Annotated in this window: 123 protein-coding genes, 1 tRNA gene, 1 rRNA gene and 1 pseudogene (1 of these 126 running past the window's edge); 89 read left to right on the top strand and 37 right to left on the bottom strand. The window is 47.9% G+C overall.

Features of this window, described 5'->3' with window-relative positions; genetic code table 11:
- The 23 genes from QNM19_RS16565 to QNM19_RS16675 all read left to right on the top strand — a co-directional run.
- On the top strand, positions 1–790 hold the 3' portion of the coding sequence (locus QNM19_RS16565; protein ID WP_049864660.1) for a hypothetical protein. It extends 398 nt beyond the left edge of the window; the window shows 790 of its 1188 coding nt (coding positions 399–1188); its start codon lies off the left edge, out of view; it ends in the stop codon at positions 788–790.
- Positions 791–799: 9 nt separating this feature from the next.
- Positions 800–1018, top strand: a complete 219-nt coding sequence (locus tag QNM19_RS16570; RefSeq protein WP_049864659.1) for a hypothetical protein — start codon at positions 800–802, stop codon at positions 1016–1018.
- Positions 1019–1063: 45 nt separating this feature from the next.
- On the top strand, positions 1064–2545 hold the full coding sequence (locus tag QNM19_RS16575) for a hypothetical protein (protein WP_049864658.1): 1482 nt from the start codon (positions 1064–1066) through the stop codon (positions 2543–2545).
- 9 nt (positions 2546–2554) lie between these two features.
- Positions 2555–2980 carry a hypothetical protein gene (locus tag QNM19_RS16580; RefSeq protein WP_049864657.1) on the top strand — a complete coding sequence of 142 codons (426 nt, stop codon included), beginning with the start codon at positions 2555–2557 and terminating at the stop codon, positions 2978–2980.
- 595 nt (positions 2981–3575) lie between these two features.
- A complete protein-coding gene (locus QNM19_RS16585; protein WP_049864656.1) occupies positions 3576–4457 on the top strand; it encodes a baseplate assembly protein in 882 nt (293 codons plus the stop codon).
- On the top strand, positions 4450–5577 hold the full coding sequence (locus QNM19_RS16590) for a phage tail protein I (RefSeq protein ID WP_284026950.1): 1128 nt from the start codon (positions 4450–4452) through the stop codon (positions 5575–5577). The genes QNM19_RS16585 and QNM19_RS16590 overlap by 8 nt, the downstream gene beginning before the upstream one ends.
- A complete protein-coding gene (locus tag QNM19_RS16595) occupies positions 5577–6134 on the top strand; it encodes a phage tail protein (RefSeq protein ID WP_284026951.1) in 558 nt (185 codons plus the stop codon). Before QNM19_RS16590 ends, QNM19_RS16595 begins: the two co-directional genes overlap by 1 nt.
- Positions 6135–6157: 23 nt before the next feature.
- Positions 6158–6991: a hypothetical protein gene (locus QNM19_RS16600; protein ID WP_049864652.1), complete on the top strand. Its 834-nt coding sequence runs from the start codon at positions 6158–6160 to the stop codon at positions 6989–6991.
- Between the two features lie 21 nt (positions 6992–7012).
- Positions 7013–7306 (top strand): hypothetical protein, encoded by a 294-nt coding sequence (locus QNM19_RS16605; protein ID WP_049864651.1) that lies wholly within the window; start codon positions 7013–7015, stop codon positions 7304–7306.
- A gap of 241 nt (positions 7307–7547) precedes the next feature.
- On the top strand, positions 7548–8312 hold the full coding sequence (locus tag QNM19_RS16610) for a hypothetical protein (RefSeq protein WP_049864650.1): 765 nt from the start codon (positions 7548–7550) through the stop codon (positions 8310–8312).
- A 1-nt stretch (position 8313) separates the two neighbouring features.
- Complete coding sequence (locus QNM19_RS16615) at positions 8314–8559, top strand: phage tail assembly chaperone (RefSeq protein WP_049864649.1); 246 nt, start codon at positions 8314–8316, stop codon at positions 8557–8559.
- 78 nt (positions 8560–8637) lie between these two features.
- Positions 8638–9219, top strand: a complete 582-nt coding sequence (locus tag QNM19_RS16620) for a hypothetical protein (RefSeq protein ID WP_049864648.1) — start codon at positions 8638–8640, stop codon at positions 9217–9219.
- Positions 9216–9911: a phage baseplate assembly protein V gene (locus QNM19_RS16625; RefSeq protein WP_049864647.1), complete on the top strand. Its 696-nt coding sequence runs from the start codon at positions 9216–9218 to the stop codon at positions 9909–9911. The genes QNM19_RS16620 and QNM19_RS16625 overlap by 4 nt, the downstream gene beginning before the upstream one ends.
- A 2-nt stretch (positions 9912–9913) precedes the next feature.
- Positions 9914–10231 (top strand): PAAR domain-containing protein, encoded by a 318-nt coding sequence (locus QNM19_RS16630; RefSeq protein WP_049864646.1) that lies wholly within the window; start codon positions 9914–9916, stop codon positions 10229–10231.
- Positions 10228–10563: a GPW/gp25 family protein gene (locus QNM19_RS16635; RefSeq protein ID WP_049864645.1), complete on the top strand. Its 336-nt coding sequence runs from the start codon at positions 10228–10230 to the stop codon at positions 10561–10563. The genes QNM19_RS16630 and QNM19_RS16635 overlap by 4 nt, the downstream gene beginning before the upstream one ends.
- Positions 10564–10676: 113 nt before the next feature.
- Positions 10677–11837, top strand: a complete 1161-nt coding sequence (locus QNM19_RS16640) for a phage tail sheath C-terminal domain-containing protein (protein ID WP_010385145.1) — start codon at positions 10677–10679, stop codon at positions 11835–11837.
- Positions 11837–12346, top strand: a complete 510-nt coding sequence (locus tag QNM19_RS16645) for a phage major tail tube protein (RefSeq protein ID WP_010385144.1) — start codon at positions 11837–11839, stop codon at positions 12344–12346. The genes QNM19_RS16640 and QNM19_RS16645 overlap by 1 nt, the downstream gene beginning before the upstream one ends.
- Before the next feature lie 102 nt (positions 12347–12448).
- A complete protein-coding gene (locus tag QNM19_RS16650) occupies positions 12449–12706 on the top strand; it encodes a phage tail assembly protein (RefSeq protein WP_010385143.1) in 258 nt (85 codons plus the stop codon).
- 5 nt (positions 12707–12711) lie between these two features.
- Positions 12712–12837, top strand: coding sequence for a hypothetical protein (locus QNM19_RS16655; protein ID WP_257721227.1), 126 nt, complete (start codon positions 12712–12714; stop codon positions 12835–12837).
- A 158-nt stretch (positions 12838–12995) separates the two neighbouring features.
- Positions 12996–16667 (top strand): hypothetical protein, encoded by a 3672-nt coding sequence (locus tag QNM19_RS16660; protein WP_284026952.1) that lies wholly within the window; start codon positions 12996–12998, stop codon positions 16665–16667.
- Between the two features lie 27 nt (positions 16668–16694).
- Positions 16695–17150: a phage tail protein gene (locus QNM19_RS16665; protein WP_010385141.1), complete on the top strand. Its 456-nt coding sequence runs from the start codon at positions 16695–16697 to the stop codon at positions 17148–17150.
- 9 nt (positions 17151–17159) lie between these two features.
- Positions 17160–17372, top strand: a complete 213-nt coding sequence (locus tag QNM19_RS16670) for a tail protein X (protein ID WP_049866550.1) — start codon at positions 17160–17162, stop codon at positions 17370–17372.
- Between the two features lie 2 nt (positions 17373–17374).
- Entirely contained in the window at positions 17375–18385 is a 1011-nt protein-coding gene (locus QNM19_RS16675; RefSeq protein ID WP_049866551.1) for a phage late control D family protein, read from the top strand.
- A gap of 146 nt (positions 18386–18531) precedes the next feature.
- Here QNM19_RS16675 and QNM19_RS16680 read toward each other — a convergent pair whose 3' ends face one another.
- A complete protein-coding gene (locus tag QNM19_RS16680; protein ID WP_284026953.1) occupies positions 18532–18876 on the bottom strand; it encodes a hypothetical protein in 345 nt (114 codons plus the stop codon).
- Positions 18877–19001: 125 nt separating this feature from the next.
- Entirely contained in the window at positions 19002–20093 is a 1092-nt protein-coding gene (locus QNM19_RS16685) for a response regulator transcription factor (RefSeq protein WP_284026954.1), read from the bottom strand.
- A 140-nt stretch (positions 20094–20233) separates the two neighbouring features.
- On the opposite strand from QNM19_RS16685, the gene QNM19_RS16690 reads away from it, so the two are divergent.
- The 16 genes from QNM19_RS16690 (at position 20234) to QNM19_RS16765 (ending at position 46580) form a co-directional block, all read left to right on the top strand.
- The gene (locus QNM19_RS16690) at positions 20234–21178 is read left to right on the top strand and encodes an ABC transporter substrate-binding protein (protein WP_049865794.1); all 945 of its coding nucleotides are present in this window, start codon (positions 20234–20236) and stop codon (positions 21176–21178) included.
- 11 nt (positions 21179–21189) lie between these two features.
- The gene (locus QNM19_RS16695) at positions 21190–24366 is read left to right on the top strand and encodes a hybrid sensor histidine kinase/response regulator (RefSeq protein ID WP_049865795.1); all 3177 of its coding nucleotides are present in this window, start codon (positions 21190–21192) and stop codon (positions 24364–24366) included.
- A 111-nt stretch (positions 24367–24477) separates the two neighbouring features.
- Complete coding sequence (locus QNM19_RS16700) at positions 24478–25425, top strand: homoserine O-succinyltransferase (RefSeq protein WP_049865796.1); 948 nt, start codon at positions 24478–24480, stop codon at positions 25423–25425.
- A 55-nt stretch (positions 25426–25480) separates the two neighbouring features.
- Positions 25481–26503, top strand: a complete 1023-nt coding sequence (locus tag QNM19_RS16705; RefSeq protein WP_230090649.1) for a homocysteine S-methyltransferase family protein — start codon at positions 25481–25483, stop codon at positions 26501–26503.
- An 11-nt stretch (positions 26504–26514) separates the two neighbouring features.
- Positions 26515–29145, top strand: a complete 2631-nt coding sequence (gene metH / locus QNM19_RS16710) for a methionine synthase (protein WP_284026955.1) — start codon at positions 26515–26517, stop codon at positions 29143–29145.
- A gap of 244 nt (positions 29146–29389) precedes the next feature.
- On the top strand, positions 29390–29977 hold the full coding sequence (locus QNM19_RS16715; RefSeq protein WP_049866406.1) for a hypothetical protein: 588 nt from the start codon (positions 29390–29392) through the stop codon (positions 29975–29977).
- Positions 29978–29990: 13 nt separating this feature from the next.
- Entirely contained in the window at positions 29991–30716 is a 726-nt protein-coding gene (locus QNM19_RS16720; protein WP_049866405.1) for a hypothetical protein, read from the top strand.
- A 368-nt stretch (positions 30717–31084) separates the two neighbouring features.
- Positions 31085–31255: a hypothetical protein gene (locus QNM19_RS16725; protein WP_164487836.1), complete on the top strand. Its 171-nt coding sequence runs from the start codon at positions 31085–31087 to the stop codon at positions 31253–31255.
- 183 nt (positions 31256–31438) lie between these two features.
- Positions 31439–32512, top strand: coding sequence for a YjgN family protein (locus QNM19_RS16730; protein ID WP_284026956.1), 1074 nt, complete (start codon positions 31439–31441; stop codon positions 32510–32512).
- The gene (locus QNM19_RS16735; RefSeq protein ID WP_284026957.1) at positions 32512–33525 is read left to right on the top strand and encodes a M48 family metallopeptidase; all 1014 of its coding nucleotides are present in this window, start codon (positions 32512–32514) and stop codon (positions 33523–33525) included. Before QNM19_RS16730 ends, QNM19_RS16735 begins: the two co-directional genes overlap by 1 nt.
- A 556-nt stretch (positions 33526–34081) precedes the next feature.
- A complete protein-coding gene (locus QNM19_RS16740) occupies positions 34082–34969 on the top strand; it encodes a hypothetical protein (RefSeq protein WP_049866203.1) in 888 nt (295 codons plus the stop codon).
- Positions 34966–36804 carry a GGDEF domain-containing protein gene (locus QNM19_RS16745; RefSeq protein ID WP_284026958.1) on the top strand — a complete coding sequence of 613 codons (1839 nt, stop codon included), beginning with the start codon at positions 34966–34968 and terminating at the stop codon, positions 36802–36804. Before QNM19_RS16740 ends, QNM19_RS16745 begins: the two co-directional genes overlap by 4 nt.
- A 117-nt stretch (positions 36805–36921) precedes the next feature.
- Positions 36922–39045, top strand: coding sequence for a two-component system response regulator (locus QNM19_RS16750; RefSeq protein WP_284026959.1), 2124 nt, complete (start codon positions 36922–36924; stop codon positions 39043–39045).
- 211 nt (positions 39046–39256) lie between these two features.
- The gene (locus tag QNM19_RS16755; protein WP_284026960.1) at positions 39257–42739 is read left to right on the top strand and encodes an ATP-binding protein; all 3483 of its coding nucleotides are present in this window, start codon (positions 39257–39259) and stop codon (positions 42737–42739) included.
- A gap of 130 nt (positions 42740–42869) precedes the next feature.
- Positions 42870–45545: a CHASE domain-containing protein gene (locus QNM19_RS16760; protein ID WP_284026961.1), complete on the top strand. Its 2676-nt coding sequence runs from the start codon at positions 42870–42872 to the stop codon at positions 45543–45545.
- 102 nt (positions 45546–45647) lie between these two features.
- Positions 45648–46580: a diguanylate cyclase gene (locus tag QNM19_RS16765; RefSeq protein WP_049866487.1), complete on the top strand. Its 933-nt coding sequence runs from the start codon at positions 45648–45650 to the stop codon at positions 46578–46580.
- Between the two features lie 241 nt (positions 46581–46821).
- Here QNM19_RS16765 and QNM19_RS16770 read toward each other — a convergent pair whose 3' ends face one another.
- Complete coding sequence (locus QNM19_RS16770; protein WP_049866486.1) at positions 46822–47382, bottom strand: metal-dependent hydrolase; 561 nt, start codon at positions 47380–47382, stop codon at positions 46822–46824.
- A 299-nt stretch (positions 47383–47681) separates the two neighbouring features.
- Here QNM19_RS16770 and hrpB point away from each other — a divergent pair, with 299 nt between their 5' ends.
- The 4 genes from hrpB to QNM19_RS16790 all read left to right on the top strand — a co-directional run bounded on the left by hrpB (position 47682) and on the right by QNM19_RS16790 (position 51609).
- A complete protein-coding gene (hrpB, locus tag QNM19_RS16775) occupies positions 47682–50117 on the top strand; it encodes an ATP-dependent helicase HrpB (protein WP_284026994.1) in 2436 nt (811 codons plus the stop codon).
- A 393-nt stretch (positions 50118–50510) separates the two neighbouring features.
- Positions 50511–50690 (top strand): hypothetical protein, encoded by a 180-nt coding sequence (locus QNM19_RS16780; protein ID WP_284026962.1) that lies wholly within the window; start codon positions 50511–50513, stop codon positions 50688–50690.
- 23 nt (positions 50691–50713) lie between these two features.
- Positions 50714–51265 (top strand): hypothetical protein, encoded by a 552-nt coding sequence (locus tag QNM19_RS16785; RefSeq protein ID WP_284026963.1) that lies wholly within the window; start codon positions 50714–50716, stop codon positions 51263–51265.
- 2 nt (positions 51266–51267) lie between these two features.
- Positions 51268–51609, top strand: coding sequence for a hypothetical protein (locus tag QNM19_RS16790; RefSeq protein ID WP_284026964.1), 342 nt, complete (start codon positions 51268–51270; stop codon positions 51607–51609).
- A 53-nt stretch (positions 51610–51662) separates the two neighbouring features.
- Here QNM19_RS16790 and QNM19_RS16795 read toward each other — a convergent pair whose 3' ends face one another.
- A complete protein-coding gene (locus QNM19_RS16795) occupies positions 51663–53375 on the bottom strand; it encodes an alkaline phosphatase D family protein (RefSeq protein ID WP_284026965.1) in 1713 nt (570 codons plus the stop codon).
- A 681-nt stretch (positions 53376–54056) separates the two neighbouring features.
- Between QNM19_RS16795 and QNM19_RS16800 the strand changes: the two genes are divergently transcribed.
- From QNM19_RS16800 to QNM19_RS16820, 5 genes are all read left to right on the top strand, one after another.
- Entirely contained in the window at positions 54057–54197 is a 141-nt protein-coding gene (locus QNM19_RS16800; protein ID WP_156202495.1) for a hypothetical protein, read from the top strand.
- 681 nt (positions 54198–54878) lie between these two features.
- Positions 54879–55082 (top strand): hypothetical protein, encoded by a 204-nt coding sequence (locus QNM19_RS16805; RefSeq protein ID WP_049866415.1) that lies wholly within the window; start codon positions 54879–54881, stop codon positions 55080–55082.
- Positions 55083–55417: 335 nt separating this feature from the next.
- Positions 55418–55558, top strand: coding sequence for a hypothetical protein (locus QNM19_RS16810; RefSeq protein ID WP_156202494.1), 141 nt, complete (start codon positions 55418–55420; stop codon positions 55556–55558).
- 169 nt (positions 55559–55727) lie between these two features.
- Positions 55728–55874, top strand: a complete 147-nt coding sequence (locus QNM19_RS16815) for a hypothetical protein (RefSeq protein WP_156202493.1) — start codon at positions 55728–55730, stop codon at positions 55872–55874.
- 442 nt (positions 55875–56316) lie between these two features.
- Positions 56317–58623 carry a methyl-accepting chemotaxis protein gene (locus QNM19_RS16820; RefSeq protein WP_284026966.1) on the top strand — a complete coding sequence of 769 codons (2307 nt, stop codon included), beginning with the start codon at positions 56317–56319 and terminating at the stop codon, positions 58621–58623.
- A gap of 53 nt (positions 58624–58676) precedes the next feature.
- Here the strand turns inward: QNM19_RS16820 and QNM19_RS16825 are convergent, their stop codons facing one another.
- Positions 58677–59390 (bottom strand): SOS response-associated peptidase family protein, encoded by a 714-nt coding sequence (locus QNM19_RS16825; RefSeq protein WP_049863850.1) that lies wholly within the window; start codon positions 59388–59390, stop codon positions 58677–58679.
- A 180-nt stretch (positions 59391–59570) separates the two neighbouring features.
- Between QNM19_RS16825 and imuA the strand changes: the two genes are divergently transcribed.
- Genes imuA through QNM19_RS16840 form a run of 3 tightly spaced genes read left to right on the top strand, consistent with a single transcriptional unit; the run spans position 59571 to position 64920 of the window.
- The gene (gene imuA, locus QNM19_RS16830; RefSeq protein WP_156202209.1) at positions 59571–60266 is read left to right on the top strand and encodes a translesion DNA synthesis-associated protein ImuA; all 696 of its coding nucleotides are present in this window, start codon (positions 59571–59573) and stop codon (positions 60264–60266) included.
- 5 nt (positions 60267–60271) lie between these two features.
- Positions 60272–61744 carry a Y-family DNA polymerase gene (locus tag QNM19_RS16835; RefSeq protein WP_049863851.1) on the top strand — a complete coding sequence of 491 codons (1473 nt, stop codon included), beginning with the start codon at positions 60272–60274 and terminating at the stop codon, positions 61742–61744.
- Positions 61744–64920, top strand: coding sequence for an error-prone DNA polymerase (locus QNM19_RS16840; RefSeq protein ID WP_082225379.1), 3177 nt, complete (start codon positions 61744–61746; stop codon positions 64918–64920). The genes QNM19_RS16835 and QNM19_RS16840 overlap by 1 nt, the downstream gene beginning before the upstream one ends.
- Before the next feature lie 103 nt (positions 64921–65023).
- Here the strand turns inward: QNM19_RS16840 and QNM19_RS16845 are convergent, their stop codons facing one another.
- The 3 genes from QNM19_RS16845 to QNM19_RS16855 form a co-directional block, all read right to left on the bottom strand.
- Positions 65024–66361: a glycosyl hydrolase family 28-related protein gene (locus tag QNM19_RS16845; protein WP_049863852.1), complete on the bottom strand. Its 1338-nt coding sequence runs from the start codon at positions 66359–66361 to the stop codon at positions 65024–65026.
- 210 nt (positions 66362–66571) lie between these two features.
- Positions 66572–68584: a methyl-accepting chemotaxis protein gene (locus tag QNM19_RS16850; protein ID WP_284026967.1), complete on the bottom strand. Its 2013-nt coding sequence runs from the start codon at positions 68582–68584 to the stop codon at positions 66572–66574.
- 700 nt (positions 68585–69284) lie between these two features.
- Positions 69285–70076: a hypothetical protein gene (locus QNM19_RS16855; RefSeq protein ID WP_049863853.1), complete on the bottom strand. Its 792-nt coding sequence runs from the start codon at positions 70074–70076 to the stop codon at positions 69285–69287.
- A gap of 126 nt (positions 70077–70202) precedes the next feature.
- On the opposite strand from QNM19_RS16855, the gene QNM19_RS16860 reads away from it, so the two are divergent.
- From QNM19_RS16860 to QNM19_RS16885, 6 genes are all read left to right on the top strand, one after another.
- The gene (locus tag QNM19_RS16860; RefSeq protein WP_156202210.1) at positions 70203–70535 is read left to right on the top strand and encodes a hypothetical protein; all 333 of its coding nucleotides are present in this window, start codon (positions 70203–70205) and stop codon (positions 70533–70535) included.
- A gap of 82 nt (positions 70536–70617) precedes the next feature.
- Positions 70618–73443, top strand: coding sequence for a fibronectin type III domain-containing protein (locus tag QNM19_RS16865; protein ID WP_049863855.1), 2826 nt, complete (start codon positions 70618–70620; stop codon positions 73441–73443).
- Between the two features lie 150 nt (positions 73444–73593).
- Positions 73594–80730 (top strand): RHS repeat-associated core domain-containing protein, encoded by a 7137-nt coding sequence (locus QNM19_RS16870; protein ID WP_284026968.1) that lies wholly within the window; start codon positions 73594–73596, stop codon positions 80728–80730.
- A 21-nt stretch (positions 80731–80751) separates the two neighbouring features.
- Positions 80752–81696, top strand: a complete 945-nt coding sequence (locus tag QNM19_RS16875; RefSeq protein ID WP_049863858.1) for a hypothetical protein — start codon at positions 80752–80754, stop codon at positions 81694–81696.
- Positions 81697–82152: 456 nt separating this feature from the next.
- Entirely contained in the window at positions 82153–89283 is a 7131-nt protein-coding gene (locus tag QNM19_RS16880; protein ID WP_284026969.1) for an RHS repeat-associated core domain-containing protein, read from the top strand.
- Positions 89280–89936 carry a hypothetical protein gene (locus QNM19_RS16885; RefSeq protein WP_284026970.1) on the top strand — a complete coding sequence of 219 codons (657 nt, stop codon included), beginning with the start codon at positions 89280–89282 and terminating at the stop codon, positions 89934–89936. Before QNM19_RS16880 ends, QNM19_RS16885 begins: the two co-directional genes overlap by 4 nt.
- 306 nt (positions 89937–90242) lie before the next feature.
- Here the strand turns inward: QNM19_RS16885 and QNM19_RS16890 are convergent.
- Positions 90243–91448: pseudogene (locus QNM19_RS16890) on the bottom strand (IS256 family transposase).
- A 300-nt stretch (positions 91449–91748) separates the two neighbouring features.
- Between QNM19_RS16890 and QNM19_RS16895 the strand changes: the two are divergent.
- From QNM19_RS16895 to QNM19_RS16905, 3 genes are read left to right on the top strand one after another with little or no spacing between them, the layout of a single operon-like run.
- Positions 91749–92516 carry a hypothetical protein gene (locus QNM19_RS16895; RefSeq protein WP_049865607.1) on the top strand — a complete coding sequence of 256 codons (768 nt, stop codon included), beginning with the start codon at positions 91749–91751 and terminating at the stop codon, positions 92514–92516.
- A 55-nt stretch (positions 92517–92571) separates the two neighbouring features.
- The gene (locus tag QNM19_RS16900; RefSeq protein WP_049865606.1) at positions 92572–93348 is read left to right on the top strand and encodes a hypothetical protein; all 777 of its coding nucleotides are present in this window, start codon (positions 92572–92574) and stop codon (positions 93346–93348) included.
- Positions 93349–93371: 23 nt separating this feature from the next.
- The gene (locus QNM19_RS16905) at positions 93372–96731 is read left to right on the top strand and encodes a cadherin-like domain-containing protein (protein ID WP_049865605.1); all 3360 of its coding nucleotides are present in this window, start codon (positions 93372–93374) and stop codon (positions 96729–96731) included.
- Between the two features lie 391 nt (positions 96732–97122).
- On the opposite strand, the gene QNM19_RS16910 is transcribed toward QNM19_RS16905, so the two are convergent.
- Complete coding sequence (locus QNM19_RS16910) at positions 97123–97917, bottom strand: hypothetical protein (RefSeq protein ID WP_156202389.1); 795 nt, start codon at positions 97915–97917, stop codon at positions 97123–97125.
- Positions 97918–98127: 210 nt separating this feature from the next.
- Here QNM19_RS16910 and QNM19_RS16915 point away from each other — a divergent pair, with 210 nt between their 5' ends.
- Positions 98128–98925: a hypothetical protein gene (locus QNM19_RS16915; RefSeq protein ID WP_049865603.1), complete on the top strand. Its 798-nt coding sequence runs from the start codon at positions 98128–98130 to the stop codon at positions 98923–98925.
- 12 nt (positions 98926–98937) lie between these two features.
- On the opposite strand, the gene QNM19_RS16920 is transcribed toward QNM19_RS16915, so the two are convergent.
- Positions 98938–99264 (bottom strand): hypothetical protein, encoded by a 327-nt coding sequence (locus tag QNM19_RS16920; protein WP_049865602.1) that lies wholly within the window; start codon positions 99262–99264, stop codon positions 98938–98940.
- Positions 99265–99394: 130 nt separating this feature from the next.
- On the opposite strand from QNM19_RS16920, the gene QNM19_RS16925 reads away from it, so the two are divergent.
- Both QNM19_RS16925 and QNM19_RS16930 read left to right on the top strand, forming a co-directional pair.
- Complete coding sequence (locus QNM19_RS16925) at positions 99395–99799, top strand: hypothetical protein (protein ID WP_284026971.1); 405 nt, start codon at positions 99395–99397, stop codon at positions 99797–99799.
- Positions 99800–99813: 14 nt separating this feature from the next.
- Entirely contained in the window at positions 99814–101373 is a 1560-nt protein-coding gene (locus QNM19_RS16930; protein ID WP_284026972.1) for a fibronectin type III domain-containing protein, read from the top strand.
- 63 nt (positions 101374–101436) lie between these two features.
- Here the strand turns inward: QNM19_RS16930 and QNM19_RS16935 are convergent, their stop codons facing one another.
- From QNM19_RS16935 to QNM19_RS16945, 3 genes are read right to left on the bottom strand one after another with little or no spacing between them, the layout of a single operon-like run.
- Positions 101437–103974 (bottom strand): hypothetical protein, encoded by a 2538-nt coding sequence (locus QNM19_RS16935; protein ID WP_049866255.1) that lies wholly within the window; start codon positions 103972–103974, stop codon positions 101437–101439.
- A 1-nt stretch (position 103975) separates the two neighbouring features.
- Entirely contained in the window at positions 103976–104302 is a 327-nt protein-coding gene (locus QNM19_RS16940; protein WP_049866254.1) for a hypothetical protein, read from the bottom strand.
- Between the two features lie 26 nt (positions 104303–104328).
- Complete coding sequence (locus QNM19_RS16945; protein WP_284026973.1) at positions 104329–105072, bottom strand: hypothetical protein; 744 nt, start codon at positions 105070–105072, stop codon at positions 104329–104331.
- Positions 105073–105250: 178 nt separating this feature from the next.
- Between QNM19_RS16945 and QNM19_RS16950 the strand changes: the two genes are divergently transcribed.
- A complete protein-coding gene (locus QNM19_RS16950; RefSeq protein WP_049866571.1) occupies positions 105251–105718 on the top strand; it encodes a hotdog fold domain-containing protein in 468 nt (155 codons plus the stop codon).
- Between the two features lie 33 nt (positions 105719–105751).
- Here QNM19_RS16950 and QNM19_RS16955 read toward each other — a convergent pair whose 3' ends face one another.
- From QNM19_RS16955 to QNM19_RS17020, 14 genes are all read right to left on the bottom strand, one after another.
- Entirely contained in the window at positions 105752–106354 is a 603-nt protein-coding gene (locus QNM19_RS16955; protein ID WP_284026974.1) for an outer membrane beta-barrel protein, read from the bottom strand.
- Between the two features lie 166 nt (positions 106355–106520).
- Positions 106521–106895, bottom strand: coding sequence for a bactofilin family protein (locus tag QNM19_RS16960; protein WP_284026975.1), 375 nt, complete (start codon positions 106893–106895; stop codon positions 106521–106523).
- Positions 106885–107991: a peptidoglycan DD-metalloendopeptidase family protein gene (locus QNM19_RS16965; protein ID WP_284026976.1), complete on the bottom strand. Its 1107-nt coding sequence runs from the start codon at positions 107989–107991 to the stop codon at positions 106885–106887. Before QNM19_RS16965 ends, QNM19_RS16960 begins: the two co-directional genes overlap by 11 nt.
- A gap of 128 nt (positions 107992–108119) precedes the next feature.
- The gene (gene fahA / locus QNM19_RS16970) at positions 108120–109433 is read right to left on the bottom strand and encodes a fumarylacetoacetase (RefSeq protein WP_049866297.1); all 1314 of its coding nucleotides are present in this window, start codon (positions 109431–109433) and stop codon (positions 108120–108122) included.
- 156 nt (positions 109434–109589) lie between these two features.
- Positions 109590–110636 (bottom strand): 4-hydroxyphenylpyruvate dioxygenase, encoded by a 1047-nt coding sequence (gene hppD / locus QNM19_RS16975; RefSeq protein ID WP_010385091.1) that lies wholly within the window; start codon positions 110634–110636, stop codon positions 109590–109592.
- 430 nt (positions 110637–111066) lie between these two features.
- Complete coding sequence (locus QNM19_RS16980; RefSeq protein WP_138539366.1) at positions 111067–112503, bottom strand: peptide MFS transporter; 1437 nt, start codon at positions 112501–112503, stop codon at positions 111067–111069.
- 279 nt (positions 112504–112782) lie between these two features.
- Complete coding sequence (locus QNM19_RS16985) at positions 112783–113991, bottom strand: DUF642 domain-containing protein (RefSeq protein ID WP_284026977.1); 1209 nt, start codon at positions 113989–113991, stop codon at positions 112783–112785.
- 388 nt (positions 113992–114379) lie between these two features.
- Entirely contained in the window at positions 114380–118489 is a 4110-nt protein-coding gene (locus tag QNM19_RS16990) for a poly-gamma-glutamate synthase PgsB (protein ID WP_284026978.1), read from the bottom strand.
- On the bottom strand, positions 118479–122816 hold the full coding sequence (locus tag QNM19_RS16995) for a hypothetical protein (RefSeq protein WP_284026979.1): 4338 nt from the start codon (positions 122814–122816) through the stop codon (positions 118479–118481). Before QNM19_RS16995 ends, QNM19_RS16990 begins: the two co-directional genes overlap by 11 nt.
- Positions 122804–123562, bottom strand: a complete 759-nt coding sequence (locus tag QNM19_RS17000) for a hypothetical protein (RefSeq protein WP_049864470.1) — start codon at positions 123560–123562, stop codon at positions 122804–122806. Before QNM19_RS17000 ends, QNM19_RS16995 begins: the two co-directional genes overlap by 13 nt.
- On the bottom strand, positions 123552–125849 hold the full coding sequence (locus QNM19_RS17005; protein WP_049864471.1) for a hypothetical protein: 2298 nt from the start codon (positions 125847–125849) through the stop codon (positions 123552–123554). The genes QNM19_RS17000 and QNM19_RS17005 overlap by 11 nt, the downstream gene beginning before the upstream one ends.
- The gene (locus QNM19_RS17010) at positions 125836–128949 is read right to left on the bottom strand and encodes a poly-gamma-glutamate biosynthesis protein PgsC/CapC (RefSeq protein ID WP_049864472.1); all 3114 of its coding nucleotides are present in this window, start codon (positions 128947–128949) and stop codon (positions 125836–125838) included. Before QNM19_RS17010 ends, QNM19_RS17005 begins: the two co-directional genes overlap by 14 nt.
- Positions 128949–130895, bottom strand: coding sequence for a hypothetical protein (locus QNM19_RS17015; RefSeq protein ID WP_284026980.1), 1947 nt, complete (start codon positions 130893–130895; stop codon positions 128949–128951). Before QNM19_RS17015 ends, QNM19_RS17010 begins: the two co-directional genes overlap by 1 nt.
- A 49-nt stretch (positions 130896–130944) precedes the next feature.
- On the bottom strand, positions 130945–133158 hold the full coding sequence (locus tag QNM19_RS17020; protein WP_082225429.1) for a CapA family protein: 2214 nt from the start codon (positions 133156–133158) through the stop codon (positions 130945–130947).
- A gap of 262 nt (positions 133159–133420) precedes the next feature.
- Here QNM19_RS17020 and tyrR point away from each other — a divergent pair, with 262 nt between their 5' ends.
- Positions 133421–134977, top strand: a complete 1557-nt coding sequence (gene tyrR, locus QNM19_RS17025) for a transcriptional regulator TyrR (RefSeq protein ID WP_010385077.1) — start codon at positions 133421–133423, stop codon at positions 134975–134977.
- 60 nt (positions 134978–135037) lie between these two features.
- Here the strand turns inward: tyrR and QNM19_RS17030 are convergent, their stop codons facing one another.
- Complete coding sequence (locus QNM19_RS17030) at positions 135038–135529, bottom strand: hypothetical protein (RefSeq protein ID WP_049864475.1); 492 nt, start codon at positions 135527–135529, stop codon at positions 135038–135040.
- Between the two features lie 150 nt (positions 135530–135679).
- Here QNM19_RS17030 and QNM19_RS17035 point away from each other — a divergent pair, with 150 nt between their 5' ends.
- The gene (locus QNM19_RS17035; RefSeq protein WP_284026981.1) at positions 135680–136219 is read left to right on the top strand and encodes a thioesterase family protein; all 540 of its coding nucleotides are present in this window, start codon (positions 135680–135682) and stop codon (positions 136217–136219) included.
- 75 nt (positions 136220–136294) lie between these two features.
- On the opposite strand, the gene QNM19_RS17040 is transcribed toward QNM19_RS17035, so the two are convergent.
- Both QNM19_RS17040 and QNM19_RS17045 read right to left on the bottom strand, forming a co-directional pair.
- On the bottom strand, positions 136295–136969 hold the full coding sequence (locus tag QNM19_RS17040; protein WP_049864476.1) for an OmpW/AlkL family protein: 675 nt from the start codon (positions 136967–136969) through the stop codon (positions 136295–136297).
- Positions 136970–137357: 388 nt separating this feature from the next.
- Entirely contained in the window at positions 137358–138122 is a 765-nt protein-coding gene (locus QNM19_RS17045; RefSeq protein ID WP_284026982.1) for a response regulator, read from the bottom strand.
- A gap of 339 nt (positions 138123–138461) precedes the next feature.
- On the opposite strand from QNM19_RS17045, the gene dapE reads away from it, so the two are divergent.
- Positions 138462–139634, top strand: coding sequence for a succinyl-diaminopimelate desuccinylase (gene dapE / locus QNM19_RS17050; protein ID WP_049866529.1), 1173 nt, complete (start codon positions 138462–138464; stop codon positions 139632–139634).
- Positions 139635–139653: 19 nt separating this feature from the next.
- On the opposite strand, the gene QNM19_RS17055 is transcribed toward dapE, so the two are convergent.
- Genes QNM19_RS17055 through QNM19_RS17065 form a run of 3 tightly spaced genes read right to left on the bottom strand, consistent with a single transcriptional unit; the run spans position 139654 to position 142393 of the window.
- The gene (locus tag QNM19_RS17055) at positions 139654–140193 is read right to left on the bottom strand and encodes a hypothetical protein (RefSeq protein WP_284026983.1); all 540 of its coding nucleotides are present in this window, start codon (positions 140191–140193) and stop codon (positions 139654–139656) included.
- Positions 140193–141383, bottom strand: a complete 1191-nt coding sequence (locus QNM19_RS17060) for a peptidylprolyl isomerase (protein WP_284026984.1) — start codon at positions 141381–141383, stop codon at positions 140193–140195. Before QNM19_RS17060 ends, QNM19_RS17055 begins: the two co-directional genes overlap by 1 nt.
- Positions 141383–142393: a phospholipase C/P1 nuclease family protein gene (locus tag QNM19_RS17065; RefSeq protein WP_049866108.1), complete on the bottom strand. Its 1011-nt coding sequence runs from the start codon at positions 142391–142393 to the stop codon at positions 141383–141385. The genes QNM19_RS17060 and QNM19_RS17065 overlap by 1 nt, the downstream gene beginning before the upstream one ends.
- Before the next feature lie 182 nt (positions 142394–142575).
- Here QNM19_RS17065 and QNM19_RS17070 point away from each other — a divergent pair, with 182 nt between their 5' ends.
- Together QNM19_RS17070 and QNM19_RS17075 are read left to right on the top strand one after the other, a co-directional pair.
- Positions 142576–143418, top strand: a complete 843-nt coding sequence (locus QNM19_RS17070) for a MipA/OmpV family protein (protein ID WP_284026985.1) — start codon at positions 142576–142578, stop codon at positions 143416–143418.
- On the top strand, positions 143408–143809 hold the full coding sequence (locus tag QNM19_RS17075) for a DUF3019 domain-containing protein (protein ID WP_049866109.1): 402 nt from the start codon (positions 143408–143410) through the stop codon (positions 143807–143809). Before QNM19_RS17070 ends, QNM19_RS17075 begins: the two co-directional genes overlap by 11 nt.
- 47 nt (positions 143810–143856) lie before the next feature.
- On the opposite strand, the gene QNM19_RS17080 is transcribed toward QNM19_RS17075, so the two are convergent.
- The 3 genes from QNM19_RS17080 to QNM19_RS17090 all read right to left on the bottom strand — a co-directional run bounded on the left by QNM19_RS17080 (position 143857) and on the right by QNM19_RS17090 (position 145971).
- The gene (locus QNM19_RS17080; protein WP_049866110.1) at positions 143857–144360 is read right to left on the bottom strand and encodes a hypothetical protein; all 504 of its coding nucleotides are present in this window, start codon (positions 144358–144360) and stop codon (positions 143857–143859) included.
- An 80-nt stretch (positions 144361–144440) separates the two neighbouring features.
- Positions 144441–144917 (bottom strand): globin family protein, encoded by a 477-nt coding sequence (locus tag QNM19_RS17085; protein WP_284026986.1) that lies wholly within the window; start codon positions 144915–144917, stop codon positions 144441–144443.
- A gap of 274 nt (positions 144918–145191) precedes the next feature.
- Positions 145192–145971 carry a delta-class carbonic anhydrase gene (locus tag QNM19_RS17090; protein ID WP_010385058.1) on the bottom strand — a complete coding sequence of 260 codons (780 nt, stop codon included), beginning with the start codon at positions 145969–145971 and terminating at the stop codon, positions 145192–145194.
- A 336-nt stretch (positions 145972–146307) separates the two neighbouring features.
- Between QNM19_RS17090 and QNM19_RS17095 the strand changes: the two genes are divergently transcribed.
- The 20 genes from QNM19_RS17095 to QNM19_RS17190 all read left to right on the top strand — a co-directional run.
- A tRNA-Met gene (locus tag QNM19_RS17095) sits at positions 146308–146384 on the top strand.
- Positions 146385–146644: 260 nt separating this feature from the next.
- Positions 146645–147100, top strand: coding sequence for a ribosome maturation factor RimP (gene rimP, locus QNM19_RS17100; protein WP_010385057.1), 456 nt, complete (start codon positions 146645–146647; stop codon positions 147098–147100).
- 42 nt (positions 147101–147142) lie between these two features.
- The gene (nusA, locus tag QNM19_RS17105) at positions 147143–148642 is read left to right on the top strand and encodes a transcription termination factor NusA (RefSeq protein WP_010385056.1); all 1500 of its coding nucleotides are present in this window, start codon (positions 147143–147145) and stop codon (positions 148640–148642) included.
- A 29-nt stretch (positions 148643–148671) separates the two neighbouring features.
- Entirely contained in the window at positions 148672–151350 is a 2679-nt protein-coding gene (gene infB / locus QNM19_RS17110; RefSeq protein ID WP_049865303.1) for a translation initiation factor IF-2, read from the top strand.
- Positions 151351–151465: 115 nt separating this feature from the next.
- Positions 151466–151876 (top strand): 30S ribosome-binding factor RbfA, encoded by a 411-nt coding sequence (rbfA, locus tag QNM19_RS17115; RefSeq protein ID WP_049865304.1) that lies wholly within the window; start codon positions 151466–151468, stop codon positions 151874–151876.
- Complete coding sequence (truB, locus tag QNM19_RS17120; protein WP_049865305.1) at positions 151876–152811, top strand: tRNA pseudouridine(55) synthase TruB; 936 nt, start codon at positions 151876–151878, stop codon at positions 152809–152811. Before rbfA ends, truB begins: the two co-directional genes overlap by 1 nt.
- 105 nt (positions 152812–152916) lie before the next feature.
- Positions 152917–153186 carry a 30S ribosomal protein S15 gene (gene rpsO, locus QNM19_RS17125; protein WP_010385052.1) on the top strand — a complete coding sequence of 90 codons (270 nt, stop codon included), beginning with the start codon at positions 152917–152919 and terminating at the stop codon, positions 153184–153186.
- Between the two features lie 272 nt (positions 153187–153458).
- Positions 153459–155573 (top strand): polyribonucleotide nucleotidyltransferase, encoded by a 2115-nt coding sequence (gene pnp / locus QNM19_RS17130; protein WP_049865306.1) that lies wholly within the window; start codon positions 153459–153461, stop codon positions 155571–155573.
- Between the two features lie 111 nt (positions 155574–155684).
- A complete protein-coding gene (gene nlpI, locus QNM19_RS17135) occupies positions 155685–156587 on the top strand; it encodes a lipoprotein NlpI (protein ID WP_049865307.1) in 903 nt (300 codons plus the stop codon).
- A gap of 4 nt (positions 156588–156591) precedes the next feature.
- A complete protein-coding gene (locus QNM19_RS17140) occupies positions 156592–157764 on the top strand; it encodes a hypothetical protein (protein WP_284026987.1) in 1173 nt (390 codons plus the stop codon).
- 232 nt (positions 157765–157996) lie between these two features.
- A complete protein-coding gene (locus QNM19_RS17145; protein ID WP_284026988.1) occupies positions 157997–160789 on the top strand; it encodes a monovalent cation/H+ antiporter subunit A in 2793 nt (930 codons plus the stop codon).
- Positions 160789–161163 carry a Na+/H+ antiporter subunit C gene (locus QNM19_RS17150; protein ID WP_049865309.1) on the top strand — a complete coding sequence of 125 codons (375 nt, stop codon included), beginning with the start codon at positions 160789–160791 and terminating at the stop codon, positions 161161–161163. The genes QNM19_RS17145 and QNM19_RS17150 overlap by 1 nt, the downstream gene beginning before the upstream one ends.
- Positions 161160–162671 carry a monovalent cation/H+ antiporter subunit D gene (locus QNM19_RS17155; RefSeq protein WP_284026989.1) on the top strand — a complete coding sequence of 504 codons (1512 nt, stop codon included), beginning with the start codon at positions 161160–161162 and terminating at the stop codon, positions 162669–162671. The genes QNM19_RS17150 and QNM19_RS17155 overlap by 4 nt, the downstream gene beginning before the upstream one ends.
- Complete coding sequence (locus tag QNM19_RS17160) at positions 162672–163208, top strand: Na+/H+ antiporter subunit E (protein WP_049866593.1); 537 nt, start codon at positions 162672–162674, stop codon at positions 163206–163208.
- Complete coding sequence (locus QNM19_RS17165; RefSeq protein ID WP_010385043.1) at positions 163202–163471, top strand: K+/H+ antiporter subunit F; 270 nt, start codon at positions 163202–163204, stop codon at positions 163469–163471. Before QNM19_RS17160 ends, QNM19_RS17165 begins: the two co-directional genes overlap by 7 nt.
- Positions 163472–163480: 9 nt before the next feature.
- Positions 163481–163810, top strand: a complete 330-nt coding sequence (locus QNM19_RS17170; RefSeq protein WP_049866592.1) for a Na+/H+ antiporter subunit G — start codon at positions 163481–163483, stop codon at positions 163808–163810.
- A 269-nt stretch (positions 163811–164079) separates the two neighbouring features.
- Positions 164080–166194, top strand: a complete 2115-nt coding sequence (locus QNM19_RS17175) for a methyl-accepting chemotaxis protein (protein WP_284026990.1) — start codon at positions 164080–164082, stop codon at positions 166192–166194.
- Between the two features lie 96 nt (positions 166195–166290).
- Positions 166291–168231, top strand: coding sequence for a DNA topoisomerase III (locus QNM19_RS17180; RefSeq protein ID WP_284026991.1), 1941 nt, complete (start codon positions 166291–166293; stop codon positions 168229–168231).
- 75 nt (positions 168232–168306) lie between these two features.
- On the top strand, positions 168307–169164 hold the full coding sequence (locus tag QNM19_RS17185; protein ID WP_049866407.1) for a tetratricopeptide repeat protein: 858 nt from the start codon (positions 168307–168309) through the stop codon (positions 169162–169164).
- A 639-nt stretch (positions 169165–169803) separates the two neighbouring features.
- Positions 169804–169908: ribosomal RNA gene (locus QNM19_RS17190) — 16S ribosomal RNA — on the top strand; the annotation flags it as partial.

Here is a 169908-nt window from a genome sequence, read left to right on the forward strand (position 1 = left end):
TGTGTCGCTTAATGCCGGTGAAGAATATGCGATAGTGGTACTCACGGATGGTGACGAGCATGAAGTGGCGATTGCAGAACTGGGTAAGTTTGACAGCGACAGTGGATGGGTAACCAGCCAGCCTTATCAGGTCGGTGTGTTGCTGTCTTCAAGTAATGCGTCAACCTGGACACCGCACCAGAACCGCGATCTGGCGTTTCGTCTTAAAGCCGCCCGCTTTACGCAAACAGAAAGTCAGGTGGCTTTGGGCGAGGTGGCGCTGGATGGTCACACAGACTTGCTTGCGCTGGCTGTCGCAGAGCGCCCGGGAAGTGACACTCAGCTACAACTTGAGTTTTCAGGCGAAAGCACAGGCACGTTCAGCTTACAGGAATTACAGTCCGTCCGGCTAGCTAACAAAGCCACAGAAACAATCAATGTCAGTGCCAGGCTGACCGGTACCGCGACCCAGTCTCCGGTATTGTTTGAAAGCGTTCAGGCTGCACTGGGCACAGTGGCGGAGCAGGCCGACTACGTGACTCGGGCTATCCCCTGTGAAGTGGATGGCAGTCTTAAAGTGAGCTTTGAAGCCCAGCTGCCGGGAGTTGCGAAAGTCACGGTACTGATTGAGCAGGGCGATAGCTGGCTTGAAGTGCCGCTGAAATCGACACAGGCCTCGGATGAAGGCTGGCAACTGTGTCATTACCAGCTGGATAGCCTGACCGAGCGCAGTGCGCGGGTAAAACTACTGCTCTCTGGCAGTCACACGGAGCGCCCCCGAGTGCGCGCTTTGCGGGCATTTTCAATCTAAGGAGGTGGTATGCACAATCCACAAACACCGCATTTTTCTCTGCCTCTGCCGCATCCGGACAATTTGTTGCAACAAGATGTATTGCGGCTGGCTAATGCCCTGACGGCAGTAGACACGCAGTTATTTCAGCAACAACACATTCAACAGCAACAGTATCTTGCGGTGCAGGAGAAGCTGCGTCGCAGCCGCCTGAACCAGCTATTAGGTGAACCCCTGCTTGCGCTGTAGTGCAGGCCCCTTCATTTACTTTCTAAATCATTCAACGAGGAATTTATGGCAAGTATACAAACTGCCGTGCAGGTCATGGTCGACAAACTGGTCGCCGACATGCAAGGCGAACAACCGCTTAGTGCCGAAGAACAGGCGCTGGTCAGTAACGCAATCACCAAACTGACCGACAACGAAAAACTGGAGCAGGCTGTTGTGGCCGTGGCTGAATCGCATATTGATGAGGCCACCACAGCATTGCAACAGGCGGCTCAGGTCGGCCAGACCAGCCTGCAACAGGCTGCACAGACACTCAATGACAATGGCACTGCGCTTGAAGTTAAAACGGCTAAGTTAGATCAGCTAGATGCAATGGCACCGAGCCTGGCTCGGGTTGAAGCTTTACAGAATCGCGCATTTAATAAGCAGGTTAGGCCGGTTTTTGGTGTCACACCAATTGATGTGGTCGCAAGTTCAGGAAACAACGCCCGGACTACCGCTGTGTTTGCTGTCTATGATAACAGTGGTGAAACATTTTTGGTCAGGCCTAGTTTCACATACAACAACAATACAGAAAGTAGCAGACTGGAATACTTGTCTCTGAATGCGGATGGATCGGGAAAGACAACAACTCATACCAGTTTTGTTTACTCTAATGCATTTGCACAAAACCCTACCAGTCAGACTTACTTGTATGGCTCCAGTGCTTATTTACCTTTGGGCAGTAAAGATAATTTCGCAGATATTGGCTATGAGGTGGTATACAGTACGCAAAGTGCTCAAGCGACAGGTGCTGCAAACTATGGTGGTGTGTATGTGCGTTCACAGGGGTATACATCACATACTCAGCCAAAACAAAATTTAAATGCACGGGATCAATATGGGGTGGCGACCAGAACCAACTATGGTGCAGATAATGTTGCGGTGCTCTACGACAACCAGAAACATTGCCTGGTGATGGTAGATGAAGGCACTTCACTGGTAATCGAAAAATACCGGGATGGCAACGTAGTTACTAATATAGCGATTGCCAATGAAGCTGAGTGGCAAGCCTATGTTGATGAAAGGGATTTTACCACCATTTGCTTTATTTACCATAATATCTCACAGCCTTACGGGATCAGGCGTTACACCTCAGGTGAGGCCAGACTAAACAGTCATTCAGCAAGTTATTATGGTTATTTTGGCGTGTTTAATGACACGGTGAAAATGGGAGGTGCCAGGTACAGTGCTCACTACCGCTTTACGGAAGAGCAGCGACTGGAACCCGTTAATTTCTTCTTTATGAGTAACTCTCAGCCGCATCGGGCATCTGATTCTAATGGTACTATGAATGGTGAAGGCGAAGTAGTCGTCGCACTGGAGAGCATAGATGGTGAGCTCTTAAGCATGTATTCCTATCGTTCTAAACCGGAAAACCTAGGCTATGATGCAGGTATAGTCGCAGGTGCAATAAACTGTATAAACCCATACAGTCATGTCGGGTTACTCAATGAATATTATATGTATAACAATCACGGGTTTGGCCGTACCTGTCGCGCATTTTAAGGAGAGATCATGAGTTGCGAATATTTTGCCGATAAAGGCATGAAAATCGAAGGAAACTACTGGCTGGTGCATCCGAACACGGGTGAAGCCTGGAATGATGAGTCTGTGGCCACCTTTATTGCCGGTTATGTGCCGCCGCACCTTAGTGAAGAAGCCATAACTTCACGCAAGACCGTGATGATCGGCGAGATCAAACGTGCTGTGTATGATTGTCTGGAAGCGCAGCTGTGGCGTGTCACCAAAGCGCATGAGCGAGTGCAGCTCGCACACCTGGGTGGCTCAGAGGTAGAAAGAACAGAGGCAAACGCTGCTTATAAGGCAGAGTTGGAAAAGCGTGAAGCGCTGCGTCAGAAAAGTGATGAGGCGGAGTTACAGGTCGCGGATCTGACATCCATCGACGCGCTGGACGCATTTTCTTTCAAAGCTGAACTGTGATACCAGGCTGTTTGCATAAAAAGGTAGGAAAAAGTTCAATCCGGTCAGAATTGACCGGTTTTCTTCCCTTTAAATCAGTAAGATACACCTAAGCTTGAGAAAGCTAAGTCAAGAGATACAGTAAGCTGTTAAAAACAGCAAGATTCCGCAAGTTAAAAACCACCGGCTCAGAATGATGAGCGGTGGTTTTTTTATGTCAGAACCTGCGGGTTTACTGTGTCGATTTTAAACCGGTCAAAGTTGACCGTTTTTAATCACTAAAAATCAGTAAGATACATCTAAGCTTGAGAAAGCTAAGTCAAGAGATACAGTAAGCTGTTAGAGAACAGCAAGATTCCGCAAGTTAAAAACCTCCAGCTCAGAATGATGAGCGGTGGTTTTTTTATGTCTGAACCTGAGAGGGTTTACTGTGTCGATTTTAAACCGGTCAAAGTTGACCGTTTTTACTCCCTTAAAATCAGTAAGATACACCTAAGCTTGAGAAAGCTAACGAAATATTAAAACGTACTTCCCGTGATAAACCCGATGCGATATTGCCTGATGCAATGCCAAGTCGGGTTTTTTTATAACTTAATTTTGTATGACAGAGGATGAGATGAGCCAATTTGCGACACCAGACCTGTCCCGGGTGCCTTTACCTGAGCTGCTACAGGATGTGGACTTTGAGCAACAGTTTAAGGAAATCAAACAGCGTTTTTTAGCTGCTCATCCTCAATATGGCGATGCGTTGGCGCTTGAAAGTGACCCGTTGACCGCCCTGTTGCAAACGCTGGCCTATCAGCAAGTCTTGCACACTCAACAGTCAAATGATGCGGTTCGGGGTGTGATGCTGGCAACGGCCAGTGGTGCAGATCTGGATGCCATCGCTTCGCGTTATAACCTTTTGCGTGGCGACGCTGAGAGTGACAGCCGGTTTCGCCAGCGCATTCAGCTGGCCTTTGATGGTTTGAATACCGCAGGCAGTGCCTCGGCTTACATCTTTCATACTTTGTCGCTCGATACGCGCATTCGTGATGTCACCGTGTCCAGCCCGACGCCCTGTGACATTGCCCTGACCATTCTCAGCACTGAAGGAGATGGCACGCCATCTCAGGCATTGCTTGAAAAAGTAGGTAAACACTTTGCTGCCCAGGGATGGGAGCACCAGGGAGTGTCACAAGTTAGACCTTTGGGCGATCGGGTCACCGTCCACGCCGCTGAAATTGTGCCTTTTACCGTTATGGCGGAGCTGGTGGTATTACCAGGGCCGTCTGCTAACGCAATCCGTCAGGCTGCTGAGGCCGCATTACAAGGTTATCTGGTGAGCCGTCAGGCGCTTGGGAAAAAAGTGACCCGAGCCGGATTGTTTGCTGCATTGCATCGCGAAGGGGTAGAGGAGGTGAATTTGCTGTCTCCTGCAAGCAATGTATCCGTCACGGGTGTGCAGTCAGCCCGGTGCGAACACGCACAGGTGACTGTGGTGGTGAAAGATGAATGATTTATTACCAGGTAGCGCATCAGCGCTGAGCCGTGCCCTTGCCCAACAAATGACAAAACCAGGCAAAGTAAGGGCACTACTGCTGGATACACTGGATATCAGTAACAGAACCCAGGCTGAACGACAGCGCCTTGCAACGCAGTGGCAGCTGGATGCGATGACCGACAGTGCTTTTTTTGCTGCGGATATCAATCAGCTGCTCACTGTGGTTTGGGATAGCACTCTTTGTCCGGTGACAAAGCTCACTGAACTTGCCCGGGCACTTAACATGCCTAATCTGGAGGATGTTTCGGATGAACAGGCCCTGCGTCGAAGTGTGCAGGATGCTTGTATTTTGCTGGATATTCGTTTGCTGTTACGCGCATTGTGGGATCCGATGCTTTGCCCGACGCCGTTATTGCCCTGGCTGGCATGGTCTATGTCTGTGGATGAGTGGGACGAAGCCTGGTCAGAAACACTCAAGCGCCAGGTGATCCGCGATGCGTTTACAGTCCATCAATATAAAGGTACGCCCTACGCGCTGCAAAAAGCACTCGACAGTTTAAACATTGCTACTGAGATCAGGGAATGGTGGCAGTCCGAAGGAGCGGACATCCCCTCAGAAGACGCCATGCCGCCCGGCACGATTAAAGTGTGGGCTTTGGTGAATCAGAATTTGGATGACCATCAGCAAGGACTGCTGACCCCCCAGATGTTGAAGAAAATCCGCAGGGTGATCAACGCGGTTAAGCGTGGCGCCATACATGTCGATTTACAGCTGGGCATTACACTGAGCGAGTCTTTGGCGCCTGTTGGGGCTGTGCAAGTGCCGCTCAACTTGATTGGTCATGCAGCAACAGGCTTGGGCATTACGCCGGATCCGACACTGGGCTCAGTGGCAACCACTGCGGCAGGACACTTGCTCAATTGTCAGCGCTGGCGTGTACAAGGTGAAGGTCTTACGCCAGACCAAACTGAAGGTGGGATCACATCCTGTGCACTGCTTCACTCATTGAACAGCACTGATATTACGGCTGAAAGTTCGGGTATAACACCGGACCCGACGGCCTGCGAGTTAGCGCTGTTTGCAGGGTTTCAAGCTCTGAATATTCAATCTTTTCATTTACAAGGAGTGACTTAATGTCAGCATTAACCTTGCAATTTACTCAGGTGGGGCTGGACGCGCTGTTGTCCGCACGGTCCAGAGGTTTTAAAGGTCAGATCAGCCATATGGCCTTTGGGGACGCAAGCTACACCCCGTCAAAAAATCAAACCACATTGCGCGCTCAAAAAGAGCTGGTGGAAATTGCCGACTCGGACTACACCGATGGTGAAAGTAGCAGTCTGAAAGTGGCGGCCAAATTCGAGGCACCCCTTGAATACGCAATTGGTGAAATTGGCGTATTTCTGGATTCCGGCGAAAAGCTGGCAAACGGTCAGCCCAAACTGATTTTACTGGGGGTGTATTCTAAACCCAACACTACGCTGGGGTACCGAACGCCAGATGTTAAGGTATTGCAGTGGCTGACCCTAAGCCTGACGCAATTGCCCTCAAACAGTGTTGAGGTGAAACTCGGCGTTGAAAATCTCAACCTGATCCTCGATAACGAACTGGCTGAATTAACCCTGGCTCAGATCGATACCATGCATCGTCAGATTAAACAAGAATGGCGCTTAGTGGCGCTGGAGCAGGCGTAAAACAGGATTTTTAAGGATTTATTATGTCAACAGACAATATCACTGAGTTGTTAACCCAAGTGGCCGTGCGCGCCAATGCCTTGTGCCAGAGCGTTGAAGATCATGCGGGTAATATTAATGCTACGGTCGATGCCAAAAAAGCGGAGATGGACGCCGCAAAACAGCAGGCGCACCAGGATATTCAAAATTACATTGCCGGTGCTCGTGGTGAGCAATCTCATATTTTGCTGAGCCGCAATCAGCAGATGGAGCCTTTGGGCAATGGTGCAATAAAAGGATTCAATACCATAGGCTTGGAAACGTTTGAAGTCACTAGGGAGGCTTCTATATACGGTAGCGCCGGCGAACACGATACAGATCATACCGGAAATGGGGTGGGTGCCAGCTTTAGAAGCCATGTTTACAGTGGATACGTTAATAAGAAGTTTAACATCCTCAGGATTAAGTGGAAAACCAGTCCAGGTAAAACCGTTCGGTTAGATAATACCTATTACAATGGATATGAGCAGGGGGCGCTCACCAAAGGCTGCTATATCAAGGTGATTGAGGGACAGATCAATGGAGATTTGCACCCTGTAACCAACTTTGACGACGGGTGGCAGTTGTATGCTTACCGGCAGGCAGCGAATTCGCCAAATGGGGCTTTTTACACGCCACATACGGGCTTGTCACTCTCGTCTTCGACAGGCGAGGCATTAATCTGTTTGTATGGTTCAGTATCCGGATACGTAAACCTGGAAAACAAGGTGTGGGGCTGTTACCCGGAGTTTGCAAGGCCCAGTGATATTGCAGGCTTAGCCGGAAGTATTGAAAGTTTGAGTTCACGAGTTAATGATCTCGAAACCCCTACAGCCTAATATGTAAGCAAGGAACAATACATGCAATTAATCTACAACGATACCGTACTGGCGACGGTAGGTGAGCTGATGAACGAAGCCCAGGTCCGCCATTTTCTGATAATAAATGAGTTAAATGTGCCGTTTGAAGCGCTGACTTTTCGCTTTGAGCACGAAGAAGCTCTGGAGTATCGCCGGCTTTCTTATCTTCGTGAATCAGATCCGCTCTACATGGAGTGGCAATTCGACCAGACTGAGGCGGCCAAGCAGGCCTGGCTGGATAAAGTAGCCGAAATTAAAGCGCGTTTTCCTTTACCCCAAACACCAGGTTCCTGAGGCATCGCCCTGAGCGCAGGCACCTGACGGTGTGCCTTTTTCTTTTTTGTCTTATCCGGTCAGAATTGACCGGTTTTACCTAAGGGAAATCAGTAAGATATACCTAAGCTTGAGAAAGTTAACTCAAGGCTTCAGATTCTTCCTCGGGCGTCTTGCACGCCTTTTTATTACCCGAATTATATAGCGGCCTGGTATGCCGCCTTCATGCTTGCCATACCAGGCAAGGCTCACAGGAGACACTATGTCAACGGACAATAAAACCACCACAGAGCGGCTCAGCGATGTGGCCGTGAGGGCCAACGCTCTTTGTCAAACGGTGGCTGAGCAAAGCAATAATATAAACGCCAGTTTACAGCAGGCAAAAGCTGAGTTTGATGATTGGAAGAGTGATTACACAGAGCTTGTCAACGGCCTGCAAGTGCACAAGCAGGGAAACGTAAAGCGCTTCTATTTTTCAACAATGCTGAGTAATGGCGGATATACTGCAGCAGCTGATGGGCCTGATACGGAATTCCCATATTGTGCAGCTCCGCTTGATCCTTACTACATCAACTTACTTGAGTTCGATGCACAAAATGGGGGTGGGTTTGGTGCGACAGGCGATTATTTCAAATGCGAAATAATGATCACGCACAGAGGTATGTTTGCCTCGTACAATGAACACTTGATTATCACGGGCTCCTCATTTCAGGACTGTGTATCAGGGATCATGGAAGTGAAAAATGTATCTCGGGATGGTCATCTGAGTGTGTTTATTTCCGAACCTGATAGTCCAGAAAGGGAAATCCCGTTAGACAAAGCGTTTACAGGCACATCCATTCCTGTGTTCTTTAGAAAAATTGGTCAGGGCGCTGACTCTGGTATCGCACGATTGACACTGAAAGTTGATCCAAGGTTCCACTGTGGAGCAGCCAGATCCATTAGCGTCAGCAGTGAGTACACATCATTTCGTGGCAGACCTTGTGTTGAACGTATCACTCATAACAAACCTAATTGGGAGGTGTGACATGGAAAATTTTGCAAATGAATCTCAAATGCCCCTGCATATTTTGCAAGAGCAAAGCCAGTGGCATGCCATCAGAGTTATGCGAGATGCACGCCTGCACTCGACCGACTGGCTGGTTGTAAAATATCAGGAGGTCGAAGGTGCGGTACCTGAAAGCTTGAGGGTATATCGTCAGGCTTTGAGAGATTTACCCCAGACCTATTCTGTTCCTGAAGATGTTGTTTGGCCTGAAAAACCTGAACTATAACAACTCGTCATCTTCGGGCACGTCGCCCGCCCTGACTCACTGATTGTCTTCGAGTCTTTTTAATCTAAGAGCAAGTCTATGCAACGAACTACCTTAATCACCCAGGTGCTTGAGCGTCTGACGACGTCCCTGGCGGCTGTGGCTCAGGTGGATTATTTAATCCCGAGCCAGGTTGCCCCGGACCTGACCCAGCAAGCCCAACTGACATTAACGCCTAAGTTGGAACGACAGGCCAGCGAGCTGCAAAGTAAAGGCACCGAGACCGGTGTCAGCTATGGACCGGCATACAACAAAAACCTCAGCCCAAATCCGCTGGACAGGCGGGTGTTGAGTGTGCAGCTTGATATTGAGTTGATGGATGGCGATAAAGCCAGGCTGCTGGAGCGGCTGGATGAGGTTCTTAGCACAGGCGAAGCCGCGATGATGGCGGACGACGTGCCCACCCAGTGGCAGCATTTTATTACCGAGCAAACGACCTTTGCCTTTAGTCAGCAAAGTGAGGGCGTGAAAGCTCAGTTACAGTTGAGCTGGTCATTTTATTATCAGGTTGAGCAGAGCGAATTGCCCGGCGTACCCATCACCGATGTGTATCTGGGGCAGCACGGCCATGAGCATAAGTTAATCTATAGCACTCAGACGAGTGCAGGGGAGATATTATGATCTCAGACCCCGCTCAATCAGAATTAGCTTTGTCCGACTTACAGCATCGTTTAAGCAAGCTGATCTCGCTTGGTACTGTGCATGAAGTGGACTATGAAACGGCTCGTGTGAAAGTCAAAATTGGTGACTGGATCACGGCTAAACTGCCCTGGCTGACCGATATGGCAGCGCATAATATGACCTGGCGAGCGCCCCAGATTGGTGAACAGGTTATCGTCCTCGCGCCTTGTGGCGACACCGCTCAGGGTGTGATTCTGGGCAGTGTATATAGTGCGGCCGCGGATCATCATAAGCCAGACCATGTATTAGGTGCAGGTGAAGGGGAAAGTTATACCGCAGCAAGCAGCCGTGAACATGTACACCGTACCCGCTACCAAGATGGGGCGCTGGTTGAATATGATACTCAAAATCACACTTATCATCTCTATGTGCCGGATACTGGCGGTGAAGAAACCGCAAAAATCACGGTACACAGTGAAAGAGACCTTCATATCGAGTGTGGCTTTAATGCCACGGTAGAAGTGGGCAATAACGCCTTTATCAGTGCAGTAAAGAACATTCATGTGACGGCAGAAGAAACACTGAATTTAGCGGGCAAGCAGGTCAATATCAGTTCATCGGAGCAGGATATTGCCATCGCGGCGAAGGGCAACCTGTTGCTCAATGGCGCAATGATCAAAGCGCAGGAGTAACCATGCCAGCCATTTCATTAAACAAAGCCCAAACCAATTTGCATGATGATTACAATCCGGCCACGGTGGCCGCAGCACAAAGCACCTTTAAGGTTGGTGGAAAAGCGGTGCTGTGTGTGGGGGACGCATTGTCCGTGCACTTGCACAGCAAAGACAGCAAGCTACCGCCCCATGCAGGGCAGACTGTAACACAAGGGGCGCCGGGCTTTACCATTGGGGGCAACGCCGTGGCCCGTGTGGGTGATGTCAGCAGCTGTAACGCAAAGCTAGAAGATGGATATGCGCAATTCATTGTGGGTAATAAAGGAGGTACCGCATGATAGGGATGAATGCCCAGACGGGTAAGCCACTCAGTGGCGTGGAACATTTGAAGCAAAGTATTCAGGATATAGTAACGACCCCCAGAGGAAGCAGGGTGATGCGTCGTGATTATGGCTGCGGTTTATTTGATTTGGTCGACCGGCCATTTTCGCATTCTCTGGTGGGCGACATCACGATTGCTATTTCTGACGCACTTGAGCAATGGGAGCCCAGGTTCGCACTTGAAGGGGTGGCGGTGCACCCGGTCGGAGACGGCAAATTATCAATCGCCATTGAAGGCTTATACCTTATCAATGGTGAACCGGTAACCATCGAAGGGATCCAAATCTAACTTCTGTTTTTTAATTTATTTCAACTTAAGCCACAGCACAGTGCGGCCAATTTATCGCCTCACGTCTGTGGCTTTTTTATTAGCTAATTGACATACCTTTAAAGGAGATATCTATGTCTGAATTTCTACACGGTGTAGAAGTCATCGAGGCGCAATCTGGTACGCGTCCTATTAAAACTGTTAAAAGCTCGGTAATTGGTGTTATCGGTACTGCGCCTGATGCTGATACAGACGCATTTCCTGCCAATACACCGGTATTAATTGCGGGTAAGCGCAGTGAGGCTGAAAAGCTTGGAACCCAGGGTACACTGCCTGACGCACTGAACGGGATTTTTGACCAGGCGGGTGCCGCTGTGGTTGTGATTCGTGTTGAAGGTGCAGATGAAGCTGCTGTGATGGCAGCGATGACAGACAGTTCAACGGATGATGGCAAATACAAAGGGGTGTTTGCATTCCTGGGTGCTGAGTCTGTACTGGGCGTTGCACCACGTATTCTGGTTGCGCCAGGTTATACGCATCAGCGCGATGGTGGTGCGAACCCTGTTGTCAGCAAATTGGTGGGTGTGGCAGAGCGACTGCGTGCAGTGATCATTGCAGACGGTCCGAATACCACAGATGCCAAAGCCATTGAGTATCGAGGTGATCAGAGCTCACGTCGTGTCTTCCTGGTTGACCCGCATGTTCGCGTATTCAAAGACGGTGTTGAAAAAGTTGAGCCAGCCAGTGCCCGTGTTGCGGGTATGATTGCCAAGTCGGATAACGACCGTGGTTTCTGGTGGAGCCCGAGCAACACGGCAATGAATGGCATTGTAGGCACAGCTCGTCCAGTGGACTTCCAGCTGGGTGACCGACAAGCTCGTGCAAATCATCTGAATACCAATGATGTAGCGACGATTATTCGTCAGAATGGTTTCAAGCTGTGGGGTAACCGCACTTGTTCTGGTGACCCGAAATGGGCCTTCCTGTCAGTCGTACGTACTGCGGATATGATCAACGATTCACTGCTGCGTGCACACATGTGGGCGGTTGACCGTAACATCACCAAGACTTACATCGAAGACGTTAAACAAAGTGTGCAGTCTTATCTGGACAGTCTGAAGGCGCAAGGTGCGATTTTGGGCGGTGAGATTTGGGCAGACGAAGAGCTGAATTCGCCGGAAAACCTCCAGGCTGGCAAGGTTTACTTCAGCTTTGACTTTACGCCGCCTACACCGGCTGAGCACATCACCTTCAAGAGCATTCTGACAAACAACTACCTAGAGGAAATCGTATAATGGCAATGTCTCCTAAAATCCTTAAAAAATTCAAACTGTTCGTAGACGGCAAAGGCTACCTGGGCATTGCGGACGAAATTCAACTGCCAAAAGTCACAGTCAAAACCCGTGAAGTCACGTCCGGCTTTCAGGCACCGATTGAGCTGGACGTAGGTCAGCTTGAGAAACTGGAAGGTAACATCACGCTACTTGAATACAACGCTGACATGATGAAGCTGCTGGGTGACTGGAGTGGCGCAACCACGCCTTTGACTGCACGTGGTGCAATTCAGGCGCAAGGTCAGCCACCACAGCCTGTGGTTGTGACGCTGGAAGGCTTCTTTAAAGAAGTGGACATGGGTAACTGGAAAGACGGTGAAGAAGCCAAGTTAACGCTGCAATACACAGTGCAGAAGTACAAGCTGGAGATCAACAACGAAGTGATCTACGAAATTGATTTGTACAACGATGTACGCAAAATCAATGGCACAGATCAGATGGCGTTGTTACGCGCAGCGATTGGCGCTTAATTCGCGTTCTTGCCTTGATGTTAGCGGATGCTCCTCGCCGGTTTAGCGACCGGTAAGGGGTACCCGCCTATGCGCTGAGTAAATAATAATAGGAGCAAAAGCATGAAAGAAATCATTACCCTGGCATTTCCAATAACGGTTGATGGGCATGAGTATGCCGAACTGACAATGAGACGACCAAAAGTACGTGACCGGTTAATGGTGGATAAGGCAGATATCAGTGAATCGGAAAGTGAAATTCGTTACTTCTCCAATTTGTGCGAAGTCTCGCCGGATATCATCGAAGAGCTTGACTGGAGCGACTTTGTGAAGCTCAGAGAGACCTTACAGGCTTTTCTCGTATCCCGCCCAGGCGCTTAAGAGCCATGGTTATTGCCTTAGCCAAATACACTGGCTGGGGCCTGACCGAGCTCAACGCATTGACCGAAGATGAATTAATCGACTGGTTTAATGCTGCGGTTGACTATAAAGAGGCAACCTCCGTGTCCTGATCCGTAGCGGGTCAACATCATCAGGCATGCGCCTTTGCGCATGTTTGTGACTGAATATTCGGGCATTGCTCAGTGGCTTGTTTCAGGCTGCTGAGCAATGCCACACAACATCTCCCTTCACTCTCTGGTATCACTTCTTAACGCTTTCAGGTAAATCTATGAAACAAGGAACTGTCGAACATCTTCGTGCTCCTGGCGGAGCCAAAAATAAAGTTAAACATCGCCTGGCACAGAGCAATGGCGTGGATCAGCGACTGGCTAAACTGGGTCGGACGCTGCACGCTTTGCAAGTACAAAGTGATGCCAGTGCAGCTTCTGTGGGGCAATTGCTGGCGCAGCTTCAGGCGCTGGCATTATTGGCCCCTCAAAACAGCGATTTGCAAAAACGCCTGCAATCTGTACTGCAACAACAGGGGCCGTCGGGTCAGCCGGCACCAGCCGAAGGGACGGTTAACCTGAGTGTAGACAACCCCGCTTCTTTTGAGGTGTCAGACGCTTTGCTGGCGTCTATAGATAACCTTGGCGCTGTGATTGCTCGCCTCGCAACTCAGAATGAACATGTAGCTCAGCCTGGTGCAGTAAGCCAGATTTCGACAGCAACGGCACCAGGCTTTGTTGCGGCGAATGGGTCTGAACAACGCCAGAGCCCGGTTGAATTGAGTGCGTCGCAAAGCGCCGGTGGTGAGGTAGCTGCTCCTGAGCAGGCATTGGATGTGTCCAGTGTGACTGCATTGTCCCAGTCAGTGAATGCTGATTTGAGCAGTCTGACCAATTTGATGCCCCAGGTGAGCCGCGCTTTAGACCTGGGTCAGGCAGTCGCTGCGTTTCAATCCGCATTACCTACACTTCAAAGCCAGGACCTCAAGGCGTTGCTAGAAGGCGACCTGAATGGTCTGAAGACGGCATTGCCAGCACTGATTGAGGCTGTGGATTTGCCTCAGCTGCAGCAGGCTTTGGCAGCAGAATTACCAGCATTGGCACAGCTGGACTTGTCAGGTGTGCTGCGCGGTGACGTACAAGCGTTAGCATCGCAGGCCCCTCAGATGCTCAGTGCATTGGATCTGGACGGCCTGTCGGCCGGTGTCGCACAAGCGTTACCGGCACTTCAGCAATTGGATATGCCAGCGCTGGCTTCGGGAGAGCTGGACTCACTGATCCAGGCTGCTCCGCAGCTATTTCAGGCACTGAACATGCCCGGGGCTTCTCTGGCGATGGAAAAAGCCCTGCCTGTGCTCAGTAAACTTAATGCGCCTGCAATCATCGAAGGCGATCTCAGCAGTTTACTGGATGCCGCACCCGAGGTACTGCGCGCCTTTGAACTGGAGGGGGCCGCAGACAAATTGCAGGCAGCCATCCCAGGCCTGACACAACTTGACCTCAAAGGCATTGCTCAGGGCGACGTTTCCAGTTTGATGAAGGTTGCTCCCCAGTTATTAAGCGCGCTGGAGTTGGGTGACGCTGGCACAGCTATGGCCGCGGCGCTGCCAGCATTACAAAAGTTTGATGTTGATGGGTTGCTTAGTGGTGATCTCACTTCACTGGCTGAAGCCGGACCTGAGCTGCTGAATGCACTGGGCATGGAAGATGCTGCGGCTGTGTTGCAACAACATGCTGGCATTGTGCAAAAGCTGGATATTCAGGGAATCATGCGTGGCGACCTGGCTTCACTGGGTGAGGTTGCTCCGGCTGTGTTTGAAGCGCTGGACATGCCAGGGGCGTCGGCTGCGATGCAAAAGGCCATGCCGGTGCTCAACAAACTCAATGCGTCGGCGATTATGGAAGGTGACCTGAGTAGTTTGCTGGACGCGGCGCCTGAGGTATTGCGCGCCTTTGAGTTGGGTGATGCCGCAGATAGGCTGCAAACTGCAATTCCAGGTTTGGCTCAGCTGGATTTAAAAAGCATTGTGCAGGGAGATGTTTCCAGCTTGATGAATGCCGCGCCGGATCTGCTTAAAGCACTGGATCTGGGAGATGCAGGCGCTTTGCTTGAGTCGGCTTTGCCAGCACTACAGAAATTCGATGTGGACGGGCTTTTGAGCGGCGATTTGTCGTCTCTGGCTGAAGCCGGCCCTCAGCTGCTGAGTGCTTTTGGTATGGATGATGCGGCTTCTTTGCTGCAACAGCATGCCGGGGTGTTCCAGAAGCTGGACGTGAAAGGTGTGCTGGATGGCGACTTGTCTTCGCTGGTCTCCGCTGCACCGGATCTGCTGAATGCGTTCGGTATGGACGGTGCGGCATCTTTGTTGGCACAACATCAAGGAGCGCTTAGCAAGCTGGACTTTAAAGGACTGATGAGCGGCGATTTATCCTCTTTGGGTGATGCCGCGTCTGAGTTATTAAGTGGCTCGGGTTTATTTGGCGATACTGATGGCGACGCAGAGGAAGCCAGTGTCTTCGATGAACTTGACGGGCATTTAGAGGATGAGCCTGAAGAAGAGAAAAAGCAGCCACGTAAGCGCAAAAACAAGGGTAAGTCAAAGGGCAAACCTGGTGGTAAGCGAGGGCGTAACAAAGGACAACGCAACAACCAGGCTGACTCTGCACCGGAGAAAAATACAGCCAGTCAGCATAAACGCAAGCCCGCAGCACAGGGCAACGCTATTCGCTCGCTCGATGCTGGCAGGCAGCTTCCTAACGCAACATCTAAATCGATACCGATACAGGCTGCGGCAAATGACGCAAAGGCCGGCAAACTGGGGCAGTTCGCAGGGAAAAAAGGCGGCTTATTCAGTCGCCTGCCAGGAGCCAAAATGCTCGGTAAACTGGCAGCTCCTTTGAGTGCAGTGATGGGCGCCGTGGACGTTGCGACTACGCTGTCGGATGACAGCCTGAGCGCAGAGCAAAAAACGCAACAGGTTGGCAGCGCAGTGGGTGGTGCTGGTGGTGCCTGGGCAGGGGCAGCCGCTGGGGCTGCAATTGGCTCCGTGATCCCGGGTATTGGCACTGCCATAGGCGGCCTGGTCGGCGGCGCATTAGGTGCGATGGGGGGAGAGTCTGTTGGTGGCTGGCTGGGTGAAAAGCTGGGAGGCTGGTTTGCTGATGATGAACCTGCCAAACACCAAACAACACCAGAAATCAACAGCACTGCTGGGACACCCCATCTTGCAGCGCAGGAGGCTGGCAAGTCCGGCACTGTGTCTCCAGGTGGCGATGGAAGTAGTCTGCTGCATGTTGCCGAAGGTTTTATCAAAAACCAGTTTATTAATCCGTTTAACCTGGCCGCGGGCACTGCGTCTGCGTTTGCTGAACTCAGCGGGAATAACAAAAGTCGTGCGCATACAGTGGCCAGAGTTGGCAACTTTGTCGGTGATGCGCTGAATTATCACACCGTCTGGCAGGCTGCCAATGATGATACTTTGAGTGGCTCGCAAAAAGCGCAAGTGATTGGCGGTACGCTCGGAGGCATGTTCTCTGCGAAAGCGGTGAGTGGTTTGATGGAGAAAAGCCGTAATCCCTGGTTGAAGATGGCTGCGCCACTGGCTGGGTTTATCACCAATGCAGTGGTTGGCTCGCAAATTGGCAGCTGGTTTAGCGAAGAAAAAGCGGCTGAGTCCGGTGAAGACGCAGCCGGTAAGGCTAATCTGGCAAATCCGCCAGAGGCGCTGTCTGGCTTGCAAGGCACGGCAATACCGCAGACAACGCCTGAGTCTGAAAATGGTGTCAAAGCTCATCAGGCTGCGCAGGTAACAGTCAACGCTAATATTACAGTCAACGCACGCAGTGGTGAGCAGGCTCAGGACATTGCTATTCAGGTTAAGCAGATCCTTGAACAGCAACAACAACAGGCCATTCGGGACTTGAATGCGCGTTATTTTAATCAGGTGGCTTGAGCCCACAATTCATAATTCAGGTGAACAATGAGCAATACCAATCATGCCAGACACATGATGCAGCTGGGCGACTACAAGTTTTCAGTCAGTACGGCGGCATTCAATAAATTGAAATACGACACACAATATCGCTGGAAGTCTCTTGATGCTCCAACCAATAAAAACAGCCCTTTGATGCAGTTCATCGGGGTTGGTGAGCAAACCCTGGATCTGGAAGGCACCATCTTTCCGCAAATTGTCGAAAATGGGCTCAAACAGCTCGACTATATGCGCGAGGAAGCGGCCAAAGGGCAGCCTCTGACTCTGGGCTATGTGGAGGAAAGTGGCAAGACCAACCCCAGTGTTGGTCGGGTGCTGGGCAAATGGGTGATCAGCAGTATTAGTGAGACTCGAACCTTGTTTTTTAACGATGGTATTCCCAGAGAGATCCAGTTTTCAATGCGATTAAGCCGTTATCAGGCGGCATTGAAGGAACCCGAATAAGGAGACGTTATGAAAGGGGTCAATTATGTAACACGCGATGGCGACTGCCTGGACTTAATCTGTTACCGGCATTACGGGCAGAGCTCAGGGACTGTGGAAAAGGTGCTCGGTGCAAACACCGGGCTAGCCGGGCTAGGTGCTATCTACCCGGCTGGCATCAAAATCTTCCTGCCGGAGTTGCCCAAGCCTAAGACCAAGCACGTGATCAATATCTGGGATTAACCATGAAGCAACAACCCTATTTTTCTATCAAAGCAAACGGTAATGAAGTCACCCAAAGCCTCAAAGATCGGATTGTTGAAGTCAGTGTGACGCAGCGAACCGGGTTGCTCAGTGACGTATGTGTTGTGCGCTTCGACAACCTGGAAGAGTTGCCAATTCAACTGCCCGAGCCCGGTAACATACTTGAAATCGCATTGGGCTACAAAGATGGCACGCCTGACAACCACGCAGCATTAACACCAGTAGGCAAGTTTGATGTGGGGGCGTACGAGCTCAGCGGTCCTGCCCGGGCACTCACTTTATATGGTAACAGCATCATGTGGAATGCTGACTTTAAGTCGCCACGGTATCGCTCCTGGCCTGAGCAGGGTAATGAAACACCGGTCACTCTGGGCGAGTTGGTGGAGCAAATAGCGTCTGAGTATGGCTTGCAAAGTGGCGTGAGTGACACGTTGCAGAGTATTAGCCTGCCTCATTTGGAGCAAAGTGAAAGTGATATGCAGTTGCTTACTCGCCTGGCCCAGCGTTATGACGCAGTAATGAAAGTGGCAGCAGATAAGCTGCTTTTTGTGACCAAAGGGACCGGACGGTCTTTGTCCGGACAAACCGTGACTTCAGCGACTTTGGGGAAAAATCACATCATCCACTGGTCCCGGGTCAGCAATCATTGTCACTTAGTGGGAGCCGTTCAGAGCTATTACCATGATACCGAGCAGGCATTACGGATCGCCGTCCAGGCAGGGAGTGGGGCACCGATGATCACATTACCTTACTTGTATCCGGATGAAGCCAGTGCCCAGGTGGCTGCAACAAGTCAGCTGACACGCCTGCAGCGTGCTCATGGTGCCGTACAACTGACGGTACCAGGAAACCCAGACATAGTTGCCGGGGCATTAATTTCGGTTGATAAAACGGTCGATCATCTTGAAGGTGAATGGTTTATCAAAGAAGTCACGCATCAGCTGACGTCACAGGGCTTTATGACCCAAGTTACCGCTGAGCAACCAAGCTAACCCCTCCGTCGCATCACTTGATGTGATTATGTCCTTTCTCATTGCCTTTCAACTCAGCACCATGTGCAGTCTTTCAGGCCGTACATGGTGCCACGTCAACACAGACCCGAATCACAATTCAGATCTGCCAGAACAAATTGAACGCATTAATACATGCGTACGATACGGCTGTATACAGCGCTATTTGCATCCCATGATTCACAACTCGTCGTTTCATAAGTCAGGCTGACATTTTTCCCCGCTGTCTGACGAGCCAATAACATTGAGTACATGCGGTTGCGTCTTTCGGTTGGTAAGCTGTGGCTCACGGCCAGTGTTCTTTTATTCGAGCAGGTGGTATTAATGTCACTGGTAACAGACTCGAGCGTCACTAAGATAGTATCTTTGCCGGAATAGACAACCACATCTTTCACTTTACCGCTGACAGTGATCCAGGCTGCCTGAGCCTGACTTGCCATTAAAAGGGCACAACCTAATATGAGTTTTTTCACTTTGTTTCCTTATGTTTATTATTGATATCTTCAACAGTGTATATATAAAAGGTAAATGAAACCATGCTTTTGTTTTTGAAAGGTATGTTAACGCGTTCGAGGTGTGGAGTTGGGGGCGAGGAGCGTTAAAACAGCTCTATGTCGTTGCTGTTTGCACTGGGAGGCTGCTCATTTAAGATATCTATGAGGCTGGCGAGCTGTTGCTCAATCTCTTTGCCTGACTCAAGTTTAGTGTCGGCAGAGGCTCTTGCTGCCTGGATCAGGGTGATAAGTTGTTGCTCGGCTTCTTCTGATAGCTCATTGTCCATACTCATGCTGGAAAATAAGCTATCGAGCTGCATTTCAAGGTCGTCAATCAGCGTAACTATGCCAGCTTTAATGTCTGTATTTTGTGCTTTAAATTGTACAATGGTCTGGCGCAATTGCTGCTCCAATAACACCTTGTTGACGCATTGCTCCACACCATCCATTACGTAAGCGAGATAGTCCCGCATAGTGCCCACTTTGTCAGCATGAACTGGCATGTTTTTAACCAGTAAAGACGCATGACGCCAGTTAAATGCCGCCCTGTGCTTGCCAAAGGCCATGATCCTGCCAGCGCCTTGCAATGATTCCAACAACGCGGCATCAATATTTTTGGTTATCCCGTCATCAAAAAAGCAGGGGTTAGTTTTTTGATCGCGAATAATCAATGAGCACTTCAGGCCAAATCCTTGGGTGAGTTTGAAGACAGCCCGTGCGAGATGAGATAAATCCCCACATTGAAAACTGTCCCGATAAAACCCCATCACATAACCGAGCGACGACAAGTCCGACAGAGCATTGACTGCGACTTCCTCCGCATTGCCAGGGCGGGCTTTGTGTGCTTTTAGCAGCACAGAGACTTTCATGAGTAGCTCTTGCTCATCGACCGGTTTGGCAATAAAGTCGTTGCCACCCGCATCATAGGCCTTCAAGCGCTCCTCTAATGAGCTCAGATTTGAAAAAAACAAAATGGGCATGGTGTGGCCAGCAAGCCTGATTTTATAGGCAGCCTCATAGCCATTCATGCGGGGCATCTGAATGTCCATTAAAATCAGGTCAGGCGGACATGAATCGACCTGTTTGAGCGCTGTTTCGCCGTCCTTTGCAACCTCTGTATGATAGTGTGATGACAGCATATGTGTGTGGTATTCCACAACAAAATCATCATCATCAACGATCAGGATGGTCTCCATTCAGTTCACCTGTTTAGTAAATATTGTCGTTATTGGAGGTCCAATAATACGGCTATTTTCACCTTCAGCCCCCAACTTCTCAAATCAAGACTAGAATACAAAAAGAAACTTTACCAATGACCTAATGGACGGGGCACTAAGTGAAACTTTTGTTGTTAGTACTCGCATTTGCACTGATTGTCGGGTGTTCTGATGCACCACGTACCCAGCTTAGGGTAGGATTCAATTTGTGGCCGGGCTATGAGACCCTCTATCTGGCGAAGCAAAAGGGTCTGCTGGCAGATAACATTGAGTTGGTAGAGTTATTGTCTGCCACTGACACCATGGATGCATTTCGGCATGGGCGTATTGAAGTAGCTGCACTGACGCTGGATGAAGCACTGCTCCTGGTGTCTGAAGGTATTGCGCTCAAAATTGTATTGATTATGGATGTCTCAAATGGGGCTGATGCGGTCGTTGCCAGAGCACCGATTGTTAAATTGGCACAACTCAAAGGAAAGCGCATTGCCTATGAGCAAACGGCTGTTGGCGCACTGATGCTGCACAAAACGCTGGATGCCGCGCAATTGAGCATGGCCGACGTTGATGCTGTCCATATGCCTGTGAATCAGCATCTTCGCGCTTTTCAGTCACGTGAGATTGATGCGGTTGTGACGTTTGAACCGGTGACCACCCAGCTTGTTAACCAGGACCATAAGGTTATCTTTGATAGCGCCCAAATACCGGGCAAAATTGTTGATGTGCTGGTGGTTCGGACGGCACAGCTCTCTCATCATTTTGATGCCCTGCAAACACTTATTTCCGCTCAGTTTGCTGCCCTCGCTTTTATAAAAAGCAACCCTGAAACAGCTGCGCAATTGATGTCCCCCAGGCTTGGATTAAAGCCCAATGAACTATTGGCAGCGCTTGATGGGATAGCATTGGCCGATATGCCCACCAATCGTGACTTGTTGGTGGGGACAGGCACACCACCTCCTTTGCAAGTCACTGCTGACCAGCTGTTAGCTGTTTTGCTTGAGCATAATATGATTGCAGAAATTAACGATGTCGATGATTTAGTTGACGCGAGGTTTGTGACGCAATGAGACGCCCGGCTATGCCAACGTCCCTGGCATTTTGGGTGCCTGTGGGGATATTAGTGCTTTGCTTTGCAGTACTGAGCCTGAGCACTATGGTCATTTATACGGGGAGTCGGGATGCAGCTCAATCAAGCCACAAATCACATGCTAATTATCTGCTGCTGACATTGAAACGTCATGTTGAAGTAAACCTGAGTGCCGATAAACCCGAGGAAATTCGGCATGATTTATCTATTATTGGTACGGTTCCGGAAGTTGCAAACATTGCGGTGACCGATGAAACGGGGCAAATACTATTCAGCAATCACTTTGCTGATATCGGGAAATCATTACAGGACGTTGCCAGTCACCATACCAAACAGGCGCTTAAAACCGCGATGAGCAGTCACATGCCATCCATGGTGCTCTCGATGGAGCATAACACACTTGAAGCGCTGCAAAGCTTTGCTTTGCCGTCTGGCACTGAGTTGCGCTCTAGCCGGCTGGGGCTGATTTACTTAAATTATAATCTGGCATTGAGCGAGAAAATGTTGTGGCGCAATATTCGCCTCAATCTGGCATTGATGTGGGTCGGCTGTGGGGGGTTGATCCTGATGGTGATGGTATTGTTAAGAAAAGGGGTTATTGCGCCATTGGGGGAGCTGGCAAGACAGGCGACTTTACTCGCTGATGGCACTTACACACGTCAGAGCGTCCGTTATGGGTTTAAAGAAATTACAACGCTGACAGAGACATTTAACTGGGCTTCCAGTGCCATTAGTGAACACATTGCGCAATTGGATAAAAATAAGTGCGAGCTTGAATCCAGGGTGAAGCTACGTACTGCTGAGCTGCAAAGCGCCAACCTGAATTATGAGCAGGCACAAAAAATGGCCCGCCTGGGTCGCTGGGAGCTCGAATTGGAAAGCGGCTTAGTGCATTTATCCCAGGAGGCCTACGATATTATTGGTGCATCTCCTGCGCAGCCTGTGACGTTAAGCACTTTGTTTGGCCACACTGATGTTGTATCCGAGCCGGCATTACTGGCTATTTTTGATAAGCAGCAACAGCATCATGACTTTAATTATGAGTTGCAAAGTGAGGATACATGCCGTTTTATTCGACTCGTCGCTGAGCGGTGTGAAGACAGTAACACTGGGCACTATAAAATGGTCGGTATTGTTCAGGATATATCTGAGCAGATGCACAAAGAACTGTCATTGATAGAAAATCAGGCGATGACTCGCGCCATCATAGACACGGCTGCGGATGCCATTATAGTGATTAATACTCAGGGAGAAGTTCAGGAGTTTAGTCCGGCGGCGGTGGAGATGTTTGGTTATGCGCCTGATGAAGTGCTGGGTAAAAATCTGCGTATGTTGATGCCTGAGCCCTATCGCAGTAATCATGATCAGTATATGCAAAATTACTTTGATACCGGCGTAAAAAAAGTCATCGACAATAAGCGTGAAGTGACAGCGCGCAATAAAACTGGCCGGTGCTTTCCCATCGATCTGGCTGTTGCCGAAACTAAGGTGGGAGAGGCCAATTATTTTACTGCTATTATTCGTGATATTACGGAGCGCAAAGAAGCTGAGCAAAAGCTTCTGGAAGCAATGCAGGCCGCCCAAAGTGCGACTCGTGCTAAGTCAGAGTTTCTCGCCAATATGTCTCATGAAATTCGCACACCCATGCATGCAATAACCGGGTTAACACATCTGGCACTCAAAATGGATGCGCCGCCCAAAATGCATAACTATCTGAAAAAGATACGTTATGCAGCAGATAACCTGCTGGTACTTCTGAATGACATTCTGGACATTTCTAAGATAGAGGCAGGTAAACTGAGTGTGGAGTCAGTGCCGTTTGGTTTGCAGACTTTGATTGAACATGTCTGTGGTTTGATTGCGGCCCGGGTTGACGAGAAACAACTGAGCTTTGAGGTAAAGCAAGACCCTCAACTGCCTGAAGTCCTTATAGGGGATGCGCTCAGGCTCAGTCAGGTATTGCTGAATTTGCTCAGTAACGCAATCAAATTCACCCCCCATTTTGGCCGTATCACCTTGCAAGTGACTGCAAAAGCGTCGACAAAATCCAATGCTCAGATACTATTTTGCGTGTCTGATACCGGCATCGGTATTTCACCGAGTCAGCTGCAAACTTTGTTTGCCCCGTTTACTCAGGCTGACGCTTCGACCACCCGACAATATGGAGGGACTGGCCTGGGTCTGGCGATCAGTAAAAACCTGGTGAAACTCATGGGGGGCAGGGTTTGGTGTGAGAGTAGCGAAGGAGAAGGTGCACGTTTCTTTGTCGAGATTACATTTCCACTTGGTGAGACTGCAACAGAACCGGGCGTACAAATCGGTGCCAAAATTGAGCCTGGGGCAGTATCAGCAGTACTTGAAAGGGCAACTGTGTTATTGGTGGAAGATAATGATATTAATCGGGAAATCGCACAGGAGATACTAACTGATGTGGGTATGCAGGTGTTCACGGCGGAACACGGAGAGGAAGCGCTGGAGCGGGTACGTGAAGCGGATGTTGATTTGATTCTAATGGACTGTCAGATGCCCGTGATGGATGGGTACACCGCGACCCGGGAGATTAGAAAAATACCGACTTATCGCCAGGTGCCAATTATTGCCCTGACGGCGAATGTGATGCACCATGATCTGCAAGAGATAAAAGCGTGTGGTATGGACGATCACATCGCCAAGCCCATTAATGTTGAGCTGGCTTATCAAAAGATTTACCAATGGCTTTGTCGTCAATCTCAGCCGAGCATGCCCGAGGTGCCAGGTGTGATGGAGCCTGTGCAGCCCTATTCAGCAATACCTGAGCCAGTTCCATCGTATGAAAACGCAAACAGTGATTTGCTTGATATGGCGCAGGGCCTTAAGCATGTGAATGGCAACACAGACTTTTATCGAAAAATGTCCGATAAGTTTATAGTGGCACAAAGCTCGTTTTGCGATCGCCTTGAGCACAGTTTGCAGGATAAGGATTTTGAAGCGGCCGTCAGGATGGCGCATACATTAAAGGGACAAGCTGGGTACCTTGGGCTGTTGCGCTGTGCTGAACTGGCGGCGCAGCTGGAGCAGGCGATTACGCAACAAACGCCACAGCAGGCGAGTTTGCTTCAGGCGCTGGAGGCGACTTTGGCGCGTTCCTGTCAGGCGCTAAAAGCGGCATTGGCAGAGTCTGGGGTGTGAATTTTAATTTAGACGGCTAAACATCTAGAAGTTGAAATTTATTCCCATTGCTTCATAATGTCGCTGGAAAGTGGATCGCGTTACAGAGATCCAGTCACTGAGGGGAATACCATGCCAATCACAGTCACCGACGATTTACCTGCCATTAGTCATTTACGTCACGAGAATGTCTTTGTGATGCCACAAAGCCGTGCCAGTACGCAGGAGATCCGGCCAATGCGGTTGGCCATACTTAACCTGATGCCGAATAAAGTAGAAACTGAAGTACAGTTTATTCGTCTGTTGGCAAATTCACCGCTTCAGGTAAATGTTGATCTGTTGCGTCTGGATACCCATCGTAGTTCTGAAAACTCAGAGCAACACCTTAATATGTTTTATCGCTATTTTTCTGATGTAAGAACAGAAAACTATGATGCGTTGATTGTCACAGGCGCGCCACTTGCGCACCTTGAATATGAAGACGTGACCTACTGGGAAGAGTTACAGGCGTTCTTTGACTGGGCCGAGCATCATGTCACATCGACTCTGTTTTCTTGCTGGGCAGCGCATGCAGGTTTATTCCATCATCACGGCCTGAAGCGTGAGTTGAAAAAAGACAAACTATGTGGCGTGTTTCGCCATCAGTGTTACTTTGAACATGGCGCTTTGACGCGCGGGTTTGACGATGAATTCTTGGTGCCCCACTCACGCTATGGTCATATCGAGGCCAGTAAAATTGATGCCTGCGAGGATCTGGTAACGCTGGCCGGGTCGGAACGAGTCGGGGCCTATTTAATTAAAAATGTGTCGGGTAGCCAAGTGTATATTACCGGACACCCGGAATATGATGCAGATACCCTCAGCAAAGAGTATTTCCGCGATTGCGAAAAAGGTCCAGATGCCCCTAAGCCGGAGAATTACTTTCCAAAAGACGATGCGTCTGCAAAGCCATCCAAGACATGGCAAAGCCATGCTTTTTTGTTATTCTCCAACTGGTTAAACTACTATGTTTACCAGACCACTCCGTACGATATTAATCTGGTTAGCCAGGATGTTAGGACTAACAATTATGCCGAATAAACATATCACCACTGCGGCCGATGGCGCAGCCATTGCTGAGGCGCTTAAAACGGCCATGCAACAGCGTATTTTGATCCTCGATGGGGCCATGGGCACCATGATCCAAAAACATAAGTTTGAGGAGGAGGACTATCGCGGCGAGCGCTTTAAAGATTGGCATGTATTGATCAAAGGCAATAATGACCTGCTCAGCCTGACTCAACCTGAAGTGATCCGTCAGATCCACCGCGAATACCTCGAAGCGGGTGCGGACATTATTGAAACGAATACTTTCAATGCCACCACCATTTCGATGGAAGACTATGATATGGCCAGCCTGAGCCGGGAGATCAACGTCGAGTCAGCCCGGCTTGCACGTGCAGTATGTGATGAGTTCACAGCCAAAGACCCTGGCAAACCGCGTTATGTTGCTGGTGTCCTGGGGCCGACATCAAAAACCTGTTCTATTTCACCAGATGTGAATGATCCGGGCTATCGTAATGTGTCGTTTGATCAGCTGGTGGAAGCGTATATTGAGTCTACCGAAGCCCTGATTGAGGGCGGCGCGGATCTGATCCTGATTGAAACCATCTTCGATACGCTTAACGCCAAAGCAGCAGCGTACGGGGTGGAAGAAGCATTTGAGCGAACCGGTATCACTTTGCCGGTGATGATCTCCGGGACTATCACGGATGCGTCAGGACGCACTTTGTCGGGCCAGACAACCGAAGCGTTTTACAACTCTATTCGTCATATCAAACCTATCTCTATTGGTTTGAACTGTGCGCTGGGCCCCGACCTGTTACGTGCTTATGTCGAAGAGTTGTCACGGGTATGCGAAACCTATACGTCTGTGCACCCTAACGCCGGCTTGCCGAATGAATTTGGTGAGTATGATCTCGAAGCCGATGACATGGCAAAGGAAATCATCGACTGGGGTAAAGAAGGCTTTATCAATATCGTCGGTGGCTGCTGTGGTACCACGCCTGAACATATTAGCGCCTTTGTAAATGGACTCAAGCAGGTCGCGCCGCGTACCTTACCTGAGCTTGAAGTCAGAATGCGCTTGGCGGGCCTTGAAGCCTGTAATCTTAATTAGGAAGTACTGATATGACGCAATCTACAGCCATTTTTACCAACGTCGGTGAAAGAACCAATGTTACCGGCTCGGCGCGTTTTAAGCGTTTGATCCTGGAAGAAGATTACGAAACAGCACTGGATGTGGCGCGCAGCCAGGTCGAAAACGGCGCCCAGGTGATCGACATCAATATGGATGAAGCGATGCTGGACTCTAAGGCCGCCATGGTTAAGTTTTTGAACCTGATTGCCTCAGAGCCGGATATTTCTCGTGTACCAATCATGGTTGACTCATCCAAATGGGAAGTGATTGAAGCGGGCCTGAAGTGTATTCAGGGTAAGGCCATTGTTAACTCCATCTCACTGAAAGAGGGCCGTGAGCCGTTTGAGCGTCAGGCAAAAATCATTAAGCGTTTTGGCGCGGCCGTGGTAGTCATGGCGTTCGACGAAACGGGCCAGGCCGAAACAGCGGACCGCAAGTTTGAGATCTGTGAGCGCTCTTATCGCATTTTGGTGGATGAGCTGGGTTTCCCGCCTGAAGACATCATTTTTGACCCCAATATCTTTGCTGTGGCAACCGGTATTGAGGAACACGACAACTATGCCGTCGAGTTTATTGAAGGTACACGACGTATCAAGCAGAACCTGCCGCACTGTAAAGTGTCGGGCGGGGTGTCGAACGTGTCTTTCTCATTTCGGGGTAATAACCCGGTGCGTGAGGCCATTCACTCAGTATTTTTGTACCATGCCATTCAGGCCGGTATGGATATGGGGATAGTGAATGCAGGTCAGCTAACGGTATATGATGACATTCCGGATGAACTGCGCAAAGCCGTTGAAGACGTGGTCCTCAATACTGACCCCGGCGCGGGTGAGCGTTTGGTAGAGATAGCGCCTAACTACTCGGGAATGGCACAGGCTGAGAAAGCCGAAGACCTGGAGTGGCGCAGCTGGCCGGTGGCCAAGCGTCTTGAACACGCACTGGTAAAAGGCATCACTGAGTATATCGAAGAGGACACCGAGGCGTGCCGCCAGACGTTCGACAAACCGATTGAAGTGATTGAAGGTCCTTTGATGGACGGCATGAATGTGGTCGGTGATTTATTTGGTGCCGGTAAAATGTTCCTGCCCCAGGTGGTGAAGTCTGCACGTGTTATGAAGCGAGCGGTGGCCTATCTGGACCCTTATATTGAAGCTGAGAAACAGGCCGGGGAGAGCAATGGTAAGATCATCATGGCCACGGTAAAGGGCGATGTTCATGATATCGGTAAAAACATTGTCGGTGTGGTGCTGCAGTGTAATAACTACGAAGTTATAGATTTAGGCGTGATGGTGCCGGCAGAGAAAATCTTGCAAACGGCCATTGATGAAAATGCCGATGCTATTGGTTTGTCGGGCTTGATCACGCCTTCGCTGGACGAAATGGTGCACGTAGCGAAAGAGATGACGCGTCGTGGCTTTGAGATCCCATTGCTGATTGGCGGTGCGACTACGTCAAAGGCCCATACCGCAGTGAAGATTGAGCCGCAGTATGATAAGGGCGTCGTTTATGTCAACAACGCCAGTCGTGCGGTGGGTGTGGTTTCCAGCCTGCTTAGTGCCACACAAAAACCGATATTTTTGGAAAAAACCACCAGTGAATATGTCAAGGTACGTGAACAACAGGCGCGTAAAAAGCCTCGTTCTAAGCCGGTAACGCTGGCGCGTGCACGGGACAACGCCGTTAAACTGGACTGGGACAATTACATCCCGCCTGTGCCTAAAAAGCTCGGTATTACTGAGTTTAAAGATGTCAGTATTGCCACTTTACGTGAATACATAGACTGGACGCCGTTTTTCATGACCTGGACACTGGCAGGTAAATATCCGCGTATTCTGGAAGATGAAGTCGTGGGCGAAGAAGCGAAAAAGCTCTTTGCTGATGCGAACGCTATGCTGGATGAGTTAACAGCCAAAGGCAGCTTGCAACCGCTCGGTGTGATAGGTCTGTTTCCGGCCAACCGGGTAGGGGATGACATAGAAATCTATCGTGATGAAAGTCGTAAGGAAGTACTGCTGCGCTCATGTCAGCTGCGCCAGCAGACCGAGAAAACCGATTTTCCTAACTACTGTCTGGCAGATTATATTGCGCCAAAAGGCACGCCGGACTACTTTGGGGCGTTTGCCGTTACGGGTGGCCTGGAAGAGGATGATTTGGCGGATGTGTTCGAGCAGCAGCAGGATGATTATAATAAGATCATGGTAAAAGCGGTTGCAGATCGTCTGGCTGAGGCCTTTGCGGAATACCTGCATGAACAGGTTCGTAAACAGCATTGGGGTTTTGCCAGTGATGAAAATCTCAGTAATGAGCAGCTGATCCGTGAGAATTATCAGGGGATCCGACCTGCACCTGGTTATCCTGCTTGCCCTGAGCACACTGAGAAAGACAAGATCTGGCAACTACTGGATGTGGAAAACCGCATTGGTATGAAACTGACCAGCTCATATGCCATGTGGCCTGGTGCTGCGGTATCTGGCTGGTATTTCTCTCACCCAGATTCTAAGTATTTTGCGGTGGCGGCTATCCAGCAAGATCAGGTTGAAGACTACGCCAAACGCAGCAATATGACGCTGGCTGAAGCCGAACGCTGGCTATCGCCTAACCTTGGCTATGAACCGCAATAATATCAGGTTGTATCATAGCCGTACTCACCTTTATTAGGCGCGTATTTCGCGCCTTTTCTTTTACTTTCAGAATATTATGTTAATTTTCTGCGTGTACATTGCTTTTAGAACTCATTTTTTTGTTACCTTTAGTTACATTTCAACTTGACTGGTTGCGTTTGTCGCAATAAATTGTGCCGCTTTTATTCATGGGGAAAATCAGGGTATGAATGTGAATAGGGCAAGTAAAGGGGCGTTAGTCCTAATGGGTTTACTCGCATTGTCGGGGTGTGAAGGCACGGGTGAAGAAGAAGTCAGTGGTGATATCTCATCGGGTTCAGGCCTGAGTAGCAGCGGGAACAGCTGTAATTTACAGGAACTTATTACGGATGCGGACAGAGAAGCGGCCAATGCGTGTGGTGTACAGGCGTCATCGCAGATAGCAAATGCAGATGTCTATTACACTGCAGCTGTTAAAGCGTGTCGTAGCGGAGAGACTAGCACAGATCCTAAAACTGGTCGCACAACCACATATAAAGATACGTATGATGTTTATAAGCAAGCGTCTGAATATGCACTTACGGTAGTTGACCAGATGAACTGTGGGGCGAATTCCAGTGGGCAAAATAATAACGGTGGCATCATAGTTCCGGATAAAAAAGTAACGCTCTATAACCTGTGTGTTGGTTATATCAATAATAGCACAGAAGCGTTGGCTAATTGCCGTGGACCTGTTGAGCAGTATGACCATTCTTGTGGAGATAATCGTCTGAACTACATTAAAAGCTACGAAACTTCTACAGCCTGCATCACCGAGCGTGATAACTGGCTGAAAAACGCTTTCAGTAATTAATAGGGGAGTACCTGTGAACCGTTACATGTTGCTGACCTTTTTAGTCGGTATGATCTCTGGCTGGTTTCTTCGTGGTACTGTTGAGCTACCACCTGTTGCAGAGGAAAGGGGCTTAGCTGCTGATCTGGTTCAGAGCCCGAGAAGCGAACCGGACAGAGTACTGAGCCAGCCTAAAACAGAGGTTCATAGTCATACAGCGTTTGCAGGTACTCAGCCCATTAACAACACTATGGTCGAAACGGCGATCCGTTTTGCAGATGATGACGCGCTAGTTCAGTTTGCAGCATCTCATGGTATTTTGGATGAAGACAGTTTGCTGCAGATCACGGACGTTCGGTCTGCAGCTCAGCGGCTTGCAGACATTGCGCTCAGAAATGATTTACAAGAGCAAACGGAGCAGCTGAATCATGGTAGTTCTGTGATACTTTTCTCGTCTCAGACAGAGTTTCAGGGCGGGTACGCTGTACAAAATATTTTCCCTGCTAACACAGGCAACATAACCGCCATTTTTGAAACTGGTGCTGATTATGGTCATAAGGTGCTGGTGAAATGGGTAAGAGAAGACGACAATAAAATCATCGTATTTCGTAATGCTGCAATTAAATCTGCAGATAGTCAGCATTTTGTGCGTTACCATAAGTCTCTTTGGCCTGCTGGCCGTTATCGGGTAGAGATATACGCAATTTCTGATCAGTTCCCTTTGTTATCGAGAGGGCATTATCAGGTCATGGACCCTTAACTTTTCCTTGTGTTTGGATAATTATTTAGCTATCATTGCTCCCTTGCTTTAAATAATCTCTTATTTAAAGCGTCATAGAAGTAATGCCCTCTTGCCTTGATCCAGTAAGCCCGCATTAAAAAATTAAGAAGTAGAGCTTATTATAGTCAGGCGATATACCACTGCAGTTGCCCCACCGGGGTCGTTGTGAATGCAGATATTAAGATCGCCAGTACCATTTCCTTTGAAGTGCGGTTCGGTTTGTTGACTCAAAAGTGTCGAAAAATTGGACGCAAATTTTTTCAGGTGTGGTATCAAACTGTCATAAAGCTCGTTTATTGTTTAAAGCGATAGTCGACAGGCTACGCATTATAAAAGTGAGTTTTATTATGTCTTATACATACAACGGAACAGAGATCCGTGTTGAGCAACCAATTCGCTCAATTTCGGTCAACAAATCAAAAGTCGTTTTTGCTGATGGCTCAGGCCGCAAACAAACGCAATTTTCAAGTGGCAGCGAAGCGCGTCACTTTATCAATTGGTTGACCCGTGTCTGCTAAGTAGTTCAGCAGCATCAATCAATACTGAACGCCGAGGTGACTGAGAAGTTACGTCGGCGTTTTGCTTTTTATACATTGCACTGACACGTGCTGTGGTGTATTTTCCCGTAGTTTCCATGGGGACATTCCCGTGAATACATCAATTGTGTGAAAACGTATAATAACGAAAAAAGGAAGCCAACAATGGACTCGACTTCTACTTCTTCTGCTGCCGAACCGGGCAGTCAAATTACGCCATCTCAACTGCAATTCACTGGCAATGCCAAAGAGTATTTTGGGATCTGGATTGTCAATATCTTGCTGACGTTGCTGACCTTGGGTATTTACTCGGCCTGGGCAACGGTGCGTACTAAGCAATATTTTTACGGTCATACTTTACTTGACGGACATCGTTTTGATTATCTGGCTACGCCGATTCAGATCCTCAAAGGCCGTTTGCTCGCTGTCGGTCTGTTTGTTATCTACAGTGTGGTATCTGGCTATTTTCCACTTGTGGGCGCCATGTTAGCGCTGGCTTTGGCACTATTGGTGCCCTGGATGATCAATCAGGGTCTGAAGTTCAGCATGCGTATGACCCGCTTTCGTAATATTCGCTTTGCGTTCAAAGGCAACTATGGCGAAGCAATGGTGAATTTTGTGGTGCTGCCATTTTTCAGTATTTTCACGCTATATTTGTTGCTGCCCTGGGTGCTAAAGCGCATAGACGCGTATATCCACAATAATATTCGCTATGGTGACAAGCCGGTCCGTGTGCAATTAGAGGGTAAAGAATACTATGCAGCTGCTTTACTGGTGGTGTTACTGGGCATACTTGTGATGTTGCTGCTGGGTCTCGCATTGAGCCTGGTAGCAGGTATCAACATTAACCCCGGTGAGCTGGGAGCGGGCAACTTTGGCATGTTCCTGATTGTTCCTCTGTATTTGTTTGTGATTTCCGCATTACAAGGTATTTATCAGGCGCAGATCCGTAACCATATTCTGAACAACGCACAAATTGAGGATGTAGCTGAATTTAAATCGAATTTGGCGCCGCAGCGCTATGCACTTATTCTGGCAACCAACGCTGCTGCGATTGTACTGACCGCCGGCCTGGCCTTCCCCTGGGCTAAAGTGCGTAAAGTTAAAGCACTGGCCGGGGCCACTCAGGTTGTGTTATTACCAGGTGCTGATCTGGTATTGGATAATGCGCAGCAGGCTGATTCTTCTTTCGCTGAGGAAGCTGCGAATGTATTTGACGTTGATATTTCGCTAACCTGATGATTAAAGGATATTTTTATCTGCCTAACAGCAGCCGGGTTCAGGAGGCCTATGTCCGCCTCGGTGATGAGCACATTGCTGTTTATGCGGAGGATGACTGTGTGTTTGAAAGCACACTAACAGCGGTTAATGTAGCCTCTCATCTGCCAGGGCAGGCCAGTGAGCTGACTTTTGCTGATGGCGCACGCTTTGTACCCCATGATGTTGCCTACCGCTGGTCATTTCAGCAACGCAAGAGTGCGTTGCTGGCGCGCCTGGAAAGCAACCTGGCGCTGATCTTATGTGCGCTTGTTGCTACGCCTGTACTACTTTATGCTTTTTTGTTTAAACTGGTCCCAGGCATTGCTGTGACAGCCGTACAGACCATGCCTGATGCAGTTGTAGAGCAAATGGGCCAGCAATCTATGGTGCTTATTGAGCGCACTGTGTTGTCGCCCAGTGAACTGTCAGCGCAAGAGCAGCAAGCTGTTTTTACTTTGTGGCACGACACCGTTTCACAGCTTGGCCTGTCCGCAGAGAAGTACCGCATTGATGTGTATCGTTCAGATCATTTTGGCGCCAATGCTTTTGCTTTGCCCCATGGTCAGGTAGTGGTAACCGATGAACTGGCGCGACGCCTGGGCGATCATCCTGACGCGCTCAGAGCGATTTTATTGCACGAAATCGGTCACGTAGAGCGTATGCACAGTGTGCGTCTGGCATCCCAGGCTGCCGTTGCCAGTATTGCTATCGCGATGCTGGTGGGGGATATGGACATAGTTGCTGAGGTGGTGCTTGGTTCAGGCAGTGCTTTGCTGGATTTGCAGTTTTCACAAAATATGGAATGGGAAGCTGACAACTATGCCCTGATGCAACTTGAGCGTCTGGGCTACAGCGGCGAAGACTTTGCACAGGCTCTGGAGTCACTGGCGTCGCTTGATGAAAAGCAATCGCAAAGCTGGTTAAAGTACTTGTCTACCCATCCTAGTCTGGAAGAACGCATTGAACATGCCAGAAACCACACTGCCCCCTGATAGCCCGGTTAGATTTGGGCCGCAGGTAAGGGGAGTGAGTGATATTTGCTCACCCGGCAAAAAGTGTGTTTGCCACTAATTCTAAAGGTCTCAATGAGGCCTTTAATACCAATTTCACTTAATACCTGGTCTATTTGAAGGAGCAAATAGGACGCTAACAGCGTTAAAAATTTCTCATTTAGAACCTTATATCTTAGACATAGGTTCACAAATTTTTGCCTCGCCTACATGGACGTAGGTGCCTCAGCGATAGCAGGATGCGAGAGCGGTGTTATCGACCCTATTTTCTTGCCTCAAAATAGATCACTTAATTAAGCAAATTGGTATTATTTTTCTGGTCCGAAATTGATTTGAGTTTCTTGTTGCACCAGAACCCCAGACTTTCAAATGACGTTTTTTTATCTCTTGTAACTCTTTATTATTGTTTCAATAATTGCGATTTGCGCGCAGTTTTTACTTCATTGTACTGGTTTTTTGTTATTGTTAGGTTAACTTATGTTCGTGCCTTCCTGTATACTAAGGCACACTGTGCGTGATTTGTGTGCTGGGGAGGCAAATGAAGTTTTTGGTGTTGTTATTGCTCGTTGTGTCGCAATGTGCCAAAGCCCACAACCCATTGGTTGTAGATATCATTAGCAGTGAGAACTTTTCTCAGCGTTATCAAGCATTTCTACAGGGGCGCTCGGTGCTTGATGTCACTGATTTTCGCCCAACCACACAGGGGTCTCATATCGAGATCATCGAAATGGTGTTATTGCAACAAGCGCTGTTTCTAGGCGGTGAAACCCGTGAGGTGGTTTTCAATCCTAAGCCTTCAGTCAATATTCTTGAATTCACAGATATGGTTGCCGGAGAAAGCCTGATATTGGCACGTACCGTTTGGCATGAAGATGTCATTAATTATCGTGGCTCAGTGTATGTCAGTGATCCAGTCGTGAAATTCGGAGAGTATGAAGCCGGTATATATGTGGCAAAGCGTAATCAGGCGCTGCATCAGACCACACAAGATGGGCTGGAGCAGCTAACGTTGGTGGCCAACCCTCGCTGGCGGGTAGACTGGCACGCCCTGACAAATAGCAACATGAATCTGGTGAGCTTCATCGGTCCCTGGGAAAGCATGCTGAATATGGTGGAAACTGACATCGTCGATGGCATGCTGGTCAACTTCAGTGTCAGCGAATCTTTGCAGTTAGTGTTTGAAGGCCGAGATTATGTGCCCATAGAAGGGGTAAAAATGGTGCTGCCTGATTCACGTCACTTTATTGTCAGCAAACGTCACCCTGAAGGAGCACAGATTTTTGCTGCGCTGAACCGGGGCCTGAAAGAACTCAGACGTCGGGGGGTGATCCGCAAAGCGTTGACGGAGTCTGGCTTCATTAATCGTAAGGTACAAGATTGGGCCGTCATTAATCGAGCTATGCTGCCGCAGGAGTCCAGACCATGATCCGGCTCGGGGCGCCTTTAAGCTGGCTGCTATCTCTGTTGTTCAGTGTGTCTGTGATGGCCACTGAGCTCGCTTCGCCCGAGCAGCTTGAAAAATCCCTGGCCGGGTTGAACGAAACACTCAAAAGTGATTTTGACCTGTCGCTGCTCCCCGAACTCAGAGCGTTGCGGCGCGACGCACAGACGATTGATGCGCTGGAAATCGTCGCCCAAACCTTACTGCTGGAGGGGCAGATCCGCCAGCAATACGGTGACTATCAGCAAAGTCTGGTGTTGCATAACGATGCATTACAGCTGGCTGTAGAGCGTCAGGATCTGGCGCTGATGGCGCAAAGTCGATTGGCCATTGCCAGGTTAGAAATGGACCTTGAGCGCTATAACTATGCGCAACGTTCACTGGATGATGTGCATCAGCTGATAGATCAGCTGCATAACAAGGCTCAGGCAACGCCTTATGTGGCTCACCAGTTATTATTGGCACACAGATTATGGCAAGGCTACCTGTATGTCTTGCTGGGGAGCTATCATCAGGCCGTTGCGGCCCTGCATACGGAAGATCTGGTGGTAACCGGCACGCCAGAACCCCTTGATAAACTGCTGCTGGTCAGGGCCTGGGCATTGCTAAAACTGGGCCGTTATCAGCAGGCACAGCCTATCCTCAATCAGGTTGCTCAAAGTAACATTCTCATTCGCAATCAGCGTATGCGGATCCGGTTTAACTTGCTGCAATCCATGGCCTGGTTGCAGGCCGGAGCGTTTCAAAAAACACTCGATACAGCGATGCCGGCATTAATGGAAACTTTCACAACCCGATTTTTAGAAGAGCAGGCTGATTTGCAGTTTGTGTTGTCCAATGCCTACGTGCAGCTGGGTGACTACCAGCAGGCGCATTTATATCTGAAGCGCTATGCTTTGAGTAAAGATGCACTTAACTTTCAAAAGCGCAACAATAAGTTGCTGCAATTAGAGTCGCAGTACGCGCTGGCAACACAAAAACAGCAGCTGAGTTTGCTGGAAAAAGACAATGCGATACAGGCACAGGAGATTTTCCGTCACCAACAAATTTTGGAAAATACGCGCCTGGCGCAGCAGCGTGGCGCATTGTTGCTTATTCTGGCGTTGGCATTGTTGGGGTTCTTATATTGGCGTTGGCAGAACAAGCGTTATTTGTCTTTATTGGAAGAGCAAGTAAAACAGAGAACCGCTGAGCTGGATGAGCGAAATCGTCGATTGCAGGCGCTCAGTTATTCAGACAGCCTGACGGGCTTGCACAACCGGCACTACTTTTTTAGTGCGGCAGACAAACTACTCGCGCAATCCCAGGATGTGTCGCAGAACACGATTTTTTGCCTGATAGACATCGACCATTTTAAACAGATCAATGACAGTTATGGCCATGCCACTGGTGATGTGGTGTTACAGCAATTTGCAGAGGTGGTCACGAGTCAGCTCAGGGCACAGGATGAGTTGGTACGTTGGGGTGGCGAAGAGTTTTTGCTGGTAATGCCTCAAACTGATATGACAACAGCACAGCAGGTTGTTGAAAGGCTCCACAATGCAGTGGCGCAGTATGTGTTTAGCCACGATGATCAGCCGCTGAGCTGTACTTGTTCCATTGGTTTTGCCGCGTATCCCTTGCGCCTGGCTGATGCACAGCTTGCGAGCTGGGAGCAGGTACTGGAACTGGCTGATAATTGCCTGTACCGTGCAAAAAATGGCGGGCGCAATGCCTGGGTAGGATTGAAATTACCCGCTCAGCCACTGGCTATGACCTTTGAGCAACTGCAGCAAAATATGGAAACGTTTACCGTCACCAGTACTCAGCTTGCGGGTTAGTGGTGACATTTTGCATATTTTCTAATGATAAAGTATTTAAATAATTAGGCTGTTCAGTTTAAAACACGCCGGCTTGGTCTATGCTGATTAGATTAAGGAAACGTGGAAGGTTAGCACGTGAGACTGAACTTGCCCGACAATGCAAGAATACTGATCGTCGATGATGACCCCAGTAGCATACTGATCATCAAAAAAGCCGTGAGTGACTTAGGTGAGGTGTTCTCCACCTCTGAAGCCAGCTATGCTTTGATGCTGATTAAAGAGATCCAACCCCATGTGATTTTGCTTGATATCGACATGGGCGAATACAATGGCGTGGATATTTGCCGCACACTGAAAAGTGACCCGCAAACAGCCCATTACACGGTTGTTTTTATTACTGCAAGTCGCGACCCCGATACAGAATTCAAATCTCTGACTGAAGGCGGTGCTGACTATATTTCGAAACCGATAGATCTGAAAACCTGCCGTATGCGGGTGTATAACCAGCTGGCGATCGTGGCTTATCAGGATGCACTGGAAAGTACCACCGAGTTATTACTGCGAGAGAAAGAGCTCTTTCAGGTGACGCTCAACTCGATAGGTGATGCCGTTATCGCCACAGATAAAGCAGGCTACGTAAGTTATATGAACCCGGTGGCGGAACGCTTGACTGGTATTGCGGCAAGTTATGCTTTGGGCTCACCGATAGAAGCAGTGATGGACTTACGTGACGCCACCACGCAGAGCGAATCAATCAATCCTGCCAGAAGAGCACTTACCGAAAAGCGCAACGTGGCAATGGCCTTAAACTGTCAATTACACAGCAAAGATGGCCAGATATATCGGGTCGAAGACACTGCTTCACCCATTCGTGGCGAAGACGGGACGGTATTAGGGTCGGTGATGGTGTTTCACGATGTGAGCGAGTCGGTTGCGATGGCAGTGCAAATGAGCTTTTTGACCAACAATGACCAGCTGACTGGCCTGCCAAATCGGGTACTTCTTCACGACAGACTCCAACATGCAATAGCCAGTGCCCGGATATCGAATATGCACGTAGCTATCTTATTGATAGATATAGATCACTTTAAGTATATCAATGATGCGCTGGGCCATCATCTGGGCGATGAACTGATTAAGAAGGTAGCGAAACGACTGGAGTCGGTGATTGACCCCAATGCGTCGCTGGCACGGGTGGGGGGAGATGAGTTCGTTTTACTTTTGGAAGAGGTTCGCTCTGCGAGTTATGTGTCGGTTGTTGCGAACAACCTGATCGCCAGTTTTAAAGAACCATTTCTACTTGAACAAAAAGAGTATCAGATTTCAGTCAGCATAGGCGTGAGTATGTCATTGATGGATGCTCACGAAGAAGAAGTGCTGATGCGCCATGCTGATGTTGCTATGTATCGGGCCAAAAACCAAGGTCGAAATACGGTGTGTTTTTTTTCTCAGGAGCTTGAAGCCGAGTTAATGAAACGCCATGAGCTGGAGTTGTTATTGCGTGAAACGCTGGATGCAGATGCGTTAACGGTGTTTTTTCAGCCTCAGATTGCCATTGACTCCGGTTGCGTGTGTGGTTTTGAAGCCCTTGTGCGGCTCAAAGAAAAATCAGGCGCACTGGTTGCACCCCAGGAGTTTATTTCGCTGGCCGAAGAGTTGGGTCTAATCGACGAATTGGGTGAGCAGGTCTTGCATAAAAGTTGTGCATTCGGGCGTCGTTTGCTGGATCAAGGGGTGATGCTTAAAGTCAGTGTTAATGTGTCGTCTCAGCAACTGAAGCATGCTCTGTTTGTCGATCAGGTTGCAAGGTGCCTGGAGAAGCACAAGTTACCGAGTCGGCAGCTAGAGCTGGAAGTGACAGAAAGTGCGCTGGTTGAGAGTTTTGAACAAGTGCAATGCAAACTCGCTGAGCTGGCTGACATGGGGGTTACGATCGCCATTGATGATTTTGGAACGGGTTATTCCAGTTTATCCTATCTAAAAGTGTTTCCCCTGGATGTACTTAAAATCGACAAATCATTCATACAAGATATGGGAACAGGCGAGCATCATTTTGGCATTGTACAGACAATCGTATTACTAGCGCGCGCTCTTGGCCTCAAGCTGGTGGCAGAAGGCGTAGAGACAGACTCCCAGGTCAGTGAGCTCAAATCACTCAAATGTGACGTGGCACAGGGCTATTTCTATGCCAGGCCCATGGATAGCCAGAGCGCATTTAAGTATGCACTGGCACATTCCCTCGGCAAAGATCAAGTTTAGGGAGTAGAGTGTATGTTGGCGGTCTATCTGTGAGTGCAAATATCGTGGGGTGTCAGGGCTTTTCAGCTTTTCTTGAAAAAAAATGACTGTGGCCCTGTAATGCCGGTTGCATAGGCTATAGTTTGCATATGCATACCATTTTGGTGGGGTGGTTGCGGCCTTACACTTTGAGAGCCGCCAAAAACTCGTCTGCTGGGTTAAAAGGTCATATATGATAGGGATTCTGTCTGTTAAAAAAAATAAGCAAACGCGCTGGTTTGCGGGCGCATTCAGCGTATGTTTGTTGTTGATGATAGTGTTGGCTTTGATTTTCTTCGAGCGCAAGCTGCAAGGTGAAGTGCAATTTGAAGTAGAAAACCAACTCAGGCAGAGTGCAGCACATATCGCTGAGCAATTCGAGCGCCGTTACCGGGCAGATTTAAGCTATTTGCACTTTCTAAAAGATACGCCACCTTTTCCGGGTATTGCCCGCGCACTGAAAAATAACGGGGTCGATCCACAGGATAACCAACCCATTGATTTGTGGAAATCTCGCATTGCGACCATTTTTAGGTCTCTGATCCATAATAATGCTGAGTTATTGCAGTTGCGTATCATCATGCCGGACGGTCGTGAGTTTGTCCGGGTTGATCGGCGTCGGGGCAAAGTAGAGCGGATCCCCGAAGCCAAGTTGCAGGACAAATCGCATAAAGATTACGTTCAGGAAACTCTGGACTTGTCTGAAGAAATGCACTTTGCATCGCGTATTTCCCTGAATTTTGAAAATAACAAAGTGCAACGGCCATTCACCCCGGTTTTGCGTATTGCGATGCCTCTGTTTGATGCCGACAATGACCTGTTTGGCTTGTTGGTGCTCAATTCCAGTGCGAAGCAGCTAATCGAATTACTGGACAGTGACACGGGCGAGTATTACCTGACTGACCACCAGGGGCATTATATCTACGGGCCTGACACGGTGTTTCATTATACCCGGGACCTGGCCAGACCACGTATGTTTGACGATGACTTCAAACTACACAGTACAGCCAAGGGGCGTGTTGATGGGGTATATAAGCACGGCACAGATACCCTTCAGGTCGCCATACAGCAAGAGCTCAATAGTGGTTATCAGGGCCCCGGTCATGAGATGTTTATCACGGCAATTGCGCTTCCGCAACAGGCCTCAGCATTGCTAAATGAACGACGTTTGTCGAGTTATATGCTGTTAGCCGTGGTGACTTTAGTGCTGCTGTTATTCATGGGGGGGATTGTTGTTTTCTATCGTAATCGTGAGCGCTATCAGGAAGATAAAGCCGTCTATGAATCGATTATTGATGGGGCGGACGAGCCTATTATCAGCTTTGATACACAGCTTAACGTACAGACATATAACAGTGCGTCTTTATTGATATTTCCCAGCCTTGCGGCCAGTGAGCGACAGCACAATATTACCGACCTGATTGAACTGCCCATGGACCGTTTGCAGGGCGCTGTGTGCTACTTTAAGAGCGAGGGCGCACCCAAAGATACTGACTGGTATGAGCGTTACACCGTACAGGATGAAGTTCGGCATGTGAATTTCAAAGTTTCGCCGGTGCGGGGTCCCGATAACCAGCTGGTTGGGGTTACTTTGTTCGGTCGTGATACAACAAAAGAAAAACTCAGTGAACAGCAGGTAAAAAGTGCGAACGAAGGTTTGGAGCGGCAGGTTAAGGAGCGCACCGGGGAGCTGGAGGCCGAAAAGGCCAAAGCGGTTAAAGCGTCTGCGGTTAAGAGCGCCTTTATCTCTACCATCAGCCATGAAATGCGCACCCCGCTCAACGGTATTCTGGGTACACTCAACCTGATCCGTCGTGAGCCGCTGACCAAAAATCAATTATCGTATCTGGAAATGACAGAAACCAGCTCTTCTACGCTGGCTTCTCTAATCAACGACATTCTTGATTTGTCTAAAATTGAAGCCGGTAAACTGGAGCTTGAGCAAGAGCCGCTTAACCCTATATCAGTGGTGGAGCATGTTGTGACATCCATTTCTTTGAAAGCGTACGAAAAGCAGCTCACTTTGGTGGTCGATGTTGCAGATATTGATTTTATTGAACTGGTGGGAGATGCTGGCCGGATCAAACAGGTCATCTTTAACCTGGTGAGCAATGCGATAAAATTCACCAGCAAGGGATGTGTTTGTGTGCGAGCAGAGACGACAGAAGATGCAGGTAAAATATATTTGACGGTAGCCGTAGAAGATACCGGGGTGGGGATTGATAAAAATAACCACCATAAGATTTTCTCTGCTTTTACCCAGGAAGACAGCGGTATCAGTGCAGAGTTTGGTGGTACGGGACTTGGTTTGTCAATTTGTAAAAACCTCTGTGAATTGATGGGAGGGCAAATTGGCTTTGAGTCGCAAAAGAACATTGGCAGCAAGTTTTCGTTTACCTTACCGTTTGCTTTGGATACGGCAAAGGCTAAACCTCATAGTAATCTGTTGGACGGACATCGGTTTGAGCTGCATGTGGATGACGGGCGGGAGCGTAGTTTCCTTTCACATGTCATTACCAAGTACGGGGGTACTTTGGTGGAGCGCAACGGTGAGTATCTGGTTGTGGATCATAACCATCCGCATATTGAAAACCTGACTGATACTACGGCATATGCTCGCACTATCGTGCTGTACAGTGAATTTTCCCAACAAAATATCGCTAGCGGATGTTTGGCTAAACTGGTTAAACCTATTCGTTTGGGTCATTTTCTGTCTGTATTTGATCAGAATGCGATTGAAAAAATGCTTAAGAACCAGCACCAGGTGCATGTCCCCAACATACAGCATCATGCGCACAATGACCTCAGCGGTGCGACAGTAATGATTGTGGATGATAACCAAATTAACCGAGAAGTTGCCCGGGGGATACTGCATGGCATCGATGCGGATGTGGTGACATATCAATCTGGTCATGAAGCCTTAAGTGCCTTACTGAACTTTGAAAAAAACCATCAGCCGGTATTTGCCGTTTTGATGGATTGTAATATGCCAACAATGGATGGGTATCAGGCAACGCGCTTAATCAGAGAAGGAAAAGGAGGTGAATCGTTTCGCCATATTCCGGTGATTGCAATGACGGCCAATGCGATGTCTGGGGAACGGGAGCGTTGTCTTGCGGCTGGTATGGATGATTACGTGACCAAGCCCATACAGCCCAAGCTGCTATTTGATGTATTGTCTAAGTTTATGTCCTATCAAAAACCGGATGAACGCCAAACGCACAGTTTGTCTGATAATCACGCTTCAGAAGTGACAGAGGGCCTGAGTGCATCAAATCGAGCAGAATCGGCATCTGATTTATCTGGTAAAGTACTTGATGTGAGTGGCACGATCGAACGATTGCAGGGTGACATTGAGTTATATCAGCAAATTTGCAGGCTATTTTATGACGCTGCGTCAGAGAAGTTATTGGCACTGAAAGAACACTGCGATGCGCTTGCCCACGCTCAGGTCAAACAGATCAGCCATGCATTGCGCGGGCAAAGTGGTGATATCGGTGCTCAAAGGCTAACCCAGTTACTGGCTAAGCTGGAAGAGAAGGCGGGTCAGCAAGACGGCACGGATTATACTGTGTTGGTGGAGCGAATATCTGAACAGTTTCAGGTGCTTGAACAGGCGCTCCAGAATGAGGTGTTTGAAACGTCGGTCGTGCCGAAGCGAAGCAACGAAAGTTAATGCGTATTGATACGATAGCAGGGTGGTATCAACATATGCAGATAACCAGACGGCAAGCCAGACTAAGGTGAGTGCTGTGATAAAACACCCAAATGAATCACATAGAGGAAATAGACCTCTCTGGCAGCTTATGTGGCCTTTATTGCTTGTCGTTGGGTTGGGCGCCCTAGGTGGTTGGTACAGCCATCAATCTCATTTGCAACGTATTGATGCACGCATAAAAGGTGCCATGGCAGATGATCTGACTCGTCTTACTCAGGCAATGGAAGAGCGAATGGCATTGTATCGCTATGGGTTGGCTGGGTTGCGCGGTGCCATTCAGACAGTGGGGGCGCAGCACTTTACTTACGATCATATGCAGCGCTATACAAGCAGTCGCTATCACGAACGAGAGTTCCCGGGGGCACGGGGGTTTGGGTTTATTCGCTTTGTTCCGAGTGAAAGCAAAGCCGAGTTTGTTCAGAGCACACGGCAGCAAAGGCCTGATAAGCAATTTAGCATTAAACAAATCACGCCACATGAACAAAGCTTGTATGTGATCCAGTTTATCGAGCCTGAATCGCGTAACAAGCAGGCGGTAGGCCTGGACATTGGCTCAGAAGTTATGCGTCGGATTGCGGCAACTGAAGCCGCCAGGCGCGCTGCAGTTACATTAACCGCCCCAATCACCTTAGTACAGGCAAATCAAAAAGCGCAGCATGGCTTTTTAATACTCATGCCGGTGTATACGCAAGACAGTATCCCTGAAAACTCCACGGAGCGTATGGCTCAACTGGCAGGCTGGAGTTACAGCCCGATCCTCATTGATGAAGTGCTGGACTCGCTGAAAGGGATTAATCGTAACCTGGTTCTCAACGTCAGAGATATCGACCGTCAGGATAGTACTTTGTTCTTTAGCCACGGAGAGGTGCAAGCAGAACTGAATCAGTATCGAGTCCACAGCATCAGTCAGCTGTATGGTAGGACCTGGCGGCTGGAGCTCAGCCCCACCACGAATTACATTGAGGCGCTGAGGTTGCCGAGTCCATACCGAGCGGTGCGAGAAGCGGTGATGATCACACTGGCATTAATGCTGGTGGTGTTTTGCGTACAGCTGCTGATATTACGCGTTCACCAGTCTAAAGCACACCAGCTTGATTTATCTGAAACACGGGAAAAAGCCCTGTCAGAGGCCAATGCGGTGCTGGAACAAAAAGTACTTGCCCGAACAGCTGAAATAGAACAAGTGGGGGTATTACAGCGCAGTATTTTAGCCAGTGCGACCTACTCAGTGATAGCAACCGATGTTCAGGGAGTGATCACGGTCTTTAACCCTGCGGCGGAGAAGCTCCTGGGTTATAAAGCGCAAGAGATGGTAGGTAAATGTACACCTGCTGTGTTTCATCTGGAACTGGAAGTGGCACAGCGCGCTGAACAGTTAACGGCGGAACTGGGTTATCCGGTAGAGCCTGGATTTGAAGCCTTTGTGGCGAAAGCACGTCATGGCAAAAACGATGTGAACAACTGGACTTATGTCAAAAAGAGTATGCAATTAACGCCGGTACGCCTGAGTGTGTCGCGCCTTCAGGACACCCATGGTCAGTTGGTTGGTTTTTTGGGGGTTGCTTACGACCTGACTGAGCAGTTGGAGCATGAACAGGCGCTGGCGGAAGCAAAGCAAGTGGCTGAGCATGCAACGCGTGCCAAATCAGAATTTTTGGCGAATATGAGCCATGAGATACGCACGCCCATGAATGGCCTATATGGTACTTTACAGCTGTTGAGTGAGGAAACACTGTCTGGTAGAGCCAGGGAGTATCTGGAAAAAGCCACTTATTCGGCCAAGGCATTAATCACCATCATCAATGATATTCTGGACTTTTCTAAGATTGAGGCAGGAAAACTCTCATTGGAGGTTCGGCCATTCAATTTGACGGAATTAATTAGCCATATTCAGGCAGACTTGCAGGCTGTGGCCGCTCAGAAAGGAATTTATCTGAGTGTTGTTGAGCATTTTGAGCATGCCTGCTGGGAAGGAGATGCCGTCAGGGTTCGACAAATACTCCTCAACTTGATCTCTAATGCAATAAAATTTACCCAAAAAGGGGGAGTGGACCTTGAAATCGAAGAGGTGCAGGGTGAGCCAGGTGTGGTGTTTAGTGTGCGCGATACAGGCGTGGGTATCGGTAAAGAAGCGTTAGGCCGATTGTTTCAGCGTTTTGAGCAGGCTGATAAGTCCACGACCCGTAAGTTCGGGGGAAGTGGATTGGGACTATCCATCACGCATTCTCTGGTTGAACTGATGGGGGGGACCATTGAGGTGCAAAGTATGGAAAATGTGGGCAGTGTTTTTACGGTGTACCTGCCACTTGAGAAAAGTACACAGGCACAGGCCGAGCTGTCTGAGGATGGGATCGCACTCCCTGATCTAACCGGTGTGCAGGTGTTAGTTGCAGAAGACAATGAAATTAACCAATTGGTGGTTCGTGCGTTGCTCAATAAATGTAATGCAGACATCACTATGGTATGGAACGGTCAAGAGGCTGTCGAGCAGGTAGCGCAGCAGTGCCCGGAGTTTGTGTTAATGGATATTCAGATGCCTGTGATGGATGGCGTCGAGGCATGTAAACTCATAAAACAGCAGCACCCGGCATTGCCAGTGATAGCCCTGACTGCTAATGTGTTAACCGAAGACAGGCAAAAGTATCAGCATGCAGGTTTTGATGGCTATATCGCAAAACCAATAGAACAAAAAGTGCTTTGGCAGGTGATTTCAGCACATGTACCGCAACCCAATAGAATGTTGGGTCGGCTGAAATCCCTATAATGAGCTATGATAGTAGTACCCTCGTTAATTAACTCAGGCAGTCCGACCTGTCTTAGTGTGGGTGTAGAGTGGCAGAACCCTGGGTAAACGGGATGGAATTCGATGTTTGAAATTGTACACAGTATCGAGAGCTGTACGGTATTAGTGGTGGATGATGCGAAAGCGATCCGCAAGTTGGTAAGTGCGATATTAAAGCCAGTTTGTCGCACGGTGAGTTTTGAAAGTGCAGAAACTGCCTTAAAAGTATGCCACAAAATTAAACCCGATCTGATCATCATGGACATCAATCTGGAGGGGATGTCCGGACTACAGGCTTGCAAAGAACTTAAATCACAACCTGACTTGGCTGACATTCCCGTGATTTTCATTACAGCAAGCCAGGAACCCCAGGTACAGGAAAAGTGCTGGGATGCAGGTGCCGTCGATTTCATCGAAAAGCCACTAGTTGCCAGTACGCTGGTTAAACGGATTTCCACCCATCTGAAGTACAAAGTGCAGGCAGACATTCTCACCAACCAATCTTTTGTCGATGGTCTGACAGAGCTATATAACCGCCGTTTTTTCGATATTGAAATTGACCGCCTGTTAAAGGATAGCCTGCGTCGGCGAGTGCCTCTGGCATTACTGCTTATTGATATCGACTTCTTTAAAAAATTCAATGACAGTCAGGGACACCTTGAAGGAGATAAAGCGTTGAAAGATGTGACCAGGCAAGTGTCGTTGTGCACTCAGCGTCCGGTCGATCTGGTGTGTCGTTATGGCGGTGAAGAAATCGCCGTGTTGCTGCCCGATACATCGGTACATAGTGCGCAGGAATTTGCTTCTAAGGTCGTGCAAAGTGTTGCAAAACTTGCCATTGCTCATCCAACATCGCCCCATAATTTTGTCACTGTGAGTGTCGGTTTGTCCTGCACGGGCAGCGCAAAAGCCACTACGCCGGCCAAGCTCATTGAGCAAGCTGATGCCGCTTTGTACAATGCCAAAGAATCTGGGCGCAATCAGTATCAGGCCAGTATGGCTGTTCCCTCTTACTAATACCAATTTCACTTAATACCTGATCTATTTGAAGGAGTAAATAGGGCGCTAACAGCGTTAAAAATTTTTTATTTAGAACCTTCACCTAAGGTATAAGTTCGCAAATTTTTGCCTCGTCTACATGGACGTAGGTGCCTCAGCGATAGCAGGACGCGAGAGCGGTGTTATCGACTATATTTTCTCGCCTCAAAATAGAACACTTAATTAAGCAAATTGGTATTATTCCCGCCGGGCTGGTGCCTTACTGTTTGGTGTATCTAGACAAGAACCTGGTGCACAGTGCACGTGCTGCACTGTCCAGCTTATCGCCGAATAGTTCAAAGAAAGAGATGTCTTTGCGTTTTATGTAGCCAATGCAAAGTAGTACGAGCAGCAACCAAATCAGCTGATTTTGCCAGGCGTTCAGTGCCCACTGTCCTTGCCAGGTAAACCCGGTGTTGTTGAATGGGTAAAAGTACTGGATGGGCCATTGATAGCCATCCGGCCCCTTGGAGCCAATTAAGTCGGTGAATAAATGCAAATGGATGGCGATAAACGACAACAGCCAGACGCAACCTCGTCGGGTACGTGCCAGCAACCCGGCACAGGTTGCGATGCCTATCGCAAACAACAGGTTGTGGCCATAGATATGATGCCATTGTTGATAGTATCGGGTTGTCCCCGAGAGCCAGTCAATGAGCAACCCGGCACCGTCCAAGTCCGGGGTTAAGCCTGCGACAGTAATGAGTATACGTTCACGTTTTGTAGTCAGTGTGCTGGCGCCGCATAGCCAGCTCATCATCAGGTGTGCACTGGGTGTCATAGGGTCCTTTGATTAATATGTTTGTCTGGTTTTGCTTTTGCGGCCGTTCAAACTGAATGAAGCGGTGCGCCCCCTTTTTGGATGATCTCACCAGGCTCTGCTGGTTGTCCATTTATATGGGGTAAATTTGTCTATTTACAGTGAAAACGTAACCAAAGCAATGTGGAGAATGGGGGCCAGATAAGATGCGGGGCAGTTGGAGAATGAGAGACGAGCTATTCAGAATGAGTCACTTAAATTGCGGGATTAGTATAAACTAGCCGTATATTGGACTTAATACAGCAGTAAAAATGAGCTCAGTGCTACCCATTCAGGCCGTCTACAATGAACTTGTCTCGCAATTAACTACGCAGCCCCGCGTTTTATTACAGGCGCCCCCTGGTGCTGGTAAGTCCACCTGGCTGCCGCTACAGCTCATGTTAGATGGGCATTTTAAGCGTATCATTATGCTAGAACCCAGGCGTCTGGCAGCACGTAATATTGCGGGCTTTCTTGCCGCACAACTGGGCGAGTCTGTAGGAGAGCGGGTGGGATTGCGGATCCGTCAGGAAGTCAAAGTATCTGCTCGCACTCAACTTGAAATTGTCACCGAAGGCACATTAACGCGTTTGCTTCAGGCTGACCCTGAACTGGATGGCGTTGACTTGCTGATTTTTGATGAATTTCACGAGCGTTCTTTGGCAGCGGATACCGCGCTGGCGTTTGCGCTGGAGTCGCAAATGGCGTTGCGCGATGACTTGCATGTGCTGGTGATGTCGGCGACGCTGGACAGTGAGCGGTATCAACAATTTTTAACATGTCCTCTGGTGCGTTCTGATGGGCGCAGCTTTCCTATTGAAGAAATTTATGTACCGTTGAAAGATGAAAGCCGTTGGCTTGAACATATCCCGGCGATGGTACGCAAGGCCCTAAATGAGCAGACCGGCAGCATCTTAGTGTTCTTACCTGGACAGAAAGAGATTCGCTATGTGTCAGACGCGTTGCGGGATACCTTTAGCGCTCAACCGGATCTGATGTTAGCCACATTGTCAGGTGATCAGGACAAACAAGCTCAGCAGGCTGCCATTGAGCCAGCACCCGCGGGCATGCGCAAAGTGGTGCTGACGACGAATGTTGCCGAAACTTCCCTGACCATAGAAGGGATCCGTATCGTTGTGGACAGCGGCAAGCGCCGGGCAGCTCACTATAATTTGCGCACGGGTGTCAGTGAGCTGGTGACACAGTCCATTTCACGTAGTTCAGCGGTACAGCGTGCCGGGCGTGCAGGTCGTATTGAGGCTGGGGTGGTATATCGTTTGGGCAGTAAGGCTTTGTTCGAGCGTCGTGATGCCCATGATCGGGCGGACATTCTGTGCAGTGACCTGAGTGGCCTGATGTTGGAAGCTAAGGTGTGGGGCAGTGAGGTAACTGAACTGGCCTTGCTGGATGCGCCGACAGAGGCTCAGCTGTCTAAAGCGCAAGCCTTGTTACGTAGCCTGGAGTTAATTGATGACCGTGACCGCGTCACGGTGCTGGGTAAACAAGTTCAGTCATTGGGCGCAGATCCCAGATACGGCCATATGCTATTAAAGTCAAAAGTGCTTGAAGCCGATTACCCGGGAATAACCCGCCTGGGCTGTTATTTTATCGCGCTGCTGGAAAGCCGAGTGTCAGTGTCTGCTGAGTTGAGTATCGCATTACAACAGCAAGTGCAAAACCCACATGGTGCTTTTCGTCAGCAGCTGTCGTATTGGTTGCGTCGGGCACAACTTCAGCAAGCACAAGGGGAGCTCGCGATTGAACACCTGCCAGTCGTGATTGCGCTGGCGTTCCCCGACCGTCTGGCAAAACGTCGCGGGCAGGGCTGGGTGTTGGCCAATGGTGCCGGGGTGAATGCGCACAAAGAATACTGGCTGGATGCTAACTATCTGGCAATTGCCGATCTCGGCGGCCACAAAGGGCAGCAAATCTTCAGTGCAACAGCATTTGAACCTAAACAGTTATATGCTGCGTTGCCCTATTTGTTTACTGAGCAGGACGTGTGTGAGTTTGAGCAAAAGTCAGGGCAGTTTATCCACGAGCACCGTATTTGTCTCGGTCATTGGGTGTATCTTGCAAAACCCGCAGCGGGACCTGTCGATACGGCATTACGCACTCAAGCCTGGTTAACTCTGGTGCGTCAACAAGGGTTATTGATTTTTAATGGCTATGCAGATTGTGAAGACTTGCTAACCCGAATGGCGCTGGCTCAGCGGCTCTACCCTGAGGAGTTTCGGGCTCAGGATGAGCAGAGTTTGCTGATGCGTCTTGAGTCGTGGCTTGGTCCTTATTTAGACACTATTAAGCAGTTACCTCAGCTGAAAAAGCTCGATCTTCATGCTGCTTTGTTGAGTACTTTGGAATGGTCACAACAGCAGCGCCTTAACGCGTTACTGCCTCAGCGTATTATGGTTCCCAGTGGATCAAATATACGTATTCAGTATCAGCTTGATGGGCCAGCTCGCCTGGCGGTAAGAATGCAGGAAGTGTATGGCATGAGTCACAGTCCAGTGTTGTGTGAAGGGCGTTTACCTGTGCTGATGGAGTTACTTTCTCCCGCTCAGCGGCCACTGCAATTGACTCAGGACTTAGCCCATTTCTGGCAATCCAGTTATCGTGAAGTACAAAAAGAAATGAAAGGGCGCTATCCAAAACATTTCTGGCCAGATGATCCGGCAACCGCTCAGGCTACCAATCGGGTGAAGAGCCGAATGTAGTGCCATTTAAAAAAGCCTTAAGCTTAAGGTAATTATCTTGCCAATGTCGTATGTGAGCTAACTCCATAAGAAAGTACAGCCAGTCGTATTGTTCTGATGGAGCAGGTTCGCTGAGAGCACTATGCGCGGACTACATATGTAAGCCTCTTATGTACTCCTGACTTCAGCTCTAAATTGCACTTTGTCGCATAATTTTTTAAAGCAGCATCTTTAATATTAATATTTTCATGGTAATTTGGTTTTTTGATATATTTGTCAATAGGGTCTGGCTAAAGTGTATTTCAGTTACATTTGTGTTAATTTGTGTTTGCAAGTTTGGTTTTGCTTGTTTAACATGAATACCGCACGAGGCTAAGACTGTTCTATCTTAAAAAGAAACGTAAGGAAAAGCCCATGAAAGCTTCTATCAATCGAAATAGTCATCGCTTAAGTGTGAAATCTAAAAAACTTAAGCAGTTAACCGATATCAGTTTATCACAGGAACAGCTGGCTGAAGTCTTTGGCGGTGGGGGTGGAGCCGATGGTGCCCAACCTACACGTCCCTTCCACTCTGCGCCTTATTGTTGCCAGTAGAGTTTATATATAAAGGATTGAGCATGAATGAATTTTACATCGTGGCGGGGTGGGGAATACGTTTTCTTGAACTTATCGTTGTGCTTTTTGTAATTTTTTCTTTCAGAAAACATAGCTTTAGCTTATTTTTTGGTGGTAAGTCGAGTTTAAAAACACCTGCCGACCATAAAATGCATTCATGTTTTTTAACAGCGCTGGCTGTACTGGTTTTTCATGCCATCAGTGGTAGTTTAGCAACATACATGTTGGACATAGAGGCGGATAATCAGTTAGTGATTAAGCTGTATTACTTTGTGATCGTGTGCACAACTGCTGCTTATGCTGCTACCTTGTATTTACTTCATGTTATCAGAGGGTGCCAGTTCACCAGGGTGGCTCGGTATAGTCTGTATATTACCTTATTCCTGATGTTATTAAATGCCGCCCAGCTGGTCTTGAGGGGGTATCTGGGGAATGAGCTGCTGTACTCTATATATGGCCCTGCAACTGTGATCGCTAATCTGTGTGAGTGGCTGATTGTTGCCAAATATCCGTTTTATAAATTTATGGAAACCCGGATCCGGCAGGAGGCTTAAACATGTTGCTACTCGTTCTTACCTCTTTGGCTATTTTTTTGATGCTCGGTATCATTATAGGCGCTTGTATTCAGGGGACCCAATTACATGGGCCAGAGCAAAAAGTGCAGGATTTTTTTACGCGGTTTCGTGCTGAAGAAGACACCCGGCAAGAATTATATGAATCCGCATACAGGATAGTAATGGATTTGGGTGAGGCGCTGGATGAAGAAGATATAATCGCGCAATGTGATGCAGTGCGTAGTGCTCACGATAGAGCGCGCGCTTTCAAGGCTCAGGCGAAGGACCAACCAATTCCCGACTCTCCCAGAGCAGCTAGACAGGGTCTGAAGGTGGTCAAATAAGTACGTTAAGAAGCTGACCTACAACGGCAGATCAGCGTATTTTTTCGTATGACCTAAAATGTAATGATAGTCGACACTGCTTCTTCCTCAGCTGTTTCTATCGACATCTTAATGGTCCGTTTTTGCCAGTCTATATCCAGCATGCCATAGTTACTGCCAGACTTGTTGATTAAGTGACGGTTACTGGTAGTGAGATCTGCGATGTCTGCACTGACAACGCCAACCTGACCTGTAGGTATGGTTGCGCCACTGCCAGCACAATTACCCCATTCACCTTTAACGCCATTGCCGCTTTCATCTACTTCGGTGTAACACCAGGGTTTGTCATGATCTCGGGTAATACACCCCTGATAGGTTACCGCAGCATATTTAGCAGGAAATTTGCACTGTTTGTTGTAGTTACCATCTCCTTTGGTATCGGCATAGACAGGCAAACGCAACGGGTTTTCGATGTGATATGGCCAGTTTTGTCCAAACCCGGAAGCCGTCACCTCATAAACTCTGGCCATGTTGCCATGTTCATTACTGGCAGGAATATCTTTTTGTAGTAGCTCTCCCCAGTGTTGGTCGCCAGATAAGAAGATCACTGCTTTTGCATTACCTGCATTGATCGACTTTTGTACCAACCTCAGCAGGCGTTCGCGTTCCAGAGGGACTTCAGCCCAGGATTCGTAACTAGTACCCGACATGTCGGATTCTTGCAGGTTACTTATTGCCTGCTCGAACTTTTTACCATCTCCAAAGGCACAATAGTTATTCCGATTGCGACCCTGATATAAAGGAGGCAAAACCTGTATTCCACTGGCTATTAACTTGATTTCAGATGGCTTGCTGAGCTCTTTTTCCAGCCATTGCCACTGTTGTTCACCCAGAATTGTAGTCGCATCGCCTTCACAGGCACCATAGCTGGCAAAGGTAGGTGAACGAAAATAACGCGCATCTAGCGTGATCACATGAGTTTGTTCGCCTTTTTGTCCCAGTATTTTCGCTTCATAGATCCCTGCCTGACCGTTTAGTCTGGGGTCGTCCGCTTTGGCATCAAAATGGCGTAAATACTCCTGCTGGCTTTCGGCACGTTTAGGATAGTGTTTACCGTCATTGTTACGGCCAAAGTCATGGTCATCCCAGGTGGCCATAACCGGAATTTCAGCAGCCAGAAACTTTTGGTAGTCTGCATTGCGCTTCTTATCATCATATTTTTGGCGCATAGTGCTCATGTCTTCGGTGTCAGCGTAAATATTGTCACCTAGCCAGAAAAATAGATCGGGCTTATGTCCTATCAGGCGTGCCAGAGCAGCAGGCATGTCGCCTTTTGTTTTAAAGCAGGAGCCCAGCGCGACACGATCCAGGCGCTTCTCTGGTTTCGGGTGCGTGTGGCTCATCAGGGGATCCGGTGTTTGTGTTGCACACTCTTCCCAACTTCCCTGTTCATCAACATAACACCAGGGGGCACTGTGATTGCGTGTCGAGCAGCCGTAAAACTGTTCGCCCTGATAGCTGGAGGGCGTTTTACAGCTTTTTCCGGAGACGGTGGTAAATGCAGGGATGGTTTCAACCCGGACATTACCCCAGCTGGAGCCATCAGTGGCTTGTTTAAGATAGCACCACTGGCTACCAGAGTTGTTTTTATCCGTTGTGCCCTGATAACTGGCACCCAAATAGCTAAATGTGTTCTGACACTGGTCGTAATGCACTTCTGGGGCGCTCAGGGCATGGCAACTGGCAAATACAGTGCTGATGCTGAGTAATAAGCGTATTGTCTTCATTATTTTACCTGGTATTAACGCAAGCGACGCAAACAAGTTGTGCTTGCAAGTTCTGTATGTATTTCCTTTGTTAATTCAACCCAGATGTTCTTTGCAAGTTGCATAGTTTCGGTGCACGGGAAGCCTCATCCTGTTGAGGAAGGCGCAATTTTAGAGACAGGATGTGAAATAATGTTTTCAACTTTATGTCAAAAAAAAGTTGGTTGACACCTTTGGGTTTATTATTGCGAATTTTTGTTTCAGAGGTGCGTTAAATGAATTGGTGTGTAATGTGAAAGAGTTGAGGTGCGTGGTAAAGCCTGTTTTTGTATCTAAAAAGTGTACTTTGTGTTCAGAGTGTTTTTATTTGTTTTGTTTTTTGTGTCTATGAATCTGTTCATTGCTATCTTTGATTTGTTTTAGGCTGCTTATGGCGATTTTAAATGAATGGCAATGAAGTCTGAAAGGCTGAGAATTTATTATAATATCTAAATTTAATGAGAAGTGAGTGATCGCTTTCCTAATAGGTTAATGATGCCTTTTTGTGGATTTTGATATTGTTTATAAAAATAAATTTTTCATTATTTTGTTTTTTTTGATGTTTTGTTTGTTTTCTTTTTTATTGAATTTTTATTTGACAGGTTTTTATCTTTTGTGTTTTATTGAAGTCGGTTTTACTAAATAATTAAAAGGAAAGTTAAAATGAAACTATCACTAAAAAAACAAAACCTAAAAAACCTGAACAAACAAGAGCAACTGCTGCTTAAAGAGACACGTCAAATCGTAGGTGGTGGCTGGAATACTCAGACTGGATGTTACGAGCAAGGCTGCCAGTATCGCTAAGCTTGTCGTTAACTCATTTGTTGACACACTGATTCATAAAGAATAAGGCCGCAAAGTGGCCTTATTCTGAGTAAAGTGGGATACTCTCAAGTTCACAGTAAAATACTGACCATTAATATAAGTATCAATGCTGAATAAACCATTCGTGCTACTTTGCACCAAATCGCTTATTATTTTGTGGAAGAGCTTATTTCACTTGCGTTCTTTCGCGTTCTTTCTCTGAAAGAATAGAACCCTAAACTACACTGCTCAATTGGTCATATCTGATTGACATCAAAAACTAATTATTAATTACTAGTATCAAAGTATCAAAGTATCAAAGTGTGTAAGTGTGTAAGTTGATCTTGCATCTAATTAATTTTAATAACTAAATTCATGTCTAAGGTACCTTGGTGGTAGTGGAAGTCACATCTCCATAGTGTCGCACTACTGTACTTTGATATGGTGTATTAGCTGTTGTTGACGTACCTAATCTCTGGTTATTAACGGGTTTCAGTTTCAGTGGCTGTGGTTTACATTGACCTATTCTCCCTACCCGGAATAGGTTTGTTTTGTACTGTAGGAGTTCACATGCAATAAAAAAACCGTCTGAGTATCGTTGCTGTTTTGCTTGCCGTTATCCCTTTACTTATTACCTGCTTTGTTATCTGTGTTTTGGCCTGCCAGGAAGGAAAAGCCGCCGTGACGAAGGAAATTGAAAATAACCTGGTTTCACGTCGTAACGCGATGCAAGCTCAGGTTGAGCATTATTTTAAAACTATCTCGGATCAGGTGGTAACACTGGCGGGATCCACGATGGTGGTTGACGCCATTCGGGCTTTTTCAGCTGCGTTTGCGAGTTATCCGTGCGCCCTGGAGGCTGAATTATCTCTGAGCCGTTTTTAGGAAACTCAGTTTCTTGACTAATACAGACAAAAAACCGGGTGACAGTCTCAGCGCGAGCAGCCTGTTTGCGCGACTTAAAATGATTGGTAATGAGGGTTTAAAGGCCATGGTTTTATGATAGTTCATAGCTTTTTAAGTATGTGAGTGGTTACATATAAAATGGCTCTGTGATGTACTTTCATAGATTGCTTTTACTATTAATAAAAGCAGGATATTCATTTTTTTGATTGTGGATTTTTTTAAGTTTTTTTTGTTTTAATTTTTTATTTGACAGGCTTTTATCTTTTGTGTTTTATTTAAGTTGGTTTTATTAAACAATTAAAAGGAAAATTAAAATGAAGTTGTCACTAAAAAAACAGAACCTAAAAAACTTAAACAAAAAAGAGCAACTACTGCTTAAAGAGACACGCCGTATTGTAGGTGGTGGCTGGAATACTCAGACTGGTTGCTATGATAACCCTTGTGAGCTTGCATAATGTTATGCATGCCGAATGGCTGTCTTAAATAATTGGACCACCTCTTTGGTCCTCGTAGGCCATTTTATTATCTAAAACCCTATATTAGTAAGGGAGTGAAATTTAAAAAACAAGTTAACATTCACTTACGATTTGGGGCTCATGTTATTTAAATAAAAGGAAATTGATTATGAAACTAAAAGTGAAAAAGCAAAAATTAAAAAATCTCGATGACACAATGAATATCAATGCGAAAGAAACTATGAAGATCGCCGGTGGCGGTACAGGCACTTCAGCTTTAAGTAGTTGCAGAGAAGTACCTTGCCAGACATTGTAATAAGAAGGTGGATCTTTTTACTCTATATGCTTTTTGGGTAGAGTAAAATATACACAGATTACCCGCTTTTTTAATCGAGCCTGTGACATGGCTCGATTTTTTTCCCTGCCGGTAAAAAATAATCAGCACTACAACCCGCCTTAATTGGTCATACCTGATTGACATCAAAAACTAACTATTAATTACTAGTATCAAAGTATTAAAAGGTGTAGGTTGATCTTGCATCTAATTAATTTTAATAACTAAATTCATGTTCAAGGTGCCGTGGTTTTGTAACTCACATCTCCATAGTGTTGCGCTATTGTACTTTGACATGGTGTTTTAGCTGCTGCTGACGTACCAAGCTTCTGATTATCAACGGGGTTAAGTCACAGTGGCAGTGGTTTGCATTGACCTATTCTCCCTGCCCGGAATAGGTTTGCTTTGTACTGTAGGAGTTCACGTGCAATTAAAAAACCGTCTGAGTATCGTTGCTGTTCTGCTTGCTGTTATCCCTTTACTTATTACCTGCTTTGTTATTGGTGTCTTGGCCTACCAGGAAGGAAAGGCCGCCGTGACGAAGGAAATTGAAAATAACCTGGTTTCACGTCGTAACGCGATGCAAGCTCAGGTTGAACGTTATTTTAAAACTATCTCGGATCAGGTGGTAACACTGGCGGGATCTACGATGGTGGTTGACGCCAGTCGGGCTTTTTCAGCTGCATTTGCGAGTTATCCGCACGCCCGGGAGGCTGAATTATCTCTGAGCCGCTTTTATGAAACCCAGTTTCTTGACCAATACAGACAAAAGAACCCGGGTGACAGTCTCAGTGCGAGTAGTCTGTTCACGCGACTGAGCCCGACAGCGCGTGGGCTTCAAAGTCACTATATTGCAGCCAACCCCAATCCGCTAGGGAGTAAAGATCAACTGCTGGATACGGGTGATAACAGCACCTACAGCGCAGTACATCGCCGTTATCACAAAGCACTGCGTGAGTTTCAGGCACGTTTTGGCTTCTACGATGTGTTTATTACCAATCCTCAGGGCGATGTAGTGTACTCCGTATTTAAGGAGTTGGACTTTGCAACGTCACTGACCAATGGCCCATTTCGCGAGTCTGGTTTGGCACGTGCCTATGAGGCAGCCCGTGCCCAGCATGTGCGCGAAGGACACTTTGTCGACTTTAGCCCTTATATGCCGTCTTACAATGCTGCGGCAGGATTTATCAGTTCTGCGATTTTGGCTGATGACGGCACTTTGCTTGGTACTTTAATATTCCAGCTGCCAGTGGATGAGATTAATCGCATGCTGACACTGAATGAGCAATGGTATGAGCAAGGGCTGGGCGACAGTGGCGAGCTTTATCTGGTCAACCAAAACAAGATGCTGCTAAATAACAGCCGGTTTTTTGTGGAAGATCCGGGTGGTTTTATTGCCCAGCTCAGGTCATTTGGTGTCGATAATGACATGGTCGATAACATTGAACAACAACATACCACCATAGGCACATTGCGAATTGACTCCCCAGGCACCCGGGCTGCATTGTCAGGTCAAAGTGGCTTCGCTATTTTCACTGACTACCGGGCTGTCTCTGTCGCATCGGCCTACGCACCGCTGGAAATCGACGGGCTACACTGGGCGATCGTGAGCGAAATTGATGAAAGCGAAGCTTTCGCCATGATCACCGAATTGAAATACTCCGTGCTTCGATCCTCAGTATTATTTGTGTCTGTGGCGGCAATCATAGCCAGTGTGGTGGGCTTCTTTGTTGCTAATCGGGTTACGCGGCCTGTTATTGCTGCCAGTAATGCGATCCGCGGTATCGCAGATAATAACGATTTCAGGTTACGTGCACCCGATGAAGGAGATGATGAAATCCGCGACTTAAGCCGCTCGGTAAATAGCTTGGTTGAGCGGCTACAACATAACTTTGCTGACTTATTGCACAGTGCTCATACGCTCAAAGAAATGTCCACGGCGTTGTCAGAGCGGGTTGCGGGGCTGATTGATGGGGTGAATAAACAATCTCAGGATTGTGAGCAATCGGCGACTGCCGGACAGCAAATGCAGCATACGGTTCAGGAGGTGGCAAGCAGTGCACTGAATACTTCGGAGCAGACTCAGCAGGTGAGTACTCTGACTTCTCAGACTAATCAGCTGGTGGAGCACTGTGCTGATGTCTCGGAACAGCTGGCCGGGGAGATGGATAAAGTCGGGGAGGTTATGAATGGGTTGTCGTCTCAGAGTGAGCAGATAGGCAGTGTGCTGGACGTGATCCAGGCTATTGCTGAACAAACCAACTTATTGGCATTGAATGCGGCTATTGAGGCGGCGCGAGCCGGTGAGTCAGGGCGTGGGTTTGCGGTAGTTGCAGATGAAGTTCGTGGCCTGGCTCAGCGCACTCAGCAGGCGACAGAGGAAATTGAACAGATGATCAAAGCGCTGCAAAGTGGGGTTGGTGAAGCACAGCAGTCAGTGCAACAAAGCCGCGAGCGTTCTGTCGATAACGCCCAGACATCTGAGCGGGCAAAAGGATCCTTGAGCGAGGTGTCTGATGCGATTGAACAAATTGTGGCTATGAATACACAGGTGGCGACGGCGGCGGAGGAGCAGTCGGCGGTGGTTGCGCAGATCAGCCAAGCCATCAGTGCCATCAGCGAAGAAGCCAATGGTAATTTAGAACGTGGCCAGGATATTGACGACCGATCACAGCATTTGGCGAAGTTAGCCGTACAATTAGACGACATTCTGGCGCGTTATCAGGTGTGACTTTTTTCACATCAGCCAGAGTGCCGTGAGCGGGTGCAAAATACTGTATCAGCTCACCCCTTATTACGGGGAGGATCTTTGGCGATATAAATGGTCTCACCCAGAGGGTGGTACTGGCTGGGTTTATCTATCTGGATGGCAGCCAGACGTTGATATAAATGAGGGATCAGCAAATGCGTAAAGCGACCGCCATCATGTACTGTACTGTCCAGCCATGCATTGAGTTCAGCAGGGTCGGGCGGCAGGATCAGAGGGCTGGCTTTGTCATGATAGCGGCGCAATTTAGGATGTGCTGGTAAAGTGATGACTGAGCAGGAGTAGTGCTTTTGCCCGCTGTCCGGGTGGTACCATACCTTATATAACCCGCCTAAACATAACGCTCCGTCTGCGGCGATAAAATCGTAATAGTGTTGTGGTTTACCCTTTGCAAACTGGGTTTCTCCAAAGCCTTTTACCACGATAATACAGCGGCTGTAGTGAAACGGCTGATAGGCAGCACTGCCTTTGACATGCAGTTTGTCATAGCGGCTATTGAATGAGGTATATTTGGATGGCTTAAAGCCTTGCCCGGGCTGTGGATCCAGTAACAGCCACCAGGTTGCGTTGCTGAGTTGTCGCTGGCCATTCTCTTCATGAACAATACTGATGCTGTCAGTCGCTTTTTTAAAACGACCAAAGTGCATTGTTTCTTTTGGGTTTGCAATACCCAACCCTGCTAATACTTCGATCACAAAAGGGTCATCGGTGATATTTAATCGTCCACACATACTATGCTCCTGTTGTCCTAATTACTTTAGCTGACTTTGGTTGTAACTGCTTGATCTGGATTAAGTGTTTTATGCTTTTCGGATACCTTAACGCGCCTGCTTAGTACGCGTTGCCTACTGCATGCTTGCACTTTGCTCAACAGTAATTATACTGTATAAATATACAGTTTGGGGGGTGCTATGAGTAATTTAATCGAACTATTAGAGCGTCAGGATCTGGTGTGGCAGGGTGCAGGGCTTGCAAAGCGTCAACAGCAAAATGGGGCTGTCATTGCGACGGGGTTTGCTGAATTAGACAAACATTTGCAGGGCGGCTTTCCCAAAGTGGGTGTGGTTGATTTACATACCGAGTTGGGGATTGGTGAACTCAGGTTGTTATTACCTAGCCTGATACAGCAAGATGGCCTGACTGCGGTGATAGCACCTCCAGCGCGACTGAATGCCGATGCATTACAACGTAGTGGAATGGACACCAGTAAACTCCTGGAGATCACTCCCGGATCTCCGCAGGAGGCATTGTGGGCCGCTGAACAATGCTTAAAAAGCGGTGCCTGTAACAGTGTGTTGCTATGGCATGGCGAGTTACAGGTACATCAGGTAAAGCGTTTGCAACTGGCTGCTAGCACGGGTGAAGCGTGCCTGTATTTACTGCGTCATGAGCACCATTGCCAGGGGACGTTGCCGGTGTCTTTAAGTCTGGGCCTTAGCCCACATGCGAGTGGCCTGAATATCACCATTAAAAAGCGTCGAGGTGGCTGGGCTCAGTCCCGGTTTGCATTGGATATGTCATCGCACTGGCCTGAACTAACCGAGCACTTCCATACTCAGCGCAAAGCAATACCGGATGCAATGCAGCAGTATCGTACCGGCGGATAGTAACCATGACTTTGTGGTTGTATTTACATTTTCCTGCTATCCAGCTCGATAAGCTGAAAATCGCAGCGCAGGCGCAACAACCGGATGCTCAACAGTGTGCTGAGACGCTCGCAGCATCATCCCGGCCTTGTATTGTTGTGGGAGGGCGAGATAACACAGTGATGCAGCTGGATCAGGCCGCTATGCAGCTGGGGATTTCAGCCGGAATGGGACTGGCCGGTGCGGCAGCACGCAGCCGCGATCTGCTTGTGCACCCCTATGATGAAGCGGATGAAAGCCGGACTATGCGTGAAATTGCCCAGTGGCTGTATCTGATCACTGCCGATATTGCCTTATTTGCACCTCAGGGGCTTTTGTTGAAAGTCAGTGGCATGCTGGCTATGTATCGCGATTTATCTCACTACCTGGCTACGTTGCGTGCACACCTGGATACTCAGTCATTTAGTTATCGGTATGCGTGCGGCTACTCTCCGGAAGCTGCCAGGCTGTTGGCACAGCATCATGGTGCGTTAGTGAGTCAGGACTCTGCTGTGCTTGAAAGCGCTTTGCATGGCCTGCCTCTGACGGCTTTATCATTGCCCTCAAAGCAGCTTGAACGGTTACGGCGGGTGGGGTTTAAAACCGTGGCCGATGTGTTTGCTTTGCCTTTAGTGGAGCTGGGTAAACGCTTTGATTGCGAGTTGGTGCAGTATGTGTCCAGGTTACGGGGCAAAGTGCCTCATCCGGTGACTTTTTATCAGCCAGAGCCAGAATTTGAGCGTCATTTGCCCCTGTTATATGACATAGAAAACCTCGATTGGTTAAACAAGCCGTTACTTAAGCTTTTGGTACAACAGGAGCAGTTCTTACGCTTGCGAAATCGTCATGCCAGACAATTAGCACTGACCCTGTATCAACGTGATGCTGACCCGCAGGTACTGGATATTGGTCGCGCAGAAGGCACAGATCGTGCTGATCTCTGGCTGACCTTATGTGATCTTAAGTTGAGTAATGTGACACTCCATGGTCCGGTACAGGCGGTAGGGTTAAAAGTGACTGAGATGAGCCAGCCTGATGAGCTGATGCCTGACTTATTTACCGAGCGGCGCGGTACCATGACACCAGCCGGGTTAGTTGCGTTATTACAGGCTAAGTTAGGAGAGCAGGCAGTACAGGGACTGACTGTGTGCGATGACCTGCGCCCTGAGCTGGCGAGCGGATATTGTACGCCATTGAGTGCGCCAGGCACGTCTTTGTTGGAGAAGTCTGACAGGCTTCCTGCCACAGATTATCTTCGACCCGCTTTTTTATTACCGAGCACGCAGCCTTTGCAGCATAAGGTGACTGTCCATCTGGGGCCTGAGCGGATCTGTACCGGCTGGTGGGATGCACATGGGGTCGAGCGTGATTATTTTGTTGCTCAGGATGAGCAGGGGCGCTGGTTGTGGGTATTCAGAGATCGCCAGCAACGGTGGTTTTGCCATGGAGTTTTCAGCTGATGGCCGCGCATCAATCGACTATGTTCACACTGCCTGTTGCGCGTGCAGAGCATGAACAGCAAGCTCTTCAGCATGCAGGGGAGCCACCAGGAGGTACTAAGCAGCCTGGCTACGCAGAGCTGTTTTGTCAAACTAACTTCTCTTTTTTACAAGGGGCATCCCGGCCGGAAGAGTTGGTGAGACAGGCCGATTTCCTTGCCTATACTGCGCTGGCCATCACTGACGAATGTTCGCTGGCTGGGGTGGTGAGAGCCTATACACTGATTAAAAACCAGCAATTGGATTTACAACTGATAGTAGGCAGTCTGATGCGTTTTGAAACGCTGGAGGTGGTGTTGTTATGCCCGGATAAAGCGGCATATAGTGAGCTGTGCCGGGTGATAACCAATGCCCGGCGACGCGCCGAGAAAGGCCATTATCGGTTAGCGGAGTGGGATTTATTGTCGTTGCGTCATTGTCTGCTTATCTGGTTACCAGCAGGCAATGAGCAGGATGAGCAGTGGGGTGCCTGGCTGGCACGTCATCATGAAGGTCGCAGCTGGTTAGGCATACAGCGACATTTGGTTAATCAGGAACAGCGTTTTATTCATCACTGTGAAACGCTGGCTGCACGGTATCAATTGCCTGTCACGGCGTGTGGCGGAGTATTAATGCACCACAGTGAGCGGCTCAGGTTGCAACATACGCTGACGGCGATCCGTCTGAATCAGCCGATTGAGCAAGTTAAAGGTGCATTGCTGGCGAATGCTGAGCGGGCGCTGCGTAGCCGGGAAAAGCTGAGTAAGTTGTTTAAGGCGACCTGGCTGGCAGAGTCGTTGTGTATTGCAAAGCGGTGTACCTTTGATTTGGGATCGCTGCGTTATCAGTATCCAGCGGAGCTGGTTCCTGAAGGCAAAACGGCGATGCAGCATTTACGTGAGTTGGTAAAGGTCGGGCAGCAGCGGCGCTTTGCGCAAGGTATTCCTGATGAAATTGCTCAGACCATAGACAAAGAGCTGGCACTGATTGAGGAGCTAGACTACCCCTATTTTTTCCTCACCATTCATGATCTGGTGTGCTTTGCGCGTAGTAAAGGGATTTTGTATCAGGGACGAGGCTCGGCGGCCAACTCTGTGGTGTGCTATTGCCTGGAGATCACTGCGGTTGATCCCCGCCAGGTATCGGTGTTGTTCGAGCGCTTTATCAGTAAAGAGCGCAATGAGCCGCCAGACATAGACGTTGATTTTGAACATGAGCGCCGCGAAGAAGTGATCCAGTACATTTATCACAAGTATGGCCGTAAACGTGCTGCACTGGCTGCAACGGTGATCAGTTATCGCTTTAAAAGTGCAGTCAGAGATGTGGGTAAAGCCTTGGGGATTGAAGCGACTCAGCTTGATTACTTTATTCGCAATGTCAATCGCCGTGATCGGGGGCAAAACTGGCAGACCCAGTTAGCTGAGCTGGGCTTGCAGCCAGAGTCGCTCAAAGGGCAGCAATTTCTCTCGCTGGTTGAAGAAATCATGGGTTTTCCCCGTCACCTTTCACAGCATGTGGGAGGCTTTGTGATCTCAGCTGGCCCTTTGCATGATCTGGTCCCCATTGAAAATGCGGCCATGGCGGAGCGCACGGTTATCCAGTGGGATAAGGACGACCTGGAAAGCCTCAAACTGCTTAAGGTCGATGTGCTGGCGCTGGGGATGTTGAGTGCCATTCGTAAAACGTTTTCGCTCATCGCACAGCATACATCAAGAGCGCTGGATCTGGCTGAGTTAACCCGTATGGGCGACGACCCTCAGGTATACAAAATGCTCCAGCGTGCAGATACCGTAGGCGTATTTCAGATAGAGTCCCGGGCGCAAATGAGCATGTTGCCCCGCTTGAAACCTAAGTGTTATTACGATTTGGTGATCCAGATAGCGATTGTCAGGCCAGGACCCATCCAGGGCGACATGGTGCACCCTTTTCTGAAGCGCCGTAATGGCGAAGAAGCCATCACTTACCCTTCGGAGTCTGTGAAAGCCGTGCTGTCACGTACCATGGGGGTACCTATCTTTCAGGAGCAGGTGATTAAGCTGGCGATGGTTGCAGCCGGGTTTTCAGGTGGGGAGGCAGATCAGCTGCGCCGGGCCATGGCTTCATGGAAAAAAAGCGGCGAACTGATGCAGTTTAAAGAGAAGCTGATCAGCGGTATGCAACAGCGGGGTTATGAGGTCAGCTTTGCAGAACGTATTTTTGAGCAGATCTGCGGCTTTGGCGAGTATGGATTTCCGGAAAGTCATTCAGCCTCATTTGCTGTGCTGGCTTATGCATCTGCCTGGCTTAAGTACTATTATCCAGCCATGTTCTATACCGCTTTGCTGAACAGCCTGCCAATGGGGTTTTACAGTGCTTCTCAGCTCATTCAGGATGCCAGACGCCATCAGGTTGAGGTGCTGCCTGTGTGCGTGAATGCATCCGAGTATGATCATCATATTTTCCAACAGCACGACAGGTTTGCGATCCGGCTTGGCCTGCGTCTGGTTAAAGGGTTACAGCGTAACAGTGCAGAGCAACTGCTGGCGGGTCGTCCTGACAATGGCTTTGCTGATATGCAAGCGTTACAGCGTCTTGGGTTGCCTGGTAATGCATTGGAGAGTTTGGCATCTGCCAATGCACTTAAAGTGTTACAGGGCGACCGTTATGCCGCGCGTTGGGCGTTGATGGATCAGGAGCAGACGCTCCCTTTGTTTGCTGAGTCCTCAGTGGCTGAGGTGTCATCGTGTGCTTTTCAGCCGGATGACATGGATGATCTGGTGGAAGACTATGCTGCATTGGGACTTACCCTGGGAGAACATCCGGTGACGCTGCTTGATAATGCAGGTAAACTGGGTCGCTTTACTCGCATGGCAGAGCTCCGTGCCTGCCGTCATAAATCCCTGGTCACCGTAGTGGGGGTGGTCACTGGCAAACAGGCACCCGGCACAGCTGGTGGCGTGACCTTCTTTACGCTGGAAGATGATACAGGGAATATCAATGTGGTGGTCTGGGCTGGTACGGCACGCGCTCAAAAGCAGGCGTATCTAAGCGCTAAGTTACTAGAGGTAAAAGGGATTATCGAAAAAGAAGGTGAGGTTATTCATGTCATTGCCGGCAGGTTGATTGACCGTAGCGAGATCCTGGGCACGTTACACAGTAAATCACGCGATTTTCATTGAGTGCATTATATGTTGAATAGAGCTGGCGTTATAAATTAAAGGTAACCAACAGGCTACCTTTATTTATTTGTCATGAGCTGCCAGATAGCAGCGTATGCTTCAATTAATGGATGCGCTCTAACGTTACCTTACCGCCAGTCAGCCCACCGCCGCCATTGTAATCCAGTTTAGCGTATATTTTTCCGCCATCGACCTTGAATTTGATGCGGCCAACGCCTGAGGTGTGATGTACTTTGGCGTATTGACTTGCGCCATTCCAGTTGTAAATGGCGTACTCTTCCAGTACTGGTTCATAGCCATCTCGAATACCTGAGATCATCACCTTGTAAGCGCTGTTACCTGCAATCGCCATATAAGCGGGTAATGCAACCCAGCTACTGTTTGCTGGTAAACTGATGTTGGCTGTCAGTTTACCTGGCAAATAGGCTGAACCTGAGTCTGCGCTTGTTGTTCCACCAATGGCCGGGACATGTCCTTTTACTTTGGTATTTTTCAGAATCACATTGTGTTGCCACCAGTCCTGACCGGTCATGCCATTGACCGTGATCACACCACCGTTATCGGCTTCAATCACGGTGCGGTAACGATTATTACTGGCACCACCTTGCGCAAAGACACCGTTAATATCAAGCGTTCTGGAATTCTTAACCTTGAATACGGTTTTCACGCCTTCAGCATAAAAATTATCGATCTGGTTGTTCCAGGTTTTGTGCTCAGCTGGGCCATAGATCTCGACACCAACCTGAGAGTTCTGAACAGTAGAGTTTGTGATATTACTGCCCATAGCGGCAAGTTTGATACCCGTGTGTGAGCCTTCAACATAGATGTTGTCGAACACGTTGACATTATTAAACCAGCCGTTTGGTTCGATATTCCAGTACGCCGGATCACTCCCATTGCCATGTAAATGAATGCCATAATTGACGTTGGCAATAAACAGATCCTCAAAGCGGCTCCAGATCACCCATTTACCGTAAACACCATTATCAAATCCGGAAATATCCAGTTTAGAGAAATTTGAACGATAAGAGGCAAATGGGATATCAATCGCAGTGCCTTGCTTAAAACTCGCCGTCTGGACCAGAGCCAGATCATGGACTTCTACATTATGCGCTACTTTCAGCAGGCTGATATTGGCATTGGTCGTCAGTCGCGACAGATTACGCTTCTCACCATATAACTTAATTCTTGAGTTGTGCGAGCCCTTTACACGCGTTACATCCAGCGTGTTAGAAACATTAAAAGTACCTGCGGGGATGTAGACGCTTTTATCATTCTGTACTGCGTAATCTATGGCAGCCTGAATTTGTGCTGAGTCATCACGGTTATCGTTGGCAATGGCACCAAAACGTGGGTCAGTGATGGAAATCGTGTCGGCGTCTAGTGCGGCCGCGGAGGAGGAGATCAGCACAAGACCGATCAAAGAAACCTTGTAGTTCATAATTATCCTTATAATTAGATGAAAATATCCAAAAAAGAGCTGGGCTATTACCCATTAAGGATACTAATAAAAAGAGGAGAAAAGTGCATCGTTTTATTTTAAAAACATGCATTTATTGAGTCTGGACTTGAGAAACCAGCAAATATAGAAAATGACAGGTGCGCAGCACGTACCCCTGCCATTTTCAGCTTCGTATTTGCATGAACAGTGCTAATTTCTCAGCCTGAATTTACGTACCAACTGAGCCAGTTGTTCTGCTTGTTTATTGAGCTCTTGCGCAGACAGCGCAGCAACCTGGGTATCTTGCAAAGAACTCTGGCTGGATTGCTCGATATTTGAAATGTCCTGGGCCATTTCGCTGGCAACCACAGATTGCTCCTCGGTGGCTGTGGCAATAGCCTGGATCATCGCGGCAATTTCTGAAGCGCCCTGCACAATATCATCCAGCTGGGTTCCTGCGGCCTCAGCCATAGACACACTTTGATCAACCTGAGATACGCTGTTTTGCATAGAGCTGACCGCATGTTCTGTCTGAGATTGAATAGACTGTACGGTTGATACCACTTCTTCGGTTGCCTTGGAGGTCCGCTCTGCCAGGGTTCTTACTTCGTCGGCGACCACCGCAAAGCCGCGGCCCTGCTCACCGGCACGGGCAGCCTCAATAGCTGCGTTTAATGCAAGCAGGTTAGTTTGCTCGGCAATGCTGCCAATGACACCAATTACATTACCAATCTGACTGCTCAGCTCACCCAGGTGAGTCACATTTTCAGCGGTTTTTTGTACGTTTTGTGAGGCGGTTTTTATCTTACTGACGGTTTGCCCGACGGTTTCTCCCCCACCTGATGCCAAAGTACGAGCCTGCTCCGCATGGCTGGCAGCCACCTGGCTTTGTGATGCAACTTCAGAGACCGTGGCGCTCATCTCCTCAATGGCGGTCGCAACCTGAGTCGACTGATCTGCCGAAGAGCGGCTGCGAGACGCGATTTGATCATTGGCCTCGGCAATATCCTGACTGGAAGTACGAACATCGTCGACGACTTGTGCAATAGAATGGAGTAATTCGTTCAAAGAGCGGGCCATTTTATTGGTGGCTTCAGCAAGCCCGTCAATTTCATCCTGACCTTTATGGTTAATGTCTCTGTCGGAGATATCACCGGCACTGATCCGCTCTGCTACTCCCAACACCTGGTTCAGCCTGGAGACGATAGAATTGCTGATCAGATAGGCAATGACCATACCTAAAACGGCGGCAACCAAGGTGATCACAATGATGACAATCGACGTTGACGTGAGTCCTTCAACTAACAGCTCTAATGCACCAGTTGCATCGTCTATTTCCTCTCTTGCAGACACGTCGAGAATTTTTGCGATATCCTGAATGTGCTTTTTGTCCAGTTCGCTGAGTGTCGCGGTGGCCAGCTTAAATGCAGTGGGATCATAACTGTTAAACACCACTGTTGCTTCATCCCGGATGGCTTTATATAAGCGCTTGATGGTCGCGATGTCCTGCAGCTCGTTAGGTTTTTGCTCCAGTGGAATAAGGAGGTTTAAGTATTCTTCAAAGCTGGCTGCATCGTCGTTAAAGTCTGCCTCTGCATTTGTATTACCGGTCGTATGAGAAATGATGGCCGCTATCATATCTCCGGCTTCATCAACCAGCTCCAGATAGTACCGAACGCCTGGGAGGTCATCATTGAGCGACTCCTGTAAGTCGGTTGATTGCATTGCGTCGTTAAACTCTTGTTCTTTTAATTTATCCAGCAGCGTTTCTAATTGCTCTCCGGTGGAAGACTCCAGACGGTCAACTCGCGCTTTAATGCGTTGGTATGCATCAGGGTCATAGCGGCCAAAAACATCTTGGTTCACGCGCTGATGATAGGTGGTAATGCTTTTGAGAATATGGGCCATTTTTTCCCGATCAGCTTGTTTAGCAGACTCGTAACGATACAGCTCTGTGTGTACTTCTTTGTATTTTTGGAACACGTCATTAAAGGCGGATTTTTTACTTGCATCGCCATTCATATATCCGAGTGCTGCACTTTTGAGCTGATGCTCGGTATCCAGTAACCGGCTGTAGAGGATCATACCTGGCAGGTCGTCGCCAATCACTTCCTGCGCACGGGCGGTTTCGGTCGCTACCTTAAACCACACGAGTGTACTGGACATCACCATTAGTACAATCAGAACACCAAAGGCTGAGTAGAGCTTATTACTGAGTTTCATAGGATCACCAAGTTTGAAAGAGGCGTCATCCGTGGCTTACTTTTCATTGTGTTATCGTTCATAATTAAAGTCGTTAATTGCAAAAAGTGGTAACTTTTATCTTTGATGTAGCGCAAAATTTAGCACTGTCATGGCGGCTATCTATAAATGAACAGTACATTCTTGAAACGTTCCAAAAGTAAGAAGAACTTTTTCGTTTTTGAATGTGCTTTTCGAGCGAGCTGTGTGTTGGACAGTAATTTGGTTTTATATTTACGCAACAATTAGAAAAGCACTATAGAAATAGACTTAGCCTATTTCCATATAGAGAGCGTTTTTATTGCAGTTTTATTGATTTAAACCAATATGTTGTGAATATAAACGAGTGAAGTATGAGATATTTAATAAGCCCTATTAAATATCTCATAATGGGTTCCAGGCTTTACCGTTAGATTAGGTGGTGCAACAGCCGCTGGCTTTTCCGAACTGACGTTTTGGCAGATCTGAAGTGGCATTTTTGACTATGGGCCCCTTTAACCTCTCAAGCCTTATTTACCGATGCAGCTATGTTTCATATGTTTAAATGCGATGCTTTTATGCAGGCGTTATTGTTCTGCTATTGGCCGTATAAAACTATGCGAGGGTGTTCAGGTTCGGCTGTTATATCATATTTAAAGCAAAGTAACTGCCGTGATGGAGGCAGTTACTTATCAACATGATGTTAAGGCTTGATTTGGCAGGGCGCTGGGCCACATAGCGGGGTGGTTGCGGGTTGTATTTCATATTCATATGCATACTGAATATAGTTTCTGTCATGAATGTTCGTACACTGTCCTGTTTCAGCGGTTAGGTAAGATTCATTGGCCGTTCTTTGGCCCAATTGGACAGTAAAAAAGCGTCCCTCATTAATTTGCTCATTGAAATAAACTCTGTCCGCAACCGCGTTTATTCTTTTGGGTCCGGTGCAACCATGTATGCGATAATAGTAAGTAAAATCCTGTTTATAAAATGCTCTACGAGGGTATACGGTTTTTATATTCTGGCTAAATTCATCAGGCATGATCATGACAGCCAGGTCTTCCCATTGCTGACCTTCTTCTAACTTTAAGATACGGCCCAGTTTGGTAACGCCATCACCTTTATACAAATATAACACCGAATCATCACTGTATTTTTGTTGCACACGAAGTGAGTGGATGCGTTCAATGCCGGGATTATCCTGGCAATCACCTGCACCTGTAATGGTTACCGGTTTTTGTTGCTCAAAGGCATTAACCAGCAAAGCGTAGCTGGCTTTGCCACTGGCCGTATTCAACGATAAAGTCCAGTGTTGTTGGTATTCACTTGCAACACAGGCTGCGGGTGTTCTTGATTGCACCGGGTTGGCCAGTTCTATCCGTACGATATCATCCTGGACCGTCAGAGAGTCTATTTGGCTACTGGCATAACACATTGGACTGGCACACAGTATCGCAAAGGTAAATACACGTGCCTGAGACGCAGAGTTAAACATGTAAGAAGTTCCGTATCTGTTTTCTTTTTGGGGATTTTACATTGCTTTTCAGGGACCGAAAAGCGAAAATAGGTACTAACTAATATAAAAACATAAATATTCATGCCCATTAAAATCTGCTTGTTTATGATAATTAGCCTGCTAGGGCTGGGGAAAGTGTTCGCAGAGCCAATAAACTCAACGCCTCGTGCATTTTTAGGCGAAGTAGAAATCGTAAATGATGTGGTGTATTTTCAGGCTCTTCTGCCTGATATAGCCTCAATCGGTTGTGCTAACACGGATGCGCCATTTCATTGGGCGTTTTCTCTGAGTTCTGCTGAGGGTCCTTCTCTGTATCGGGCTATATTAGCCGCTCAATCCGGCAATGTTCAGCTGGCCGTCACTCCCGCAGGGGACTGTGCAGCCGCATCTGGGGTCGCGCGTCCTGCAGCCATCACACTATTAAAACCTAAACAATAACCAGACGACTCAGCGGCAATGTTTGAGTCAGCACGAAGGAAATAGCCGTATTTACGGCATATAAACTAATATCAGGGACATTATGAAACTCTCACCCGTGTTATTGCTGATGGCAGTGCTTTGTCACATGCCGGTTTATGCATCATTACTTTCGCTATCGAGCTATGACTTGCTTGATACCCGCCCTGAAGTGCCCGCAAGAACACCAAATGCCCGTCAGGAGTGGGATGATTACCTGCTGACGCTTAAGCACTTAGAAAATGGTGAACGGGTGTTAACCTGGCATCCTCAGGCTGGCCAGACGATGTATAAAGTGGCATACAAAACCTCTGATGGGACCTGGACAGAAAAACTTATTACAGATACTCAGTTTGCGATTGATGCCTTGTTGTCGGGGGCGGTGGAATTTAAAGTAACCGGGTGCGAAAGCGAATTGCTGTGCCGTGACTATGGCAATGAACTCAGTACGATATTAGATGCACACAATAATAGCTTTCTCTATCTGCCACAGTATGTGCCGGGTAACACCGCTTTTCGAGTTTCTTATACCCAAGTCGCTGATGCCACGCGTTATACCTTGCAGCGCAGCAAAAATGAAAATGAATTTAAGGACATAGCAGACAGGGTACACCGAGCGGGTTTTGCACAAGGACATTACGATGAAAGCGTGCTGGCTGCAGGGCGTTATTGCTATCGACTGGTGACTCATAGCGCAACACAAGCTGTACGGGTTTCTGCGCCAGCATGTGCCGAAGTTGATATGAGAGCGATGCGAGCGCCGGAACATTTTGTTGCGCAAGCCCAGGCGCAGGGCATCTATAAACTGAGCTGGCCTGACGTTGAGCGCGCCGACTATTATCGCCTGGAACGGGAGTCGTTAACTCTGGTTACATCAGAATCTGACTCTGGGTCACAAGTAACTGAGCCTGCAATGGTCCCAGCGGACTCAGCGACACGCTTTGCACGCAGCGCGCGAATGGTCCAAGCAACACCGACCGCGCCGACTGAAAAACGTACCTACCTTAAATCCTGGCAATTAGTCGGAGATGATAAAAATACCGACAAAACTCAGGTTCATACCCTGGATACTTTCGAGCTTTCGGGTGCACAAAATTATCGTTTATCAGCGTGTGATAAGCATGCCCAGTGTTCAGCGCCTAAGACACTGTCTTATACTGTGCCGGTAGCACATATGGTAAAAGGGCTGCCCGAGTCAGCAACAGCTCAAGCGCTTAATCAGAACACGGTAAAACTAAGCTGGACCGACGTGCCAGGCGCCGACACTTACACGGTGACTATGTCGCGTAAAGGTGCTTACTGGCAGTCTCGTTATACCGGGATCACCGACACCAGCTTTACTCAGGAAATTTATTTGGCCGGAGACTACCGATTTGAAATTCAGGCATGTCTTGATTCCGGGTTTTGCGGTCAGACAAGTCAGGTCGGCACTGAGCTGCGTTTTTCATTGGGCTCAAACTCAAGTATGACGCCCTCTGTGTTGGTTGTGCCTGAGCGGGTAAATCCGGGGGCCGCGTTTGAGATCAAATGGGCAGCGCCCCGCAGTGGTGAAGTGGCCCACTACGAAGTACAGGGCGAATTACAAAGTACGCTGATCAAGGGGGCTTTCGAACAAGGTCCTGATGGCTACTACGCTTTTCGTCGCCCGGCGCTGCCTCATGGCAGAAAGTACTGTTACAAGGTGCGCGCCTGGTTCACCACCGGAGAAGCGGGGGCTTATACCCCAACTCAATGTGTTGCCGTTGGCGAGACGGTATTTGATGAAGTAGACAACTTCCAGATAAATCACGTTTCTCGCTATGACTTTAATGTCAGCTGGGAAGCAAAGCAGGGGGCCAGTGCTTATCTGCTTGAACTGCAAACGCGTACCGATGATGGCAAAATTCGCTGGCAGCCTGTCTATTATGGTGAGCAAACGCGAGTAATGCAGCAGCTTGGGCCGTATCATTTGCATCATTATAACCGCCTCGGTCATTTGGCGATGCGTGTATCAGCGTGTAATAGTGATCGCGTGTGTGGTAACCATATGCGCGCTTACCTGCGTAATATTTCCACCGCTGCGTTTTTAAATCCGGTCTATTTACCACACAAAGCGCCGGCTTGTATTTCAGTGCCCCAGCAGATTGAATCTGGTGAGCCGCTTAGTGTGAATTGGTGTGAAACACAACACAGTGGTGTTGCAAAATATGAATTACTGGGGGAGTTACAGAATGTGATCCTGACCGTGACGGTGGATACTGCACGGCGCGATATGCATCAGTTAATGACCACGACCCGAAACAACTTAGAAGCAGGCAGGGAGTATTGTTACAAAGCCCGAGCTGTCTATCAGGATGGCAGTGTCAGTGGCTTTACCGATAAGGTGTGCACCCAGATTGGGCCCTTGGAGTATCCAGCTCCGACGGACTTTTCAGTCAAAGCGCTCACAGAGAAAAATCACTTTGAGCTCAGCTGGAAAATAGTCTCTGGGGCTTCTTCCTATCTTATGGAGCAACAAACTCGCCTGGGCGTCTGGCAAACAGTGCCTTGTCAGCTGAGGAAAATCGCGTTTGGCTGGCTCGCTTGTACCGTGCAAGCGAGTGCAACGCAAAAAGTCCCTGAACTAGACAAAGTCGTTTACCGAATTGCTGCCTGCAGCCGCAATGGTAAGTGCGGCAACTTTACGCGTTTATCCTTTAACCCAAATCCCGCGCCCGTTATGTACCGTGATTCACTGGGCAACTTATATCAGGCTGAACAAGCTGTGGGCGTAGGTGCCATTGCTTATTATAAGCGTGTTAAAGGCCCTCAAGGCTGGTACTGGCAACCACTGACGCTCAGCCAGTGGCAGCAATTGGCGCTGCAACCTATCAAACTGAATGCTCCGAGTCTGAATGTGACGAAAAAATAACACATTGCCAACGGTGCATTGGCTCACACATACAGAGTCACCACGTCATCAAACCGCCTGCCTGTCTGTAGCTTAGGCTATGCGTGGCAGGCGAAAAATAATACACACTGGAAACATGCTACTGCGAAAAAGTACCAATAAGGAGGTCTTTTGAAAAGACGGTTAATCTCAGTCAGACGCAGTGCCATGCTGTTAGCCCTGATGGGCTTCAACAGTATGGCGTCGACTGATAAGCCTACCAGCTACACCCTCAAATGGAGTGAGGTTGAAGGCGCTTCACATTATTTATTAGAAGAAAAGCAAAGTGATGGCAGCTGGAAACCCGTGGCGGAAACGCATACAGATGCGTTACTACAGAAAATTACTAAGCAAACACATGGTACTTATACTTATCGGGTGAGTGGCTGTATTACAGACAGCAGCCAGAATGTGCACTGTGGTGAGGAAGTGGCGGAATATAGTAAGTCGCTTGCCGTCAATACCAAGTCGATTGGTGTTGCTGATGTGACCTTCGAGTTTGCAGCAACGAATGATGATAAGTCACTAGACTTACCGGGTAAATACAAAGGTGAAATTACAGCTGTCACACCGGGTGAGTTCCGCGTTGATGAAGCCGGTAATGCAACCTATCAGATCCCTTTGGATTTGCCGACGGGGGCCGGTGGTATGAAGCCACAGGTCAGCCTGGCTTATTCCAGTGGTAACACGCAACCCAGCGTTGCGGGGATAGGTTGGTCGCTTTCCGGGATATCCGCAATTAGCCGATGCGACAAGTCGCATTACTACGACAATTTGGGAGAGATGTATGTACAGGGCGTTCAGTTTGATCTTAATGACGCATTTTGTGTTGACGGACAACGCCTGATCCAAATTACGGATGATGGTAATGAGCAACTGGATGTGAATTATGATGCGGTCTATCGCACGGAAAATGATTCATTTACAGAATATTTCAGAGTCACAGCATCTGGTGATGTAACCGGGTTTGTTGCTAAAACCAAGTCCGGCGAGACGCATTTTTACGGCAATTTGAATACTACATCTAATACAGCTGCTGCAAACTCTGTGCAGGCCATCAATTCGGCCAAAACCGGAAATGTCGCGATAAATAATACCTGGGCTCGCAGCTCAATAGTCGATTTATTCGGTAATACGATTAAGTATGACTATACCTCTGGTGAAGAGGACGTGTCGATTGATCAGCAAATGTTGATGTCCTCCGTGATATATGGCGATATAAAGCTCACGCTCAATTATGAGAAAAGTGGCTCTAAATATGGCTTCAGACATGGGAACCCTTTTCAGATAACGCAAAGACTGCAAAGTGTTTCGATTGCTGTGGGTGACAAAAGCTATAAGCAATACTCTTTACAGTACCAGCCCTATTCTGCGCAGCCTAAGCTGGAATTAGTGACGTTGTGCCAGGGAGAGTTTATGGTTTCTTATGGATGTGCCAAACCTGTCAGGTTTGCTTGGCATCCGGAGGCATCATTAGTTGATGTTGAAAACCCAATAGAGTTAGAGATCGGAGATTCACAGAAAACCAAACATTCACTGACCGCGGATGTGAATGGTGATGGCGCAGCCGATATTATTAAATATGTTGGGGAAGGGAGCTGGCATGTTAATTATGGCCTGGACGGCCGAGCGGATGCTTTTTTTATCCCGGACAGCCAGTTTGACTCAAGTTCTGACGCAAGACAAGCGGGGTTAACCCGTGTTGCTGATTTAAATGGGGACGGTCGCGCCGACCTGTTGATTAGGGCCAAAGGTAAGGACAACATCTACAAGTGGCACTTGGTCACACATGCAGGCTTTCAGGACTATGACGACACTTGTAACTCAAATTTATCGAATAATATTATCGGTATCTGTTGGGGAAAACAGTCAACAGGTGAATTTAAAACCAAAGTGCTCCTTGAAGGTAATGACATCAGTAATATTGAGTTTGCAGACATTGATGGTGATGGTCTGAAGGATGTGACTTACCTTACTGATTCTACATATGTGCATGCCAGAAAAACACGCGTCTCTGACACTGGTGATGTGACTTTGCAACCAGAGCAGCAATTGTTGTTTGTCGACGACATTGATTCTGACTTGCTTACCAGAGATCTTGGCACAGGGCAAGAAGAGCTCTTGTTCATAACGAGTTTTAAGTGGCTGGAAGTCAATGGTGATGGGCTCAGTGACTTAGCGGTTTCACTCGAAGTATATGGTAAAACCTGTGAGGAAGATCAGGGTGGAAATGTAAGATGCCAGGAAGGTGGCGATGGGTATGAGCTTCATACTCTGCTTAATCAGGTCGGTCAATTTCCAGAGCATGAGCTTCAGGTATCCAAGATGAATCATCCGGACAGTCTGAAGGTCGCAGATTTAAACGGCGATGGGTTGACTGATGTCATTTATAAAGCAGGGCAGCGTTGGAAGTATATCGCGTCGAATGGAGTCGGGTTTGAGCCTGCGGTTGAGTTCAGAGCCTTAAATGGGCTACATGAACGTGACATTATGGTTTTTGATTATGACTCTGATTTAAAACAGGAGATTCTGACCTATTCTAAGGAAAGAAAAGAATGGAATGCTTATGTATTTGCATCATCATCAAACCAGTTAATTGGTGGCTATACCGCCGTCAAAATTGAGCGAAGAGAGTCGGATACCGAAAGAGATTCTCTGTTGTTTGGCGACTATGATGCTGATGGGCTTGTGGACTGGATCCGAGTTCGACGTACGTTAGAAGATGCAACTGCGGAGATCTTCACCCGAGCTCAAACCAATAAAAAGTTTAACTCCATTTATCGTTTTACCGATGGGATGGGCAATGCGACAGAAGTGACGTATAAGCCGCTTAAAGACGATACCGTCTATGAAGGGGTTCTGCAATCGCGTTTCCCGATCATCACTGTAACTAACCCTGTGTATGTTGTTGCCGAGGCAAGCAGCCCGGATGGGATAGGTGGTACGGCAAAGGTTCAGTATAAGTATGCCAACATGGCATTCCATGGTCAGGGCCGAGGTGCACTAGGTTTTGGCATGCTGACGACAACCGATAGCCGGGATCCTAACTACGACATAGTGACCACAACTCACTATTATCAAGGCTTAGATGATAACGAAACGGTTCGCAGCTCATTGCCATCACCGCACCTGATTGGCCTACCCAGACTGACAACGCGTAAACTGGTTAAAAAGTCGGATGACAGTGAAATCGTACTGTCTGAATCTAAAAATACCTATCAGCAGATCACCACCAGAAGTGGCATCGATGCGAATGTAAGACGCAGTCCTTACTACACTTATGTCAGCAATAGCACTGAGACGGCTAATTTCCTGAATAGCAGCAGTACAGCAGGTACTTATGTAAATGGCGGACTGAAGTCAACGACAACAACGACGCAAAGCTATGACCAAGATGGTAACCTGACCGTTAGTCAGGTAACTGTGGCTGATGCTGCCGGCAAGGCATATTCGACCAAAACGGTCAATGAATATACTGCGACGGCTAGTCAGTGCGATGCGGTGCCTGTACCAGACGGGAGCGAGCAATATTCAGGTGATTATGGACGTTATGGGCGTCTGACCTGTGCAACGGTGACTAAGGCATCTCCGGACAGCGCTGAAACCCGTCAAAGTGCGTTTGCCTATGATGACAAAGGCATGTTGAAAGTTGAAGTGGCAAATGCCCATCATGACGACCTGCAAGTGGCAACCACTTATGGCTACGATAAATGGGGTAATACCACTTCTACCAGCATTGCAGGAAAACAACTGGTTAAGGGCACGAGCTACAGTGACTTACCTGTTTACTCAAGCGCTGTAACACGTACCTCCACAGTGACCTATGATGCCAAAGGCCGTTTTATCGAACAGTCTGCCAACGAAGGCGGGCATTTAACGTGCTTTGATTACGATCCGGTTTCCGGGTTACTGCAATCAGAAACGACTCATGTTAACTCTTGTGGCGAGGCGGGCGGTCTGACTACGTCTTATCGATATAATGCGCTGGGTCAACCAACTGGTGAAGAATCACCAACCGGGATTGTCACCACGATTACTCGTTCTTTGGAGCAACAAGGCTTTAAAGAGGTTTCTAATCGCACGGGTGGGCAGCCAAAGATCACTTACTATGATGCTATGGGCCGTCCGACTAAGGTGATCACCCATGGTTTTGATGCGACGACAACCAGTGTCGTGCTCAAGGAATATGATGCCTTTGGTCGAACCTATCAGCAAAGCGTACCACTGCTTGGAGATTTACAGGGCAACTATAGTAGCCCAACTGTAGGTGAGCTGACTGAGACTAGGTATGACATTCTGGGCAGAGTAGTTTATTCAGCAGCTCCTACCTTTAATGGGAAACGCCAGACAGTTTCAACCAGTTACAGTGATTTTACTATTTCTGAACTCCACAGTAGCAGCGCAGGGACTGTGACAAAAGAGTCAGTTTTCAATGTTGAAGGACGCTTAGTATCTGTCTCAGATAATGTCAATGAAGAGTTGGGTGCGGAAAAAAGTAGTATTAGCTATCAATACAACGTAAATGGGCAGCTGAAATCGACAACAGATTCGTCTGGGAACGTGGTGACAATTGCACATGATGTGCTGGGCAACAAAGTGGGGATGCAAGATCCTGACAAAGGTACCTGGCAATACCGTTACAATGCATTTGGCGAGTTAAAGTGGCAGAAAAATGCTAATGGGGCGGTTACCTGGTTTGACTATGATGCAATGGGTCGAACAATATTAAGAGTAGATGACGCTCAGTCAGCAATGCACGCACAGGTACGTTGTTTCTATTATGATACTTTAGGTGCCGGTACACTGGAACGAGAAAAAGTGGTTAGCGGTCATAGTTGTAGTGTCGATGCAAATCTAGAGTTTGAGAAGTCCTACAAATATGACAAGTACTACCGACTGGAAGAACTCACAACAAGTATCTACAGCAGCGAAGATGAGTCCTATCAAGTCACTCAACGCTCTCACTATGACAAGTTAGGTCGTATTTATCTCAGTGAAATGAGTGATACATTTGCCGTTGGGTATAGATTTAATGAGCGAGGCTTTAAATACCAGGAAGTTGCATTACGCTATAACCCGAGCACTCAAAAAGTTGAAGAAACCACGTTAAAGACGATTTCTGAGGTTAACCACCGAAATCAGGCGACTGAAGAAAGTTACTCTGGTCAAAAGTTAACTTACGGGTATGACGGAGCGACGGGACTCAGCACCGGGTTAACTGCAACTAATATTCAAACGCAGACGGGCACAAACAGTTTCTCCGCTGTATATGATTACAATGGGGGGGGCCAGCTTAAGACTCGTACTTTCACCGGGCTGTACAGCAAAACCCGGACAGAAAGTTTTACCTATGATGGTTTAAATCGCTTAAGTACCGCAACAAATCAGTTTGGCAGCATTAAGCAAACCTTACATTATTGCTACGACGCCCTTGGCAATATGCTGAAAAAAGGCGCAACGACCAACTGTCAGGCAGGTGACAATCGCTTTATGTATGGCAACAGCCAACGCAGCACTGCCAATGCCGGTCCTCATGCACTGAGGTATGACAATAAAACCGGTAAAACTTATCACTACGACAATAATGGCAACATGACGTCGGATGGCTCAAGGACATTGCACTATTCTGGCTTTGATAAGGTTACGCAAATTCACAAAGCCAATGAGCTGCGCGTGCAGTTTAGCTATGGCGCGGGGTTGAGTCGCTACTATCGTAAAGATACCTATCTGAACGGCGAGGATGAAGCCAAAGGCCAGCTCAATAAAGAGACCTTCTATCTGGGTAATTTCGAGCGCATTGTGACTGATTCAGGCGATATTACACATCAGTATACTGTGGGTAATATGCAAATTACTGAAAATAAACAAAGCGGCGAAGCAACACATCGCCTGATGGTCCGGGATTATCTGGGCTCGGTGCTGGCGGTCAGTGAAATCAACGCCAACAACACGGCAGGTAAACTGGTCCAGACGTTCCGTTACGATCCCTTCGGTCAGCAGTTTGCCATGAATGAGGGAACAGGGAGTGTTTTCCATGGTTACATGAGGTATGGATTCACGGGCCATGAGATGCTTAATGAGCTGAACATCATTCATATGAATGGCCGGATTTACGACCCCACTTTGGGGCGTTTTTTACAGGCTGATCCGCACATTCAGGCACCTGAAAACAGTCAGAGCTATAACAGATATAGCTACGTTTTAAATAACCCATTGAGTTATACCGACCCCAGCGGATACTTCTTTAATAAGATATTTAAAGGGTTGAATGAGCTCTTTGGAGACTTTGCACCTTTTGTGGGCATTGCGTTAATGTTTGTGCCAGGCATGCAAGCATGGGCAATGCAAAGTATCTGGAATTCTGCATTGATCGGGTTTGTGTCCGGGGGGATTGCAACGGGAAGCCTAAAGGGGGCTGTGATAGGGGCTTTAAGCGGTGCGGCATTCCAGAAAATTGGCTCCCACTTTGGTAAAGAGTTTGGTTCATTTGCTAAAGCATCACTTGGCGAGCAATTACAATGGGCAGGTGCCCATGCATTGACTGGGGGAGTTGCATCCAGTTTATCCGGCGGCAAGTTTGGTCATGGTTTCTTCTCAGCAGGTTTTACTAAGTTTACGATGGGGAACGCAGGCTTTGACTATAAAAACTTGAGTAGTTCAGCTGTTGCGGGAAGAGTTGCAGTTGCCGCCCTTGTAGGTGGTACGGCTTCAGTCATTTCCGGCGGTAAATTTGCTAACGGTGCTAGAACAGCGGCTCTGGCACAGCTACTCAATGCGGAAGCGGAGGCGTTCCGTCGCGGCAAGCTTGCTCACAAGGTGCTTCAGGCTGAGCTTAAAAGAAGAGATCCTGGCCAATGGAAAGATGAAGTTGAAGTCAATAGCCAAAGGACAAAAAATGGTAAAGGATACTTGGATCTTAAACATCTGAGTTCCAATGAAGCATTTGAACTAAAGCCAAACAACTATGCGGGTGCAAAATCGGGTATTGAACAGCTTAATGATTACGTTAAATCAAACCCAGGTCTTAAGTTAGGCAATCTTGATCGGGTTTTTAACGGTGCTGATGCGATTAGACTCTATGGAACGGTAGGTTTAGTAACTTATGAGTTTGTCTATTATGATGCGGGATACCACCCTGGTTTAATTGTTTATGATTATTCGGTGCACCGGAACTGGGTGTATGATATTGCTACGGCATTCGTTCCCGTAACAAAACTGGGTAGTGCTTTTAGAAGTAGCTCGACGCAAACCAAGAGCTTTGCTTTTTAACTGAGTTAAATGAGGAAAATAATGTTATCTGATAGCCTAAAAAGAAAAGTACTCGCGCTGTTTATTCCTTATTGCGATGCTAGTCGGGATATTGAATTGTTGTTATCTCAACAAGGGTTTAGTGCTCATGAACTATTGCAGCAATTTGAAGGTGCATTTTTAGATACAAATACCCATTATCGATTTATGCAGGAAATAGGCAAGGAGCAAGTGGGCTCGATTGATGGCGGTATTGCGACCTATATAGGAGAGCATGCAACAGGCTACAAGTCACCGTATCTTGAGCAGTTAGAACGTGAGCGAGATGAAAGAAATGGCATGAGCTTTGACCAGTTCAGAGAGTCGGGGCCCCGCTTGTGGGAGCTAGAGCTTGACGAAACAAGGAAGTCGAGGTTGAAGTTTCAATTTGAGCAGCGCGAAAAATTTGCAACGCAAAAACAAAGCTTTGACATTCAGTTTGATGAACACAAGCGCAAGGAGGCTGAGTGCTTCAGTGACAATGAGCTTACTTCAGCCTCTGGCGTAACGATGGATAGTTTGAAGCAAACTATAGATGCTGAGTTGGGTTCACTAGGGTTTGAAGAATCTAAAAGGTATTCATCAAAGACCTATCCGATTTTTTCAAAAGCCTTAACAAATGAATACATGCTTTGTTGTGGTATTGGTAATAGCGATGACATATTTCTTCAGGCAAATTGTGGCCGGATCAACCTCGCGTTTCATATTAGGGAGAAGTCTTTCCGAAAAGCTAAAGTAGAGGTGAGTCCTCATACAGAGGTATCAGGAAGTGAGAAATTTCTCATCCTAGACATTTGTGCAATTGTTCCCTATTTTGCTGATGCTTACGCGAGCTTCAGCTCTCCACAGGAACTTAAATTAAATATTAAAGCACAAGTCACTCTATTTAACTTAGTGTTCAGGGAGTTAGAAGGTGAAGTAGCAGCCCTGTTAGCGGCTAACAGCTAATTTAGCCGAAAGCAAACTCAAAAAAAGCATAGCCATGAGTACACCTCAGGTTATGCTTTTTATTAACGTGTTTTATTTCTCACCATTTTACATCTGTATGCTTTTTAGATACTATTTGTCTGAAATTTGGACAAGGTGGTTTGTTTCTTACCCGACAGGCACTGTCCCGCAGACAATTGATGCAAGGAAATGCGATAAAGTCTCTAACTTTGCGGCTATAAGCCGCGAACAGCCTTATTTGCCTCTCCCGCTTTAACTGTCTTTACTACTGATATAAAAATTGAATGACTTTGGGGTGACTGGCCTTGTGTGTTCCTGCACGCGCCTTCGCTCCAAATTGGATTGCCTGAGCGGCTGCACTAACGCATCATCAACATAATAATGACAGAAAAACGGAATTAAAATGAATCTGCCAATCTGCTACTTCACACATCGCTGCTTCCTGATGGAGGCGTCATGAGTTATCGAGCTAAACTTATCCGCACTGTGTTTAAATCCGGGATTATACTGGCCTCATTGCTGAGCATGAATGCCATAGCATCCAGCGATCGTGCAGCTAGCTTTACCCTTAAGTGGAATGCAGTTGAAGGGGCATCTCATTACTTGCTCGAAGAAAAGCAAAGTGATGGTAGCTGGCAGGGGGTTCATGAACAGCAAACGAGCGAGCTGTCATCAACAATCAACAAATCCAGTCATGGTAAATACACCTACCGGGTCAGTGGCTGTATTGAGGATTCAGGCAAAACCGTTCACTGCGGTGAGGAAGTCGCAGAGTACAGTGCACCGCTAACGGTGGATACCAAATCTAATGATCCAGAACCACACACTTTCGAGTTCGGCACGACCAATGATGCCAATCAGGTTTCCTTCCCGTCCGATGGTTTGGGCAACATCACGGCCGTCACTCCAGGTGAATTCAGAGTCGATGAATCGGGAAGTGCTACCTACCAGGTGCCAATTGAGCTGCCTGAGGGACCGGGCGGCGTAAAACCTACTTTGGGTTTAAGCTATTCAAGTTCTAATACACAAGCAGGTATTGCGGGTATTGGCTGGTCTTTATCTGGATTATCTTCGATAACGCGATGTGCCAAGTCTAAGTTTCATGACAACTTAAGCGGGGCTTATGTTAAAGATGTTCAGCTTGATGAAACGGATGCGTTTTGTGTCGATGGACAACGTCTTGTCGAAGTGGGAAATGGTGTCTATCGTACTCATCAGGATAGTTTTACGGAATACCAATTAGATGGCACAAAGGCCTCTGTTAATGGCTTCATTGCAACAACAAAATCCGGAGAAACCCATTATTATGGCAACGTCAATGGTGCTTATAACTCTGTTCAATATGTAAGTTCATCACTTACAAATAATCAGGCAGTGGCAAACACCTGGTTACTTAGCAGCATTACAGATGTGTATGCTGAAGCCTCATCAAACCCGAGTTTGCATAGTAATAGAATTCGTTATTATTATGCATCCCCCAATGGGGATAATCGCATTGATCAAGAGGTATTACTTAAGAAAATCCAGTATGGCAGTGCAGAAGTCACACTGTCTTATACAGAGTCACTGGTACCTCACTACGGTTACCGCTTTGGCGCACTTTACCAGAGAACTCAAACGCTAGATAATATTAACGTTACTAATGGTGGTGGCGCATATCGCTTCTATCACTTGGCGTATAAATATCAGACTCCTTATTTACTCTCTGTGACCAAGTGTCGTGCGAGCGGCAGTGCCTGTGCCAAACCCGTTTCCTTTATATGGAATCAGGAAGCAGGAGAAATTGACGGGGTATCTGATGATCAATTTACGTTAGGCACACCAGACAAAGTGGGCACGCCAGTGGTGGGCGATTTAGATGGTGATGGTTATAGCGACTTTATTTATCACTCAGGGGGCGGTTCCTGGCATGTCAGATATGGTGGCAGAAATGTGACCGATCGTATTATCGTTGCCCAGCAAGACACGGACTATAAACCTCATGCAATGGTAGCCGACTTCAATGGAGATGGGCGTTCAGATGTATTGCTGTCGTCTAAAACTTCGGGAGGAGATTATAACTGGTACGTTCTCAATCAGGAGGGAGATGTCAGTGAGTCCCGGGAATGTAAGACCTATTTTCCGCAGAACAATCAAGACGAAGCCCATAAAGTTGAAGATGACCCCATAGAAAGATGCTTTGACAGAATTAAAGTTGGAGAGTTAAAACTGACTGGCATCCCGACACTAACGGGTCATCAGGCTAAAATACTGCCTGCGGATGTCAACGGAGATGGGTTGATCGATCTGGCCTATAAATATGGGCATAGTGAAGTTAAATATCGGCTCAGTACTTTAGGTTCAGACGGGACAATGGCATTTGGGAATACGCAAGTGGCACTCTCAGCAAGTGAGGTCGATTCACCGCTGTTTCTTGAAGAAGACCAGGCTCGCAATGAACCAGAACTTGAATTTGATAACATCGAATGGGGCGACATTAACGGAGATGGACTATCCGATATTGTTGCGACGATAGAGGTCATAGTAGAGTCTTGTCATGATGAGTATCGGAACGATAAAAAAGACAAAGTTTGTGGCGCCGGCGGTGTTGGGTTTGAAACACATTATGCCATCAATCAGGGTAATGGAAGCTTTGAACCTTTTTATGAGATGGCAATACCTGAAGACAATGAATCTTGGCATCGAAACGAGCAGCTAGCCGATGTTAATGGAGATGGGCTCGTCGACTTCCTGTATCGACTGGATAAACAATGGACTGTCAAGCTCAGTAATGGTTTTGGGTTTGAAGCGCCCATTGAGATCTTGCCAGGTCAGACAATCAGCAGAGATAACATGCTGGTGGTTGATGTCGATGCGGACTTTAAACAAGAGTTGATCATATCGCAGAAAAAAGGCTATCAGCCAGCTTTAGTGCGTTATCAGTTCGATGCCAAAACAGAGACATTTGTAGAAGAGGGATATGCGAGCATCGAGCGTAAAACCTCAGACACAATGAAAGATTCATTGCTGTTTGGAGACAATAACGGAGATGGTCTGATGGACTTGTGGCGCTTGCGCTACAGTGCAGATCAGGTTTCAGTTGATGTGTTCACCCATCAAAACACCCATAAAAAGCACCGTACTATTACTCAGTTTATTGATGGTATGCGCAACAATACCACAGTGACCTATAAACCGCTGACAGATGAGTCGGTTTACACTGGGGGGGTTGAAGCAATGTTCCCGATTATTTCGGCTCGTGGTCCCAGTTATGTTGTGGCAAGTGCGTCCAGCCCGGATGGTGTGGGTGGCAGAGCAACGGTTGAGTATCAATACGCCAATATGGCATTTCATGGACAGGGTCGGGGCTACCTGGGATTTGGTAAGTTAACCACCATAGATAAGCGCCATAGCGATTATGACATAGTAACAGATACCTTTTATCACCAAGGGCTGAACAGTGCTGAAACCGTTAAAAAGACCTTGAGCTGGTATCAAGTCATTGGCATGCCAATCAAAACTGTCAGGACTATGCGCAGTAAAAATGGCAGCACACACATTGTACTTTCAGAAGCCAGGAACTCACTACAGAGCAGTACGTCAGGTGGTGTGTATCGAGCCTATATAAGTCTTAGCACAGAGAAAAGCTACTTCCTAAATGCAGATGAAGCCACAGGCAAGACAACTTACAGTCAGGGTCAGCTAAAGTCCACCACCACAACACGCCAGAGCTATGACAATTATGGCAATGTTCTCACTTCAAACGTTGAAGTTGAAAACGCTGAAGGAAGTAAGTTTGCCACCAGAACTGAAAATATCTACAGTCGGGCGCCTTCAGGCTGTGATATGACGGGCTTAACGCAGCTTTATAACGGTGGTTACCCCCGGTTTGGCCGGTTAACGTGCTCGATAGTGACTAAAACCAATGCCCAGGGTGAGGAGTCAAGCCGCCAGAGTGCTTTTGCTTATGATAGTAATGGTATTTTGTACCAGGAAAAGGTCAATGCACACTCTTCCTCGCAAGCGGTTATCACTGAATATGGGTTTTATGACTTTGGTAACAAAAAGTACCAGATAACACGTGGTAAGCAGGCTCAGATTAATGCCAGTTATGGTGCGACACCCGTTTACGTAGGTGATGTTCAGCGTGTGAGCTATATGCAGTATGACGCGACAGGGCGTTACTTAACATCTAAAAGTGTGCTCAATGGTATCCCCAGTAATTGGGATAGTGTCAATACAGATCTGATCCATAGCAGTGAGTGCTATACCGTCAATACAGTGACTGGCTTATTGTTGAGTAAGCGAGTCAACACTAAGTCGTGTAGTGATGCATCTAAGAACTCCAGTGCTCTGACAACAGAATATAGTTATAACGCTTTTGGTCAGCCAACTGGTGAGCGCTCACCAGGCAAGTTGGTCAAAGCGATTTATCGCACCTGGTTGGACGAAGACTATGCATTTAAAGTGATTTCAAGAATGTCTGGGGCACCTGCTGTTAGTGAGTTTTATGATAGCCAGGGCCGGGTTGCTGCGAAAGTCTCCAAAAGGCAAAGCGGTGAGCAGTCAGTGATAAAGACTGACTATGACCGCTTTGGGCGTGCTTATCGCACTTCGATAGCGGTATCCGGGGATGAGGACGCTCGAGTAGACGCAAGCGAATGGCAAGTCACTGAATTTGATATCTTAGACCGAGTGGTAACAACCTCAGCACCGAGCTTTGATGGCCATACTCTCAGGGTTGATACACGCTACAACGGCTTTTCGATAAAAGAAACACACACTGGTAGCGGCAGCGCCATTACCAAAACCAAACTATACAATGTGAACGGTGAGCTGGTTTCAACGACTGATAATAGCTCGGCTGTGCAAAATGCCACCGCCAGCCGGATAACCTACGACTATGATGCATATGGCCAGTTACAAAGTACTCAGGATAGTGCAGGTAATAAAGTGTTTATACACTATGACACTTTGGGTAATAAGATCAAAACCATAGACCCGGATAAAGGCACGTGGGAGTACCGTTACAATGCACTGGGCGAACTGAAGTGGCAAAAAGATGCCAATGGTCAGGTAACCTGGATAAACTATGACAGCTATGGCCGTGTGCAACAGCGGATCACCAGTGCACAGGACAGTGAGGCTCAGTCACGTTGTTTTGCATATGATGAAATGGGGCTAGGCACCAAATCAGCAGAATGGGTGATGGAAGGTCATAGTTGTTCTGGTTTGGCCACCTTACATCAAAAGAGTTACATGTATGACGCGCTACTCAGGCCTGTATCTGTGCTTACAGAGTCCTGGATAGATGGCAAACACGTAGCCCAATCCCAAAACACGTATTATGACAATCTGGGTCGGGTGTACTTAAGCCAGCTCAGTAACAACTATGCTGTTGGTTATCAATATGATTCGGACGGTTTTAAGGTTGCGGAATACGGTCTGCGTTACAACAGCCAAACAGAGCAGGTGGAGCAATCTGAGCTCTCCCGTGTTACCGGCAGAAACTTCAGGGGTCAGGCGACGGATATCAGCTATTTAGGCGGGCAAAGCCAAAGCTATTTCTATGATAAATACACTGGTATGGCATCTGGTATGAGTGCTCAGGGAATAAGTAATGCACTCAATGTGAGCGCGTCAATGCTTACTACCAGTTATACCTATAATGCATTTGGTCAGCTGAAACAGCGCAAAATCAATGGCCTGTACCATCAAGCCAGCACCGAAAACTTCAACTATGACGGGCTCAACCGGTTAAAACATGCCACGCTTAATTATGCTGGTTTAACTAAAAATGCCTATTACTGTTACGATGCGCTAGGCAATATGACGACCAAAGGCAGCACATCTTCGTGTCATGCCAGCCAGGGGCACTTTACTTATGGTGATGCGGCGCGTTCTAAGGGCAATGCAGGGGTACATGCACTGTACAAGGACACGCGCAGCGGTAAAACGTTTAATTACGACAACAATGGTAATATGGTCAATGATGGGTCGCGTTACCTGACCTATTCAGGATTTGATAAAGTCACGCACATTCGCCAGTCGGGCAACATGGAAGTGGCCTTCCGCTATGGTGCCGGACAAAGCCGCTATTATCGTAAAGACACCTACCTTAATGTTCAAGATCAAACTGGTGGCAAAGAAAACAGTGAGACCCTCTACTATGGCGCGTTTGAGCGCATCAGCAAGGCATCGGGTACTATTTACCAGTACACCGTAGGTAACATGTTGATCAGTGAAAATCTGTCAACCGGTGAGCTGACCCACAAATTAATGGTGAAAGATCACCTGGGCTCGACACTGGCAATCAGTGAGGTAAATGAAGCGAAAACGAGTGCTAAAATCACTCAGGCCTTCCGCTACGATCCATTCGGTCAGCAGCATGTGCTCGAAGTCAGTCAGTTCAGTGTGTTTACCGGTTATATGCGACATGGCTTTACCGGCCATGAGATGCTCAATGGCTTAAACATCATTCATATGAATGGCCGAATTTACGATCCAACTCTGGGTCGATTCCTTCAGGCGGATCCGCATATTCAGGCACCGGGCAATTCACAAAGCTATAACCGCTATAGTTATGTGTTGAATAACCCGTTGAGTTATACCGACCCGAGTGGGTATTTCTTTAAGAAGTTGTTTAAGAAGTTGAACAAAGCACTAGGAAAGTTCGCACCATTTGCGGGCTTAGCCTTGATGCTCATACCGGGAGTTGGCCAATGGGCTGCGGCAACTTGGTATAACGCTGCGGCTATTGGCTTTGTTAGTGGTGGAGTAGCAACGGGTAGTTTGAGAGGTGCGCTCATTGGAGCACTTTCTGGGGCGGCGTTTCAGCAAATTGGTGGAGCATTTGATGCTAAATCTGGCTTCTTTACTGAAGGGGGGATAGGTCACATCGGTACGCACGCCGTAACGGGTGGAATTATATCTGAACTTGGTGGCGGTAAATTCGGTCATGGCTTCTTTGCTGCGGGATTAACAAAAGCTTTTAACATTAATAAAATGATTGGTACAGCTGCTAAGGATGCAGGGTTACGAATTGTAACTGCTGCCGTTGTTGGTGGTACAATTTCCAGACTTACCGGTGGGAAATTTGCTAACGGAGCTATAACAGCTGGATTTGCCCAAGCATTTAACGGTGAACAGCAAGCCAAAAAAGCAGAGAGTCTTCGAGAAACTCCTGCACAAAGGAAGTTGCGAGAAGCTGGAGATGTTGAGGGGTATTATAAAGCTCGTGCTGAGGCCGGAGATAGTTATGCTGCAAGAGCACTTATGGTAGTACAAGATCAATGCTCTTCCGTTGATGCATGTATAATGTCTTTGGCAAACTTTGGTCTAAAAGGAACTGCACTTATCAATGGTGTTGAAGTTGATATGCAAGATGTTAAATTACAATTGATGAACAAACATGCTGAGTTTGTCGAAGCTGATAATTTAGGTGTTCCGGGCTTACTGAACCCTAGACAAATTGCAGAATATCATCATCAGGTATTTAATGGGTTGGGTCTTCCAAGTTCAACATTTGGTGGTACACCGTTGACAGGAGCTCTTTGGGAAGCAGATGTATGGGATCCTATATGGTGTAAGGGATGCGATACACAATGAAAATAATCACTTTTTTGCTACTGTTGAGCATTTTCTCAGTGAGAGTAAGTGCAGAGCCTCAAGTCAGCTATGAACTTGGTGGTTTGTCTATGGAAGTTCCGACAAAGGAGCTTGCAGATGTATCACCTTGGCTTTGGCTTAAATCTTTTGCAGGATTAGATGTTAATGTCGATGGATTCATATTTGAACTAGAACCAAAGAACGTAGAAGGTTACAAACTTAAACATTCTCAATCAAAAATTGTTGGTTCTGTTTCTGATTTTAGCGGTGAAAGCCATTCAAAATTTTCAGATAGTTCTGATTATGAAGCCCTTTGGTATGCACAACTAGATTTTAAAGACAGGGAAATAATAAAACATGAAGAGTCAGGAACATATCTTGTTTATACGAGTAAAGGATATCGTGGAATGTTCTATGTATTCTCTACTTATCCTGATAAAGATAAAGAACTCCCAAGTAACAAATGGGATTTTTTAGTCGCTATATGCTCTGGTTCAAGTGTTAATGAGCATAAAAATGTAAGCTGTAGTCGACAGCTTTTAGTTAGAGATAAGCTATTAGTAAATTACTCTTTTACATTGGAGAATTTATTCCTTCAAGTGAAATTAGACTCATATATTCAAGGTAAATTAGTATCTTGGATGGTTAAATAGTTAAATAGTTAAATAGTTAAATAGTTAAATAGTTAAAAGGTTATACATAATTGGTGTCTATTCATGACGACCAATACGCTTTACTTTAGTTAAATAGATTTTTTCTGACTTTGGGAATCAAGCTAAGCCAAGCAAACGAAAGCCAGCGGGGACTGGTTTTCTTTTATCTGGCGTTTGACTTCGGTGCTTGCTTTTGGAAAGGTTTTATCGGAATGTTGGAAAAGTTTATTCGTATATTCGGTAATTAATTTACGCACGTATGTTAGCTAAAGAGGATGTTCATAATTCTGTGTCAGCCTACTGAGCTCAAAGCTCGATGTAGTCATCCAAGCGCCCTGGAAAGTGGATGGCCATTTGCGACAGCGTGAGATTCCAGTTCTGGATAGGATGCGTCCAGCGCTCTTGAGCTTTAAGTATACCGGCATAGAGTAGCTTTAGTAAGCTGTTTTCATTGGCAAAACCGCCCTTGGTTTTGGTCAGCTTCCGGAACTGGCGATGTACAGCCTCGACGGAATTGGTCGTGTAGATAGGTGTTCTTACGTAATCCGGGTACTTGAAATAAGCGCTGAGTGTCAGCCACTTACAGCGCCATGATTTGATGACCAAAGGATATTTTTCACTCCACTTGGCTTCCAGTTCGTCCAGCGCGATTTCAGCAGCATTCAGGGTTGCAGCCTTATTGACGCATTTGAGATCCGCCATGAAAGCCTCCTGGTTTTTGGATGCCACGTATTTGAGTGAGTTACGGATCTGGTGAATGATACAATGTTGGATCTCTGTGTTCGGATAGATGGTTTCAATGGCTTCAGGGAAGCCTTTGAGGCCATCCACGCAGGCACTCAGAATGTCCTTAACGCCTCGATTATTAAGGTCGGTCAACACGCTTAGCCAGTGATGGGCAGCTTCCTGGTCTGATAGATAGAGGCCCAAGAGCTCCTTTTTGCCTTCGATGTTGAGAGCCAAAATGGTGTAGATGGCTTAACCGACATAACGTCCGTTTTCTTTGATCTTGTAGTGAATAGCGTCAAGCCAAACAATGGGATATATGGCTTCCAAATCACGTTCACGCCAAGCCTGGAGCTCAGGCAGTAGCTTGTCTGTTACGGCATTAATAGTACCGTTGGAAATAGATATATCGAACATATCGGCGATGTGAGCGCGGATATCCTGGTAGCTATTGCCCAAGGCAAACAGCGCAAGAATCTTGCGCTCTAAGTCTTCGGTCAGGTGGGTTTGGTGCTTTTTCACCAACTGCGGCTCGAAGGTGCCAGCTCGGTCACGAGGCGTCTCAAGTTCGAATGCACCAGTGGGTCCTTTGACCGTTTTAGTAGATTTACCGTTCTTACGATTGGGCTCGGAACTTTCAGGTAAGTGGTTTTCCAACTCAGCCTTCATAGCGGCTTCAGTGAGCTGTTTTATCAACGGGGTGAGTGCTCCATCTTTACCAGTGAGGTTTTTACCGTCCTGGAGCGCTTTCAATACAGAATCTAAATCAAATTGTTGTGTAGTCATGGGTCATTTCTCTTTTTGTATCTTAACTTATCGAAATGACACAGAAAATTGAACACTACCTCGTGCTTCAAATGCCCTTTAGCAAGTTAAATTAAGCAGGGCACTCAACTTTGAGTACCCTATTTAAAATTTCTACCTATAAAGAAGCTGAAGTCCAAATAGAAGCCGTTCGAAGGCGTCTATTTTTTAACCCGCAACACCAATTGCCTTAAATCCCAATTAAGGTACAATTGCCAACACATAATAAGTTCGTTAAACGAACAAGCTCAATCAGCTACTTCTCGGAAAAAGGATTTTATAATGAACCTCAAATTACTCGCTGTTTTGGCGGCGATAGCACCGGGGGCGGTTTGTGCTGCCTCTGCGGTTAAACAATTGGATGTGTTAGGTGATGCCGTCACTTTTACGCTTGAGCAGCCTAAATCACACGCCATTCCTGCCTGTGTGAGTGCCGATAATCAACAAAAATGGGCGATAAACTTAAACTCCCTGCAAGGTCAGGCGATGTACAGCCTGCTGGTTACAGCGGTATCGAAAGAACACTTGGTGAATGTCATCCCGGCGAATCGCTGCGAAGTGATTGCTGATATCGAACAGGCGGGTTCATTATCACTAAAAACTAACCCTGCTCAGGGAGGCGTTGGGGTTTCTCTATACAAAGGGGATGGTGTGACTAAGTTGGGAACGGTTACCAATACGTCAAACGGCATACAATATGTGCCATCAGAAGGCACCACTTGGGTACAGCATTATGGGCCATCAACACTGAATCTTGTGTACTATGTTGATGAACAATGCAGTGGGCAGGGCTATATCTATCATACGCCCAGCTCGAGCCCTTATCTGCTCCTGCCTAAAAATCGGTTCTATACCAAATCAGACTCTAAATCCGAAAACCTATTGAGTAAAAATGGCAACGTCCCTGTCTATCAGTATGTTTCATATGCAGAGGAAGGCAACAGGTGCCAGAAAACTCAAAATATGGCCAATCAGTATGACGCGCGTTATACCAAGCTTTTGGATGCTGAACATCCACTGTGTGGTATGCATGCCTGTGTTATTAGGTAGCGGCTTAGCAGCGCAGCCATAACAACGAAACAGCACTCTAATACACGGAATAATAATGAAAAAACTAGTTGTAACTGCGTCATTTTGCCTGCTCAGCAGCACGGCTATGGCGGCTTCTCAGATCTCTCAGCTCAATGTAACCGGCGATGTGGCGATATTCACATTGGAGACACCCAAAACACACACTGTGCCTGGTTGCGTAACGGCAGAAAACCAGAATAAATGGGCGGTTAGCCTGAGCTCGCTGCAAGGACAGGCGCTTTACAGCTTATTAGTAACGGCAGTGTCGAAAGATAAGCTGGTTTCAGTGCAATCGGCGCAGCGTTGCGAATCGGTCGCTGATGTGGAGCAAGTGCAGGGCCTGACGTTGAGTAAGGATGATCGACTAGGCGATTCAACAGGAACCTGGTTATACAAAGGGGATGGAGCCACTAAAGTCGCAAAAGTAGTCTCATACTCGGACCGTGGAGGCTACACGTATCTCCCGCTGGAAGGCACTCAAAGTATTAAACACTATGCCCCCTCAATTACATCATCTATCCATGATTTAATTTTTCTGGATGCAGAATGTAAAGGCGAGTTTTTTAAAATAAATTATGGTCACCCGCTTTTAGCTTTCTATGAGTATTTTGATGCCTACTTTACCTTTGCTGATTCGTCAATAAAAGAAAATCGTCTTTGGGAGTATGGTAGTGCCCCTGTATATCACTATATGGGTGAGCAGCAGGGCTGCGTAAAACAGAACTACACAGCGAATCAGGAAAGTCGTGCCATCAAACTCGAAAAAACAGAGCACCCTTTATGCGGTAAAACGCCTTGCTGGATTAAATAACGAGAATATAAGGCTTATTAGGGATGAACGTGATCAGAATAGCGCTCAGCTTACTCTTTATCGGTATGTGTATATTGGCAACGCCTGTGTTGTCCGCGGGACTGGATTTTCCCACACATATGCAATTTATGCTCAAAAATCTGCGAGAAAACGCCCTGGCTAATACACTGCCGATGATCACCCAAGATCATATCACACTGGATGAAGACCAAGGCTCGGTGCTGGATTTACTCAGTAATGATCTTGACCCGGATCAGGATCCGCTCAGGATAGTGTCTGTTTCGGCAAAGTATGGACAGGTTACTCTGATGCCAGATGGTCAGATAAAATATGAGCCACCGGCGCACTTTTCCGGGCAGGACGAAATTACTTACCTGCTTTATGATGGTCGCGCGAACCCGGTCAGGGGGCTGGCAAAAATCACTGTGAACTCGGTGAATGATGCACCCGTGGCCAATGACGACGCAGTGACTCTGATAGCCAATACCCAGGTTGATATTAATGTGCTGGACAATGATAGCGACATTGATGGTGATGTCTTAACCATCACTCAGGTCACCGCACAGTATGGCACAGTGCTGGTCAAAAACGGAGCTATCGAATATCGGCCCTATGCGGAATATGACGGTAGCGACGTGATCAACTACACCATCCGGGATGCCGCCAATGCCTCAGCCAGCGCTAAAGTTCTGGTGACAGTGCTAAAAGAAAACAAAACGGCACCGGTGATCACCGGGCAAAAGTCGCTGGTCATGGACGAAGACACCAGCTTGGTGCTGGATATCAATCAGATTAACTATCTTGATGCCGATTCACTTGCAACAGATATGACTTTTGAAGTGGCTGGTGGGCAGCACTATACGTTAGATGGTTTTACACTCACACCGGCACAGCACTTTAACGGGGAGCTAAGTGTTCCCGTTACGCTATTCGATGGCAAGCATCGCTCACAAGAGTACCAACTTAAAATCGTGGTGAATGAAGTCAATGACCATCCCGAAGCCGGACAAATAATCTGGGAGTCGGTTAAAGATGAAAAATTTGCCTTGTACATGCGCGGCATGATGCACGACCCGGACTTTAACTACTGGCCACTGGGCAGAGATGACCCAAGACTAGAGCAATATAAATTTATCTTCTCGAAAAATGCCAACAGAGAAGACCATGGCGGCTGGACTAACGCCGGTGGTCGCTTTGTACAGGTGCCTGGCGCTCGCAGTGATTTATACGAATACACTCCGCCTGCCAACTTTGTCGGTCGTGATTACGTGTTTTTCTTTGTTTATGATGAACAAGGTGCGGTGTCGGGTCGTGGTGACATTGCCATTGATATTAAAAATGACAAGGGGGCGCCTGTGATTATCCGTCACCTTGATATCGCGACGGTGAGAGAGGACACCCCATTTAGCCTGTCTGTACACGACTTATATATTCGCTACAAAGGGTCACATAGCCGTAACAGCGAATTGACCCTGGAAGTAGAGAGTATGCAGGGTTTCTATTCAGTTGATCGGGCAACGGGCCAGATCACCATAGACCCCCTGTATGAAGAGCCGATACTGAATGTGATGGTGCAAGTAACCGACGGCGCGACCACATCTAACAAACACAGAGTGGCGGTGCCGCTGCAAGCCGTCAACGAAGCCCCGCAGGTATCCGATCTGGATGTCAGCATTAACGGTTTACCAGACGGCGAGATTGATTTCAGAACCCAGCTGATGGTTGACCCTGAGGCGAATAAAACCCCAGGTCTGTTAGACAGGTTTAGCTATCAGTTTGTAACCTCCACAGGCAGTGCAAACAATCAAACCAATCATGGCCAGTTGGTCAGAGTACCGGGCAAACCGCATGGTGTGTTCCGATACGTTCCGGGCCACTCATTTTATGGTGACACTTTTGCATTTTGGGTCACAGACGAGCAAGGTCTGCAATCGAATCAGGGCACAGTTGTGATCCGTGCTGCAAAGCCTGCAGTGCCCAACAAGCCGGTTGCGCAAAGTAACGGCAGTCAAGTTACGGTGAACTGGGCTGAGGTAGGTGGTGCGTCTTACTATATCGTCAGTAAAGCAAGCTACAATACTGAGCTATCGATCATTGAGCACCGGGTTACGAGTAACCAGTTTGAGTCTGCAGATGATGAAAACGCGTATTCCCAGTATCAGGTTAAAGCGTGCAATGATGCCGGGTGTTCGGAGTTTTCTGACTGGTCTTTGCCATCCAGAACTTTGGTTACCACGCCGGTTGCCTCTTTGCTTCGCAAGAATGAAATCGAAGTAAACTGGCACAGTGCACCATCGGCTCAGTTTGATGTGCAAATTAAATACAATGATAACGCGTGGACTGTGCCGGGGCGCTATGTCAGCACTGACAATCACATCTCCTGGTCGAGTCTGGAGTCAGGCAACAGGCGTTACCGGGTACGTGGTTGCGATGATAATCTGACCAACTGTACAGAATGGTCAGCTGAGTCAAACACCGTGACTATTCCAGTCTGGATCCATAAAGTGAGTGGAGAGGGTAGCACGACCACGCTCGAGTGGGGTCCTGTGCCGGGCACCAGTTATTACGACATTTCCATTAAGTACAACAGCAATGACTGGACGGTACCCGGGCGCTATACTGCGCCAGGTGGTAATGAGGCGGGTAATAATCAACTCACCTGGCACAACCTGGATGGGGGCATGCGCGCTTATAAAATTCGTTCTTGTATTGGAGCAGTGGGTAATGCGGTCTGCTCTGATTGGTCATCACCGACAGGGGTTTATACAACACCTGAAATACCAGCAGACACGCCCGCGCTTAAGGTGTCATCTGAGACGCTCACATTCCTGGATAAAACAGAAAGCATCGACTGGTACTTTGTCAGTGAGCCCAGTCAGAGCTTTACCACGACCTTGTTTGTTTTACCTCCAAATGCACTTGAGATGATTGCGCTGAGTAGTCGTGAGCATAGTCAACCGGGCACTTACAGGTTCCGTTTTACCCAGCCAGGCATTTACCGCTTTTTCGCGCAGGCATGTGGTCAGGTTGCGGGTGTGAACGTGTGTAGCGAACGCTGGGAGACCGAGCACAGGGTAGAGGTGATCAATCAGCGCTTTGTCGTTGAATACACTGGCACGCACCTGAGGTGGTCGCAGCTAACGGGCGTAAAACAGATTGTGATTGAAAGTGCGCTCTGTAGTCTCGGGTGCGATGTGTCATCAGCAACCTGGAAGCCGGTGGCAACACTGATTAATGGCGAACTGAGCCTTGCAGTGACAGAGCCGAAAGGGACCGCATACCGTGTTAAAGCGTGCTTCACTGATGGTTCCTGTACGTCCTGGACAATTGTCAGAGACAAAGCTGAGAAGCTCAAGGCGCCTAAACTATACAGAGCGAATTGACCGAGCAGGCTGCGGCGCTGAGTTTGCCGCAGCCATCATTAGTCAAAACTAAAATAATAAACTCATGAAAAAACGGACTTCTTTACTGAGCGTGGCGCTGTCTCTGACAAGTGCCATCCACAGGCTAAGGTTCCCGCCAAAGTAACCCCACTTAATGTGCAGGGTATTACCACAACTTTTACACTGAATGCAGAATAAACTCATCTGATCCCTGCCTCGGTGAAGAGTGACACTCGCCAGCTCCGATCTTTGGATATCACAACTGCTCAGCAGCGCTGCCGAGCTTACCGCTGACGGCGGGGTTACACCTGGAATTTAGTTTTAATTGCTTTTTTATAAATTTGCGGAAGTTGAAAGAATAGGAGCAGATTCATATCGCTCCTTTTTGGTACTAGTAAACACAGGCCAGTGAAGCAGTATAATGACAGCCTCGTTTGGTTATCCTGTGATAATGCAGGTTGTAGAAAAATAAACTGCTTGAAGCGTTGGTAAAATCCAGACAAAACGGAGTTTGGTTATAAGTGTAAGTATTGCCTGAGTTCTCTAGCAGGCGTTGGCCATTTTTAAAATAGATTTCTCGCGTAAGTTGTATTTGGCTATCGCGATTTTCTTGACTTCGGGAGTAGGAAATGTGTTCTACAGGGTCCAGGATAATTACTGAGTTTTGAACCAATTGATCTGGGTAATTACCATGCATACTACGATAGTCATCCCATAGCATGGCGCGTGATCCAGGGAACGTGATATCACATTGTTTATCCATGGCAAATAAGGCAGGGAGACCAAAAGTCTTGGCAAAATCGCCACGTAGCGACGGGGTTACTCCTGCAAAGCCGGATTTGGGCTGGGCAGGCTGTACCATGGCGATACTCTGGACTTGCTCAGCGGCCACTGTAGTGAGGCAAGCCTGTGCGCTTGTTACGGTTACTTGTGCTTTGGCCGACATTGCTGTGACCAGTGTTGAATACTTTGCCTGACCAGCGAGCGTATGAAGGTCAATGGCCCAGTAAGCTTTGTTATTGGCCGTCACACACTCTGGTACAGTATGACTTTTAGCGTCGCTGGTTTTGAACAGTACGGTGTTCCCATCTACTTTGAGCTCGGTGATGTTGCCTGCCGACGCTGTAAATGTACAAATTGTGAAAAGAGCGCCCAACACATGGGGGTTTTTAAGAGGTAATTGCATGAGGTCCATCTATCGCTTTAGCTAGTTGTTAAGACAGGCATGATGATAAGTTATTTTAGGTACGAAATATATGCTTTTCGGGAACAAGGTGTTCCTGTTTTAAGTCATCTTATGGTAAGCTAAATTGTATTTTTTACATTTCTACTTATGGGAAACCGCGTTGAGCGGTTAAGCAAATCACACGAATATGGACACCTTTGTGGTAACTCAATGTTAAAATTATCAATAAAGTCATGTGTTTTGGTGCTTGCACTGCTAAACGTCGATATTTCGCATGCGCAAACTTCCGCACAAATTAAATCTCTCAGTGTACAGGGTACTACAGCAACGTTCTCACTTGCTCAGGACAAAGCGCATACGTCACCCGCATGTGTACACCCGGATACCAAACAGCTATGGTCTCTGGACATCACCTCCGTTCAGGGCCGCGCTTTATATGGCTTGTTAATGACCGCAGTGTCCAAATCTCAGCTGGTCAGTGTGCAGTCGGCCAACAACTGTGATGTTCTGGCGGGTATTGAGCAAGTTGCCGGACTCAATGTGTCTTTCAGTGATGCGCAGCCTGCTGGTGGCAGCACAGTGGCGCTTTATAAAGGAGACGGGGTCACCAAAGTCGGAGATGTCATCACTGTGGAGAATGGTTATGTGACTTATCACGACAAAGCCAACAATTGGTTTGCACACTTTACCCGAAGAAACTCTAACTCACCTGTGTATTATCTGGATGCACAATGCCAGGAGCAGCCTTACGGGCTTTCAGGTACCTGGAGTGACAGCCATAATCAGGGCCCAACCTACTCAACAATATTAAATGCGTTTTTACTCGCTTCACCATCCTGGGAAACGAGCAACCGGCTTAATATATATGGTGGTAATAAAGTGTATGCACATCTTGAGGATGGCAGCTGTGTTGAGAATGGCGTGTCTTATGAAAAGGATGCGAGTTACACTAAACTGTCAGAAACAACGCACCCGATGTGTGGAGATAAACAGTGCGTTATTAAATAACGCACGTTTATATTAGTTAACTGACACAGTAGCCAGTTTCTCAATGCCACTTTCAGGTATACATTGCTCGGTACTGGTTAAATAAACCGGCGTTTGGCTGTCAAAAGCACCAAGCAGCAGGCTATATAAGTTATTACTGCCATGGTCATTTAGTGAAATGGCCCAGCTATCTTTGTTATTTTCATCAACACAAGAAGGCGTGTTGGTTGCTTTTTGTGGCTGAGTTTTAAATGTGACCAGGTTATTACTCACCTGAAACTCAGTGATTAAATAAGCCTGGCTATTGGCTAAACCAAATGTGCTGGCAAATGCCAGTGGTAATAAAAATAGATTTTTCATGAAGCACCTCAAACTGTTTTTCTGATCCTAACGGGTTTTAGGCATGGCCGTCTACGGTTTGAGGGACAAAAATAGAATAATAGTTAATCGGCGGGTTATCGCTGGTATTTAAATATATGGGATTATTATAATGAAAAAAGGGCTGATGCGTTTTGGTTTGATGGCGTTACTCGGAGTTGCTTTCACGAGCCAGGCAAGTACCACACAAGAGTGCAATGGCGCCTATGTTGATACCATTGCTATTGAGGGCACTCGGGTTGATATACCCGGATTAAGCAATACTTTGCTGATCAGCTTTAAAGATGCCAGTGGTAATTTGATGACCTGTGGTATGGGATCAGGGCGATATGTCTACCTCAAAGCCCTCGAAAATCCTGCAGTATTTGATGCCATGCTGTCTGTTGCTTTTATGGCGCGTGCAAACAATCTACCGGTTCGTTATATGGTGTTGGCAGACAGGGCAATTGCTTCTGCCAGGGAATTGTCGTTCCTACAGTTGCAAAGTGATGTTCCTGGTTTCTACGATACTAAATAACAGAGGCTGCTGTTATGTCTAGGTATTTCAAATACCGCTCAATGATGTCTTGTGCCGGTCTGATGTTGGCCTCAGGGCCGGCTCTGGCAATGAGTTTGCAGATGCCCAGCCTGGTGGAGTACGTGCTAAATGACGACCCGCCATATCAGAATGGTAGTCTTTGGTTACCACCAGTCAGTCAAAGCGAAACAGTCAGGCTCGGTTGGCAGATAGATGCTCAGGCTGAGCGCTTTGTATTACAGCAAAGTAATAATGGTGGTGTTAGCTGGCAAACTGTCTATGAGGGCACTGAGCAGGATATTGAGCTGGGTGGTTACACCAATGGGGTTTATTACTTCAGGGTGCAGGCATGTGCGTCAGGTACCTGTACTGGCTACGTGAAGTCTGCGCCGCTTAAAGTTGCTATCCCTGAGCTCGGCCCGCAAAGCGTTGTGGCCAGTAAGCAAGGGGAAGAAGTCAACGTAGCCTGGCAACCAAGAAGTAGTGCACCAGCGGCACAATATCGGGTATACGAGAGCTTAAATGGTGAGGAATACCAGATGGTGAGTGCCACTGTGCAGCCGAGGATCCAGCTTCAGCAGGCAAAAGTGGCGACGACCCGATATAAGGTAAAAGCATGTACTGATGGACTTACATGCAGTCAGTTTTCGCCCGCTTCCAATGAAGTCGGTGGACTGCCCGCACCAGAAAATTTGAGTGCAATAGATAAGGGTGCACAGGGTGTACAACTAAGCTGGCAAAGTGTCGGCAGTGATACACAAGATGTGTACTATCAAATTGATTTTAGCCTTAATTATTCAAACTGGGTGGTGCTTGCCAATAGCACAGAACCTCGTTATTTGATGCAGCCGGTTCCTGAAGGAAAGATCAAGTTTCGGGTAAGAGCGTGTGATCAGACAACCTGTTATGAAGTGTCTCAGGCTACTAACCAAGTCTCCCGCTTTAGTTCACAGGCTTGCCTGGATAGTACCAAAGGGTTAAATGTTTTTGCTACGGATGATGGTTACTATCTGCGCCGCCAATTGGCTTATACCAGCAGTAAAATCCTGCCAGGTAAAGTGCTTATTCCGTATGCCAGTCAGTCTCATAGCTCAGCCGCGTATTGGTTCGTGAGTAAAAATGAGCATGACCAGTGGCAGCTTAATCAGACAGATCAGCAGCAGTTCAATAACGCGAAAAAGCAGCAAAGCAACATGCTGGTGACGTGTCATTTGAACTCCAATTCTCAGCGGCCCATATTGCAGCTTAAAACAATAGGTTCAGCGCAGAGTATCGATTTACAAGGTGATTTACTGATGGATGGGGAAAATCCTGAGCAGTATTTCACTTTCCCGCCAAAAGTGCGTGTCGGTTCGGTGGTTGATATTCTCTGGGATATCCCTCAGGGTACGACCTGTGATTATGATGAGCTGTCATTCGTCGGCAAGGGAGCAGGTCCCTTTGTGCCTTACAAGACGCGCAATGGTGGAATTGAGTTTACCTGTAGTAGCCAAGGCAGTGCATGGCCCTATCTGGTGCCTGTCCAAGTACAGAAGCTGGGGGCTCCTGAATTTTCTAGCCCTGTCAGAAACTAAGGTTTAACCGCCAAAAATAAAAACGAGGCCAAGCTTAAGTTTGGCCTCGTTTTTTAACAGGTACTAATTATTTATCCTCAGATCGGGTGCTTTCAACTTGATTAGCGTTGGAGCGATATAGGCCCAGTTACTGCACTGCCCGGCAAAGAAACAAGCACGTATCCGGTATGCACGATTTTGGCTAGCAACCAGCTGATATGTTGTTGTATCGGCACTCAACTCAGCTTCAGTTTGCCATTGGTAGTTGCCAGCATGCAGACAATCTTTAATGCACAGTGTACTTTGCAACTGATAACTTTGGGCGGCTTGGAGTATGCGCCAGGTTAAAGTATCGTCTGTTCGTGTGACTTCAAGCGTTGCCTCGACAACATTAACCGCAAGCTCGGTAAGTTGTTTATCATTGCAGATCTCCGGGTGCTTGTTGTCACAGATCTCAATATAGAAATAGTACTCACCCGTTTGTGTTAAAGAGGTACCCTCAACGTACTGGCTAAGTGTTGCACTGCCCGGTGAACGCACAAAGAAGGTCGCAGAGACATCTTCAGAGAAGTTATCAGGCATGTGCCAGTTAAATTGTGGCGCAGAAAAGCGTGCTACCTCATTAGACAGGAGAGTAAAGTTCGGCGTTGACAGTGTGTTGCCTTGCAACCGATAGTGTACTCGGCTTGGAATTCCACATTCTCCGTTTCTTAAGCAGGAAGAAACTTCAACGAAAGTTGTGCCTCTTCTGAATATCGGTCCACGGCGTATACTGGTTTCGGTCACACCATTTTGCCAGATAAAACGCTCTGTGGGTTCACCTGCCTTTGCACTGGGTTTTTCTATAGCAATGCGATAAAGCACGGGTTCATTAAATTGGGCGGGTTTTTGCCAACTGATCAAAACCTCATCGCCATATCCAATATTCGTTTTGTTTACACTCAGTTGCCCAACCCGAATCGTGTTAATTGAATTGACCACTTTGATGTTAAACGTTTCGGTGAAGTAATCATTCACTTTAACTGTGATGTTATACGTGCCCGGGTCGAGGATGCCAAAGTCATAATGATAATGTTGACTGCCTGGTACGGTGCGCCATTCTTCCTGATTCACTTTGACTTTCAGGGAGTCAATATATGGACTACTCAGTGTGCTGGCTTCCAGTGTCAATGGGTGCTCTCTTGTGATCACGCCATTATTCACATGACTGAACTTTAGCTGGTAATCAGGCTTGGCTGGTACTGAGAGAATTCTCGCGACAGAGCTCTTGGGGCCGCAGCTGAGACTGCGGTCCATACCCGGCGCAACCCGGTTACACGCCCGCACAGTGGCATTGAGTAACCCAGTTTGGGTAATCTTCGCTCTGACGTGGAAGTTACCGTCATTATACTGGCGACGCAGAAAAGAGACGACACCGTAAATGGAGCCAAGCCATTGATCATTGAGCTCCAGCAAGTAGTAGCCATTTGGTGCGGCAACGACCTCGTCTGAAGGTTGCCAGTGAAAGAGCACTTCCTCACCGGTCTGAACATTCAATATGTCGGTGGGGCGTGGGTGGAGCACGCCTGCGGAGACATGGAAATCATCCACTACTTTAACAGGTCTGACATACGGGGTAGGCGGCACACCGACAAAGGCATACACAGCTTGGCTTTGGGGTCCGCAATACTCAGTACCAGCAAGCTTGTTACATCCTTGAATCGTTATCTGATGAGCGCCTGTGCCAAGGTGATGTAGTTCAGTATGAAAGGCCCCCTCACCATATTTACGGTTCAAATGGGTAAGAGAACGATATATGGTGCCATCGCGGTTACCATTGATAAACAACTTGTAATAGCCCACAAGCGGCGGTGCAACGTCATCGGAAGCTTGCCAGTGCAACACCAGTGTTTGCTGGGTGTCGACTTCAACGGCCTGTTGCTGGTGGTAGTCTATTGTCTCTGGCAATGCGATGGCAACGCCCTGAGGCGCCTGCTGCGGTTTGGCATAGATCCTAAAGTCCACAGGCTCGATACGCTCATCGTTTATCTGAAGGTATAGCTTATACGCACCGGCGGGCTTTACCGGAATTGAGAAAATGTATTGTCCGTTAGCCAGCGTAAGCGGTTGCCAATTCTGACCATCGAGGCTGGCCAGCATAGTGTCCGTGGGCACATCGCTCAGGGGAGATATCAGGATTTGCCCTGCCTGATTGGCAATTAGAGCTTCATTGTTAGTACCAAACTCAAAGTCAAAGCGCCGCACTACATCAAGTGTGAGCGTCTCGGAGAACTGGCTACACTGCACACCGTTGCAGGCTCTGACTTTAAGCTGATGTTTACCCGGCTCTGTAAAGTACAGGTCGAGGTTATTCTCACGGACTTGTCGTGCGGTGCCGTTATGCCATAGTTCATGGTAAGTGGCTTCTACAAATGGTTGCCATGAGAGGGTGAGCTGCCGATGTGTTGTAATCTGTGTTGGTGTAGATAGCCAGTTCATTGTACCAGCAAGTGTTTTTGAAGGGTGTTGCGAAATAAGTTCACTGGTTTGCAGTGGCAGCCAGCCTTCAGACTTCACCTGTGTGGGTAAAATCATAGCGCCGCCAAGTAGTATCAGCAAAGTAAGCAGTCTGTATACTGACATTTTAATTCCTTAGCATGACCTTGCTCAGCCGCCTTGCAGCCGGGTGGTTCAGGCAGGTTTGTGATCCATCGACTACTACTTCTTTGTTGCTGGTGTAGGCAGAGAGGAGTAGGGTATAGAGTGCATGATCGCTCGCACTCGTCGGGTCAAGCCACCAAAGCTGAACATTGTCGGCTGGATTAACCTGACAACCCGTTTGGCTTGATGTGGCTCTCAGGGTTACCAGCACCCGAGTTGCCTGGACTTCGATGTTCAGAATGTTGGTCTTTGCCATCACTGAGCCACAAACCAACATCAGCAACGCTGAGCACAGTCGTAAGATTTTCATTGTGTTATCCTTACCTGGGTGATAGCTCAGTCTTCTTTGACCAGACATAATCCTGCGCCGCAAATTGGGTGTTCAGTTTCAATGATCTCGTAACTGGTTTTATCCTGGCGAGTAAAGCAGCGGTAATTCCCGTAACTTTCATCGGCAGAGCTGATAAAGGGGGCGTCTTTGTTACCCATAATGTACCTGCCATGCTGGAATATGGGGGAGCTATGATGGGACAACCCCTGCCTGCCCTGGCAACTACTATGTTCACGCTGGATCTCTGCGCTGTTGTAGCTGATAGTTAAGGTTTTATAGTCGACGCCACCTTCATTATCGATGTAAGTCCAACGATATCGACCGCTATCGTAGGCACTATTTTTAGAGTGCGCGGTATCCACCAATGTGCCAATGCGCGTAATGCCGTCGCTCGCGTACAACCCAATCGAGCGGGCATTTGAGTTACCGGCGCTGGTATTGGGCGCCAGGCGAAGACTTTGCACCCGCTCTACTCCAGCCAGATCAGCACAATCCTGAGCCGACGTGACAGCCACCGCTTGTTGTTTTGCTACCGCAGTGATCAGCAAGGAATACATGGCACGGCCTGAGTGGCTGTCCAGACTAATTGAGCGCAGCTGGTTTTTGTCTTCTGCGACACACGCAACGGAGCTGGGAGCCATAGAGCTGGTCGAGAATAAAACGGTGTTGTTTTCAATCTCAATTTGAGTAATCGGTCCGGCGATGGCCAGGGGCGAGCACAATGCGGATAGTAAAGCGAGCTTGTTCATATATTTGTCCTTAGAGTTTATCGTTATGGAAGTTCACTGATCGGCAGGATTGTAACACATCTGGGAACAGGCCATATTAATCCCAGGGGCAGTGATTGATTTATAAATTTTCTACCATTGGACTAACTGGTCAGATGTGTTAGGGTTGGGTGTTATTTTATTCAACAGGTTAAGCGTTATGGCAACACCCTTATTAAAAACCTACAAGAAGTTTAAATGGTTGCCCTTTGGTAACTGGCTATTCAGCAAGGCGGTCTGTAAACGAGCGCCTTATTTTGGCACCATTAAGCCTAAGATCACTCACCTTAGTGAAGGGCGGATCACGGCGCAGATGCCCAACCGCAAGGCGGTCCATAATCACATTGGGACAGTTCATGCGATTGCACAGTGTAATCTCGCAGAGTTATGCGCTGGCGTGGTAACTGATGCCAGCATTCCTTACAAAACACATCGCTGGATCCCTAAAGGGATGACGGTGCAATACCTGAAAAAAGCCGAAACAGACCTGCGTGCAGAAGCGACGATTTCGTTACCACGTCAGTGGCAGGACAAAGAGGAGTTAATTGTCCCGGTTGAGGTGTTTAATAATGAAGGGGTTAAGGTTTTTCATGCCGATGTCACTATGTATATTTCGGCGAAAAAGTAAAACATGGGCCCGCGATTAGCGGGCCTGTTTTAATCAGAAAGTGTAGCGGTACTTCACTTCTGATTGGGTGTAATCCACCCCATTGGTGTACTCCAGGATAACAGCGGAGTGTGATGTAAAGTCGAAACGAAGGCCCAGATTTACATAAACACCATCTTCATCATCTGCGGAGTTGTCCATTAACTCATAGCCGGCCTGACCATAGGCGCTGATGCGCTTGCTGAATGAGTGCTCGTACTCACCATAAAGACGACGAGTGTCTACTGTTGAGTTAGACCGATTAGTTGATACTTCGAATTCACCAACCTGAGCGCCAACTGCCAGGCGTCCATTGCCCGTTGAACGCAAAATGTAGCCCAGATTAAACGTCGTTTCATCAACGTCGTAGTCATCATCCAAAAGCTTGTCGAAAAATGTCAGGCTGTCGGAATGCTGATCGATTTTGAGGCCCATAAAGATGCCGTTGGCAAATTCATAACTACCAGCAATGATAAATCCCTGAGGATCAACTGAACTCGGTGCGCCATCCAGGCTTGTTTCACCATAACCTACTTCCAGATAGCTTTTGCTCAGCTCTGATGCCTGAGCGCCCAAAGATGCCGTTGCCAGTAGCAGGCCTAAAATATGCTTGTTCACTATATATCCTTTTATTTGTTTAGTGAGGTATGAAAAACGAGCCAGGTAAGCTCGTTCTGCTTTTGTCATATGCGTGAAATGTATCACTATCGGATACTGATGAGGAGGGCTAAGTTAATGTTTTTATGTTATTAAATGTTACCAGGAAAACATTTCTATTGATAACTCACGCTTCGCTGGTTTTATCCAGTGGTGTGACGTTAGAAGGTTCTACACGATGATTCAGCTGACCCTGAATATGCGCACCGGCCTGAATTGTCAGCGTATCGTGTTCGATATCACCTGTGACTCTGGCACTGGGCTCTAGGGTCACACTGTCTGCACGTATACCGCCTTGTACCTGACCGCGCACCTGCACCTGCCTGGCAGTAATATTGCCCTCGACAATACCTGAATCGCCAATAATGAGCTGGGTAACGTTAAGATCGCCAACGACTTTGCCATCTATCTGGATTTCACCATCGCATTGGATGTTACCTGTGATTTCGGTGTCGGGAGAAATAAGCGAGAAAGGAAGTGAAGTTTTCTTTTTATTGAACACGTTTGAGCACTCTTGCCAGTTTTACAGGGTTTATATGCTTTTTATCCTGTAACACCTCATAATGCAAGTGTGTACTGGTACTACGACCTGTGCTACCCATCAGAGCGATTACCTCTGACTGTTTAACTGCCTGGCCTTTTTTCACTTTGATGGTGTGTAAATGGCCATAGCGAGTCACTATACCATTGGCATGCTGAATCTCAATAAACTTGCCATAGCCCCCATTTTTGCCAGCTTTACTGACCACACCATCAGCCGGGGCAATGATCTGGGTTTTGTGCCAGCCTGCCATATCAACCCCTTTGTGATAGGCGCGGCGGCCTGTGATGGGGTCTTTACGAAAGCCAAAGGCACTGGAAATATAATACTTGTCGTGCGCGACGGGCATCATTTTTGGGGTGGAATGTAATAAATTCTCTAGCTGATTGAGCTGCACTGAGTCATCGATAAGCCGGGTATAGCTGTCATTTAGCAGCGTTGCATCGACCTGATGATATGGACCACCCTGGGCGGAGTTGCTTTCGGTTGACAGTGTCAGACCTGCTTCATTAAACCCGGCCATCAACTGGTTGTGGCGCGCCGAAATAACTGCCTGTAAGGTTGTGAGCAATGCAGCCTGCGCATCATTCAAATCCGCACTTTGGGTTTCAAATTCATGACTGTCATCGAGATCACTGCCCACGGGTTGTGCATCCGTTTGTGGTGCATTGTCCGGTAAAGCAGCGGGAGCGTCTGATTGTTCGGTGATAGAAGTTGGCAGTGCACTGACAATTTCACTGAGCACTGTGTGTTGCTCGTTTAAAGTCGCGAGCTGAGTATGCTGCTGTGCCAGTTTTGCAGTTAGCTGCTGTTTTTCCTGCTCCCAACTTTGCGCTTTGACCCGAAGTTCAGACTGTAAGGCATTGACTGTGTCTTGTTGCTTAAAAAACGCTGATGTACTGATAACTAACCAGCTAAGAGCACAAAAAACCAGCAGTAGTGCGATAAATTGCAACCAGCCGGGCACAACCATCAGACTAACCTGGCCGTTCTGGCGCAGCATTAGTTGCTTAGGTTGAAATAGTGATGTGATCAGACGTTTGATATAGCGAAACATAACACGTAAAAATTAAAAATAACGACTCACTCTAACAATTTTTATGCAAAAAGCCAGTATTTACTTACAAAAAAAAGGTGTACTTAAGCACACCTTTGTTTTGTATAGGAATAGTTTTTCGCTTGCGATTACTTCGCTGGCAGGATAGTGCCTTCGACTGAACCGAAACCGATACGTGCAAAGCCATTGGCTTCACACCAGCCGCGCATAATGACCTTGTCGCCATCTTCCAGGAACTTACGCTCTTCGCCATTGTCCAGAGTGATGGTCTCTTTGCCGCCACGCGATAGCTCTAACAGTGAGCCCGCTTCTTCGTGCTCCGGACCAGACTGTGTGCCTGAACCCAGCATGTCGCCTGGCAGGAAGTTACAGCCGTTTACTGTATGGTGAGTGACCATTTGTGCCACTGTCCAGTAGCTGTGCTTAAAGCTTGATTCTGACAGCTTGCTAGGCGCAGCATTGGCTTCGCGCATTTTCGCTGTTTCAAGTAGTACGTCCATCTGGATATCAAACGCACCAGCTTCACGGTTGTGCGCAGACTCCAGATAGTCCAGAGGCTGAGGATCTTGCTCATCACGGTGCCAGTTGGTGCGATACGGCGCCAGGGCTTCTGTGGTGACAATCCACGGTGATACCGTTGAGGCAAAGTTTTTCGCCAGGAATGGACCTAATGGTTGATATTCCCAAGCCTGCAGATCACGGGCTGACCAGTCATTGAACAGGCAGAAACCAAATACATGGCTTTCAGCATCTTCAATCGAAATTGAGTCACCCAGTTCATTGCCTTTACCCAGATAGATACCCAGTTCCAGTTCGTAGTCCAGACGCTTACAAGGACCGAATGACGGTGTATCTGCATCAGGTGCTTTCGTCTGACCTTTAGGGCGAGGGAAGTTCTGACCAGACACATCAATTGAAGAGGCACGGCCGTGGTAACCGATTGGTACCCACTTGTAGTTAGGCAGCAAAGGATTGTCCGGGCGGAACAAGCTACCTACCGCAGTTGCGTGGTAGATTGAGGTATAGAAATCAGTGTAATCGCCAATGTGACAAGGCAGCGCATATTCAACGTCAGATTGTGCAACCAACGCTGCTTCTAGCGCGCCCTGGTGCTCTGAGCCTTCACGAAGAGCACGAGACAATGCTAAGCGCAGCGCAGACCAGTAGTTCTGGCCCATACCCATAAACTCATTCAGTTTAGGTGCATTGGCTGCTTCAACAGCATCCTGTGCTTCGCCACTGAAAATACCTGCCGCAGCAACCACAGCCAGGTCCAGTACCTGATCACCAATGGCGACACCGCCACGGAACTCTTCGGCGCTGTCTTTGCGGCGGAATGAAGCAAATGGCAGGTTTTGGATTGGGAAGTCGGTACCGGCCTGGTTTGCGCTGGCAACCCAGCTTTTAAGATTAATGTCGTGCGTTTCGTTGATAAAAGACATGGTCTTTCCTTTTTGCAAGTTTGAGGCTGCTCTCAGATGTGGTGATAGCGTTCTGGTTTTTCAATGGAACATCTGAGTCTCAGACAAATTAAACGGCAAAAGCAGCCAGAAGGCATGGCCCCAAGCTGCTTTTAATTATCCACTCTCAAAGGAGAATTAGATCACGCCGCGGCGTTCCTGGTCACGCTCGATAGACTCGAACAGTGCCTGGAAGTTACCTTCACCGAAACCACCGTCGTCAACGCGCTGGATCATTTCGATAAAGATAGGGCCGAACAGGTTCTTAGTGAAGATCTGTAGCAGGTAGCAATCTTCGCTCTGGCTGTCTACCAGGATCTGGTGCTCTTTGATCTTGTCACGGTCTTCTTTAACCCAAGGTACACGGTCAAAGATAGTGTCGTAGTAGTGATCAACAATGTCTAATGTTGCAATGTTAGTCTGGTCAAGTTTGTCCAGTGACGCAACCAGGTCGTTGGTCAGGAATGCCAGGTGCTGTACGCCCGGGCCATTGTACTCGTCCAGGTATTCATCGATCTGGTTGTTGTTGTCGTCTTTACCTTCGTTAATTGGAATAGAGAAGGTGCCACACGGAGATTTCAGTGCGTATGACAACAGGGCAGTTTTCTGACCTTTGATGTCGAAGTAGCGAACTTCAGTAAAGCCGAATACGTCTTTGTAGAAGTTTGCCCATGTCTCCATGGTGCCTTTGTATACGTTGTTAGTCAGGTGGTCGATGCGCAGGAAGCCTTTGTCTTCAACGATGACTTGCTCTTCCAGTTCAACGAAGTCTTGCTCAAAGATAGAGCCTTTGTCACCGAATACATCGATGAAGTAGATCAGGCTGTCACCGATACCGTAAATAGCTGGGTAAGGCAGATCTTTGTGTGTTGAATCAGTCGCTGGTTTTGCACCACGCTCTACCGCGATTTCAAACGCCTTTTGCGCGTCTTCTACACGCCAGCCCATTGAACAGATTGCCGGGCCGTGGCTCTTAGCGAACTCAGCAGAGAAACCGCCGCGCTCTTTGTTCAGCAGGAAGTGAATGTCATGCTGGTTGTAGTATAGGATGTCTTTGTCTTTGAACTTTTTCAGTTTAGAAAAACCAAAATCGGCAAAAATCTTTTCCATGTAGTCCGCATCTGGTGTTGCGTACTCGGTAAACTCAATGCCTACTAGGCCTAGAGGATTTGTTACTTCACTCATTGTCATACTCCCGCTTTAAAGCACTGGATCGCTATTTGTTTTGTGCTGTGGATGATTAATCAAAATGACCAAAAGGGGAAGCTATGGGGGTGAATTAGCAAGAGGGCGAAATGTAAATTCTGTCGTACAAATTGTCAGGGTTATACGGATTGCGTGAACAGGATAATTTTTCAGATTGCAAACCTTGTTCCGTTCTGAAAATTAGATTGATTGGCCACAGTATATTTTAAAGAAAAATGTTTATCCATATGATAAAAAAGAACTTTTAAGTTCATTGTTGACAGCGATATCACTGTGGATCTTTTAAGGGGACGGTTTCTTTGAGAGATGAATTTTGCCTAGGTGTATCTATAAGTTTACAAAAGCGCGCCAGAAATAGAAAAGCCGCACAAATTTAGTGCGGCTTTTTACACGAATCACAGAACGAAAATTACTGTCTTTCGCCCGAGATCTCTAATTCTTTCTCAAGATAATGCTCCTGAGTGTGTGGCTCATCAGTGCTTCCCTCAGCACCATGCATCCAGTCAACCAGCTTATTGCTGAGCAGGTACATCGCCAGAGCAGACAAGAGTGCAGTCGCACCCAGGCCGATGAAAATGCTCATGGCATTGTTCATTGCTTCCTGACCCTCGCCGATGAATGAGCCAACGAAACCAGCGATCTTGTTTGCAACCGCTGTACACAGGAACCATAGACCCATTAGTAGTGATGCCAGACGTAGCGGTGCAAGCTTACTCACCATAGATAAACCAATTGGTGAAAGACATAGCTCACCCAGAGTATGGAACAGATAGAAAAGTACCAGCCACATCATGCTGATCTGTAAGTTGCCTGGATCGCTGCCTTCAGTGATCAGCGCCATCATCATGGTCAAAAAGCCCAGCGCCAGGAATACCAAAGCGATGGCAAACTTGACTGGCGAATTAGGCTCACGTTTGTCTAGTTTAAGCCAGATCATTGCCACCAGGGGTGCAAAGATAATAATGAAGATAGAGTTCAGAGACTGGAACCAGGAAGCCGGAATTTCAAAGCCCATCAGCATACGGTCAGTGTAGTCAGCGGCAAATAGGTTCATCAGACCACCTGCCTGCTCGAAGCCCATCCAGAAGATAATACTAAATACACTCATAGTGAAAATAACACGGATGCGGTCTTTTTCCTGGCTTGTAAGTGGTTCTTTGGTGTTGCTGTTAGATTGCTGCTGAGACAGTTTAGCAGCAGGTACCACACCAATGTCGCCCAGATATTTTTGGCTTAGCAGGAGTTGCATAACAACGGAGATCACCATACCGATACCCGCAGCGATGAAACCGGCTTGCCAGTTGATCTGTGCTGCAACATAACCGGCGATAATAGGACCCAGCGCGCCACCTAAGTTGATACCCATGTAGAAGATAGTGAAAGCACCGTCACGGCGTTTATCACCTTCCTGGTACAAATCACCTACCATAGTTGAAATGTTTGGCTTGAACAGGCCGTTACCAGCACACAGCAGTGCCAGGCCAACATAGAAAACTTGCTCTTCCATACCGGCAACCAGGCTGTGTGGTATACCCATGGTGAAGTGCCCTGCGGCCATTAAGATACCACCAAGGATGATAGCTTTACGTTGACCCATGACATTATCTGCCAGCCAGCCACCGATCAATGGTGTCAGATACACCGCCATGGTAAAGGTACCATAGAGGCTTAGTGCATCGGCATTGGTCCAGCCGAAACCACCATTTTGTACCTGAGCGACCAAGTATAAAACCAGAATTGCACGCATACCGTAGTAGCCAAAACGCTCCCACATTTCCGTGCCGAAGAGTAAGAACAGGCCTTTTGGATGGCCTAGAAACTCACCGCGATTAGGTAATGAATTCATATTATTCCCATTTCAATCAAATGTGTTGTGTTGGCCTTAATATTATCGATGCTTGAGGTACTGCTGATGACAGTATTGCTCCGCATACTTTGAACGGGTGGCCAGTCCCCAAATGATTTACAAGTTAGTGTAATGCTGACTAACTATGCATTAAAAGCGCGTCAGTATACCTAGTGGGGTGGCGATGGGGAAGCCTTACCAGCTGGGTTAGACGCTTTTTGTATACAAAAAAACCAGCCGGTCCGGCTGGTTTTTGCGCATATCGAACAAATGTGCCGGTTATCGGCAGAAATTGTCGACAAACGTCAGGTCGTTGATGTGCTCAGGACCTTCCATCACCAATGTTGCAACGGCAGTGTTTGGATTGAGCTGCCAGATCTGTGCGTTACTGCCGTCTTCACGACCAGATACATACAGTTCGCCATTGTCTGTGATTGCCAGGCCAGATGCCCAGTTCACGCCGTGCTCACCAATCTTAGTCAACTCCATGTTGCCTTCATCAAGGGTATACAGCGCTTTGCCGGTTAAGACGTAAAGCACGTTCCCGTCTGCTGAGTAAGCAATGTCACCATGGCTGAAATCGTCACCCGAATAAGACAATTTACCCAGCACGGTTTTTTCACCGCTGGTCATGTCAAAGTCGTACATATACGTCTTACTGGTGCTACGTAAAGAGATACCGTCAGGCGTGACCGCAGAGCGATACAAAGGCCAAGATTTAGTCTCAGCTACGCTGTACTGCTGATTGCCGTTCAGGTCCAGTGCCCACAGAGTCGACGCTTTAGTGCTGTTGTTGGTCTGTTCCATGAAGTACAGTACGCCATCTTTACTGGCGATATTAGAAGCGGTGTGTGTGACACCTGATACTGTGCTGTACTGACCCGCATCCAGGTCAAAGTGGTAGACGAAACCGTTTTGCGCTGAGCCGTAGTTATTGATGCCAAACAGGCCCGTTACACAATCTGCGGTAACAGATACATTGTCCAGTAATGCGCCATAGGAATCTGAGTTACCTGCACCCACGAACTTCAGCGTACTTTCATTGCTGTCAGCCGTCACTGTGATGGTGTAATGTTGCCAGCCGCGTTGTGTACCGTTTAGCTCTGCGATTACCTGGTCATCCCAGTACACGGTTGCTTTGTTGGTGTCTGCATTATTGGTAACACGCGGTGAGTAGTAGAAGCTTACGACATACTGTTTGCCCGCTTCAGTTGCAACACTTTGATATGCGCTGTAGTTACGGGTTGAGTCCAGCTCCAGGTATTGTTCACCATCCTGAGCCTGAATAAGACCAAGGCGATTAGTTTGAATTTCAAATTTTGCAGAGCTGCGATTCCAGCCAGGCAGCGTTTTCATCAGGCTCCAGGAGCCGTTGATGGTTTTTGACTGCTCAAAAGAACCGTTCGTGATTAGATTGTCACTGGCATTTGCAGCAAAGCTGCTGATTAGGGCGGCACTCAGGCCAAGCGCGATAACTGATAATTTCATAGATATACTCCAGGGCTTCACTCTATTCGTGTAAATAAAATGTTATCCCTAATCAATTTTAACTAGTCCCATTTTCTTACTTTTACACGGTCTGGTCAATTACAAATCAAAAAATGACTGTTAGTTCCTATTTATGCCTCAATTTTAGAATATAAAAGCAATACCAAAGAATTGGTTTTTGCACGCTGTGTTCCTAATACTTTTACATGTTATCTGATCTACTGTCGTTTCGCATTTTGCACATTTTTGCGTTTTGCATGTCCATTTGGGTCATTTGGCTTAGCAAAATTGCAAAATGCGAAAACAAACCATCAAGTGAGACGCTCAATATTCAATCAAGCAAGGAGTGTGCCCACATCATGCTGATGTGGGCCAAGGGGGAGGCATGTTAATCCTGGCCGCGGTTGAGCCAGCGATCGGTTAGCCAGCCAGGTTTTTGGCCTCGGTTCAGTGCAGCCAAAACCGTAATGGCGCGCTCCGGGGTGATCCGCTGCGATGCAATGTCCTCATACACCTGCTGTGCGGTTTTCTTGCGCTTAACAGCGGCGCCAGCATCCAGAAAAGACTCCACCACTTGCAGTATAAAACGCGTAAAGCCGGATAAATTTTCAGGGCCCGCGGCCTGATCGTCACTGGCACTTTGTTGCGTGAGGCGTTCAGCCAGATGACTGAGTTCGGCCTGGGCAAATTCGCTTTGCGCCTGAGGCAGCTTACTGAGGGTACGCAGCATCTTGGAGAAATAGTCTCGCTCGATACGATTGACCTTATCGAGTTGCGTGAGCTTGTTCAGGTCGCGCCTAAACTGCGCATGACTTATCTGAGGTTCGAGCAGTCGTTCACAGCTGGCATGCAACGTATGCCAGTGTTGCCAGGCATAGACGTAATTGAGTCCGGGGCCTTTGATATTTTGCATGCCCACGATTAACTGATGTTGTCCGGCCAGTCCCAGGCGAGCGATACGGTTGGTCAGATCGTCTGCAGTGATATGGGGGTTATCCAGCAGCAATAACTTGCTATGCAGGATGCTGCTCAGCACACGCTCCAGCTGTTTCTGGTGGCTTGCTAAATCTTCCAGGCTCAACAGTGACTGGGCCAGTTGCCAGTTTTGTATTCTGAGCTGAATAATGCGTTGCTGTATTTTATTTTCAATATGCTCGGTCAGCGTATGACCCAGCAGATCCTCATCGTACAGGTGTGCGGTTTCGAGCCAGGGAGTGTCAAACAGGGCGTTGAGTTGGTCAATATAATGCTCAGGGCTTGCATTATACTTCCACTGAGTCAGCAGGCGCATCAAATCTTGTTTGTCGTTATTGCCAATTAGTCGGCTTAAACGGGTATTCAGTGCCTGATCCAGATAGGCCTCAAAGCCATCGACATTACTACCAATCACCACAATATGATCGAAACTCAGATCTTCAACCAACAGTTGTGCAAAGACCTTAGAGCGCGCAACCCGGTCATTGCGGTTATTGAGCAGAGCGATGGTTTGTGTCTCGGGTTTGTCGTTGAGCTCAAATAAACCAAGACGACGCCAGTTTTCCAGCGTGGCAAGGCGTTCATTGGCTGACATACTGTTGACAAACGACTGGGTCAGGTGATCCACCGGGGCTTGAGTAAAGTGCTGCAGTACCCCGACATCTGGCACAATACGCTCGGCGGTTTCTTTGTAGACATAATCTTTGTCTATGCCAATGTACTGCGCCATTTTGCATACCAGAGCGATGTTATCAGGGTGCTCTTCATAGGGATATAAAGCACGGATATCCGGGGTGATCTGAAACCCTTCTCCCCAGTGCAGCTGGATCAGGGTTGATTGCTTGTGCTCGGCCGCCCGGTTGAGGATGGGCGCCATGGTTTGCTCAGCGGTGAAAATCTGAGTGTGGCTGCCAATAAAAGCAGCCATTTCTTGTGCCACATCCACACCGCTCGGACCCAGGATATCTTCGTGGTCCGGGTAAGTATTAGTAATGGTGGTGAAGTTATCCCGCATCCAGCGACGGAGGATCCGCACATACCTGGGTGTCAGGCCCATACACTCCCATAAAAAGACATCAGCGCGTACCGAGCGGGCGAAGGCAAGGACATCACTTTGCTCCCAGATACTGGCTTTGTCGAAAGGTCGGAACAGGGGGAGCTCATATTGCTCTCCGGAGCTGCGCGCGAAAATCATCATGGCTTCACAGCCAGTGGTTTTGGTAACGACGCGCAGCGCCAGGCTACTGAACAGTGCCGCTTTTATTCGTTCTGTGCCGGATTTTCCTCGTGTCCCCCAGCCGCCTATGGTAACAGGGATCTTCGCGCGATTAGTGCGAATTTTTCGATTCAGGCGAACGTGTCTCATCCAGAAATAGAGGATAAAGGTCGATACAAAAAACACCAGCTGACCGATGCTATTTTGATAAATGGAATACAGGTATTCTTTAAAGCTGTAACCCAAATTGACCAACACACCCGGCACGCCGGCACGGGCGAACAAGTTGGCAATACCGGACTCAACCTCAAAGGAACAATCCAGTTCACTGCCATAGGGTTTAAACTCCAGACCGAAGCCGAGCTTGCGAATTCGGGCCAGGTAATTTTGCTGCTCAAGCGTATTCCCTTTTCGTAAGCCATCTATGTCGGCGTACTGAACCGATAATTGCCAGTAGGCACGAACACGTTGCCACAAGTGCTTAGGTGGTGTCACGATTAAAATACCGTCGGGCGTGTAACTTTTTCTACTGGCTTTGATGTTATCCTGACTCAGTACAGACAGCAGGTAGTCGGGCAACGGCAAATGAGGGCGTGCACTGGCCTCCTTGAGATGATAAAGCGCTTCGCCGGGTACATTGGTTGCACTGATCTCTGCGGTGGTGCAACTGGGCACATGTAGTTGTGCCGATGGAATTTTGGCACTGGTATGACTAAAGCTCTGACGTTTATCGGTGCTTGGCGTAAAAAACTCATGCCATACACGCCAAAAACGGCGACGACGTTTGTAGCCAATAACCACCCGCCAGCCTTGTTTGTCTTGATATGCGTTAAAGCTTTGCTCATGCTGCGCCAGCATACTGAGTGCCCGGCCTAGTGTGTCCTGGTCGATATCACCAGGCAGATAAACGGTTTCGTGCTCAGCCAGGCGCTGGACGAGTTGCGCATGTAGGCTTTGCTGGGTGAAGCTGAATAATTGCTCGCGGGTTCGCGTAATGTAGCGCCGCACGGCCAGATCGGGTTCATGCTCCAGTGCCTGATTCAAGACACCTATATAGCGTTGCATCAACACCGTATCCTGATTGTTTGAAGTATCGTCCAGTGTCGCTTCAACGGCCTCATTGAGCATGAGCCTGGGACTTTGTTCTAACAGTATCCGCTTAACTTCCAGGCACTCCTCACCCAGGAGGTGGGTACACCATAACCCAAATGCATACCTGCTAGCAGAAAAACGGGCAGCGGTAAGCTGCTTAACCAGAGTGAAACGCACCGCATCGACTGTTTCATCCTTAAAACGTTTTTCAAGCAGTTCCCTGGCCAGCGCATCGGGCAGATTGCGCAGTTGCTCAATACATACTTGTCGTACCCGGGCAAACGGATGCTGCGCCAATTCCCGGAGCAATGGAATATCCCGCTCTTCCAGGGGGTATTTGTTGGCGAGGATACGGGGCATTGCAGCGACAATAAACAGCTGATCGCTGTGCTTCTGCGCTGGTGTATTGCCACTGAGGCTTGCTTCCACATAGGCCCACATGTAACTGCGCACAAAGGTCGGACGCTGGTGGATCAGGATTTCCAGGATATCCACAACGGCCTGATAGGGCGTATTCTCTGCATCAAGCAACTCGATAAGCTCAGCAACCAATTCGCTGTCCAGGTCCGGATCGGCTTTAAATTCATTGATCACAGAAACCTGATTAACCAGCGCACGGATCATCCCATGGCGCACATGTGCATTGTTGCTGGTGGCCATCAGTCTTAGGAAGAAAGGTTGCAGGTCCAGTTTTTTCCAGGCCTCATCCAGGTTATCTTGCGACAACCTGAGGTAACGAATGGTGAGTGCCCCCAGTTTGGCGATAAGAAACCGCAGATCCTGCTCTAAATCAGCAACTAAGGTTTGATAGCGACCGATAACGGCACCTTCATCAAACCAGCGTGAGAATGCCTGCTTGTCTTTTTGCAGTTGTGTGCCTGAGGCTCCCAGTGTTTCAGCATACTTGAGAATATGCAGTTGTTTTTCAGTGGCCAGCTCTGCCTTGCCCAGACGTTCCACAAACGATTGGTAGTCGGCGTCGTGACCCTGGAGCTGTTCATGCAGGCGCTCAATTTTGTGGCGTAAAAAAGCAATGGTTTGCAGTAGCTGCCAATAGCTCAGTTGCTCGTCTTTTGGCTGGTTTTGTAGCAGCTCCCAGCCTGCCAACTCCTCGAGCAACTGATGGTATTTATGGCGGTGCAGATTGAGCCAGAACTGTTCTGTATCGGCAAATAAGATAGCCTGAAGCTGAGTTTTTAATCGATTATCGGCCATACAGGTCCTGCTCTAAGAAATGCGTTAGTTGCAGCGATTCAAAAATGATTTCGTCGTGTGCAAACGGGTCAAAGCCACTGCGTTGTAAATTACCCAAAGTTACTTCAAAACGAATGCTGTGGTTATTTCTAAACCAGTCTTGTGTCCAGTTCAGGCTGATCCAGCCCGCGGTGTGTTCACTGAAGTCAAACAAGGTTTGCCAGCCCAGTGTCGTCAGATACTGCCAGGTCGCATTTGGCCGGTGGTCATCGGCAAACACGTAGCTGCTGCTTAGCCCGGCAGAGAAAATATGGCCCTGATAATATTGCTGCCAGACCCCACTTAAAGAAGCGACGTCCAGTGATGTCCAGTCTGAATTAGAGGTGGTCGTCAGCTGGGCGCTGAGCTGGCTGTCCACTTTGCTCTGGTGGCGGATGCGATAACCCCCACGCCAGCCATCGCTATGGTTGTAGCGATAAAAGTTGAACATGGCATTGCTGATGGTTTCGTCCGCCAGATATTCTTCTTTAGTAATGCTGGTGTAGTAATAAAAGGGCTGCCACCACCACTGATGACGCCAGTGTTGATCCTCTCGCCAAATTTCGCCGATCGCGACAGTCCACTGACTGGTCAGGTGGGTTTCCCGGCTCAGTGGTGACTCCTGCCAGCGATTGTACCACTGTGCTTTGGCAAACCAGTCGTCTTCATCGTCAAGCCAGTCATACAAACCATTGATACTGAACGACGGTTCGCTGGTGTTGTTCAGGCGAAAAAAGCTCTCCAGTCGATACCAGTGCTGTTTATAGCGGTTGCGTAGCCGAATACCCAGATCCAGCGTATGCTCTGAGCCAAGCGGTTCACTGCTTTGATAGATACCATCACGGTTATACTGCATCACCCCTTCAACGTGTGTAAGGTTTCCATCGGCCTGCATAATGGCTTGATGATAGGTGTTCTCATTTTTGGTATATACGAGTTTTGGCTGGGCCACCCTGTAGGGCTGAACGGGAGGAGCCACGGCCAGCTTATGGCGATTGGGGTCCAGCTGCCAGCGATAGAACCTGGCCAGGCTCGCGGTTTGTGGTGCCAGGGTGAGTAAGCCGGCGGGGTAAAACCCGGATTGTTCGCGTCGTGCGCCCTGTTCCACATACTCCAGTTTGAGTACTGCATCTTTACTGAGTTTTGCCGTGATCGGATTGGCCTCGTCACCATAATAAAAGAGCTGTTCGGCGGCCAGCTCAATGGCTTGCCAGCGGCCCTGCTGATAGGCTTCGACTTCAACGCTGAGTAATTGTGCGGCAAAAGGGTTAAGCCAGCGCAATGTCAGGCCTGGTGCACTCAGATCTGCGCGCGTTAACCCCAGTTCACTGCGGTTGTCATCGAGTCGCCACTGCAGGTTGCCTCCAGCACGGTCAATACTTAGCTGTGGGCGCTGATGTTGTTGCAGTAATTCGGCATTGGCAAAATGGAAGACCAATCTGACTTGCATTGATTGTAATTCGCTCAGGTTCAGCGCCAGACTATGATTAGGGCGCAAGATCAGTCCAGGCAATGCATCGTCGCGGCTGGTATGGCGGCTGAATTGTTCAGCGGCACTGCGCTTTAACAGGGCTGATAAGTCGATAAGCTGAGTACCCGCATAATTTTGATAGTGATTAAATGCCTCCCAGTGGCCAAAGCTCTGAATACGGCCATACAATGTAGCCAGTGACTCTGCTGGGGTTTGCTGCATTAATCTGGCTGATAAAGCCGTGAACTCATGCTCACTGAGTGACTGAGTTTCAAGTCGTAACAGGGCATTGAGCAGTAAATCGCGCTGTGCGGCGACAGAGCTTGTGCTACCCAGTGGTGTTTGATAGAGCAGGGACATAAAGTCTTCCTGCCACAGTGTCCCAGCCAGATCCAGAGCGTTGGTAATATTGTGTGTGGGAGGCAAAGCACTGAACTGAAGCAACAGTAGTTTTTCGCTGCTCAGGGTCAGTTGTTCGCCGGCACTCAGCGCAAAGTAACCGGTACTGGCAATAGACAGGCGAGGCTGATCGTCCTCATCAATGCGTAACACGGTTGTCGCAGGTACGTCATCAAATATCGGCATGATTTTACGCAGTTCAGCCTGGTGGGCATGTAACCAGGATAACTGGCTTTGCTCTGTTTCAATGGCTTTTGACCGGGCACTGACTCTGATCACCATGGGCTGGTGGGCTGTGATTGTAAGAGGTTCTCCCGTCAGTGGGTAGGCGGTGGTGTTACTGGTTTCGCTGAGCACAGTGCTGACGCCATGATGGCGCAGAGAATAATCAAGCACGGGCGGGTTGCTGGCAGGGTGTGTATAACCGAGTTGCGCACTAAGCGGTTGCAGTGTGTCATTGTCGTTGCGTATGTCATGGCCCAGCCACAGTGCATATAGGTCTTGCTTGAGCTCGGCAAAACTGCTGATAAGTGCAGCCCGACACTCAGGTAAGGCGTTGCGCCACAGGCTGCATAATCCGAGAATACTTTGAATGGCTTGGGTTTTTTGATAATGCACCAGCAGTTGCTGGGCTGCATAACGTTGCAGCTCTGGGTATGGATGAGTGAGCAGGGCACCCAAATAGCGCTGAGCGGTATTATGTTCTCCCAGTGCTCCAAATGCGCTCAAACGCAACTGCCAGGCTCGGATCACAACCTCTTCATAGGGACTGGTGATCAGTGTTTTCAGTAAAGGCAGCGCCTGTTGAGGGTCCTGACTGACCAGCATTTCGGCCTCACCGAGGCGAAAGTGCCAGTGACTGGCACTGAGGCTGGTTGTGGTGTCTGCCTGCTGTGGGCGAGCGAGTACAAACCGGGATTGGGCTTGCTGATAGCTGTGACCCAGGCGTTGCAGCTGTTGTTCCAGACGATAAGCAATAGCGGGGCTTTTGTCTTCAAGCAAACCCGGGCGCTGATATAAAACGGCGTTGTTCGGCAAAGCTTGCAGCTCTCTGACTCGTATTGCCAGGTCTACCCGGGCATCGTCACTAATCGTCACACTGAGCTCACTGGCATCCAAAGGCAGAGGCAATGAAATCATAGTAAAGTCTTTAGAGGGCAGCAGGTTTATTGTGTGCCGATAACTGTCAATGACCAGCGTCAGCTCTGCGGCATTGGTGCTGCGGGTATACAGTCTGAGCGTATCCGACAAGCGTGGTTGTTCAGGTAATTCAAACTGCACGGCACCTGACACCGCATGATAATGCAACGTTTGGCGCTGCTCGGTGGCAAACAGGCGATCTATAGCCGGGCGATAAGCATGCACAACGCTTTGCTCACTGAAATGGCTGGTGAATGCATTGTCTGATTTCTTGGGTAATAAAAAGCGCACTGTGCCCAGTGTATCCTGAAGCTCGGACAGACGTTGTCGTTCAAGCGCACTGGCCAGTGCGACATCGGCCGAGTGCAGCGATGAAATGTCGTGGTGCTGGTAAACCTGTTCGAGGTGCCACTGCAAATTATCCGTCCAGTAGGGGTTAAACAAAGGTTCCGGCCAGGTTTGTGCCGCGTTGGTATCGTACAGCCCTCGTTCCATGCGGACCAAATTCAGCAAAGTGTCACCCTGAGCTTCAATACGCAGGTAGTTTCCTGCCTCAACGGCTATGAAATCACTGCTACTCAGGCCTATGACCTGATCGTTGCGTAATTTCACATCGTGAGTCAGACGGTATTTGCGCAGCTGAGGCGTGAACTCATCGGCAGAGGTGTCACTCAGCGATAGCTGACTGATGAGATCTCCATCCAGCCTGGCCGTGACCACACCGGGCTGGACTGGGTCTGGCAGGATGCGCCGCGCGTTGAGCCTGAGCTTGGTGGCCTCAGTAAAAAATAACTGGATACTCTGCCCATCGTTTAAGCGATAGTGCGTGGTATGTGTTTGCGCTTCATACAGCTGCATTGCCGGGAGCGCCATTTTGACGGGAATACGAAACGGATCCCGATGTCTGTGAAACAGACCCTGCCAGGCAGAAACGCTTTGTATTTCATCTGTTGGATTATAAAAGCGCAGCAGGCGGGTCGTTGCAGTGGCAGGCAACTGACACTGATGCTGTTCGCAGCGCAGTTCGGATTGGGTAACGCGTTGCATGGCAAAGGGGGATTGCCCCTGCCACACTTGGATAGAATGTGGCTGGTTTTCCAGGCTCAGCCAGTGTCCGGCCGGCAGTAAAATCAAACGTGATTGTCTGGCATCCAGGTTGACAGTTGCTGCGCTGCGATGCAATTGCAGTGTGTCCGGCTGATACCAGCTGGGTGCACTTTGCAGTGCTGCAGGCGCGGCCAGCGTGGGCAGCGTGGGCAGCAGACAACTTATCAAAAGCAACACAATCAAATAAGGCATAGGGTAAACTGTTCCATAATGTCGGGCTGTGCGACCAGTCGCTCGCGCATTGGGCGGCTGATCTCAATATGAATAAAGTAGCCCGCCGGTAATCCCAGGCGGTGCATAACATTGCGTGTACCGCCTAATTCAGACACTTGCTGCGGGTACTGGTAGGTATGCTCGCTCAGTTTTGACAAACACATCTGCAATTGTGACAAAGCGTCGGTACTTTGTCTGCCCTGGCTGATAATGAAATCCGCCTGGCGTGCCTGAGGCGTGCGACGTTTGCTTTGGCTGAAACCATGTAGCTGATAGAGGTGACTGGTTGGGTAACGTCGTGCGAATGCTTGTGCTGCTGCAGCGTGCAAGCCACTCGGGCGATGCGAATAGTCCATGCTGTACAAGTCCGGGCTGGGCGCTTTGCGGTGCTCGGTGTTGATCACCAGCACCTGACACCGTGTAGCGAACACGGCTTTGCCTATTTTATCTGTCAGTTGGTCATGAAATTGATGTGGCACAGACAGCATGCAGGCAGAGCCTTTAGGTCGGTAATATAAATTGCCGCCGCCAAATTGTGCAGAGCTGGCTTGCAGCATAATCAGGCCCGGCTGGCTGCGCAATTGCCAGGGAGGCAGCGCAATGGGTTTTGCAAACCAGTTGTATACTTGTTGCCAGCTGGGGCTATGCAGCTCAGCGGTGTCACTGGCAAACCCTTTCCCAGTATGGAGCATCAATAATAAAAGCAGATACGGTTTAAAATTCATGTTGCCACCATTGCGGTTGAGGAGGTGGAGTTGCATATTCTTCCAGTAAGGCAAACCACAGGGGTTGCTCCGCTGACACGATTAGCTGGTTGAGCTGTTGTATATCCGTGCCGATTGTGAGTGTGACTGACGGATAGGCGGTCAGGGCCGGATTTTTTGGGTGTAATAAGAATGCTGATTGCGCAAGATCAGGCGCCAGAGCATAGCGCTTGCGAGCAATACTGTACTCTTCAGTTACAACTCGGCTGAATTGTCCATCCAGCTGGGTATTGAGTATAAGTGGTTCGACAGGGCGCGGGCCTCTGGCAAATGGCTTGATCACAATCGCCATTGGCTTATCACGGCCACGATAATTTTGGCTCAAAGTCTGTCCTGGCTCTAGCTGAAATAGCCGTACTTTCCAGTAATCACGCGGCGTTCCCTGATTGATAAAGTGCTGCAAAGATGGGTCTGATAAGTCGGGTACTTTATCTAGCTGGTTGACCTCCTGCTCGGTGTAGCGGATCCCGGTATCACTCAATGTAATGACTTTGGGCACAGGTGCCGACACTGGAGCAGTTTGCTGGATACTGAGCTGTGCGTCATACAGCTGTGCCAGATCAACCAGTGGCGTATACTGAAATGGCTCAGCCGGCTGGGGTAGCGCAAAGTACTTTGGCGGGCTGTACACCAGTGCAGTATTGGAGACCGGTAAACTGACGAACAGGGCTTGCGATAAATAGCCGCTTTGTTTCTCCTCCACGGGAGGAGGCGCACTGAATAAGCGTACCTTGAGGATCAGCTGTTGCTCAATAAAATGGAACTCATTGTCGGCACTTTGGCTGAACCAGGCGCCGACCTCAGTGAATCCGTTTTGCGGAGCGTCACACAAGGTGGCACACACATAATTTTGATGATGCATTGCACCATGCCTGCTTTGCAGTTTTACAGCCACCGGCTCTGTGCTACTCACTGTCACCCGGTGTGCCTGACGGCTCAGGCGCAGATAGCGTTTTTCGCTGTCCGTAATGGCTTCGCGGCGGGTTTCCGGGGTTATCAACCGGTCAAAACCGCTATTTAGTCCTGCCAGGGTTAACGTTTCTGAGCGCAGTAGCTGTTGTTCGGCATCATACACGCTGAGTTGTACAGAGCTGCCTGGCGCACCTCGCATATCGAGCTGCAGATCGCTGCCACCTTGCACAGTATATTCTGCCTGATTCGCTTCGTTGAGGTGGTAATAATAGCTGTGTAAGGGCGCTATCACCTGATCCAGCTCATTGCGCCAGGTGGTGATCATCTCAGCACGAGAACGGATCACCAACAATCCTGGTTGCATATCTGGTAGCAAAAAGCGTGTGGGGTCATCCGTGGTAACTGGCTGCAGTGTCAGCGGCGCCTGTTGCTGGGTCAGATCATGCCATATCAATTGCAGGTCTTTCATATCTCCCTGGGTTTGTAAATTTACATCACCGGCTTCAGACAGGCGAATAGAGGCAGCGAGGCCCGGTCGCGTATAGTATCCATCCAAATCAAACTGCTCTGCAGAAAAGTCATAGGTGATTACGTTGTACGGCAGCGATTCATAGAGAATGTCTGCGTCAAAATCGATCCCCGGGATCCCTTGCGGTGCGAGTTTACGCCAGTCGTATGATACCGCATTGGCTATTTGCTGCGGCTGTAAGCCGCTATCGCCCAGGGTATGATAGCTGGTCATACGCTCCCGCCATTGCTGAGGTAACTTAAGCCAGGTACGTGTAACATCATCTGCATTGGTCGGGGTTTTACCGTGGATACGTACCACCACGCCGCGCAGGCTGGGCTCTTCCGGAATGAGCCGGAGTGATATTTTGCTGGCCTCGGTGAGTTGTTGCCAGTCGACGTAAAATGACTGGCCAGAGGTGACGGCCAGTGCCTGCCTGTCTTCAATTAATTGCTTCACCTGTTGCTCACCTTCTTCAAGTGCAAGTTTGGATGCATGATGATAGGTGTGTTTTTCCAGCTCATTATCCTGACTGTCCAGTAGACGGTACTCAATTGCGTAATTGATGGGTTTATCAAGCACGGTTTGACTGGCAAAAATGGCATTCGACAGTACCCGAATTGCCACCGTTCGTGATGTTGGGAATGTATAAATAAGCGGCTTATCCGGGCTCAGCCAGTGCACCACAGAGCGGGTTTCCTCTTCGCTGCGTGCAGCTATTCGCTCTGCCGAATTCAACCATACATATAGATGCAGTGCGACCCGATACCCCGCGGCCAGCAAAAGGATGATGAGCAGAACCTGGAGGATGCGTTTAATCCAATACATTCTGGCCTCCTTGCATCATTTCCTCAAGCGCTTTCAGAGTAATAAGCCGGTTACGCTGTGCAAGGTAAACCGCCGCTGTTTTACCTGCCAGTTGCACTTGTAACCCAAGCAGTCCGTTGTCGGTAAGCCGGATAGCCTGTAGATGACATCGAGGCAGGTTTTGACAGAGCGCATTTAGCCACGGTAAGTGCTGCGTTTTTGCATAGCGATCCAGGGTAATATCAAGCCTCTGCTTTTGCTCATCAGATAAGCTGATCCAGTCACCCGGTCCAGTTGCAGCCAGACGTACCTGTAAAAATTTGGGTTGCGCGGAGACCGCGAGTAATCGCTCCTGCAGCGCCTGCTCTGAGACGGCGTAGTGTTGCTTAAAGTCCGATGCCAGCCACAGGGTTGCCAGTTCACTGCCCGGGCTGAACAGGCGATAGCCTGACTGCGGTGATGAGCCAATCTCCAGTCCTCGAGTGGCAATCTGACCCGCCACCTTTTCAACACTGATCCCAAGCTGTGCCATGGCTTTGTGTAGGGCATTGATGGTGGAAGTATGACGAAAATCCGGCTGAGTGAACTGATAGGCAACGGCACTGGGGCGGATCTGCGATGGTGCACTGTGACTGCGTACTTGTAAGCTTAAAACGGACATACTGGGGTTATGGCGTACCGCGCTTTGATGCACCACATTGTATAATGTTCGCGTATTCGTGGGAGACATCACGTTCGCTTCTTCACTGGCATAGGGGTGAGCGCCAGCAATAAGTAGCGCCCGGGCACCACTAACCTGGAATAGATCCGTGGCAAATTGCAGGGTGTTACTTTCAAACAGTGGCCGTGGTACCTGAATGGTCAGCGGCTGTGTGGTATTGAGGTTGATGGCATAAAATCCCTGACCCTGCTGATAGTAGCCTATTTCAGGCAACGGGCTAATGACCACCAGGCGTTGAACACTGTTGATGATAAGTTGCAGGCGGTAGCCCACCATGTTGGCGAGTCGGTTTAGCTGCTCCAGTTGGTTCAAATCATCATCATCTAATGTTCGAGAGCGTAGCTGATGGGACAGCCTGAACAGGGGTTCAAGTACTTCATACTCCCATAACGCGGCTTCATTTTCTTCGAGCATACGAAAATGGCCGCTGCCCTTAGCACTGATGTGCTGTGAGAATTCGGTGACCAGATCTTCGAGTGGCAGGTTGAGCCGCTCTACCGGATATTGTGGTGCATTTGCGTTGCTTCTTGCGGTGTGCGAGAGCAGCGTGGAGTAGCTCAGGTTATCGAAAAAGGTCTCCAGCATGGCACCCTGGTAGCTAGGATAAGGCAGGTTGTCCTCACTGAGCAGCCCAAACTGGCTGCGTTCAAAGCCTAATAACCGGGTGAGTTGACGTTGCGACAGTGAATCGGGCAGCTGATTGTAGATCCAGAACTGACTTTGCTCGGTAAACCGGGTAAGCCGAAGCTGAGGCCGTGTATACTGGTTGACAGCACGCAGTTGCAACACCTGATCCGTATTCAGTGCTGCAATAAAGGCCTGGTAATAGGCACTTTGCGGTCGTGTTTGTTGGCTGGCAGCAGACGGTGTTACTCGAGTGCCGAGTGCCAGGGCACTGCTGCCTAAAATGGCAAAGAGTTGCCCTGCGGCATCACCCGCCAAACGCTCACTGGTGGGGTAGGGCACAGTCACTATGTGTTCGCGCACTGGAGATTTAGAGAGGGCAAATAACCCTCTTGGGTGCGTTGTCTGGGCATCTTTGATAACTAAAGTGGCGGGGTTATCAATGAGTACAAAGCCTAGCTCGGCGAGTACCTGTGCGGCACGGCGCCGGGTATCCGGATCCTGGCGGTTTTCATTCAATAAGCGAATGGCGCCCCGGAAACGTTGTAATTGCTGCGCTTGCTGATAATGGCTGAGATTCAGTAAATCATACCGTGCTGTGTACAGATAACTTTTGTATTCACTGACATGGTGACTCAGTGGTGCACTTTGGGCCTCATCAACTGACACGGGTTGCGCCGGGCTCTGAACTAAAGAAGGCACAAACATGATAGCGAAACCAATACCGAAGGCCAGCAGGCCGCCGACCATAGAGGTCTGAAAGGTCGCACGCAGTACCAGACCGAGGGCGTTCTTCTGGAAAATTTTGAGTGCCAGCAAGGTTGAAAGCATATAGCCAAAGGCGAAGGTATCGGTGGCTTTGAGGGTGGGGAAGTAATCAACCACAAAGTAGTTTAAAACCAGCTTATAGACGAAGCCGATGTTAAAAAACAACAATAACAGCCGAGCCCCTTCAAAGTTAGCATGCTTAAGCCGGGTAAAATTGAGCAATATCGCGCCGAGTGACAAAATCACTGTGGTTTCAATGAGCGTTGTCAGTAGCTTACTGGGTTGCATCAGTTGCAGTGCCAGCAGTGCCGGGAGCATAATGCCATTGAACTCCCAGCCATAGCGAATGTTAGCCCGGGAGGCCAGAAATGCGGTGATCACCAAAATGATATAGGCTTTTGGGGCAGCCAAAATGGAAGCGGCAACTGCTTCATACATGATGGCGAGGTTAGCGATACTGAAATTGGTAAACGGCATCAGCACAAAACGTACTAACACAAAGGTAATGGCCAGCTGGATCAGAGTGACGCGCATGCCATAACGAAAGCCGCCATTCCACATTACGTTAGCGGTGAGGGCGATGATCACCAGGCCCAGGCTGTACAGCTGCCCTGCGTAATCAAAAGTCACGTCCCATAGTGCCAGTATCTGACCTATCTGAGGCCAGAACAAGGTGTCCATAAACACCCGAACGAGAATACTGATCAAAATAATGGCAAAGAAACGATCCCGGCCAAACATCTCAGCGTAACCCAGTCGTTCCATCACGACTTTGGCACTGAAGCGCATCAGCACGTAAACCACAATGGCCTCAATGATGATAACGACGGCTGAGACGGGGCTGACAATCAGCAGAGGTACCAGATAGCCGGGCACCACCAGGCCAGTGAGTGGAAAGCCAAAGCGCAAGTTCAGCATACATACAACGGCAATACCCACCCAAACAGTCGTTATGACAGACTGGCCGAGTCCGCTTCCATCCGGAAAAAGAGGCAACACCCAGTCCATTACAGCATGTGCTCCTCGTTGGTGTCTTCACCGCTGTCTGGCGTGGCAGACGCGAGTTGGTTCAAAAGCGCATGAGGGTCCTCAAGCTGCTGCAATAAAGTGGTAATGTCGATGAACTCAAACAAGATCCCTGCTACTGAAAAGGGTTCACCTATGGTACTACTCACCTGGTTGGCTGACAGTGAGCGAATATTCAAAATATAGGTATCGTTCCCAAGTGTGGCGGGCAGAAATAGCTCGCCTTGTTGCAGCGTCAAATAGCGCAGCTTGCCTTTCAGTTTTTCTTTTGACATGGGGGTGATTTTATCCAGCAGATCCAATGCGGTCATCTCGAACAGGGCCAGATGATGCCTTTTAGCCAATTGCTCCAGCGGCTGGTTAGTTTGAACCACCTGACCAAATAAATTAAATAACACCGCAGCGGTTCGGATCTGATTGAACACTTGTTCGAGCGTGGATAATTTTTGTTCCATTTCGCCAATGGCTGATTTCACTTTCTGGCTGAGCGGTTTCTCCAGTGTCAACGTCAGTGCTCGGGTTAATGGGCTGAGCGAAGCCCGTTGCTGGTTTTGCAGCATTCTGTAATGGAACAAGAGCTCGCCAATCTGGCTGGCAAACCGATTAACATTCTTAACAAAGGCCTTTTCATCAAACTGTTCGTTGGGTATCACAGTCATAGCCCAAAAGCCGCGAACATCACCTGCATACATCAAAGGCACAACAAACTGACGTTCCAGCTCCTGAAGACCACTGAAAAAGGGTCGACCCGTTTGTACCGCACCAAACGCTTTGATGGCATCAGAGTAGGGAGGACGTTGATAGTCCCGACGTTGCTCAACAATGTCTTCAATATGGCAGTTGATGGCACGGATCTCTTCAAGTCTATGGTCGCCCTCAAGGCGCGCCAGAAAAATCGAGCGATTCAGAGCAAGCTGTTGATTAACTAAAGTAATAATAGCATCCCAGGGGGTACTCTCCGTGCTGAACGAACGGGGCAGGTAGCGACCCATCATACGCTGGTGGACATTGGCAATGAGCTCCAGAAGCTCATTCTCTTCAAGCCACTTGCGCGAGAAAAACACCCATAACATAGTCATCACATTGATCACTAATAGTTGGCCAATCGGTAGCAGGTAATGGAGTGAATACATCACTACATAGCTACTCAGCAGGCCGACGACGGATAAACTGATTGCGATAATGATGCTCAGGGTAAGCGTATTTTTTTGATAAATGATGAGCAATAAGGCCAACAAGCTTAGTTGCAGCGCTATAGACTGCCATTGTGCCAGGCGGGTGACTAATTGTGCCTTTGCCAGGCTATCTGCAACATAGGCATGCAGATAAACCGGATTACTGACACCACGCAATTTAGGCGCGCGCAGCGGTACACTGAAGCCTAATTGTTGCTGGGCGATTAACACGACTTTGCCTTCCAGCTGACTGGGCAGGACATCTCCTTCGAGTAATCGGGTACTCGAAAATTTGGGTAAGGCACTGAGGGAGAGAGCAAAATTGATTAATTTACCGGTGTTAAGGTGCTGTGGTCCATAGAGGCTTTCCCAGACATTTTGACATTGCCCGGACGGTGCGCTGAGCACCATGTTGTAGCCAAGCCAGGGTTGTACGGCTGGTAGGCAATAACGCGGATCGGCAAAGGGGAAGTACACGTTGGCAAAGGACATGCTTTGCTTAGAAGCAACATCAGACAGTACCACGATGGCAGCCACATCCTGTTTGAGCAATTGACTGATCAGATCGGATTGTTGCTGTTGTAAGTGCGCCGATTCGATCACCACAACCTCACTGCTTTGTTGCTCAAACAGTTGATTAAACTGACTATATACATAGGCGTTCAGGCGTGCGAAAGAGCCGTGTACGGCAATCACCAAAACCACCAAAAATAGGAGTAAAATCGACCAAAATGGCTTTTGCCGTTTGATCATAAAAACTTGCTGTTTGAGCGACACACGCCCCCCGATTTAGTATGGCTAATTAGTTGTAAGCAGAAAAATGCAGTGTCACTGTGACATCACTGCTCGTCTGTAGCGTGAGAAAATCCATCCCATGCATACTATCTGCTTGCCATAACCCATTGTTGAGACTAAGAGGTTTTTGCCAGGAGATCAATGCAAGTTGATCCAGCATCAGGGTTGCTTCGCCTTCTTCCGGCGGTGCGTGTTTGAATGCCAGTTTGACTGCGCGAGCAGGTAACAGCTCTGGCCCCAAAGTTTGGCTGTCATCTGGCAGGGTAATATCATGCCGAAAAGTCTGCCAATCATAACTCCCTGATCCAATCAGGCTGACTTCTTCACTGGAAAATTCCAGGTTGTCTTCAGCGGTAACTATGGTCAGCTCAGCACTGACCGCGCCAGCATTATCGCCTTTTGCATACCCAAACAAGCTCATGTCATGGTAGGCTTCGAGCGTTGATTCAGCTGGTGTAATGGGCATCGTTCGTAGCGTTTGTTTAAAAGGCATGCGCAGTGGACGATTGTTAAACTGGGTACGTGACAGGCACATGCCCTGTAAACCGCGCATCGCGCCTGTCAGACAAGGCGTGATGTCATCGCTCTCGTGTTCCCAGCGCGTCACTTCATTGGTGTCGTTGTCATTGTCCCAGTCTTCGAAGTCTCCAAACCACATTAGATCCCGGCCCAGTGTCATCTGAGGCGCACCAGTGCTACTGATTTTGCTGACAAAGGCATGACTTGGCGCATATTCTCTTAAATCAATAATGTGGTCGCCAGCAGGCAGCGTCACAGTGACAGTGTCAAGCTCTTGAGGGCGGGGGGCGTTCTGAAAATAAACTTCCCCAAAACCTGGGCCCGGGACAATCGCTATTTCTGAGCCTGAGAACTCAGCCAGCCGGCGGATCAGGTAATCACTTAAAAATCCACCGACCAGTTTAGGTTGATAATCTTCAAGATAGACAGGGTAGGCTCTGGCTGATTGTGTTTTTGGCGTCAGTGCTGGGTCGATACGAACGGAAACGGCGACGCCCAGCAGGGTTTCGTGGCGGTTTTGTTCAAAGACAAAATTTCCTAACCCGAGTAATGTAGGCACGCCATTATATAGGGCAAAGCCCTGCGCGACGTGCGGGTGGTGCGCGATCATGAGATCAGGGGCTCGACGGCTGACAAATTCAAATCGGTTATCAATGTAGCGAGTTGGGGCATAAGAATATTCATCCCCTCCGTGTAACTGGACGATGGCATAATCACTGCTGTCTCTCGCCTGTTCGACGGCGGCTCTGAGCGTGGTACTGTCGGTCAGGTCGGCAGCGCCCCCTTTATCGGCGGTGGCGATGTAAGTGATGAGGTGGTCATCTCCCGTGATTGAGGTTGCTGAAACCAGACCCAATGTGGTGTTACCTACGTCTACCAGGCGGGGCGCGTAAGCTTCAGTGGCATTATTGCCGGCACCACTGTGGCTGAATCCGGCTTCCTCGACGAATTGTATGGTATCTTCCAGCCCGCGCTGCTGATAATCAAATACGTGGTTGTTACCCAGCGCAACATAGTCGATGCCAATTTCCGTCAGTCCCTGCAGCGTTTCGGGCAAAGAGAAAAAGGCAAATTCTTTACTCGGGTGCACAGTCGTAGGCGTTGCCAGTACCGGAGATTCCAGGTTCACTGACGCAAAGTCGGCACTGGCCATGATGGGCTTCACGAATTGCGTTAGGGCGATGGCACTGCTTGCGGCATTGGAGGGTCTGATAATGGCGTCTTCTACGTCGGGTACCAGATTGCCCATGGTCGTTAAAGAGGGATCCATATAGCGACGACCAAACATAGTATCTCCACCAAACATCAATTCACTGCTGGTGGCACTGATCTGCTTTAATTGCACAGTTAATGGGGTTTCCTGGTAGGCGCGGCTGTCGACGGTGATGACGGCCCGCTCATAACCAGGCTTGGTCAGGGTCAATGTCACCATGCCAGTGTCAAGCTCAGTCAAATTCAGTTGACCTTGCTCGTCAGTGCGGTATTGGCTACCTGAGAGCTGCACAGTCACGTCTGCCAGCACTGCGTTGTTCGCCCCTTGCAGTGCCAGGTTTAAACCGCGTGGCTGCGCTTGTTGTTCCTGTTGCTTTTGTTGTTCTTGTTGTTGCGCTTGTGTTGGGCCTGTCTCGTACGGGTCTTCCACCGAACAAGCACTCAGCAGGTACATGACTGGAACAAATGGAAGTAATTTGTAAATATTCAAGGTGGCCCCTTAACCTGTACGGCTTAATAACTAGGTCTTTAGTATTATAAATTGATTGTTAACCTTACTGCAATCGTTAACTGTTAATATTACAGCCTTCAAAGTCTGCATTTTACTGCTTACTTTATAGGAGTAAGAGATTATTTTTATTATAGTTGTTCTAATCAAAATCTCTGTCCAAAATTGTTTACGTTTTGCTAGTCTGGGGTCTATTCTTAGAGTATGATCCCGGCAAAAGGTAGAAAACCGTTTTGAGGAACAAATGCGTTTAGAAATTCACTGTGCCGATCGGATCGGTATTGCGCAGGAAATTTTGAATATCCTGGTCAAGTACCGGGTAGACTTAAAAGGAATAGAAGTTGATTCCGTTAATTGCAGAATGTATGTGAGTTTCCCCCCCATTGAATTTGAACAGTTTCAGAAAATCATGCCTGAGATTCGGCTGATAGATGGGGTAGAGGATGTCAGAACAACCGCTTTTCTGCCTTCTGAGCGTGAGCATAATGAGCTTAACACCTTATTAAGTGCGCTTCCCGATGGGGTGATTTCAATTGACGCAAAGGGGTGGGTGCGCCATTGCAACGATGCTGCTTGCCGTGATTTGAATCAACCTGAGCCTGATATTATTGGCGCAAATATTAATAACCTGTTGAAAGGGTTTAACTTCACCCGCTGGCTGGAAGGCAAAGACGTACTTGGTCAGACAACGCGAGTAGAGGTCGGGGGGGAAGATTTTATTGCCGATATCTTGCCTATTTCTGTACCGCAGGGTCCCGAGGGCGATGTGCTCGCCGGCGCTGTTATTAATATTAAGTCACAAAGTCGGCTTGGCCAGCAGGTCAGTGCATTTCGTCGTTATGGTCAGGAGAGCTTTGCGGCTATCCATAGCCAAAGTACCGCTATGCGCCGTGTCGTACGTGAAGCCCGTAAAATGGCTCAACTCGAAGCGCCCATATTAATTACTGGCGAAACCGGTACAGGTAAAGAGTTGCTGGCCCGGGCCTGCCATTATGCTTCTAATCGTTCATTAAAACCTTTCATCGCGCTGTCGTGTGCTTCATTGCCTGATGACGTCGCAGAGTCCGAATTGTTCGGGTATGCCGGTTATGAAGAAAACAGCGCGCCTAAACGTGGCGTTTTGGAACAAGCTGACGGCGGAACCGTATTCCTCGACGAAGTCGGGGAAATGTCAACGCAGTTACAAACCAAATTACTGCGCTTCTTGCAAGATGGTACATTTCGTAAAGTTGGTGATGAAAATGAGGTTAAGGTCAACGTGCGCATCATTGCGGCGACACAAAAAGACTTGCCTGCTATGGTTCAGGAAGGCAGCTTCCGTGAAGATCTGTATTATCGCATTAATGTGCTGACACTGGAAATTGCCCCTCTGCGTGACCGCAAAGCGGATATCAAATCGCTAGCAGAGCACTTTATTCAGAAGTATGCACAGCAAAGTGGTCATGCGACGCCGGCTCTGGATGAGGAATGCTTGCAATTCCTGGAGCAATATCCCTGGCCGGGTAATGTCAGACAGCTCGAAAACGCCATTTATCGGGCAGTGTCTATGCTGGACGACAACGAATTGCGCATTGAGCACTTGCAGCTACCCACCTTTACCCATGATCTGGGCTACCTGGAGTCTGATTTTGAGGGCACGCTGGAGCAGGCAGTTAAACGGTTTGAAGCGACCCTATTAAGAAAGCTCTACCCGGCTTACCCCAGCTCGCGTCAACTCGCTAAGCGCTTGGGTTTGAGCCACACCGCGGTAGCAAACAAGCTGAGGGAGTACGGGATTAACCGTAAAACCGTCAAGGTATAACAGGCGGGGATGTCAACATCCCCACTTTTTGTTAATTCTCGCGTGTAGCCAGCACACCGCTTATTGCTTAGTCCCCATGTTTTTGGTTACGCCATCCAATTTAATATTATCAATACCTTGCTCAGTAAATTTAATGGTGACACTGAGGTTATTACGTACCAGGAAGTAATCTATATCATTCAGGCGTAGCACATAGTCCCCTTTCACAGGGCTCTTAAACCGTTTTTTGACCAGCTCAAGTTTATGATCACCAAGCTGCCAGCTGAACCCTTCAATAAAACCCGGGTTAAACTCCTGGACCCAAACTTTAGAATCGTCTTTACTCAGCGTGATGGCAATGGAATACGACTCAGGTAGCTGGGCCATATCATAGCTGCGATCGCCAATGCGAAATTTTTGCGCACCGCTTTGCCACCCGAAACCAAAGCTGAATTCTTTCTCTATACCAGTTGGGTAGGTGAGTTGCCCTGCGCCGGGAATATCAAAGTCGGCCCAGGCATGGCTGGCACTAAGAAAGGTCAATAAATACGCTAGCTTGGTTATATATTTCATTAAGTTACACTCTTATAAGTCTTGCATAAAAGTTAATGCACAAATGCCTTTTTCGCAAGTTACAGGTGTATGCGATGAACTAATTCTTGCTTGTTCTGATGCCCCGCTATGCTAGACTCGGGTTTTATGCCAACTGGTTGGACCAACAACATGAATTTGTATTTTCGCCTATTATGGTTGTTCTGGCGGATCCGTCAGAATAAAACGACACAACCTTTGCTCGATGTGATTGATATTAATTTCAGAGCCCTGCCAAGTGATTGTGATATTAACCTGCACCTGACGAACTCCCGTTATCTGGCCATGATGGATTTGGCTCGTACCTGGATGACTGAACGCGTGGGATTGTTTGCAGCCATTATGAAACGTCGCTGGTTCCCAATTGTCAATGCAACAGCCATTACTTATATTCGTGATATCAAGCCATTACAAGAGTTTACGGTTTCAACCAAATTAGTTGGTTGGGATCACAAGTACTTTTATATAGAGCAAAGGTTTCACTCTGAGCGGGGATTGCATGCCATAGCCTATGTCAGGGGGGTGTTTAAAAGCCGTCAGGGCGTGATCAGTGTGGAAGAAATGCTGGAAGTTGCTGGATTTGATGGTGAAACACCTGTTTTGCCAGAAGAAATAGTGCACTGGAAAGCCATGCTGGAGCAAAAGAAAGCGCGTAACACTAAGGTGGCATAAAGGGCCAGTGTGGTGGCCCCTGGGGATTGAGAAAGTAACTCGGTAGTGTGCCCACACTGTGGGCACCTTAAACTGTTAGAACTTGTATTTCACACCAAACATCGCAACAATTGGGTCAAGCTCTACGTCTGAAGTCAGTGCTTGCTTACCATCTGCGTAAACTGTTGCATCGGTATTGATGTCCATCTTAGAAACCATGCCGTGCAGGCCCCATTTTTCATTCAGGTCGTAGTTGAAACCAACTTGCAGGGCTACGCCAAATGAGCTGTCCAGGTCCACTTTAACATCGTCTGTGCCCAATACACCTTTAAGTGCCGCACTGGCTTCTTCGTCGAAGAAAACGGTGTAGTTCAGACCTGCACCGATAAATGGACGGAACTTGTCATTGGCACCAAAGAAGTGGTACTGCGCCAATAATGTCGGTGGTAAGTGCTTCACTGAAGCAATTTCTACGCCGCCTAATTGTGTGTTTGGGGTACCCGGGATAAAACCTTCACCTTCAACGGTGTGAGAAAAAGGGGTTGCTGCAATCAGTTCGAACACAATATTGTCATTGTACTGATAGTCAAATGTGATACCCAGCTGGGTATCTGAATCCGCAACCAAGCCTGCTGTTTTGATTTCGTTGAGCGCTGAGCCTGTGTCACTCGGATTAACGTTGATTGCACCTACATTCACACTGAACTGAGCCTGAGCCAGTGGCGCAGTTAACATAAGTGTAGATAGGATAGCTGCAGTAAGTTTTTTCATTTTCATCTCCTGAACCTGTGCAAGGTAAATCTTTTTGTTGCAGCTATCATAGGGTGATGCGGTTTTTCAAAAGCTGTTCTAGATCAATATTCAAATTGCGAATTTTCAGAAAAAATTGAAAATTTGATTTAGATTAAGTTTTGCCAGCTAAAACGGGAGGCTGTGTACAAAAAATCAATCGTTGAATTAGCATGTTGTGTTTTTTATTAGCCATTTGCACAGAAGGGGAATGAAGAAGCGGATGGGTAGCTAAGGTGCTTAAAGGCAAAAATGTGGTAAGTGCAACAAGCGTTTTTCATAATGAGATCTGCTGCAATGGCTATAAAAGTCACTTCTATAGTGTAGTCATGCATCATTATGAGGTGAACGCAGGCAGAGCGAGCGTTATTTAGTTGTCCTGGATTAATTCCGTGTCGCATCCTCCCAGGTGTTTTAACAATTCATCGAGGTGGCCTTTGGTGGCGTCATTGAGCATGTCACGATTGAAACGTAAGGCCAGTTGACACATTTTTGTATCGACAAACCCCTCTACTGCAACAATGCGTACAGGCATGGCGTATAGTGGCGCGATAAGCAAGTTACCACCATCGAGGTCGAAGACATCCAGTTCCAGTTCGTAGGTACTAAACAAGTGCATTTCACGACTATAAGGCGACTGTAACAACATGCCGGATTGGCTGATGTTTTTCACATGACCTGACAAGGTTCTGCTGCCTGTTCGGATCCGAACGCTGTGTTCTGGTAGCCCGGATAATCGGATGGCACCGCGCCGACTGATGGAATTCCAGGATTTATGAACGGTTTCTTCGAGTTTATCAGCGGTGAAAGGCTTCATCATATATTGTGATACCCCGTTTTGGATAGCACAGACAACATGCTCTCTGTCACTCAGTGAACTCATCATAATGAAGGGGGTCTTACAGTGCTTTTTTGACTTTCTAACCAGCTTAAGCAGCTCTTCACCATCCAGATTGGGCATTTGCCAGTCTGCAATGATGATGTCGATATGTCGGGCATCGAGCAGTTCAAGTGCTTCTTTGCCATCTTCTGCGGTATAAACATTTTCGGCACCGAGCCGGTTGACTAAGGTAGAGCGTACTAAATTCCTAACCAGCTGGCAGTCGTCGACGACCAAAAAACTGACATCCTGCATTACTAGTTCCTTATCTTGCAGTAATCTTAGCGAAAGGGAAGTCCGCTTAACTTAGGTTAGATTATCAATACTAACCTTCACATAGTTAGTTCTAGCACACACAGGGCAATTGACAACTCGTTATCGAAATTGACCAATTTATGGCAAAGTCATTGGGCTTTATTGAGCGCATTGCAATGCGTTTTGTCACAAAACTGCCTTGCAGACGACATGAACTGGTCATGCTCAGGCGATGTAATCGAAGTTAAATGAGTCCCCATAGGGTATGAAGCGCCCTGTCAGTGAATGATTGAACAAGTGTTCAAGGTGCTCAAGATCAAAATACAGGAAATGTATGTTATGTCTTCCCACGCAATAAAGCCTTCAGCGAAACACACTCCCAATACTGTCGAAACTTTGCGACGCCTGATCAATGCGCCATCAGTGACACCAGATGATGCGGGTACAATTGATTACCTTGCTGAACGTTTGAACGATCAGGGCTTTGAATGTGAGCACCTCGATTGTAATGGGGTGCGTAACTTAATTGCCTGGCGTGAATTTGGCCCAGGTCCTGTGATGGCCTTTGCGGGACATGTTGATGTTGTTCCGGCAAACCCTCAGGGTTGGGTGGCGCATCCATTTGCAGCTGCTGTGATAGAGGACGTGATATACGGACGCGGGGCAGCTGACATGAAAGGGGGAGTTGCAGCCATGTTGAGTGCAACTGAGCGTCTGTGTCAGCAGGCTCAGCAGTGTCAGGGCACACTATTTTGGTTGATCACCTCAGATGAAGAGGGAGAAGCAGAGTATGGCTCAAAAGTTATGGCTGAATATCTGGCACATAAAGGCGTTGTACTGGACGCTTGCCTGGTTGGAGAGCCAACCTCACATCAGCAAGTGGGCGATACTATTAAGAATGGTCGTCGTGGTGCTATCTCAGGGCGGGTGCAGATCCGCGGTAAGGCCGGACACGTTGCCTATCCTGAACAGACCATCAATGCGGCACATATCGCCGGCGAATTGGTCAACGAACTGGCAAATATTAGCTGGTGGAAAGATGTACGGGGCTCACAAACGAGCTTGCAGGTGACCGGCCTGACGGTGCCTGATATCGTTGATAACCTGGTGCCGGCTAGTTGTGAGATCACATTTAATGTGCGTTACAGTCATGCCTATAAGAGCCAGGAAATTTATCAGGTGGTAGCGCAAGCGCTGGCTCCCTGGCATGACAATGTCAGTGTACAGTGGGAGCGCCCTTGTGAGTCCTACTACACAGGTAGCCGTGAGTCAGCTTGTTTTCTCAATCTGGTTGAGCAGGCTATTCTGCATGTAAGCGGTCAGTTTCCGGCACTGAGTACCGCGGGTGGCACCTCTGATGGGCGCTTTTTTGCTTCGGCTGAGACGCAGGTCATTGAGTGTGGTGTAAAGAATGATTCGATTCATCAGGTCAATGAACACGTGTCGGTAGCAGATCTCCACGCCATCGAAGAGATCTACACGGCCATTTTGCACGACTATTTTATCGCCTAAAAAGACAATTACTCCAATGCTATTGCGCCAGCTCGTGGCGCAATTGTGCTTGCATCGCTCTTAATCCTTGTATTTTATCGCGCGCTTCTTGCAACTGCTCTGCTGGCAATTGGTGTCTAATCCCTTTTTCGAGTAATGACTCCAGTCGTGCGACCTTTTTATCGACAGCGGCAATATAGTCTTGCTTCAATTGTGTAATCTGGGCTGATTGATGCACCAGGTAGGCCTGATGATCGGACAAATCGCCGTGGTAAGCAGGTGCAGCGACGCTGGGGGATATAGGTGGAATATAGGTCTCCTCATCGTTTACCTCGGGCAACCTGGAAACAGGGGTCAAGTCAGGTGCGTCAGCAGTAGTGGTGGGAGCAGGCAAGGTATTGATGGCTGACAGTGTCACATCTGTGGCCGCTTTGACAGGGGCTAAAGGTGCTGTCTGTGTAGAGACGTGGTCTGCCTGCCCGGCGCTGAGCTGCAAAGGGGGCTGTGAGTACAAGACCCAAAGCGCGTAGCCCAGCCCCCCCAGGATCAGGACAAGCGCGATAGCCTGTATCTGACGCATTAAAGTTTAACTCCATGTTGTTGCTGCCATTGTTTAAACTTGCTTTGGTAGACTGCAATGGCATGTTGTGTGGTGAGTGACTCCAGTGCCTGATAGCGAACGGTTTCGCTATCTTGTGGGTAATAGGCATACTGAGGCTGTTCGGTATAAACAACCGCCCAGCGCCCTGCAGGTGTGCGTACCGGCGTGGTCACCTTGCCAGGCTGACTGCTAAAAGCCAATTGGGTAAGCCAGCGGTGCGTGTGTTTACGGGTAATGGCGGTCAAAACAGCGGTATTATCGCCGGTAAATTCATTGTGACGTTTGGCCGCTTTTAACGCCGCTAACGGATTTGTGCGTTGCGCCTGTTTATAGAAGTGTTTTGCCTCATCCTGACTGTCAAAGCGCACAGCCAGCGCTGAAAGTTGATGTCGGTATTTGAAGTCATCGCGGTGGCGTTTGTAATAGCGCTGAATGTCAGCTGCAGAAATATCGGCTCTGATCTGCTCAAGATAGGTGCTACGCTCTCCATGTAGTTGCGCCTTTATCCCCATGAACGCTAGCATGGGCGGACGCAAAAGCTCTCCTTTTGCCAGTGCTTCCAGGCGCGCAAGCGTTAATCCGTTTGTTGCTAGTAAAGGTGCTGCCGCAGCAGTTAAATCTGCATAATAGGTGCGCTCGTTGAGCAAGCGAGCGAGTAACTCAATATCACCCTGGTGAAGACGAAAGCGATTCTGCATAGATTGGCTGGATATTAGCTGGCTTAACGTGACTCTGGGCATCTCAAGTAAGATAATATTCGCCCAGTGTGTAAGTTGCTGTGCTTGATACTGACCGTCAGCCGGGTAGGTGCCGAGTAATTTAGATAACGTTGCTCTATCAATTGGTGCTGTTATTTGCTTTTTGGGTATTGATTGCAGCGCAGGGAATTGCTGTGTGAGCAAGGTAACCATCAGGCGACGGATATGATAGTCGTTATCAAATCCAACGCTGGATTGTCGCACCAGAAGTTCGGGGTTAAGCTGGCTTGCGGTTGCCAGAAGGAACTGGTTTTCGAGCAAGTGCTTATTTAGCTCAGTGTTTGACAGCGGACGATCTTGCTGCTGATACAAAGACTGCATCAGCGCTAGTTCTGGTTTAGTGAGTTGAGTCAGTGATGCCCAACATGGCAGGCTTAAACAGCCTGCCAGAAGTAATACAAGGTAATACATTAACGCGCTACCATCGCATGATTCAGCATGTGCACAACCATGGCAATTGCATGGGGGATAACCTGACGTGCAGTTGTTACTCGATCATAGTGATCCTCTGAGTTCAACACGATCCCGCCTTGCGAATAAGAATAAGCACCGCCTTGCGTAAGTAGCGGCCGAATATCTTGATTGGCCGCGTCAGGTGCAGAAAAGCTGGCCATGGCTTGTTTTACTAAGCTCAGATTATTGAGGTTTTCCTGATCATAATAGTCTTTTACCCAGGATTCCCAGCCAGCATGGTTAAGGTCTGAGGTGGTCCAGGTATGGTGGGGCTGCAACAGATCTGTAGTATGAAATACAAAACCCAGGATCTGTGGGTTACCGTTTTGCAAGTAGCTTTGGTACCAGTATTGGCCAAGGTTATCGATAGGCTGGAACGGCATTTCTTCAAAGTCGTCATACATGTTATAGGTTGAGTGGCTGCCTATACGGTAGTTTTTTTCTGTGATGCCATAGCTGTCATATTCGCTGTCGTCCGCACTGAACCAGCCTGTTTCACCGCCTTTTCCATCATCCAGGTAGTCGCCTTTCAACCAGGTAGCTGCCATATTGTCGATAGTGCCCCAGACTGTAAGCTTGTCATAATTATATCCACCAAAATCGTTACCATGGACATCAGCACCCTGAGTGTGATTTTGGAAGTGCCAATAGCTGGTGTATTTGACAATACTTTTAGCCGCGCCCCACAGAGGTGCCTGTACACAGTCGCCGGTAATGGCGCCACAGAAGAAGGTATCTTCAAAGTCATCAACATCATAGGCGGCTTGCCCCATTACTTCGGCAAGCTGAGTCACGCTCATACCGTGTGACTGAGCGTAAGCCTGAAGTTTAGCGAATTGTGTCGTTGAGGGGTTTTGCGCCATGTAGCTGACGGCATCGATAACGATGCGCTTATGTGTTTCCTGACTGAATGCCTGCACGCCATTGGCGGTCAGTGTCAGGGCAGAGAGTAATAATAGCTTTTTCATTGTAGTGTTATTCCATAGTTAGAATGTAAGCTCTATCCGAGCAATGGCAATTAAAGTGGGTTTTCGTTACGTTTATATTAATTTTTGGTTAAATAAAATCTTGTTGTCGCTGTCTTGTTGTCCAGGTAGAGCTCAGGTATGATGGGGACTGAATTTAGGCACATAAAAAAGCCACAATAACGATGAAAATTATAAAGTTACTTTCTGCTGTGCTGTTTTGCTTGTCACATCAGGCTTTTGCTGATGACTACTCAGGTGATCCGGATGAAGATTTACTTGAAGACAATGGACTAGAGTGGCAACTGAGTATCGGTGCTTTCTATGCAGATATGGTACTTCCTAAGTTGGTTGGCGCAGATAACTCTCCGGCACCACCTACCTTGCGAGCTGACATCAAACTACAATACAAGAACTTTTATCTGGTTACTTACTCTGGAGACTTTTTTGGTGGCTCTGACATTGGGTACCAGTTCATTCAGGAAGAAGAGTGGGGACTCGATATCATTTATGGCAGCTATCAGCTGGCCTTCACAGAAACAGGGTACTTTGACACCAAAGATCCGGTCGTTAAAGAGCTGAAAGGGATCAGGGATAGGGATCCAGATCAATCACTTGGTGTCGCCTATTATCGCTCTGTAGGTGAGTATCTGGCAGTGGCCGAACTGGTTTATGATGTATTTGGCGATACAAATGGCTGGGTATTCCATCTTGAAGCGACGCGTAATTTTGAGCTGCGTAACTGGGATTTATGGCTCAACTTTGGTGCTAATTATTACTCCAGTAATTTCAATAACTACTTCTATGGTGTCACTGAGGCTGAGCAAAACGACTATCTGACACCGTATGAACCTGGTAGTGGGGCGTCAGCCTTCGTTCAGGCTCAGCTAAGTTATCCGATCGCTGAGGACTGGGAATTTAGTGCAGGTATGTCATTTTTGGTCGGATCCAGTGAAGCTAAAGATAGCCCATTGCTGGAATCGAATCACGCCAGAGTACTGTTTACTGGAGTGAAATATGTATTTTAAACTCGCTTCAGCTATGACTATCGGCGTGCTGTGTATGGCTTCAACCGCGCAAGCCGCGACACCAGACGATAGGAAAGGGATATTACAAGCCGCACCCAACAAGTGTGTTGCGCTACATAAAGGAAGAACTTGCTACACTGATGTGACATTTTCAATCTCTGCACCGCAAGTGGGTGATTATTGCATTAGAGACAGTAACTCAAAGAAAATTTTGCAGTGCTGGGCTAATGTGAGTCATTTTGAGTACTTACTGGCGTTTGGTTCTGCGGAAAGTGTCAGCTACGAGTTAATATCTAAAACCAAGCGTGACGTATTGGCTGTGACCACCATAAACGTTAACTGGGTCCACAAAGTGCGCAATAAAAAGCGTCGCTGGCAGCGTTTGTTCTAAGCCCTGCAACGTGGCAGGCTAGCTGAAGCTAGCCTGCAGGTATCGTTTTACTGGCACTGTTCGACTAAATTTCTCAGATGTGTGCCGATGTCTTCACTTTTGCTCTGACCCTGCTCAAGTAGCGTTTGTACTTGTTGTTGCAGTTCACTCAGCTCATAATTTGCCAGCAGCGTTTTCAGATAAGACATGGTGTCCGCACCTGCTTGTAGTAAACTTGGCAAACTTTCCATAGAAAGCTCCTGATCGGCTAGGCCTGCTATTGTATCCATTAAATCTGCCAGATTGGCACTATCCTGCAGTGCGCCTTCAACTTCAATCATGGCGCCCATAGGGTCGCTATTTAGTTGTTTAGCTACACAACTGGCCAGGGTACCCGCTTCGGCTGATTGACTCATCGCTTCCAGGCCATGTGCACGGATATCTTCAATGACCTGCTCCAGCTCCTGATTATTTGCCAGGTATTGTTGTTCAATCTTAGTTTTAGAGTCACCAAGAAAATCACAGCCTGACAGTGCGACTAAACTGATACCGAAAATTAAAAAACGCTTCATATAAGTATCCAAAATCAATCCAATTGATCTCAGTTTACTGTCTTACCTGGCGCTTGTCATTATTGCTGTTTAGCCTGACGCTAGGGGCGTAACCGGGCTCTGGCCTGATTGCGATAATGCGCTAGCTCGACCACGTTTGAAATACCAAAAAGCTCCGACTTGATGATGTTGGCAAACACATGTAGCGCCCGTTTCCATGCATTGCGCACGGCCAACGTAAATTGTGCGCCTAAATGGAGTTTGAGGGTCTCCAGTAGACTATTGCAGAAGGTGGTGATGTCGTTTACCGAGGGGGCAAGTGCCGCTATCAGGATACTTTGTTGGCGCAAAAAGCGGGTTAACTCCTGCTGTCTGGGTAAGTGCACCAGACATTGTTGCATAAAGTCATGCAACCGATATTCAAGTGACAGCATGTGTCGCTCAGACTCGGGCAAAGCCATGGTAACCCGATGCTGCTTTAGTTTGTTATACAAGCTGACACAGAAGCAGTGAAAATTGGGCTTCAGAGTCGTAAAAGATTGGTTTAACAGCTGGTACTGATAAGGTGAAATACTCATAATCGCTCCACATACGATTAGAGCGAATCCATTTGCTCAAGCAATTGTGCAGACCCAACGACTTGGCCCGTCAAGACAGGTCATCAAGCTCTACAGTAACTTGGGTAAAAGTTGTGATGGAGCACGCTGAAAAAGCAATCAGGCGTACACCAGTTTTATCAGTATAGGTAGACTTTAATCCGTAGCGCAAACTTTATCCTGAATATTGCACTATCCAGAGCGACAGAAAAGCTACCAGATGAATACTGTGGTATAACTGGTAGCTTGTGTGGATTTATTTAATCGGAGCGAGGAGTTTCGGATCGGTGACTAGTTGTCTGACACCGTGGGCGTGATCTTCTTCGAACACATTGTCTTCACACCATTGTGCCAGGCTATTGATATCAACTTTCGCACAAGCCGGTCTGACACTCCAGGTAACCTGAAGCGGTGAACATTGCTTGTCGTTGTAGCTTGGTCCGGTTGTTGAGCCCAGGAATTCAACAGGCTTGCCTGTGGTCTGTGGGATATATTTTGCCTGATGATATCCATTGACTATGTTACCGTCATAGCTTAAGTCATTAAAATCTAACGCATCTTCATCATTTACAACGAGGAAAACCTGAGTCTCAACGCGTAGGTCCGGGTTAGCACATTCATTACTTAAACAAGAACCTAAGCCTTTTCCGGGGGTAACGTCACACGAGCTGTGTACCCAATGCACTTCTATGGTGTCACCTGGTTTTACATTTTTACAGACCTTGCCTTTTGGTGCCCGTAGTTCAGCCTCAGTCAGGCTGCTGGTGGCATTACACTGATAGCCGCCGTACTTGCCATTGCCCGCAAAAACAGAAAAGTCTTTTGCTTTATGCTCTGCGTTTTTGTGAAAGTGGATATTACATAAGTTCATTTCACTGGCAGGCGGTGCGAGTGAAAATACGCGTTTGTTCTCACCATGTAACTGATCGATATCACGCGGGGTTTGTGGACCAAACCCTTCGCAGCTATTCGCGAGGGTGTTAAAGGATAGTAGTGTTAGCGCTGTCATCGAGACGCCTATAAATGCCTTTTTCATGATTGGTTCTCCATCATTTTATATTAACTCGATGGGCCGCCAGTATAGATGTTTAACTTTTAAGAACAAGCTAAATGGTAAAATATTGTGAATGAGTGGTTCTTTATAAGTTAATTTCGATGTTTTTATTCGTTATTCCCGATTCTTTTTGTTGTAATGGTAAATTATTTTCGATCTAATTTGTGTGGGGGATCGGTGTTTATCGAGTTATGTTGTGCATGGTGTTTTTGTGCCATAGCATCAGGCATTTTAGTTAAAGGCTCTATCTAAGGTTGCGTATTAATACAACTCTCTCTATAATACACGCCAGTTGATGCAGCCTTGGCTGCACGTTGACGCGGGATGGAGCAGCCTGGTAGCTCGTCGGGCTCATAACCCGAAGGTCGTCGGTTCAAATCCGGCTCCCGCAACCAAGCTTAAGAAATGTTGTCGTTTCTTACAGTTCGCGCATTCCTTGTAATGCGCGTTTTGCGTTTAAGCATTCGCTTAATTTAGGCTGGTACAGCCCGCAACCAAGCTCGGCCACTGGCCACACAGTTTGTTTTTGGTGTGACGCCCCGCTTGGTTCGGGGCGTTGTTGTATCTGGAGCTAAGCAATTCAGCCCAGCCCAGAAGCAAACAGCTGAATCATTAGGGCTTTTAGGCCCTTTTTTTGTTTGTATGGAGGTAATTTGTGACAAAACTCGAGCAAGAATTAACGACTATGTTAGAGCCGGCTGTTGAAGCCTGTGGCTTCGAGTTGCTCGGTCTGGAAGTGATGCAAGCCGGTCGTCATTCGACACTGCGCATCTACATCGACCATGAAAATGGGATCAATGTAGATAATTGTGCAGATGTGAGTCGTCAGGTCAGTGCCATTCTGGATGTCGAGGACCCCATTACAAATGAATATAACCTGGAAGTGTCTTCACCTGGTGTAGACAGACCATTATTCAAACAAGCTCATTACGAGCAGGCAGTGGGCGAAGAAGTACGTTTGCGTACTAAGCTTCCACAAGAAGGTCGCCGCAACTTTAAAGGCGACTTGGTTGCAGTTAATGGCGATATGATCACGCTAACCGTCGATGGCCAGGAGCATCACCTTATGCTCAGCAACATCGAGCGCGCGAACATGATCGCAAAATTTTAAAAATTAGGTGCGAAGGAAAAAAGGGCAAGCGAGGCAATAACTATGGCAAAAGAGATATTATTGGTTGCAGAAGCTGTTTCCAATGAAAAAGCAGTCCCAAGAGAAAAGATTTTTGAAGCATTAGAGTTCGCACTAGCGACGGCCACCAAAAAGAAACATGATGGTGAGATCGAAGTACGCGTATCTATTGACCGTAAAACGGGTGAGTATGACACTTTCCGTCGTTGGATGGTGGTTAACCCACAAGAAGATGGCTCATTGGAAAACCCGTACGCAGAGATCACTTTTGAAGCAGCGCAGGTTGAAGAGCCTGACATTCAGCTGGGTGACTTTGTTGAAGAGCAGATCGAATCAATTCAGTTCGACCGCATCACAACGCAGATGGCTAAACAGGTTATCGTTCAAAAAGTACGTGAAGCTGAGCGTGCATTGATTGTTGATGCTTACAAAGATCAGGAAGGTGAGCTGGTAACAGGTGTGGTGAAGAAAGCATCACGCGATACTGTGGTACTGGATCTGGGCAATAACGCAGAAGCCGTGATTTACCGCGAAGATATGCTACCGCGTGAAAGTTTCCGCCCGGGTGACCGTGTCCGTGGTCTGCTGTACGCTGTTAAACCAGAAGCACGTGGCGCACAGCTGTTTGTAACACGCTCTAAGCCCGAAATGCTTATGGAGCTGTTCCGTATTGAAGTGCCAGAAATCGGCGAAGAGATGATCGAGCTCAAAGGTGCTGCGCGTGATCCGGGATCGCGTGCTAAAATTGCGGTAAAATCAAATGACAAACGTATCGACCCTGTCGGCGCGTGTGTGGGTATGCGCGGTGCACGTGTTCAGGCTGTATCTACCGAATTAGGTGGCGAACGTGTTGATATCGTATTGTATGATGACAACCCGGCTCAATTCGTGATCAACGCCATGGCGCCTGCAGAAGTGGCATCTATCGTCATGGATGAAGATACGCGTACCATGGAAATTGCAGTAGAAGCCGACAATCTGGCACAAGCGATTGGTCGTAACGGTCAGAACGTACGTCTTGCCAGCCAGCTGACTGGCTGGGAATTGAACGTGATGACAGTGGAAGACATGGAGCGCAAGAGCGCGGAAGAATCTGACAAACTGATTAATCTGTTCACTGAAGCATTGGACATCGACGACGATTTCGCAACCTTGTTGATTAACGAAGGATTCTCAACACTTGAAGAAGTGGCCTACGTTCCTGTAGCTGAGTTCCTGGAAATTAATGGTTTGGACGAAGACACAGTTGAAGAGCTGCGTAAGCGTGCAAAAGATGCGTTGACTACCAAAGCGCTACGCGACGAAGAAAGTCTTGAAGGGGCAGAACCCGCTGACGATTTATTAAACCTGGAAGGTCTGGATCGCCACCTGGCGTTCGTAATGGCCAGCAAAGGGGTAATCACGTTGGAAGACCTGGCTGAGCAAGGCATTGACGAATTAGTCGAAATCACTGAATTATCTGAGCAACAGGCGGGCGACTTTATCATGGCCGCACGTAATATTTGCTGGTTTAGTGAGCAATAGTAGTTTATTAACGGGAGGTAACGCATAATATGGCAGAAGTGAGCATAGAGAAACTAGCCGAAAACATTGGTACAACTGTTGATAAATTACTCCAGCAGTTGGCAGATGCAGGGATCACCAAAGCCACTGGCGACCATGTTACTGAAAACGAGAAAGCACAATTGCTTGACCATTTAAGTAAGCAGCATGGCGGTACCGGTTCTGATGGACCGGAGCGTATGACTTTGCAACGTAAGAGCAAGAGCACGTTAAGCGTGACTGGCTCTCATGGCAAAGCAAAATCCGTTCAGGTCGAGGTACGTAAAAAGCGCACTTACGTTAAAAAGAGCGCAATCGAGCAGCAAAAAGAGCAGGAAAGACTCGCTGCAGAGGAAGCTGCGCGCAAAGAAGCAGAGTTGAAGGCTCAGCAAGAAGCTGAGCAAAAGGCCAAAGAAGAAGCCGAGCGTAAGGCACAAGAGGAAGCTGAGCGTAAGGCAAAAGAGGAAGCTGAGCGCAAGGCTAAAGATGAGGCAAAACGAGCAGCGCAAGCTGAACGTCAAGCGAAAGAACAGCAGAGTGAAGAAGTGGATAGCGCCCAACAAGAGAAAGAGAAACTAGAAGCAGAGCGTCTGCGCAAAGAAGCAGAAGCAGCTGCCCTACAGAAAGCAGAAGAAGAAGCCAAGCGTAAAGCTGAAGAAGCAAAGCGTTTAGCCGAAGAGAATGAAGCCCGCTGGAAAGCTGAAGAAGAAGAGCGTGCACGTCGCGAAGCTTCTGCAGATCACCACCTTACGACGTCGACTTATGCGCGTGAAGCAGAAGACGAGTCAGATGCACAGGAAGAAAAAAGTGCGCGTCGTAAGAAGAAGAAAAAGCCAGCTGAAAAAGTGGCTCAGCCAGCGCGTGGTAAGGGTAAAAAAGGCAAGCTAAAAGCGCCTACCTCACTACAGCATGGTTTTAAGAAGCCGGTAAGTGAAGTGAAGCAGGAAGTTCGTATCAGTGAAACCATCACTGTTGCGGAACTGGCATCACGCATGGCGGTGAAAGGCGTTGAAGTCGTTAAGACCATGATGAAGATGGGTGAAATGGTTACTATTAACCAGGTCATCGATCAGGAAACCGCGCAGGTTGTGGCTGAAGAAATGGGTCACAAGGTTGTTCTGGTTAAAGAAAACGAGCTGGAAGAAAAAGTACTGAGCGAGCGTAACGAAAGTGAAGCGCTTGAGCAACGTGCTCCAGTTGTTACTGTTATGGGTCACGTTGACCACGGTAAAACATCAACGCTGGACTATATCCGTAAAGCGAAGGTTGCGGCAGGCGAGGCCGGTGGTATTACCCAGCACATTGGTGCATACCACGTTGAAACTGAAGGCGGCATGATCACCTTCCTGGATACTCCGGGACACGCAGCGTTTACCTCAATGCGTGCACGTGGTGCCAAAGCCACTGATATCGTAGTACTGGTTGTTGCAGCTGACGATGGTGTAATGCCACAGACTAAAGAAGCGGTACAACACGCGAAAGCGGCAGAAGTACCTCTGATCATCGCTGTAAACAAAATGGATAAAGAAGGTATTGACCCGGATCGCGTTAAAAACGAACTGGCTCAGCTGGACGTTATTCCTGAAGAGTGGGGCGGTGACACGCAGTTTGTTCATATCTCTGCGAAAACCGGTCTGGGTATCGATGACCTGCTAGAAGCTATCCTGATGCAGTCTGAACTGCTTGAGCTGAAAGCGGCGCACAAAGGCATGGCATCAGGTGTGGTTATCGAATCTCGCCTTGATAAAGGTCGTGGTCCGGTTGCCACTGTACTGGTTCAGTCAGGTGAACTTAACCAGGGTGATATCGTACTGTGTGGTCTGGAATATGGCCGTGTTCGTGCAATGAAGGACGAAAACGGTAAAGATATTACGACTGCCGGTCCTTCAATTCCGGTTGAGATCCTGGGTATGTCAGGTGTACCAGCTGCGGGTGACGAAGCAACTGTTGTTAAAGACGAGCGTAAAGCACGTGAAGTTGCATTATATCGTCAGGGTAAATTCCGCGATGTGAAACTGGCGCGTCAGCAAAAAGCGAAGCTTGAAAACATGTTCACGAACATGACTGAAGGCGATGTGTCAGAAGTGAACGTAGTACTGAAAGCTGACGTACAGGGTTCAATCGAAGCCATCTCTGACTCTTTGGTTAAACTGTCTACTGACGAAGTTAAAGTGAAGATCGTTGGTAGCGGCGTAGGTGGTATCACTGAAACTGACGCAACTCTGGCTGCGGCTTCTAATGCAATCATTGTTGGCTTTAACGTCCGTGCTGATGCATCTGCACGTAAAGTGATTGAAGCTGAGAACCTGGATCTGCGTTACTACAGCGTAATCTACGACCTGATCGAAGAAGTGAAGCAGGCTATGTCAGGTATGCTGGCACCTGAGTTCAAGCAAGAGATCATTGGTTTGGCTGAAGTACGTGACGTGTTTAAGTCGCCTAAGATTGGTTCGGTTGCAGGTTGTATGGTTACTGAAGGTGTGGTTAAACGTAGCGCACCTATCCGCGTACTGCGTGACAATGTTGTTATTTACGAAGGTGAACTTGAATCACTGCGTCGCTTCAAAGATGACGTGGCAGAAGTTCGTAACGGCATGGAGTGTGGTATCGGCGTTAAGAACTATAATGACGTTAAGGTCGGTGACCAAATCGAGGTATTCGAAACCGTTGAAGTACAACGTTCGTTGTAAGTCAGTCGGGGTTCAACCTTGAAATGGGGGCGTTAGCCCCCATTTGTGTTTGTGTTTCCTCTAGTGGGCGATTGTATGCATTGCCCGTTTTAATGATTAAATTGAAGTGGTGAAAATGAGAGAATTTTCTCGTACTGATCGTGTTGCACAACAGATCCAGAAAGAAATTGCCGTGATTTTGCAGCGCGAAATTAAAGATCCGCGCTTAGGCATGGTCACTGTATCGGCTGTAGAAGTATCACGCGATCTGTCTTACGCCAAGGTCTTTGTCACTGTCCTTGGTGGTGATGATGACAAAACCAAAGAAAACCTGTCGATTCTGAATGAAGCGACAGGCTATATCCGGTCTTTGCTGGGCAAACGGATCCGCGCGCGGATCATGCCTGAACTGCGTTTTGTTCTCGATAACTCCCTGATGGAAGGGATGCGTATTTCTAATCTGGTTGATGAAGTGATCCGCAAAGACAATGAAAAGCGTGGTGACGAAGAGCTGCCAGATACCAAAAGCGACGACGGAGAAGCCTAATGGCACGTCGTAGTAAAGGCCGTCCGATAGATGGGATAGTGCTGCTTAATAAGCCTCAGGGGATCTCCTCGAATAAAGCGCTGCAACAAGCCAAAGGTATTTACTTTGCGCAAAAAGCCGGCCACACGGGCGCATTGGATCCGTTGGCAACGGGCATGCTGCCAATCTGCTTTGGTGAAGCAACTAAGTTTACGCAGTTTCTGCTGGATACCGACAAAACTTACGTCGTACGTGCCAAGTTAGGCGAGCGTACAACAACTTCAGACTCCGATGGTGAAGTGGTTGAAACACGCCCTGTACAGATCACCCGAACGCAACTGGAGCAAGATGTTGCAAGTTTCCTTGGGGAGTCTGATCAGTATCCGTCGATGTATTCCGCGCTAAAGTATCAGGGTCAGCCCTTGTACAAGTATGCCCGTGAGGGCATCGAAGTGCCGCGTAAGTGTCGTAAGATCAACGTTTATTCGATCACTTTGGATGAATATGACGAGCAGGCGCAAGAGATCCAGATGACGGTGCACGTCTCGAAAGGGACTTACATCCGCACCATAGTCGACGACCTGGGTGAGAAGCTGGGCTGTGGTGCGCATGTCATTATGTTACATCGCTCTGAAGTGGGTCATTATCCCAGTGATAAAATGATCACGCTTGAAGAGCTGGAAGAAAAACTCCAGCAGGCGAAAGCGGAAGATCTACCGCCTTCGACATACATTGATGCACTGTTGCTCCCAATGGATACGGCGTTGGTGGATTTACCGGCAGTTGAGATCAGTGCAGAGCAGGGCGTGGCATTTAGTCATGGTCAGACTGTGGTCGTCGGTGAGCTGCCTGAGGGTGTGTTGAAAGTGGTGGCTGATGGTCGTTTTGTCGGGATTGGCGAGCGCAATCAGCACGGGCACCTGAAGGCCAAGCGGGCGCTATCCAGCGCACAATAAAATTTTTTGTCAGCGGGGGTAATTGCTGATACAATGCCGCCCGCTTTGTCGCTTTGGCTGAATTAGTGATCGGCTGAAGCATTACTTAAACAATTGGAGTTTATTATGTCACTAAGCAATCAAGAAAAAGCAGAAATCGTAGCAAAATTCGCACGCGCAGAAGGCGACACTGGTTCTCCTGAAGTTCAGGTTGCACTGTTAACTGCTGATATCAACAAGCTACAAGGTCACTTCGCTAACCACAAGCATGACTTCCACTCACGTCGTGGTCTGCTACGTAAAGTAAGCCAGCGTCGTAACCTGCTTGACTACCTTAAAGGTAAGAGCGTAGAGCGTTACTCTGCACTAATCAAAGAGCTTGGCCTACGTCGCTAAGAATTTGATTATTTGTCGGATTTTTATCCGATAAGAAAAAAGGGGCTAAATCGCCCCTTTTTTTGTGGGTATATACTCAGTATACTTATGCCCGAGCCGCCATTCTGGGGGTTCAGCGTCAAGTCTGCAGCCAATTGTAGTGCTTAAGCGGATCATCTAGCTCTGTTTGGTTTAATCTTTTTTATCAAATGGTTAATAGTCTCTTTAGTCCTCTTAAGACTGTAATTGGTCGTTGTTGGCGCTTATATGTTATTTTTGTAAGGAAGATATTTGTGCAAGCAATTATTAAAGAATTCCAACTGGGTCAACACACAGTAACCCTAGAAACTGGTGCCATTGCGCGCCAGGCTGATGGTGCCGTTTTGGCCAGCATTGGCGACACCTCTGTACTTGTCACTGTTGTAGGTAAGCGTGAAGCTGCACCTGGTCAGGACTTTTTCCCTCTGACAGTTAACTATCAGGAAAAAATGTATGCGGCAGGCCGTATCCCTGGTGGCTTCCTGAAGCGTGAAGGTCGTCCTTCAGACAATGAAACACTGATCGCACGTCTGATTGACCGTCCAATCCGTCCTTTATTCCCGGACGGCTTTGTAAACGAAGTACAAGTTATCGCGACAGTGGTTTCTTCAAACCCTGAAATTCAACCAGACATGGTTGCTATGATTGGTACTTCTGCGGCGCTAGCGATTTCTGGCGTGCCGTTCAATGGTCCAATCGGCGCCGTTCGCGTTGGCTTTACTGATGGTCAGTACGTGCTGAACCCGTCAGTAACTGAACTTGAGAAAAGTAAACTTGACCTGGTTGTTGCGGGTACCGAAGGTGCCGTACTGATGGTTGAGTCAGAAGCTGAAATTCTGACTGAAGAAGAAATGCTGGGTGCGGTTGTGTATGGTCATGAGCAATCACAGGCTATCATCCAGGCTGTGAACGAGTTTGCTGCAGAAGCAGGCAAGCCGGCTTGGGACTGGGTTGCACCAGAGAAAAACGTTGAGCTGTCTGACAAAATCGCAGCAATCGCTGAGCAAAAAGTGGGTGACGCTTACCGCATCACTGATAAAGTGGCACGTAAAGACGCACTAAGCGAAGCAAAAGCAGAAGTTGTCGAGAAGCTGACCGCTGAGCTGGCTGAAGACGAAGCGCTGGACGAGCAGGAAGTATCTAAGCTGTTTAGTTCACTTGAAAAGAAAATCGTACGTGGCCGTATCATTGCAGGTGAAAAACGTATCGATGGTCGTGAACCAGACATGGTTCGTGCGCTTGACGTGATGACGGGCGTATTACCACGTACACACGGTTCTGCAATCTTCACGCGTGGTGAAACGCAGGCTTTGGTTACTGCTACCTTAGGTACAGAACGCGATTCACAAATGATGGACAACCTGATTGGCACGCAGAAGCATCACTTCATGCTGCACTACAACTTCCCTCCATTCTGTGTAGGTGAGACAGGTTTCATCGGTTCGCCTAAGCGTCGTGAAATTGGTCACGGTAACCTGGCCAAGCGTGGTGTACAAGCGGTTATGCCAACGCTTGAAGAATTCCCGTACTCTGTGCGTGTGGTTTCTGAGATCACTGAATCAAACGGTTCATCCTCAATGGCGTCTGTATGTGGTACATCACTGGCTCTGATGGATGCGGGTGTACCAATCAAGTCATCTGTTGCGGGTATCGCGATGGGTCTGGTTAAAGAAGGCGAAGACTTTGTTGTTCTATCTGACATCCTGGGTGACGAAGACCACCTGGGTGATATGGACTTTAAAGTAGCGGGTAACAGCGCGGGTGTAACTGCACTTCAGATGGATATCAAGATTGAAGGTATCACAAAAGAAATCATGCAGATCGCACTGCGTCAGGCAAAAGCAGCACGTCTGCATATCCTGAGCGTGATGGACCAGGCAATCGCCAGCCCATCTCAGGACCTGTCTGAGTTCGCACCACGTATCTACACCATGAACATTCCACCGAAGAAGATTGCTGACGTAATCGGTAAAGGTGGCGCGGTGATCCGTCAGCTAACTGAAGAAACGGATACAACCATCGAAATCGAAGACGATGGTACCATTAAGATTGCTGCAACTAACGGCAACAGTGCTAAAGAAGCGATTGCTCGCATCGAAGCGCTTACGGCTGAGTTGGAAGTAGGTACTATCTACACCGGTAAAGTAAACCGTATCGTAGATTTTGGTGCATTCGTAAACGTACTGCCTGGTAAAGATGGCCTGGTACACATTTCACAGATCAGCAAAGAGCGCGTAAACAACGTAGCTGATCACTTGTCTGTTGGACAGGAAGTGAAAGTAAAAGTACTTGAAGTAGACCGCCAGGGTCGTGTGCGTCTGAGCATTAAAGAAGCATTAGAGTCAGATGCGGCACCTGCTGCTGAGTAATATCTGACAAAGAAACAATGAGTTTCGATGAAAGGGGCTGAATGGCCCCTTTTTTTATGCTTTAATATTTGCTCGACAGTAGTAGCGACAAGCGGATCAGAAATTCGCAACATGCCCAAAAGGGGAAATAGATTGAGACTGTTATTATTACCTTTGCTATGTCTGAGCTTACTCGGGTGTCAGTCAACTCAGCAGGCGGCGGATATGCCCAACGTGACGGTACCTTTTGCCGTGCCACTGGCTGCTAATTTTCGTAATGAAATTGCCATCGCCAGGTACAGTGAACTGTTGCAAAACAAAACACTGGATAATGAGCAACAAGCGCAGTTGTTTTATAACCGTGGCATGCTATATGACAGTCTGGGATTATCCACGCTGGCACGTATCGACTTTAATCGTGCAGTTAAGTTAAAGCCAGATTTAGCAGAAGTATACAATTTTTTGGGCATACACCACACACTGCGCCAGGAGTATGGAACCGCTTACGAGATGTTTGATGCAGTACTGGAGCTGAACACGGATCATGAGTACGCTTATTTAAATCGGGGTATCGCGCTGTATTACGGTGAACGCCCGGCACTGGCTGTCAGCGACTTTGAAACCTTCTTAGCACGTTCGCCTCAGGACCCATACCGGCTGATGTGGCTTTATCTTGCAGAATCTAAAGTGGACCCGGTTGCAGCAAAAGCAGCCCTGAAGCAGCACAGCCAGGCTTTGAATAATGATGAATGGGCAACGCAATTGGTCCAGCTTTATTTGAATGAGCTATCTCAGCAAGCCTTTCTCGCGCAAGTGGGAGATGGCGTTAAGTCGCAACAGGAGTTTGCAGAACGCTTGTGTGAGGCCTACTTTTATCTGGCTAAGCGTTATCAGGCTGAGGGAAAAACAGGAAAAGCCATTGAATATTTCAAACTGGCCCTTGCAACTAATGTTTACGAATTTGTAGAACATAAATACGCCCGTCTTGAATTGCAACTTATCGCCGATGAAATGAACCGGGCGGATGTAGGCTGATAGTATGTCTGCCTTGATGCTTCGCTATGTGGTGTTACTGGTCTGTAGCACACTCATAGCGGGCAGCGCCTTTAATCCCTGGCATTTTAACTCTCCCAACGCGCGTCAGGCACAGCTTTCTTTGCTTAAGCGCAGTCCACAGAGCTTTTTCCTTGATGTCCGACGAGCAGGTCTGCTGTTACCTGAGCTGTCTGACGACACGGTACTGACGCTACGCAAGCTGGATGAGCCCTCGGCGGCTTTTGAATGGGCTATCCGACTGGTTGAACAAGGTCACTTAGATACGGCGCTCCTGCTTGCCAGTGCGCATTGGGAGGCCACCTCCGCGCAAGCACATCTGCGTTTACTGAAGTCACTAACAACGGCGCAAGCAGTGTCTGAGGTTAATCAGTTAGCATCACAATTCGTACTGCCGCAACCTTATTTTACGCTATCACAGGTTATGCAGGGCGCTTCTGCCAGCATGCTGGCATCAGATGATTTACAGCAATTGACTATCAGAACGGTGAATGAGCTTCATTGGGATGATGCAAAGTGCATACGTCGGGTGGCCATGTTGAGTGATTCCTGGCTGGGCCTTAAGAAGTTGCAACGGTTGAAAGCGCAATACCTTGCTGCTCCTTTACCCCATTCGGGCAGCTATTGTTTTGCAGAGCCCGTATATATGGGTTCTGACTTACAATGCCATCTCAAGGCACAAAAGTTTGCTTATTGCGATCTTGCTGCATTGCCCGGCAGCGAGTACTGGTCATCTGCCGATCATCTTGTACTGATGACAAAACATGGCGATGCGAATGTCAGTCGTGGCGTGATGACATTAAACTTAAACAGCGATTATGCCGTGTTTATCCATGAGCTGATGCACTTCAGTGGCTTTGAGGATGAATATGCGATTGGAGAGGCGAAAGCACAATGGTTATGTGCAACCCCGGGGTATAAAGCACCTAACTTATATGTTGGCACTACACCGCCTAAGGGGTGGTATCCCAGCCAGAGCTGTGAGGCCGGGCTGTTATCTGCCTTTAAGCCCCAGCAGGCTATGTCTAACATGCAATATCAGAGTCTGGCCTTGTCTACACGATATAAGGAACTCTGGTTATTGGCATTTCAGCAACAGCGCGATAAACCCACAGACTTTCAGCGATTTATTCAGGTTAAATTAGCTGCCAAGGGTTAAAAGCCCAGTTTATTTATGAATTTAATCTGAATTGTTTGTAAATGTTGGCTAAAATGGCAGCGTATAGAGCGCGAAAGTCTAGACAACTCAAATACTAATCAAGTATAACTGGTAAGCGTTATGTGTGATAAAAACGTGCGCAAAATAAATCAGATAGTCTATGCATAACACTTGCTACACACTGCGCGCTGTTCCGTTTATTTACGGTTATTGAAGATAAAAGGTTTTCTTTATGACATTGCTTTGGATACCCTTGCTATCCTTATTAGGCAGTTTACTCTCATCATTAACAGGTAAACTATCCCGCAATCAATCGACTGCGGTAACTTTACTTGCGCCCGGAATTGCACTTGCGCTGGCGTGCTACATGGCACCCGGCGTGTTTGCCAATGAACAGCTGCGGACCACCATAGAGTGGATCCCGTTGTTGGGCTTAGAACTCTCATTCCGCTTAGATGGTTTGTCTTTGTTGTTCGTGTTCCTGATCCTGGGCATCGGCATTTTGGTGATCTTCTATGCGCGTTACTATTTAAGTAGCAACGACTCCATGCCTAAGCTCTATGCTTACTTAATGCTGTTTATGACGGCGATGCTGGGCATCGTAATGTCGAACAACGTACTGCAATTATGGCTGTTCTGGGAATTGACCAGTATCAGCTCATTTTTGTTGATAAGTTATTGGTGGCACAAGTCTGAAGCCCGAAAAGGCGCCAAAATGGCTCTGGCGATAACTGGCGGTGGCGGTTTGGCGCTGCTGGCTGGCTTATTGCTGCTGGGTGACATTGTTGGCAGCTACGACTTGGATATTATCTTAGCGAGCCGTGAGCTTATCCAGGCACACGATTTATATGAGCTGGCGCTCGTTTTGGTATTACTCGGCGCATTTACTAAATCTGCGCAGTTCCCATTTCATTTCTGGTTGCCTCATGCCATGGCAGCACCTACACCAGTAAGTTCTTACTTACACTCGGCGACTATGGTGAAAGCGGGTATCTTCTTGCTGGCACGTTTCTATCCTGCGCTGGCAGGCACTGAAATTTGGTTTATTCTGGTTGGTCTCACGGGTCTTGCAACTTTACTGGTTGGCGCATATATCGCGCTGTTTAAGCATGATCTAAAAGGACTATTGGCATTTTCAACGATCAGTCATTTAGGTTTAATCACACTGCTATTGGGATTGGATACCGAGTTGGCCACCGTCGCCGCCATATTCCATATCATTAACCATGCAACCTTTAAAGCTTCACTGTTTATGGCAACGGGTATCATAGATCATGAAACTGGTACGCGAGATATGCGTAAGCTTAATGGCATGTGGCGATTTATGCCTTACACCGCGACTCTGGCAATGGTCGCGGCGGCGGCAATGGCAGGGGTCCCGTTATTGAACGGTTTCTTGTCAAAAGAAATGTTCTTCGCAGAAACTTTGCATCAGCAATTGCTCGGTTCAATGTCCTGGTTGATCCCAATTCTGGCAACGATTGCGGGTGCCTTTTCAGTGGCATATTCGGCTCGCTTTATCCATGACGTGTTTTTCAATGGTGAACCCGTTGACTTACCGAAAGAGCCTCATGAAGCACCGCGTTATATGCGTGTGCCGATCGAGGTTCTGGTTGCACTCTGTCTGATTGTGGGCATGTTCCCGGGCTTTATCGTCAGTGATATCCTAAATGTTGCTTCTGCATCTGTATTAGGTGGCGATCCGCCGCAATTTAAGATTGCTATCTGGCATGGTTTTAATTTACCTCTGCTGATGAGCGGAATAGCCGTGTGCGGTGGTTTGCTAATCTATACTCAGCGTCGTTATTTGTTTGCATTCCAGGCATCGTTGCCGCCTATTAATGCCAAAAAAGGCTTTGAACATACCATGTCTAAAGTGGTTGGCTGGAGTCGAGCCCGTATTGATGCGATAGAAAATGGCTCTTTGCAACGTTATTTAATGTTGATGTTGATGGTGGTGCTGTTGAGCGCTGGTTGGCCGCTGTTTGAAATGAGCCAGTTAGTTGGTGAAAGCAAACCAACCCCCATTGATGTGCATAATGCCATTGGTGCGGGCTTGTTGATGATAGGTGCAATTGGTACTGTGATCTGGCATCGCACTCGGATGGTTGCCTTGTTGATGATTTCGGTTGTGGGTCTAATGGTTGCCGTTGCGTTTACACGCTTCTCAGCACCGGATCTGGCGCTGACGCAGTTGACGGTTGAAGTGGTCACTATCATTCTGCTGATGCTTGCACTGTTCTTCCTGCCACAAAAAACGCCCAAAGAAAGCAGCTCTGTGCGCGTGTTACGCGATTTGGGCATTGCCTCTGCGATTGGCGTGATTGTGGGTAGTATTTGTTATGCCCTGATCACACGTCCTTTGAGCTCGATTTCAGATTTCTTCCTCGCAAACGCGAAGACTGGTGGTGGTGGTACCAACGTGGTAAATGTTATCCTGGTCGACTTCCGTGGCTTTGATACCTTAGGCGAGATTATCGTATTAGGTATTGCTGCCCTGGGAATTTATAAATTGCTAATAAACCTGCCGCTGTTTATGCCGGGCAGCGATTCAGAAGGCCGTCCATGGGCACGCGAACGTTACCCAATTTTGTTGGCGTCTATTTCTCAAAGCCTGCTGCCTCTGGCGTTAATGGTGTCGGTTTATATCTTCCTGCGCGGTCATAACTTACCTGGTGGTGGTTTCATTGCTGGCTTGGTTACAGCCATCGCATTTATATTGCAGTACATTGCGCATGGGTCTAACTGGATCTCGGAGCGCTTTACGCTCAACTATCGGAAGATCATTGCGTCAGGTATTGCTATTGCGATGATTTCAGGCTTGGGTAGCTGGGCATTTGACCGTCCATTCCTGACCAGTTGGTTTGATTACTTTGATATACCGGTGATTGGTGAGATAGAGCTTGCCAGTGCATTGGTATTTGACTTGGGTGTGTATATTACGGTTGTTGGCGCGACGTTGATGATCCTGGCAAGTCTGGGTAAGTTGACAGCCAATGCACCTAAAGAAGAGGTAAATATTTAATGGAGCTATTGTATTCATCCTGCGTGGGCCTGTTAGTGGCCTGCGGAGTGTTCCTGATTTTACGTGCCCGGACGTTTCCCGTGGTGCTGGGTCTAACTATGTTGTCTTACGCGGTAAACTTGTTTTTGTTTGCCTCGGGTCGGTTGACCATGAACAAAGCTGCAGTGTTAGGTTATAGCGACGGTTATGCTGATCCTCTGCCCCAGGCATTGGTGTTAACTGCGATAGTAATCGGGTTTGCGATGACGGCATTTGTGGTCATTCTGGCTATTAGAGGCCGTGCAGACTTAGGAAATGACCATGTAAATGGTATCGAAGCAAATACGGCTACACGCAACAGTGGTTCTCAGCGTAAGGAGCAAGGCAAAGCATGATGCAGCATTTAACTTCCTTGCCAGTATTATTACCTATGCTGGCTGCTATCTTTATGTTGATGCCGCCATGTGGTAAGAACCTCAGAGCACGGCGTATTGTGTCTGTCGGTATGGGGGCGCTCACAACAGTGGCATCGGTAATTTTGCTGTTGATGACTCGCGAGCATGGTACTTCAGTCTATGCGATTGGTAACTGGTCTGCGCCATTTGGTATTGTCCTGATTGCCGATCCTCTGTCCGCATTACTGGTTACTTTGACATCTTTTCTGGGTCTGGTATGTGGCTTATATAGCTGCGCTGGTGACGATGAACGTGGCAGCTTTTTCCACCCGCTTCTTCATTTCCTGGTTTTGGGGGTCAATGGAGCGTTTTTGACAGGGGATGCGTTTAACCTGTTCGTCTTCTTTGAAGTCCTGTTGATCGCGTCATATTCTTTGCTGATGCACGGTGGTGATAAGCGTAATACGCGTGCTGCTTTGCAGTATGTGATCCTGAATCTGGTCGGTTCTTCAGTTTTCCTGATAGCGCTTGGGATCCTGTACGGTACGCTGGGTACATTAAACATGGCAGATATGGCGCAAAAAGTGACACAGCTGCAAGGTGACGATGTTTATCTGGCCAAGATTGGTGGGCTGTTGTTGTTGGTCGTATTTGCGCTTAAAGGTGCGTTACTTCCTCTTCATCTGTGGCTACCTAACACCTATTCTACGGCGATGCCTGTGGTGGCGGCATTGTTCGCTATTATGACCAAAGTGGGCGTGTACTCTATGATGCGTGTGTACACGCTGATTTTTGGCGAAGAAGCCGGTGAACTGAGCCATATGGCGCAAAACTGGCTTTGGTGGCTGGCGATTGCGACGATTGTGATGGGGGCGATAGGGGTATTGGCGAGCCAGGATTTAAGAAAAATGGTGGCCAACTTGGTGGTTGTATCTGTTGGTACTTTGGTGGCACTGGTCGCCGTACAAACTGTGCAAAGTAGTGCGGCAGCGATTTATTACCTGGTGCATTCGACTTTGGTCAGTGCAGCACTGTTCCTGCTAGCAGACTTAATTGCCCGCCAAAGAGGTAAGGTAGCTGACAGGATCACTGCAGGTCGCCCGGTTTCTCAGCCGTTATTGCTTGGCGGTGCATTCTTGGTTGCTGCGGTCGCCGTGATTGGTATGCCGCCTCTATCCGGGTTTGTAGGTAAGGTTTGGATCCTGAGATCAACGCTGGATACACCTTATGGGAACTGGTTTTGGTTAGTTTATCTGGTAGCAAGCCTGGCGATTCTGGTGTCGGTTTCAAAAGCGGGCAGCACCGTGTTTTGGCATCAGACGGGCAAAGGTGATAGCGAACAGGAACGGGCGCATCCGGCGCAAGTGTGTGCTGTAATGCTACTGGTATTGTGCACACCGTTAATGGTGATTTTTGCAGGCCCATTGAGTGAATATGCGCTGCTGGCAGCTCAGGAGTTACATGATTTCACCGGGTTACTGCAAGACGTGTTGGGAGGAGTACACTAAATGCGTTTGGAAGCAAAATATAGATGGTTGCCAACGCCGTTCCGCAGCCTGATGTTATTTATCGTGTGGCTATTGCTCAATAACACGGTTGCACCGGGACATTTGATCTTGGGGGCCATCCTGGCTGTTGCAATTCCGCTTGCTACATTTCCATTTCGTACTAAACAGCCTTTGGTACTGAAACCGGGTAAGGCACTGCAATACTTGTTGCTGGTATTGTATGACATCTTAATGGCAAATATCGAAGTAGCCATTAAAATCCTGGGGCCAACCCGAAAGCTGAAACCCGGGTTTGTCAAAGTGCCGATTGATTTAGCACAGTCGATGCCGATTACTATTTTGGCCAGCACGGTGTCTCTTACACCTGGTACTGTGAGTGCAGAGGTCTATCCTTGGCCTGAAGATATGGCGGAAGATGCTGAACCGCAACAACGTTATTTGTTGATCCATGTGCTTGACCTAGACGACGAAGCGGAGTTGATCGACACGATTAAAACGCGTTATGAAAAACCTATTAAGGAGATCTTTGCATGTTAGAGACGGTGATTTTGATTGTCTTTGCGATGATCGGTGTGTCTTTGTTACTAAATTTGTGGCGACTGGTCGTTGGGCCTTCCATTCCAGATCGTATACTCGCTTTGGATACCATGTACATCAATACCATCGCCTTGATAGTGCTTTACGGCATGAACATGGGCACGTCGCTGTATTTTGAGGCGGCGTTGTTGATAGCCTTGCTTGGCTTTGTGAGTACAGTGGCTGTTTGCAAATATTTGCTGCGCGGCGATATCATTGAATAGGAGCACCGAATGATGGAATGGGTTATTTCATTACTATTATTGTTAGGCGGTAGCCTGATATTGGTAGGGTCGATTGGTTTGGTAAAAATGCCCGATTTCTTTATGCGTTTGCATGGCCCAACAAAAGCAACCACACTGGGTATGGCGTGTCTGCTATTTGCTGCTATGGCCTACTATGGGTTTTACGGTGAAGGTGTAAGTGTGAAAGAGATACTCATCTCAATGTTCTTACTTATTACCGCCCCTATCAGTGGCTACATGTTAATTAAATCAGCTATCCACCATAGGTTAGATAGTATTGAGTCGACTCGTGGTAAAGATAATATCGAGGAAGACTAAGCCACCTTCTAATATGAGCCGCTGTTGCGTTTAAGCAGCGGCTCGTCTCTTTGTATATCCATTCAATAGAAACCACTGAGCTACCGTTTTTTCCATCACATCGATATAGCCCTGGCAAGTGTACAAATAATGCACCAATCATATTTGGCGTAAAAAAAATATCGGAATAGTGTAGTCATAATTACTTAAAGCTGTCATTTTAGAATACGCAAGAGAGCGTAACTTTTGCTAAAGTTACCCGAATAAACAACCGTTTGTGAGTGTTTTATATGCAGCATATGTCCATCAAGAAAAAGCTTATCCTGTTTGTGATTACTTTGGTTACAGCCCTTGTTGCTTTGTTGGTATCAACCATGTGGATGAACCTGCAAAAAGAAAACAAAGTACAAAGCGAACAGCTACGAGAGCTGGCATACCAAGAGATTAGAACGGGCTTAACTGCACAGGGGCAATACTATGCGCAGCAGGTTGCCGCATTTATAAACTCGGCATATCGGGTACCTTATACTCTGGCTGGAGCATTGAAAGAAACTTCTGTCCAGGACCCGCTCGAACGTACCCAGGTACAGGATCTGGTAGCAGGTGCATTAAAACAAAATCAATTTGTATCTTCTATGTATGCTCAGTTTGAGCCAAACGGCTATGACCAGCAAGACCAGGCTCATAAATCCGGCGCGAGTCACTCGGCCCCGGGAGCGGGGACCCTTGAGTTATATTTCACGCGTGACTCAAGTGGTATTACTCAACACCAGATCGAGTCAGCAGCTGACAAGTACTTAGATAAGCGTAACGAATTTGGTTTGCGGGAGGCTGAATGGTATCTGTGTGCACGCGACAGTGTTGCCCCCTGTATTATGGAACCCTACCTGTACGAAATTTCTCCAGGCAATAAAATGCTGATGACGTCATTAACGGTGCCAGTGGACATCAATGGGCGTTTTCAGGGGTTGGTTGGCGTGGATGTAAATTTACCCGTTTTTCAGCAGTTAGTAGACGAGTTGTCTGGCTCTCTTTACCAAGGCCAGGCGAAAGTGACTTTACTCAGTAGTTTAGGCTTGGTAGTGGGTGCCAGTCATTATGATAAACTTGCCAGGCCCTTGAAAGAATCCATTAGCTCAGATGTGGCAGATAAACTGCTGAATTTACATCAGGAGGGCGGGTTTAGTGAGATGGATGATATGCTTGCTATTGCGGTGCCTATTGAAATTGAGCTCGCTAATACAACCTGGTCTTTGGTGATTGAATTGCCCAGGGATGTTGCATTGGCCTCAGTAACCCAAATAGAACAACAGATTGAAGCGTCGACTAATTCATTAGGGCGCTGGATGCTGTTGTTAGGAACTCTGGTTGCGGCAGTTGCCTTGGGTTTGGCGCTGGTATTGATTAATACCATTGTTGGACCATTAACTTATATTGAGGAACGGGTTGAGAGTCTGGCTTCCAGCGAGGGTGATCTGACTCATAAGCTTGAGGTAAGTCATCATGCTGAGCTGATATCCCTTGCACATGGTTTTAATCGCTTCACTGAAAAACTAAGAAGTATGATTATTGACCTCAAAGAGTTAGCCGAGGAATCATATACTCAATCACATAAAACCACAGAAGCCGCGATCAATATTAAAAACAAGGTATCGAATCAGCATCTTGAAATAGACAGTGTCGTTACTGCCATCAACGAGTTAAGTGCAACGGCGACAGAAGTGGCCAGGGCATCAGAAAAAGCGGCTTTGAGTACAAATCATGCTGTTGAAACGGTCCAGAGTAGTGAGCGCAGTATTGTCAGAACGACAGAGACCGTGCAGGAAATTGCCGAGCAGGTTTTAGACGCCAAAAATGCATTCGGTAAAGTCTCTGAGCGCAGCGGTGATATCTCCAAAATTCTGGATGTGATCCGAGCCATTGCTGAGCAAACGAATCTACTGGCACTTAATGCTGCGATAGAAGCGGCTCGAGCTGGAGAGCAAGGCCGGGGCTTTGCTGTGGTTGCTGACGAAGTCAGGGCGCTGGCCTCAAAAACACAAGCTTCAACTGATGACATCAGCAAGCTGATCGACAACCTTCAGGGCGAAGTGACCGGCTCAGAGCAGATCATTGAAAGAACGGTCAGCCAAGGTGAGCTGGCGGTTTCGTACTGCCAGGAATCCGCTGAGCTGATGAGTAGTTTAGTGGGAGAGTTAAGCAGCATTTCGAATGAAGTAACACAAATCGCGACGGCAGCAGAAGAGCAAAGTATGGTGACTGAGGAAATCAGCACTAACACGACGGGTATTTCTGATGCGGCGGCTGAGTTGTCTGGTTTCGCGGATGAGGTAGAGCAGGCGGCGAGTGCAATGACTTATATAGTGGAACAAAAACACAAGCAGTTAAACTTACTGAAAACTTAAGTCCCTCCTCAATCTCTTTGTCCGATTGAGTCAGCTCTGGCAATTGCTGTCAGAGTTGACTATCATAACTGTAAATACATACAGTTATTTTAAAGAATGAAACTTTATATTGCCGAAAAACCTTCTCTGGGTAGAGCCATTGCAGACGTTTTGCCTAAGCCACATAAAAAGCACGATGGTTATATTGAGGTAGCCAACGGAGACTGTGTTACCTGGTGTATCGGTCATTTGTTAGAACAAGCCGCGCCTGAGGACTATGATCCAAAATATAAGAAATGGCAAATGGCGCATTTGCCCATTGTACCGGAACATTGGCAGTTCAAGGCAAAGCCCAAAACCAAAAAACAACTGAGTATTGTGAAAAAGCTTGTCAAACAGGCTGACAGCCTGGTCCATGCGGGCGATCCAGATAGAGAAGGTCAGTTACTCGTTGATGAGGTGCTGCAGGAGGCGAAGTTATCCGAGCGTAAAAAACAGTCGACTCAGCGACTTCTGATCAGCGACTTAAACCCATCGGCGGTAAAAAAAGCGTTAAATCAAATGCGTGCTAATCAGGAATTCGTCCCTTTAAGTGTGTCTGCTTTAGCCAGAGCGCGGGCAGATTGGCTGTATGGTATGAACCTGACAAGAGCTTATACCTTGGTAGGACAAAAAGCGGGTTTTCAAGGCGTGCTCTCGGTTGGCAGGGTACAAACGCCTGTTCTTGGGTTGGTTGTGAGGCGTGACATGGAAATCGACAATTTTGTGTCTAAACCCTTTTTTGAAGTACTGGCCCACGTTCGAAAAAATGATGGAAGTGAGTTCAGTGCGAAGTGGAAACCCAGTGAAGCTTGCCAGCCATATATGGATGAAGAGGGCCGGGTGTTGGTGAAAGCTTTGGCTGAAAATGTGGCGGCAAGGATCCATGCTCAGGATGCGCAAGTAAAGAAAATCGAAGCAAAGCCCAAAAAGCATAACCCTCCTTTGCCCTACAACTTGTCTGCATTGCAAATTGATGCGAACAAACGATTTGGTATGTCCGCAAAGCAGGTATTGGATGTTTGTCAGGCGCTTTATGAAAAGCACAAACTGATTACGTATCCCCGCTCTGATAATCGATATATACCGGCAGGTCATTTCGCTGAGGCCTCCCAGGTGCTTGGGGCTGCGTTAAATAACCAAGGGTTAACAGAAGAGAAGGTGAACGACGCCAATCTCAGCCTGAAAAGTAAATGCTGGAACGACGCTAAAGTTGAGGCACATCACGCCATCATTCCAACAGCAAAGAAATTAAAAACGGCTCAGTTAGGTCAATATGAACTGCAAGTTTATCAATTGATAAGTACCCAGTATCTTGCGCAGTTTTATCCAGCCTATCGATATACTGAGACTAGAGTCGAGTTAGAAATTGCCGGTGGTGTGTTTGTAGCAAAAGCAGAACAAATCGTAGAGCTAGGCTTTAAGCGGCTATTCAAAACAGAAGAAAAGAAACAAGTAATTTTGCCTCGGTTAGAATTGGGTGAGCTATTACACTGCTTTAAAGGAGAAGTGATTGAGAAACATACCCAACCACCCAGTCACTTTACAGAAGCAACCTTGTTAAGTGCGATGACAGGTATTGCCAGGTTTGTCGCCAATACTGAGATCAAAAAAGTGCTAAAAGAAACCGATGGACTGGGCACGGAAGCAACCCGAGCCGGGATTATCGACTTGTTGTTCAAAAGAGGATTTTTACAACGCAATGGTAAGAGTATCCGATCAACAGAGTTAGGAGTGGCTCTGATAAAGACGTTACCAGAAGATGTTTCTTTGCCTGACAGAACGGCTTTATGGGAATCGCAGCTGGCGAAAATTGCGATGAAAGAGCAGCCTTACCAAACTTTTATGAACCCTCTTGAAAAAGAAATCGCAGGTTTTATTGAGCGTGCCTGTGTAAGTGACAGTACATTATTCACTGGACTAAAAAGCAGCAGAGCTGGTTCGAAACCTTCATTTTCTAAAAAAAGGTCGAGGAAGCGTGCCTCAACGAAAAGTAGTCGTCGAAAATCAGCAGCGTAATCAGATTTTAAATTTGCCTTGCAATTAATGAGGATGTCACCATATAAATAACCAAATATCATAGCTGGTTTGAACATGGAAAATAAAATTTCACTTACACCGGAAAACATCCAACAGGTTTTAGCATCTGGGGATCCAGAAAAACTCGTATTAATGACCTTCTTCAGTGCACAAGAGCCCAACTGTCTTGCGCAAGCTGGTATTCTTGATGCGCTTGCGCAGCAATATCCGAATAACTTGGTGGTGGCAACTGTTGATTGTGATCAGCAGCAAATGCTTGCTTCCCAGCTAGCGCAGCAAGTCGGCCTTCAGGCGTTGCCGACATTGGTAATTCTAAAAGGGGGCACGCCTGTCGATGTGCTACCTGGAGCTAAGTCACAGGAAGAGATTTCCAAAGTGCTCTCTGAGCATTTGCCTTCTCCAGAATTGATTTTACTTGATCAGGCTAAGCAAGCTCTTGCCAGTGGCGAGTTGAATGAGGCATTTGCTTTGGCCAAGCAAGCTTATGGCGTAGCAAAAGAAAACCCAAGAGTTCTATTGGTATTTGCAGACATCTGTATCCAGATAAAGAAAGTAGAAGAGGCTGAAGCGCTACTAGGATCTGTACCAGAGGAAGCTCGGGATGCGTATTTCACCAATTTAAGTTCTAAACTTGAGCAAGCAAAAGAAGCTCAGGAATCACCGGAACTTAAGCGACTGTTGGCTGAAGTCGAATCGGCGCCGGGCGATCTGTCTGTATTGTGCCAGTTAGCTCAGGCCCAGGTTGATGCGGGTAAAAAAGCAGAAGCATTGGAAAGCCTGCTTACTGTACTAAGAAAAGACATGAACTTCGGAGAAGCTAAAAAGGGCTACCTGGACATTATTGCATCCTTGCCAGAAGGTGATGAGGTAGCAATGCGTTACCGTCGTAAGCTGTACAGCCTTTTATACTAATCATTTCTATTTTCGAATATGGCGCTAAAAAAAGCGTCATATTTTCTTGCGTCTCTTCTGAAATGTACAATACTTAGATCCCCTAGCAATTGTTTTGTGTCAAATGGGTGAATATTTGATGACAAAACCAGCTATTTTGATGTGTTTAGTACGTAATTTAATCAAAGGTGTGGTTTTTATCACTTTTCTTCAGAAAAAGGTTGCGTCGGGTTTCGATTTCCCTATAATGCGCATCCACCGACACGGAGCACAACGCTGAAAAGCAACGAGTTAAGTGAAGGGAAAGCCAAACGGAAAGCTTAATTAAGAAAAATTAAATTTTCTAGTTGACTTTAAAAGTGAAGCGGTTAATATGGCGCTCCACTTCGCAGCCAGGCTGCAGTAACTAACGAAGCTTAGTTACACCGGGTAACCGGTTTATGTTCTTTAAAAATATGAAGCAATCATCTGTGTGGGCACTCGTACAGGTTGAGTTCTAACAGCGAAATTCAGTTTACTGAATAACGCACAAAAATTTAGAGTCTCAATTGAACTGAGTGACCAACGGAATAAACATAGTTTATTCAGCACAGTCAATTCGATTCGAAAGAATCAAAATCAGAATTCAATGAGCGCGAAACTTAGGTTTCAAAAAACTTTTAATTGAAGAGTTTGATCATGGCTCAGATTGAACGCTGGCGGCAGGCCTAACACATGCAAGTCGAGCGGTAACATTTCTAGCTTGCTAGAAGATGACGAGCGGCG

The sequence above is a fragment of the Pseudoalteromonas ardens genome (assembly GCF_030125445.1).
Taxonomy (GTDB): domain Bacteria; phylum Pseudomonadota; class Gammaproteobacteria; order Enterobacterales; family Alteromonadaceae; genus Pseudoalteromonas; species Pseudoalteromonas ardens.

Excerpts from the sequence above, each read along its gene's own strand:
- QNM19_RS16570 (WP_049864659.1), top strand. The coding sequence starts at position 800 with ATGCACAATCCACAAACACCGCATTTTTCTCTGCCTCTGCCGCATCCG.
- QNM19_RS16575 (WP_049864658.1), top strand. The coding sequence starts at position 1,064 with ATGGCAAGTATACAAACTGCCGTGCAGGTCATGGTCGACAAACTGGTC.
- QNM19_RS16580 (WP_049864657.1), top strand. The coding sequence starts at position 2,555 with ATGAGTTGCGAATATTTTGCCGATAAAGGCATGAAAATCGAAGGAAAC.
- QNM19_RS16585 (WP_049864656.1), top strand. The coding sequence starts at position 3,576 with ATGAGCCAATTTGCGACACCAGACCTGTCCCGGGTGCCTTTACCTGAG.
- QNM19_RS16590 (WP_284026950.1), top strand. The coding sequence starts at position 4,450 with ATGAATGATTTATTACCAGGTAGCGCATCAGCGCTGAGCCGTGCCCTT.
- QNM19_RS16595 (WP_284026951.1), top strand. The coding sequence starts at position 5,577 with ATGTCAGCATTAACCTTGCAATTTACTCAGGTGGGGCTGGACGCGCTG.
- QNM19_RS16600 (WP_049864652.1), top strand. The coding sequence starts at position 6,158 with ATGTCAACAGACAATATCACTGAGTTGTTAACCCAAGTGGCCGTGCGC.
- QNM19_RS16605 (WP_049864651.1), top strand. The coding sequence starts at position 7,013 with ATGCAATTAATCTACAACGATACCGTACTGGCGACGGTAGGTGAGCTG.
- QNM19_RS16610 (WP_049864650.1), top strand. The coding sequence starts at position 7,548 with ATGTCAACGGACAATAAAACCACCACAGAGCGGCTCAGCGATGTGGCC.
- QNM19_RS16615 (WP_049864649.1), top strand. The coding sequence starts at position 8,314 with ATGGAAAATTTTGCAAATGAATCTCAAATGCCCCTGCATATTTTGCAA.
- QNM19_RS16620 (WP_049864648.1), top strand. The coding sequence starts at position 8,638 with ATGCAACGAACTACCTTAATCACCCAGGTGCTTGAGCGTCTGACGACG.
- QNM19_RS16625 (WP_049864647.1), top strand. The coding sequence starts at position 9,216 with ATGATCTCAGACCCCGCTCAATCAGAATTAGCTTTGTCCGACTTACAG.
- QNM19_RS16630 (WP_049864646.1), top strand. The coding sequence starts at position 9,914 with ATGCCAGCCATTTCATTAAACAAAGCCCAAACCAATTTGCATGATGAT.
- QNM19_RS16635 (WP_049864645.1), top strand. The coding sequence starts at position 10,228 with ATGATAGGGATGAATGCCCAGACGGGTAAGCCACTCAGTGGCGTGGAA.
- QNM19_RS16640 (WP_010385145.1), top strand. The coding sequence starts at position 10,677 with ATGTCTGAATTTCTACACGGTGTAGAAGTCATCGAGGCGCAATCTGGT.
- QNM19_RS16645 (WP_010385144.1), top strand. The coding sequence starts at position 11,837 with ATGGCAATGTCTCCTAAAATCCTTAAAAAATTCAAACTGTTCGTAGAC.
- QNM19_RS16650 (WP_010385143.1), top strand. The coding sequence starts at position 12,449 with ATGAAAGAAATCATTACCCTGGCATTTCCAATAACGGTTGATGGGCAT.
- QNM19_RS16655 (WP_257721227.1), top strand. The coding sequence starts at position 12,712 with ATGGTTATTGCCTTAGCCAAATACACTGGCTGGGGCCTGACCGAGCTC.
- QNM19_RS16660 (WP_284026952.1), top strand. The coding sequence starts at position 12,996 with ATGAAACAAGGAACTGTCGAACATCTTCGTGCTCCTGGCGGAGCCAAA.
- QNM19_RS16665 (WP_010385141.1), top strand. The coding sequence starts at position 16,695 with ATGAGCAATACCAATCATGCCAGACACATGATGCAGCTGGGCGACTAC.
- QNM19_RS16670 (WP_049866550.1), top strand. The coding sequence starts at position 17,160 with ATGAAAGGGGTCAATTATGTAACACGCGATGGCGACTGCCTGGACTTA.
- QNM19_RS16675 (WP_049866551.1), top strand. The coding sequence starts at position 17,375 with ATGAAGCAACAACCCTATTTTTCTATCAAAGCAAACGGTAATGAAGTC.
- QNM19_RS16685 (WP_284026954.1), bottom strand. The coding sequence starts at position 20,093 with ATGGAGACCATCCTGATCGTTGATGATGATGATTTTGTTGTGGAATAC.
- QNM19_RS16695 (WP_049865795.1), top strand. The coding sequence starts at position 21,190 with ATGCCAACGTCCCTGGCATTTTGGGTGCCTGTGGGGATATTAGTGCTT.
- QNM19_RS16700 (WP_049865796.1), top strand. The coding sequence starts at position 24,478 with ATGCCAATCACAGTCACCGACGATTTACCTGCCATTAGTCATTTACGT.
- QNM19_RS16705 (WP_230090649.1), top strand. The coding sequence starts at position 25,481 with ATGCAACAGCGTATTTTGATCCTCGATGGGGCCATGGGCACCATGATC.
- metH (WP_284026955.1), top strand. The coding sequence starts at position 26,515 with ATGACGCAATCTACAGCCATTTTTACCAACGTCGGTGAAAGAACCAAT.
- QNM19_RS16715 (WP_049866406.1), top strand. The coding sequence starts at position 29,390 with ATGGGTTTACTCGCATTGTCGGGGTGTGAAGGCACGGGTGAAGAAGAA.
- QNM19_RS16725 (WP_164487836.1), top strand. The coding sequence starts at position 31,085 with ATGTCTTATACATACAACGGAACAGAGATCCGTGTTGAGCAACCAATT.
- QNM19_RS16730 (WP_284026956.1), top strand. The coding sequence starts at position 31,439 with ATGGACTCGACTTCTACTTCTTCTGCTGCCGAACCGGGCAGTCAAATT.
- QNM19_RS16735 (WP_284026957.1), top strand. The coding sequence starts at position 32,512 with ATGATTAAAGGATATTTTTATCTGCCTAACAGCAGCCGGGTTCAGGAG.
- QNM19_RS16740 (WP_049866203.1), top strand. The coding sequence starts at position 34,082 with ATGAAGTTTTTGGTGTTGTTATTGCTCGTTGTGTCGCAATGTGCCAAA.
- QNM19_RS16745 (WP_284026958.1), top strand. The coding sequence starts at position 34,966 with ATGATCCGGCTCGGGGCGCCTTTAAGCTGGCTGCTATCTCTGTTGTTC.
- QNM19_RS16755 (WP_284026960.1), top strand. The coding sequence starts at position 39,257 with ATGATAGGGATTCTGTCTGTTAAAAAAAATAAGCAAACGCGCTGGTTT.
- QNM19_RS16760 (WP_284026961.1), top strand. The coding sequence starts at position 42,870 with ATGTGGCCTTTATTGCTTGTCGTTGGGTTGGGCGCCCTAGGTGGTTGG.
- QNM19_RS16765 (WP_049866487.1), top strand. The coding sequence starts at position 45,648 with ATGTTTGAAATTGTACACAGTATCGAGAGCTGTACGGTATTAGTGGTG.
- QNM19_RS16770 (WP_049866486.1), bottom strand. The coding sequence starts at position 47,382 with ATGACACCCAGTGCACACCTGATGATGAGCTGGCTATGCGGCGCCAGC.
- QNM19_RS16780 (WP_284026962.1), top strand. The coding sequence starts at position 50,511 with ATGAAAGCTTCTATCAATCGAAATAGTCATCGCTTAAGTGTGAAATCT.
- QNM19_RS16785 (WP_284026963.1), top strand. The coding sequence starts at position 50,714 with ATGAATGAATTTTACATCGTGGCGGGGTGGGGAATACGTTTTCTTGAA.
- QNM19_RS16790 (WP_284026964.1), top strand. The coding sequence starts at position 51,268 with ATGTTGCTACTCGTTCTTACCTCTTTGGCTATTTTTTTGATGCTCGGT.
- QNM19_RS16795 (WP_284026965.1), bottom strand. The coding sequence starts at position 53,375 with ATGAAGACAATACGCTTATTACTCAGCATCAGCACTGTATTTGCCAGT.
- QNM19_RS16800 (WP_156202495.1), top strand. The coding sequence starts at position 54,057 with ATGAAACTATCACTAAAAAAACAAAACCTAAAAAACCTGAACAAACAA.
- QNM19_RS16810 (WP_156202494.1), top strand. The coding sequence starts at position 55,418 with ATGAAGTTGTCACTAAAAAAACAGAACCTAAAAAACTTAAACAAAAAA.
- QNM19_RS16815 (WP_156202493.1), top strand. The coding sequence starts at position 55,728 with ATGAAACTAAAAGTGAAAAAGCAAAAATTAAAAAATCTCGATGACACA.
- QNM19_RS16825 (WP_049863850.1), bottom strand. The coding sequence starts at position 59,390 with ATGTGTGGACGATTAAATATCACCGATGACCCTTTTGTGATCGAAGTA.
- imuA (WP_156202209.1), top strand. The coding sequence starts at position 59,571 with ATGAGTAATTTAATCGAACTATTAGAGCGTCAGGATCTGGTGTGGCAG.
- QNM19_RS16835 (WP_049863851.1), top strand. The coding sequence starts at position 60,272 with ATGACTTTGTGGTTGTATTTACATTTTCCTGCTATCCAGCTCGATAAG.
- QNM19_RS16840 (WP_082225379.1), top strand. The coding sequence starts at position 61,744 with ATGGCCGCGCATCAATCGACTATGTTCACACTGCCTGTTGCGCGTGCA.
- QNM19_RS16845 (WP_049863852.1), bottom strand. The coding sequence starts at position 66,361 with ATGAACTACAAGGTTTCTTTGATCGGTCTTGTGCTGATCTCCTCCTCC.
- QNM19_RS16850 (WP_284026967.1), bottom strand. The coding sequence starts at position 68,584 with ATGAAACTCAGTAATAAGCTCTACTCAGCCTTTGGTGTTCTGATTGTA.
- QNM19_RS16855 (WP_049863853.1), bottom strand. The coding sequence starts at position 70,076 with ATGTTTAACTCTGCGTCTCAGGCACGTGTATTTACCTTTGCGATACTG.
- QNM19_RS16860 (WP_156202210.1), top strand. The coding sequence starts at position 70,203 with ATGATAATTAGCCTGCTAGGGCTGGGGAAAGTGTTCGCAGAGCCAATA.
- QNM19_RS16865 (WP_049863855.1), top strand. The coding sequence starts at position 70,618 with ATGAAACTCTCACCCGTGTTATTGCTGATGGCAGTGCTTTGTCACATG.
- QNM19_RS16875 (WP_049863858.1), top strand. The coding sequence starts at position 80,752 with ATGTTATCTGATAGCCTAAAAAGAAAAGTACTCGCGCTGTTTATTCCT.
- QNM19_RS16880 (WP_284026969.1), top strand. The coding sequence starts at position 82,153 with ATGAGTTATCGAGCTAAACTTATCCGCACTGTGTTTAAATCCGGGATT.
- QNM19_RS16885 (WP_284026970.1), top strand. The coding sequence starts at position 89,280 with ATGAAAATAATCACTTTTTTGCTACTGTTGAGCATTTTCTCAGTGAGA.
- QNM19_RS16895 (WP_049865607.1), top strand. The coding sequence starts at position 91,749 with ATGAACCTCAAATTACTCGCTGTTTTGGCGGCGATAGCACCGGGGGCG.
- QNM19_RS16900 (WP_049865606.1), top strand. The coding sequence starts at position 92,572 with ATGAAAAAACTAGTTGTAACTGCGTCATTTTGCCTGCTCAGCAGCACG.
- QNM19_RS16905 (WP_049865605.1), top strand. The coding sequence starts at position 93,372 with ATGAACGTGATCAGAATAGCGCTCAGCTTACTCTTTATCGGTATGTGT.
- QNM19_RS16910 (WP_156202389.1), bottom strand. The coding sequence starts at position 97,917 with ATGCAATTACCTCTTAAAAACCCCCATGTGTTGGGCGCTCTTTTCACA.
- QNM19_RS16915 (WP_049865603.1), top strand. The coding sequence starts at position 98,128 with ATGTTAAAATTATCAATAAAGTCATGTGTTTTGGTGCTTGCACTGCTA.
- QNM19_RS16920 (WP_049865602.1), bottom strand. The coding sequence starts at position 99,264 with ATGAAAAATCTATTTTTATTACCACTGGCATTTGCCAGCACATTTGGT.
- QNM19_RS16925 (WP_284026971.1), top strand. The coding sequence starts at position 99,395 with ATGAAAAAAGGGCTGATGCGTTTTGGTTTGATGGCGTTACTCGGAGTT.
- QNM19_RS16930 (WP_284026972.1), top strand. The coding sequence starts at position 99,814 with ATGTCTAGGTATTTCAAATACCGCTCAATGATGTCTTGTGCCGGTCTG.
- QNM19_RS16935 (WP_049866255.1), bottom strand. The coding sequence starts at position 103,974 with ATGTCAGTATACAGACTGCTTACTTTGCTGATACTACTTGGCGGCGCT.
- QNM19_RS16940 (WP_049866254.1), bottom strand. The coding sequence starts at position 104,302 with ATGAAAATCTTACGACTGTGCTCAGCGTTGCTGATGTTGGTTTGTGGC.
- QNM19_RS16945 (WP_284026973.1), bottom strand. The coding sequence starts at position 105,072 with ATGAACAAGCTCGCTTTACTATCCGCATTGTGCTCGCCCCTGGCCATC.
- QNM19_RS16950 (WP_049866571.1), top strand. The coding sequence starts at position 105,251 with ATGGCAACACCCTTATTAAAAACCTACAAGAAGTTTAAATGGTTGCCC.
- QNM19_RS16965 (WP_284026976.1), bottom strand. The coding sequence starts at position 107,991 with ATGTTTCGCTATATCAAACGTCTGATCACATCACTATTTCAACCTAAG.
- fahA (WP_049866297.1), bottom strand. The coding sequence starts at position 109,433 with ATGTCTTTTATCAACGAAACGCACGACATTAATCTTAAAAGCTGGGTT.
- hppD (WP_010385091.1), bottom strand. The coding sequence starts at position 110,636 with ATGAGTGAAGTAACAAATCCTCTAGGCCTAGTAGGCATTGAGTTTACC.
- QNM19_RS16980 (WP_138539366.1), bottom strand. The coding sequence starts at position 112,503 with ATGAATTCATTACCTAATCGCGGTGAGTTTCTAGGCCATCCAAAAGGC.
- QNM19_RS16985 (WP_284026977.1), bottom strand. The coding sequence starts at position 113,991 with ATGAAATTATCAGTTATCGCGCTTGGCCTGAGTGCCGCCCTAATCAGC.
- QNM19_RS16990 (WP_284026978.1), bottom strand. The coding sequence starts at position 118,489 with ATGGCCGATAATCGATTAAAAACTCAGCTTCAGGCTATCTTATTTGCC.
- QNM19_RS16995 (WP_284026979.1), bottom strand. The coding sequence starts at position 122,816 with ATGCCTTATTTGATTGTGTTGCTTTTGATAAGTTGTCTGCTGCCCACG.
- QNM19_RS17000 (WP_049864470.1), bottom strand. The coding sequence starts at position 123,562 with ATGAATTTTAAACCGTATCTGCTTTTATTATTGATGCTCCATACTGGG.
- QNM19_RS17005 (WP_049864471.1), bottom strand. The coding sequence starts at position 125,849 with ATGTATTGGATTAAACGCATCCTCCAGGTTCTGCTCATCATCCTTTTG.
- QNM19_RS17010 (WP_049864472.1), bottom strand. The coding sequence starts at position 128,949 with ATGGACTGGGTGTTGCCTCTTTTTCCGGATGGAAGCGGACTCGGCCAG.
- QNM19_RS17015 (WP_284026980.1), bottom strand. The coding sequence starts at position 130,895 with ATGATCAAACGGCAAAAGCCATTTTGGTCGATTTTACTCCTATTTTTG.
- tyrR (WP_010385077.1), top strand. The coding sequence starts at position 133,421 with ATGCGTTTAGAAATTCACTGTGCCGATCGGATCGGTATTGCGCAGGAA.
- QNM19_RS17030 (WP_049864475.1), bottom strand. The coding sequence starts at position 135,529 with ATGAAATATATAACCAAGCTAGCGTATTTATTGACCTTTCTTAGTGCC.
- QNM19_RS17035 (WP_284026981.1), top strand. The coding sequence starts at position 135,680 with ATGAATTTGTATTTTCGCCTATTATGGTTGTTCTGGCGGATCCGTCAG.
- QNM19_RS17040 (WP_049864476.1), bottom strand. The coding sequence starts at position 136,969 with ATGAAAAAACTTACTGCAGCTATCCTATCTACACTTATGTTAACTGCG.
- QNM19_RS17045 (WP_284026982.1), bottom strand. The coding sequence starts at position 138,122 with ATGCAGGATGTCAGTTTTTTGGTCGTCGACGACTGCCAGCTGGTTAGG.
- dapE (WP_049866529.1), top strand. The coding sequence starts at position 138,462 with ATGTCTTCCCACGCAATAAAGCCTTCAGCGAAACACACTCCCAATACT.
- QNM19_RS17055 (WP_284026983.1), bottom strand. The coding sequence starts at position 140,193 with ATGCGTCAGATACAGGCTATCGCGCTTGTCCTGATCCTGGGGGGGCTG.
- QNM19_RS17060 (WP_284026984.1), bottom strand. The coding sequence starts at position 141,383 with ATGTATTACCTTGTATTACTTCTGGCAGGCTGTTTAAGCCTGCCATGT.
- QNM19_RS17065 (WP_049866108.1), bottom strand. The coding sequence starts at position 142,393 with ATGAAAAAGCTATTATTACTCTCTGCCCTGACACTGACCGCCAATGGC.
- QNM19_RS17070 (WP_284026985.1), top strand. The coding sequence starts at position 142,576 with ATGAAAATTATAAAGTTACTTTCTGCTGTGCTGTTTTGCTTGTCACAT.
- QNM19_RS17075 (WP_049866109.1), top strand. The coding sequence starts at position 143,408 with ATGTATTTTAAACTCGCTTCAGCTATGACTATCGGCGTGCTGTGTATG.
- QNM19_RS17080 (WP_049866110.1), bottom strand. The coding sequence starts at position 144,360 with ATGAAGCGTTTTTTAATTTTCGGTATCAGTTTAGTCGCACTGTCAGGC.
- QNM19_RS17085 (WP_284026986.1), bottom strand. The coding sequence starts at position 144,917 with ATGAGTATTTCACCTTATCAGTACCAGCTGTTAAACCAATCTTTTACG.
- QNM19_RS17090 (WP_010385058.1), bottom strand. The coding sequence starts at position 145,971 with ATGAAAAAGGCATTTATAGGCGTCTCGATGACAGCGCTAACACTACTA.
- nusA (WP_010385056.1), top strand. The coding sequence starts at position 147,143 with ATGGCAAAAGAGATATTATTGGTTGCAGAAGCTGTTTCCAATGAAAAA.
- infB (WP_049865303.1), top strand. The coding sequence starts at position 148,672 with ATGGCAGAAGTGAGCATAGAGAAACTAGCCGAAAACATTGGTACAACT.
- rbfA (WP_049865304.1), top strand. The coding sequence starts at position 151,466 with ATGAGAGAATTTTCTCGTACTGATCGTGTTGCACAACAGATCCAGAAA.
- truB (WP_049865305.1), top strand. The coding sequence starts at position 151,876 with ATGGCACGTCGTAGTAAAGGCCGTCCGATAGATGGGATAGTGCTGCTT.
- rpsO (WP_010385052.1), top strand. The coding sequence starts at position 152,917 with ATGTCACTAAGCAATCAAGAAAAAGCAGAAATCGTAGCAAAATTCGCA.
- nlpI (WP_049865307.1), top strand. The coding sequence starts at position 155,685 with ATGCCCAAAAGGGGAAATAGATTGAGACTGTTATTATTACCTTTGCTA.
- QNM19_RS17140 (WP_284026987.1), top strand. The coding sequence starts at position 156,592 with ATGTCTGCCTTGATGCTTCGCTATGTGGTGTTACTGGTCTGTAGCACA.
- QNM19_RS17145 (WP_284026988.1), top strand. The coding sequence starts at position 157,997 with ATGACATTGCTTTGGATACCCTTGCTATCCTTATTAGGCAGTTTACTC.
- QNM19_RS17150 (WP_049865309.1), top strand. The coding sequence starts at position 160,789 with ATGGAGCTATTGTATTCATCCTGCGTGGGCCTGTTAGTGGCCTGCGGA.
- QNM19_RS17155 (WP_284026989.1), top strand. The coding sequence starts at position 161,160 with ATGATGCAGCATTTAACTTCCTTGCCAGTATTATTACCTATGCTGGCT.
- QNM19_RS17160 (WP_049866593.1), top strand. The coding sequence starts at position 162,672 with ATGCGTTTGGAAGCAAAATATAGATGGTTGCCAACGCCGTTCCGCAGC.
- QNM19_RS17165 (WP_010385043.1), top strand. The coding sequence starts at position 163,202 with ATGTTAGAGACGGTGATTTTGATTGTCTTTGCGATGATCGGTGTGTCT.
- QNM19_RS17170 (WP_049866592.1), top strand. The coding sequence starts at position 163,481 with ATGATGGAATGGGTTATTTCATTACTATTATTGTTAGGCGGTAGCCTG.
- QNM19_RS17175 (WP_284026990.1), top strand. The coding sequence starts at position 164,080 with ATGCAGCATATGTCCATCAAGAAAAAGCTTATCCTGTTTGTGATTACT.
- QNM19_RS17180 (WP_284026991.1), top strand. The coding sequence starts at position 166,291 with ATGAAACTTTATATTGCCGAAAAACCTTCTCTGGGTAGAGCCATTGCA.
- QNM19_RS17185 (WP_049866407.1), top strand. The coding sequence starts at position 168,307 with ATGGAAAATAAAATTTCACTTACACCGGAAAACATCCAACAGGTTTTA.